A 223,187-nucleotide genomic window follows, 5' to 3' on the forward strand; every position below is an offset into this window, starting at 1 on the left:
GGGATAATGAAATCAATCGCTGTATTCTGCGGCTCCAGTGAAGGAAGCTCTTCGATATACAAAGAAAGTGCTGCACAGCTGGGTAAGGTGTTGGCCGAGCAACAGATCACTCTGATTTACGGCGGTTCTAATGTAGGTCTGATGGGAGCCGTTGCTGATGCGGTCTTGGAACATGGCGGACGGGTAATTGGTGTACTGCCTCATTTTCTGCAAGCTCGTGAAATTGCACATAAGGGATTAACCGAGCTCATTATGGTAGATTCCATGCATGAGCGTAAAGCCAAGATGGCTGAATTGGCGGACGGATTTATTGCTCTTCCGGGTGGACCCGGAACGATGGAGGAATATTTTGAAATATTTACTTGGGGACAGCTTGGTTTACACCAAAAGCCATGCGGGTTGCTGAATATCAATGGATATTTCAATTCGCTGGTATCTATGTTTGATGTGATGGAGCGTGAGCAATTCATGCAGCCGAAATATCGCTCGATGGTTCTTACTGACCATACCCCGGAAGGTATTCTCCAGCAGTTCGCAGCCTACAGGGCTCCGTCAGTTAAGACTTACCTTACGGAAGAACGGACTTAGTCTTTATAGTCAGACCACTACGAATATGAAATATGTAAGGCATGGATCGATGCTCCTTTTCGGTTCATGCCTTTTAGTCTTCAGTCAGGATGGGATCAAAGCTTTTACCCGGTACCAATACTTATAATTCTCCGTATAACCGATCTTAGAATAAAGTCTCAGTGCAGGTGCATTGTTCGCAACAACTGCCAAATAGCTGAACCGGGCTCCATGCTCCTTACCCCAACTCAGAAGATTTAATATCATCTGTTCACCGAAGCCGCGATTGCGATATCTGGCATCCGTCACAATATCATACAGCCCGATATATTCTCTCTCCACCACGCCAAGTCCGCAGGCAACCACTTGTTCATCGTCATATAAGGATATGAATCCTGTTCGAATTTTAATGTTGGATAACATGCGTTCCATGGTGATCCGATCTGCTGCCTTTACCTGATTCAGCTTATAGTAATTGTTTAACCATTCATCGTGGGGACGTTCATAGATTTGGACTGAAGTTAGCCGAGGCTTACGGATATGCGCCAGATCTACGGTTTGAACACTTGTTGCATCAACCACGGAATAACCGGCTTGATCTAATGCGGAATCCAGATCTTCAGGATGAATAAAGGGTGTGATTTTAAAAACAGCAGGGAGACCATTAGCTGAATATATCTTCTCGCATTCTGTGATTTTGTGGAGTGTTTCACCCGTTGAATGATATAGGGGATGAATGGAGTTTGCCCGCTTCGTGAAGCCGTTCGCAAAGCGCAGCAGCCAGCCGTCGTAGAGAAGGGTGGATAAGGACGGCCAATGATTCAGAGAGAGCTCTTCAATATATTTATTATTCATATCCTTAATCCTTTCATATGTATAATGAATTATTATAATTAATATTGTATAAATATACAATGAGGTATAAAGAAATGAAATATAGAATCAAGCATGACATAACAAAACAGCCCAAACTCCAATGCAGGAATATGGGCCGTAGTGAAGTCCGTTCTTCACTTAGGGGATAGGATTATCCTTGAAAGTTAATGAACTCTTTATTTATCGCTTGAGCATCTTTGAATCCGATTTTATATGCGGTCTTCATTACACGGGTGTTGCTCTGCAAGAAGAGATCCTCTAGTAATCCGATGCTGTTGTCTAATTGATCGGGGGTTTGATTTTTAATCGCTTCCAAATTCTCGCGGAAGAGCATATAAAGGTTATTGTGTTCCTTCTCGCAGATCTCTACCATATCCTGTGATCTTTTTTCAAAAGCATCCTTCATCATTTGTTCTACCATCGCTAAGCCCTCCAGTTGATGTCCATTATTCTAAGTTCGTTATTGCTTAGGGGTTCTTCATCGGTTTTTCATATAAATCAAAAATTAACATTCTCGTATACATCATACCTTCTCAGAGTCGAGAATTTTGTCGCCTTATGTCGAATTAGGCTTAGGTAATATTTTCATAAACGATCCCACTTCAGAATACCTTATCTTGCCTTTATTAAGTTATGAATTTGCTTCAAATGCTTTTATGAATATATATAATCTCTTGTTTGCGGTATTGGCCAGGTGTCATGCCGGTTTCTTTCTTGAACATTCGATTGAAGGAAGAGAAATTGACATATCCCACCTGAGCGGCAATCCGGTTGATCGTCATGTCGGTCGTTATTAACAGCTCCTGTGCTTTTTCCACTCGGACACGATGCAGATGCTCGCTGAAGGTACTGCCGGTTTTTTCTTTGATATAGGTTGATAAGTAAGTACCGGACATATTGAGCAGATCAGACAGATAGTTAAGTGACAGGTCCTGGTGATACTTCTGCTGAATAATATCAAGCACATATACGGCAAGCGTGTCTTTAATTTCAACCGTTGGTTCGCCCATTTCGTCTACCTTATCTGAGGCTTGAACAGGAACCGTTGAATGCTGCTCTGACAGAATTGGATCGGTTGACGGGCCTTCGACCGTTTCGGTGATCAACTGAATCAACCGAACCAACGGAGATCTGGAGGCCTGCTCAATCCGGTGCAGGGTCTGCTCGTAGATCTCGCTGAGCTGGAACGGTTCAGGATACAGCTCACTGACACCGATTTGCAGTTTCCCGTCATGACGCAGCTCTTGCTCCCATGCAGGAATTTGTTTTTCTAGATTGGCAATGAGGACATCCCGATCTATGTTATAGAATATCGAGATAATGTGCATCGGTTCGATCTGAAACGTATGGGTAGAAGGACCGCATGCTTCGGCGAATTGGCGCATCGTAAGGATCAAATGGTGTACGGTATCGCTGTATGAAGCATTACATATTCGGTCTCTGTCATTTGGTTCTGCTTCTATATCCGTGAGGACGTTATACACAACCATAATAGTGCTGCTGGTAGAGGGATGAACTCCGGCTCTTTCCAAATCAGGATTTAGCTGCTTGATCTCATTGATATGATCTAAGGTGATGATGGAAGGCATGATCTTGGCTTTCCATTTCATATAATGGTCGCGTTCTTCTAGCAGGCGGGTCACTTCAAGTGCAGCAGAATGGAGTTGAAGCCGGGAATCCCTGTTCATTGGCATATGAATAGCTACTGCTTGTCCGATCGCTTTGATCGGATTACGAATTTGAGTATAGAACAGGAACAGCCCTGAGATGCATACAGCGAGTAAAAAGTACAAAATGGCTAAGATCACATTGAAAAAGAGGGATAAACCTTGTATTCCCTTATTATCAACGGTACTTATCCATTTCAATCCATTTATTGTGTCCGTATAAAAATAGTATTGGTTATTCATTTGGGCTATATTTTGGCCAGGCTGGAATGTAGGGATAGTCAGGGAGAGTGCTGCATTGTCTGAACGGTACAGTTCCTTTCCATCTGCAGCGAGCACGATCAGGTGATCAGGAAGAAATCCATGACGGGCTGCTTCTGTAAGTTGATGAGAAGGGTCTATATGTGTCGATGAAGATAGCGAGGCACTTATCCGTTCGGCGGTATGCTCCAGCTGAAATAAGTGTTCTTTGATCGATTCATTAGTCGTTGCTCTATTCAGCAGGGAGGTGGTTAACAGGTGCAGGATAGCAATAAGTGCAAATATCGTCGCCATGGTCATTATGGACTTGCCGTCCCACCTAATTCTCATCTCAAAGAACCTCCCCCGAAAACAAGCTGTATCTTACAAAATACTAATAGAGAATTGTTTCATATATGTGTATGAAATGTAATGGGAATGTTAAGAAGTTTATTGTCGATATTTCAGAATTTGTGCATTTTTTTCTTTTCATGCTTTTTCGCGGTAAACAGCTAAAAAAATGCATAGGTTCCAATCAAATGTTTATTGTCGTACTCCTTCCTCTTCGGATACCCTTTAAAAGGTTCATCATTATACAATTATGAGGAGATGAAGATGAGGGAATGTTTAGTTTGAACCAAATGAAGCGATGGACAGCCGTATGTATGACAGCCGTATTGGTTGTGACAGGCACGGCTGGAGGAGTGGTCCCATGGCTTGGCGTACAGTCAGCATATGCTGAAGTCCTTGCTGAGACTCCTGCCGAAGCACCAGCCGAGACCCCTGCTGATGCTCCAGCTGAAGCACCTACCGAGACTCCTGCCGAAGCACCTGCTGAGACTCCAGTTGAAGCTCCAACTGAAGCTCCTGGTGCAGCACCGGTGGTTATTTATGAGCAGCAAGCGGAGTCAACAGTACCTATGGACATGTCGGTTACATTGTCTGTATATAGTGAAACTGCGATTACTACAGGGACACTATACTATAAGGATAGCAATGATGAAACATTCGAAGCTGCGCCCATGAACATCGGCGATCCCGCTCAGGGATCCACAGAATTATCCGGAATGATTCCCGAGTCCGTCATGCACGATGCCGAAATGGTGAATTATTACTTTGAGGTAACAAGCGAGAACGGAACAACTCGGAGTCCAGCTGAAGACGGGGCGGTATATGATCTTTTGATTGAGCAGCCACCTGCAGAAGAGACGCCGAGTCTTCTGATTACGGAGATTGTATTTAATGCTCCGGGCTCTGGAGAGGTATCCGAATATATTGAAGTTTACAATAACAGTCCACAGCGCATTAATTTATCCGACTATTATGTGCATTACGAGAATCATGATGGAAGCACAGTTCGGGATTGGACGCTTCCAGACCAGGAAGTAGGAGCCTGGGAGACAGTAGTCTTGCTTGGCAAGAACAGCAGTCTATCCCAAGTGAACAGTGATTACGGTGTTTCACTGGCCGAGCATCAGATTGCAGTCATGACCCAGCCTAGCGGCAACCTGGTGAACACAGGTACGTACACCGCATCTATTAAGACGGTTGCAGATAACGAGACCTTATCATCGGTTCGTTACAACGATGCAGCAGTGAACAGCTCGGAGAACGGTGACGATCAGGATAAAACGAGCGTGGTTTATAAATTTAACACGAACAGCGCCATGATGGAAAAATGGTTTAGCTTCGGCATCCCTACCCCAGGAACACTGCTGGATGGTCAAGTGCCGGATCCATCAGCTGAGAATCCGTCTCTGCTTCCGGTGATCAGCCATCAATCTGCCGGCACGGTGCCTCTGCAGGATGTTGTGGTCACCTCTTCCGTACACAGCCCATCCCCTCTGGAATCGGCTACGCTGTATTTCAAAGACAGCTCAGCGACAACTTATACAGCTGTTGAAATGTCTGTAGAAACAGGTGAAGCAGGGAATTACAGCCTCTCAGGAACGATTGGACTTATCTCTATTGGCTATTCAGGCAGCATCGATTATTACATAACGGCCCGGAATGAAGAAGGGCTGAGCCGCACAGAGATATATGGACTTACTGTTGACCGAGAAATTCCGGAGCTGCTGATCACTGAGATTGTGTTTAACGCTCCGAATGATGAATACTCGGAATATATTGAAGTTTACAATAACAGCTCCGAGACGATTAATTTATCAGATTATTACGTATCTTACGAGAACTACAATGGTACAACCGCATATAACTGGACGTTGGGCGATCAGGAGCTGCAGCCATGGGAAACAGTTGTTCTGCTCAGAAAAGACAGCAGCCTTGCGCTCGTCAACAGCGAATATGGAGTATCCCTTACCCAGGATCAAATTCTGATCATGAATCAACCCTCAGGCAACCTAGTTAATACAGGAACTTATACTGCTTCCATCAAAAAGAGCAGTGATAACCAGGTTGTATCATCTGCAAGATATAACGATATTGTCATTGGACCGAAGGATGTGACGGATAGCGGAGACAAGACCAGCGTCGTCTATAAATATCCGGCGAGCGGTGCTCTGATGGACAAGCTGGTAACCAAGCAGATCCCTACACCGGGAAGTATTCGGGAAGGACAAGTTCCTCTACCACAGGTAGAGGACCCTGAACAGCTGCCTCAAATCAGCTACGAGCCATCGGTGACGACCACGAATCCTCAGGACGTATCCATTGAAGCTGAGGTGACAAGTGATACGGCTGTGATTGCTGCCAAGCTGTATTACAAGGCCGACTACGAGACCTTGTACAGCAGTGTGGAGATGACCATTACAGAGGGCGCCGAAGGGAATTATTCCGTAGCAGGTGTTATTCCGGCTAAGGCGATGGCAAGCACACAGCAAATTCAATATTATTTCACGATTCAGAATGAATATGGTACTTCACGGAGTCCGTCTGTGGCAGACGAAATCTATGAGCTTCAGGTCGAGCTTGATGGAGAGCCTCCATATTTACTGATTACGGAAATGGTGTTCAACGGACCGAATATTAACGGTGCCGATGTCCCTGCATGGGAATATATTGAACTGTACAATAACAGTGATCAGGTCATTTCTCTGCAGGATTACTACATTGATTACACAGATCTAAGCGGTGTTACCCAATATACTTGGCAGTTCACTGACAACGTTCAGATGGAGCCAGGCAGAGCACTGGTGCTGCGGATGGAGCCGACAGATGCGAACGGCACGGTGGACAAATTCAACGCTGCTTACAAGCTGACAGGCGATCAGCAGATTGAGGAAGCGGATCTCGTTAATCTCAGAGGGGACAGCAGCCTTGCGAATACATCCTCAAGAATTGTTAACGTTGTAACCAAATCAGGACATAAGGTTGTATCCGCGGCTTATAACGACAATGCAACTCCAGATAATCCAGCGCCTGATAATTTGACGGATACCTCTGTTACGTATTTACCGAATTATGTAAGCGAGGATATGGTTAAATGGGGCGTTAAAGTAACGCCGACACCAGGCTATGTACTGGATGAACAGAAGCCTTCAACAACGGTTACACTCCCGGATGATTATCTGCCTCCAGTCATTGAACACACTCGCGGGGCAGGAAGTATCGGGATGCACGACTATACAATCTCCGCTCAGATCACGGATAATGCCGTCGTATCAGAAGCGCAGCTCTATTATAAGACAGATGTAATGTCAGACTTCACTTCTGTGGCGATGACTCAGCAAACAGGAAATTCATACGAAGCTGTTGTTCCGGAAGAAGTACTGACAGGCGCAAGCCGACTATACTATTATTTCGAAGCAACGGACGGAGTTCATACTACAGTGAAAAAGGATGTGAAGAATGAGCCCTTTGAAATCAAAGTGCTCGAGTCCATATCCTCTGTAGTTCCAGAGCTGCTTATTACAGAGCTCGTGCCGGACAGTACGGGAAACGACATGTATGAGTACATTGAGGTGTACAACAATTCGACCCAAACGGTGAATCTCAAAGATTATCAGATTGTTTATGGCTATTATCATGGCGGAACTGATGCTTGGGATCTGCCGCATAACCTGGAGCTTCCGGCTGGAGAAACGGCAGTCATCTGGGTGCAGTCTGATCTGAGCAAGGACGAGCCGGTGAGCAGCTTTAACAGCCACTGGGGCGTCAACCTGCCGGAGGATCGGGTCATGTCGATCTACTCCATCGGTATGAACAATACGAATGAAGGCCGGATCATTCTTGCCGAGGATTCGCATTATGCAGTCGACCATGCCCGTAATCCGATCGTACAAGCCTGGTTCAGCGTCGGTATCGATGAGGTAGAGAATGACGGTACGAGTGTCGTATATGAATATCCTAAGGACGGTTCTACCAAAATGGTGAAGCGTTCTGCACGCATGACAGCTACACCAGGCCAGCTTATTGAGGCACAGGTACCTGAACAGCTTGTCGAAGTGCCGGATGATACGAACCAGCCGGTCATTATTCATGAAGAACAAGTAGAAGATACGCTTTTTGGCTCGCAGACATTTGAAGCAACGGTGACAGATGATGAAATGGCAAAACGGGTATCCTTGTTCTTCAAACGGGATATGGATACGGATTATACTGAAGTCAATATGAAGCGCACAGCGGAAGGCTCGGATGTATTCATGTCCGCTGAAGTGAACAAGGCACTTCTGCTTGGGGCAGCGCATGTTGATTATTACTTTGAAGCAACGGATGGGCAGAATATCGTCCAATCTGACAACTACAGCCTCGGTTTTGTGAATCATGGACCTTTGTGGATTGATTTTGCAAATGTCGAATTTTTAAGTGGAACAGCTGTTGTTCAGGGCAATACGGAAGCTGCGGGCGATACGTTGACCCTCTCGGTCGATGGAAATGAGCTCAGCACTAGTCCGGCGATGCATACAGCGCCAACACTAACCTATCGGGTTGACGATATAAACAGCGGCTTCCAGAATGGTTTATTCATCAATGATGAGCTGGTTACGCTGTTGCCAGTGAGTACTTACTATCAGCAAAAGTACGTTGATATTCCGAAGCACGTTCTGCAGCCAGGAGAAAATACGATCAAAATTACGGCCGGAACGAAAGATGACCCGCTGGAGTTCGGTACCTCGAACAACAACGATGACTATCGAATTGAAGGAGTGGAGCTGCTGCTGCCAGACGGTACTTCAGCCGATTGGACCTCAGCACGTGCCAAGACATTAAATGCAGACAGCTTTACCGATATTGATCCGGCTGACCGCCACAAGATTGGTGATAGCGGCGGATATGTCGAATATATCGAGATTACATTTAACATACCGGCAGATGTATTCCACAGCATCTACGCGGAGGTAGACACAACAGCATTAACTGATGGAGATCATCTATTTACATTGTCTTCGGGTTCGGGTAACTCAGCTGAGGTAACCGCTGTTGTTGACAATACCGCGCCTGTATTTGAGAGCTTCTCTATTGAGGACGGCAAGCTGTACACTGGTGAATTTGAGCTAAATGCGAATATCGTGGATGCTGTATCAGGTGTAGCTTCGGTAACAGCTGCTCTTGACGGCTCAGCGATAGAGCTGCCATCTGTCATCCATGCTTCAGAACTTACAGTAGGAGAGCATATCTTCGAAGTTGTGGCAACGGATGCAGCAGGAAATACGGTGACGCGTAAAGGTGTGTTTACTACGGATGAAACGGCACCGAACGCTCCTGGGGATCCGACTCCAGCAGATGGTGCAGCAGGTGTGAGCCGTGATGCAGTGCTCAGCGTAACTGCAAGTGATCCGAATGGAGATGCAGTGGATGTTTCCTTTGGTCAAGGCTATCGTTATGATTTCAACGAGCAGTCGGATATTGAAGCCTATTCCAATGCCGTTGACCGTGAGCCGCCAATTGAGCTGAATCCAGAAGGTGAGGAAGTATTTACAGCGGAAGCAGAAGCACTTGTCGCGAAGCAGGACGGGGAATATTACGTCACAGATGCGAGCGGCCTGTTCCCTTATCAGCGCTATGAATTCAAGCTGGACGAAGATGCAAGTGGAATTGAATCCGTTGAAGTCGTGTGGCAGGGGCACTCGGTTGAAGGCCGTCAGGTGACCATGTATACGTGGAACTATAACACGGGCAAATGGGAAGCTGCAGCGAGAGGCGTAGGTGCCGAAGACTTCGAACTGAGAGCTGCCGTAAACGCTGCGGACATGGTAAGAGACGAGAAGATTCAAGTGCTTATTCAGGATTTGATTGTAGCTGAAGATGCCTCCGCTTCCGAAGATCCGGACGGGGATGGCAAATTCACCTTTGCTTTCTCTACAGATACGCAGTACTATGCAGATTCCTATCCGGATATTTTCCGGTCACAGATGCAGTACATCGCTGATATGAAGGAAGAAATGGATATTCGCTATCTCATTCATACCGGGGATATTGTTGACGACTGGTATCGACCGGACGAATGGGCGATAGCCGATGAGAGCTTTAAGATTATTGAAGAAGCCGGTCTTCCATATGGTGTCGTTGCAGGGAATCATGATGTTAACTTCAATGCTGCCGATTATACGGAGTACTGGAAATATTTTGGACGTGATCGATTTGAGAATCAGCCGACTTACGGAGACGATTTGAACAACAACCGCGATCACTATGATCTTGTATCTGCCAACGGTCAGGATTTCATCATTTTGTATCTGGGCTGGAGCATCCAGGAGGATACAGTGGAGTGGGCAAATGAAGTATTGAAGAAATACCCGGATCGTTACGCTATTATCGGAACGCATGAATACATCTCTCCATCCGGGGCCTACTCTGGTCAAGGTCAAATGATCTGGGATGAAATTGTAGCGAAGAATCCGAATGTAAAAATGGTCCTTTGCGGTCATATTCATGGCGTAGGCTATAACGTCAAGCATTTGGAAGACGGCCGCGTTGTCGTAGAGATGCTGGCAGATTATCAATCCGGACCGATGGGCGGTTTAGGATACATGCGCTTCCTGGAATTTGATCCAGCGGAAGAACAAATTCATGTGAAGACCTATTCATCTTATCTCGATGACTGGAATTATTTTGAGGACGGTTCCGACGATTTCTACATTCCTTTTGAGACACAGGATCCTCTCAAGCGGGTAGCAACGGATTATATCGGAGTGAATCTCTATAGTACAAACGAGATCGGGGCACAGCAAGCCGTCGAAAGTGGAAGCAGGGCGAGCACGACCTGGTCTTCACTTGACGCAAATCAGGATTATTTCTGGTATGCCAAAGCAACGGATCCATCCGGCAGCTCAACACTCTCGCCTATCTGGAAATTCTCCACGGGAACCGGTGGTAACGGAAATGGTAACGGAAATGGTAACGGAAATGGTAACGGAAATGGCAACGGAAATGGTAACGGTAACGGAAATAGCAATGGTAATGGTAATGGTAATAATATCAACGGCTCTGGTGATGGTACATCGACAGACAGAGGGTGGACCGAAATTACGCCGGAAGATATCTCAGCAGATGGTGACAGTGTAAGCCTGAGAGCAGAGGATGATACGACAGGCTTGATCTTCACCTCAGCAGCGCTTACCCGTATTGGAAACCGCAGCTTGACGATTACGCTTGCAGACGGGGCCGTGATCACCTTGAGTGCAGAAGAACGAACGGCATTGGCTGCTGAGCTTGGTGCGAATGAACAACTGTATGTTTCTACTGAATCAGCTTCGGAAGAAGCTGTCGACGGAGCAGTCCGAGATTACAGCAGAGAACAAAAAGCAAGCTTTAAGGTGGTCGGCAATCCAGCTAAGGTGGAGATTGGCAAACGCGGTGTGAATGGCGCAGCGGAGCCACTGGATGCTTCGGTAACGATTAAGCTTACGGCCGATAACGTGAAGAATACTGCTCTGGCCAGTATTTATCAGATTGCGGCAGACGGTACAGTAACATGGGTTGGCGGAAGTTATGCAGACGGAAGCTATACAGCATCAGTAGAAGAGGCGGGTACGTATGTCGTACTGGAATTTAACAAGCTCTATACGGACGTAACCGAGGGGCATTGGGCTCACCCTTATGTACAACTGCTCAGCTTCCAAGGTATCGCGAACGGCATTAACGACACTACATTTGGCGCTGCAAAATCGACGACAAGAGCCGAATTCGTAACGCTGCTGGCAAGAGCATTTGGTCTTACAGCATCCACAGGCGTTGATACTTTCAGCGATGTTAAGGCTGGAAGCTGGTATGCAGAAGCTGTACAAGCAGCTTATGAGGCGGGCATTGTTTATGGCACAAGTGCAGACCAATTTGAACCAGGCAAGTCGATAAGCCGGGAAGAAATGGTTGTCATGATTGTGCGTGCCCTGGAGCATATGAGCGGCAAGGAGCTCGAGACCGGAAACGGAACGGCCTATACCGATGACAATCAGATCAGCGATTGGGCCAAGGAAGCAGTCAAGAAAGCAACGGCATTGGGATTCATTGCAGGTAAAGGAAACAACAGCTTTGATCCTAAAGGCATGGCATTGCGTTCTGAGACAGCGAAGGTTCTCGCTCTGATGCTGGAGCAAATGCAATAACACGGTTAGGGAGAAGGCCTGCACGAAGGGCTTTCTCCCTTTCTATTTTTAAGAGATGAATATTTTACATTGTTAAACAATGATTTCATCATCGCATAAACATAGGATGCTATATTGATTGCATTTGAGGTACAAGAGATCGCTACAGGAGGATATGGCATGCAATTATATGATCAATGCGGCAGGACAGAGGATGAATCGGGTGCTTCGAGTTTGCGCAGAAGCTTGCCCTTCGCTGATTTGAGAGGATATACCAAGTGGCTTGCGGCCCTCATCCTCTTTGTAATGACATCAACTATTTTTGCTCAACCGGCAAGTGCACACATGAATACATTGGGATATTCCAATATCCAGGTGGAGCAGAGCGGATTGATATACGAAATAGAGCTTGATCTGCAGGAGGTAGCCCAGTGGATGGATGTCCGATCTGGCGGGGTGTTCATACTGGGGGGAGACAATCAGCCGCCCGAGGGCGAGGTCGCATGGACACAGGACGAGCTCAGATCCTTGATTGAGGAATCCTTAATTGTAGAAGGAGAAGGCCAGGCTGCCGAGCTTGCAACCATAGATGATATCAGGATTGTGGAACGAAATGACACCGGCTATCTGCATATGGTGCTCGGATATGATTTTGCAGAAGCGGCGGATGATTATTCCATTAACTATAATTTTTTCTTTGATATGGACGCCAATCATCAGAATTTCGCTGCAATTCGAATGGGAGAGGCCTCAAAGGATATTGTATTTACCAATGGACAGCAAGTGGCTGCCGGTGACATTACAGCGGAAGGAAGCAGCAGCACGACGGTTGAGCTGCCGGGCTGGGCCGTCACGGCTTGGAACTACTTGGTGATCGGAGTCCAGCACATCTGGTTTGGGATTGACCATCTGCTGTTTATCCTTGCGCTCGTGTTGGCTAAGCTGCGGCCATGGGACTATGTGAAGGTTCTGACGGCTTTTACCATCGGGCACAGCTTGACCATTGCACTGGCTGCATTGGACATAGTGCGTCTGCCATCAAGCTTCGTGGAGCCGTTCATAGCCCTCAGTATTGCCTACGTAGCTGTAGAGAACATCTTCCGCAAGCAAGTGAATCGGCGCTGGCTTATTGCGCTGCTATTCGGTCTGATCCATGGATTCGGGTTTGCCCAGGTGCTGCAGGAATCGCCTGTGGATTCCATTGTGCTTGCATTGATCTCGTTTAATGTCGGTGTGGAGATCGGTCAGCTGTCAGTATTGGCTGTGGTTATTCCGCTGCTCCTGTGGCTGAGAAGATTTCAGAAAGTCTATACGTACAGCAATGCCCTGATATCTGGAGTGATCATGCTGTTTGGCCTGTTCTGGTTCGTGATTCGGGTGATTTAAACTGAAAAAGACCATGGATGAAAATTAAAAATCCAGATATAATTTGATAATGCGCTCCATTAACGAAGTAAAGTGAACAGAGGGATGCCGGTATAGATGAATTTTTAGAAAAGGAGCCTTTCTCAATATGACGATGAAGTATTCTGCCGTCCAGGCAACGATACATGATTTAGATGATCTGGTTCCACTATTTGATTCTTATCGTGTGTTTTATGGGCAAGCATCCAATCCTGAGGGTGCAAGGGAGTTCTTGTTCAACCGCTTTAATCATGGGGAGTCGGTCATATTTATCGTGCGTGCAGCTTCTGATGGACAAGCCGCTGGGTTTGCTCAGCTGTACCCCACTTTCTCATCCATCTCTATGCTGCGTTCATGGATCCTTAATGATCTATATGTAATGGAAGCACATCGCAGAGAAGGAGTTGCGGACTTACTGCTGCAGCAGGTACGGGAGTTTGCGATGACCACACAGGCTAAAGGAGTCGCGTTATCTACAGCGCCGGACAATAAGGCAGCACGCACGCTTTATGAGAAGCACGGATATGTTATCGATGACGAATTTTATTCTTACTTTTTGACATTGCCAATTCAGTAGTACATACACCAGGTGGATCCAGTCTGAGAAGTAAGTTTGAAGCGAATGTGTGGTCGAGACCTGTGGTGTGAAAAGTAGACTCTGTTCGAGCGCGTATGCTACAATGTTCGCAAGGAAAATAAGCTTGAAGAAAAAGGAGAAAAACATACCAGCCATGGATAAAACAATGGAAGTCATTAATTACATCAAAGATAGTAAAAAGGTTACCCCTGTAAAGGTGTATTTCAACGGTAAAATCACTTCTCCAGTAGAAGGCGTTAAAGTATTTGATTACGGTGACGGCGGCGTGCTGTTCGGCGATTGGGCAGAAGTTCAAGAGCTGCTTGCGAACGACAAAGGAATTGAGTCTTACGAGGTGGAGCATGATCGTCGTAACTCTGCAATTCCGATGCTTGACCTGAAGGGAATCAATGCACGTATCGAGCCTGGCGCGATCATTCGTGACAAAGTAGAGATCGGCAACAATGCCGTTATCATGATGGGTGCGGTTATCAATATCGGCGTTTCGATCGGTGAAGGCACGATGATTGATATGAATGCAACGCTTGGCGGACGCGTTCAAGTCGGCAAGATGTGCCACGTTGGCGCAGGTGCGGTACTCGCTGGCGTTATCGAGCCTCCTTCTGCACAACCGGTTGTTATTGAGGATGATGTTGTCATCGGTGCAAACGTTGTCGTTCTCGAAGGTGTGCGTGTAGGCAAAGGCGCTGTAATCGCTGCGGGTGCAGTCGTGATTGAAGATGTGCCTGAGAACGCAGTCGTTGCGGGTATTCCAGCTCGTGTAATCAAAATGGTTGACGACAAGACCAAGTCCAAGACTACAATTATTGAAGGTCTTCGTAACCTGAAATAAGCAAGTTAAAAGTAATCCAAGCGCGCGCCATCAACAGTGGCGCGTGTTTGTTTATGAGCGGCTTGAGCGTGAGCTTAAGTTAGCAGGCGCATATAACCGAATACGAAAAGGCTTAATGAGTGACTTGAGGAGTGATCGAATGAGCGAGTTTGTAGAGTTAAGACGTAGGCTGCACCAAATTCCCGAGCCGGGCTTTGAAGAGTTCAAGACACAGGCTTTGCTTCTGGAATACATCGGCGGACTACCGCAGGAGCGGCTGGAGGTCAAAACCTGGCGTACAGGTATTTTGGTTCGAGTGAAGGGTTTGATTGGTGAGCGGTGCTTGGGATACCGGGCGGATATGGACGGGCTGCCCATCGATGAAGAGACGAGCTATGAATTCCGTTCAACGCATCCGGGTTACATGCATGCTTGCGGGCATGATCTGCATATGGCTATCGGTCTTGGGGTGCTCACAGAAATCGTGAGAGAGCCCATTAATGATGATGTTCTGTTCGTGTTTCAGCCGGCGGAAGAGGGGCCGGGCGGCGCATTACCGATGCTGGACAGCGAGGAATTTAAGGCGTGGAAGCCTGATTTCATGATGGGGCTGCATATTGCTCCCGAATACCCGGTAGGAACGATTGCTACAAAGCCGGGCATCCTATTCGCGAACACATCAGAGCTGTTTATTGATCTGACAGGTAAAGGCGGCCATGCCGCTTATCCGCATCGGGCCATTGATATGATCGTTGCGACGTCGAGTCTGGTCATGCAGATGCAGTCTATCGTCTCACGCAATGTCGATCCATTAGATTCTGTGGTTGTGACACTTGGCAAAATTACAGGTGGAACCAAACAGAACATTATTGCAGAACGGGTTCGTCTGGAAGGCACGATCCGGTCCTTGTCAGCCGATTCTATGGCAGATGTAAAAGCCCGGATTGAAGCGCTGCTGACAGGCATAGAGGCTGGCTTTAACTGTAAGACCGAGCTGGATTATGGCTCCAATTATTATCAAGTGTACAACCATGAAGAAGAAGCCGAGCGATTTATGAACTTCGTTCAACATGTTGAAGGTGTGGAACTGATTGAATGTACGGAAGCCATGACGGGCGAAGATTTCGGATACTTCCTCCGCGATATTCCTGGCTTGATGTTTTGGCTTGGGGTTGATACGCCCTATGGACTGCATCATGCGAAGCTGGAGCCACAGGAAGAAGCGATTGGCGTGGCCATTGACGTTGTATCTAACTATTTGCGTCATCGTTCTTCATAAAAGAGGTCACCATACCAAAAAACTGCTTCTGCGCTCATGCGCAGAAGCAGTTTTTTTTGCGGCATTCCTCCGAGTTTAGCTGGACAATCCTTGTACGAAGGACTCGATTCGATCCAGCGCCTCACGAAGCACCTCCATGGAGCAGGCATAGGAGATGCGGATATAGTTGTCGCCGAAGGGAGCGAACGCGGCTCCAGGCACGACCGCAACCCGTTTCTCTTCAAGCAGACGATGGGCGAACGTGGTGGAATCGAGTCCGAATTTAGCTACAGAAGGGAAGATGTAGAAGGCCCCGTTTGGCTGTGTGACCTCAAAGCCAGCACTGACCAGCCGCTCATAGGCATAATCACGGCGTCGTGCGTACTCCTCACGCATCGGCAGGGCGTCATCTATGCCCACAGTCAGCGCTTCGGCCGCGGCTGCTTGGCTGACAGAGCTGGCGCATGTGACATTATACTGATGAACTTTCACAATATGACGTGCAAGATAAGCCGGAGCGAACAGCAGCCCGATGCGCCATCCAGTCATCGAGTGCGACTTCGACAAGCCGTTGATTACAATGGTCTTCTCACGCATGCCCGGCAGAGCTGCAATGGAAGTGTGCGTATCGTCAAATACAAGCTCGCTGTAGATCTCGTCTGACAGGACGAACAGCTCACGCTCCCGAACCAGGTCTGCGATCTCGTTAAGCTCCTCGGAGCTCAGTGTACAGCCTGTCGGATTGGAAGGGGAGGCCAGCACGATACAGCGAGTACGCTCTGTCAAATGCTGACGAATCAAATCGGCGGTCAGCTTAAAGCCGCTGCCAGTCGTATCCATATGTACCGGCTGTGCACCGCACATACGAATAATGGGTTCATATCCCGGATAGATCGGGCCTGGCAGTAGTACCTCGCAGCCTTCCGTAAGAATCGTTCGGAAAGTTACATCAATTGCCTCGCTCGCGCCAGTGGTTACGATGATCTCATCCGCAGGATCATATGTAAGTCCGTACTTCTGTGCCATGAACTCGGCTGCCGCTGTACGCAGTTTGAGTGTCCCCGCATTCGGCGTGTACACCGTTTCTCCACTGTCAATGGCTTGCTTGGCTGCCTCCAGAATATGCTGTGGCGTTGGAAAATCCGGCTGCCCGAGCGTGAGTGACAATACATCTTCATATTGACTGACCATGTTGGCCATTTTTCGTATACCGGATACTTCAATGCTGCGAACCTCCGGTCTAATTAAATGCTCCATAATTTCACCTGTCCCGTCTATATGCGTTTCAATGGTAATCATCATATCATATCGAACGGAGCACTTCGAGAGGAGCATTCACAATAGCTTTTGGGCTGCGTAGCTTCCAGATCACGTGTATCGGCTCTTTTTATATAGCAGTAGAATCAAGATGATCATTCCATTGTTTGAGCGACTGCGCATCTTGATAACCAAGCTTGTGCGCAGTCTTAATCAGCTGAATATTGCTGTGAAGAAAGAGATCCTCCAGCAGTCCTGTTTTATGATATAAATGCTCGGGCATGTGCTCCCTCATATTTTCCAGTGTTTCGCTAAAAAGCTTATAGAGCTCGAGATGCTCCCTTTCACAAATCTCCACAATTTCCTGAGATCTTCTATCAAGTACTTCTCTCAAAATTTGATCTACCATCATCTCTAGTCCTCCCTGTTGTCCATCCATTGAGATCAGAATATGCCTACTGTATAGAACGAACATCATCGCAATATTAAAATAAAGGACTAATTATATTAATATTAAAATGTTAATATATTACAGGTGACAAAAATAATGATGAATCCACTAATTTTATGTCCAAAAATCGCAAAATTGTTAATATATCATGCTTGATTTTGCTTTATAATAGTTCTGAAGTAGTGGCATTTTTTAGAAAATTATTAATCCAATGTACTTAGTTAGCAAGTAAGCATAGGCTTCAAGTCTGGTTAATAGAAGAATAGAATTTCATGGAAATGTAAGTGGGTAATTGTATGTTATGCATGCTAGACAAGCGTGTCGAATAATGAAAAGGAGCAAAGCAAGATGCCAAGTACAGCTACATATTACAGGCAGGTCGGACTGATACTTCTGTCCCTGCTGGTTCTGCTGACAGGATGCAGTGCTGCGAACGAGGCAGAGACGATTACGAACGATCCGAATGTAGATCCGGATCCTGTCGTGCAGCGTTATGAAGGAGAGAAGAGTCAGGAGATTCCCTATGTATATACAGGACGCAGAGAGCTCTCACTGACCTTTAATGGAATGGGTGACAGGGAAACGATGGATCGCCTGCTGGATGAGCTGGACAAGTACAAGATTAAGGCTACCTTCTTCCTGCCCGGCATGCGGGTAGCAGAGGAGCCGGACATTGCACAGTCGATCTTGGACAGGGGACATGAAATTGAGAATAATCTGCTGAATCAGCTAGATATCACCGATATGAATTACAACGATATTTATCAGGAGGTTAAGCTCGCGAATGAGGTGATTAAGGAGCACACGGGTGCTGAGCCCGTCTACGTTCGTACCAGATCCGGAGATGTTCCTGACGATCTCGCTCTGGCTGCGGCTCATCTGGGGATGAAGGCAGTGGTAAGCTACAGTATTAATCCGAAGGATCGGGATATGAAGAGCGCAGAGGAGATTGGTGAATATGTAGGGCGTTATATTCATCGAGGCGGGATTATTTCTTTAAATACCGATATTAATCCTGAGATTGTTGAATCGATTAAGTATATTGCGGCAGCAGCGGAGGATATCGGCTACAAGTTGATTCCACTTAGAGAACTGGCAGAGAATGGCGGAGTCCGTAAGCCGCTTGAGGAGATACCCGGCTATGATGCAGCTAAGATCAATCCGGATTACGAGAATGCGGAATACGAGCTGATATATAAGGTCAAGACCAACAAGAAGCAGGTGGCTCTGACACTGGATGACTGGGCAACCGACAAGACAGTAACCCAATTTCTGGATATCCTGGCCGAGAAAAAAGTACATGCTACCTTTTTTCTTCGAGCCAGAGGCGTAGTAGATAATCCCAATCTGGCTCGTGCAATCATTGAAGAGGGACATGATGTTGCCAATCATACGTACACCCATCCGGTTGTTACCTCGCTGACAGCAGAGGAATTGCAGAAGGAAATCGTGACAGCTCATGAAGTGATGACGGAAGCGATTCAACAGCAGCCGCTGATGCTCTTCCGGCCTCCTACGGGAGCGATTGATGCTCAGAGTGCCAAGGTGATTGCTGCGACGGGATATGAGCACATTGCGATGTATGATGTGACAGCAATGGATTGGGACGTATCCCATTCTGCTGACGACATTGTGAATATGGTTATGGACCAAACGGAAAATGGCAGCATTATTCTGCTTCACATTCTCGATGGTATTCACTCTGTCGAAGCTCTTCCAAGGATTATTGATCAGCTGCGAGCCAAAGGGTACACATTTGTCAGCTTGGTAGATTTAATGGAACAGAACAAAACATGGATAAACAGTGATGAGGTAAAATAATGGGATTGTTTGAGGAACTGGCTGCTGGGAACGAGAAGCTCGCAGTGATTGGACTTGGTTATGTCGGGCTGCCAATTGCAGCTGCTTTTGCCAGAAAGTTAAATGTTATTGGATTTGATGTGAATCGTCAAAAAATAAAAGCCTATCAGGATGGAATGGACCTGACCGGTGAGATCGGGGATGAAGCCGTGCGGCATTGCGGCGTGGACTTTACGTCAGATAGAGACCAGCTTGCCGGGGTGCGCTGCTATATTGTTGCCGTGCCAACACCCGTCAAGAGCGGCAACGTCCCTGACCTGGAGGCGGTGCAGAAGGCCAGCCGGCTTGTAGCTGAGCGGTTGACACCAGGCTCGCTCGTTGTCTATGAATCTACGGTATATCCTGGGGTCACGGAAGAGGTATGCATACCCATTCTCGAGGAAGCTTCGGGACTAACGTGCGGAAGGGATTTCAAGGTGGGATATTCACCGGAGCGGATTAATCCGGGAGATAAAGTCCACCGGCTGGAGAACATTATGAAGATTGTATCCGGCAATGATGAGGAGGCACTGGAGACCGTGGCCAGCCTGTATGAGCTGATCGTCGAGGCCGGGGTTCATCGCGCCGAGAGCATCAAGGTAGCCGAGGCAGCGAAGGTCATCGAAAATGCACAGCGGGATATTAATATTGCCTTCATGAACGAGCTGTCCATGCTGTTTCATGAGATGGATATCGATACGAATGCCGTTCTTAGAGCCGCAGGGACCAAGTGGAATTTCCTCCCGTTTCGTCCGGGCCTGGTCGGCGGCCATTGTATCAGTATTGACCCTTATTATTTGACATACAAAGCCGAAGACAGCGGCTATCATTCGCGAATTATTTTGGCCGGACGGCAGATTAATGACGGGATGGGCAAGTATATTGCCCAGAATATGATCAAGATGATGGTCAAGCAGCAGATGGATTTGAGAAATACGCGCATCGGCATATTCGGACTTGCTTTCAAAGAGAATTGCAGTGATATCCGCAATTCCAAGGTGATGGATATCCTGAATGAGCTAAGCGAATATGGGATTACCCCGCTGGTAGCCGATCCGTATGTCGATGCGGCTACTGCCTATCAGGAATACGGAGTGGAGCTTACCGATCCTGCGCATCTAGTAGATTTAAACATCGCAGTGGTAGCTGTAGCCCACGAATCTTTTAGAGCAATGAGCTTCAACCAGGTGCAGCAGCTATACAGCCATACACAGCCGAAGATCATGTTTGATATCAAGGGGATATATGACAGACACATGTATGAGCAGAGCGGATTTCTCTACTGGAGCTTGTAGTCCACAGATAGGAGCTTCTTTATGATAAGTAGAAAAGACAGGATCAAAGAGAAAAAAGAAAAGCTGACAAGAGAAAAGCTGACCAAGACCCGCCCAGACAGGCGGAAGCTGTCCTATGTGCCGGATCCCGAGAGGGTTCGGGGCTCAACAGATCGGAGAGGTATTGCGGCGGCTGAGGGAACGGAAGGAATAGATGTTGACTACATTAACCGGCTGCGTAAGCTCAGCCTGCGTTATTTGGCCGAATTTGAAGTGAACGTCACACCAAAAGGCCGAAAGAGCAGGCATGCGGTTAGAGGCAAGTCAATCGATATTTCTTCGACCGGACTGTTAATGAAGCTGTCTCATCCGAAGCATCATTTACAGGTGGGGAGCCGAGTGAATGCCAGATTCAAGATCCCGCCGGGAGCTATGCCGGAGGGGTTCGAATCGACCGTCAATATGGATGCCAAGGTGGTCCGTATTGTCACACAGGAGCAAACCGAGGATTCAGAAGGCAGTGTGCAGATCGCCCTTGATTTTGAGAAGCCGCTGACCTCTTATCTTCAGAAAAAGCGCTGGGGATACTCTGTCTATTCAGCCAGTGCCATCCTCCTATTCGCGGTGCTGCTGATCATGCTGATGCGCGCAGAGAGTATCATCTATTTCAAATATAATGTAGTTCTTTATTTATATAGTCTGATTGCGGCAGCCTTCTTGCTGACCCGGTACTTGTTCGGCGCGATGTACAGGGATGTCAAGGTGGACCCGCTGTATACGCCGGGTGTGTCTATTATTATCCCGTGCTTCAATGAAGAGGAATGGATTCATCGAACGATCCTTAGCTGTATCAATCAGGATTACCCGGTGAACAAGCTGGAGGTTATTGTAGTAGATGACCGCTCTACAGATCGGTCGGTAGAACGCATCCAGGAGACCATTGAGATGATCCATCAAGAGGCGGAACGGTATGGGACCGCAGAGAGACTCTCTTATGTCGTGCTTGAAGAGAATGGGGGCAAGCGGGAGGCTCTGGTCAGAGGAGTAAAGATGGCGAAGCATAACCTTGTCGTCTTTGTTGACTCGGACAGCTTTCTTGAGCCAACGGCTATTCGCCATCTGGTGCAGCCTTTCCAGGATCCGAAGATGGGCGGCGTTGCTGGTCGAACGGATGTGGAGAATACGTATACGAACACGATCACCAAGCTGCAGACCGTTCGCTATTTTATCGCTTTTCGTATTATGAAGGCAGCGGAATCCTGGTTCGATAGTGTAACCTGCTTGTCCGGTCCGTTGTCCTGCTATCGCAAGGAATTGGTGCTACAGCACGCGGATGCTTGGCTGACACAGAAGTTCCTGGGGCAGCCTGCGACCTTTGGCGATGATCGAAGCATGACGAACTATATTCTAAAAACCCATCGAACAGGTTATCAGGATACGGCCATATGCTCGACGATCGTTCCGTCTAAAATGGATGTCTTCCTGAAGCAGCAGATGCGATGGAAGCGCTCGTGGCTGCGTGAGTCCTTGCGTGCAGGAACCTTTATATGGCGCAAGGAACCGTTCATGGCATTATTCTTTTATATTGGAGTCATTGTTCCGATTGCGGCGCCCGTTATCGTTCTCTATAACCTCGTCTATGTACCGGTTGTTCATCATGTCTTTCCTTTTACCTTCCTGATGGGACTGTTCATGATGGCACTGCTGATGAGTCTTGCACACCTCTTGTTCAGGAAGAGCAAGCTGTGGGTGTTCGGATTTGTGTTCTGCGTATTCTATGAGTTCATTCTCTTGTGGCAGATGCCTGTGGCCTGGTTCACCTTCTGGAAGTCCACTTGGGGTACGCGGGAGACACCACAGGACATTGAGGCAAGGAAGAAGAAGGAAGAGCGCAAGAACAAACGAAAAATGAAAAAAGGATGGCAGGCCTAGATGATCAATAAGCATAAGACTGCCGCTATGGATGTTCACCGGAAGAATGCGCGAAAGCTGCGCAAGTCGATTATCCAGTTCATTGTTCTAATTCTATTGGCCCTGCTGCTCATAAAAACGTTGTTTAATATGGATAAGTACGAGGAGCCTGACCGGGCTGCTTGGACGGGGACTGACGGTTTTATAGCGATATCCTATTTTGGAGTCGGACGATCAGGTACATCCAAGCTTGTGGATAAGGATCAGCTGAAGGATCAGCTGGAGGCACTGTATCATCAGGGGTATGTAACGATATCGCAGCAGGACATCCTTGATTATTACCATGAAGGGAAGTCTCTGCCGGAGAAGGCGCTGTTTCTGTCCTTCGAAGATGGTCGGAACGATTCCAGCTTATTTGCTCAGCCTCTGCTAGAGAGGTTTAATTACAAGGCAACGTTTCTCTCCTATGCCAACAAGGTCGGCAACAGCGAACGGAAATTTGTTCAGCCGAAGGAAATGCTGAAGATGACGGAGACGGGATATTGGGAACTGGGGTCAAACGGCTACCGGCTGAGTTATATTAACGTATTTGATGAGGAAGGCCGGTTCATCGGAGAGAAGGATGAGAGCGAGCTGTCTGATAAATCAGATATCGAATACTACAATCATTACTTGATGGATTTTATAAGGGACAAGAATATGATCCCTGTTGAAGACCGAACGCAGATGGAAGCCAGAATTAAGGCCGATTATGATCTGATGAAAAATATATATACGGATTCGCTTGGTTATGTTCCCGGCGTATATATGATTATGCACGCCAATGCACTGGGAAACGGGATGAACAGGCTGGTGACGAATGCCAATGAGCAGCAGATCAGAGCGCTGTATGACCTTCACTTTAACCGGGAGGGCAATGCGCTGAATACTCAGGCAGATCAGGTGTATAATCTAAGCCGGGTTCAGCCCGCACCCTATTGGTCGACCAATCATCTGCTGATGAAGATCGTGCAGGATTCGGGTCAGTCTCTGGAGTTCGTCCAAGGAGATGAGCGCGAAGCAGAGAACTGGCGTCTAATAACAGGGGCCGCTGAATTTAAAGAAGGCGAGATCATTCTCACTTCGCCCGCCGGGGGGATGGGCAGACTTGCGCTGCTTGATTCGATTGGCTCTAACGACGTTTCGATTCGTTTCCAGGCTGCAGGCAATGTAGTGGGTCGTCAGGGAGTGTACTTACGGAACGATGAAGAGAAGGGGAGCTACCTGCGGGTCGATCTTGTAAATAACAGTCTGCGTGTTGTACAGAAGACAGCAGGTCATGAGGAAGAAACCATCTATGAAGAGAAGCTGGATCCGGTGATCTGGTCCCATGAAGACCTGACGTATGATAAGGCCTCTGTGTATACCAAGGAGCAGACAACGGCGGGAGATCGGGATGGAGATGAGGAATATCCGATTAATATTGCGGATCAACGTCAAATTCAGATATCGCTGAAGAAGGACAAGCTTAGTGTCACTGTTGATGATGCAGAATGGATTAAGCAACTGCCTGTTGATCCTTCCATAGATGAAGGTAAGCTCATGCTCTATGCTGCTTATCACAAGCAGAACAAGAAGGACACGATCTATGATGGGATCTTCAAAGAGATTGAAGTATATGTAAGTGAACCGGATGCTGAGGAGCCTTCCAAGCTGTACAGCAATATTCCAACAGGCTGGGAGAGAGTATCCTACACGGTAAGAAATGCTTTCAATTCAGCCATTGATTGGGCTGTCGAAACATTTTGATGAGCTGCGATCAATCATGACGAGCTATAGAATGGAGATACGATGTGGTTAGGACAAGCTATGGAAAGCGCAGGAAACGTGGAAATCGTGGGCGACGTGGACGGTATGGGAAGCCGGCATTTGTATTTGTTGTCCTCCTGGTGATCGGTTTACTCGCTGCCCTGCTGTTCTTCCTGCTGCAGAACAAGAATGCTCAGGCTCCAGTTAAAGCTCCAGGGCAGGCCTCAGAGCTGCCCGCTCAGGAGCTGTCTGTCTGGATTACCGACTGGCAGTGGGAAGCGGGCATTGAGGATTGGTCTGCCCTGCACAAGGGGACCGTTGATTTACAGCTGTTTGCAGCTTATTTTGATGAGCGGGATGAGCTGTATTTTACAGAGACGATGTCGAATGCTCTTCCCCGGCTGCATGAGCTGACGGGTGTTGAAGCAGATTCTGATGCACGGATTGGACTCACGCTGGTCAATGATATCATTCATGACGATGGAAGTACGGTCCAGAAGGACCCTGAGCTGCTGACACGACTTACCTCAACGAACGAATCGCGAGCACGGCATATGGAGAGCATTACGAAGATCGTAGGGCGATACGGCCTGGATCAAATCGAGATTGATTACGAGCAGATAAAAGATCAGGATTGGCCGAATATGATCCGGTTTTATGAGGAGCTGGCTCTTGAGCTTGACGAGATGAATGTGTCTCTGCGTATTGTACTTGAACCCAAGGCACCTATTGAGGAGCTGAAGCTGCCTGAGGGACCGGAGTATGTTATGATGGCCTACAATTTGTACGGGGGGCACAGCGGTCCAGGTCCCAAAGCAGATATGGTATTTATTAAGGAGCTTGCTGCGAGGATGAGTCATCTACCAGGTGATCCCATCATGGCTTTCTCGGCGGGTGGATTTGATTGGTCCGAAGGCAGCAGCACGGTCTCTCTTACGGAGAAGGCAGCTGCTGATTTGCTGGATAGATATGAGATCACTCCTGAACGAGATACGAAGAGCGGCAGCTTGTATTTTAATTACACGGATGAGGATGGAGCACCCCATACGGTGTGGTACGCCAATCACGAGACACTTCAAGGCTGGATGGAGGAAGCAGGCCGTGAGGGGATTCATAAATATGCTATATGGCGGCTTGGTGAACTGGGAGAAGATACACGGGATTTGCTTCGTGAAATAGAGTAAATGTCGAATTATTGCGGTTTTTTGTTGCGAAGAAATCGGGTAAGAAATCAAACGTTTTCATGATACAATGGGGAAGTGAATGAGGTACGGAGGCGGAACCTTTTTTGCTTCTTCTTTTTTTTTGCCTGCCAGTACCTATATATGTAAACGCAATCATAATGATCAAATATGTAAATGTGAGAGGTGACCCATGAATCAACAAATATTGTTTAATGACGGCTGGGAATTTGCGAAGATGCACCTTGAAGCAAAGGATGCCGGGGCAGCAGGACAAGATCCGAGTGAACTGAATACAGCGGCAGCGGCTGGGCTTTCTTATGAGCCGGTGGATCTTCCGCATGACTGGTTAATCTATAACTCGCTGGACTTGTATGAGAACAGCATTGGCTGGTACCGCAAGAAATTTACATACAACGAGGGTGAGAAGCAGGTTCTCCTCGCTTTTGACGGTGTTTATATGGATTCCTCTGTCTATGTAAATGGACAGCTCGTGGGCGAATGGAAGTATGGATATTCTGCCTTTGAGCATGAGATCACGCAGGCACTGGTACCCGGTGAGAACGAAATTATCGTCAAGGTCGTACACCAAAGCCCGAACAGCAGATGGTATTCTGGAGCCGGAATTTACCGGGACGTATGGCTTAAGACAAGAGCGAACGATCATATCGTGACGAACGGGATCTATGTATCTACGACTCCGCAGGGACAGGACTGGCTGGTTGAAGTGGAGACAGATGCACATATCCAGCAGGACGGTGAGCTTGTTCACACCATCATGGATCAGGGGAAGGTTATCGCTGCTTCCTCAGATCGGCTTACGGCAGGGACGGAATCCACAGTGACAAGCCGTCAGCAGATAACGGCCGAGAATCCTCTACTGTGGAGTACCGATGAGCCGCATCTGTACCAGCTGGTCACTGAACTGAAGATGGCTGGGGAAACGGTTGAGAAGGTGACTCAGAGTATAGGCTTCCGCACGGTCAGTATGGACCCGAACGACGGCTTCCGCTTGAACGGTGTGAAGATGAAGCTGAACGGCGTGTGCGAGCATCATGACTTGGGAGCTCTCGGAGCTGCATTTAATGTGACTGCCCTGCGCAGAAGATTCGAGCTGCTGAAGGAGATGGGCGTGAACTCGATTCGTACAGCTCACAACATGCCGGCGAAGGCGTTTATGGAGCTGGCGGATGAGATGGGAATGCTGATTGTCTCCGAAGCGTTTGATATGTGGGAGAGATCCAAGACGCCTTATGACTATGCGAGGTTCTTCCCGGAATGGGCGCATACGGACGTGAAGAGCTGGGTGATGCGGGACCGCAATCATCCAAGCCTTATTATGTGGAGTATCGGGAACGAGATTTATGATACACATGCAGATGAGCGCGGGCAAGAAGTGACTCAAATGCTGATGGACTATGTGCTGGAATTTGATCCGAAGCAGAATGGACGCGTTACGATCGGCTCTAACTACATGCCATGGGAGAATGCGCAGAAATGTGCCGACATCGTGAAAGTGGCGGGCTACAACTATGCGGAGAAGTATTATGACAAGCATCATGCAGAGCATCCGGACTGGATCATCTACGGAAGCGAAACGGCTTCGGTCGTACAGAGCCGGGGAATCTATCATTTCCCGTTTGAAAAAGCGATCCTGGCCGACGATGATGAGCAGTGCTCTGCGCTTGGCAACAGTACGACCAGCTGGGGAGCGAAGTCGGCGGAGGCATGTATTTTGGCCGAAAGAGACACGCCGTACTCCCTTGGACAATACTTGTGGACCGGCTTCGATTATATTGGTGAGCCGACGCCGTATCATACGAAGAACTCTTATTTTGGACAGCTGGATACCGCTACTTTCAAGAAAGATTCCTATTACATCTATCAATCCGCGTGGACGGATTACAAGAAAGCACCAATGGTTCACATTTTCCCTTATTGGGATTTCAGCCCTGGTCAAATGATTGATGTACGCGTGTGCTCCAATGCACCGAAGATTGAGCTGCAGCTGAACGGAAGCACTATCGGAACATATGACATTGATCATGAGAACGGTACGCAGCTGGTCGGCTGGTGGAAGGTGCCTTACGAGCCAGGTGAGCTTAAGGCGATTGCATATGACGAGAATGGCCATGTGATTGCGACAGATGTGCAAAGATCTTACGCGGATGCAGCGAAGATTCGCCTGCTGCCGGATAAGCGCATGCTTATTGCCGACGGCACAGACCTTATTTTCGTAGAGATTAATGTGGAAGACGAAGCAGGGAACGTGGTACAGAATGCAAATAATCGTGTGAATGTCAGCGTAAGCGGAGCAGGACGCCTTATTGGTCTCGATAGCGGGGACAGCACAGATTATGATCAATACAAAGGACAGAGCAAACGACTGTTCAGCGGCAAGCTGATGGCGATTATTGGTGCGACGAAGGAGCCGGGAGCGATCAAGATTGAGGTGACCTCTGAGGGTCTTATAGGACAATCCGCCGAATTCCAGTCTGTTCCTGCAGCGGATGAAGTACAGCTTGGCAGCATCGATGCAAACACGAAGAACGAGGCAATGGAGATTGTGATGGGAAGGGCGGCTGAGGTTCCGCTGCGCAAAATCGAGCTCATTAGTAGTAAAGGTCAGGTGCTGAATCCGTCCAATACCATGTTAACGGTGACAGCGAATCTGTATCCGGTCAATACTTCATATACGGATCTTGAGTGGTCTGTCGTTAACGATGCCGGTATTGAGTCCAACATCGCGAAGATTGAGGCGGACGGGCATACCGCTACGATCAGCGCACTTGGTGATGGTGAATTCCTGGTACGCGCCACAAGCAAGAACGGAACCGACAAGACCAAGCTGATCTCCCACTTGGAATTCAGAGCCGAAGGGCTTGGCACCGCCTTCAAAGATCCGTATGGCTTTATTACCGGAGGTCTGTACGATGATGCGATAGGCGATGTCAGCAACGGGAATGAGAAAGGGTTCGCTACGAGCCGCGACGGGAAGACCGTTGTTGGCTTCCAGAACATCGACTTTGGTTCTTACGGTTCGGACACGATGACGATTCCGATCTTTGCACTCTCGAATGAGAAATACTTCATTCAGATCTGGGAGGGCCTGCCGGAGGAAGAAGGCAGTACCCTGCTAGCGGATGTAGTGTACCAGAAGGAATCCAAATGGAATGTGTATCAAGAGGAGACATACCGCCTGTCGAAACGCTTGAATGGGATCACGTCCATCTATTTCGTGCTGAATCAGAAGATTCACGTCAAGGGCTTTACGTTCGAGAAGAAGAATAGAGCCTTCGAGCAGAATGCAGCTGCACAGTGCGATCACATCTATGGTGACACCTTCACAGTCTCGGGAGATCAAGTAGAGGGTATCGGTAATAACGTATCACTGGAATTTAGTGATATGGACTTTACAGTGGAAGGTACTTCAAGAATTGTATTCTACGGCAGCTCACCGATTGACAAGAATACGATTCATATCCGGTTTGCGGGTCCTGATGGCGAGAGCAATCAGCTTGTGGAGTTTGTGCAGTCCAATGGATACGAAGAACAGGTATTTGAGCTGGAGACAGTAACAGGTAAGCAGAAGGTGACATTCATCTTCCTGCCGGGCAGTAACTTTGACTTTGGCTGGTTTAAGTTTGAGAAGTAAGTTTATTCGAAGAAAATTATAAATTGAATGCAGAAAAGAGGGGGCAGATGCCCAATATCATCGAGTGAAGTCTGAACTTAATGATATTGAGGCAGGGTACCCCCTCTTTTTAATACTTAATGAATTGGCTTGTACGCTTAACTTTCTATTTCCTTAATTCTTTTTCTAACCTGTTCTGTTTCTCTGTGAGTGCATTTATTTCTTCTTTTAGCGTTCGATATATGGAATACATAGATGACCCGATGATGATAAGAAGAATTCCCGAAATTGGTAGTACATAGCGTAAAATATATATATTATAAAAATAAATATCGGGAGTATCGGATCTAACACTTCTAGGTATAAAAAGAATGAGACCACTAGCAATTAATATAACTCCTAAAATTATAGAGAGATTATAGAATGTTTTAAACTTTGCAGATTCCAATAAAATCACTCCTCATCGGCTATAAATTAATTTCACATATCATTTCATTGCCGAGGCTATTGTATAGAAGATTAACCTGTTAAGGTTCCTATGTAAACCATTCCTTACTCAAATCATTTATAGATCTCAACGTTAAAGGAGCGAGCATATGAAAAATAATGAAGGGACAAACCAATCAACGGATAAATCAGAGAGTGAATTAATTGACACCTTCATTTCACAATTCCCGCCTGAGGTTCAGAGTAAATTACAGACGTTGAGACAGGTCATTAGAGAAGCTGCACCTGAGGCGAAGGAGAAGATAAGCTACCAGATGCCGACGTTTGTACTGGCAGGCAATCTGGTTCATTATTCAGCCTTCAAGCACCATATCGGTTTTTATCCGGGCTCAAGTGGTATCACTGTATTTAAGGATGAATTATCGAAGTACAAGGGGGCCAAGGGCTCTGTGCAATTTCCAATGGACCAGCCCCTTCCGTATGACCTAATCAGCAGGATCGTGAAGTATAGGGTGATGGAGAACAAGGAGAAGGCTGGTGTTAAACGTCAATGAGTTGGAAGAAGGATACGCCTGACAAGGACAACACATCAGGTATTCTGGATATTTGTGATGGGACTACAGGCGAGATGACCTCGATAATCGCCAAAATTGAAGAATTACAACTAGAGGTAAATAGTCTTGTGCTTATGAAGGATGGAGTGATAAAGGCTGAGATCTACCGGGAGCCTTATCGTAAGGGATGCCCTCAGCTGCTGTATTCATTAAGCAAGAGCTTTACTTCCATCGCGATAGGCATTGCTTGGGATCAAGGGCTCATTCGTCTAGATGATCCGGTCATTTCCTTTTTTCCTGATAAACTTCCTCCCGTGATCTCTCCTAACCTGGCCAAGATGTCGATTCATCACCTGCTGTCTATGAACACGGGGCATCACGATGATATTTATGCAGAAATCGCCAGGGAGCAGGACTGGGTAAGAGCCTTCCTCTCCTTAGAAGTAAAGTATGAACCGGGAACCCATCATCTGTACAACACACATGCCACCTATATGCTCTCTGCAATCCTTGAGCGTGTCACAGGACGTAATCTGGTAGATTTCCTGATGCCGACATTGTTTGATCCGCTGCATATCCCGCGCCCAATATGGGAGACCTGTCCCATGGGTATCACTGCAGGAGGCATGGGGCTCAGTCTGACGACAGACGGCGTGGCAAGATTCGGTCAAATGCTGCTGGATAAAGGAATGTATGCAGACAAGCGCATTGTATCCGAACAATATATTGAACTGGCGACGACGAAGCATAGCGACACAGCGGATCGAAAGGATCGGATAGACTGGCAGCAAGGATATGGATACCAGTTTCATATGTGCAGGCAAGGCTGCTATAGAGGGGATGGATCTTTTGGCCAGTTGTGCTTCGTTGCACCTTCCGCAGGCATTGTGCTTGCGGTAAATTCCAGCTTCAAGAGCATGGAGCCGCTGCAAACGCTGCTGGATTTGATCTATACGTATGTGCTGAGCCCTTTCGTGAAAAACGACAATAAGTTAAATCAGATGGAGAGGAAGCTTCACCTAAGTTCCAGGCTTCCGGAGCGAGTGGAGCCTATGAAGGTACCGACGGGCATTCGAGAGATAGATGGGAGATGTTATAGGTTTGACGAGCATCCTGAAGGATGAGCAGTGATACTCTGCAGCTGACACTGTTCTATATCGAAACACCTTATATGGTGACATATCACTTAGCATTTACGGAACGGGAAATCGAGCTGAACTATCATGTGAACGTCTCCTTTGGACTTCGTCAATATCAGGCATTGGGACAATTACAAGGTGCCTAAATCCTCTAATCTGTTACTATCTCTTACGTCCATATTTCTTGGCGTTAGTCAGAATGTGCTGATATAGACTCTTATCCTTCATATTCTTCAGCGGATAGAACTGAGGTCTTGTGTTGACCTCCAGAATCCAGATCCCGCCATTCTTATCCAGCGCAACATCGAGACCCAGCTCATGGAAGCCATTCTTGTGGGAATCAAATACTTTGCCGACAGACTTTCCGAGCTTTTTGAGTTCTGCTTCAATCTCTTCTGCTGTGGTGTTAGAGAAGCCAGCATTTAATAGGGTGGGGCGAATAAATCCGATGCTTCCGCCTTGCTGATAGTTGGTAGCTACTTTACCCGGCGTACCGATCTTGGTAAAAATACCAGATGATTTCCAGCTTCCGCTGCTCGATTTCTGAACCATCACCCGAATATCGAACGGTTTGCCGTTGGTTTTCTTAAGCTGAATGCCTTGCTGAAGCAGGTACGGCTCACGGTTATTTCGTTTTTTTAATTCATTATATAAATTATCAAGCGTAGTGAATTGCTTCTTGACCGAGTTGTGCTGGTACTGGTATCCATTATCGCGCTTCTTGATTCTTATAATGTTGTAGCCTCCAGTACCGTTCTCCGGCTTAAAAAAGACCGTCGAGTACTGTGACAGCATGCTGCTCAGATTACTTCGGCTGAACGGCATCGTTTTTGGAAGATAATCTTGTACTTCAGGGCTTTTGTTGAGCCATTTGGTCTTGGTCCATTTGCTCTTGATGGTTGTGCTTGTATAGTGCATTTTCTTCTTCACAGGTTCTCATCCCCTTTCTACCTTAGGATATGATGGCTGATGAAGTCCGTTAGTGCACTAGTCTAGCTAGGGATAATGGGGCATCTGACACGGATAGAAAAGAGTGTAAATATGTGCGTAAGCCCAATAAATCCTGCGAATAAGGTCCGGATTGGGCTTTTTTTTATTGCCTGCTGCTTGAGAAAAAGTGTGACATATAACACAGCAGTAATGATTATTTTACATGTGATGTTAAATAAATCATCCCGCTTGACCGATGAATAAATGTAAATCTTTTAACTTTATGCGGAGTATAGGCAATTAAAAATGCAGTAAATGAGCAAGGCTTAACCAATGAACTGGAGGTTTTTTTGAGTGAGCAAGTTAAGTAAGAAGCTAAAGTGGTTCGACAAGAGCAAGCTGAAGTGGCCCAACAAAAACAAGCTGAGATTAACCGTGAAGTATAAGCTGATGATCGTATTTCTTATCGTACTAATTATCCCATCTTCTCTTATAGGGACCCTATCGTACCAATCCGCGAAGCATGTGCTGGATAAGGAATTCATGCGCAGTGCTGGCGAGAGCGTGGACGTCATCAACGCAGTCATCACAGATGTCATTGCTCCTAAACGAGAAGATGTTGTAATCTTCGCCAACCATGTCAACGCAACGCGGTATGATGGAGTCGATAGTCCTGATATTAGAGCCGAGTTCGATAACTACATACAATTCCATAGAGATTTAGACAGCATGTATGTCGGAACAGAAGAGGGTGTCATGATTCAGGTTCCGAGAAAGCAGCTTACTGAGGATTACGATCCACGTCAGAGACCTTGGTATAAAAAGGCGATGGAGAACAAGGGGCAGGTCGTCGTTACCGATCCCTATGTATCCGCAGCAACCGGCAATCTGGTCGTCGCGGTAGCAAAAATGACCGAGGATGGCTCGGGTGTTGTCGGCATGGACATTAACCTGCAGAACTTGAGTCAAGTCGCTGGTCAAGTAAACATTGGTACAGAGGGATATGCGATCGTTCTGGATCAGCAAAGGAATATCGTAGTTCATCCTACGATGGAGCTAGGTATAAGAGCAGGTGAGGATTTCTTTGATCAGATGTTCGCATCAGAACAAGGCGAGTTCGATTTCACTTATGAAGGGGATTCGAAACGCATGGAATTCACCACGAATGAGCTGACGGGCTGGAAGGTCGGCGGTATTGTGTTTGATACCGAGATTGAAGGCATTACTCAGCCCATTCTTATTGCAACGAGTATCGTTATTGTTGTTGCCATTGTGCTCGGCTTATTACTAGTATTCTTCCTTATTGCCTCTATTACGAAGCCGCTTCAAGCGCTGCGCACATCAGCAGCCCGGATTAGTGAAGGAGATTTGACCGAGAAGATTCAGCTGAAAAATAACGACGAGCTTGGAGACCTCGCAGGCTCATTTAATCAAATGTCTCACAACCTGCGAACGCTGATCCAGGAAATCGGCTCCAAATCAGAGCATGTTGCTGCATCATCAGAGGAGCTTACCGCAAGCTCAATGCAAACAGCCACGGCTTCAGAATATGTAGCTTCTTCGCTTCAGGAAGTGGCAAGCCGGGCGGAAACGCAGAACGATCAGTTGAACCAAACGGTAGAAGCTCTTACTCAGATCAGCATGGGTATTCAGAAGGTAGTCGGGAATGCGGTTCATGTCTCGGATTTGACGAAGCATGCAGCAGAGCAGGCAGCGGACGGGAATGATTCCGTGCTGAAGACGATGGATCAGATGAATGCGATATACAAATCAGTGAATAAATCTAATGAACAGCTGCAATCGCTGCAGCAGCGTTCTCAAGAGATTGCCGTAATTGTAGATCTCATCGGGGGGATCGCCGGGCAGACGAAGCTGCTGTCCCTTAATGCTTCCATTGAGGCGGCGAGAGCGGGCGAGCACGGCAGAGGATTTGCCGTGGTAGCTGAGGAAGTTGGTCATCTGGCCAAGCAGTCGGAGGAGGCTGCGAAGCAAATTATCAAACTGATCGGGCACATCCTTAAGGAAACGGAGACCACAGCGGATAGCATGAAGCTGGCTGCGGAAAAAGTAGAGAGCGGACTCACCATCTCCTTCAATACGACAGAGACCTTCTCTTCCATCATTCAAAATATTCAGGAAATTCCTGTTCAGGTGGAAGAGGTCGCGACCCTGTCTGAACAGATTGCAGCAAGTGCGGGGCAGGTCACATCTACCGCTCAGAACCTGCTGACGCTGTCCACGGAGAATGCATCCTTATCCGAAGATATGGCAAGCTCAACACAAGAACAGCTGGCATCCATGGAGGAAATCAGTGCAGCTTCGGCTTCCTTGTCCAAGCTTGCTGAAGAGCTGCAGGAATTGGTTCAGCAATTTAAAATCTAGGATTCTGCCATAAATACATTACGAAGAGGACCCTTCTGAGAAGTATAAGAAGGGTTCTCTTCTGTGCTGAATGTGTGGGTATAAATTGTATGTAGAACTAATCCTGCTGCCGAATCTTGCCTCATCAATGCACCTCTTGCTGTATATGGAACTAAATTTCTGTCGGCAAGCCGTGAAGATACATCTGAATACAATCGGAATGTCGGCGTAGTACATCGATTGTTTTGGGATGAGGAGCTGTGTACATCACAGGATAATCCATTTCTTCATAGTAATCGCGTATCTGAAATGCAAGATGCTCTTCATCTAATGAGAACTTCGCATTCACACCCGGCTTATTCCCTCTCGCATCAAGTCTGATCCATCTGCCGATGGACGAAAGATAAACACTGTTTAATGCATGGATGCAGTACCCCATTTCCGGGGTATCTCCAAGCGTTAAACGCTGATAACAAAATCCTGTCGGAATTCCTTTGCACCGCAATATGGCACAGAGTAAATTGGACTTGGCATAACATATACCTTCCTGATATAGCAATACATCCGATGCGATACACGTAATACGTGAGCTCTGAATATCCCAGGAGTGAGCAATCTGATCCCGAACATATTCAAAGGCGATTTTCACGAGTTCGGTTTCACTTACCGAAGAGCTGTACAACTCATTTGCCAGTTGTTGAATGGAAGGATGTGAGTAATTCACTTCCTTTGTTTCGCATAAATAGTCTTCTACAGATCCAGATTGGGCGATAAGCTGCAGCATCTGCATTCCTCCTCATCATACTTGACTTCAACCTATCAAAAAAAACGTTGAAAATCTACAAGGCATAAGACTTATAAAAAATTGTAATGTCAGATCATATGACAAAAAATTGAAATCTAGCAAATGAAGTATAAAATAGGTTTCGAGAGTTACTAACTACGAGAGAGAAAGGAGTTATGATCATGAGAATGACCATTCTAGCAAAAAGAACCATGTCCTTCGTCATTTCCGGAATGTTGATCGGAGCTATACCTGAGCTGGCGGGAACGCCTTCAACCGTGCATGCGCAGGAACAGATTCGATTGGAAGAGATGACAGTCAGTGAATTGACTGAGGGATACAACAGTGGAAAATATACAGCTAAGCAGATCGTCCAAGCTTATTTGGATCGAATTGAGAAGTATGAGGATACATATAACGCGTTCACCTTCATGAATGATAACGCCCTGCAAGAGGCGGAGGAGATTGACCGTCTTCGGGGTGAAGGAGCGGAGCTGGGTCCGCTTGCGGGTATACCCGTTGTTATCAAGGAAGCGGTGGATGTCGCTGGATTCCCAAGCACATTTGGCTGGGCACCCCTTAGTAAATCAGCGGGTGGCATTGAACTGATGCCTGCTGAGGATGCTCCGGTCGTGTCACGGCTGAAGGAAGCAGGGGCCATCATCATCGGGAAGACGAATATTCCGGCCTTCAGCGCAACAGGAACGCATGCGAATACGAGCTGGGCTGGACCTACGTATAATGCAGTTGATCCCTCAATTGCACCGGGCGGCAGCAGCAGCGGGACAGCAATGGCGATCTCGGGGAATTTGGCCGTCCTTGGAATTGCCGAGGAGACGGGAGGCTCGATCCAGAATCCGGCGGCAGCGCAGGCGATTGTCGGTATCAAGCCCTCGTTCGGACTTATTCCGACAACGGGAGTTACACCGCTTGCCGGAAGCACACGGGACGTTCTCGGACCGCATGCCCGTACTGTGCTGGATGCGGCAGTGATGCTCGATGTCATGGCCGGTTATTCAGAGAAGGATGAGAAGACAGAGGCTGCCATTGGCCATATTCCTGAAGAAGGCTACGCAGCAGCCGTGAGTGATCAGGCACTGAAGGGCAAGAGGTTAGGTCTGTATGGACCGGGCTGGCGTGATAGTGAGCTGTCGGCAGAAACAGCAGCGCTGTATGAGCAAGCCGTGAAGGAACTGGAGAAAGAAGGGGCCGTTGTAGTAGAGGATCCTTTTGCCGGATCAGGCTTCAAAGAGTATGTGAAGAAGACGGGAAATGTCGGTATGGAGACGTTCTTCTACGATCTGGAGAGCTATTTGAAGAACTTAAATCCTGAAGACGATACCTTATCTATTCAAAGTGTATTTGAAGAGGCCGGTGAGCTTCCTTGGGTCAAAGGCGGACCGCTCAGTTTTATGGAAGGAAGATTTGAGGATATCGATACGGCAATTACCGACGCGAAGAAGACGCCAGATTTAACGGAGTTCAATGAAGTTAGAGAAGAGTATCTGCGAATCTTGGACAGTGTCATGGAAGAGCATGATCTGGATGGGTTTGTGTATCCACAAATGTCTAACCGGATTCCGAAGCTGGGCGAAGGCGATATTGGCGCGACAACGGTGCCCGAGATTAATATCAGCGGCCTGCCATTAATTACGGTGCCTGCAGGCTATTACGAGAATGGCTCACCCTTTGGCCTCGCGTTCTTTGGAGAGATGTGGGGAGAAGCCGAGCTTATTGCAATGGCATATGATTACGAACAGGCAACCCATCATCGGGAGCAGCCCGTATTAATTGAGAAGTCTGCAGATTATACCGATGTTAAACCCAATAGCCCCTATTTCCCTGCTGTGATGTCATTGGCAGCTGCCGGAGCGATCGATGCGGATCAATCCGAATTTCTGCCGAATGAGCCGATTAGCCGTGCGGAAACAGCTGATATTATAGCAAAGGGCTTGCATCTGAATATTCCGGACAATGCGGGTACCCTACTTGATGGCTTTGAGGATATTTCATCCGAGGATGAGTATGCGGGGGTAATAGCTGCAGTATACCGTGAAGGAATTCTCCTAGGCGGATCAGATTTGTTTATGGGTGGGCAGTCACTGACGAGAGAACAGATGGCGTCTGTATTGGTAAGAGCCTTTGATCTGCCCAAGCTGTCCAACAGTCCGCACACGGTAGTGATGACGAATGTGAAGACCGCACACAAAGAGGATGTTATGATCCTGGCTCAGCACGGAATAACGGTCGAGCTGGACAATTATAGACCACAGGATACCGTTACGCGCGGTGAATTTGCCGCCTTTATGTACAGAGCGATGGGGCTGCAGCTGTAAATGTAGTCTGGCTTTCAGGATTCCCCTTAAACTAAAATGATGGAATGAAAAAAAAAGAGTCTGGGCTAACGATTAATTCGGTTGGCCAGACTCTTTTTTTTCCAAATTACTAACGATTCATTTCGCGCATAAAATTCATGATTGCTTCAATGCGTATTTTATCAGCACAATCTTCGCAACAAAAAAGCTTATCCTTTCTTTCCTTAGCTTGTTTATATTTTTGTGAACCTTCGTATACCCTGAATGTATTCTTACAATTATAGCAAAGTACATCATAGTAAAACATTTGGTAACCTCCTTACATCACTTCTTAGTTGATATATCGAAGATTGTAACCAGTTCTCTCGTCATTCTTAAACATCTAAATGGGTTCTCCTTAATTCCATTGCATGCTACTTGAAATATTGTTCCAGAATCGCGGTATCAAATCCGTTAGAAATTTTAAATTCGCCTCCGTTATATTTATCCCTTGGTCTGCGTGAATTTTCTATACGAATATATTGATCATTATAGAGGTGCATATCAAAATGGGCTCCGGTCTTCAGCTGGATCCGGACAGTATAGTATTCCCATGGGAGGCCGCCGTCACGGGATGATTCCAATTTCATCTTGGAGAAATGAGAGATGAGCCCCTGAATCTCCGATGGATCTATAATCTCAACACGTTCCCAATCCTCATAGTCCTCGGTTCGCTTGGTAATATCAATCATATAATATGTATCTGTTTCTTTGACGTAATCCAGTACCAGTTCATCGAACGAGGCATAATGCAGTGACAGAATTCGCCATAGTACAGCGGCTGTCAACAGGGCGGATAGGGTGAAGCCTGCGATCAGTTTGAACCGTTTACTCTTCATTTTCATCAGTATCCTTTCCTTTACTATGACTTGGGAGTAATAGTAACGCTTATTTTCCATTATATGAATAAACGTTGCAAAAAGGGGTAAAGTTTAAGAAATTGCTTTTATAAATAGAAGTTCGGAGTATATGCGCAAAACAGGACTGGCTTTCGCCAGAGGAAAAAGCTGACTTGCAATAGGTTACGCAACTGTGTAATGTAGACAAGGCGCGCAATTTTGCGTAAATGCGCATTAATCATAAGTAAAAGGGAGTTTATGTGTGTGATGTCAATTGTAATTGGAATTCTTGGGCTTGTACTGACCCTGGGACTTGGATTCCTGCTTAGTAACGATAAGAAGAATATCAACTTCAAAGCCATTGGAGTGCTGTTCGTTCTTCAAATATTGCTTGCCCTATTTATGTTCAAGACGAGCATTGGTGTGGGCATTGTCGAGACGGTATCGAATTTTGTAACGAAGGTGCTGTCCTACGGATATCAAGGAATTGAATTTGTCGTTGGGGGATGGGCTCCGCCAGAAGCAAGCGTGTTCTTTATCAACGTGCTGCTGCTCATTATCTTTACGGCAACGCTGTTGTCCATACTGACACATATTCGGGTGCTGCCGCTGGCAATCAAGTATATCGGAGGGGCCCTTGCGAAGATTACGGGACTGTCGAATGTACTTACCTTTAATGCAGTGAACTCGATCTTCTTCGGTCAATCCGAGTCACTGATTGCAATCAAGCATCATCTGCAGAAGATGAATGATAACAAACTGTTTGTTGTATGTGCCTCTGCCATGGGTTCGGTGTCCGCATCCATCATGGGATCATATATGACGATGATTCCGCCTCAATATGTCCTTGTAGCCATGATCTTGAACGCGATGTCTGCCCTGATCATAGCAACGATGGTCGCTCCTTCGAAGCCGAGTGAGGATGAGAAGATTGATGTACGGGAAGTCTCCCAGACCAAATCGATCTTCGAGGCCATTTCGGCGGGTGCACTGGATGGTGGTAGAGTTGCCCTCATTGTAGGTGCGATGCTGATTGCATACGTCGGTCTAATTGCTTTGCTGGACGGGGCACTCAGCGGAATATTCGGTATCTCATTTACACAGATTTTAGGCTACATCTTTAGTCCTGTTGCTTGGATTATGGGAATTCCGGCAAGTGAAATGGTAACGGCGGGCTCCATTATGGGAATGAAGCTGGCGACGAATGAATTTGTAGCCATGCTCGAGTTTCAGCCGCTGATCGAGCAGCTTAGTCCCAAGACGGTTGCGATCGTATCTACTTTCCTGGTGTCATTTGCGAATTTCAGCTCCATCGGAATTATTAGTGGATCGATTCAAGCGATCAGTGGTGAAAAAGCAGCCGTGGTTGCCAAATTTGGCCTCAAGGTACTGCTTGTTGCGACACTTGCATCCATTATTACCAGTATCATCGCCGGTCTGTTTGTGTAACAGGCAGATAGGATTGCAGCGCAAGGCTAGCATATAGACATAAACAACCCCGATTCTTATCCATGAAGAATCGGGGTTGTTTTTTTGGTTACGATTATCCTACTGGTATGATTCAGCAATCCTTATGCATCAAACGTTTGATGGGATACTTGATCAGCAGCAGCTTTATTTTTCTTACCCCATTTCTGTGGCAGCACAATGAGTGCCGGTACAAGCATAGGCAGAAGAATGAAGCACAGCACGATCAGTCCGGCCATTACGGCCGTTGCCAGCTCAATCAGCAGAACAAGTCCGGATGGGATCAGTGTAGCGAACGTACCGCCGAGAATAATCATCGCCGAGATGATGACTCCGCCGATATTTTTCGCGGACTGAACAAGTGCTGCAGTCGGGTTAAGATCTCCATACTCCTTATAGCGCATCATGAAGAAGATGCTGTAATCGACGCCGACGGCGACGATGATGATGAAGGAGAAGAATGGAACGAAAGAGGATACCCCGTCAGCCCCCAAGATCTGATACGTTACAAAATTCGTTGCAGCCATGGCCGTGTAATAGGAAGCAATCAGCGCCAAAATAATGTAGATGGATGGCAGCAGTGATCTAATGACGAACAGCAGTACGATAAATACCCCGAGAATAACGAGAATGGCTGTACTGTTGAAGGACTCAAGCTGTGCCTTGTTCGTGTCATAAGTGAAGGAGCTTGGTCCGGCAGCCCCATAAGCAGCCCCGTCAAGCACCGTACCCTTAAGACTTGCAGCCAGTGTTTCGTTAATGTCCTCAATCGTGTCCATTGCTCCCATAGAATAAGGGTCTTCCTTGAGAATAACCATCAACTTCGTAACCTTGCGGTCATCGGACATGAAAGTATCGAGTGATGTCTTGAATTCTTCTGCTTCCAAGGCTTCCTTCGGAATGAAGAAGGTCTTCGCCGATTCGTATTGCGACAAGAAGTCACCTGTCTGATCAAGACCTTCGGAAATGTCGCTAAGACCATTGCCGCTCTGACCAAGGCCGTCCTTCAGGCTGCCCATACCGCTTGACAGCTGGGATAATCCGCTGGTGAGCTCTTGTTGTCCCGCATTGACCTGAGCAAGCGCATCATTCAGCTGATCCATGTTTGATGTAATGACAGATGAGCCGTCAGCACCTTCGGATAGACCGGAAGAGAGCTGCTTCGCTCCTTGCTCCAATTCATTCAGGCCAGCCAGAATTTGCTCTTGGCCGCTGTTCACTTGAGACAAGCCGCCTGCAGCGGTATCGAAGCCGCTGTTCAGCTTGCCGTAATTCTCATTCAATTCATTTAACCCGCCTGTAATCTGAGCAAGTCCGCCTTCGAGCGCAGCGCCTTGGGCTTTGAGCTGATTGTATGTCTCGTCTTGCTGCAGTTCCGTGTGACTGTCGCCAAGAGCCGAGACTAAAGTATTGATGCCTGCCATACCGGTTTGAATGCCTGGAAGCTGCTCCGAGAGTGCAGTATATCCGCTGCGAAGGGCTTCGTACTGGCTGTGAATCTCCGTCAGTCCACTCGACAGCTCACCAGTACTGGATACGATGGCACCGAGTCCATTCTTGATCTCCGCAATACCTGCTGCAAGACCGTCAGCACCAGCGGCGCCTTCATCAAGCCCGCTTCCAAGCTGTCCTACTGCATCAGTCAGCTGGCGGTAGCCGGACTCAATCTCGCTTGATCCGGATACAAGCTCATCGACCTGAGAGAAGTCAGGCGTAGACAAGCCTTCTTCCATCTGATTCAGACCATCCCTGATCTGGTCTACTCCGTCTTTGGAGGCTGAAATCCCTCCCGTAATGGTTTCGGCTTGACTCGAAACATAGAAGTCCTCGATCGGTTCAAATTGAGGCTGTGTCACGCTGGATACCTGTTCTACACCTGGTAGACTCTTCAAAGTATTCGTGACCTGATCCAGCGCAGCGAGCGCTTCGTTGTTATCCATCGGCTCATCCGATTCAATGACGACATTGGTTGGCAGCGCCTGACCTTTGCTGAAATTGTCAGCAACAAGGCTGAAGCCTTTGGTTGATGGATAACCATTGCCAAGCTCTTTCAGCTGGTCAAACGACAAGGTCTGCTTGCTGAACATCAGCACAGGGATCATCACGAGAATGATGAGAACGGTCGTAAGGACCGGAAAACGTACGGAAATGGACGTCAGCTTGCCCCAGAACTTGCTGTCCTTATGACCTGTATCCTGCTTCGAAGGCCAGAACAGCTTTGGTCCTAGCGTCTTCATGAAGAACGGTGTTAATGTATAAATTTGAGCGATCAAAATCACGGTACCGATCGCTACGACATTGGCAGATTGGTAAATACCAAAGTTGGAGAAGCTGAGTGCCGCGAAGGCAATGAACACCGTAAGCGTACTGTAAAAAATCGTCTTGCCTGCTGTACGATACGTTGTCGATATCGCCTCATCGACGCCTGCCCCATGTGACAGTTCTTCTTTAAAACGATTAAACAAGAGAATGTTGTAGTCCGTTCCAATCCCAAAGAGGATAAGAACAAGCAGCATCTGCGTTACACTGGTCACCGGGAAATCGAGCTTGTCGATAATCTGCGCCGCGATTCCCATCGAGACGAGATAAGTAATCCCGACGGTCAGCAGAGAGATGAACGGAATCAGTGCAGACCGGAACATCACAATGAGGACGATGAGAATAAATGCGACGGTCAGGGCTGCACTTTTTTCTACCCCGATCATCGTTGCTTCCAGGTAGTCGTTCTGAATGAAATCTTCACCGCTTAAGTAAAAATCCGTATCCACGCCGGACAGCTCGGATTCAAGCTCCTGCTTGATGTCCTTCACCTCTCGGTCGCCCTTATCAATGCTGAAGCTGACCATAAGTGTGGTTTCGTTCTCCGAGATGAGCGAGGACTTCGCTTCCGGTGTTCCGAACGGATCCAGGAGCTCGGTAATGCCAAGGCCAGACATGTTATCGCGGATGTTGTTAATGCCGGTTTCAATGTCTGTAAGCTCGGTGTCTGATAATTTGTTTTCGTTATGAAAAACAATAATATTGCTCGTTCCCTTATCGCCGTCAATTTTTTTCAGCATTTCGCTGGCGACTTTGGAAGGACTGTCCTCTGTCAGCGGATCCTGTCCTCTCTCATGCAGAATGGCATTCACATCGGGCTGAAATACGGTCAACAGACCTGCCAGTGCCAGCCACACAACTAGAATGAGCACCCGCCATTTGACGATTCTTTGCATTCTCTCTGACTCCTTTTTTCTATAGATAGATTAGTAAACACATGTTCATTTTACGAGCAAAAAAAACCAATGATGACATCACCGGTTTAATTTTTTCGCGAATCCTTCCCCGAATACGTACAGTTGTTCATCTACCAGGTATTTGATGGTGCTGCCGTCCTCATAATCACGCAGAATGATGCATATGCCTTCGATCAGCGTCGTCGCAAACATCTGAATAGACAATGGGTCCTTCGGGTCATGCAGGGCCGGAATGTCCTTTGCAATCAGCATGACCTTCTCCAGGATCTGTGCAACAATCTCGATCAAATCCTGCTTGGCCTGTTCATAGGCAGAACCCTGGCTTAGGGTCAGCAAGATTTTGATCTCAATGCTCGACTCCTTCAGCAGTTCGACGATCGTATCGTCTACGAGTTGAATACAGTTGAGTGTTTCAAACGCATCAATTGTATTTGTACCATCAATGGCTTTCTTAATATCCATCGTATACTTGATGAACTGGACGTAGGTCGGTTCAAGCACTGCATGAAAGAGGTCGTCTTTATTCTTAAAATACCGATATATATTACCAGTGGTAATACCTGCCGAGCTGGCGATTCGCCGCATCGAGGATTGAGCATAGCCATACTGCTCGAATTCAGAGAGGGCCGCGGCAAGAATGCGGTCTTTGATCTCTTCTTTTAATGTTTGCATTAATGAACACCTGTTTACTATTAAGATGATGGTATTAGTATAGAGGAGTGGAAACCGATTTACAAGAATCAATTTATATTTCCTTCATTCCATTAATTGATTCAATCAGAAAGATTAAATGAGAAAAAGGACCGTTATCACTATGCAAGAGCTGTGAAGGTGCTATAATAGTGTGGCAATTGATTCTAATACACTGAAAAAGAGATGATGAGCTTTGAATTCACCCGAACCCTATATACGACCCAAATCGACCTCAGCAGGCTTGCTGAATAAATATTTTACTGGTAACACGCTTGATTATAAGCAAATGATCGCGATTATTATTCCGATATTTGTGGATCAAGCTTTTATTATTTTGATGAGTCTGTTAAATACGGCCATGATCAGCTCCTCTGGAGTCGCTGCCGTCAGTGCGGTGAGCATGGTCGATTCCCTGAATATTTTCCTCATTAACGTATTTGTCGCCGTTGCGACGGGAGGAACCGTCATTGTTGCCCAGTACAAGGGCAGCGGCAATTCCCAGATGGCAGCCAAATCCGCTTCACAGGCTATATCCGCTGTCGCCATTCTATCGATATTCCTATGTGTACTCGTAATCGCTTTTCATACACCCATCTTAAATCTGTTATTTGGCGGAGCAGAAGCCGCTGTATTTGATAGTGCGAGGCTGTACCTGATCGGGAGCTGCTTGTCCTATCCTTTTATTGCCATATTCCAGGCAGTTACCGGTGTGCTGCGAGGTGTGGCGGAGACAAGACCGTGTCTTATTTTATCGCTTATCATGAACCTGACCTTTCTTGGGCTGAACATTCTGTTCATCACCGTGCTGGATATGGGTGTAATGGGCCTCATTATATCCATGCTGACGGCAAGAGTGATCGGGGCAGCAGCCTCGCTGTATTATCTCGTGAAGATCAATCAGTCCTTGCTGTTCCGTATCAAGAACTTATTGAAGCTTAATTTTTCCATTCTTAAGAAAATTATGACCGTCGGCATTCCGTTCGCCGCAGAGCAGATGTTCTTCAATGGTGGGAAGCTGCTAACGCAGACCTTTATTGTTCAGCTCGGGACGTTCGCCATTACAGCGAATGCCATTGCCGGCTCGATATCACTTGTGTTCCAGATCGGCGGCAGCGCGCTGAGCATCGCGATCGTCACGATCGTCGGGCAATGTATCGGCAACAAGAATACTGAGGATGCCCGCAAATTTATAAGATCTCTGCTCTGGCTGTCGAGCATCTTCTTCGTTGTCATTGCAGCCATCTTGCTGCCGTTGTTCCCGTTTGTGGTGCAGCTGTTCTCGCCGCCTGAGGAGATTGTGCCGATTATATTCGGCCTGACGCTGCTGATTGCTGTTGCGCAGCCATTTCTGTGGTCTACAAGCTTTATTCTACCTTCTGCGCTTCGTGCGGCAGGGGATTCCAATTTTACGTCCATGACATCACTTCTATCCATGTGGCTGCTGCGCATCGCTCTTGGCTATGTGCTTGGCATTACGCTAGGCTACGGTATCATGGGCGTGTGGATCGCGATGGTGGTTGAATGGGGCGTACGGGGCCTTATCTTCTGGCTAAGGTTCCGGGGCGAGAAGTGGTACAGCCGGAAGCTGATTTAAGTGAAAATACTCTTTGTCCATCCAAGCTGATGGGGAAGGAGTATTTTTTTGTATCCATTTATTGGAATAATTGTATCCTAATGATATAGATGTGCGTATTCAAAGTCTTGCGGATGGAGGTTGAGACATGAAATATATGGGTATCGCTGCTATGATTCTGCTGTTGCTGCTAACGGGGTGTACACAGACAGAAGAAGTTACTTTTGTAGGGGAGAGTGATCACTGGACAGGTAAATACAAGGCAATCATTGGGGAGTCACAGGAAGAGGGAGACTTCATATTTGAGTATAAGGCGGAGGAAAGGCAAGAGGTCCATTTTAATAAATTGGAGATTTATGCAGATGACAAGAGCCACATATTCAAGAGTAAGGATCACAATTCCAGGAGAGTCACGATGTCGAGTAGCTGCTCCAACTGTTCTGTAACTCGGAAGGAAGCTGAACTTCAGGTGAAGATTATATGGGATGGACATGAAGAATCATTTGTTATGAAGCATCAGCCATAAAATTTATGGAAATTGGGCTGGATCCTTTGTAAGGAAATGAGCTATTTAACGTAGAGGATCGGCTTGATTTGTTAATAAAAAGGGCGTCCTAGCCATGAAGTGCGATGTTTTTGACGACGGCCCCAGCCCTTTTAATGTCGCAATATGTCAATAGTTAGATAGTTTATCTCCTCTTTTTAATGTGCTAAATTAATATAGTTCGTTTTTTGAAATATATAGCTCTTTAAGGGGGATCTGCACCATTGGATTGGCAGGATATTTTGTTTAAATTTATCGGGGGATTAGGGATATTCCTGTTCGGTATTAAGTATATGTCGGACGGGCTGCAGAAATCAGCCGGCGATAAAATGCGCAGCATACTGGAGAAGTACACATCTAACCCTATTCTTGGTGTTCTGTTCGGTATTGGGGTCACTATTCTGATTCAGTCGTCTTCAGGGACGACCGTCATGGCCATTGGTCTTGTAAATGCAGGGCTGATGACACTTCGTCAGGCTATCGGTATTGTAATGGGTGCGAATATCGGAACAACGATGACTGCATTCATCGTCGGAATCAAGATTGATGAATATGCTCTACCCATTATTGCTGTGGGTGCCTTCTTCTTGTTCTTTATTAATAAGAAGCGCTACCAGTATATAGGTCAGGTGATTTTCGGATTCGGTACCTTGTTCCTTGGTCTATCGACCATGAGCGGAGGGCTTAAGCCTCTTCGGGAAATGCCAGTATTCACAGATTTCATGGTACAGCTGTCTGATCAGCCGATTCTCGGACTTATTGTCGGTACGGTCTTTACGATGATTGTTCAGAGTTCAAGCGCAACGATCGGAATCTTGCAGACGATTGCGGATGAGGGCATGATCAGCCTTCAAGGAGCGCTGCCGATTCTGTTCGGGGACAACATCGGTACGACAATTACTGCGGTTCTCGCATCGATTGGAGCTACAGTAGCGGCGAAGCGAACGGCGCTTGTCCATGTTATCTTTAACGTGGTTGGTTCGATCATCTTCCTTATTCTGCTTCCTGTGGTGCATACCGTCGTGCTCTGGATCGGAGAAGGGGTTAACATCCGAATGCAAATTGCATATGCACACGGTATATTCAACGTAACAAATACCCTCATCTTCCTGCCGCTCATTCCGGTACTGGCCTGGATCGTAACGAAAGCCGTTCCTGGTAAGATGCAGGAGATCCAGTTCAAGGCGATTTATCTGGATGACCGTTTGCTGGCAACTCCAGTCTTAGCGCTCGGACAAGCACAGCACGAAATTGTTCGCATGGGGCAATTCGCACGGGAGTCTTTGCAGGACGCAACAGGCTATTTCCTTAAGAAGGACAATAAGCTTGCCGAACTTGCGCTGCAAAAAGAAGAGCTTATTAATGAACTGAACCGTAAAATTACGGATTATATTATTAAGATTCATCAGAACAATGATGGACTGGGTGCAGGCGAAACAGAGAAAGCGACAGGCTGGTTCCAGACCGTCAGCGACATTGAACGGATTGGAGATCATGCAGAGAATATGGTCGAGCTTGCTGAATTTAGTATTACGAACAAGCTGGAATTCTCTAAAGAGGCTACAACTGAGCTGACCGAAATGATCGAAATCGCAGATCAGGCTGTGGAACAAGCACTTATCGCACTGGAGCATCAGAATGAAGATGCGGCACGCGCTGTTCTGGAGCATGAGAGTAAGCTGGACGAGCTTGAAGTGAAATTCCGTAAGAACCATATTCAGCGTTTGAATCGGAACCAGTGCTCTGGAGGTACAGGGGCAATCTATCTTGATATCCTGACCAACCTCGAGCGGATTGGAGATCATAGCAAGAATATCGCTCAATTTGTACTGCACGAACAGCACTAATTGTGCTTCGGTGTAACCTGTATTTTATTAAAAAATAGACTTTAAATAACGAAGTGTTCCTCTCATTAACTAATTAGGTTCGTGAGGAGGAGCACTTTTTTTGATGGATTGCGAAGTGAATACAAACGTTAATATCAGAGGGAAGAAGGATTTCTGAGGAGCTGAACCGAAGAACTGAAATTAGAATGAGCAATAGAAGTGGAGGCCCGGAAATTGAATATCGAACGGTATCATCTCGAAGAAATCCTGTCTGCATACGGAATAAAGAATCAGATCACAGATACACACGATTATATTAAGCAATATAGTGTCTCTGACACGCCTCGCGTAAAGGCGATTATCCGAGCGGATTTTATAGACCGTCCGTCTGTCGTCGTTAAGATGATTAAGCAGAAGGAGCATCCAAGATGGAAGATGGAGCAGCAAAGCATATTTTCAGAGCATATGAGAAGGAATGGAATTCTTACTCCAAAAAGATACATATCAAAGGAACAATACTGCATTTCTGTATGGATCGAAAATGTAGAGCTCGATGTAATCCTTGAAGATTACTTGGGAGAAGAAATCAGAACAATTGATGTAGAGACTGTAGGCAGAATAGGACAGCTCATGGCAAGGATGCACATCATTTCGGAAAGAGACGATTGTCACATCGATGCTGATTCGATCTTCAATGTTACGGGATATAACGAGGCCAGCGGCTACGAACGATTTAGAGAGCTCGGTGAAGCGGGATATCTTAATCAAGAGAAGTATGAACGAATTATTCAGCTGTATGAGGACCGAATGAATCGGATTCAAGCCATGTGGCCTGAACTTCCCAGGCATGCGACCCAGGGCGATTATTCTATAAACAATTTAGTATTGAGAGACGGAGCTGTGGGTATTTTTGACTACAATATTGCGGGTGACGAAACACTTGTTGGGGACTTGATCGTTGAAGGTCTTCTGGTCGCAAATGAAATGGATCTGGCAGAAGGACTAAGCACGGATGACCGTCCACAACTGTTTAATGCTTTTTATGATGGATACAGCAAGGTTAGACCGCTCCAGGAGCTGGAACAGGCAGTGGTAAAGGATGTCTATGCTGTTGTGGCTTCGATGTGGTTTACAACAATCAGATATGAGGAGGATTCATTGGAGTTTATGGTTGAAAGGCATGAGGTAGTGAAAATGGAAAGCATACTGGACCAAATGCTGGAGCTCCTATCGGAAGCAAAGTAACGATACATATAAGTTGAGCTTTAAATCATAGAAAGCCGCCGCTCCCCATAAATGCCATGAAGAGAGAGGCGGAATGTAAAACGACAGCGGATTAACAGTTAATATTTGATGTTCACCTTGAGAAGCGAGCTTCTTCTATGTGCAGCAGCACCGATGCTGCATGCAATTAGAAACTGGGCAGCGTAGTACGTTGCCATAATAAGGACACCCGCGTAAGGTATAGCTTCGACAAACCTGTTCCATGCCAGGATCGAATCCGAAATGACAAAGAGCAGGCTTCCGATACTGGCCCACACATTCCCTGTCATAACTGCAGACCAGAGCATAAGTGAAATGACGGTGACATACGCAATAACGGGAATGACCAGTCCTTTCAAATCGGCTGACATTGCAATATTTTGTGCAAGCTTGCCGCCCATAATCCAGGCGTAGATGCCGATGGGGATGATGCTCAACAGCCGAATCCAAGAGAAGCGCCATTGATTCAGAAATGCAGTCAGATAGAATAGATGACCGATCAGAAAAGCAAGCAGGCCGTATACGAACCATATTGGCAGCAGGCCGTCGCCCAGCATACAGAAGCACAAGCCGGCCAGCAGCAGAGCGTGTGCAGGACGCCGGTCAGTTGGCATGCGTAAGTAAGCATACAAAATGATAAGTGCCATCGGCAGCAGCTTGAAGAGCAATTTTACTTCAAATGGCTCTTCCGGAATGAAGAAGATATATAGTATGCTCGTGATTAGAATGAGTAGAGGCAGCAAGAGCTTCCTCCCGAAGTACATCATCTCAGAACACTCCTTATGAAAGGGTTTTAATAAGGCAAATCTGTAATCATCATATAGCAGATGGCAAGGAAAGTCATGGAAAAAGAATGATCTGAAGGCACTTAATTTCGATTACCCAAGGAGGAAAAGAGATGGAAACCGCTAAACTTCAAGTAACAGCACTGTTTGAAGCTCTAATCGCTGGAGACAAGGTGCGAGTATCAGAACTGCTGACGGAACAGCCGCAGCTCGCTAATGTAGAAAATGAAGATGGACTAACCCCGCTGGCTTATGCAGGGCATCTGGGATTTGAAGAAATCGTGCAGACATTATTGGCTCATGGGGCAGAGGTCAACGCTGTGACTCATTCCACAATTGCATACATCCCATCTAATACAGCTCTGCATGCGGCGATTGCCGGTGAGCGGAGTCTTAGCGTCATTAGGCTTCTTCTGTCCCATGGGGCAGATTCAGGTATTGTGGACAGCGATGGACAAACCCCGCTGCATTCGGCTGCGTTTCATACGGATCGCACGGAGATTGTTCAACTTCTGCTGGATCATGGTGCAGAAGTGAGCAAACGGGCAACAGATGGGGAGACGGCTCTTCAGATCGCAGAGAAGCAGGGGAACGAGAAGGTGGCAGCACTGCTGAAGCAAATGACAACACAGCTTCGAAATGAATAAGAGAAATAGGATCCGATGGATACAGGTAAATCTCATTCCTCTATGAGAAGCAGAGCAAGATGAAGCATAGCGTTCATTCATCTGCCTCTTTGCATAATTTAGGTGTAAATCTGCTGTAAATGACAAAAATCAGTGCAAATCTGCTGACTGTTTGATTTTACCCTGCTGCGACTATCCCGTATGATTTGATCAGAAACCAAGTTGCAGGAATAGAGCGGAGGGGATGGCGCATGAATGCCGTGGAGATTGAGCATTTGACCAAGCAGTACGGCAAGGCAAGAGGGATTATTGATGTGAGCTTCTCGATTGAAGAAGGTGAAATCTTTGGCTTTATCGGGCCAAACGGGGCAGGTAAATCAACAACGATTCGGACACTGCTTGCTCTCATCTATCCCACGAGCGGCACTGCCTCCATCTTCGGCAAGGACTGCATTCGTCACAGCGCGGAGATTAAGAAGGAGATCGGATATCTGCCTGCGGAGGTCTTTTATTACGATCATATGAGGGTTTTGGATCTGCTCAAATATTCGGCCAGCTTCTACAAGAAGGATTGTACGAAACGCATGAAGGAGCTCGCGGAGCGGATGGATCTGGACTTGAGCAAGAAGATTGAGAGCCTGTCACTGGGGAACAAGAAGAAGGTCGGCATCGTGCAAGGGCTTCTCCATAGTCCCCGGCTGCTCATTCTCGATGAGCCGACGAGCGGACTCGATCCGCTGATGCAGCACACGTTCTTTGAATTGCTGAAGGAGGAGAATGAACGGGGGGCGGCGATCCTATTTTCCTCCCATATCTTGAGCGAAGTCCAGCGGCTGTGTAACCGGGTTGCGATCATTAAAGAAGGACGAATCGTCACCGTGGAGAAGATCAGCGCACTGAAGGAGTCTAATTATAAAAAGTTTGCGATTGAAACGGCCGTTCCTCTAGACCCGCAGCAGCTGGATATAGACGGTGTAAGTCATATCACGGCGGAGGGGAGCATTACCCGGTTTTTGTTCAAGGGGAATTTGAATCAGATCCTGCAGAGGCTGGCCCATATTGAGATGGATAATCTATGGATCGAGGAGCCGAATCTCGAAGAAATCTTCATGCATTATTATGACAGGGAGGCTTGATTCGGGGTGAACATGTTTCTTTTTGAACTGAAATCTTACCGAAAATCACTGCTGATCTGGTCCTTGTCCATCATTGGTATCATGGTATTTCTGCTGTCCTTATTTCCATCCATCTCCAGAGAGTTTGATGCCTTTGCGCGCATTCTTGAGGGATATCCGGAACCGTTCAGGCAGGCGTTCGGTATTCAGATTGAAAGTATGGGTACGTTTCTCGGGTTCTACACTTATATATTGATGTACATTACGCTGTGCGGAGCCATCCAGGCCATGCTGCTTGGCATGTCGGTCGTATCCCGGGAAACCCGGGAGAGAACCGCCGATTTTCTCCTAACCAAGCCTGTGACGCGAACCAAGGTACTTACCTCCAAGCTGCTGGCTGCGGTCGCATCTATTCTGCTGACCAATGCGCTGTATCTTGCGGGGGCCTGGCTTATGGCGGAACAGCTTCAAACGGGTGCGTATGATGTCAAATTGTACTTCATGCTCTCGATGACCCTTCTGTTCGTGCAGCTGATGTTTGTTGGGATCGGTCTCCTCGTTTCCGTGCTGCTGCCGAGAATCAAAGCCATTCTTCCTGTATCGCTGACGACCGTGCTTGTTTTTTATATACTCGGGATGCTTGTGGCTGGAGACGAGGGAGGAATGAAGCGGTATTTGTCTCCGTTCAAGTATTTTGACACAAAAAAGGTCCTGGAGACGGCAAGCTATGAAGTACCCTACATGACGGCCGCAGCAGGGATCATGGTGATATGTACCGCTGTCTGTTATTACATTTATATAAGAAGAGATATTTCTGCCTAGCGTTACGGGAGGGGAAGTTCATGAACATATTTCGGAGAGAAATGAAGAGTTATCGGAAGTCCCTGCTGTTCTGGTGTATCGGCATTGTGCTTCTATTGGTGAGCGGGATGAACAAATACGAAGCGACGGCTGCCGGAGGGGAGCTGAACCAGGTGATTGCGGATATGCCCGAATCCCTTCAGGCTTTGATGGGGGCGGGAGCCTTTGATCTGTCGAAGGCCAGCGGGTATTATGGAGTGCTCATGTTGTACTTGTTCTTCGCCGTCACCATTCATGCCGTAACGCTCGGGGCCAGCATGATTGCCAAAGAAGAGCAGGAAAGAACGGCAGAATTCCTATTCACCAAGCCCTTGACCAGAAACGCGGTTATCACCGCAAAAATAACAGCTGCTCTGCTGCAGATCCTCATCCTTAACCTGGTCACTTGGGCATCGAGCGTTATGATTGTCAGCATGTACAATAACGGAGAGCAGGTAAATGACGATATTGCCGTTCTGATGATCGGGATGTTATTTCTACAGGTCATCTTCCTCCTCGTCGGAACAGCACTTGCCTCCGTATCCAAGCGTGTGAAGCAGGCGGCTGCTATCTCTTCCGGTATATTGCTCGCTGCGTTCATCTTATCCATTGCCATTGATCTGAATGAGAGACTTGAAGGTCTGAAGTATTTCACGCCGTTCAAGTATTTTGAGGCGAAGGAGATGATGTACGGGGGAGGATTCGATCTCATCTATGTCCTTCTGTCCGTGTTACTCATTGGAGTCCTGTTGGTCATCACCTATACGGCCTTCCGTAAGCGGGATTTGATGGTGTAGCCATGGAGATCCGATGGCATTAAGAAATTGCCTGTATAATCCAGTTATGTTATCATAACAATAGAAATAAGGACGGTCCGCTAAACCGTCCTCAGCACAATAGCTTGGTGGGAACTCCTCCGAGTGTGTTACTAAGTATCGAAGAAGTGACCCAGGCGCGAACCTAGAGGGTCAGGATGTAACCCTTAAGAAATTGCCTGTATAATCCAATTATGTTATCATAACAATAGAAATAAGGACGGATGGCGGTCCGTCCTCAGTACAATAGCTTGGTGGGTACTCCTCCGAGTAAAGCTAGAGCGGAAGAAGTGACCCAGGTGGCGAAACCTAAGGGGTCACTTCTTTTTTGAATCGATGTATGTCAGTAATGCTATGATAAAGCCAGCGAACAATAACATATCGGCAAAAGAGAAGTGCATGAGCCTCACCTCCTTTCCGGAGGAAGACCCGCCCACCTAGGCGTATCGTTCAACCCATATTATACCATGTTCCCTGAGAAATCAGGGCTTTTTTCTTACTTATATCTGAAGGTTTTAAGAAGCTACTTAATCAGAACTATTTCCTATTCGTGAAGGCTTTAAGACGGATTATTCATTATTTAGAAAAGGAAGTTCGCCTGATTCTCGTTCATTCAACTCATTGCTACTATATATTTATATTATATTAAACAAGTGGTGTAAGCCTATGACGATAATACGAGTTTCACCAGATCAGTTGATAACCCTTCTACCGGAACAAAGGTAAATGTAAACCCTGAAACAAAAGAAATTGTTGGTGTTCAACCAGGGAGTTTCAAGGATTAGAGAGGAGAACTAGGATGTTTAGAATTACGAACATTCAGCACAAGGAAAGTTCAGATCAAATTGAATGCACATTCACGCCGTCCGTTCAGAATTTTGATATTATAACACCATTTATGTCGGACGATTGCAGGCCTTATCAAATTGATGGTGGAGGATGTATCTGGGTAAGAAGAGGGATTAATAGTTGAGGTGGAATTTGGAATTTATTTATTCCAAAGTTATAGAGGAGCCATACTCATATAAGGTAGAACAACAGATAAGCGGTATACTTAGATTTGAAGTTGAACCTTCGTTCAATTATGCTGGGACCATGATCCAGATCTACAAGCAAACTTACATGGTTTGGTTTAAGGAAGCTCCTTTCGTGGATCTAACGATCTCACATGGTCCAATGGACTATTTAATTTCTGACGAGAGGCTTTGTGGTATTTTTGTGAGAAATTATTTAACAATTGAATAAAATGATGTTAAAACTATTTATACGAGGGCTGTAACCAAAATGTATACGTTAATAGATATGCATGGTTGTTAGGGAAGTGATCATGAACTATATAACGAATTAGAATTCATTTACTAGAGGAAATGTTACTTAGCAAGATACAATAGTTGTTTATACTTAACAGTATTACCTCTGTTTTTTGTTTAAAGTTGAGATTTCGCATATCCAGTTATGTTATCGTAACAATAGAAATAAGGACGGATGACGGTCCATCCGTAGGTAACAATAGCTTGGTGGGAACTCCTCCGAGTGATGTTATAAGTCGCAAGAAGTGACCCGGTGGCTAAACCTAAAGTGGTCACTTCTTTTTTTATCGATATATAAATTTAGTAACGCTATTATATAGCCAGAGAACAGTAAACATATCGGCAAATACCTAAGTACATAGATAAATACATTTAATACCATATATTACTTTAATAGTTTTTTTTATTTCTAAAGACTGATTGTAAAGGAAGTGCGATACTTAGTTATCTAAAAACCAGTGAACTCGAGGTATAACAGACAATTTATTGCCAATTTAAGTGAGTAAATCTTAGTTATGTCCAGCTTTTAAATAGAGCTTAGACCAAATGGAATGTACAATGATTCATATGAAGAAATCTTTTCTGAGTTAGATTAGTTCTATAAGAAAAAAATCCTTTTTTGCTATTTATCTATTTAATCAATATATTTACGCTCTCCAAAAGGAATTGACGATTCGGATAAGTATATGCTTTAATCATACAAGAACAATTGTTCTTTTGTTTATTAATAAAAATTGATTGTAACAATGTTCTTTGTCAAAGAAAGGCAGGTTAACCAGTAATGGGGGCATATAGTATAGTTTCACTTTTTTCTGGAGCTGGTTTCCTTGATTTCGGCTTTAGTGAAAATGGCTTCGATATCATACAAGGGTTTGAACTTGTACCAGAATTTGCTCAAGCTAATAATTTTAATCACCAGCTAAGATACAATCACAATGAAATCATAATACATGCTGCTGATATTACAACAATTGATCCTCAAAATATCCTCAAAACAGACGGTATAATTGGCGGACCTCCATGTCAAGATTTTTCTATCGGAAATTCTAAAAATCCTGGAGTAACTGGAACAAGAGGTAAATTAGTTTGGGATTTTTTAAGGAAGATACAGTATTTAGAACCTAATTTTTTTCTTTTTGAAAATGTCCAAGCTCTTTTCAAAACAAAAAAACATCGTGAAGAAGCACTTGAGCCTATGATAATGCAATTTAAAGAGATGGGTTATGAAGTGTATTTCAAAGTTCTAAATACACTAGAATATGGAATTCCTCAAGATAGATCAAGAGTTTTTATAGTGGGGATTAAATCCAATATTATTAGAACTTTGCAATCAAACGGACTGCCTACTTTTCAATGGCCGCAACCATCATATTTAAATCCCAAAAAAAAATATCCTTGGCCTGACACACTGGATTTTGGTAACTCGTTAAATAAAGAAGATTTTATAAATGGTGAAATTCCTTATGAATTAACTGTTCATTCAGTTATCGGTGATGAACAAGAACTGCAATACTTGCATAACCATGTATCCTTCAGACCCTATTCGGGGAGATTTGCTACTGTACAGGAAGGTGATGTAAGAAGGAAATCTTTTAAGAGACTTCATCGATTTCGCTATAGTCCTACTGTTGCTTATGGAAATAATGAGGTTCATTTACACCCTACATTAGCTAGGCGTCTAACTGTACGTGAAGCATTAAGACTTCAGTCTGTACCTGATTGGTACAGATTTAGAGAAAATACGCCATTAGACAAAATGTTCAAGATGGTAGGTAACGGAGTGGCATACCGATTGGCTGAGCTATTAGCAATACAAATCAAATTAGTTTTGGATAATTATGAGAACCTTAAGAAATAGATTATTACCATTAAAGAAGTGGAATAGAGTCAGGAGACTTATTCCACTTCTTTGCTTCCAAATTATAATACTGTAATTATTCTTCCTCTTCGTCTTCTTCGACTGTGGAATAATCGTTATCATTGGATTGTAAGTTATCGATAACTTTTTCAATATGTTTAAGAGCTTCTTGAGTATATGGTTTTGCTTTAATGCAATGTTTCATCAAAATTTCAAATCTGATAACTCTATTACTTAGTTTGTTTACCCCTTCTGATGATGCGAGTTTATATTTCTTAATGGCTTCAAATAATTCACTGTGAAGACTTTCTTCAAAAGTTAGATCCATTCCGTTTTTAAATTTGTTGTATACTCGTACAAACGAATTGAATGTTGATACAATATTGTCCGTTAGATCTATTTTATTTTCAATAACTTCTAATCCAACACAAAACATCGTATACATTTGTGATTTCTTATTAAGAAATGAAATAGAGTCCTTACTTTTAAATGCATCAATAACATCCATTATTAAATTAACCAATTTTATATTATTATCTTTGTCAAGATATTCGTATTTTAGATCATCATATGTTTCATTTAATTTTTTACTAGAAGTCTGATCTACTATACCCTCTCGAACTAGAATGATTATATTGCTGCAATATTCAATATCTTTCATTCGTTTAATATCTGAGGCACTGAAAACTTTATGTTTTTCCCAGAATTCATCGTTCGCTAATTCCTTGGATACATTTCCGAATTCATTATCCAGACTATTTCTTTTTTCTTGTTCATTTAGACTATAGTCCGTTAAATTTAATCTATAAAACATATGTTTTATATCTTGTATAGTGCATTTCCTATCAATGTTCACTATTGAAATATTATACATCCATATATTTTTTTTGAGTTCAGGAGATAGCTCTGAAAATTTTTTATTAGTAAATTCTCCTCTCACATCAGGTTCTGAGAGTAAGTACCTTTCTTGAAGTTTGTACTCACCAGAAATAAAATCTATTATTGCATTTATCCTTTGTTGACCATCTACGATATGAGTAACCGTATCGCCTGTATCAGGATTTATTTCAGCCGGCCATAAGAAGATCTCGGGAATTATCCAGTTTAGGAGGATAGTTTCAATCAAACGAACATTATCTCTTTTCATCCACACTTTTCTTCTTTGATAAGAATTATCAATTACTAATTTCTCATCCTTAAAATCATCATATATTTCTTTGATATTTAATGTGTTTCTTTGGAATTTAAATTGCATCGATTGTCACCTTTTCTTTCATACTCTCTATTGAATTTAAATTATATTCCTCGAAGTCTTCCCAACTTCGATAAATCCTATAAGTTATATCATGTTTTAAGTATAATTTGGTTCTTAATAATCTGTTAGAATTGTTACATAAATTGTTCCATTCCTTTCGGCAGGCTTCAATTTCCCTTAAGTTTCTCTCATTTATGTAACCTCGATATATCTCCCTTGATATAAAAGAGTAAACTCTATTATATTTGACACTGTATGCCTTCCTATAAAGATCCCAGAAATATTTAAAAAGGTCTTGTGATATAACTGCAATATCTATGTCAGATTTGTTATCGCTTTCGGAGTTTTGTTGAAATGATTTAAAATTTTTCTTTGGAGATAAGCTATATCCGACTTTACCGCTACCTACCATCATTACATTGTTGAAACTCACCCCTATATTCGAACTCACTATATCTTTAAATTCGTCAATAATTTGCAATAATTCGGTTTCAGGGATATTTAGAACTTCGCTGAAATACCAATTGTATGATTTCACAATATATTTCATATAGAAATGTCTGACATCTAGTTGTTCCAAGTCTCTTTTTATTTCTTGTAATGAATAGCTCATATAAGTATCAAGTCCTTAAGTATAGTTTTCAATAATATTTCCTTGTGCTTTTATGTTCTTTTAATGAATGCATTCCCCTCTAATTAGATTAGTTATCTCAAAAAAATCTATTTCTTTACGGAATAGCTAACCTAAATATATCATGCAAACAATATATGTTTAAAGGTTTTAAAAAAATTACCTTTGATTTATCTTTCAGATTTCAAAGTCCATTGCCGAGAATGACTACATATCTTTGATGCCAAGTATCGGATCGATCCTGCCTATGAAGGCTCCTATTATTATGAGAAGTATAAGCAGCCCGGGCCGGTGGAGGAGGATATTAATACGATGCACCGCTATCGGGATGCGATTGTCTACAGTGAGGGTGGGCAGGAGCTAGAGCGTAGTATGTTTGGTGCTTACGTGCTTTTTCCATATCATGATGAGCAGAATTACCAAGAGCATAAATTCTATAAGAGCATTGAGATGGTCAACGTCGGTGCCTTTCCCTTCTTGCCGAATGCGACGGAGCTGATGAATAAGTTCTTGGAAGAGATTATTATGGATAGCCCGGAAAAAGCATATGAGAGGTCTACGAGACCTCGTGGTACGCAGGGGTACTATAAAAACAAGCTTGCGGGCAAGAATGTACTCGTTGGATCGTTGAGAGAAGTGGCTCAATTAGAGAGTTCATTAAAGTACAAGTACTACCACCTCCCTCTGGAAAATATCTCAGATCACAAAATCCTTACACAAATTGAATACGTAGCTGTATATCAATCCAAAGGAAAATTTGCGGACACGGGTGAAACCGGGATTCATTACGTTGGCAAAGTGAAGGATTGGAAAGTGCTGAGAAGAGGCGAGATCAAGGAACGTCCTGCCCGCAAAGGTACGGAGAACCAGCTGTATGTAAAGTTCACGATCGAGGAATGGACGAAGCGACCAGAGCCGATTGTATCCGGTGGACTTGGAATCTACAGGCTATTGTATACCTCCAAGTACATCTTTGACCGGGCAACCGAGATTGCTGAACTGAGACTGGAAACGGAAGAGCAGTTAAGAGAATGGCGGGAGAAGAGGCGTCTGGGTACCGTGAAGGTGGAGCTGGATCATACACAGGTGGACTTGGCTCAGCAGGTTAGAGATATCCGATTGGATGAATAGGCAGGGGAAGCCATTTTAGCTTCCATGGTAAGGACTTGATCTTTACAACACCTTGATAGGCATCGTGCCTTTCAAGGTGTTTTTTTACTGGGCAGGCCATTATAAGTTGGTAAAGAATTTATTAAATGCTAATGGAGATGTAGTATCGGAAGGTAGAGGATTTGGCGAAGAATATTAATGTAACGTAGAATATCATTAGTACTATAATTTAGGACGGTGATCAACATGATCGAAGTAGCTGCAGCCATAATTGAAGACACGGATGGTCGTATCCTCATCGCACTTAGACGAGAAGGGAAGTCTCAAGCGGGTTTATGGGAGTTCCCAGGTGGCAAGATTGAAGCGGGTGAATCGCCCGAGGATTGCTTAGTAAGAGAGCTGCAGGAAGAGATGAAGATTGAAATTGAGCCATATGCTTTTTTTGCAGTAAATGAGCATGCATATGAAACGGTGACGATTCGACTTATTGCATATAGAGCAAAAATGCTGGGAGGAACCATTCGGTTATCTGATCACGATGAATACAGATGGGTACAAGCAGGGGAACTGACACAGTATCTATTCGCTCCAGCAGATATCCCTTTTGTCGAACAATTATCTGCTCATTAATGAAGGTCTTCCGTATGAATCGAAATGATTAATGAAAGGACATGGGTACCTTTTCCATAGGGCGATATATAAGTAAAATTATACCTATCTATTAAATGGAGAGGTAGCTTATGACAAGAATCAAAGTTCCTATCGATGTGCTGTTATCGGTATCTGATCAATTCGACAATGCATCTAACCAGCTTAAGATGATCAATGAGAACCTTCTCCGGCAAATTTTTATGCTGATGTCCAATTGGTATGGTCAGAGAGGGACGGCGTTTCAAACGGATTTTAAGACAGCGTATGAACAGATGAATGTAACTATAGAGCGTATGCATGTGATCAGCCAAGAACTCAAAGGAATTGCCGTTCGCTTCATGGATGCGGATCAGCTGCAGGATTTTATGGGAGAACAGCGGATGGAGCTCTTCGCTAAACTAAGTACGACAAACAACGTTAGCGAACCACCTAAATCATTCTTGGAAAAAGCGGGAGACGTCGCAGCGGATTTTGGCAGTGGGGTTAAAAAGGGCCTTGGTGACTTGGGGGATTCATTAAAAGACACAGCGACTAACTTATACGAGGATCCGATAGGGACGCTGGGTGACATGGCATATAACGCTACTATAGGAACGGCAGAAGACATAAAAGGTGCTGTTGTATGGGGCAACGATATGGTCATGGATGATGAGAAGCGAGAAGCATTCTGGGACGGCACACAGGCCAAAATCCAGGAATCCGGCGGTTTTCCTAACTATTTAGGTGAACAGGCAGCGGTTGTTTTAGGTTCAGCAGCAATTAGTAGAGTTGGAATTAAGGGAGGTTCGAAGTTAAAGCACGAATCAGATAAAGCTGTTGAGAAGGCAGATGAAGGTTTACGTAAAACAGGAGCATCCAACTCGTCATTTAATGGTCAGTCAGGACAAGGTTTAGGTAAACTAGAAGGTAAAGAACTAAATGTAACACAAAAAGGATTAAATATTGTCAAAGAGCACCTTTCTCAGAATTTTGGGGATTATCCTGAGAATTCAGCAATGATTGAGAGGCTTGAAGATGCATTAGTTAACAAGAAAAAAATATCTGGTGCAGACGCTAGCTTTTACATGCATGAAGTCTCTGAATCAACAATAATGAAAAAAGGAATCGATTATGATACTGCTCATGAGATGGCACTTGAAAAATACGAAGTTTCTAGATTCAGTGTGTATCATCCTGATGTTATTAAGTCTATGCCAGATATATTTAATAAAAACTGGAGAAAATTTTGGGGGTTAGATGAATGATAATATTGGATAATTTAGGTCGATTCCAACGAGGGAGAATATGGATAAACGATGTACCTGAAATTAAATATAAGGAAATAAATAAATTAACTTCAGCTGTTGAAGTTAAAGAAATTATCAATATGAAACCTTGCAGAATGGCCCTCGAACTCTTGCTTTCTCGTCGTGATATTAGTAACTATGCATTCTTAGGTGTTAAATATACTCCTAATAAAGAAAAGAACTTGAATATCAGTGTCTATGTTAGTGAAGACGAAGGGGAAATACTAGATGATAATATAGCTATGAAATCAGATAATGTTTTCATTGGAATACCTAATGAGTACGCTGAGACAGTACTAAGTACTGCAAATAAGGTTATAGAAGGTTTACCTCAGTTTTCAAGTGGTAATTTAGAATTTTATATTGGTGCTCACGGTGAAGTAGGCTCCAGTAAATTGTCGTTTTCAAAAGTAACTGAGCTAATTATAAAACTGTTGGTAATTGAGCCTGAAGGAATTAAGAGTCTAAATCAAATAGAAGAATTAATAAGTAATGAATCATTAGTGGTTTAAAGAGTACAATATCTTATCAACTAATTCTAAGCATAGTTAATTTATATTATATCTTCTCGTTTTATAAAGCTTATTCCAACTAAAGTTAGGAATAAGCTTTCTCATTTCAAAAACAGTTAGATCATTCATAAGATTATATTGAAAAATTAAGAGAGAAATTTAGATTAAAAAGGAGATAATCGAACTTATGTCTCTAGATAAATATAAAAAAATGACGCCAGAAGAATTTAAGAGTTTAAACGACGAAGAGTTTGAAGAATGTTTAAAATTGAGACAAGAAGATTTTCCAAGACATCATCGTAAACTAGAAGAAATCACGGTAAATACCGTATTAACCCCAAGAGAAGCCATTGATATCGCTAAAAGATATCATCAAGAGCATGGATTAGATGGAACGGTTGATGAACGAACAGAAAGCTTACTCTTTGATGAAGCCTATACATTTAGGATAAACCCGGATGATAGAGAGAATGATGATATACGGCCAGCTTGGAGAGTAACGGTTGATCTTGAACCTAATCCATTTTTATTTGAGGATTATACTCTAATAGTATCAGATCCTGATAAGGCAGTAATGGGTATGTTAGATGCTAATGGACATCCAGTATCGGAAGGTGATGATTCCACAGGCATTATGAGTGACGAAGACCAGGAAAAGAGGTAGATCCCTATTGGCGTGCCAGAAGCCCCACTGTTTGCTTAGAATTTAATGTGGGTCACCTGAATATTATTGCCTTCAGAACCTTTAAAGAAATAATAAGAGGAGAATATACATGGGATATGATCCTTTAATAAAAGCGTTAAAACAGTATAAAGATTGTGACTTGATAATAGAGTGGGATAGTGGGTTGAAAGTTATTGGTGAACCAGACACACTCTTTGAAACTGACAATGGGCTGGATGACGATGATGTGAATTATACCGAATACTATGCAGTAACATTTCAAGTAAATGATATTTTAGAGCATCCTAGTGAAAAAAGTAGTTTATATAATTGGTTATTACAAAAGAAAGGTTCATTAATCGAAATTTCTCTTTATGATGATCCGCCAATTGCAGTTTCTTTATCTGATGGACAAAGTGTATGGAAAAGGGAAATTCAAAAATAAAACACTTTAAACATATACCTTGATGGGCTAGATTGTACAGTGAGAAGCACGATCTCACAGGGGTTAAGCCAAGAAGAGATATTGATGCTTTAATGCTCTATTGGAAGGAGGACTGAGCTCATGTACACATACGAAACACTAGATAACATAGATACTCAAACCTTGCACCACGCGTTTCTAGAGGCTTTTTCCGATTATCAGGTAAATATTAATCTATCACTTGAAGCGTTTCAAAAGATGCTTGTCAGAAGAGGATATGCTCTGGAGATTTCGATCGGTGCGTTCAAAGAGCCTGGACATGAGCTAGTTGGGTTTATCCTGAATGGATTGAGAAAGTGGAATGGGGCACGAACCGCATACGACCTTGGCACCGGCGTTACACCTTTACATAGACAGCAAGGGATTTCGAGCCGCATGTTCCAATCGGTACGGGAAGAGCTGAAGCGGAATCAGGTGGAGCAGTATTTGCTGGAGGTTCTTCAGAACAATGAAGCTGCCTTTGAGCTATACAAAAAGCAAGGGCTTTCGATTACAAGAAACTTCTCGTTCCATAAGCTGGAGCAGAGCCGTTACCATGCAAAAGAGCTGACTTATGCCAACGAGTACCTGACAGAAGTAGATTCAGATACATGGGAACAACTGCAAATGTTTTGGGATTTCAGCCCCTCCTGGCAAAATTCAATCGATTCCATTCGCGCTGTGCAGAAGCAGTTTGTCTATGCAGTCGTACGGCTGGAGAAAAAGATTATCGGTTACGGCATCGTAGACCCAGTAACAGGCGATGTTCCGCAGATTGCGGTGCTTCCGGAATACAGGCGCAAAGGGATCGCGACAAGTATAGTCGGCGCACTGATGAATCATTCGAAGGGCAGGCAACTGCGAGTGATTAATGTAGATAATGCGTGTGAGGGTATGATACTGTTTTTGGAAAATGTAGGATTTGAAACGATTGGACATCAATACGAAATGATGCTTACTCTTGATAGAAATGGAAAGAAATAAGAAGATAGAGTATAGAACATGCAATAAAGATCCCCGAGGACGGTACGTGATAGCCATCATTTTAAAACAAGCACTGGAGGTTATATTTTAATGGAAAATAAACAGAGGACATTAACACCGGAGCAGCAGGAAGAAATCCTGTCGATATTAAAAAAGCGTTTTGAGAAACATATGGATCGCCATGAGGGAATCGAATGGAGCGCAATAGAAGATAGGCTGCACACCCAGCCGGAAAAACTGTGGTCGCTATCTGAAATGGAGAGAACCGGCGGTGAACCGGACGTAATTGGTTATGACGCAGAGCTTGGGGAATACACATTCTGTGATTGTTCCGCAGAGAGCCCAAAAGGCCGTAGAAGTATATGTTACGATCATGAAGCACTGGAGTCCAGGAAGCAGCATAAGCCAGAGAACAGTGCGGTGAACATGGCAGCTGAGATGGGCATTGAAATGCTGACAGAAGAACAATTCCGGGAGCTTCAGCAGAAGCTTGGAAAGATTGATAACAAAACATCAAGCTGGGTCCTTACGCCACCGAATATTCGTAAACTGGGTGGGGCGATATTTTGTGATTACCGATATGATACGGTGTTTGTGTACCACAATGGGGCAGATTCCTATTACGGAGCCAGAGGCTTCCGCGGTTTGCTGAAAGTTTAGTGGTGGATTGAGCAGCATCATTAAACGGCATTTTTAATGTATAAACATCAGATAATCCCAGAGAAACAAATAACCTTGAATGGCATGCTGCCGTCAAGGTTTCTTTTTTTAGCGGACGCTGTTGGTCCAAGGATACCTTCACACAAGACAAAGAAATTTAAATTAGGGAAATTATTTAATAATACTCAAATTTCATACATTTAGGGCATGACAATTACACTATTATGTGATATATTTTTGAGAATTCCGCGTTAAGAGGACTAGTGTCCTTGTGCAGTGGACATTAAAATATGACATTAATAGGTGATGACATCATGAATAAGATGAAGCTCGGCCTGCTGCCGAAGATATTGATTGCCATTCTGCTCGGGATTGCGGTGGGCTCGTTCTCGCCGGAGTGGCTTGTTGCTGGACTTGCCACTTTTAGCGGATTGTTTGGTAATTTTTTAGGCTTTGCCATACCTTTAATCATTATCGGATTCATAGCGCCGGGAATCGGCGAACTGGGGAGAGGAGCAGGACGCCTGCTTGGAATGACGACAGGACTTGCTTATGTTTCTTCCATTATAGGGGGCTTGCTGGCCTTTCTTGCTGCAACCTTGCTATACCCGTATCTATTGGAGGCGGGAAGTCTTACCCAGTCATTCAGCAATCCGGAAGAGGCACTGCTTGCGCCTTACTTCACCGTAGATATGCCGCCTGTATTCGGGGTTATGACTGCCTTGCTGCTGGCCTTCACATTGGGGCTTGGGGCTGCGGTCATTAAGGGACAAGCTCTGCAAAATGTCATGATTGACTTTAGAGCCATTATTGAGAAGTTAATCGCTTCGGTGATCATTCCGCTGCTTCCGTATCATATCTTCTGTGTGTTTGCCAATTTGACGTATGGTGGACAAGTGACGATGATTCTGTCTGTATTTGTTAAAGTGTTCGTTATGATTATCGTTCTGCACATTCTATATTTGGTCATACAGTATGTGGTGGCAGGACAGATTGGGCGCAAGAATCCATTCACTCTGCTTAAAAATATGATTCCTGCTTACTTTACAGCGATAGGGACACAGTCCTCGGCTGCAACGATTCCGGTGACGCTTCGTCAGACGAAGCTGAATGGAGTCAAGGGGAAGGTAGCTGATTTCGTTATTCCGCTGTGCGCGACGATCCACTTATCCGGCAGTACGATTACGCTCGTCAGCTGCTCGATGGCCGTCATGGTGCTGACAGGGATGCCGATTACATTCGGCTCTATGTTTCCGTTTATCTTAATGCTGGGTGTGACGATGGTGGCAGCGCCTGGCGTTCCTGGTGGTGCGGTCATGGCCGCACTCGGTCTCTTGGAATCCATGCTCGGCTTCGATACGACGCTTACTTCTCTGATGATTGCGCTATATATTGCCCAGGACAGCTTCGGGACAGCAACGAATGTTACGGGTGACGGTGCGATTGCGATCATCACGGATCGAATGAGCAAGTCGGAGCCTGCATAAGCTATATATAGTGAAGAAAAACAGCTCAGCTCCTGTTACAGGAAACTGGGCTGTTTTGATGTTTCTCTACATTTAGTCATACAGCACTGGACAAGCTTGGTTTGACTTCATCTTTTTGAGCAGAGATAATTAGAAATTAACAGCATCATTAGACTTAACAGAAAGCGAAGTGTATATCATGTTTGCATCGATCAATGGAACGCGTCTCTATTTCGATATTGAGGGTTCGGCATATGTTCCACAAGGAGAGAAAATGGTAAAACGCCCCGTGCTGTTCGCTATTCATGGCGGCCCGGGCAGTGATCATTCGGATTTTAAGCCATGGCTTACGCCGCTGGCTGATCATATGCAGATTGTGTATCTGGATCAGCGCTGCAATGGACAGTCAGAGCGGGTAGATCCGGCGACGTGTACGCTGGAGCAGCTGGCTGATGATATTGAGGCACTACGGGTGTATCTGGGCTTTGATCGGATCAATCTGCTGGGCCATTCCTTTGGCGGCTTTGTATCACAGGTATTTGCAAGCCGTTATCCGGATTCGCTGGACAAGCTGCTGCTGGTGGATACGGCACCAAGCAAGGAATTCTATCCCGCTGCCCTGGAATTCGCCAGCCACATCGCGACACCAGAACAAATGGCTATGATTCCGGAGCTGTTCGAGGGCCGGATTGAGGATGAGGAGCACGCTATTCGCTGGTGGGATCTGAACTACGATCTGTATTTCCATGTGAAGGACGAGAAGATCATGCGTGAGACAGGAAACCGTCCCATCGGTTCCATGGAAGTGGCGAATTATACCTTTAAACATCTGATTCCTCAGTACGATGTACGGGACAAGCTGCCAGCATTTACAATGCCGACCTTAATCGTTGGGGCAAAATATGACTGGATTACGCCCGTATCCCAGGCGGAAGAGATGCATCGGCTCATTCCGAACTCGGAGCTCGTTATATTTGAGCACAGCGGGCACAGTCCGTATGTAGAAGAGAATGAAGCGTTCCTGAAGCGTGTGCTTGCCTTTCTGAACATCGAGGGAGAACAGCAATGATTGATATCTTGACTTGGAGAGCGGAGCGGGAACGTTCAGTTGCTGAATTTCAAGGGGATTTAGCGCTCGTTAAGCTGCATTTCGTGCAAGGTACGACGACCTTCGAAGACATTCCAGGGGTATGGGAGCCGCTCACTTCTGGAACCCCGGGTCTCAAGCTGACCGCTGCCGCAGCAGACGGATTGACGATCGAGGGGAAGCCGGTAGACGGTACCGTTATTCTCGAAGCAGATCATACGCTTGTTCGCCTGTCTGAGCGGATCACGCTTGTTGCTACGTCCCAGCCGGGCTCCGATCATCTGCTGGCCGTATATGATGCGAAGGCTGATGCCGTGCAGCAGTATGAGGGGCTCTCCGTATTCCCTTATGACCCAAGCTGGTGTATGACAGGAACCTATATTCAGGAAGAGGAAGGCCGCACCGCAGCCTTCGCGCATGTGTCGGATCAGGAAGGCGCAGGGCGTATGCATCAGTCCCCCGGTGACATCCACTTCGAGTATGAGGGAGCAGCATATCGCCTGACGCCGTTTGCCTCTGGAGATACGCTGGTTATCGTATTCGGCGACCGGACGAATGGGCAGGAGACCTATGGTATGGGGCGCATGGTTAATGTTATACCGGAGGCGAACGGTACGGTACAGCTGGATTTCAATTATGCTTACCTGCCTCCGTGCGCTTTTTCACCTCATTTCAACTGCCCTATGCCGCCTGCGCATAACCGCTTGCCATTTCGAATTACAGCAGGAGAGAAGCAAGTGCGGTTTCGTAAATGAATGTAATAATAAAAAGAAGAGGGAGACAGCCAGTTGTCTCAATCTTTAATGTATAAAGAAAGAAGGAGACAGCCAGCTGTTCTCATTCTTTAGTATATAAAGAAGAAGGAGACAGCTAGCTGTCTCAATCTTTAGTGTATAAAGAAAGAGGGAGACAGCGAAAACTGTCTTCTTTTTTTGTACAATCCACCAAATAAATGTCGCTTTATGTCTAAATCAAGAGGTTAAATATCGAAAAATAAAAAATAACGTTGAAAAACGTCAGATTTTATTTGAATGACGCGTTAAATGATAGTAATATGATTTGTTGAGTATTCTCTTTGTCATTAACTGTTAGCTGGAGAGATTAATAATTATACAACATACAAAAACTGTGCATTGACAAAACTTTCGAAAAATCTGATAGTTAATTAAAACAGAGTAGAATAATAGGAATTAGAATAAGGGGTGCACAAATGGCGATCAAGAAGACACACAGAAGAGCTTTAGCGTTTATGCTTACTGCATTGCTGGTCATTATATCCGCATGTGGAAGCAGTGGTGGCGGCGACAATAATGAAGGCGGTACCAGCAGTACGGATAACAGCGGCAAGAAGGCCGTCAATATCGGAGTAACTTATGCACCAAGCGGTATTAATCCGCTGTCCCCGGTGGGACTTGTTTCTACATATGTAGCAGGTCTGATGTTCCCGCCGCTGGTCGAGCTGGATTCGAATCTGGAATATCAGCCGATGCTCGCGGATTCCATTGAGACAGAGGACAATACAACCTTTACTATTCAACTGAATGAAAATGCGAAGTGGACAGACGGAACTCCGGTTACGGCAGACGATGTTATTTTTACGCTGAAGCTGATGAGTAATGTAAAGGTTGCTTCCAACTACGCTTATATTTTTGCAACGATTGAAGGCCTGGATGATGCAGGATATCTCCCGGAAGGTGAAGATGAAATATCCGGTGTCAGCAAGGTGGATGACCATACACTAACGATCAAGACCAAAGCACCAACGACGCTTGATATTTTCAAAGATACCATTGGACGTAATCTGATGACGCTGCCACAGGCGGCACTGAAGGATATTGCACCAGAGGATATTAATACAAGTGATTTTATGCAAAACCCTACGGTTACTAGCGGTCCCTACAAAATGGTGAATTATAACCGTGATCACTTTGTAGAAATGGAAGCAAACCCGGACTATTTCAAGGGCGCTCCTAAGATTGAGCAATTGAACTTTAAGGTGCTTCAAGGAACGGCAGTGGCTGCACAGCTGCAAAGCGGTGAGATCGACATGAACATTCCTTCGGCCGGTGTTATTCCGATCAGCGATTATGAGAATGTGAAGGCGCTGGAGCATGTGACAACCGTAGACGGACCTCCGATTGCTACACAGTTTATGTACATTAACGAGAACTCCGTACCTGACGCGAAGCAAAGACAAGCCATCTCGTATGCAATGAACCGTGAGATGATTGTGAACAATCTGCTGAAGGGCTCTGGTGAAGTGATTGATGATTTCTTTACTAGCTACAGTCCTTATAAGGATGAGAGCCAGCAGCCAGTCGCATATGATCCGGAAAAAGCAAAAAGCCTGCTTGCTGAATCCGGCTGGGATTCCGGCAAGACATTAACTCTGTCTGTTCTGTCCGGTGATGCAACGCTGGAGCAAGCGGCAAACATTGTGGCAGAGAACCTGAATGCAGTTGGTGTGAAGGTTCAGATTCAAATGCTGGATCTGGCGACACTGCTCGATCGTATCGTGAAGATGGAGTATGACCTTGGTATTCTGACGGTATCCCTAACACCGGTCAATCCGCTGCCGGATATCGCATACTTCTTGTCCGAAGGCAATCCGAATGCTTATAAGAATGAAGAAGTAGACAATCTGCTGAACTCGCTGTCCGCTGAGGTGGATGAAGAGAAGATTATGGACGACTACAGCCAGCTTCAGGCGATCCTGAAGGAAGATGTGCCCATGCCGTCGATCTATGCAACCAAGGCACTTGGGGCGGTAAATAAGCGTGTAACAGGAGCAACACCTCAAGACTTTGGCATGTTTATTAACGTGCACGAGTGGGATGTACAGTAAGAGTAACAGTAAGAGTTTATATAGGATGAACAAATCTTGGTGAGATAAAGGATGGTTGATAAAAGTGAATAGCTTACTGAAGGTCAGCCATCTGCAAACCGCTTTCGATACGGATCAGGGGAAGGTTGTCAGTGTCGATGACGTCAGCTTTGAGCTGAAGGCCGGGGAGACGCTCGCGATTGTGGGCGAATCCGGCTCAGGCAAAAGTGTAACAGCTCTCTCCATTATGCGGCTGCTCGGTAAGAGCAGCCGTATTGATCATGGAACGGTTGTGCTTGATGGAACGAATCTGCTTGCGCTGGATGAATCTCGTATGCGGGATGTACGGGGCAATCAGATTTCAATGATTTTTCAAGAACCGATGACTTCACTGAATCCGGTATTCACGATTGGATATCAGCTGATGGAGGCAATCCGGCTGCATGTGAAGCTCGGCAAGAAGGAAGCACGTGAGGCAGCCATCGAAATGCTGCGCAAGGTCGGGCTTCCCCGTCCAGAGCAAATCATGAAGTCTTATCCATTCGCTCTGTCAGGCGGGATGAGACAGCGGGTGATGATCGCGATGGCGCTCGCCTGCAAGCCGAAGGTGCTGATCGCAGATGAGCCGACAACCGCGCTCGATGTAACCGTGCAGGCGCAAATCATGCGATTAATGAAGGAGCTGTGCGAGGAAGCAGGCACCGCTATTATTCTAATCACCCATGATTTGGGTGTAGTGGCGGAGATGGCAGACCGGGTACTGGTCATGTACGCCGGTCAAGTTGTTGAAGAGGCGGATGTATATACTTTGTTTGAGAAGCCGATGCATCCATACACCCGGGGACTGCTGCAATCGGTGCCCAGTCTTGACCCGGATGATGATGCGAAGCTGGCCTCCATACCCGGCTCCGTTCCGGCCCGGTATCAATTCATGAACGGCTGCCGGTTTCATAACCGCTGCCCGCTCGCGACAGAGCATTGCAGGGAAGTAACCCCGGTGCTGGAGCCGAAGGTGGAAGGGCATCTGGCACGCTGCTGGGAAGTAGGTCCAGAGAATATGAGAGAAGGAGAGGTCGTGTATGAGTAACCATGAACAGATTCCTGATACAGCTACGGCCTCTCCGCTGCTCGTGCTTGATCAACTGAAGAAGCATTACCCGGTTCACGGCGGGATCTTAAACCGTGTTACCGGCCATGTCAAAGCGGTGGACGGTGTGGACCTGACCATTTATCCGGGAGAGACGCTGGGTTTCGTTGGCGAGTCCGGCTGCGGCAAATCAACGCTCGGCAGATGTATTGTTGGACTAGAGCAGCCGACAGATGGCAGGATCCTGTTTGCAGGAGACAACATAGCAGGGAGATCGGCTAAGGACATGGTCCAGCTGAGAACCAAGCTCCAGATCGTGTTCCAGGATCCGTATTCTTCCCTGCATCCCCGCAAGACCGTCGGCGATCAGATTGCTGAGCCGCTGTATGTACACCGGATTGTACCGAGACAGGAGGTACAGAAGGAAGTGGATCGGCTGCTCGAAACGGTAGGTCTGCCTTCCATGAGCAAATCACGCTACCCGCATGAATTCTCCGGCGGACAGCGCCAGCGGATCGGGATTGCCAGAGCGCTCGCGCTGAAGCCGCAGCTCATTGTGTGTGATGAGCCGGTCTCTGCGCTGGACGTGTCGATCCAAGCCCAAGTGCTTAATCTGCTGAAGGAGCTGCAGAAGGAGCTGGGACTCACGTATTTATTCATCGCCCATGGTTTAGGGGCGGTAAGATATATCAGTGACCGGATTGCTGTCATGAACGCAGGTAAGATCGTCGAGATCGGAGATACGAAGGAATTGCTGCGGAGTCCGAAGCATCCTTATACGAAGGTGCTGCTGGATGCATTTCCGGTTCCAGACCCGCGCAGGCGAAACAGGGAACGTATTGAACTGACGGATGAGGTGCTGGATTCGGTGAACCCAGCAAATCCGATGAATTCAGCAGATCAGACGAATCCGACGAATCTGTAAATTCCTAAATTCCTAAATTCCTAAATTCCTAAATTCCTAAATTCCTAAATTTCGAACTACTTTCTTCATTCGGCGTTCTCTACTCATCTTGATGTGAGGTGCTTACATTGTTTAACTATATACTGCGCCGGATCTGGACGACCATCCCCGTTCTGTTTGGCGTAACGATTATTAATTTCATCATTATGAGAATGGCACCGGGTAATCCTGTGGACATGCTCGTTAGTCCGAAGCTGCCGGAGGCTGCACAGGAAGCGAAGCGGCTGGAGCTGGGACTTAACGATCCAGTCTATATTCAATACTGGAATTGGCTGAAGAATCTGGTACTTCACGGCGACCTGGGCTTCTCTATGATTACGTATGAGCCTGTCGGCCAGCTGATCTGGGAGCATGTCGGGCCAACGGTGCTCCTGATGGGCACGGCACTAATCCTCGGCATTGCCATTGCAATTCCAATCGGGGTGCTTAGTGCAGTCAAGCAGTATTCCAAGCTGGATTATATTGCGGTTACCGGTTCCTTTCTCGGAATTTCGATTCCAGGCTTTTTCCTGGGGATGGTTCTCATTTATTTCTTCTCGATAAAATGGAATCTGCTGCCTTCCGGCGGGATGACGGAGCTGGGCGGCGAAGGCGGGTTCCTCGATGTGCTGAAGCACATGATCCTGCCGGGGATCGTGCTGACACTGACGGTCGCAGGTCGGAATATCCGGTATGTCCGCTCCAGTATGCTTGAAATTTTGAATCAGGACTTTCTGCGGACCGCCAGAGCGAAAGGGCTGAGGGAAGCACTTGTTGTCAATCGCCATGCGATGCGGAACGCACTGATTCCCATCGTTACGGTGATCGGACTTGAAATTCCGATTCTGTTCGGCGGAGCGGTCGTCATCGAGCAGATCTTCTCTTGGCCGGGTATCGGTCAGCTGACGATGTCCTCCATTATGAGCCGGGATTATTCCACGATTATGGGGCTTAACCTATTGGCGGCGGTCGTAGTCATTGCGGCCAACCTGCTGACGGATATCGTGTACGCGCTTGTCGATCCTCGGATCAAAAACAGCTACCAGGGAGAGGCAAGATCATGAAACTGCTGAGACATTATTTTGGAAGACGTTCCGTTGATCCGGAAACGGTGGATGCAGAGCAGCTGGCGGCAAGCCTGCCGTCAAGCGGGCCGGTGATGTTCTTCCGGCGCTTTCGCAGGCATAAGCTCGCCGTAGCAGGAGTCATATTCATGCTGCTGCTGACGCTCAGTGCGATATTTGCGCCATGGCTGACCCCGTATGAGCCAACGACGGTTACGGATGCCTTTGGCGCAGGGCCGTCCTGGCAGCATCCGCTGGGCACAGACCAGATCGGACGCGATCAGCTGACACGGCTGCTCTACGCAGCCAGAGTATCGCTTGCGGTTGGTATATTTTCCGTGCTGATCTCGTCCATTATCGGTACCGTGCTCGGTCTCGTTTCCGGTTATTTTGGCGGCTGGATTGATAGTCTGATTATGAAAATAACCGATATCTTTATGTCGTTTCCTTACATCATGCTGATTCTTGTTGTGTCGAGCATTGTTGGTCCAGGCCTGCTGAACATTATCTTAATTCTAGGCTTCCTGGGCTGGCCGGGTGTGACGAGACTTGTACGGGGAAATGTACTCGCAGTGAAGCAGATGGATTACGTCAAGGCCGCTGTTGCGCTCGGCTACCGCACGCCGCGTATTCTGTTCGGACATATCATGTCTGTGACAGTGGCGCCGGTGCTGATCTATGCGACATCGGGTGTTGCACTTGCCATTCTTGATGAAGCTGCACTCAGCTTCCTGGGACTCGGCGTACAGCCGCCGACGGCAAGCTGGGGCAATATGCTGACAAGCGCCCAGTCGCTTACCATCTTGACCTCACAGCCTTGGCTGTGGATTCCGCCGGGCGTGCTTATTATTTTGACCGTTCTGTCGATCAATTTCATCGGCGACGCGCTGCGTGATGCGCTTGATCCGAAGAACAACAGGTAATAAGAATTGCATGTTATAAACAAAGAACCTTAGTGGAGCATTGGCTTCACTAAGGTTCTTATTTTTATACAGCGGTCTAGGAGTTATTAGTATTAGAACAACCCAAGGAAAATGAGTGTATAATAATAAGACAAAGAGTAGAACAAATTGATTAAATAAATTCTTTATGTAGCCTTTAAGGTAGAAGCAACCACCTTAAAGGCTTTTTGTATCCTCTTTTTCCTTCAGCTGACGCTTCGTTTTGCGATCCAGCAGAGTAGTTGATGAGATCTTGACTGCTTTAAGGACTTCTTCTGCTAACTGATTGCCTTCATTTCCCTCATTGATATCTAAGTAGAATTGCTGAATTCCCAAATAACGTCCTGATTTCATTCTTTCCGTAGCTCCAATATGATAGCCTTCTATATTAGACAATACGGAAATACACTTCTTCTCATCGGTTGCCTTTTTCCATGATCTTACCCGCAGATGCTTCTCAAACCCCGTTTGTTTGGGGAATTCCTCAAGAAAGTATTGATTACAGCGATCAAAACCCTCCATTAAGGCAGATTGCAGCTCATCGGCAGAAGAATGGATAGAAATCTCAGTAACAGGTCCATCTAGAAATGATCCAAGGTAGGTGCCGTTCGGTGATTCCGTTGGATGATGGGAGCATATGTAGATGGTATCTGCATCAACAAATAGTGTAAGTGATTTACCGTAATCTTTAAGATCATAGGCTGGTACTTGGTTGCATTGCTTCATAGCTGTATACTCTCCTAAGTGTAATTACTTGTATAATATAGGGTTCACAACTACAAGTTCAATACTGAAGAAAAATAAAGTTGCAAAAAACAGTTGCCATAAAATCACACGTATAGTATATTCAGTTCATAAAAACGTTTTTATAAAAAGGAAGACAGCAGATGAGAAAGGTAACGATCAAGGATGTAGCAAGGGAGGCGGGGGTGTCGATCTCGACGGTCTCCAATGCGCTGAACGATGTGGACGTACTGAATCCGGAGACGAAGTCGCATATTCTAGACGTCGCGAAGCGCCTGAACTATGTCCCGAACATCAACGGCAAGCTGCTGAAATCGGGCAAATCGAAGATGCTGGGCTTCTTCACCACAAGCGTGTCAGGACCGTACTTCTATACGCTGGTCGAGACGATGTCACGGGAATGTGACCGCCACGGCTACGGTCTGAACATCTTCGTAACCAAGGATAAGCAGGTCATTATGAGCAACATTCTCGGCGGAAGGGTCGATGGGGTCATTGTCTATGAAGAGCTGCGAATAGACGAGAATGACATCGCCATTATGGAGCAGAACAACATTAAGGCCGTATTTCTGGACCGCGAGATACAGAACGAAAACATGGGCAGTATTATCTTCGATTCCTATGTGGATGCGTACGAAGCAACGAAATACCTGATCAGTCTGGGCCACAAGAACATCGCCTATATCGCCGGTGTGGAGACGATGTTCGACAGCGAGCAGCGGAAGGCCGGATATCTGGCGGCATTGAGGGATTACGGGCTGAAGGCAGACGAGGACTATATTCTGCAAGGTTATTTTGAAGAGGAAGGCTCGTACGGCGCAGTCAAATCATTTGTGAATGTACATGGCAGCAAGCTGCCGGATGCATTCCTCGCAGGGAATGACCTTAGTGCGATCGGGGCCATGCGGGCACTCAAATCCCTCGGATACGAGATTCCCCAGGATACTAGTGTCGTTGGCTTTGACGATATTGACATTGCGCAGTATTTCTCGCCTTCGCTGACTACCGTGCGCAACCAAATTGCTAGGCAGGGAATCCTGGTCGTCAACCATTTGATTCGCATGATCCAGGAGAAGGAAGAAGGAAGGCATGAGAAGCTGCCAGGAGAGCTCATCGTTAGAGGCTCGACGCAGATCAAAATGGTGCGGGACTAACCTTTTACGCTTTACTATAAAAGGGGGAGTTCCCGTCCAGCTTAATAGTAAACGCTTACAAAATTAGGCTTCAGTTAAATTGGGCTGCACTCTGTTCATTATCTGCCCATTAGGATCGTCAGTCTAGCTGAGGCAGACATCCAGAATTTCAGCATTCATTCTTCTAAAAAAGAACCATATTTTTTTGACCAAAAATAAAAACGTTTTTATTTTTCGGTGAAAATATCAAATTTCTGCATTGACTGAATCCATTTCATGAACACTATTTTGTTGCTCTGATCCAGAGTATAGGAGCAAAAAGGAGAGAAGCACATGAGCAAACCAGCTCTGATCCAGCCTGCGGATGCCTCGTCCCGTATGAGGAAGACGCCAGCCAAGAAGCCCATGGGGCAGCGGATCAAGGAATTCTGCGTGGATTACGTGAAGCAGTGGGAGCTTCAGTCCATGATTCTTCCGGGCGTACTATTTATGATTATCTTCAATTTTATACCGATCTATGGACTCACGATCGCCTTCAAGAGCTACACGGTCATTGACACGATCGACAGCGCACCATGGGTAGGGCTCGACAACTTCAAGATTATAATGACGGATCAGTATTTCTGGGAATCGGTCATCAATACACTTGGCATCAGCTTCCTGAAGCTGGCCATCGGGTTTGTTGTACCTATCATTCTAGCGATCATGATCTATGAACTAAGCGGGAGTCGATTCAAAAAGTTCGTCCAGACCGTATCCTATCTCCCTCACTTTCTCTCCTGGATCGTGCTGGGCGGGATGCTCATCACCTGGGTGTCAACGACAGGTCTGTTCAATCAGATTCTGCTCTCTCTCGGTCTGATCTCACAGCCGCAGAACATCCTGCTCGACCCAAGCAAGTACTGGTGGATCGCCGTTCTGTCTGACATCTGGAAAGAAGCGGGCTGGGGGACGATTCTGTACCTGGCAGTCATGTCGAAGATCGATCCTACCTATTATGAGGCTGCCAAGATCGATGGAGCCAACCGGCTTCGCCAAATATGGAACATCACGATTCCGAACATGAAGATGATCATCAGCTTGAACCTGATTCTAACCGTGAGCGGACTGCTCGGATCGAATCTGGATCAGACACTTGTGCTCATGAACTCACAGAACCGCGAAACTGCAGAGGTCATTAACTCCTATGTATACCGGATGGGGATGACGCAGGGGGACTTCTCCTACGCGACAGCAGTGGGTCTTGGCGTATCGATCGTTTCGGTTATTTTGCTGCTGACGGCGAACAAGATCACGAGCAGGCTGAACGATAATCAATCCGTGCTTTAAGGTTTTATATAAGGGGGGCAATACTTGTGAACTCAAAAGCAATTAAAGGAGACATCGACAGCCGGATCTTTAATGCGGTGAATACCACGCTGCTTGTGATTACGATGATAGTGATCATTGTTCCGCTCTGGAATGTCCTCGTTTCATCGTTTGCTTCCAGCAGAGCGTTGGCAGAGGGGGGCTTCATCTTCTGGCCGTCCGAGCTCTCACTGGAGAATTATCAGGCGGTGTTCCGCGATTCATCAATTTGGCAGGCATTTTTCATATCGATCTCCAAGACCGTCATCGGGGTGGTCACTCATGTATTCTTCTGTGCGATGGTCGCTTATGGTCTTAGTAAAAAATATGTACGCGGCCGCAAGCTTTACGTCTCCATGGGTGTCATTACGATGTTCTTCTCCGGCGGTATGATCCCTACCTACCTGCTCATCAAGGACCTTGGTCTGCTCGACAGCTTCTGGGTGTACATCATTCCGGCGCTGCTCAGCTATTACGATGTCGTCATTCTGATGAACTTCTTCCGGGGTGTGCCGGAAGCGCTGGAGGAATCAGCCAAGATTGACGGAGCCGGTGACTGGAAGGTGTTTCTCAAAATCTTCATCCCGCTGTCCATGCCGGCCATGGCGACGATTGCGCTGTTTAACGGAGTCGGGCAGTGGAATGACTTTATGACAACCAAGCTGTATGTCACGAATGAAGCGCTGTATCCCTTGCAGATGAAGCTGTATGAGATTATTGTGCAGTCGCAGACACAGTCCATGCAAAATATCGGAGGATCGGTGGTCATCGAGACGGCGACCAAAGGCGTTCAGCTGGCGACGATCGTCATCACCACGCTGCCAATTGTCATTATCTATCCACTGTTGCAGCGCTATTTCATCTCCGGCATGATGCTCGGGGCAGTCAAGGAATAAGGAATAACCGCTCAGTTATAAGACATTTTCCAGCTAAGACTAAGGTATACGGCAGCGCAAGTCATTCTGCCATTACTACAGCAACCTGTACCACAAAACAACGGCATCACAAGTAGCACAACATAGATTTGAAAAGATCTGTTTTTGGTAAGCGCTTCAATATCAAGAGGAGGGTATGAAATATGTCAAAGAGAACGTTGGGTTATGGCAAAAAAGGATTTGCGCTGACAGCGCTGCTGCTGTCCGTCATGCTTCTGGTCAGTGCTTGCGGCGGGGGAGGCTCCGGCTCCAAGGAAGCCAACTGGATCTCGATTGAGGATCGTTATACACCGGATGCAAGCAAGCCGGCCTGGCAGCTTGATACCAAGGAAGAGACTACAGAGCTGACCTGGTACGTGAATGCGGATTGGTGGAACACCGATTATGGCAATGATGTCGTAACGAAGAAGATCAAGGAAGACCTGAACATTAACATCAAATTCATCACAGGAGATGATACGAAGCTGAATACATTCTTTGCGGGCGGCGATATGCCGGATCTCATTACGACCTTCGGCATCAATTCCCCCGTCGTGCAGAAGGCTTCGACTTGGGCGCTTCCGCTGAATGATCTGGCTGAGAAATACGATCCTTATTTCAACACCGTGGCGGCACAGGATACATTGAACTGGTTCCAGCTCGCAGACGGCAAGACGTATGGCTACCCGAACTATTCCAATACGCAGGAGGACTACGATCAAGGAACGATTCCGGCCAAGACCGCCTTCATTATCCGCAAGGATGTGTATGAAGCGCTCGGCAGTCCGAGCATAGGAACACCGGAGGAATTCCAGGCTGTCATGAAGGACATTAAGGCACAGTTCCCTGAGCTTATTCCACTTGGCTTTAACTCGATTGGCGAAGGTACTGGATCTCTAGGTGACGTGCTGCAGGACTTCATCGGCGTACCGCTGGAGGATGAGAACGGCGGCTTCTACAACCGTAATCTGGATGAGGATTATCTCACTTGGTTGAAAACATTCAACTTGGTATATCGTGACGGCAACATTAGCGATGACAGCTTTGCCGATGATGGAACGGCATTTGAGGAAAAAGTAAAATCCGGCAAGTATGCAACGATTATGCTGGATGGCACACCGCAGCAGGGAGGCAATCTGCAGATCTTCATGACGGCCAATCCGGGCAAGGAGTACATCGCCATTGATGGACCACAGAGCACCGTCGGCAACGCGCCGAAGCTGAATCAATCCGGGATCTCGGGCTGGATGGTCAGCTTCATTACGAAGCAGAACGCCGATCCTGCCAAATCTATGCAGCTGTTCACCTATCTCCTCAGTGAGGAAGGGCAAATGCTGATGAATTACGGCATTGAAGGCGAGACCTATGTGAAGAATGCCGACGGAACCGTACAGTTTACACCGGAGGTCAAAGAAATTCAGCAGAACAATGCAGATCAGTTCAAGAAGGAATACCGGATGGGTGAATTCATGTTCTTCGGACATGACAAGCACAAGACACTGAGTGAGGATGCTTTCCCTGAGTCGATCAAGCAGATGCAGGCATGGGGTGAGGGCAAGCTCGTACCGCATTTTATCCTTGAAAATATCGACCCGGATCAAGGGACACCGGAAGCGCGTGCTCTTACAGCAATCAATACGAAGTGGAACACTTCCATGGTCAGCATGATCCGGTCGAAGGACGATACCCAATTCGAAGCCGTACTGAATGAATACAAGCAGTTCCTCGATGCGAACAGCTGGGAGAAGATCGTAGAAATCCGCAGTGAGAAGATGAAAGCGAATAAAGAAAAGCTTGGACTTTAATGGAGTTTGAACTTAGAGCATACAGCGAAGAACGAATAAAGTACGGGGTCACGGAGGAGAACAGCATGCAGAACTTGAAGGACCTGAACATCTACGAATCAAATGGAGAACAATCGTTGTTTGTAAACAAAACGAGAGCAGAGCTTACACCACCGGACGCTGAGGCACAAACGTACAGCATTATTATCGATGACAGCGAGCAGTATCAGGAGATGGATGGCTTCGGAGCATCCTTCACTGATTCGGCAGCCTATCTAATTCATCAGGTGCTCTCGCCTGAGCAGCGTGAGGAGCTGATGCGCCGGCTGTTTGACGCTGCAGAAGGGATCGGGTTGTCCGTTATACGGAATCCGATGGGAGCTTCGGATTATGCCCGGGACTTCTACAGCTATAATGATCTGCCGGAGGGAGACACTGACCCAGAGCTTGAAAAATTCTCTACCCGGCATGATGAAGCGGACATTATTCCGCTCATGAAAGAAGCGGTGCGGCTGAATCCACAGCTCAAGCTGATGGGCTCCCCCTGGAGCCCGCCGGGCTGGATGAAGACAAGCGGCTCCATGATCGGCGGCGAGCTGATCGAGCAATACTATCCGGTATATGCTGAATATTTTGTACGGTATATTAAGGCATATGCGGAGCATGGCTTGTCAGTCTATGCGATTACACCGCAGAATGAATCCTTGTATTCGCCCGGTCACTACCCGGGAATGATATTTCCGGCGGAGGATCAGGCACGGTTCATTAAGGAGCATCTGAAGCCAAGCTTCATCAGAAATGGAATAGATACCAAGATATTGTGCTACGATCACAACTGGGATAAGCCAGAGTACCCGCTGACCGTGCTTGACCAGGCGCTGGAAGCAGTAGACGGTGTTGCATGGCATTGGTATGGGGGCCGTCCTGGCGCACAGACCGATGTATTCCAGGCCTTCCCGGACAAAGAGGTGCATTTCACGGAAGGCTCCGGCGGGGAATGGATTCCGCCATTTGAGCAGGCCTTCTCCAATGTCATGCGTACAGGCATTGAAATTCTGCGCAATTACAGCAAATCGTTTGTGCTGTGGAATATGGCACTCGATGAGAACAATGGACCGGCAGTACCGGGCTTTGGCAAGAGCACCTGCCGCGGAATTGTGACGGTTCATCAGGAGACCCGCGAGCTGACGTATACGCTTGATTATTATGCGCTTGCCCATTTCAGCAAGCATATTCGCCCGAAGGCGGTGCGCATCGGCTCCAGCAGCAATGAAACGGTTCGTTCCGTGGCGTTCAGGAATACGGACGGCTCCATCGCCGTCGTAATCTTCAATGACAGTGAGGAAGCGAATAATGTACAGGTCCAGATGCCAGGTACAGAAGAAGCTCTAAGCTTCCAAATGGAAGCCAAAAGCGCTGTAACTCTCGCCTTCGGCGCTTAACCATTTTTCAATTTCCTTCAATTCATAAAGGCAGCAATAGTGGAGAATCATCTCACCTATAGCTGCCTTTATTTTTTTGGTAATGAAGATTTGTCCCTCCATTTTTATGTCTGCAAACTAAACCCGTTCAGCAAAACATCCCATGTTGCATCATCGCCAGCCCGGTTCGGAATGCCAAGAGAGCAGATGCCAGGAAGCGCCCAGCCGTTATTGACGACGGATGTCAGTCCATCGATGCCATTCACGATCAGAATGTTATAGCTGCCGCCAGTAAGGGGGCGGAGTATATTTTGCAGCTGAAGCGCTTCCTCATATGTGCTGCCCCAGCGGATGAACAGCACTCTTCTGCTCGTGCTTAATACTTCCAGCAGACGCTGGCTGCGCATGTCGATTTTTTGCTTGAACTCGGGATAGACTGCTGTCCATGCCTGCCCCTCGACGACGGGAAAATCATGAACCGATATGACATTATAATAGTGGTCTTTCACAAAATAGGATTTCAGCGGTGTCACCTTCTCATTGTCCACAAAGGTGGCGTATCCGTCGATCAGTCCCATGTTGGGTAGCTCCATGTATCCCTGGAAACGATTTTGCAGCAGCCGATTTACATCAGTCAGTGATAAGGAGACCGACCAGTCGAGCGGGGCAGAGAAGGTGCGAAGCCCTTTCCGCCGCAAGTGGGCTGCCGGCTCGCATGAGCTTCCTAGGCTTACGTAGCAATCATAGGCACCTTGAATTTCTTGCAGGATCATGTCCATTCACTTCTTCCTGATCATTTATACATTCTATGTGCGATCCGGAAGGAAGGACTGGACCTTCGAGGAGATGAGCGGCAGCTTTTTTAATAAGTCGCTGGAATTGGGCTGTGCTTCACCAAGAGGAAGGCTGACACGAGGAAGCACCCCTCTATTCATAAATGAGAAAAAGGAAGCTTCTCTGGCTGTTCATTAAACAACTCACCGGGTCATCGTTTAAAACGCAGGGAAGCTTCCTATTATATGAGTGGTTCACTGAAATGGTTATGGTTAGTCTGAAGAATCAATGTTACTGTTACCGTTAACGTTACTGCAAGGTCTTGTCGATAGCTTGAGCGATTTCATTGAGCTTCTGAATACTTGCCACAATTTCGTTCACCCGATGCTGCTGCAGCTCGGCACTTGCCAGCACTTCCTCGACGGAAGCGGCAGATTGTTCTGTAACGGAGGATACGGAGGCGATCTCATCCGTAATTTGAGTGGATGCAGACTGGAGCTGTATATTCAGATCGAGCAGATGATCTGCCTGATCCATAACCTCCTTCGTATTTGCATTGATCTCCTGAAATAAAGCTGTGATGATATCCGCTGATTCCGCACCAGAGCGGGAAGCGGTCTGGCCCTCTGAAATGCGGACCGCAGCTGAGCTGATATTATTCTGAATCGAAGATAGAATACCTGCAATATCTGATGAAGCACGGTGTGTCAGCTGAGCAAGCTGGCGGATCTCCTCGGCAACAACAGCGAAGCCTCTGCCGTGTTCTCCTGCGCGAGCCGCTTCAATCGAAGCGTTGAAGGACAGGAGATTGGTCTGCTTGGCGATCTCCTCAATGGAAGAGAGGATGCCGCCAATTTTAACATTTTCCGAATTGACCTTACCCATAATCACGGCTGTATTATCAACGAGCTCAGAGACCTGATGCATTTTGGCTGCAAGATCGGTAATCTGGTCTTGGCCTTCCTTTGTCAGCTCGGCAGCCTTGTTGGCCTTTTCACTTGTTGTCTCCGAGGCCGCAAAGGTGCGCTGCACCGAATCATTCAGACTCTCCATCGCAGAGCTGATGTCCGAAACGCTGCTTGCCTGGGATTCGATACCTGCAGACATCTCGTGAAATGCAGCGAGAACCTCAGCGTTGATCTTTCCAGCCATGACGGCATTTTCATTCAGTTCCTTGCCTGAGGTATTCAGCGTTGTAGAAACCGTTCTTGCTTCATTAATGAGCACTTCGACCCGTTCTTTGGCATCGTTCGCCTCCTTCATGCTGACGTCCATATTTTTCAGCATTCGGGTTCCGACCGTACTCTGTCCAATTAAGGTCAGGAGAACGACGATATAGAATGTGTTAAGGCTGATGACATCCACATTGATATAGGCAGTAGCGGCAAAATAATTCAACAAGGCCAGCCCAATGATTCCATTGACAATCATAATAAATCGATCCATATAGAGGGAGCAGAAGGCCAGTCCCAAGTATAATACGAGAGAATTGGTCACAGCTGAACCCATCGACATAATCGAGAAGCTGATAATGTTAATACCGATTACCATTAAGTATCTAATTTGCGGTATGAAGAGCTTTTTCCAATACAGGAAGGTGCTTAATAAACAAACAGGAATGGCTGGATAGGCGATTGACAATACCCCATCCAGCGAATCGATTGTCGATACGATACCAAGGACGGTGCATATCCACAGCAGTAATACCAGCAGACCGTTTCTTTTGTGTAGTTCGAGTAAATCTTGCGTCATTCATGTTCCTCCTGTAATTGAAAATAAATATTTCGGGCGTTTATCTGTTCACAAAAGAATGTTGCTCCAATAATGGCCTGGTATCTTGTAAAAATGTTAAGATAAACATTATCGGCCAAATCACATTCATCGTTCTATGCAGCAATGAAATGGATTCAATCTTTAAATATATCGTCCAAAATCTATACATAGCTTAGGGCTTTTTATGATTTGTAAGAAATTACCTTAGAACAGGAGGAGAGGAGTTTAATGAAGGCAATTATTAATATGATGTATTCGGTGCTGATCCTTATCGCCATCTTGGGCTTGCTCATCACCGATATGTCGTCAAGCAACGTTATGCTGTCCATCACAGCGATCATCATCTGTGCATTAGGACTCTATCTGGTTAATCGGAAGAAGAAGTGAATAAACTGTTCACTGGAGGGGTGCGATGGAAGTGCTCGTTGTCATACTGTTGATTGTTATAGTCGGAGTAACTCCGTTATTTTACCGAATGAACCGACGTATAGGTATGCTGGAGGAACGCATCAGGCAGCTTGAGGATAGACTCTAATGATGTAATAGCCGCTGCAAATGAATAGAAGCGATAAAAAGTGCAGTTAAAGTGAAGCGTACATAGTAAAATAAATAACGCTAATATAGCGAGAGAACTCAACGGTAAGAAGCCTGGATTTAACCGCTCCAGGCTTCTATTCATTAACTGCAAATTTTAGTTTACTCATAGACCCTCACGTTTCCCTTACTTGTTACTAATTGGGCTTCATTAAAGCCGTTTCCCTTGGCGATCATGCGGCCGTCATCCTCGTAAACTTCCCCCAGCAATTCGACCTTGCCGCTCCCAGTCTTGGCCATGAATTGATAATGCTTCGGCTCGCTGATCTTGAAGAACACATCACCGGCTCCTGTCTCACCGTCCAGCTCCTCGGCATTGACCTGCTTCATATCTAGATTTCCTGCTCCGGTCTTTGCCTGCATGAATGCAGCGTTCATTCGCTCCACGGTGATGTAGCCGCTCTTCGTCGTGAGTGACATTTCTTCATACAGCTTCTCAGGCACAATAATGGAGAGTGTCGCACTCTTTTGAACTGCTGCATTGCCGCTAGTATGATTCAATTGCTCACTCGTCGTTCCTTCCGGATATCGAATTCCCGTGGTCAAGGTCTGATCCACCGTGTTAACGAACAGCAGTGGCTGCTCCTCCTGTGACCCATGCTCAATGTTAAGTGTAGCGGTGATGCGATCTGCATTCGGTTCCATCTTGACGAAAATATTACCCTCAAAACCTTCTGCCATCCGTATAGAACGAATGTCCGTGGCATCCACTTCCTGCGTCTGTGTTATATGCTGCGGCTGACCTTCATGATCTGAACCTGTACGTTTCTGTTCTTTAACAGATAATGTAGGGCTCTGACTAACCATGATCTGTTCCTCAACGGTACTGCTGCTTCCAGTCTGACGGTATGTCGGATCATTCCCGCATGAAGTTAATGCAAGTGCGGCCGTCACCGATAGAATGACACTTAACTGCTTCTTCATGCGCCTTCCTCCTTTTGCGTTAGAGTGGTTTACACTTTATTACCCTCTAACGGAAGGAGTAAAAGTAAGACGGCAAGCGAAAAAAAAGGCAAAATCGTTGATCATACAAAAAAACCGGACCGCTTCAGCAGCGGTACCGGCAGGTAGATCTGACATATGGCATCACTATTTCTATTGATCAATTCTTGCTTCGCGGACGGTCATCATTGAATTTGCTGGAAATAGGGTGTACATTGTCTGCTGCTGGCTCAGCGAGTGCCTCCTCGATCTGGTTCTTGATAATGTCGGCATAGATGGTCCGATCGATCTCAATTAAGCTGGGGTAGAGCATGTCGACCAGATCGCGGATCGTTTCCAGCGTGGATCGGAGCTCCCGCTCTCTGGCAGATCGCCTGCTGGTCTTGGATGCCTGCGGTCTGTCCGCCTCCTGATGGATAGGAGATGGGAGCTGCTGCAGGTCCTCATGAAGAAGCTGAAGCTTGTCGGATAGGAGCTGTATGTTCTGGAGCTGTTCTATACAGATGAGATGCCCGTTGCCTTGCTCATCCCACTGTTGATAAATATCGTATAGGGAGAAGGGCTGCTTCCTCGTGTTCATAATGAGTTCGACTCTTGTGCCAGAGTGAACGGGTGAAATGTAACGTTTAGCTTTGCTGATGGAACCTTCGTCCAGCCAATCTGTGAAATGTACTGCTTGCTCGTATATATGTGACGCCGAGTCGGAGCAGGAAAGGATGCTCAGCTCTGCGTCGATCACGATATAAGGGACGGGGATATTAGATGGATTGGATAGATTCAAGAAGAAGACTCACCTCACGTACTGCTGCTGATTGGATCTGTTGTAAGACATGATCCACTGCTCAAGCTCGTAGATATCGGACAGAAAGACCGCTCTGCCATCTACAGCCTCATGGACACTGTATTTTTCAATGATGCGACCGCCAATCATTATGACAGGCTGGGGGATGAGCTTCTCAAAAGCTTCAACGTACTCCAGCAAGGCTGGCAGATGATAGACGATTGAGACGGATAGAGCAACAACATCCGGCTTCCAGCTGAGTGCGCTTAGAGTCGCATATTCCAAGGGCAGATTAGGTCCGTAGAAGCGTGTATCGAACCCGTTCTCTTCGAACATGGTATTCACCATCTTAAGCCCGAAATAATGAGCTTCACCCTTCACACATAGCAGCATAGCACGGTATCCATGGGTGGCAGGCTTTTTTTTGAGTGCTGCATATCTGGACAGGAGAACGTCACATACCCCAGAAGCTAGATGTTCATCAGCTACAGTAATCTGATTCGTTTCCCATAAGGAACCCACGTAACGCATGGCGGGTGCAAGCAATTGTTCAAATATGAAGAGACTGTTTCGGCCGGACTCGACATGTTGAAGTAAGTTTTCCCAGCAAGTCTCTGTGTTTCCTTGCAACATATTTTCTGCAAATTGTTCTGCTTCCATATGCATGACATGACACCTTCTTCGGATATTGGGTATAATGTAACTCATTTTAGTATAAATGAATAGAAAGAACTAGCGAGAAAGAAAGGGACTGGTAGAAGCTTTTGTCGAAATTGACCCATATTCAAAAATATCCTATATGATGGAGGGACTCACTGATATACTGATAGATATCGTCGTTTATATGAGAATAATGACACTTCTAATTAATTACATCAAATTCTTCCGGTTTAATCAAATAATAAGGTGATGATTGATGACTGATGGAACACGTTACTATGAACATCTTGTAGCTGAGGTCATTTCAAAGATCTATGCAAATGCGCCTGAGCTGGCGGATAGATATGGGGAACAGGGAATCATGAAATGCAGAGAAGATAATCTCCATCATATGAAGCATCTTCATACCGCATCTGCACTGCGTAATCCTAACTTTTTTATTGATTATGCCGTATGGCTAAACGGGATACTTGTCATTCATGGGATGCAAACACGTCACTTAACAGATAACTTTCGTTATATCTCCGAGTCTCTTTATTTGCTTGAAGATCTGGACGAACCTACATTAGATTTCTATCGCTATTGTCTGATCGCAGCAATCGCCCAGCTTGAGCCCGGTATTGAATAGTCCGTAACAGTTCGTAAACAACGTAACTTATGAAAGGACATGGAAGGGGAGTAAGCGCATGGAACGAGAGTCTTGGAACATCTCGATGAATGAAGGGGGGGATCACAAGCAATTGGAATCCTCCTCTCCGGTATGTGTAGTAGGCATTGGTGCTTCTGCAGGCGGACTTGAAGCATTAGAAGTGTTTTTTGATCATATGCTTCCGGATTCGGGCATGTCCTTTGTCGTGGTCCAGCATTTATCGCCGGACTACAAGAGCTTAATGTCAGAGATTTTGTCAAAGTATACGACGATGCCCATACGGGTCGCAGAGCATGAAATGGAGATCCTGCCTAATCATGTCTACTTGATTCCTCCTCGTAAGACGATGACCATCAGGAATGGTAGATTGCAGCTGGCAGACGCAGTTAAGCAATCCGCTATTCATTTGTCCATTGATGATTTCTTCGTCTCTCTGGCTGCCGAATACGGCAACAGAGCTGTTGGTGTTATTCTGTCCGGGACCGGAACTGACGGCTCCAAGGGCGTCATAGAAATTAAAAAAGCAGGTGGTCTTGTCATCGTCCAGGACAGGCAGTCAGCCAAATTTGACGGCATGCCAAGCTCTGCCAAAATGACCGGCAAGGTCGATGATATATTAAATCCCAAGGACATGTCGGAGAAGCTTCTCCAGCATATACGCACATTTGGAGTATACCCGCTTGTAGGAGAGCAGGAAAGAATGAGTACGGAGCAATTTATTCAACTGATTTTTGAGAAAATAAAAGAAGAGAGCGGCATTGACTTCACATATTACAAGCGAAACAGTGTGCTGCGCCGGATTGAACGCCGGATGACGATGAACAATGTCAGCTCCATTCAGGAGTACATGACCTATCTTGAAGAGCATCGGGATGAGCTTACTTCGTTAAGAAAGGATCTCCTTATAGGCGTTACGAACTTTTTCCGGGATGCAGAGGCCTTTCAAATTATTTATGACCAGGTGCTGCCCCGTATCTTTGAGAAGAAGAGCTATTCTAAGGAAATCAGGGTATGGGTGGCTGGATGTTCAACTGGAGAAGAGGCTTACTCTATGGCTATCCTTCTCAAGAAGTACGAGGAGCAGCTGGACGATGATTATAATATAAAGATTTTTGCAACTGATCTGGACAAGGAATCCATAGAGTATGCGAGTCAAGGGATATACTCGGAGAGCAACATTCATCATTTGTCGGAAGAGGATGTTGAGCGGTTCTTTATCAAAGATGATGATATGTTCCATGTGAGCAAGGATATTCGAAAGATGATTATTTTTGCGCCTCAAAATATTATTAAAGACCCGCCTTTCCGTAATTTAGATATGGTTACTTGCCGGAATATGCTCATTTATTTGCAGCCGGAGATGCAAGTGAAGGTGTTATCGTTATTTCATTTCGCACTTAATCCGGAGGGCTTTCTCTTCCTGGGTCCGAGTGAAACATTGGGGAGATTTGCGAATCAATTCGATGCCTTTGACCGGAGATGGAATATCTTCTGTCACAAGAGTGGTAAAATGTCCTCTGATCCCGAATCCGAAGCTCAGTCTTTCTCTATGGAAGAAAGAAGCTCCAGCCAGCATTCCTATCGAAGAACAGCCGCAGCTGCGGTTCAGCCAAGAGAACAGGTCCATGTTAAACGATCTGGCGATCTGTATACCATGCTTGCAGAGGAGCATATCTCCCCCGGGATGGTCGTCAATCATCATAATGATGTGATTCATTTGGTTGGAGCCATAAATGAGTATTTAGTGCTGTCTCAAGGTAAACCCAGTTGGAATCTGTACAAAATGATTGATCAGAATGTCGCGGTGACCGTATCCACTGGAATTCAGAAGGTGCGTGATTCAATGCAAAATGTGGTGTACCCTGCACTCCGTATCCAGACGAACCAGGGGGACCGTTTGATCGATCTGCATATCCGTCCTTTTTCGCGAAAGAACAAAGCATACGAGAAATATGTGCTGCTCCTGTTTGAGGATCCGCAGCATTTAAAGCAGGCTGAAGATGTCGTCATGGAGCCTGTGCATATTGATAATACACTGAAGATGCGTATCTTTGAGCTGGAGCAGGAGCTGCAGCGATCCGAGGAAACGCTGCAGGCGACGGTAGAGGAGCTCGAGACTTCCAATGAGGAGCTGCAGGCTACTAATGAAGAGCTGGTGGCTGCAAATGAGGAGCTGCAGAGTGCAAACGAAGAGCTGCAATCGGTTAATGAAGAGCTGGTAACGGTGAATACCGAGTTTCAATTCAAGATCCAAGAGCTTACGGATGTCAACAATGATATGAATAATTTCCTGGGGAGCACCCGAATCGGTACCATTTTCTTGGACAAGCGAATGTGTATCCGGCGATTTACGCCTGCCATTACGAAGGAGATTAATCTGATGGATGTGGACTATGGACGTCCTATTCAGCATATTTCACATCACTTTCGATATGAGAGACTTGTGGATGATGCGCAGCATGTGCTGAAGACACTAGAGCCTCTGGAGAAGGAAATTCAAAGCACAGACGGCACCTGGTACAGCATGAGAATATTGCCTTATCGGACAGAGGATAACTTCACCAGCGGTGTCGTGCTTACTTTTGTCAATATTACAGATTTAAAGGCTGTGAATGAAGAGCTGACGAAGCTCTCTTACGCCATTGAACAGAGTCCGAGCATGACGATCATTACCGATGTCGTAGGTAAGATTGAATATGCGAATCCGAAGTTCACCGAAGTGACAGGGTACTCTTTGCAGGAAGCGAAGGGGCATGATCTAGGCTGCTACAGCTATAGTGATTTTTCAATGAAGGATGTGTTCAAGACTTCTCTGGACGGTGAAACGTGGAAAGGGGAAATCTTAAGCTACCGAAAGAACGGAGAGGAATTCTGGGAATCGGTCAAGATCATTCCGATTACAGATAAGCAGGGCCAAATTATTCACTTCGTGAAGTTATCCGAGGACATCAGCGAACGCAAAAATGCGGAGGAGATGCTGCGCAAGACGGAAATGCTCTCGGCGGTAGGACAGCTTGCAGCCGGCATTGCCCATGAAATCCGTAATCCGCTGACTGCCTTGAAAGGCTTCACCAAGCTGCTCTCTAAAAAAGAGGATGGGAATGCCTACATCGAAATTATGCTGACCGAACTCAACCGGATTGAGCAGATTGTAAGCGAGCTGCTTGTGCTCGCGAAGCCTCAGGCCGTAGAGTTCACAGAGCATGAGCTGGAACCGATCATTCAGGATGTCATCATGCTGCTGGAGACACAGGCCATCATGAATAATGTGGAGATCACTGTAATGTATGAACAGAATCTCAAAGTCATGTGTGTGGAGAATCAGCTGAAGCAGGTATTCATTAATGTCTTGAAAAATGCGATTGAAGCCATGCCGGGCGGCGGGAAAATTAATATTGCCGTCAAGTTGAACGATAATGGCAATATCATAATCTCTTTCGTGGATAACGGTGCAGGTATACCGGAAGCCAAGCTGGCTCGAATTGGAGAACCGTTCTACTCAACGAAGGATAAGGGAACGGGTCTGGGTCTCATGGTCAGCTATAAGATTATCCAGAATCACCAAGGAACCATACACATTGAAAGTGAAGTAGGAAAAGGAACAGGTGTAATTATTGAAATTCCAACCTCGAACAACCAGGCTCGAAGCCTGCTGCATGCAGAGGGGAGTTGACGCTCCTCTCTTTTTAGCATTTAGATGATGACAAATTTCAGTAAAACAGGCCGGGTCGCTGTAAAGTGACCCGGCCTGTTTATTGTAAGGTTCTTTGAATGTGAACCATTCATTATTATCTTAAAACTCTTGACCCCGAACCTTCGAGAATACACAGGTGTCACGAATCGTGCCATCTACCCCGATACTGTCTCCGCGCAGTGTACCTTCCAGTACAAACCCTGCCCGTTTGGCTACATTAGCACTGTTTGTATTTCGGGCATCGCAACGGATTTCGATACGATTCGCGCCAAACTCCTTCACTGCAAAATCGGTAATGGCATGCACCGCTTCTGTGACGTAGCCTTGCCTGGTATGCGAGCTGTGAACCCAGTAGCCGATCTCGAACTTCCGGGTCTCCCAGTTGATCCGGTGCAGTCCGCTGCTGCCGATGAGACTGCCAGTATCCCTCTTAAACAGCAGGAGCTGCAGATCCGTGCGCTCTGTGAAGCGAATCGCGGACTGCCTGATCTGTGTTTCGGATTCCTCTATCGTCGGGGCCGTCTGGGCCCAAGGCATCCATGGTGCCAGCTCGGCGAGGCTTTCTTTAACGGCCTGGTTTGTTAGCGTACCGTCACCCGGTCTCGGTGCACGAATGATCAGCCTTTCACTATCTATACTGTCCGGGAAATTGAGCAGAATCGGATTGAACTTGGTGTTGCTCATAGCAGCCCCTCCTAGAAAATTTTTCTAATAAACATAACATGGTACGTGTTGATGATCAACCCGAAAAATGAGCACCAAAAACGAAATTTGACACCTTATCAACCTCTTGAATTGAAAGTATGATGTATTTATCAAATGTAAGTGCTTACACATGAATATTACAAAATGAAGGGGGCTCCTCTATGGACATGGAACCTCGCCAAGCACCATCCGTTTCTGCTAAGAATGCCAAGGCTCCCCGAGCTTCAGCAGCACTCCAGCTGGGAAAGAAATTCCTTAGACAGAAGCACATACAGACAATGGCTCTGCTTGGTGTAGCCTGGATGTTCATATTCAACTACATCCCGATGTACGGCATTATTATCGCATTCAAGGAGTACGACATTATCGGCTCCATATCCGAAGCGCCCTGGGTAGGGCTGGAGCACTTTAGAGAGTTCCTGGATGATGATAGTCTCGGCAATGTGATTCGAAACACGCTCGGGATGAGCTTGCTCAAGCTCATCATCGGTTTTCCGCTTCCGATCCTGTTCGCCTTGTTCCTCAATGAGCTGAGAAGCATTAAATTCAAACGCACGGTGCAGACGATCTCCTACCTGCCTCACTTTCTATCATGGGTTGTTCTTGGAGGGATCCTCGCGACATGGCTGTCGGATATCGGGATAATCAATAACATTTTGATGGCACTGAATATCATTGAAGAGCCGATCAGCTATCTGGCCGAGCCCAAATATTTCTGGTCGATCATTATTGCCTCTGATATATGGAAGGAGCTTGGCTGGTCTGCAATTATCTATCTGGCAGCTATATCCAGCGTATCACCTGAAATGTATGAGGCAGCAACGATAGATGGCGCTGGACGATTCCAGAAGATGTGGTACGTTACGCTGCCATCCATCAAATCGACGATTACCATTCTGTTCATTCTTGCGGTGAGCGGTGTGCTGAATTCTAACTTTGACCAGATTCTCGTACTGCGCAACTCCCTGAACGACAGTGCAAGTAATGTCATCGACTATTATGTGTACCAGACCGGAATTTTGTCCGGGCGTTATTCTTATTCGACGGCAGTCGGCTTGATCAAATCGGTCATTGCGCTCATTCTGCTGCTGCTTGCTAACAAGGTATCGAAGAAGATTAACGGAACATCCCTTTATTAAGGAGAAAGGAGGGGTCTATAGCCTTGTGGACGCTTAATCGCAGAACCAAAGGGGAGTTCGCTTTTGATACGATTAATACCCTGATTATGCTGATTGTTTGTTTTCTGACGATGTATCCCATCTGGTATGTTCTTGTAAATGCCTTCAACGATGGAACGGATGCCATGCGCGGCGGGATTTACTGGTGGCCTCGTGAGTTCAGTCTCGATAATTTCAAGGCGGTGTTCGATAGCCCCGGCATTATGACGGCAATGGGCATTACCGTTGCGAAGACGGTGGTTGGTACTGCCGTGCACGTCTTTTTTACCGCCATGGTGGCTTACGCCTTCTCTCGCAAGGATTTGATCGGAGGCAAGCTGTACATTCTGATGGGAACCGTCACTTTATTCTTCGGGGGAGGACTCATTCCGACCTTCCTGCTCATTCGGGATTTGCATTTGCTGGACAATTTTCTCGTCTACATCATTCCTGTGATGTTCAGCTTCTTCGACCTCATTATCTTTATGACCTTCTTCCGGGAAATTCCCGAAGGACTGGAGGAAGCTGCACGTATTGATGGTGCCAATGACTGGTCGATCTTCCTGAGAATTGTGCTCCCGGTATCCCTGCCTGTCATCGCGACCATTTCTCTCTTCCATGGCGTTTATCAGTGGAATGATTATTTTACCGGGATGATCTATATCAATAATACCGATCTGCAGCCGATACAGACTTATCTGTACCGAGTCGTTGCCCAGTCGAGCTCTAATCAGATGGTGGCGGCTGTGCAGGGAACGGCAGCAACCAAGACGGTGACTTCACAGTCGATTAAACTGGCGACCATGGTCGTCACGACGCTTCCGATTGTGTTCGTATATCCATTTCTGCAAAAGTACTTCGTAAAGGGGATGATGATCGGATCAATCAAGGGTTAAGCGTAACGCACAGTATAGGAACGGTATATAAATAAGCCGAAAAGGGGTAAAATGCATGAACCAAACATGGGGCATGAAAAGAGTTCTGATGCTACTGGCTTCACTCGTACTTATCTTTACCACGGCATGTTCTTCCTCGGGAGGAGCAGAAGAGACCGATACAGAGACACCGGACACAGAGACGCCAGCCGTTCAGCTGACGAAGGATGATCCGGGTTGGAAGGTGGATACTTCACCGATTACATTTGATTGGTACTTGAATTTCTCCTGGTTTCCAAACCAGTGGGGCGTAGATCCTACCACGAAATATATTACAGAAAAAACAGGTGTCAGTCTTAATTTTATCGTACCAGCAGGAAATGAAAGCGAGAAAATGAATACTTTAATAGCATCCGGTAAACTCCCGGATTTCATTACGCTCGATAAAGGCGACGATGCCGTTCAGAAGATGATTGACGGAGGGCTGGTGCTTCCGCTGAATGAGCTCGCAGAAGAATATGATCCATACTTCTTTACTGCATCGGATGCAGCAAAGCTGTCCTGGTATACACAGCCGGACGGTAAAGTATATGCTTATCCGAATGCTTCTTCCTCACCGAAGGATTATGAGCAGTATGGTGACACTTATGTATCTAACCAGGTCTTTCTCGTGAGAAAAGACATGTATGAAGCGATCGGCAGTCCGGATATGCGAACTCCGGAAGGCTTCCTTGCCGCACTTGAGGCGGCCAAAGAGAAGTTCCCTGATGTAAATGGTCAGCCGCTCATTCCACTCGGTATGCATGAATTTACAGAGAACGGCAACTACTCTCTCGAAGGTTATATTCAGAATCTCCTTGCGATTCCGAAGGAGAAGGACGGCAAGCTCTACGACCGGGCAACGGATCCTGAGTATGTGAGATGGCTTAAGACCTTGCGTACGGCAAATGAAAAAGGGCTGTTATCCAAGGATATCTTCATCGATAAACGTCCGCAGATGGAAGAGAAAATTGCTCAAGGAAGATACTTTGCTATGATTTATCAGCGCAGTGACCTTGCTGCCCAGCAAAATACGCTGTATGCAAACGATCCAAATTCTGTATACATCGCGGTAGATGGACCATCCAACACCAACTTGGATACACCGACCTTGGATGGACCGGGAATTTCAGGCTGGACGGTGACATTGATCTCCAAGAATGTAAAGGATAAGGCACGTGCGATCCGCTTCCTGAGCTACTTGAACAGTGAAGAAGGCAACAAGGATCTCTACCTAGGTGAGAAAGGTGTCACTTACGATACGATTGACGGCAAGGATCAGTTTAAGCCGGAAGCCTTAGAACTGCTGAATAAGGATCGTTCCGCCTTCGACAAAGAGTACGGTGCTTCATTTACCTTCTGGATGCTGATGAACACGAATATTACTGCACAGTGGACTCCGCCGTCCGTTGAGCCGTTCAAGCAAATGGAAGATTGGACCAAGGGTAAAACAGTAAGCGCTTCCGAGTTTGAATTGCTCAATCCGACAGGGAACTCGCCGGAAGGGATTATCAATACGAAGCTTGCTCAGCTGTGGGGCAAGACGCTGCCGAAGCTCCTGATGGCAGAATCCGAAACAGAGTTTGATTCCGTCTGGACGGAATATCAAGAGAAGCGCGAGAAGGAAGGACTTGCCGAGGTTCTGGCCTTCCAGCAGAAGAAATACGAAGAGAACGTTACGAAGCTGGCTGAGTTCTTGAAATAGGCTGACAAGTCCAGACTAGCTGTATAAATATGTAATGAGATGGTTCGAATGACCCGCAGACTGCGGGTTTTTCGAGCTTTCACCTGCAAATACAAGCAGAAATGGGATGGATTTATTGTGATGAGAAGAGGAACCAATCTGGTGCAGGGCTTTGTCTCCTGGTGGGAGCACCGATCTCTGCAGAGTCGTCTGATTGCAGCGTATATTGCCATAATACTGGTGCCGAGCCTGCTCGTATCCATCGTTTCTTTTCGTGCGATTAATGAGACCTATATGAAGGATGCGGTAGACAAGAGTGCCTATATTCTCGATATGGAGAAGCTGCATATCATGAACCAGATTGAGTCCATGGAGCGTTCGGCGCAGCTTGCTGTTTCAGACAAAGAGGTGCTGAATTATTTAACGAGGAAGACAGAGCCTCCTCTGGGAGAGCTGGTCGATTTTAATATGAGCGCTTTTGTAAATCTGACAAGAATCCAGTTCAACAATCCGAACATCGAGCATTTGCATCTGTTCACGGACAATCCGTATGCCTATGAAATATGGCCGATTATTTACAATGAACGACGAATCAAGGACGAGATCTGGTACAAGGATACGTATGGTCTTGGCGATCTGCAGATGTGGTCCTTTCAGCACACCGACCGAGATCTTATTAAACGAACGGTAGAGCAGGAGCCGAAGGTATCTTTGCTGCGTGAGATTAGTGTCATTAGTGGAGAGCATTCCGGCATTATTCAGGTTGATATGCTGCTCTCGGAATTCTCACCCCGAACCTTTACGGTCCAGGATGAGCAGTCCCAGCTGTTTCTGGTTGATGAGGAAGGAGAGATCTTCTCGCGCGCGAAACAGTCACTGCTCAGCAATGCTCCCATGATGGAGCAGGCGATTCAGGCTAAATTCCAAGCGTTGTCTGATGGCGAACCTTGGCAGATGGAGTACAAGGAGGCGGGCAAATCCTATATTTTTCTGAGCGTCCCGCTAGAGGGATTGAACGCCCATTTGCTGAATGTGCTGTCCATGGAGGACGTGCTGGCCCAAATATCCAAGATCCGTAACACGACGATCGGGATCAATATTTTGTTTATTGTGATCTTTACAATTATTGCTTATGTACTGAACTCCTTCATTCTGAAGAATCTCGTCAGACTTACGGATGCGATGAAAAAGGCACGCCGGGGCGAGCTGTATACAGGAGTCGTCATCCGGGGCGGCGGGGAGATTGGCGAGCTGGCTTTTCATTTCAATAAGCTGATGAACAAGATTAACGAGCTGGTCGCTGTGGCTGTCCGTAAAGAAGCGATGTCCAAGGAAGCCGAGCTCAGAACACTCCATAATCAGATTGACTCTCATTTTCTGTACAATACGCTGGAGAATATCCGAATGCTGGCCGAGATGGAGGATCAGCGGGAAATTGCGGATTCGCTCACCTCACTTGGGGGGATGATGCGATATAACTTTAAGTGGTCAGGGGATTATGTGAAGCTGAGAGATGAGCTGAGGCATATCCGAAATTATATTGAAGTCATGAATATCCGGTTCGATACACCGATTACGCTGATTGTAGATGTACCGAATGTAATGCTGGAAGCCGAAGTGCTGAAGATGTCGCTTCAGCCCATTGTGGAGAACAGCGTCAAGCATGGCTGGTATGAGGAAGCCGAGGTGACCGGATCCAAGGATAAGACGATTATCATCCGGGCAGAGGCAGTCCGCGGCAAATGCCAAATCTGGATCCAGGATAACGGAACGGGCATGGCGGAGGAAGAGCTGAAGCTGCTAAGGAATCAGCTCCACAGCTCAAGCTGCGAGAAGGTGAATTCAGGAGAAGCTCCTGCTTCGAGTGCAGTGAACGAGGTCAGCCGATCGGATCGATCTGCTGGGATTGGGCTGATGAATGTGCATCAGCGGATTCAGCTTTTTTTTGGAGCACAATACGGTCTGATGCTCCATAGTACACAGGGTGTGGGTACGATCGTTACCATTACTTTGCCAACAGTGGTCATGACAGGGGGAGATGAAGGTGAGGAAACTCATAATCGTGGATGATGAGAAGAATATTCGCCTGGGACTTAAAACGATGATTGAGCGGCAATATCCATCAGCCTATCATATTGAACTGGCCTCGAATGGACAAATGGCGCTTGAGCTGAACCGTGCATCTCGTGCAGATCTGATATTAACCGATATCCGCATGCCTGTACTCGATGGCATCCGGCTGCTGGAAGAGCTGGATCGGGAGCCGGGAGGAAGAAGGCCGGCCGTCGTGCTGCTGAGCGGCTATGATGATTTTGAATATGCGAAGACGGCGATCCGGTACAAGGTGAAGGATTATTTGCTGAAGCCGATTCAGCGAACCGAGCTGTTTGATATGCTGAATCGGGTGGATAAGGAACTGAGCGAATTAGAAGCCGCGAATCTGGAACGAACTCAGGAAAAAAATGAGCTGCAGATGGAGCAGCGCAAGAATTGTTTAAGGCAGCTTCTATTTGGCAGAGGGCCTGTGATGGAAGAAGAACTCCAGCAGGCAGCTCATATTATACCAGCAAGCTCTTATGCTGTCGCGATGGTGCTGTGCAGATATGTAGATGGGTCCGTTATGCCTACAGGGGAAATTCAGCGTCTGGTCGAACGGCTTAGTCATTCGATGGATGTTCGGCCAGAGCTTGTCCTCACGGATATAGAAGGAAGGCTTATTCTCGCAGGAAATACCGCAGACTGGTATCAGGCACTGGCGAGACAGGCAGAACAGAAGGGATGGAACGGATTTCGGATCGGAATCAGCACGGAGCAGAGCGATCTGGCACAGGTTCGGGAGCAATATCTTGAGGCACAGGCTGCGCTGAGATATACGTTCTTGCATCCAAGCGCTTATTATATCGAATATGATGCAACGCTCACGAATCGGATGAATCCTCCACTGCCGTATGGCAGCCTGCGGAAGCTCGGAAATATGCTGGGAACGGATAGGGTGGATGAGATGAAGAGGCTGCTCGCCTCTATTTTTGAACTGGATCATCTGAAGCAGATGGATATGACTTATCTTGAGAAGGTAAGCGGGTTAATCAATGAGAATGTGTTCGATGAGGTGTTTAGGAAATACGGGGAGTCCTCGGTGGAAGTACTGAAGATGTATAGGCTGGTCGGCAGCCTGAACAATTTCCAGAGCTTTAACGAGTATTACAGAAAGCTGGAATACCTGCTGGTCAGCGTAAATGATTATGTGTCCCGTATACGGCTGGCGCATAGTGAGCATGCGGATATGAAAGAGGCGATCCGTTATATACAGGAGCATTACGAGCGTCCTCTGAATATGGCGATGGTCAGCAATCATGTATCGCTTAATTATTCGTATTTCAGCGAGGCGTTCAAGGCATATACGGGAGACAACTTTGTGTCTTATCTCAAAAAGGTACGTATCCAGCGGGCCAAGGAGCTGCTGCTTAACAAATCTACCATGAAAATGGCGGAGATCAGCCTCGCGGTGGGCTTTGAGAACAGCAAGCAGTTCTCCCGTGTATTTAAAGAGCTGGAGGGCGTATCTCCGCATGAATATCGCCAGCTCGGAGGCATGGACACAGAACGTGGAGAGTGAAGCTGAGCGTTATTGAAGCTTCAAGCGGTGAGGCTGGGGAGCAAGCAGACATAAGGAAGGCTGGACAATGAGCTTACGGGGGGCGTAAAGCTTAAGGTCCAGCCTTTGTATTATTCTATGCGGTAGGTAGCAAAAGGTTTCGAATAGATAAATCGGTCGCTGATCTCACCCAGCTTCTCGGCAAGCTCGGTATTGATCTCGATGTCGAGACTTCTCAAGTTGTCATCCAGCTGCTCCGTACGAGTTGCGCCGACGATGACGGTGGATACAGCAGGCTGGTTCATGAGCCAGGCAATGGACAATGCACTTGGAGCATGTCCGGTCTCCGCGGCAAGATCAGCTACCTGCTGTCCAAGTGTTACATTATGATCCTCCAAGAATCGCTTGAAATTCGGATCTGTTTCTGCCCGGGAGCCGGCGGGAGCAGAGGACTTCTCTGTATATTTTCCAGTAAGAATGCCGCCGGCTAGTGGGAAATAAGGAATGATGCCGACACCTTGGTCCAGGCACATGGGAACGAGCTCGCGCTCCGGCGTTCGGTCTGCCAGTGAATAGCTGACCTGATTGGAGACAAAACGCTCATAGCCTCTCAGATCGCTGATGCCGAGTGCCTTCATCAGCTCCCAAGCCGCATAGTTGGAGGCACCGATATAGCGCACCTTGCCTGCACGAACCATGTCATCGAGTGTTCGCAGTGTTTCTTCCAGCGGTGTATTCGGATCGAATGTATGAATCTGATACAGATCCACATAGTCGGTTTGCAGCCGCTTCAGGCTGTTCTCCAGCTCCTGCTGCAGATGATAACGGGAAGAGCCGCGTCCATTCGGAGCGTCATTTCTGGCGACGAGTCCGGCCTTGGTCGTAAGCACAACCTGGTCTCTTTTTCCTTTTAGCGCTTGACCGATAATGCGCTCGGATTCTGTTCCGGCATAGATGTTGGCGGTATCGATAAAGTTAATTCCGCTGTCGATCGCATGATGAAGAATGCGGGCTGAAGTCTGTTCATCTGCTCTTTTGCCGAAGGAGTTAGTGCCAAGACCGAGAAGAGAGACCTGCATGCCGCTGCGTCCGAGGTATGTATATTTCATAAGTATCGCTCCTTTGCTAGATGGTATAAGTGAGGTTTAAGTGACAGATAGCATTAGTTCTAGATTAGACTTAACTTCAGCAGAGATGAGATCAATTAAGGGTTCTAGTTCCCCGTTATCTGCCTGCTCCAGTGCGGAGTAATAATCTTGGCGCTTTTCATTACGAATGATGGCAGGAGGATAACCATGCTTTAGCAACACAAAGTTCATCGCAAGCCGACTGACTCTCCCGTTACCATCTGTAAATGGATGGATCGCTGTGAGCTTATGATGAAGTAATGATGCAAGCTTCACGGGATGCATGTCTGAATTTTCGGTGTACCATTGTATTAGGCGTTCCATTTCATAAGGTACTTGGACTGCAGGAACATATTGATGGATATTCCCCGAAATCGTGAGCACATGATTATCCATCTTTTTGTAGTCACCAGGAGAAAAGTCAATATCTCTCACTCCCTGAAAAAGAATGGCATGAAAATCTTTAATAATCCGCTCTGTTAAATCTCTCTGTTGAATGGCTTCGTGAAGATAATCAATTGCTTCCGCATGGTTTATTATTTCAAGATGCTCTCTTAAAGATTTCCCCTTGACCGTCAGTCCTTCTCTTAAGAAGAATGCTGTTTCACGATAAGTAAAAGTATTTCCTTCAATTGCATTCGTATGATAAGTCCACTCTTCACGAAATTTCTGAGCGATGGTACTCATCAGCTTTGGGTCGATGGGACGTTTCTTGTCCACTTCTGTTCGAAGAGCATCAATTTGATTAAACATGAGCATTGTTCCTTCCCTCTTCTTCTTACTAGCATTATATCAAATGAAACTAGTTTCAATACTACTCCTATTGTTGCGATATGGCTTCAATTTACTCTCTACTTTAATTATAAACAATATATTGATTTAGATCAGGCTTGGAGAGGATATGGCAGCGACTCTTAATCAAGGAGGGACAGGCGTATATGAATTGGGAGAAGTGCAGTATTCAAACGGAGAGAGGATACTTTGAATATTTTAAAAAGGGCAAGGGATCAGCATTGTGCGTCACTCATTTGTATAGTGCATATGATGAGCGAGGAAATACATTTGCCAATCCTTTCACCAGTCATTACAGCGTATACTTAGTGAACCTTAAAGGCTGTGGGGGCTCAGATCGAGCAAAAGTAAAAAGTGAATATGGAATGCTTGAGAGTATTAAAGATCTGGAAGCAATTCGTAAATCACTTCAAATAGAGCGCTGGGGTTTTGCAGGTCATTCAACTGGTGGGATGCTGGCGTTAACTTATGCTATTGAATATCCGGCAGCGTTGACGAAGATCATTGCTGGCGGTACGTGTGCAAGTAAGGAGTACATACAGAATCCAAAGAGTATTTACTGTAAAGGTAATATGAATTTTAGACGCATTAGTGAGATTATGAACGCCTTAAATTCACCTGAACGACCCAGGACCAAAGACAAGCGCTTGGTTTTGAATGGGCAATGATGTCATACTATCGTGAAGAGAAACTGAGAGAGTCTTTAAAGATACCGAATAGTGGGAGAACAGTGGGTGCTCGCTTGAACTATTTTATACAAGTCGATTGCCGAAATTATGACGTTCGTGAGCGATTAAGCGAGCTCTCGATCCCTTCCTATATTTATGCAGGTCTCCACGATGCACAGTGTCCCTACGAGTATGGTGTGGAAATTGCAGATCTAATTCCAGGCTCAGTCTTCCGAACGTTTGAATATAGCAACCATAATCCTTTTGTGGAGGAAGCGGATGCCTTTGAAGAGTTTGTTGCGATGACAAAGTAAGTGATAAAAACTACAGACAGCCCTACAACTTCATCGTTGTAGGGCTCATTGTCAATTTACAATAGAAGAAACACTTTATGGGAGAGGGACCGCCTTTCGCCAGCCCCCGGCTTCGGTGATATTTTCTGCACCCTCTGCTGCATAAACCTCGCAGATAAATCCTGGCACTTCAGTCCCGTCCTCCAGTTCGATCTTTCCAATACCAAGGGGAGCAGGGATGGATGCCGTAAATTCACCAAAGGCTTCAAGCGGTATTTCCCATACTTCCAGCTGAATAGAGGCGCCTCCTTCATTCACTTTGATCAGACCGGGCTTAGCCGGTGATGTATTCAGCTTTACTAGCTGATACTTTGGTGCGGTCCGTGCCTCTTTTATGAATTTTGCACCCGCGGATTGCATTTGCACTTCCAGTGGATATCCCCTCATGTGAAGTCCGCATACGGCAACTTGTGTAGTTCCGGAGTTATCAGGAAGGCTTTCTTCTTTTGTCAGGGGAGAACGGAGATGCTCAATAGGTTCCTCTGTCTGGCTTTCAAATTTGGCCGCTGTATTAACAATGAGGTGCTCTTGTCCTGACAGGGCGAAGAACGTAATACCAAAAGGAAGAAGGTCTGCCGCATCGTCAGCCGGCACTGCAGCAGCGCATAAATCAAGCAGATTACAGTGATTGGTATATCGTCCCATATCCCTGTTTGCTGCAATCGGATTCCGGGCTACGTCTTCACGCCGCCATGTACCTCCGCAGGTCGGCATAACGAGGACCGAATTCTCAAGGAGCACAGCAGCCTGCCGTTTGTAGCTTTGCAGCCGGTGCATGGCCTGGAATACGGAGCTCGCACTATAGGCATCTCCTGCCCCGGAACGCAGAACTTTTTCCGTTACAGGAAAGGTGCTGCCGGGATGCGCTTCAATAAACGGACCAAGACCTGCCCAGCGCTCAGCAACCAAGGCATCGTCATACAGCAGTTTTGCTGCTTCCATAAATAGGTCGGTGTTTATGGGTTCTACTGGGATTCCGAGTGCTGCGAGCCGGTTCTTCGCTTGTCCCCATGCTTCTTTGTACTCCTTTTCAAAAGGACCGTAGAATAAATCTTTCTGATCGGGAATGAGGAGCTTAAGGGGTGCAGCTGAGGACTGCATTGGGATCGATCGAGACCAATGGTCCTTCTCATCGGCAGATCGTACAACTTCATCGATTAGAAGAGCCTCTTGCAGCCGATGTGTAAATACGGTAACACAATCCAAACTTGCCGACGCAGGTACAACACCCCGGAGGGACCATGCGCCAAGGCTTGGCTTCCAGCCGACCAGCCGGTTAAGTGCGGCAGGAACCCTGCCGGAGCCAGCTGTATCCGTCCCTAAGGCAAAAGCAGCCTGACCGCGTGCTACCGCAACGGAGGAGCCGGAGCTTGAACCTCCGCTGATCAGCTCCGGTCTATAGGCATTATGCGTGTCACCATACGGACTCCGTGTTCCGACAAGTCCTGTGGCAAACTGGTCCAGATTTGTTTTGCCGACAGGGACTGCGCCAGCATCAATCAGCTTCTGGACAACAGCAGCGTGTTCGGAAGGGGGGTAGGCAAAGTCAGGACATGCGGCTGTCGTAGGATACCCGTTTACATCAATATTATCTTTGACAGCAAAGGGAATACCCCAGAGCGGGTATTCTTCCTTATCCATCGTTTCGAGTCTCTCTAGATAAGGTGCAATACGCTCCATGGAAGGCGGGACAATCCATATATTCATGTCACGGTCTTCCTCAGCACGTAAAGTGATGGTCTCCATAATTTCCCGTGGTGTCAAGGCTTGGTCTTTATATAATTGCTGTAATCCAGAAATCGTTAATCTCTCTGGAATAACGTCATTAGAAACTCCGTATTTGTTTAATTGCATTGTTCGCCCGTTCCTTTCTGTGAAAAATACATTGCTGTTGTCTGATTCCGTTAGCTGATTGATCATCATATTCTCTATTAATCCTGCCGCATAAAATGAAGTTTAATCGCGATCTCCAGTTGAAGCCGGTCATCCGCATGATCAAAATCGATGTTCAGTAGCTCCTTTATTCGTTCAAGCCGGTGCGTAATCGTATTGTAGTGTGTGTAGAGCGCCGCGGCTGTTTTTTTGGCATTCATATTGTGCTCCAGATACGTTCTGGCAGTAAGAAGCAGAGACGCAGAATGCTTGCTGTCATACTCTATCAAAGGTGCGATATATGTATCCCGAAAAAGGCAGGCATCCTTCTCATCGGATAGCAGATACAACAAGCGATAAATTCCGAGCTCCTCCATGCTGACACTTGGCTTATCAATTCCAACAAGCCTTGAGATGAAGGCGATCTTAATGACTTCTTTGTAGCTCTCGTGAATAAGCTCCAGCGATGATACGGGCTTCCCGATACATAGGGAAAATGGAGGGTCGTTATGTCCTTGGAACAAACGACTGATTTCGCCTGTTACAAGTCGTACAGCAATAGCTTCTGATGATTCTGGGACGATAAACAGAAGTTCATTGCGGATGACCACGGCTTGAATGTCAACGGTATCTCTGCCGCGTCCCTCGGAACGAACAGCAGTCCGAAGTTTCATGACCGCCTGCTTCAGCTGCTCTTCACCTGGATGGCTGCCTAGCGGACGGGCTAATATAACAGATAACTTCTGGGAAGGCGGGAATATGATTCCGCTGGCTTCCGCTCGCATTCGGATGTCCGACTCTAGTGGGATGCGACCCAGAAGCCAGTCCTGAAGAAATTGATCCAAATATTTGTACTCTATTTCTTCGCGCATGCGAATCGTAGAGAGCTCCATGCCAATCAGCATGCCTGCTCTTTCAAGAATAAGAGTATCGAGCTCTGAGTGCGGAACATGTTTCTCTGCCGTAAGCAGCACAGAAGCGGAATGGTTATTCCCGCTGCCATGAACCGGCGTTAATCGGACGGGAGCTTCTTGTGCGTCCGCCCGGGAAGCGCTGGTTAAAGACTCAAGCTGCTTAATCCAGAACGTGTACGGCTCCATATCTGAATTTGCTGCCATTTCGTCTGCCGTGTCTGAGCTATACATCCGTCTGCTTTCATCAAACAGCACCGTAGGTCTATGGAGTATGCTTTCAAGGTAAGCGATCAGCTCATGCAGTGAGCTGCCATTCAACACGAGCTTGGACATTTGCTGGACATAGTTGTTGAGTTTAATGAGCATCTTGGTTTCCTGTGCTAACACTCTTTCCATCGTCTCCCGCTGCACATCAGAGAACACGGTATGTGGCGGCAACTCAAAGATAGGGAGGTTATACTCGTCCCCAAGCTTTAATGTCTCCTCGGGTATATCATCTAGGAAGCGCTTAGTCTTTACCCCTAATGCGGCAACACCCTTGTTGACGAGCTGTGGAATCATATCTGTGAGCATGGAGGGGTTATCCCGAAATGGGTAGCCGGTTGTCATTAGGAACTCGCCAGCTTTTACCCAATCCGTAATATCGGGTACTTCCATCACATTGACCCGGGTAATCGGATGGTGAAGTCCGTCCGCACCCGCACGGAGTCGAATTCCCTTCAGATGGGAGAGCTCAAGAATATCGGCACAAGTGAATTCTGCATCTTCAAGCAGGGGGATCGTCGGGTAAGTCATAGCTATTCCTCATTTCTTCTGGAGCTATCGAAAGAGAGAGTTGAAGTGAATCAGGATCTGCTTGCACCCGAGCTGCTGACTGCAGAGGCTTTGGCTGTATTTAGTGAGATCAGAAGATAAGCGGCTCCTCCTGCAAGCATGGATACAAAGGCTGTTGATAAGAAGGGTGCGAACTGCTCGACGGCAAGACCAATTAGTGCACCGATAATCCAGGCAGCAAAGGCAGGGATACGTACTGACTCGCTGATATCTGCTCCTTTACGCAGGAACAGCTGGTCACAGATAATGACAGCGCCGATAGGTGGGACGATAATGCCTAATAGATTAAGCCAGTCAGCGAAGTGATTCCAAGCCCCTGATACAGCAAAAATAGTGCCGATGACGCCGAGAACGATGGCGGTTTCCCGCATTTTGCGTCCGGTCAGACTGGACCAGCCTACTGCACCGTTGTATAAGCAATGAGCACATACACTTCCTAGATTAAGGAATAGAAGAAGAATAGAGATTAGAGCAATAGCGCCGCCTTTGCTGGCGATGTATTGGAATAGATCCGAATTCTGACTGGCTGCTGCTGCGATAAGTCCGCCAAATACCATAGCGATCATGCAGGCTAGAGGAAAAGCAGTAAACGTAGCGGCCAGTGCCTGCTTTTTATTTTTGGACCACCTATTAAAGTCAGCAGCCATCGTTCCAGAATCGATGAACAGTGAGATAACCATGGTTATGGCGATTCCCATACTGATCGCTCCTGTACCTTCGAAGCTGGTAATGGAGGATACGCCGCTGGCGGCAGCCGCATCGTAGACGGCCCAGAGTCCAATGATAAAGAAGAAAGGTGCGGAAACAGCACCGATATAAGTGAGGGCTTTGACGCCAAAAAGAGTGAGAACAATGTACAAGGTGCCGGCGATGAGTGTAATAACCAGAGCGTTCGTACCAAATGCTTCATGCATGCTGCTGCCGGTGAGTCCGGTTTGCACCGCGAACCAGCCGATAACAAGAGTAGAGAGCAAGCCGGAAACGATACGTGCCCCTTTGCTGCCGAAGGTGATCGCGGATTGCAGCGAGAAGTTGTAGCCTTTATTGGCAGACAGCATGGCTAGAACTCCTACATAGCCGAACAAGATCAGGTTGCCGATCAGGATGGACAGCATACCTGTCCAAAAGCCGAGTCCGCCGACGATTGCAGCACCAGTTACCGCGCTTGTCATAATCATGGGGAACCCGACCCAGACCAGCGATACAGAGAGCAGACTCTTACGAGCCTTTGCAGGGACGGCTGAATTCTCGTATTCTTCCTCTAAGATTTGATGTTCATGTTGACTCATATGGTTTCATCCCCTCGAAATGTAGATTTCACAATGAATAGAGCACTTGCGGTAAGCTTTATTTACGAAGTTGCTGAAGGGCAGCAATTACAGATTTGGAATCAGACACGGCACCGAATACCCCGCCTTGCATCGTGACCATGTGCAGTGCCGCCAAATGGTTGTTAGGGTCCGTTGCTCCCGTGCAGTCTTCGAGAATGACGCATTCATATCCACGGTCGTTAGCTTCCCGCATCGTCGTATGTACACAGACATCTGTTGTAATCCCCGTTAAAATCAGGTTCCGGATCCCCTTGGTCCGCAGAATCATATCCAAGTCCGTTGCATAGAAGCAGCCTTTGCCTGGCTTGTCCAGCACAACTTCTTCTGGAAGCGGAGCGAGCTCTTCAATGATGTTCCAACCAGGCTGATTTCGTACCAGGATTCTGCCGGCAGGTCCTTCGGAGCCGATCTCTGCTCCGATCTGCTTACTGCGCCATCTTTTGTTCGCAGGGAGATCGGATAAATCCTCGCGGTGTCCTTCTCTTGTATGGATAACTGTAAGCCCAGCGATCTCACGGACCTCTGCTAGGAGCTGCCGTATAGGTTCTATGGCACGACGTGTAAGGGAAAGATCGTAGCCCATTTGGTCAACATAGCCGCCGGGTCCACAGAAATCGATCTGCATATCGATAATAACGAGTGCTGTATTGTCAGCTCTAAAATCACCATCAAACGGAAAATGATAAGGCCTAGATTCAATATGCATGCTGTCCCACTCCTCTTATGTTTTAAAGATAAATGAAAAAAGTCGAAACCTTACATAACGTGTTATTATAATCACCTGATTTGTTATATTATATTACATGAATAATCAGAAGTCATTGTAAATATTTCATAATAAATATTATTTATGATTGTGAAATAGTTACAATTAAGCTGAGATCGAGAGTAAAAATATGAATAAAATCTTACATAACGTAGTTTTTATACGGTTTTATGGAGTGAGTGCATTGAGAAAATGACAATCCATTTTAGGTAAAAAATAATTAATAAGCGTTAGAAAATATGACATAAGAGAGGTGGGGAAGAACATAGCAGGAGGGATTTAAATACGTAATCCGAATTTCCAATTCAAAAAAACCTCCAAACCTGAGATGATATCAGGCTTGAAGGTTAATTCTGATCAAGAGATTGGCATGCCAGCGCTTTATTTTGCTTCAAACTGTACTGCTTCTGCAGTCGCCCAATTGCCTAATGGAGACACTTCATAGCTGACTCCAGGTACAAGCTTGGCTCCATTTTGCAGCTCGAATACGCCGGCTGCTCCTAAGCGGGTCTGTACCTTGTATTGTGCTGTCAGTGTTGTACCGTCAGAGCCCTCAAGCTGAATAGAGCGGTAAGCGAACAGCTCGTCTCCCGGGTCGGCAGTAAGCTTCACCTTTAAGGTGATCTCATCTGTTTGAGATACGGAGGCGATCTCCAGCGGAGCAATCGTATCCGCTACAAATGAATCGTTCTCCAGTGTGAACCAGTCGGAAGAGACGGTGTATGTCACTCCTGGCTCAAGCAAAGTCCCTTGCGGCAGACGGAATTTCGGCTCCTGTTTGCCGTCTGTCGACTGTGTGAATCCTACATAGCTTACCGTAATCGGCTCTCCGCCTTCTGGCGTCAGCGTTGCTTGACGAGTGGCGAGAGAAGAGATGACCTGAATCGGATTTCCGTCCCATCTGTTATTCTCATCCAGCACGATCGCGTTCGCACCCCGTCCGCCTGAATAAGCGGAGATCAGGTAACCATAGTCGATTACACCATTCTCACGGAACGAATCCACTTCAAATGTATCCTGCGCGACTTGGCGTGTACCGCTCATTCTGATCTTCTCATCGCTTGCTGGAACCTCAAATGTTTGCTCGCCTTTATATTGAAGCGTATAGGTTGCTCCAGGCTCCATCGTTTGAACGGGCACGATATAGGTAGCAACCGAGCCGGTCTTGAGTCTTGGCTGGTTGACCAGCTTGAGATTGCCCTCGTTAAAGTTGAAATTCGCTTGTGCTGCTGCTGTTGCTTCATCTTCAAGGGTCATCGGCTGATTGAATGTAACCTCAAACGTAATTTGATTCAGTGCTTTGATCGAGACGATCTGAGCTGATGCAGAGCGAATCGCTTTTTCTGCTTGTACGAGCAGACTTGCTGCATCACCGCGGGTAACATGGGACGTATCGAGCTGAAGCTGTTCCATCCAGTACTGAACCGATTTGATGTCACGCTGCAGTGCCTTGGCGATCATACTCGCCATCTGCGTGCCATCTGCAGGCTTGTTAGGCAAGAACTTTGAACCACTATCAATCAATCCATGCTCAGAAGCCGTGTTCAAATATCGGTCATACCACTTATCTCCCGGCTGAACGGGCTGGCTGCTTGGAGTCAGCTCCAAGGTGAGCACGATCAATTTTACCAGTTCTGCATTGGTTACGAGCTGATCGGCCATCATTTGACCGTTTCCATACCCATGAAGCACGGCTTTGTCGATCAGATGCTGAATCGCCTGCTGGGTCGAGTTTGCGATTACGTCCTGCTGTCTAACCGCAGAAGGAAGAGAGGCTGCACTTACTTGATAGGGAAGCAGCGCTCCTCCGGCTATAATGGTGGATAATCCTAGAATGACCGCCTTTTGATTTGCTTTTCTCATATTTCCTCTTCCTCTCGATCTAATGTGGTGTTCGCCTATGCGATAATTCTATGGTAAACGACCACTCTAAATCGGCTGATAAGGAAATATAAACAATTTCTAAACAGAGTCATAACAATTCGCAAATTGGCCGGCGTCTATAGTTATAGCTATACGGCGAAGCGGTAGCCTGCTCCCCATACCGTTTCAATAAACTGGGGATTGGACGGGTCAGCTTCAATCTTCTCGCGAATACGCGAAATATGTACGGTAACGGTCGCAATTTCTCCGTTTGATTCGAATCCCCAAATCCGTTCAAACAGCTCCTCCTTCTTAAATACCCGGTTTGGATGCTCTGCCAGAAACACCAGAACTTCGAATTCCTTAACGGTCAGCCCGATTTCCTTACCGCGAAGAAATACACGATGCGAAGCTTTATTGATGGACAGCTCACGAATATCAATCGTTGCCTGCGGAAATTCCTGCTTCATACGAGTAAATCGTTCGTACCTTGCCATATGGGCTTTTGCTCTTGCGACCAGTTCGTTAGGGCTGAATGGCTTCGTTATAAAGTCATCGGCACCGAGGCCAAATCCTCGAATTTTATCAATTTCTTCTTTTTTGGCAGATACGATCAGGATGGGAACATCGAGCTTCTCTCGAATCTGCCTGCATATCTCGAAGCCATCGATTCCCGGCAGCTGCAAATCCAGAATGACAAGATCATAACCACCGTGCAGTGCTTTATTCAGTCCTTCCGATCCGTCAAGCGACAAATCGGCTTCATAGTCGTGGAGCTGGAAATAATCGCGCTGCAACTCGGCGATGTATGGGTCATCCTCTACGATCAATATCCGTTTCATCTGCTTCACCTGCGATCCTCAAATAATTTAAGTGTGAAATGTAAGGCGAGTCCTTGACCCGGCTCGCTGTCTGCTCCAATCTGTCCGCCATGTCCTTCTATGATTTGCTTAGCAATGGCAAGGCCGAGGCCGCTGCCTCTAATCGCTTGACTGCGTGAAGGCTCTTCCCGATAAAAGCGTTCAAAAATATGGGGCAGCGAGTCCGGATGAATTCCCGGCCCGTTATCGGAAATTCGCACAACAGCGAATTCATGCTGCTTGTCTATGCGAATGGTGATTTGTTTCGGGGATTGCACCATATATTTCAAGCAATTGTCAAATAAATTGAGCAGGACGCGCTTCAGCTTTTCGCGGTCGGCAAGCACATACAGCTGTTCCTCAGATAAGGTGTTATTCCAGACAATCTCAACTCCGTGGTTATCGAATTCAAGAGTGAGCTCGTTTACAACCTGCCGAACACAGCCGTTAAGGTCTACCTGTTCAAAGGAAAAAGGCTCTTTGTTCATATCCAGCTTGGAGTAGAAGAGGAGCTCGTCAACGAGATGCTCCATATCTGCAGCCCGGGTATGAATAGCATCTACATAGCGCCCAAGCTTCTCCGGCGTATTCGTTACACCGTCCCGAATCCCTTCGGCATAGCCCTTGATGGTCGTGATGGGTGTCCTCAGATCATGAGATATGTTCGAGAGCAGCTGCTTGCGATTGTCCTCATAATGAAGCTGAAGCTGAATGGAGTCGTGAAGTTTCCTCCGCATATCCTCAAAGGCCATAACCAGCTGACCCACCTCATCGCCGGAATTCGTACTCAGCTCCTGGCTCAAATCACCACCCTTGATCTGTTCTGCCGATTGTCTAAGCCGGTCCAGCGGAAAGATGATCTTGCGCGTCACGTATCTGTACAGCAGAAAGCCGGTCAGAAGCAGGACACAGACGAATACGATGATGAGAATCGGCAGCAGGGTCCGAACGATCTCGGCGAATGGGCTGCGCTCACGGAGAACAAAGATGCTTCCCATGTCCTGCTTCGCTTCATCGAAGTAGAAATCAAATTTGGCATAAGAGAAAAATTGGTTCCCTGAATTAAGCGTGCTGCGAATGGCGTAATTGCCCATCTCGTAATCCGGCAGTACCTGATTGAGTTCTCTGGAATTCAAGGTAGGCGTTGAATAGATGAGGGCATCGTTATGTCGAACTGCAAGCTGTGCCTGGACCATCTTCAGCTGCAGATCGTATTCCTCAAGTCTTTCTTTATCCAGTAGCAGCTTGGGATCGTGCTTAGCTAAATATTTCATATCCAGAAACAAGTTCTCTTCTTCCTCAGACAAGGGATGGAGTGAGTAATGGATATTATAGAAGCTGCTGATGCTCCGAAAATCGCCCGTAACCGCTACAGACAATAAATAGGCGGCCGAAACAAACAGAATGACGGAGACGACAACAACAGATGTAAAGGAGAGCAGCAGCCGAAAGCGGATAGACATTTAATTTTCTCCTTCCTCATTCCATCAAGACAGGGGCAATATGGCTTTGCCACGATATGTTTCTGCCACTGCATGTTACTTTTCCGAGCTGAATATTAGTATATAATGGATTTTCTCTCAAGCACAGCGCAAAAAAAGCTTACGATAAGTCAAAGCTCTAAATCGATCGAAAATATGAAAAAAAGGCCTGCCCTCTAGTTATGAGGTACAGACCTTCTATTGTATAGGATAACTCCGAATTGTAATCCTTGGATATTGCCTCATTATCCAATGAATCTTACGTGTGTAATCAGACCATTCTCGACACGATACACTGGCACAGCCAGCAGTATGTCTGTTCTGCCGCGATGTCCTGTGACGGATTCATGGTCAATGACATAGTTATTGTGCACAATGCGGTTCGTAATGGTTGCGTTCAGCTCAGGGCTGATCTCGAACAAAGCCGTATAGCGCTCGCGGATTTCTTCTTTGCCAGAGTTCTGAATGTTGCCGACAGCATCTTCAATGACGCAGTCCTCGTGATAGGTAGCGAGCAGATCTTCAATATTTCGCGCATTGTACGCGGCTAGCTGTGCATCAATAACATCAGTAATGGACACGGTGATTTCTCCTTTTTCTCTCGTAAAATGAGTTTAATGTATTAAAGCTTCTCCGCATTGTATCACAAAATTATTTTTTGCAATATACCTTTTTTGTAGATATGTTTTATAAATTGCACTCGAATCATAATCAGTGGTTCATTAAGGATGAACAGGTCTATTTAGCATAGAAAATAGAAGCGACCTGATAATCTCCTCTGATGATCTGCCGGATATTCTGTGACGAGGAGGACCGGCTGGATCCGTATACTGAAACTAGCTTCAAAAGCTTATTTTAGCGAATTAGCCACTGGTGCTGATATTATGATCGACAAATGAGGTGTCTTTCTTTTCAGGTATATAATATAGGGAGAAACCAACAAGACTAAACACAGCGCTCAGCACGAGTGTCGGTGTTTTGAACAGGTTCGTACTTGCAATGATGATGTCCCCCTTTTGAAGAAGGATACCTAAGATCTGACCAAATACCAACAAGGTTCCTGCCGTTAAGAATAGGACAAGTAGCACTTTAAATAGAAATTCCAAGAATGTTCTCATAAGTTTCTCCTTTCTATACGGGAAGTAGCTCCATCCCTATTAGCCAGCCAATCATTACAATTGGAATCATATAATAAATGATCAGCGGTATAAATGTCTGTTCCGGTTTGGCCCCTGCAAGACCAGAAGCAATAAAGATAGAACCTGATGCCGGTGGAGAAGCGCCTTCTGTGGAGGAGAATGCAAGAATGGCGACAACAGCCACAACGGGATCAACTCCGACTGAAATTAAGGCGGAAAAGGAGACAAGTCCAACAGCTGTTAACGTAGCTGTTGAAGATAATGGTCCAGCAACCAATGTTACTAGCACCCCGACAATGAGGACCATGAGCCATTTGGGAATTGTAAGCGCTGACGTTATTTGTGTTAAATCTTCTGCTAAGCCTAAATCAGCCAGCACCTGACTAGAAGCAACAGCAAACAGCATCAATGCGCCGATTGTCGTAAACTTAGGAATAGCTGATTTGAAAAACTTGGACCAATCTAAGGCAGACGCCTTCTTTCTTCCAATGGCTAAACTAATTAAGATCATGAGAATCGGAATCCATGTTATTAATGAAATTTGATCCATTGCTTCTGGTCCAATGTTTGGATTGCTCTGTAAGTAGTTGGCGAGTGGACCGATCGTAACAAGGATAGGGATTAAGGCACCGAAGAAAATGAAAATCGATTTCCATCCTTCTTTTACAGCTTGTTTAAAGGAGATAATATCATCTGGCGGCATAGCTTGAATCTTATTTTTCTTCACGAGAAGAAAAACAAGAATAAAGCGATAGACCACCTGATAAAGTCCACCTATTAAAAGTGCAATATATAAATCACCCTCAGATACAAGCGCTGCAACGGGTGCAAATCCCAGCATAATAAACATCGAAGCGTTTGGAGGCATTGCGGCTCCAAGCCCGCCATTACCTGCCAGAATTGTCGCTGTATGTGTTGGACTCCAGCCTGATTTAATCATCCAAGAGGCAGTAATGGAACCAGTAGCGGCTGTATTTGCAGAGTTCGAACCTGAAAGGGCACCTAAAACGGTGGAACCTAACGTACTCATATAAGCAGCTCCACCAGGAAGCTTTCCTACAAGGGAGTTCAAGATTCGCAAGAGTGCATGAATCAATTCAAGCTTCTCGATTAGATAGGCCATAAAAACAAATGCAACCGCTGCGTAGAGCACCTCGTAATTGAAAGCAAATAATAAACCATCCCAGAACAGTGTTAATGCTTCCGCTCCGCCAAACAATGTGGTTGCAATAAAACCTAATAGCATGGCTTCTCCCATATTACGTTTCACTACGACATTCCATATAATGATGACAGCAATGAATACAATCAACGCAATAAAACCCATGGATATCTTGGCCTCCTCATGATGAAGTAAAACGCTTACAAATAACTCAACCTTGATGCATCACTTCAATAACCTCTTTCCAACTGGCTGGTTTTGTTCCGTCAAATCGTTCGAAGAAATTGAGATCAGCCAGCTTCTCTAGCTTCTGTTGTGCTGCCCGAGACATACTGGCATCAATATGAACGGAATCAAGCATCTCAATAGAGCCAAGCAGCTCACCCGCCCGTCTTTTGGCATGGAGTGCACTACCTGTAACAAGGCGATTCATGGTTTCTTCAAAGCTCTTGCTATCCAGCGTTTGGCTTAGAGAAGATATAGCTTGATCCTCGACTCCATATATTTTGGAAGCTTCCAAGAATTCAATCAGTAAGCCAACGATCCCTTTCATATAAATGCTTCTAATGAGTTTTAACGCGGATGCATCTCCTGGCTGGTCACTAATTTTGGTGATATTCATCCCATACTGTTGCATATCTTCAATGAACCGATCTGTTCCACTACCGCTTGCCGTAATCGGTACCTTATGTTTGTTTACGGGTAGAGATCCTAGCATAGCTGCATCCACAAAAAGAGCATCTTGCTTAGCAATTTCTTGTGCTGCTTGTTTTTTGATCTCTGGGGTTGATGCGGATACATCAACGTACAATTGATTCTTTCGCAAACTTCCGAGCAATGATTGGGCCACTTCTAGCGTTCTACTGGCGGGTACAGCTGCAATCACAATATCAGATTTCTCAATGACTTCATTGGCACTACCTGTCAATTCCACTCCTGTATTGGCTGCTTTGTCTCTAATAATTCCAGCAAATTTCTCATTCTGCAAGAGCACATCATACGCATAAAACTGATCTAAACCTTCCATTTTCAAGCCTGTTGACAACTCATATGCCGCTTCTCCATATCCGATAAAACCTAGCTTCATATTACATTCTCCTATTCTTGAAATTTTTTGATTTTGCTCTCCAACCAAGCAGGTGCGATCAGACTAATGTCTTTTTTTCCTTCTCTCATGTAATCTTGAATGGTTTGTAGTCTTTGCTTCTCATACGCTAATTTCTCTTCCGCAAGTGTCAGCAGGGTATTTGCCTCCTCCTTCGGAACGATTACCACTCCGTCATCATCGGCAATGACTAGATCTCCAGGTGTGACTGTGACGCCCCCGCATGAAATGATCTGATTCAAATCACCAGGTCCATCCTTAAAAGGTCCATTTGGGGTAAAGCCCTTACTATATACCGGAAAGCCTAACTCCTCTAAATCGACCTTATCTCGAACAAGCCCGTCAATAACGATACCTGCTATTCCAGCAGCCTTAGCTGCGCTAGCCATCAATATCCCTAAATAGGCATGACTCTTATAATCTTTCCCATCAACGATGAGGACATCTCCTTCTTTAGCAGAATAAATGGCTTGATGAAGGAATAAATTATCCCCTGGACGTAAGCTAACGGTATAAGCAGTGCCTACCACATTCATGTCCTTTGCAACAGGTTTGATCTGATGATCCATAGCACCAGTCCCACCCATCACGTCTGCCAATAATGAAGAGTTTAATTTTTTCGCCCGATCCATTAGATCATTTGGCAATATATGAACTGCATTCATCGTCTCCACCATCCCTTTAGGTTATGTTTGTTACATTTAAATATATAAAAGTAACATTTATTACTTTTATACGATCATATCACCTCACCAATACTTAGTAAATCGCTTTCATGAAATATAAAATAAAAAAATGAGTGACCACACCACTAATGTGTCGTGTGATAACTCATTTTAGTTAGGATATTATTTATTTTATCTAAACGTGGTTTGGTCCTTTCAGGATCATTAATCGCTAAAGCACTTAAAATGAAATCTACAATAAAGATAGCTGCTACGATGGAGTTATGAGAGCCGATACTCGCTGAGGAACATGGCAATACATAATTTGCATATTTGGTTAATGGAGAGCTGTAGCTATCCGTAATCAAGAGAACCTCAACATCATAGGACTTAGCTACCTCCAGCATGTCTTTAATACGTTTTGCATAGCGTGGATAGCTGACCGCTATAATGAGGTCAGATGAGTTCAAGTGAACCAATTCATCCACCCAATCACTCTGATCCGCATCAATATATTGACAGTTCCCGAGTAGCCGATTGATTCCTAGTGATAGATACTCTCCAACAGGCCTCCCGCTTCGGACACTTGTACAGAGAACCTGCCTGGAATCCGCTATTTTCTCAACAATGTGCTGAAATGTTTCCTCTGTGATATTGTCCAGTGAATACTGGATATTATTGAATTGTAGCTCTACATGATTATGCAGGAGCTTACTCTTATTTGAATGCTTCAAGTTAGCTTCCAGTCTGGTTTGTGGTGCAGCCTTATGCTTCATATTTAATTGAAGCTCTTTTTGAAGCTCAGAGAAACCTGAATATCCAACAGCAGCCGAGAATCTCATAATGGTAGCCGTACTTGTACCTACTTTTGAAGCCAATTTATCAACGGTTAAAAAAGCGACCTCCATCGGATTTTGTACAATATAATCTGCAATTCTTCTCTGTGCCTGAGTTAATTCAACAACCCTATGCTGAAGTTTATGTATTAATTCTTCCATATATAGCACCTGCCCATTCTTTCGGCTTTATCTCCTTTATTGTACACATTTGCCATGAATAAAAAAACATCCGCACTGAGCTGCATCCCATTTGTTACACACTAACTAAGCTAATGAGCTGCAGTTTATTTCAGTGTAATTCTCTTTTTCTCAAAGACCCGTAGGCGGCCCACAAGCTGTATAAGGGTTCAATCAACCAAATGTACACGGAACAAACCGAATCGTTTTTGCAGGAATGTGATGCTTTGGGATACGGTTTGGAGATTTGCGCCATTGTTCTGCCCATGGACTGGAATTTATTCTAACCCTATCAATTCTTCGTTAGGAGGCGCTGCATGCGATGCCATATGTAACCAAAGAACGTTCTTTTGGAGCTTCACTGGACAGAACAGAGGATGTGCTCAGGGCTGTAGTAAACCGATATATCGGTGCGAACCCGAAGACCTTGCCGACGTACCGGGTGCTTAATGTGGAAGGCTTTATTAGAGATCACGAATACCGTTACGATATGAACCTTGTGGAGAAGCTTCCTCAGCTGCAGGATGGACAGTTCGTCTATGCCTGGGCCAAAATTTGGGCTGATGAAGAAACGACACAGGCCTACCGGATCAGCTGCTACAGTCATACACGGGTGTTTATTAACGGGCAGCTGGCCTTTGAGTCGAATCATCGGGATGACGTCATGCCGGAGAGCAAGGCTGGACTGCGTGGCAAGCTGCGTCAGGGCTGGAACTTCTTTGTTCTGGATTTTGAAAAAACACCCACTGGCTGCGGTGCCAAATTCGGCACAGGTTCTGTTAAAGGCGCGCCCGTCCATTTTCTTGCTCCAACCATGGAGCGTGATGGGCAGGAAGGCTGGGTGTACAGCGAACCTCAGCATACACGCTGGATACCAGGCAATGCCAAGGAGGTGTTCTCTCACGAGATCGACTCTAAGCTAGCAAGTATCTTTGAGGGAGAAACCTCTGCATCAGAGGCAGCTACAGGTCTAACATGGTATCCCCGAAGAGAATGGAGCGAGGAGGAGCAGCAGCTTGGTGCCTTCGCGCGAGTGTTTGATCCAGGGACAGGGATTGGAGAGAAAGCGACGGTTAACGCCAATGCCAAGGCCGATGCCAGCGTAAGTGTGGATGCGAACGTGATTGAAGATGAAAATGACAGAGCCAATGCCCGCACCAATGCAAGTGCCGAAACAGTCGTCACATCCGATGGATATGGAGTACGATGTCCCCTTGGGGCCGTTGCACTGGCATGGTCCAAGCTGGATCACCGGAGCACCGCAAGCGAACGGAAAGTGACATGGAAAGGGCTGCACGAAGGAACATTCAAGCTATATGTGGACGGGAATTTGCTGTACACCAGTGATCAGGAGCAGGGCTACTTCGAGGTGGAGAAGGAGCTGGACTACGGTGTACATGATATTGTCATTGTGTCAGCGCGTACCCGTAAAGCCTGGGGCTTTGATCTGGAAGTACTGACCGAGGATGAAACAGGCGAAGCTCTAACCTGGGCCAGGCCATACCCGGTTGAAGGTTTAACAGGACACTGGCTGTATCTGGGTCCTTTTTCTAAGGATCATGTGCCTCCGCCTCAAGACGTCCATCATATGGACCGCCTGTTTGGAGAAGGAGAAGAACGGACTTATTATAGAGCTGACCAGCCGGCCGCCCGGATTCGTCCTTATCTGGAATCGCGTTTATATGGCAAATGGAATTATCCTCTAGGTGTGACGCTGTATGGCATTCTGGAGACGGGAAGAGAGCTGTCCCGCCCGGATTATATTGAATATGCTGCGGATCATATTGAACAGTGTACGTCTCTGGATGAGCTGGTCATGTGGGATAGCAAGCGGCATGGTGCCCCAGGGATAAATCATCAGCTTGCGCTGATTGATAGTCTGGATGACTGCGGTTCCTTCGGCGCGACCATGCTTAGAGCTCATGAGCTGAGAGAACTGAGAGGAGCCGAGGCGGCTGCGCATCGTATTGCGGACTATATTACACGTGAGCAGGATCGTCTGCCCGATGGAACGTTATACCGCTACCGCAGCTTCAGCGAGCTGATGGTCAATACGATATGGTGCGACGACCTGTACATGAGCACCCCGTTTCTTAGCCAGTATTACAAGCTTACCGGAGAGACCCGGTATTTGGACGATGCCGCTGCCCAGTTTCTGCTGTATAAGAAAAGATTGTATATGCCTGAGCAGAAAATGATGCATCATGTGTACAATGTGAATTTTGATAAAGGCTGTACCGTGCCTTGGGGACGGGGGAATGGCTGGGTATTATTTTCTCTAACGGAGCTGCTGGCTGTTCTTCCGAAGTCGCATTCGAATTATGACGAGCTGCTGCATTTCTACAGGGAGCTGTGTAAGGGCTATCTTGCGGTTCAGGATGAGCAGGGCTTGTGGCATCAGGTGCTGACCGATCACGAATCCTACAGCGAGACGTCCTGCTCCTCCATGTTTATTTATGCTTTTTCCCGCGGGATAAGGTATGGCTGGCTTCCAGAGGAAACCCATCACCTATATGCCGATGCGGTCTTCCGTGGCTATGAGGGCATTATACGCCATTGTATTGATCGGGACGGGAATGTATACGGGGTCTGCCGAGGCTCGGGGTACTCCTTCTCTCCGAATTACTACAAGGAGCGTTTGTCTTGGCTGCTGAATGACACCCACGGCATCGGTATTGTGCTGTTAGCGGGGATCGAGTCCTTAAGGCTGCGCGAATATTTGAAGGAGCATCGTACAGATTGGGCAAAATCATCGGTGGTCCACAGCCAATAACGGGAGGAATGCTGAGCCGCCTATACGAATTCGCTAAATAACCGGGCTAATGAAGTCCGGTTATTTCTTTTTCGCACGAATTTATTTCATAAATCATTAAAAAGATGGATTCAATTGAAGCAGCTAAAGGTATGATGAAATGGATTCAAATAGGTAAAAATTTAAATTTTTGTGAACGACAGCCATACAAGTTGTGATAACATATGGAAAGAAAATGTGAATTAGAACGATATGTATATCCGAAGCGAATAAAGGATGGGGGAAGGCGAATCATGTCCAAAGTGTCAAACTCACTCCGCGCATTGCTCTCAACGACTCAGACAAGGCTTGTTTTTGCGCTGACCATTGCGGTGTTCGTCATTATACTGGCGGTCAGTCTGACTTCCTATTACACATCCAAGTCGGTGCTCCAAAGCGAGCTGAGCGAGATGCATCACCAGCTGCTCAGCGATAAGATGAATTTTATCGAGGATTATATCAAGGATACGGACAGCACGGCCATCAAGATGGCGCTCCATTCGGGTGTATATGGCTACCTCTCCAAGGGGGAGCAGATCACACAAACGGAAATCCGGCAGCTCATTGAGTATTTGAAATACGTGGTCATTAATTCGCCTATAATAGAAAGCGCATACATTTTTAATGCAGATGAAGAAAGCTTTGTATCTTATCCTATGGGCTACAGCTCCCGGTTCAGCACATTTCCAGATTCCGACTGGGTGAGCGTAGGGAGCGAGCTTGAGGAGAAGACCATGCTTGTCAAATCGAGAACGGCAGCAGGCGGGAGCGGCAAGAACGGAACGAACGAAATTACCTATTTTCGAAAAATTGTCGTCCAAGGTGAGATGAAGGGCATACTTGCTCTGAATTTTAACAAGTCAGAGCTGTTCGCGCAGATGAGACCAAGTGCCGTTTCGAAGATTGAGAGTGCCCAATATATTCTAGACAGCGAAGGGAATTTGGTGTACCAGATCGGGGATGCCCATGCTGAGCCCTCCGATATCTATGTGCACACACAGCAGCTGGGAGATCAAAGATACGATGATGTTGAGCTGAACGGGGAGTCATTGCTGCTGACCTACAATCCTTCTCCTCTGACCGACTGGAGATATGTTTCCATCGCTTCTCAGGACGATATATTGGCAAATTCCAAGAAGATCCGCAGCGTCGTGCTGCTTGTCTCCCTCATTATGCTGGTGCTTGGAGCCTGGCTGATCATTCAGCTTCATGCCGTGACCTTCAAGCCTATTCGCCGGCTGCATTCCCTTCTTAAAAATTATGAACGTGAAGAGAACAGTCTCGATTTAGGCAAGCTTGAGAATATTACCGTCCGGCTGCTGCGGGCACATGAAGATCTGTCTCAGCAGATCCGTCATACAAAGGCAGAGGCCTCGTCGAAATTCATACAGGATATATTCATGGGTAATTTGTCCGGGCGGCGAGAGATGGAAGCAAGGTGGAGTCAATATTTCAAGGAATGGTCGAACAGGCCGCTTCGTGTCGTGCTGATATCCATTGATCGATATTCGGAATGGGCGGATAAATGGAGTGACAATGATCAGTTTCTATATAAATATGCAATGAATAATATCGCAGAGGAGCTGCTTGCTCCATCCTACCGCAGTGTCAGTGTGGATCTAGGCAAGGATAAGCTGGCCCTCGTGCTCCAGTCCAGTGTGGATAAGGAGGAGCCGATCGAATCAGAGCTCGGCCAGATTCTTCCGATACTGCAGGATATTCTGCAGACCAAAGTGTCGATCGGGATCAGCCATCAGGCAGAAAACGTCATGAAGCTGCAGCGTGCGTATTATGAAGCAGAGAATGCACTAAGCTACCGTTTATATAAAGGGTATGGGACGGTCATTACCTTTGAAGAAGTAGCCTCCCATGAGCGGACCGATTCCGTAGAGGATGAATCCATCATTTCGGGATTACTCCAGGCGGTAGAGTCCGGCTCGAAGGAGCAGGCCACTCGAATGTTAAGTAAGCTTGAGGAACAGATGAGGACAGAAGGATGGTATCCTTCGGAGGTGATGGGCCTGTTCACTCATATTCGTCAGCGATTGATGAAGCTGGAGGTGTCCAAGGAAGGGGCCGATCCGGAGGAAGTCATTCAGATCCGCCAGCTGAATACGCTTGATCTGCCGGATATGATGGAGCTTCTCTATGAATATACGAGCAGGCTGGCTGATCATTTTGCATCGCTCGCTGTCAGCAGGGAAGCTGTGATGGTGCAGCAGATGATTGATTTTATGACACGGCATTTGGACGGGAATGTAGGGGTACAGGAGATTGCTTCCTCTGTGCATATCAGTGTCAGTCTGGCGAGCCAGCTGTTTAAGCAAGAGACGGGAGAGACGATTCACGATTATTTTACCAAGCTGCGTGTGGAAAAAGCCGGCGAGCTGCTAATCGAGACCGACTACAAGCTGGCGGAGATTGCAAGAATGGTCGGCTATCAGCATGAGAACAGCTTCATCCGTGTATTCCGCAAGCTGAAGGATATTACGCCCGGTAAATACAGAGAGCATATGAAATACAAAAAATATTCTGTTTGATCAAAACATGATGAACCGAAGCTCCACCCTATGAGCAAATACTGCAGAAGGGTGGCTTTTTCTCTTTATGTCCATATTTTGGCGGAATGGTCGATTGCCGATCTGTCCCTTCAGTCGTAAATTGAGGGTGTCCCTCGTGGCATTACGACTATAGAAGAGGAAAGGCGGGCGAACACACACATGGCTGACATCACAGCGAAACCGGAGGTGTCTCATTCCACACCAAAACGAGGATCCATTCGTCCTTACCTGCATAATGTCCGCAAGTACTGGATGCTCTACCTCATGATCCTGCCGGGAATTGTGTATTACATCTTATTTAAATATGTTCCGTTGGCTGGCAGCATCATTACCTTTCAGGATTATCAGATTATGAATGGGATCTGGGGCAGTCCCTGGGTCGGCTTCGATAATTTCAAGTTCATCTTTACGTATCCGGATTTCTGGAACGTGCTCCGTAATACGGCGCTCATTGCGCTCTACCAGCTTGTGTTCAGCTTCCCGGCGCCCATTATTCTCGCCCTGTTATTCAATGAGGTTGCTGGGAGAATCATGAAGCGCACGTATCAGAGTATTTTTTATCTTCCGCATTTCTTGTCCTGGGTTGTTGTGGGCGGTATTGTATTCGAGCTGCTGGCTACTGGCGGACTTGTGAACGTAATCCGTGGCTGGTTCGGGTATGAGCCTGTTCTGTTTATGCAGCAGGAAGGAGCTTTCCGCACAATCGTCATCCTGTCGGGGATTTGGAAAGAAGTGGGCTGGGGAACGATTATTTATCTTGCAGCACTCACGGCGATTAATCCTAATCTATACGAAGCAGCCGTCGTCGACGGTGCCGGCAAATGGAAGCAGGCCATCTATATTACGCTGCCGTCTCTGCTGCCGACCATTACAGTACTGTTCCTGCTGAATATCGGTAACTTCCTGGAGCTTGGATTTGATCAAATATTTAACCTGCTGACACCCATGACGTATTCGGTGGGAGATATTATCGAGACTTATGTGTATAGGGCAGGGGTGCTTCAGGGGCAGTACAGCATGACAACAGCCATTGGTCTGTTCCAGTCCGTCATTGGGTTTGTTTTGCTCTATATCTTTAATCGGCTTGCGAGAAAAACAGAGCAGGGGTTGTGGTGATGAAAAGTACATTTGGAGAAAAAGTGTTCAAGGTCGTCAATTACACCTTCTTGACGTTGGCTGCTTTTACGATGCTCGCACCGCTCGTGCAAATGCTGGCCATGTCCTTCAGTTCGCCGATTGCGGCGGATTCTAAGAAAGTATTCTTGTTCCCGGTCGAATTTACATTCGGAGCGTGGGAGTACATTCTGAACCGGCAGGATTTATGGAATTCGTTTGCCGTCACGATCTTCATTACCGTGGTGGGTACGCTGCTTAGTGTCCTATTCTCCGTGCTCACCGCCTATCCGCTGGCGCATCCGAAGTTCATGATCAAGAGACATGTCATGTTCGGGATTGTAATCACGATGATATTCAATGCACCGCTCATCCCGTTCTATCTGACAGTCAAATCGCTCGGAATGCTGGATTCCATCTGGGCGCTGATTATTCCGGGACTGATCGGCACGTTCAACATGGTCATTATTCGTACCTTCTTCATGGGTATACCTGCTGAATTGTCTGACTCGGCACAGATCGACGGCTGCCATGATTTCAGAGTATTGTTCCAGATCTTCCTGCCGTTATCGAAGCCCGTACTTGCGACGGTCAGCTTATTCTATGCCGTAGGGTATTGGAACACATTCCAGCGGGCCATTCTGTTCATCCGAGATCCGAATCTCCATCCGCTTCAGGTGAAGCTGAGGGAATATATTGTATCGCCGGAAATGCTGAGTGTGACAGATATGCTCGGCAGCTTCGATTACAACATTACAACGCTGAAGGCGGCCACTATTATATTTGCGGCGACACCGATCATTCTGGTATATCCCTTCCTGCAAAAATATTTTGTCAAAGGAGCGATGCTGGGTTCATTAAAGGGCTAGCCCATCCGGCCGAATCACTGCATGTGATGAATTTATGATTTGGAACTACGCGAATGGTGTAAATGGCGGGTCATATAACCTATTAATAAAGGGGAGATCTCACTTGTGGAATCGTAATCAGTGGACTCATAAAGGATGGACTCGGTCTGTTCTGGCATTGACGCTAGGGATGACGACGGTGCTGGCTGGCTGCAGCGGCAATACGGACACAGGCAGCTCGGCTGCGCCGACCAATCCGGATTATGTAGTAGTGGATGTCTATAAGACACACCTGAGCAAGGGCAAGCTGCCAACGCCGGATGATGCGCATGTGCAGTATATCGCAGAGAGGACGGGAGTGCAGTATAATCTGCAGACAACCTCGTCAGGCGGTGATCCGGTGGAAAGCATGAACGTGATGATCGCTTCCGGTGATCTGCCGGATATTATGAGACCGGTGGGTGGCGTAGAGCAGACGCTGATCTCGCAGAATGGAGCTCTTGCGCTCGACGATTTGCTGCCGAAGCATGCTCCGAACTTATGGAAGCGCATTCCTCAGGAAGCTTGGGATATTGTACGTTCAGCTTCACCGGACGGTAAGATTTATTATGTTCCCAAGATCTATATGATTCCAGAGCGTGCACCGATGATTCGGCAGGACTGGCTGGACGCTGTAGGGCTCGAAATGCCGACAACACAGGAAGAATACGTCGAAGTATTGAAGGCTTTTCTGAACGAGGATCCTAACGGCAATGGTCAGGCTGATGAGATTCCAACGACAGGCCGGGAGTTCGGAACCTGGATGGATCATCTGTTCGCCATGTACGGCGTGGCAATGTGGGAAGGGAAGCCGGAATGGGATATTTACGACGGCAAGCTGCAGTATGCAGGTGTTACACAGAACATGAAGGATGCCATTGTCTTTGTACGTGATCTGTACGAACAGAAGCTGCTCGATAATGAGACCTTCCTGAACAAAGGTGAAATCTGGACAGCGAAGATTAACAACAATCTGGTCGGCAGCTGGTATCATCTGCCCGGGAACTTGAAGGAGCGGCTGGCCGCGATCCAGACGCTTGCCCCAGAAGCCGTCGTCAAAGGAATGCCGATCCCGACCGTGGAAGGATACGAAGGCTATGTCACCCAAAAAAGTGTAGGCGAGCCGGAGTGGATGATTCCGAAGGTATCCGAGGACAAGGCAGAGGCATCACTGAAGCTGCTTGACTTCTTCTACGATCCGGCGAACGAGGATTTTATTCGCTTCGGTATTGAAGGCGTGCACCATGAAGTGGTAGACGGCAAGAAACAGCTGCTCCCTGCGGATGACAATACGCCGATTGGGCTGGGTATGCTGAATTACAATACGAAGGAGACCATGGATGTTCGTATTGAACAGACCTTCCCGGAGGATCAGGTTCAGATGGTCAAGGACATCTTCGAAGTGGCAACAGCGGATGCCCGCCGTATTGCGGGAGACGGATTGCCTTCGTCTGTATACCAGGGATATCCGGATATTCAGTCTCATAAGCTGTTCCAGGAATATTTGTCCAAGATCGTAATCGGTGAATGGCCGCTGGAGAAATTCGATGAGTTCGTGGAGCGCTGGAACAGCTCCGGTGGAGCAGAGGTCACGAAGCGGGCACAGGAATGGTATGAGAAGGTACAGAGCTACCAGCAATAACGGAGCAACCAGGTTCACATTCAATGAGGCCGTCCGCCATAAGCACAGTACTTACCGCTTAATATGATTCGAGAAGGTACGGCCTCATTGATTGGTTCGCAAAACATGCTGGGCATCAAAAAAATAGCAGGAGGACTTTTAGCCCTATGCAAAAAATTGATCGCAAATCGCTTGTCACCCGGCATAATCCGGTGCTGCGGCAGGCCGAGACCCTATCACCTCTGTCTGTAGGGAATGGGGAGTTTGCCTACACTGTAGATATTACCGGTATGCAAAGCTTCCCTGAAGAGTATCAGTTTCCGCTAGGAACCCAGTCCAATTGGGGATGGCACAGTACGGGCGGGCATGATCTGTATCGGTACGAGGATGTAAAGCTCCGTTCATTTGAAACGCACGGACGCCAAGTGGGATATGCAACCGATGCTGCCGGTCAGGAGGAGGTGTTCCACTGGCTGAGACAGAATCCGCACCGAGTCCAGCTCGGTGTCATCGGGCTTGAACTGCTATCCTCGGAAGGGAGCCGAATCCGGCTCCAGGACATTGGCGACATTGAACAAGAGCTTGATTTGTGGACCGGAATCATCACGAGCCGGTTCCGTGTAGAGGGAGTACCTGTTACCGTTCTCACCAGCTGCCATGACCGGCTGGATCAGATCGGGTTGACCGTAGAGTCAGAGCTCATCGAGCAAGGCAGGTTGTTTGTATCCGTCCGGTTTCCTGCTCCCCACCCGCAGTCCCGCGGCTGGGGCAGCAGTATAGGTCTGAACTGGGAGACCGAAGAAGGGCATAAGAGCGAGCTGTATCATGCAGATCAGCATGGAGCTGAGATCCGGAGAATCATGGACGAAGACAAGTATGTAGTGAAGCTCGCATGGACTGACGGCGAACTTGTTCAGCTCGGCCGGCATGCCTATCGCCTGGTTCCGAACAGCTCCTTATCGAAGCTCGATTTGACGTTCAGTTATGCACTTTCAGCAGACGAGGTCAAGGAATTGGCTAACGCCGAAGCTATCCGTTCTTTCTCTACCGTACATTGGGAGCAATTCTGGAAGAGCGGCGGGGCCATTGAGCTCGCGGGCAGCCGTGATCCGCGGGCTGCCGAGCTGGAGCGCAGAATCATCTTGTCTCAATATCAGACTGCGCTGCATTCCGCAGGCACAATTCCCCCACAGGAGACCGGACTGATGTACAACAGCTGGTTTGGTAAGCCCCACCTCGAAATGCACTGGTGGCATGCCGCACACTTTGCCCAGTGGGGGAGAATACATCTGCTGGAGCGCAGCCTGTCCTGGTACCAGGGGATTCTGCCTAAGGCACGAGAACTGGCGGTCTCACAAGGATATACCGGTGCCCGATGGCCGAAGATGGTGGGACCGGAAGGGAATCAGAGCCCGTCCAGCGTCGCGACGCTGCTGATCTGGCAGCAGCCGCATCCGATTGATCTCGCTTATCTGTGCTATCAGGCAGATCCGAGTGAAACGGTGCTCGAACGGTACAAGGAAATGGTGATGGAAACTGCTGAATTTATGGCTTCCTTCGCGGTATGGGATGAGCCGGGGCAGCGTTACGTGCTCGGTCCGCCCGTTATCCCGGCACAAGAGAACCACAGGGGCAGCGAGACGATGAATCCCGTATATGAACTAGAATATTGGCGGCATGGTCTCGAAATTGCGCTCTTGTGGCGGGAGAGACTTGGGCTGCCAGACGAGCCCAAGTGGCGTCATGTCTTGGAGCATTTATCGGTACCTGAGCCGGTGAATGGAGTATATGAGGCGCATGAGCTATGCACCGATACGTATACAAGAGCGAATATAGATCACCCGTCCATGCTGGCGGCGCTTGGTGTGCTGCCCGGCAAGCTGATCGACCGGTCGGTTATGCTCTCTACTTTGCACCGAGTAAGAGAAGCGTGGCGGTGGGAAACTTCATGGGGATGGGATTTCCCAACGGCCGCGATGACAGCGGCGAGACTGGGCGAAGGTGACCTCGCCGTAGACATGCTGCTCATGGACCAGGTGAAAAATACGTATCTGAAAAATGGGCACAATTATCAGCGGGATGATCTGCTGGCCTATTTGCCGGGCAATGGAGGACTCCTTGCAGCCGTCGCCCTGATGGCGGCAGGCTGGATTGACGGACCTTACGGTGATGCTCCCGGCTTCCCGCAGGATGGCAGCTGGACCGTCAAGCAGGAGGGGCTTGTCCAGAGATTGTGAGGTTTTTTGCAGCTTGAGTAACATAATAGTCTCTCTGTCTCTCTAAATGAATAAGAGGTCGATCGTAATTAGAGAAGCTTCAAGCATGATAACCCATGCCTGGAGCTTCTTTTTTTATTATTTGCGATTAACTGGGCTGCAGATCGTAGGCCTGCCTTCTGTGGCACTATTGAGCAATCAAGGATATCCCCCTAAATAAAGTCCAGATGACCTGAACATAATCCAGTATAGCGCTTACATTTTGAGGCTTATAATCTGAGGTGCAAGCAAGTGAGTGTAAGTATAACCATCTATCCTAACGGAATGAAAAGGAAGTGTTGATGTGAAGAAATCACCAGTATGGCTAACGCTGACACTACTAGGTTCACTGGCTTTATCCGCATGCAGTTCGGGTTCAACCTCGGCGCCTGCCGGGGACGAAGCCACCGGAGGAGAAGGAACGGCACCGCCTGCTTCGACGGACAGTAAGCAGGTTGAAATATTCAGCTGGTGGACGGGTGCCGGAGAAGAAGCAGGCCTCAAAGCCCTGATTCAAGTATTTAAGGATAAACAACCGAGCATTGAGGTTATTAATGCTGCTGTTGCCGGCGGGGCAGGAACGAATGCGAAGGCCGTGCTGGCCAGCCGGATGCAAGGGGGAGATCCTCCGGGGACATTCCAGGTTCACGGCGGTTCGGAGCTCAATTCGGGCTGGGTGGCGGCTGGCAAGATGGAGCCGCTGAATGAGCTGTATGAAGCGGAAGGGTGGAACGATAAGTTCCCTCAGGATTTGATCGATCTCGTCAGCAGTGATGGCAGCATCTGGTCTGTACCGGTTAATATCCATCGGGGCAATGTGCTGTGGTATAACAAGAAAGTGTTCGATGATAACGGACTAACCGTGCCGACAACGTTCGATGAGTTCTTTGCGGCAGCGGATGCATTGAAGGCAAAAGGCATTACACCGCTGGCACTTGGAGACAAGGAGCCTTGGGCGGCAACGCATTTATTTGAGACGGTGCTTCTCGGTACACTCGGTGCTGACGGTTACAGACAATTGTGGACAGGAGACCTCAGCTTTGACGATCCGAAGGTGAAGGAAGCGCTCGAAACCTTCAAGAGAATGTTGACATATGTCAACGAAGACCATGCTGCCCGCAACTGGCAGGACGCTTCTCAGCTCGTATCCAGCGGAGAGGCTGCCATGAACGTGATGGGAGACTGGGCAAAGGGTTATTTCACGGGGGACCTGAAGCTTGAGGTGGGTGTTGATTTTGGATACGCGCCTACACCGGGTACAGACGGCAGCTTCATGGTAATCACGGATACGTTCGGATTACCAACTGGAGTGAAGGATCCCGAGTCGGTGAAGGAATTTCTGAAAGTGCTGGGCTCTGTGGAAGGACAGGATGCATTTAATCCGGAGAAAGGATCCATTCCTGCCCGTATTGATGCTGATGTAGAGAAGTACGACGTGTACGGCAAGGAAACGATAGAGGATTTCAAGAACAGTGCGCTTACACCAAGTCTTGCGCACGGATCTGCAGCTTCTGAAGGATTCCTGACACAGGCGAATCAGGTCATCAATATTTTCGTTACCGGCGGAGACGTAGAGCAGGCAGTGCAGGGATTGAAGTCAGCAGCCTCCCAAGGATTGTAATTGACCTCTCGAACAGCCTCCCGGGCCATAAGATCCGGCGAGGCTGTTTTTTCAAATGGAGATACCCTCCTGTATCATCCGGCCAATTGCGCAAGCTCATAAATGTCCAGATCATCTGAAGATAGTCCAGCATTGCAGTCAGCTCACTGATTCTATAATGAGGATAGAAAGGAGCGAATACAATGGGAACACCATCGACTCTTCGCAAAAAAAGAGTGCCTGATACCGCATGGGGAATTCTGCTGCTCATGCCCTCCCTTCTTGCAATTGGTATCTTTGTATACGGTTTCATCAGCTGGACGGGATATGTATCACTTAGTAACTGGAACAGTCTTGTGAAGGATTTATCCTTTGCCGGATTTAAGAACTTCGCTTTTCTATTCCAGGATTTCCGGTTTCAATCCGACATCCGCAATACCATCATGTTTACCGTGCTCTTCATCTTCGCGTGCTTGGCGATCGGGCTGCTGCTCGCGATGCTGGTGAATTCGAAAATTAAAGGTGAAGGCTTTTTTCGCAACATTTTCATTTTTCCAATGGCCGTTTCCTTTATCGTAACCGGGGTGGTCTGGCAGTGGCTGCTGAATCCTTCCTCGGGAATCAATATTTTGCTGCAAAATCTTGGTGTAGCCAGTCCTCCCAAATGGTATGTCAGTACAGAGATTATATCTTTTTTCAAAATGGGACAGATTGAATTCGGTTTTCCTGTCGCATTGGTTGCAGTCATTATTGCAGCTGTATGGCAGATGGCGGGTTATACCATGGCGATGCTGCTCGCCGGTCTTCGGGCAATCGGGGAGGATTTATTCGAAGCTGCACGCGTAGATGGAGCTACAGAGCGCAAGATTTTCACCTCCATTATTTTGCCGCTGTTGAAGCCTGTTATCGTCAGTGCTGTTATCATTCTTGGACATATTTCCTTGAAAATCTTTGACCTTGTCTATTCGATGACGGGCCCTGGAGCGATGTTTGTCACCGATATGCCAGGCGTTTATATGTTTGAAACGACATTCCGCGGCAACTTCTACGGAAATGGGTCCGCGATTGCCATTCTGCTGCTGCTGTTCGTCTCGTTCCTCATCGTACCTTACCTCATTTCCAGCCGAAAGGGGGATTAGAGCGTGGCACAGAGAAGACTTTCCCGCTTTTTCGTATATGCGCTGCTCGCTGTGTTTGCCGTCCTGTTTCTGGTTCCGGTTTATGTCGTACTTATCACGAGCTTCAAATCCATTGATGCGATCACACTGAATCAAATGTGGTCTTTTCCCAAAAGAATCGACTTGTCCGGCTACAGCCAAGCTTTTGAAAGACTGGCTCCGCATTTGTGGAACAGTATGCTGCTCGTCATTCCGGCAACGATACTGTCCGCTCTTCTTGGGTCGCTAAACGGTTATGTATTCGCCAAATGGCGGTTTAAAGGCTCGGAAATGATCTTTACGCTGATTCTGTTCGGCATGTTTATTCCTTACCAGAGCATTCTGATTCCGCTCATTCAATTCATGCAGCAGATTCAGCTGTACAATACACTGCCAGGACTCATATTGGTGCATGTCATATATGGTCTGCCTATATCCACGCTGATCTTCCGCAACTTCTATGTAAGTATCCCGAATGAAATTATAGAATCGGCACAGATCGACGGGACGGGGTTCCTCGGTATTTACAGGCATATTATTCTTCCTCTGTCAGTGACGAGCTTTGTCGTCGTCGGCATCTGGCAGTTCACGAACATCTGGAATGAATTCCTGTTTGCCGTTACGCTGACGACGCAGAGCCAGCAGCCGATTATGGTGGCACTGCAGAATCTGTCCGGCAGTCAGGTGGTCCATTGGAATGTGCAGATGGCAGGAGCGGTCCTTGCTGCATTACCTACCTTAATTGTATATATACTGCTTGGAAGATATTTTATTAGAGGACTGCTCGCAGGTTCTGTCAAAGGTTAGTTTGCTCATATAAAACAAGGATTGCGATTTGTGATGGAAATGATTAAGCTCAGCATAGGGAGCCGCCTCAAACCGGCTCTCTATAAGGGCTTTTTTACATTTATCATTCCATACCTAGCCAGGTTAAGAGGGGGCTCCTGCTTGTTCAAGCCACGGATACGGCCGCATTATATACTGATTGTCTTGCTGCTTCTATTGACGGTGTCGATATCTTTGTTTCATCTATTGAAAGCGCTTCACTATGAGTCCGGCATGTCTTCCATCACTCATTCACATGATCCTGAGGTCCATCTGGTTCTGATTTCGCAGGAGCTCGATAATCCCTATTGGCGCCTGATTGAGCATGGAGCAAGAAGCGCAGCAGAGCAAAACAACGCCACACTTGAATATATTGGTCCTGTGGAAGCCAGCGTCAGTGAGCAGATCCGAGTGATTGAAATGGCGGTAGCCTCCAAAATCGACGGCATCCTGACCCAAGGGCTTGATGATGAGCAGTTTATTTCCATTGTAAGTCAGGCCATGGATATGGGGATTCCGGTGATCACCATTGATTCCGATGCCCCGGACAGCCGTCGTCTTGCTTATGTGGGGACTGATAATTACGCAGCAGGGTTCATGGCTGGAAAAGCACTGATTCAGGATACTGGCGGTAATGCGAACGTCGGCATCGTAACCGGAAGCTTCCATGCGGCTAATCTAAAAGATCGTGTCCGTGGATTTCTGGATGCGGTGAAGCGGGAGGATGGCATTCGTATCCTCGACATGAAAGAATCGAATATCGACCGGATCGGTTCCGCGTCCGCCGCTTATACGATGTCCAGGGAGCATGAAGCGCTGGATACTTTTTTTGGTACCAGTGCCCTGGATGCGATGGGGATCGCTCAAATGCTCAGTGACAGGAGTCAGGATTCCCAAGCCAGCGAGCAAATGAATATTCGAGTATTCGGATTTGATGACCTTCCGGAAACGATAGAGCTCATTAACCAGGGCATTGTTACTGCATCCATTGTACAGAAGCCCTATCAAATGGGAGCGGAGGGCGTGGAGCTGATGCTGGATTATCTTGGCGGCAAGCGGATTGTCAGTGTGTATAACACGGATGCCCGCATTATTCGAAAGGACGATCTGCCGATGTACAAGGGAGGGGACGGAGGTCTATGATCCACATCAAAACAAAGCTGATGCTGTTCTTCACCGTGCTGATCGTTCTTATTTCCGCCCTTGCCTTGTATTTGTATCAAAATAACAGCAACTCTCTCACTCAGTATGACCAGATATTGAAACGCTTTTTTCTGCTCAACGAAATCAATCAGCGTACGGTGCAGGTCAGCGGCTCCATTCAGGCTTTTGTTCAAAGCTCTGCTTCTGACCCTGAGCTGCTTGAGAATTATGAACGCCAGGCAGATGAGCTGGGGCAGCTGAACTCCACAATACTGCCCGAAATTGAAAATGACATGAATTACGTGCTCGTTAAGAATTACAGCAATATGATCTCGAGCTTTTTAGAACAGGGCAGACAGACCATCGATCAGGCAAGAGGTACTGATCTGGCGGCTTACTATGAACGAATGACACAAACAGATCGGACTGCCGGGTTCATCCAGGATACGACGCTGAAGCTGATTAACAGCGAGCTGTCCAATTACCAGACCTTTTATGACCTGATGAACGCGAAGAATGAGCATCTGCAAAATATGGCCGTGTATGCTTTTTTGGCTGCTGCCCTATTATGCACCCTGTTTACGTTCTGGTTCTCGGAAGGGATAACGAATCCCATTCGCCGGTTATCGGCGGCAGCAAGGCAAATCTCGCGCGGGAATCTGGCGGTAAGCGAAGTGAAGGTGAACAGCCGGGATGAGCTGCAGTTTCTGGCGGAGACGTTTAATGGAATGTGTGCGAATATCCGCCAGCTCGTGGCAGAAATGAAGCAGAAATCAGAGCTGGATGCCCTTGTCAAGAAAATGGAGATTCGGAGTCTGCAAAATCAGATCAACCCTCACTTTCTGTTTAATACGCTCAATATGGTATCCAAGATGGCCTATGTAGAAGGGGCAGAGAAGACAAGTGATCTGGTGGACTCTATTTCGGCGCTGCTGAGGTATAACTTGAAGAAAATGCATAACGACGTTGTGCTGCGGGACGAGATCGCCATTGTAAGGGAGTATTTTTACATTCAACAAATGCGATTCGGTGAGCGGATTCGCTTCTCCGAGACGATTGATGAGTCCTGTCTTAGCTATGTAGTACCTTCACTGACCATTCAGCCGCTCATCGAAAACAGCTTTGTGCATGGAATTGAGTCTTATGAGGATGGTGGTGAGCTGTCACTGCATATCTATAGACAGGATGACCTTGTCATTGTTGAAATTCGTGATAATGGTATAGGTATGAAAGAAGAACAAATATCGAAGCTGCTCAGACAATCTGTGCCCCCTGATGGAACAACCGCCCTTGGGCATGAAACGACTGAAGGATATAGTGCAGGAAGGGAAGAGCAGCGGTGGACGGAGAACGTACCCTCGCCGTCTTCTGCAAACGGTATTGGACTTACAAATGTGCTGAAGCGTCTCAGGCTGTACTACCAGCGTGAAGACATCATGGATATTGAATCGTCCCCGGGACAGGGGACGATTATTCGATTGAAGCTGCCCTGCACGAAGGAGGAGAAAGCCGCCTATGTTTAAGATGCTTATCGTGGATGACGAACAGATTGAACGCAGTGCTCTCCGAATGATAGTAGAGAGAAATCTGCCCGATGTTGAGGTCGTGGGCGAAGCGGAGAATGGGAGAATGGCCATCGAGATGGCGGAAAGGCTGCTGCCTGATCTGGTTACGATGGACATTAAAATGCCAGGGACAGATGGTATTGAAGCTGTATCCGTTCTGTACAGCAGTCTGCCTAACACGAAGGTGATCATGGTTTCGGCATTTGATGAATTTGAGTATGCGCGGAGCGTGATGAAGTACGGGGTGAAGGAATACCTGCTAAAGCCTTGTAAGAAAGATCAAATTGTGAGCGCAATTCAAGCGGTGATGAAGGATATTGATGAAGACAGACGAGAGCTTTCACACATCAATGCGCTAAGGCATCAGGCGGAACAGACCCACGCACTGCTCGAAACCGATTGGGTATCCTCCATCTGTCAATCACGAACGCTCGGTGCAGAACTTATGAGTTGGCAGCAAGAAGCAGGTATTTCAGCAGATTCAGCCGGATATGCCTGTGTACTGAGGGTTGTTTTGAATCAGGAGCAGGGGCAGGATGGTTTATTTCAAATTCAGGATTGGATACGTAAACGCACGTCGGCATATGGCTTCTGTCTTGCAGGACCGTTCATCGGACAGCATCTTCCGCTGCTGATGTTTCCTGATCGGATGAATAATGGAAGCGGCCTCTCTGTTCGTGCAAGAGCAGCTCATCTAACGAGAAGCCTGCTGCAGGAAGCGCAGCGTATGTTTCCTTCCAGCGGGATGACGGCAGGAATCGGAATGCTGAGGCTCAGCAGGGCAGGCTGGATGAGATCTTATCAAGAGGCTGTGCTCGCATCTGGTGAACCGCGTGCCTTCTGCAGCTGTTTCTATGAGGATCTGCCCGCTGGGACGGAGGAATCATACCCTTATCCTCATGCTTGTGAGCAGCGGCTGCTGCTTATGGTGGGACGCGGGAACGTGGAGGAGGCAAGGGTCGTGTTTTCCCAGTACATGAACGAGCTGCTTGAGATGACAAGATATCAGGCGGCAAGGGTTCAGCATGATCTGAACAAGCTGTTTGCTCAAATGCTGAGCAAGTTGAAGGAGAAGGGGATATCTCTTCCTAAGCTTGGTGGTTTTCACGATCTGAATGATGCCGAAGATATACGCAGGCATGCTCTATTTCAATTGGATCTTGTGCTGGATGCACTGGACACATGGTATGCGGATGAATACAGAGGCAGTATCGAAAAAGCAAAGGTATATATTGCTGAACACTACGGAACGGAGCTGTCACTGGAGGAAGTTGCTGATTATGCGGGACTGAATCCTCATTATTTCAGTAAGATTTTTCATGAGAGATGCGGTATAACCTTCATTGATTATTTGACAGGAATTCGAATCGAAAGAGCTCGGGAGCTGCTCAGTGATCCCCGCCATATTTTGAAAGATATTAGTCAGAGGATCGGATACAGGGACCCGAATTACTTCAGCCGTGTCTTCAAGAAGATGGTTGGCATGTCACCTTCCGAATATCGGAGTGCTTCACTTAAAGGGGGATAGGCTTATAGCCAGCCGATGAAAATGAGATATCAATATAAATATAAATAGACCTCTCAGCCTTACGCTCGAGAGGCCTATTTATATATTGACTATTACATAATGGCAACGAGACGCCCTGTTACTTCATGGCGCTCCAGACGGCCGAGTCCCTCGCCAATCTCATCAAAGGTAATTTCGGTAATTGCAGGAGAGATGTCTCCAGATGCCATCAGCTTATACACTTCAGCAATATCATACTTATCGCCGCCCACGCTGCCTAATAGGCTCGCTGCTTTCAGAATCAATGGGTCCGTGTTAATCGTGGATTCCAGTTTGCCCATACCGACAAGAACAACGGTGCCACCAGGGGCTACCACATCAATGGCTCCAGCTGTAGTTGTGCCGAAACCAGCGTAGTCTACGATTAAATCAGGAGCAATGTCAGCCAGCTCTTTAATATCCTGATAAACGGCCTTCACGCCGATAGATTCAGCCAATTCACGTGCTTTAGGACTTACATCTACGGCATGTACCTCAATGCCGGCTACAACAGCTGCACGTGCTGCAATCTGTCCAAGTCCGCCGATCCCGATCACAGCTACTTTCATGCCTGGCTTCGCTCCGCCACGTTTAAACATCGCATGATAGGATGTCATGCCAGCGTCGGTTCCTGCAGCTGCTTGTGCAAAGGTTACTCCGTCAGGAATAGGAACAAGGTCAATTGCCGGCGCGGATACTTTATCTGCATAACCGCCGTCATATCCGTATCCAGGACCCATGCCTACAAGACTCACTGGACAGACGCCGACGCGATCACCCACCTTGAAATCCGTAACCCCTTCACCAACCTCAGTGATAATGCCTGCCACTTCATGGCCCATAATGATGGGTTTCTTTTCAATAATATTAAGCCACTTCTCATCACGTAATGCACCCACATCGGAGTGACATAGACCTGCTGCCTTAACTTCAATAACAACGCGGCCCTCAGTTGCTACGGGATCTGGCTTCTCAACCAATTTTAGCGGCACATTTGTCGTCGTAAATTCCCAACCCTTCATGTTATCTCCTTCTTTCTCCATTCATTTCATATTAAGCATCATGTCTTGCTAGGGCTAATATTACCGTTATTTTCAAATGAAATTCAAATTTCTTCGAGATTTAACACTTCAATATAAGGATTGGGACGTAAAATGCGCAAAGGGGTATAGAGAATACAATAAAAATAATACCTGTTGTATTTTTATACACGTAGACGTATAATTCACTTAATTAACGTTAATTAAAATTAGGATGTGACATTGTTGACGACCAGAAATAAGTTGAGAGATACCGCCATCAGGCTGTTCGGAGAGAAGGGCTACGACGGAACAGCACTATCTGAAATCGCAAAGGCAGTCGGAGTGAAAACACCGGCCATTTATGCTTTTTATGCCAATAAAGAGGATCTGTTCATCACGGCCTTTAAGGAGGCTATGCAGGCATATAACCAGTTTATTCAGGAACTGCATACTTCGAAGGTACGGGCGGATGCCAAGACCACCCTTCGTAACGTACTTGCAAGACAGTATGAGTTCTACGTGGAGAGCACGGAAACCAATCTATTCGTCATTCGGACACTCCTGTTTCCTCCTTTATTTCTCAAACAGGAAGTGGAGGCGGCATTTGCGGACTCAGATCAGCTGCTATCTCAGGTACTGGAGAGCATTATGGTACAGGGTATGGAGGAGAATCTCATTCCGGATCAGAAGATACAGCCGCTGGTGGATGCTTTCTTAACTTTGATGGACGGACTTGCTATGCAGTATTTCTATTACGGCTCCAAGGAAGTTTTTGAACGTAAGCTGGAACATGCCTTTGACGTGTTCTGGAGAAGTGCAGAGTACGTGACGACAACTTAAGAGCCGGTTCAACCAAGGGGGATCTTGACATGAATGAGGCAAAAAGCGTAATTGAGAACAGCAACGAAGCAAAAATATTAGAAGACTTTGAACGGGAGCCGGTGCCGCAGCATCTGCGTAAGAAATGGCTGACCATGGCCTTCGTATGGATTGCGATTGGAATCGACCTGTCTGCTATGTTTCTAGGTGCAGAGCTCGGAGCAGGGATGAAATTGTCCAGCTCGCTGACCGCAACCTTTATAGGGTCCTTAATTTTGGGTCTCATCGGCGCGCTGTGTGCTTATGTAGGGGCAAAGACGGGGCTCTCCACAGCCATGATAAGCCGGTTCTTGTTTGGAAATAGGGGAGCACGGATTATATCTGTAGTGCTTGGTATTTCCTCGCTCGGCTGGTTTGGTGTTCAGACCGGATTTTTTGCCAGCAATATGCAAACAGCACTTCATGAAATATGGGGAGTCAACCTGTCACTTGGCCTGTTGTCCTTCATCGGCGGCATGCTGATGATGTCTACGGCGATCTGGGGCTACCGTGCGATTGAGAAGCTCAGCGTGTGGTCCGTGCCACTGCTGGTGATTTTTATTTTAATTGCCTTGTATATGGCGTTTCATATGAATGGAACAACTGCCATCTGGGCGCCGATCAGCGCACAGCCGATACCTATGGGTACAGCGATCTCACTCGTTATCGGTATATTTATGCTGGGAACGGTGCTCTCACCGGATATTGCGCGCTGGGCAAGAACGCCAAAGCATGCGATAATGGCCGCATTTGTCGGTTTTTTTGTAGGGAACAGCTTCATGACCGTCATTGCAATCTTCCTCTCCCGAGTGATGGATTCAAGTGATCTTACAGGGATATTCCTTACGATCGGTCTTGGACTTCCCGCCATTATTGTGCTGACACTGGCCCAGTGGACGACGAACACGAACAACCTGTATTCGGCTTCGCTTGGATTCTCGGTTGTGTTCTCCAAAGTACCCAAATTCGTTATTACCATTGTGGCAGGTCTGGTTGCAACCCTGCTCGGGGTGTTCGGCATTTATGACAGCTTTCTCTCGTTTCTCACTTTGATTACGATGCTGATCGCCCCGATCGGCGGTATTTACACAGCGGAATATTTACTCGTGGACAGATCAAAATTTACGTTTGAGGGTCTGGATAAGAACAAGAATTGGATGGTGCGATCACTCATTGTATGGGCCGTATCCAGCCTGTTTGCATACATGACGACAGCAGCGCCGGACGGGCTCGGCCTATTCCAGCTTACGCAGGTTCCTGCACTTGACGGCTTCCTCTTCGCTTTTGTAGTGCAGTGGCTGGTCGCTAAGGTGTTCAGCAAGAAAGGATGACAACATGACAAGCATAAATCGTATGAATAGACTTACAGAGCTTACAGAAGAAGCGATTGAATATATTGCAGTAGGTGCAGCTGTCCTCGGTACAGGGGGCGGCGGCGATCCGCATATCGGCAAACTGATGGCTATAGGAGCCATTAAGAAATACGGGCCGGTAACAGTGGTCTCTCCTGAGGAGCTCGGAGATGATGATCTAGTAGTGCCGTTCTCTATGATTGGTGCGCCAACGGTGATGAATGAGAAAATTCCGGCGCAGGAGCAGATGAGTAAGCCATTAGATCTGATTGAAAAAGAGCTTGGCAGAAAGATTACCGCTCTTATGCCGATTGAGGTTGGAGGAGGCAATTCACTTATTCCGGTCATTGCGGCAGCAGAGCGGGGCATTCCTGTGCTCGATGCGGATGCGATGGGCCGGGCTTTCCCGGAATCACAAATGGTTACCTTTTATCTCGATGGTATGGACCCGAGTCCGATTACGATGGCGGATGAACGGGGAAATGCGGTGCTGATGCATGCAATTGACGGCATATGGGAGGAACGGATGGCCCGGGCGGTGACGATCCAGATGGGCGGATCCGCATCGATCTGCGATTACCCGGCAACCGGTGCACAGATGAAGAAAAGTGTGATTCCACATACGTTATCTCTTGCATACGAGATTGGCAAAACATTGTTTGAATCGAAGGAGCAGAAGCAGCATCCGATTAAAGCCTTGCTCACGCAACTGAACGGATATGACTTGTTCCATGGCAAGGCGTCAGATATCCGACGCCGAATGGAGGGCGGCTTCACGCGTGGAGAAGCGACCTTTGAAGGAACGGGTGAGCATAAAGGCCGGACGATGAAGCTGTTTTTCCAGAATGAATTCCTGCTGGCGGTAGAAGGAGAGCAATCTCTTGCTGTAACCCCAGATTTGATATCTCTATTAGACCAAGATACGGGTATGCCAATTACGACAGAGAACCTGAAGTATGGTGCCCGGATCACGGCTGTCGGTTTCCCTTGCGATCCGAAGTGGCGAACGCCGAAGGGCCTTGATACCGTTGGACCGAAGTATTTCGGCTATGACGTTCCTTATGTGCCAATTGAAGAGCTGGCAGCGAAGAAAGGAGCGGATCAGCTATGAATTTAAAGAGAGAAGTGCAGCTGGGTGGTGCGGAATTATATCGCATAGGTATTGATGTAGGCGGTACAAATACGGATGCGGCACTGCTTGATTCCAGGCTGAACACGATTCATACGGTGAAGGTGCATACCACAAAGGACGTGAATGAAGGCATAGTTGAAGCCGTCCGCAAGCTGCTGGAAGAAAGCACCGTGAACCCTGAACTAATCAAGTATGCCATGCTGGGAACGACCCACTGTACAAATGCGATCGTGGAAAGAAAAAATCTGGGCAAAGTGGGACTTATCCGGATCGGAGCGCCTGCGGCAACGACCATTCCTCCACTAATGGGCTGGGATGAAACTCTTGCCTCCGTGATCGGCAATCATGCCTATATGGCCAGAGGTGGTTATGAATATGACGGGCGCACCATTGTTGATATGGATGAGGAGGAAATTCGAAATCTGTGTGAGCGAATGAAGGGTGAGGTAGCATCCGTTGCTATTTGCGGTATCTTCTCTCCAGTGAACACTTCACAGGAGAAGCGGGCCGCGGAGATTGTTCGAGAAGTGCTCGGTGAGGACATGGTAGTAACCCTCTCCCACGAAATTGGCAGCATCGGTCTCCTGGAACGGGAGAATGCCTCTATATTGAACGGCGCTCTTCTTGGTGTCATTTCGGGTGTAGTCCAGGGATTCGAAGCAGCGCTTGAGAGCTTCGGCATTCAAGCCGGTGTCTATATCTGTCAAAATGACGGAACGCTGATGCGCAGTGATTATGCACTTCGTTATCCCATATTGACGATTGCGTGCGGACCGACCAACTCGATCCGTGGAGCTGCACATTTATCTGGATTGAGTGACGCACTGGTCGTGGATATCGGTGGTACGACAACGGACATTGGCGTTCTCAGCCAAGGCTTCCCACGGCAGTCCTCTGCTGCTGTAACACTGGGTGGTGTAAGAACGAACTTCCGAATGCCGGATATTCTATCCATTGGTATTGGGGGAGGAACGATTGTCCGTACGGAGAAATCAAGCGATAGCGAGAGTGGGCTCATTGTTACCGTAGGGCCTGACAGTGTCGGTTATGAGCTGACGAAGCGGGGTACCCTCTTCGGTGGAGATACGCTGACGGCGACGGATGTCGTGGTGAAGCTCGGCAGGACACAGTGGGAAGGCGCTCAAATCGAGGGGATTGACGAGGAAATCTGTATCCAAGCAGATGAAATCATGAAGACCGATATTGAGGATGCTATTGACCGAATGAAGTCGAGTAGTGCGCCAGTCGATGTCATTCTGGTTGGCGGTGGAAGTATATTGGTGCCGGAGGAGCTTGAGGGTGTGGCCCGCATTATTCGCCCAGAATATTATGGTGCGGCGAATGCAATTGGTGCAGCTCTTGGCGAAGTGAGCGGGGAAACGGAACGCATCTATTCACTCGATGAACTGACCTATGATGAAGTAATGGAAGATGCCCGCTGTTATGCGGTAGAGCAGGCGGTTCGGGCAGGAGCAGATCGTGATACCGTCCAAATCGTCTTTACCGAGGATATTCCACTCGCTTACCTGCCAGGGAATGCACTGCTGGTTAAGGTGAAGGCCGCAGGAAGATTATAACAAAAGATCATTAACAAAAGATCATTAACAAAAGGCATCCTTCTCAGGTCTATAGACCTTGGGAAAGATGCCTCTTTTATGCAAAGGAATTTCATTTACTTGTTGATTATTCATTTCATTATTCAAGAAACTAATACTTGAGCTGTGAGAATTAAGATGGGTTATGCTGCAAATCTCTTGTTATCTTACGACCTGTCGGGGTCTGAGCCAAGCCGCCGCCAGCCGTTTCCCGCAGCGATTCAGGCATGGCCGATCCCACTTCGAGCATGACCTGAACCACTTCGTCCGAAGGGATGACACTTCGAACCCCGGCCAGTGCCATGTCGGCTGCTCCCAGGGCAGTAATAGCACCGAATCCATTACGAACAATGCATGGGATCTCGACCAGACCCGCCACTGGATCACAGATCAGGCCAAGCGTATTTTTCAAGGCAAGTCCTACAGCATGAATCGCCTGAGCAGGTGATCCTCCTCGAATATCGACGAGGGCACCTGCTGCCATCCCGATGGCGGATCCCACTTCCGCCTGGCAACCGCCTTCTGCTCCAGAGATAAAGGAGTTATTTGCGATCACATAACCAATGGCGCCGGAAGCGAACAGGCCATAAACCATCTGCTCATCTGTCCACCCGAACCTTTCCTGGCTACTGATGAACACGCCGGGAATAATGCCGCAGGAGCCGGCCGTCGGTGTCGCAATGATCCGTCCCATGGAAGCGTTGACCTCGGATACCGCAAGAGCGTAAGTCATCGACAAGCTTGCATGATCTCCAAGCATGGATTGTCCGTTCTCACGATAACCTAGCATTTTTCTAGCGTCTCCGCCCGTCAGTCCGCTCTTGGAGGTTGTATCGGTATGCAGTCCCTGATGGACCGCTTTTTTCATAATTTCGTAGTATTCCTTCATTTGAGCAAATACGGCATCCTGGTCCTCGCCTGATTCCAGACATTGTTCCTCCAGCATGAGTCTGCCAAGGGAGAGCTCTCTGGATTCCGCCAGCTCTGCCAGTTGTTTTAATGTTCGAAAGTTCATAAGCGTAAGACTCCTTTATACATGAGATACAGAAAAATGGGGCTTGCTTACAAGATGAGAAGATTAACTTCCTGAATCTCAGGTAAAGTCTTTATTCGTTCAACCAAGGGTGAATGGATCTTACCGTCGCATTCCATGACCATCATGGCTTCACCGCGGCGGTTTTTTCGATCGACAGACATATGACCAATATTAATGCCGGCATCAACCAGCATTCTGGTAACTACGGCGATAACGCCTGGCTCGTCAATATGGCGAAGGATCAGTGTTGGATACAGCCCCGTCATCTTTAGGTGATAGCCGTTGATCCGAACGATTTCGATATTCCCGCCTCCGATCGAAGTACCCACCAAGTTAAGCAGGCGGTCTCCCCCTTTATTTGTCAGGATAATCTCAGCTGTATTGGGATGAGGATAGAGTCCGGTTCCGGGGCCAATGGTAGTGTCCATTCCAGCCGCTTCTGCATGAACAAAGGCATCAGGAAGTCTTGGGTCATCCGTATTCATGTCCAGTAGTCCTCCAACGATAGCTGTATCCGTGCCGTGCCCGCGGTATGTTGCCGCAAACGAGCCGAACATCTTGATCTCAGCATGTGCCGGGCATTCTCCAAACAGTTGTCTTGCTGTACGTCCGATACGTGCCGCACCCGCAGTATGGGAGCTGGACGGTCCGACCATGGCCGGACCTATGATGGAAAAAACGTCTTTAAATCTCAATTCGATCAAGCTCCTCGTTTTGGGGGCTGCACATCTTGTGGAACAAGACAGTCGTACACTTCGCCGCCCAATCTTTCTTTAAATTCCTTATTTGCTTCGGCGACGATACTTGGATCAAGTATGGATTCAATCGCTGTTGCCGCCATCGCTTTAGCCGCGAGCAGCATTCCTTTGTGAGCATAAGTGCTCTTGCCCTGCGCTACTGTCTGCCATGCATGAAGGGGGGTTCCGAACGCCATTGTTGTTGTTACACACTGTGCGGTCGGTACGTTCCAGCTGACATCAGCCACATCCGTTGACCCGCTCATAAACGTTTCTTTATCGTCAGAGAATGGTGCGATAAAGCCGGGGAGCGGCCGCTCGGTTAGCACACCTGCAAGCTGGGGCCCAACCATAGCTTCTGCTTCCTGTTTATTTTGAAGGGGCAAAGTTTCATAAATAGCCTTGGCGTAGGCATATTCTTCCTCTTCATATTCAGGGACTCCAAATTGAGTCAAATTCTTATGCAGCACTTTTTCGAGCGTACTGTTCGGAATGAGGTTGGCACAGGCACCTTCATATTTAAATTCCATTTGTGTTTCGGTCATGAGGGAAGCCCCCTCAGCAATTTTGATTAGCCGTTCGAACAGGCTGCGTACTTGATGTGTCTTAGGAGCGCGGACCAGGTAGGTCACCTCGGCCTCTGCCTGTACCACATTTGGTGAAAATCCGCCTGAATTTGTTATTGCGTAGTGCAGTCTCGCCTGGTCAATCATATGCTCGCGCATATAGTTCGCCCCGATGTTCATGAGCTCAACAGCATCCAAGGCGCTTCGTCCTTGATGAGGGGCTGCAGCTGCATGGGCACTGATCCCCTTGAAAGTAAAAGTACCATGAATAACAGCATTCGAGCTGCCATGCATAACCGCGTTCATGGAGTGGGGATGCCAGGACAGCGCCGCATCCACATCCTTGAAGTAACCTTCACGGGCAAGATAGGTTTTGCCATATCCGCTTTCCTCGGCAGGACAGCCGTAGAAGCGGACTGTTCCGCTTGTACCGGGATGATCCTGAAGGTAGTCTTTCACAGCGACAGCTGCTGCAAGTGCCCCGACACCAAGCAGATTATGCCCGCATCCATGACCGTTTCCGCGAACAGTGACAGGACTAAACGCAGCAATCCCGGCCTCCTGGCTCAAATCTGTCAGTGCATCATATTCACCTAACAGGGCGATGACTGGACTGCCTGTCCCATAGGAGGCGATAAATCCGGTTTCAAGCCCAGCGACTTCTCTCTCTATTGAGAAGCCTTCGGCTTCTAGAATTTCAATGAGAAGCTTGGCTGATTGGAATTCATCGAATCTGGTTTCTGCAAAAGACCATACCTGGTCGCTTGCATTAGTGAACAGCTCGCTTTTTCCTTCGATGGCGTCAGATACATACTTGCTTAAATCGATCGTTGTTGTCATAGGAATACACCTCTCTATTGGCAGTAATTGATTATTGTAAGCAGGTTATTGAATCATAACCGCATGATTCAACTTACACAGTGGTTGGCTGAATATCGGTTGGTTTGATCTTGTCAGAACGGCGTGACAGCATAAGTGAAGCGGAGCAGATTACAGCAAATGCGATCAGCATCACGAAGGCTGCAGTATAAGATCCGCCTGAAGCTTCAACCAGGAAGCCTATAAGCATTGGCGTAAGGAAGCCGGCAAGCTGAGCACCGGTATTGATGAATCCATTTGCAGTTGCTACTACCGTTTCCGGCATCGTTTTAAGGGACTTTGAAATAATGAGTGTTGAAATGAAACCAGCGAGTGCTGTAACGATAGTTTGATGGGTAATGAACATGGCGATACTGCCGGCAGTGCTCATCAAGTACAGGAAAAGGGCCACGAATATGCCGAATACGGAAGCAATAATCCGATCTTTACCTGCGGGAATGCGGTCAAGTATATAGCCGCTGAGCAGCATGGTGAAAATGCTGATGACAGCCGGAATAGCAGAAAGTAGACCCATTTGCGTCATATCCAGCCCTCTGACATTGACCATATAAGTAGGCATCCAGGATTGCAGCCCCCAGTTCACGGCATAAATGCTGAAGTAACCGATAAACAGGTTCCAGATCATAGGGGTTTTAAGAACAACCTTAAATGGCACCTTTTCTTTAGGCGCAGGAACTGCCTCCGATTGCAGAGGCTGAGCCGACTCTTTTAATAGGAAGAACATAAGGATTGTAACCAGAATTCCTACGGCACCGATGATATAGAACAGGGTCCGCCAGCCGATGGTTTCAAGCGCCTGACTCGTAAGGATCGGAGTTACAACACCCATAATTGCACCGGAGGCGAGCATAATTGACATCGCACTGCTTCTCTGATTTATCGGGAAAGTGGTAGCAATGGCCTTTGATCCAGATGGAAAAAAGCTGCCTTCTCCAATCCCGAACAGGAAGCGGACGAAGATGAGTGAGAACAGAGACCAGGCTGAGCCGGTCAAGATGGTGAAGATGGACCAGGCGAAGACAGAGACGAGAATGACTTTCCGATAGCCGAAACGGTCAGCGAGTGCCCCGCCCGGAATTTGCATAATAGCGTAGCCGAGGAAAAAACTGCTCAGAATGATTCCTTGGGCGGACGCGCTGAGACCCAGATCTTGTGTGATCCCTACAATGGCATAGTTCATCACAAACCGATCGAGATTGCCTAGACACCAGCCGAGAAATAAAAGAGCGAGTACAATGTACTTAAAGTTTTTGCTTTGTACGACCTTCGACATTGTGTTACCTTCTTTCTCATCAATTGTTATATTTATGCGTTTGATATATTAAAGTTACAGGATGAAGGGGTTTTAATACAATGTATATCTTTGTATAATTAGCTCTATTATTATGTGAAAACCTACATTGACATGGGGGCGGAGCTATTGAACGGAGTGCTGCATGAAATCTTACATGAACGTTTAGGTAATTGGGATTATGAGATCTGGATGAGTGAGAATTGGTCGGATTGGCGGCTAATTACTTCGATTGGGGATAGGAAGACAGCTGCTCCTGAATTTCGATGCAATTCCCCTCTTTATCATCCGGAGTATCGTCTGGAAAAAGAAAATATTACGTTAGCTTTTCTTCCATATAACAACAACGTGTGTATATCTGTCCGACTGTTTTCAAAATGTGATTTTTCTGCAGAAGAACTGGTGGAGATTTCATCTCTCTTGTATCCGTATTATGCAGAAGCGGTAGCTGCAAAGCATGAGCGTGCGTTGAATGAAGTCATGAACAGCATTCGGGACGTGACTCAGCTGCTCGATCTGAATGAACTGCTCAGCCGAATTCTTGTAAGTGCGCTGTCTGTTATTCCTTATGAATGCATTGGTGTTCTGTGGCAATATGATCCTGAAATCGATGCCTTGACGGTTAAGGCAAGAGCAGGGGGGCTTGGCGAGGGGATGCTTCAAATGAAGCTGAAGCCAGGAGAAGGAATCATTGGGCATACATTCAGCAGAGGCACACCTAAATTGTATAGCAATATGCTGATGCTGGAGGATGATTTCGGCAATATGACGCTCGAAAATAGGCGTCATTTGAATACGGCGTATGATTTTGAAGATATTTGTGGTATTATTTCCGTTCCCATCAAGGTTGAAGGTCAAACGGAATGTGTGCTCATTGTATATCAAAGGGGAAATGTGCCGCTGTTTACGGACTCAGATGTGAGGCTTCTGCAGAGCTTCGCGGATCAGGTGTCTATCGCACTGACGAATGCGAGGTTATATGACAACTTAAGCAGACAGAACGAAACACTTGTCAGACGGGATGAGATCCATTCTTCTTTGATGCGTTTATCGCTGCAAAATAAAGGTGTGGTGTCCATCGTCAGTGAGCTGACACGTATTATCGGCATACCGCTGACCTTTGTGGACTTTATTGATAATGAATGGTTTCCTAAACGGGGAAAGACGATAAGTAAATGGAGCATTGAGAGTCTGAGAGAGCGATATCGATCATTGAATCCTTCTGATTACTTGACCTTTGTTGCAGGAGCAGAAGGGGAGATGAATCAGTATCTATATCCCATCGCTTCCGCAAATCAATGCCTTGGCTATCTGATTATCCGTATGAATGAAAGACTCTCACCTTTGCAGCTGGTTGCACTTGAGCAGGGGAGCTCTGTACTCGCGCTGGAGCTGATGAGAAAACAGTCTCTCGCAGAATTTTATTTCAAAAGAACACAGCAGTTTTTTAATGATCTCAGGCTCAGCAAAGATTCGGAGGAATACTGGGTGAAATCCGCAGAGATTGGTATTACTCCCAATACACAAATTATCGTTGGTCTACTTGAATTCACGGAGCTGGTAAGTCCGGTTATGCTCAGCACTCTTTCACTTCAGCTTGTGTCCTATTTGCGGGAGAAGCTGCCCTCGGGGAACATGCCCATCGCATTTGGCAGTGAAAGACGTATCACCGTCATGCTTGTTCTATCGGAAGCCCATAGGCCTGGAGAAATTGAAGAGAAGTTTATTACCTCCTTGCCAAAATGGGAGAGCAAAAATAATACAAAGCTGTTCGGGGGCTTAGGTTCAATGCGCCTAGGGCTGGATGCCATTAATACGAGCTATCAGGAGGCGGATAAGGCGCTGGCCTACCAAAAGGCTCGTGGTGTGCAAGGGGTAATTCGCTATATGGATATCGGAGTAAATCGATTGTTTATCCGGCAGCCTGCTGAGGATCTGAATGATTTTATAGCAGAGGTGTTTGAGCCGCTCAGAACAGCCAAAGGGCAAGCCGGGGGTCTTGAGGAAACGCTGATTACCTATATGGCCTGCGGTGGATCTGCGGCACAAGCGGCAAGTGAGCTTCATATTCATATCAACACACTGTATCAGCGCATCCATAAGATTGAAGAGATATTAGGCATGTCCTTTAATAATCAGGAGCATCTTCTTCACTTGCAGCTGGCTTGTTACCTTCGGCAGTCGACTCGTTTATAGGTCATGAAGCTTCCACCTTCTAAAATATATATGAGGACAAGTTCAATATTGCTCACATGAATTTACCTCCTACATGAAGGATCGAGCCTATTTTAATCGAAGTTATAGCGGATTGGGTTGATTTCAAATCCAAACTTGACATCAATTTTTCCAATATGATATATAAGTAGAAGAGTTAGCACTCTAAGCTTTAGAGTGCTAAAAATTTGAGCAAGGATGCTCATAGAATAGAAGGGAGACTAATCATGGCAACAAAGCAATTTAAGGCCGAATCCAAGCGCTTGCTGGAGATGATGGTTAACTCTATTTACACGCAAAAGGAAATTTTTCTAAGAGAGCTTATCTCCAACGCCAGCGATGCGATTGACAAGATGTACTATAAGGCATTGGTTGAGGATCAGCTGACTTTTAATAACGAAGATTATTTCATTAAGATTACCGCAGATAAAGAAAACCGCACACTCACCATTTCAGACACAGGGATCGGGATGACGCAGGAGGAGCTGGAGAACAACCTGGGGATCATCGCGAACAGCGGATCTTTTGCGTTCAAGAACGAGAATGAGCTGAAGGACGGCCATAACATTATTGGACAATTCGGGGTGGGCTTCTATTCTGCGTTCATGGTTGCAGATGAGATTACGGTGATTACGAAGGCTTGGGGCAGCGAGCAGGCCTATAAATGGCAGTCTCAAGGCGCAGATGGATACACGATTGATCCAGCTGACAAAGACAGCGTAGGAACTGATATCATTCTTCACATTAGAGAGAATACAGAAGAAGATTCTTACGATGAATTCCTGGAGGAGTATCGTCTTAGAACGATTATTAAGAAATATTCCGATTTCATTCGTTATCCGATCAAGATGGACGTGAAGACGCAGAAGCCGAAGGAAGATGCGGAGAACGAGTTTGAGGAAGTTACCGAAGAGCAGACCGTAAACAGCATGGTTCCGATCTGGCGCAAGAACAAGAGTGAGCTGACAGATGAAGACTATGAGAACTTCTATTTCGAGAAACGCTACGGCTTCGACAAGCCGCTGAAGCACGTACATATCAGTGCTGACGGTGCTGTTGTGTACAATGCCATTCTGTTTATTCCGGAGAAAACGCCGTTCGACTATTACACCAAGGAATATGAGAAAGGCCTTGAGCTCTACTCTAACGGCGTATTGATCATGGATAAATGCGGAGACCTGCTGCCGGATTACTTCAGCTTTGTCAAAGGGATGGTCGATTCCGAGGATCTGTCCTTGAACATTTCCCGCGAGCTGCTGCAGCATGATCGTCAATTGAAGCTGATCGCGAAGAACATCAAGAACAAGATCAAATCTGCGCTGCAATCCATGATGAAGGATGAGCGTGAGAATTATGAGAAATTCTACGAATCGTTTGGCAGACAGCTGAAATTTGGAGTATACAACGATTATGGCATGAACAAGGGCGATCTTCAGGATCTCCTGCTGTTCTATTCCTCCAAGGAGCAGAAGCTGGTCAGCCTGGCTGAATACGTCTCCCGTATGCCGGAAGATCAGAAATATATTTACTATGCAACAGGTGAGTCCGTGCAGCGTATTGAACGTCTGCCGCAAACCGAGCTCGTGGCGGATAAAGGCTATGAAATTCTCTATTTCACTGACGATGTGGATGAGTTCGCCATCAAGATGCTGATGAGCTACCAGGAGAAAGAATTCCGTTCTGTATCGAGCGGTGATCTTGGATTTGAAGCAGATAGCAGCGAAGAGGAAGCGGAAGCGAAGGAATCCGAGAACAAGGAATTGTTTGAGAAAATGCAGGAGCTCTTGGGCGGTAAAGTGAAGAGTGTCAAGGCTTCCAAGCGTCTCAAATCCCATCCGGTCTGCCTATCCGCCGACGGTGAAATCACCATCGAGATGGAGAAAGTGCTGAATGCGATGCCGAATGCAGACGGCCAGCAGGTCAAAGCCGACAAAGTGCTGGAGATTAATGCGAATCATGAGGTGTTCAGTGCATTGAAGCAGGCGTTTGAGAACGATCAAGATAAATTCGCGGTGTACACCAGTGTTCTATACAACCAGGCGCTGCTGATTGAAGGACTTCAGGTGGAAGATCCCGTCGCGTTCACGAATGATATTTGCAAAATCATGGCGTAAGGTTTACTACAGCTTCATGCCACGGTAAAATAAAGTGAGAACAGAGGTTTCTGTTCTCACTTTTCTATTTTAAGGAGAACGACGTATGATAATTCAGTTCATTCGCTATCGTTAATGAGAGGTACAGATTATAAGTAAGCCCAGGCGTTTTTTTTAAAACTACAAGCCAGGGGTTTATTTTTCTGTGCCTTTTTCATTCTTACGATAAATGAATGAACGGGGTGTACTACGTGTTGAATTCTCATATGTTGCATTTGCTTCGTTGTCCCATGTGTCACGGAGTAATGGATTCAAGGTCTGGAAAAAGCCTGTTTTGTCCACAAGGACATACTTTTGATATATCGAAATTTGGTTACATTAATTTGCTGCTGCGTGCGGTTAAAACCCCATATGGTCGCACATTATTCCGTGCACGCAAGCAGCTGATCTCCGCTGGTAAGCTTGAACCACTGATTGAGGCAATCGCGGTAGGAATAATGAAGCATTTACCGGATCAATTTCGGTACAATAATACCTCCACACCGAATATGCTGCTGGATGCCGGATGCGGCGAAGGATCATTATTAATTCAGATTCAGCAGAAGCTTGTCTCCCTGACGAGACATGAATGGTTCGGTGCTGGGCTCGATATTTCCAAGGAAGGAATTCTGCTTGCGGCCAAGCAAGAAGCAGATAACCTCTGGTGCGTCGGAGATTTGGCCAGAATGCCGTTTAGGAGCAGCAGCTTTCCTTATATTCTGAATATCCTGTCCCCCTCCAATTATGAAGAGTTTCACAGACTGCTTACAGATGATGGCATCATCATTAAGGTTATTCCGGGCAGCGGGTATTTGCAGGAGCTGAGAAGCCGATTCTATGAGCGTACGGCGCAGCAGTCGTACGATAATAAGCACACAATCGAGCATTTTTCCCATCATTACCACATCATTCGTGAGGAGAAGGTGAGCTACACACTTCAGCTTGACGCGGAGGAAATGGCTCATTTGGTTCATATGACACCCCTGACCTGGGGGATTGCAGAACATAAGCTGAAGGAAGTTATCAGGCAGCAGAATATTACTTTTGAGTATCATATTTTGTATGGCACAAAGAAGAATAACAACTTAAAGATATAGAAGGTGTGATTCCATTGAAGACAGTGGCCATCGTCGGCGGAGGCATTACAGGTCTGTCCTGTGCCTATCATTTGCAAAAAGAAATAAGAAGCGGTCAAGAGGTGCGGATTGTCCTGTTAGAGGCGGAGTCTGTGCTGGGCGGGAAGATCAGCACCATGCATGATGGAGAGTTTACGATGGAGACGGGAGCCGATTCCATTGTGACGCGCAAGAAGAATACGTTCCAATACATTGAGCAGCTTGGGCTGACCGATCGAGTCGTTTACAACGAGACAGGGACTTCTTTTGTCCACAGTGATGGGGCGCTGAAGCAGATACCGGATGATTCCATGTTCGGGATACCGATGAGTATCGAATCTCTGGCCAGCACGACGCTTGTGTCAGCTGAAGGAAAGGTCGAGGCACTTAAGGATTTTTATACACCGAATGACCGGTTTACCCAAAATGATTCCCTGGGTGAATTTCTGGAGGCCTTTCTCGGCAGGGAATTTGTAGAGAAGCAGATTGCACCTGTTATATCCGGAGTATATTCGGGGAATATATATGACCTTACGCTGGCATCGACACTGTCCTATCTCTTGGACTACAAAAACGAATATGGAAGTCTGATTCGTGGACTGTCTGAGCAGCGAGCCAAGCTGAAGTCCTCTGGAGAGAAGAAATTCCTCTCCTTTGCCGGAGGGATGTCGGATCTCATTGAGGCGTTTGAGAGGGAGCTCTCCGAGGTGGATATTCGTACAGATACATCCGTTACCCGCATTGAGTCTGTGGATGGAAAGTATGTGTTGAATTTATCGACTGATGATGCACTGGAAGCCGATTATGTCGTGCTCAGCATTCCCCATACCGCAGCGGGAAGCATGCTGGCTAAGCCTGAGCTTACGAGTGATTTTGAGCAGCTGAAGAGCAGCTCCTTGATCAGCGTCTATTTGGGCTTTGATGTGCCGGACAGTGAGCTGCCGGCTAACGGGACAGGGTTCATAACGACGGATACAAGTGACCTGAAGTGCAATGCTTGTACATGGACAAGCCGAAAGTGGAAGCATACCTCAGATCACAGCCGTTTACTGGTCAGACTTTTTTATAAAAGCACGAAGCCGGTATATGACTCTCTTCTTCCGTTATCCGAGGAGGAGCTCATCGAAGTTGCGCTGACGGACATTCGCGAGGCAATGGGAATTTCGGCGAAGCCGATCACACATCACGTCCGCAAATGGCATGAGCAAATGCCAAATTACCATATGAAGCATCATGAGCTGGTTCAGTCGCTGGAGCATAATATGGCACTTTATTTCCCGGGAATTTGGCTTGCAGGCTGCTCCTACTATGGAGTAGGGATTCCTGATTGTATGCTGAACGGGGAGAAGACAGCAGCACAAGTCATGGGGCAGTTGCTCTCTTAATATGACATGACGAATGCGGATTCTATCCAAAATTCGATAAACAGGTACATGGAGGAGCATCTTAAAGCTTCTTCCTAAGCCGCGGATACTGTACATTGAGCTCTCTTTCCTGTATAGTGATAGGCTAACCCATAAGTATGGAAATGAATATAAAGTGGTGAAGGATAGCATGGCAAAAGGTAAAGGCGGAACAGGCAGAGGGACAGGCAAAAAAGGCTGGAATCGCTGGCAAGCCAGTGAGCGACGCGCCAAGAGTGCACCCAAGCCTTATAAGAGTAAAGGCACTAAGAAGTCTTCGGATACGGCTTCCGAAGGTCAGAAATAAAGCGACATCAATGTAACAGGATATAGAGAATTCACTTTTCAGTGAAGTGAACTTAGACCGTCCGGCAGGAATTCCGGGCGGTTCTTTGCGTTGCGATGAGTTCGGTTAAGAACCGTTTTTCACGAAAAATACGGATCGTGGTTGTAAAATGTCCGATTCCATTACCTTTCCATATATAAGGGAGGGATTTACAATGGAGTTAATTAATTTGGAAGAGATCATTTATCTAGTGACGAATATCGGCTTTCCTATGGCGGTTTGTGTCATTTTGCTCCGGTATATTCTGAGCACGATTGGGACGCGTTTAGATAAGCTGGACAATTCCATAACCCGGCTGACAAAGACGGTTCGGGATTTGGATGCTGAAGCCAAAGCAGCGACGAACAGTCAAGCAATCAAGACAGATCGGGACAAAGAGGGTGGGTAATTTCACTCCTCCTTTTGATGGGGGTAGTTAAGAGCAGTTACTATTGCTGAATCGATATGTAATTCCTTCGCATAAGAAAAAAATATCATTTAAGAAATGGAGTATTTTTATCTATGAATCGTCTAACAAAACTTATGCTATTTACCGTTTTAACAGGCTTGCTGGCAGCAGGCTGCTCAGAACCAGCCGTGGTCGAAGAAGCTGCGCCGAAATTAGAGAAAGTTTATTATCTTCTGGACGGAGCAGGTACTCCCCAATACGAAGAGATACCAGAACAAGATCAGATGCATATGGAATATTCCCACTACAATGACGCAGGATGCGAAGTTCGGATTACTGCAGAAATTACGAATAATCCGGATTATCAAGTCCAGTTTGTATTACCTGATGAGGCAGAGAAGGTCTTCACAGAGCCTGAGGTTAACATCGCCAGCAGTAATGAAGAGACAAGCACTTATGAAGTGAGGTTTGAAGTGAAAGAGGAGTATTTCACAGCGCATCCCGATGTGCAAGTGGTGTATGATACGGCCTGGGAACAGTCCAAGGATGACCAGAAATTTATAATTTGGAAAACACAGACATCGGTATCCTCGGCAGATATGAATTAGAGCAGGTTAACGATGCAAATTACAGTTAATCGTCAGCGTTAGCGTTTCGTTTTCGCCGCAGAGGGTAAATTTCAAGCAAGACACGATGAAATCTATCCTATAAGGAGGAAGTTACCATGTCTAAAAAAAGAGGAATTATTATGACAGCGATTGGCGCTGGAGTCACTTACTTGATGAGGAATAAAAAAGCGAGGGATAAGCTGTTTACATCCGTTTCCAGTATGATGAGAAGCTCGCGATCATCACATGGAGGCAAAAAAGTACCGCGTGTGGATTTGAAATAGGCTACAGCCTACCCACTCACTTATCAGCAGGCATACCTGCTTGACAGTCACTCAGCTGTCATTTATTCAATACTTCATATGAAGGGAAAAGTCCAGGCCAGAAGGCCCGGGCTTTTCTGTTGTGTCCACATCATTATGGGAAGAGTTGGATAAGATAGATTGTACGTAACGGGGCATCATTGATCATTGCATCAAGGGTGAGCTGTATGTTTGAGTTTATTTGAAGATCAGTGCTAGACTGAACAAGGCAGCACATTGGCTGCAGCTTACAAAATCAAGCAGATTGAGGCATGAGGAAGTGAGAGAATGATTCACCCAGAAAAGTTTGATCAAATATATAGCATTATGGAGGATTCTTTTCCAATTATTGAGTTTCGGAGCTATGAAGGGCAGAAGAGGCTATTGTCTAATCCGTATTATCGCCTGCTGACACAACAGGATGAGCAAGGGAAGGTCATTGCTTTTCTCGCAGGGTGGGAATTCGAGAGCTTTCGATTTGTGGAGCATATCGCCGTAACACCGGTCATTCGAGGGGGAGGAAGAGGACGGCTGTTAATGGAACAATTCATGAAGGAATCGGCTCTGCCGGTAATTCTAGAAGTCGAGCCTCCCGAAGATGAGCTGAAGCGAAGAAGAATCGGATTCTACGAACGGCTCGGTTTTCAGCTAGGGGATCACAAATATATGCAGCCGCCACTGCGTGAAGGCCAGCCGGATCTGCCCCTGTGTATCATGAGCTATCCTCAGCGATTGACAGAAACGGAGTTCCATTCGTATAAGGTACAGCTGTACAAGGAAGTTTACGGCGTTTCCTTAGATGAGCCGAGCACATTGAATTAAGAACGGTTGATTACGGAGATCGACTATACAGAAAGAAGCAGGCCAGTGTGAATTGAGCCTGCTTCTTTCTTTTGAGCTTATAGAGGTGCTTTGACCTGAAATGATGATGACGGATGCTGTACCTGCTTAGAATCGATATGTTATTCTGGCACACCTTGGGTAACGCCATGGGTGTAAGTGAGCCAAGGAGTATCTAACGCCCCTCCACCGGGATTATAGGTGAAGAAGTACTCAATAGTATCGCCTTGCTGAAGGTTATTGACGCTGTAGGTGTAATTGCCATTCCCTGTGGAGCTCATAGCGACGTTCAATTGACCACCGTTGTTCACTTTATAGTGTAAATCCGCAAAAGTTGCACCATTCACATAGAACTGCAAATCATCTCCTAGGATTTTCAGCCCCTTAACCTCATCTCCAACGACAGAGATCGGTTCGGGTTCAGTAGGGTCTGTAGGGTCCGTAGGGTCAGGATTCGAGCTGCCTTCCTTGTAGACACGGACATAATCCACCTGCATGGAGGCAGGAATATCGCCGGGATTCGGTGTCTGTCCACCGTCAAAGCTTCCGCCAACCGCAAGATTCATAATGAGATAGAAAGGCTCATCGAATGGTGCATTCGGATTATCCGGTGCAGCAGTGGAGTACCACTGCTCTCTGGTCACTTTGAAGAAGAACTTGCCGTCCACATACCATTTAATGTTGTCTTCTTCCCATACGACAGAATACACGTGATAATCATTTGCGAACGTCTGGCCTTCCGGGAAGTGATACTCTCCTGAGAGATGCCGGTTAGCTGGCCATTGTCCGCCAAAATGCACAGCGCCGCTGGTTGAGCCCGGCAGGCGTCCTCTGGCTTCCATAACATCGATCTCACCGGATGATGCCCATACCCCATAAGTACTGTTCTCTGGGAGCATCCACAAGGCTGGCCATAGGCCATTCCCCGTCGGCAGCTTCGCACGAAAATCCACTCTGCCATATTCGAGAGAGAACTTATTCTTTGTATTAATCTTACCGGAAGAGTATTGTGCATACCGACTTGGGTCTTGCGGGAAGGATTTTGGCTCGTTCAAGGCTTTGATGTTTAGATTCCCATCTTGTACAAAGACATTCTGTGTACTATTCGTGTAATGCTGCAGCTCGGAGTTACCCCAGCCCCAGGTGTTCGGGTCATCATTAAGATAATATCCTGTTTCATAGCTCCACTTGCTTGTATCAAGTGCGGATCCATTAAATTCATCCCGCCAGATGAGGTTCATGCCTTGAATGTCAGGATTACTTGGCGTGCCAATTGCAATATCTTCTTGATCAGTTACATCTGGACGCGGGGCATCTGGATTGCCAATAAAGGTATAGACCACGTAATTATTGCCGATATTGCCTCCTTTTTGACCATTCAGCGGATAGCCGATTCGAATCTGCATATCCTCTTGGATGGGTTGAAACCAGAGACCATAGATGTGATCCGCCCAATAGCCCCACTGATTGGCATCCGACATGTTGTTATATCCGTTCGAGGCGTATGTAAATCCGCTCTGGCTAGATTGATCCAGGTCTATCCATACTCCGCCAACGTTGATCTGGTATACAAAATTACCGAGCTCATTACCTATAGCAGCTCCGCCATCGATCTTGGGAAGAGGAATGCCAATGGCGCCGCTCTCATCTGCTGTAAATGTTGTCCCCTCATAGGGTGTTATTACATAAGAGTTTCTTACCGGTTCATTAAAAGTAATCGTGTAAATAACGTTAGCACCCGACGTTTTAGATTCTAATTTGACATTGATCGACTCAGTTACATTGAACCAGAATCCGCCGCCGCCATCGGTAAATTGACCAAAGTTCTGATCATAGATCCAGCCGCTGGCTGCATTGTTGTCAATATCAATCCACTCCGTGTCATTGATCGGCTTGACGTAAACCTTCAGATCATCTGCTACGGCTTGATACGTTACAGCTGGATCATTATTAAAAGTAGGATAGGTAAAGCCTGCACCGCCTGTATATCCTGCTGTAATCTGCGGTCCTTGAGTCGGGGTCATCGCGGTGATGGTTGTTTTGTTGATGTTATTGAATACGAGCGTATACTCCAGCGTAGCTCCTGTTGTTTTGGAGTACAGCTGAAGCTCCGTTGTAGAGGAAAGGGTAAACCAATAGCCATTGAAGCCGCCATCGCTCCAGTGCCCCCAGTTTTGGTTGTAAGTAAAGCTGTCGATACTATCAATATCAACCCAGCTGCCATTGAGCTTTACCTTAACTCCCAAATCTTGAGCAACTTCATTCCATGTAACAGCGCCTCCGTTAAATACCGGCATGACAAAACCATAGCTGGCCTGCCCAACACCCGAGTTTGTAATAACAGGCCCGTCGGCAGCTGAGAAGTAGGTCATAGAGGTAATGGATGGGGCTGCTTCTTCAGCTGCATGAACATTCGTTGCGGGCAGCAGGCTGAAGGTGGTGATCAGAATTGCGGTTAAGAATAAGCTGAATGCGGCGTGCAAAATACTTTTTCCTGTAGCGTGACGATGCTTCATAAATAACCTCCCTCAAAAGAGTAGATGCTCCCCAGCAAAAAATAGATTTGGTAAACGCTTCCAAATGGGGGCGACTTTATTTTATCTAATAACATTCGGGGAAGGACAGGTCGCATTTTTTGGATTTTGTCACATTATTTCGGTTTTTTACTCCCTGAGTGGAATTTTTGAATGACGAACGACTTTTGCGGAGCAACCAGAGAGAGACAGCCAAAAATGGAACGTGCGCTTTGATGCATCCTCGAGATACCTACAAAACCACCCAAGTGGAATTTTTGAATGACGAACGACTTTTGCGATAGCAACCGGAGAGAGAGGCAGTCAAAAATGGAACGTCCGCTTTGATGCATCCTCGAGATACCTACAAAACCACCCAAGTGGAATTTTTGGATGACGAATGACTTTTGTGATAGCAACCGGAGAGAGGCAGCCAAAAATGGAACGACTGAAACGCTTGAACCTAACGCAACGTGATGGATTATGATCAGTTCAGGGAGGTGAAGAAATGCTGTACAAAGTGAAAGAAGTGGCAAAATTCACGGGAGTCACGATAAGAACGCTGCATCACTACGACGAGATTGGACTGGTTAAGCCGGATGAAGTCACCGAGTCCGGTCACCGGCTGTATTCAGACGACAATTTGAAACGTCTGCAGCAGGTGCTGTTTTTTCGCGAGATCGGGTTCTCGCTGCAGGAGATCGGACCGATTCTGGATAGGCCGGATTTCGACCGAAGGGGAGCGCTTGCCGCGCATAAAGAGCTGCTCTTGGAACAAAAGAGACGGCTTGAGGAATTGATCGATACCGTCGATCGAACGTTAGAAGAGGAGAATGGGGGAATGACAATGTCAAAGGAAGAGATGTTTAACGGCTTTGATATGAAATCTATTGAAGAGCATAAGGCGAAGTATTCACAGGAAGCGAAGGAGAAGTACGGAGCTGAGATGGTCACGCAGACTGAGCGCAGAACAGATGCCTACACGGAGCAGGATTGGGCGAGAATTCACGCCAGAAATAAAGAGATTAACGACAAGATTGAAGGCGCGATGGATCTGGGGCCGGCAAATGCACAGGTACAGGAGGGGGTTGCTGAGCTTCGTCAGGAGATTACAAACAACTACTATGACTGTACACCCGAAATTTTTCGTGGGCTGGCCGATCTGTATGTGGAGGATTCAAGATTTACGAACAATATAGAAAAAGGGAGAACTCCAGGATACGCTGCATTTCTAAGAGAAGCAATGATCATATACTGCGATAGTTTAAATTAAGAATAGACCGATTCTGTAGCTATCCAGATACTAAATCGTCAATAAAATGGAAGCTGTTCTGACTCCTATAAAGGAGTTAGCAACAGCTTTTTTTGTGTTTGTATAGCCAAAACAAACTAAAAACAAGTAAAAACACAAAATTAACGTGTGATTGACACTCTGTTAACAATGGTTCCGTAGACTGTAGTTACAGCTAAGGCAATTAAGACAAACTGGCTGTTACGCTAGCAGGCAATTCAAAGAAAGTAAGTTAGGAGAATGCAAATGAACAGTGGGGGCTTGGTGATTGAGAGCATTAGCAAGTCGTTTGGAACCTATACAGCACTACAACATATCAATGTAACGATACCCAAGGGAAAGTTCACATGTCTATTGGGTCCCAGCGGCTGCGGCAAGACGACATTGCTGCGGATTCTGGCAGGGCTCGAGCAACCGGATCAAGGAAGGATTATCCATGAAGGACAGGATATAACCGGGCTGCGACCAGCTAAACGGAACTTTGGTATTGTGTTTCAATCTTATGCGTTATTTCCCAACCTGACCGTCAAAGACAACATCGCTTACGGGTTGAAAGGGAAAATGCCAAGAAAGCAGATTCAGGAACGAGTAAGAGAAATGCTGGAGCTGGTTGGACTTGCAGGAACGGAAGCCAGATATCCGGCACAGCTATCCGGCGGGCAGCAGCAGCGAGTGGCACTGGCAAGGGCTATTGCACTGTCGCCTGATGTGCTTCTGCTGGACGAGCCGTTGTCGGCACTGGATGCGAAGGTACGCGACAAGCTCAGACATCAGCTGCGTGAGCTGCAGCAGAAGCTGGGAATTACGATGGTCATGGTTACCCATGATCAAGAGGAGGCACTAACGATGGCAGACCAGATTGTCGTGATGGATCATGGCCGTATCATGCAGTGCGGAACGCCGCAGAACGTGTATGATCAGCCATCGTCTCCTTTTGTGGCAGACTTTATCGGGGCTATCAATTTTATCCCGGCTGAGGTCATAAAGCAGAACAAAGACAATAAACAGTTCGCTATCCGTCCTGAGCATATCTCGCTGGATACAACAGCTGCGGTGCCGGAGGAAGGATTAATTAGCGGTTATGTACAGCATGTCGAGTTCAGGGGGACCTCCTACCGCATTGACCTGCAGCTGGCTGATGTTCAGGGCAGGCCGACAGACCACCGAATTGCGATCGATATCGCATCGGGAGCTGCACGGCGTAAGGACTGGACTTCTCCTTCGCTGATGAGCTTCCGGCTGAATCCTGAGCATATTCTGGAATTTGAAGCTGAAGGGGCTAGATAAGGAGGCGAACGATAGTAATGATGAAGCAAACCTCAAGCCATATCACATTAGGGAAATGGAAGCAGCTAAGAATCCGTGGCAGAGGCTCCTCCTTGTGGACACTTCTAATCGTGCTGCTTGGACTGGTAACTGTGGTTATCCTCCCGCTTATCTTTCTGTTCAGACAAGCTTTTATGGATCAGAATGGAGTGTTTGTCGGTCTGGCCAACTTTGCGAAGTATGGAGAGTCTCCCGCTTTATTGCAATCCCTGCAGCATTCACTTACGGTATCCGTGCTGACGACAGTGATCGTCATACCGCTCGCATTCGGACTTGCTTATGTGCTGACGAGAACGGATATCAAAGGTAAGGGCATCATCAAAGGGCTGGCAATGCTTCCTTTGTTCGCGCCAACGATGATGCATGGATTGGCATTGACTTATCTTTTTGGCAATCAGGGACTGTTCACAACCGGATTCTTTGGCGCACTTCCCTTTGAATGGAGAATTCCGCTCTATGGGCCCGTCGGCATTCTGATTGCTGAAGTGATCTACACCTTTCCGCAGGCGTTCTTGATCATGATGGCAGGGCTGATGATTAGTGATTACCGCTTGTACGAAGCTGCTGATTCCATGGGGGCATCACATTTCAAAAAGCTGTGGTCCATCACACTGCCTTCGGTTAAGTACGCGTTACTAAGCGCGGCTACCGTATGCTTTACGCTCAGCTTTACGGATTATGGAGCACCCAAGGTTGTGGGCGGACAATACAGCGTGCTGGCCACAGATGTCTATAAGCAGGTAGTCGGACAGCAGAACATGTCCATGGGCGCTGTCGTCGGAATCATGCTGACCGTTCCCGCTGTGCTCGCTTTTATTCTGGATCGCATCGTTACACGCAAACAGCAGGCTTACGTTACATCTAAATCTGTGCCATACGCTATAAAAAGAAATAGGCTGCGCAACACGTTTGCTTATCTCTATGCCGGTATATTTTCACTCGTCATTGTAACGGTGATGGGAGCTGTCGTATTCGCTGCATTTGTTAAGAAGTGGCCATACAATCTGTCGCTTACAATGGATAACTTTAATTTCAGCAAGGCGGCAGCAGGGGGCTTTGATCCATTTTGGAACAGTGTGCAAATGTCCATCATGACGGCGGTGCTCGGTACGGTGCTGATCTTTGCTATTGCCTATCTCATTGAGAATACGAAGGGATTCCGGGGCTTGAGACAAGCGGCTTACTTCTTATCTATTTTGCCGATGGCGCTGCCTGGCCTGGTTATTGGCCTAGCCTTTATCTATTTCTTTAATCACCCGGGCAATCCACTTGGATTTATGTATGGTACGATGGCGATTCTTGTTCTGGCCAATATTCTGCACTTTTACTCGGTTCCTTTCATGACGGCCACAACGACTCTCAAGATGATGGATAAGGAGTTTGATCAGGTGTCGGAATCCATGAACGTAGGGAGAGGACGAACTTTCTTCCGGGTTACGGTTCCATTGTCCATGTCGGCCATACTCGAGATGTTCGTCTACCTGTTCGTTAACAGCATGGTAACGATCTCGGCCGTCGTGTTCCTGTATGGTGCTGACCTCAAGCTGGCGTCCATCATGATTGTAAATATGGATGATGCAGGGGACACAGCGCAGGCGGCAGCCATGTCCGTGCTTATCGTCCTGCTGAATATAGCTGTGCGCGGAGGATATGAGGCACTTACCGCTAGGCTTCGCCGCAAAACCGCTGCGTGGCAAAAGAGATAAATTCTGTAGCGGAATTAAACAAAATAACGATATCGGAGGTAATCACATGATTAGAACAGTAATTTTGGATTGGGCAGGTACGATGGTAGATTACGGGAGCTTCGCTCCAGTAGAGGCATTTCGGAGATTGTTTGCAGAGCACGGCATCGCGGTCAGCTCTGAGGTCATTCGTAAGCCGATGGGACGAATGAAGATCGATCACCTGCGCGATATTTGTGAAGATCCTGGAGTTTCCGCAGCATGGCAGGAACGATATGGCCGTCTTCCGAATGTACAGGATGTCCTTACGATGTATGAAGCCTTTGAACCGATGCTGTTCTCGTTGCTCGATCAATTCGCAGTTCCAGTACCGGGTGCTGTAGCGATGGCAGACAGACTGCATGCAAAAGGTATTACGATCGGTACAACGACGGGATATACACGTGCGATGCTTGATGTCATCGTACCTGAAGCGGCCAAGCACGGCTATAAGCCGGACAGTGTAATTGCACCGGATGAGACGGCCGCGGGCAGACCTTATCCTTGGATGATCTTCCGCAATGCGGAAGCTCTGGGCACGATTCAGATGAAGGATATCGTCAAGTGCGGGGATACAGAAGCAGATATGAGAGAAGGACGTAACGCTGGAGTATGGGCTGTGGGTGTTGTATTTGGCGGCAATGAGCTGGGGCTTACTGAGGAGGAGGTACGAAAGCTGCCTGAGGGAGAGAAGCAGAAGAGATTTGACGTGATTGCTGAACGATTGAAAAAGGCAGGTGCACACTACATCATATCCGAGATTGGCGAGCTGGATCGAATCATTGAAGATATTAATCTTCGTATGGTGAAGGGAGAGCTTCCATGCTGACTGTAAAAAAGACAAGCAATAATCCGTATCTGCTGTTGACCCCCGGACCGTTAACCACGACGGACACTGTGAAGCAGGCCATGCTAAAGGATTGGTGTACATGGGACGATGAATACAATGCACTGGTGAATTCTATTAGGCACAGGCTGGTTCGACTGGCTGCACCTGAGCACACAGAAGAATATACCGCCGTGCTTATGCAGGGAAGTGGCAGCTTCAGTGTTGAAGCGGTGCTTGGCACAGCTCTGCCGAGGCAGGGGGGGAAGCTTGCAGTAGCGGTAAACGGAGCATATGGTGAACGCATGGTTGAAATGGCGAAGGTGCTTGGCATCCCGGTGACCGCTGTCCGTTTTGATGAGAGAGAAGCGGTTTGCCCGGCTGTTTTTGAGGAGGCACTGATGAAGGATCCTTCCATTACTCACGCGGCAATCGTTCACTGCGAGACGACAACAGGGATACTGAATCCACTCCAGGGACTGAGTGATGCGGTAAGACACCAGGGCAAAACACTAATCGTGGATGCCATGAGCAGCTTCGGCGGGGTTCCGCTGGATATGCATGAGCTAGGAATTGACTATTTGATCAGTAGCAGCAACAAATGCATTCAGGGCGTTCCCGGCTTCGGATTTGTACTTGCTCGAATCAGCTGTCTCGCCGCTTGTAAAGGCAACGCACGCTCACTGTCACTGGACCTCTATGATCAATGGGATATCATGGAACGAATGAATGGAAAATGGCGTTACACATCTCCAACCCATGTCGTTCGAGCATTTGATCAGGCATTAATAGAGCTTGAGGAAGAGGGTGGTGTGAATTCACGCTACCATAGATACCGTGGAAATCAGCAGCAGCTGGTTCAGGGAATGAAGGAAGCGGGCTTCTCTACATTACTGCCGGAAGAATGGCATTCTCCGATCATTACCTCGTTCCGGTATCCGGAGGATGACTTCTCTTTCTCCGAATTTTACAGCCGGTTGAAGGCGGAAGGCTTCGTTCTATACCCAGGTAAGCTGACAAGTGTGCCTACGTTCCGGATTGGAACGATTGGAGATGTGCATGCTTCGGATATGGAGGAGCTGATCGGCATTGTGAAGCGACTAAAGGCTGCAAATGGAGAGAAGTAAACTGCGATGAGAGCCGGGAATAAAGAGCGAGCTATAGTTTTTCAATGTCCTATATCTTAGAATAAGCTCAAAATAATCACTATGATGTGATCAATGTCTTACTGAGATTTATACAATACAGCTGGTTACAAAGGAGAATGAATAGATGTCACTCGCTGGAGAGGAACGAAAGCAGACCATATTAGATATGCTCCAGATGCAGGGTAAGATCAGAACGCCTGAGCTGGTAAGGGCATTGGATGTCTCTTCGGAAACCATTCGCAGATACCTTGAGGAACTAGAGAATGAGAACAAGCTGAAGAGAGTGTACGGAGGTGCTGTAAAACTCAACGTGGAGCGGGAAGAGCCTGCCTACGGCAAACGTGAAGTGCTTCAGGCAGAGGAGAAAAAGCGAATCGGCAGGACGGCAGCTTCTCTCGTACAGGACCACGACATCGTTGTTATTGATGAAGGGACGACAACACTGCAGATGATCGATTCACTCGTTCTTAAAAAGCATCTGACAATATTGGTGTCTTCAATCTATACCTTGAACTTGTTAATCAATTATAAGAATAAAGGCGCGTTCGACGGAGAGATTGTACTTATCGGCGGAAGAATCAATTCCAAGCATTATCGTGCATCAGGCACACTTGCTGTAGAGTTCATGTCCGGTTTCCATGTCGACAAAGCGTTTGTGGTTGCGGACGGCCTTCAGCTGGATACCGGAATCACGAGCTATGAGGATGACAGAGGATTGTTGGCACGAACCTTCATGAAGCAGGCGAAACAGACCATTGTGCTGGCGGATCACACCAAGATCGGAACCTCTCACTTCTATAAATTTGCTGACTTCAGAGAAGTGGACATGATCGTGAGCGATGTTCCGCCTCCTGCGGCCTGGGAGAGCAAATTAACCGATGAGGATGTGCATTGGGTCGTAGCCGATTAAATGCCCGAATCGCAGACTTGCATTTCATATAACCATGATGTGTGAAAAATGTGCATGTCATGGTTATTTTATTATCTATAACACACAACAAAACAATAGAAAATGGTGTAAAAACACATGTTTTACTTGTGTTTAACAGGCCGTTAACGTATGTACTCTATAGTAGAGGAGTACTGAGTAACACAACCTGAATAGGGAGAGGGACAACTTATGAAAAAAGATGCAATGCTGCTCATATGCCTGTTATTAATATCTGCACTTCTGGCTGCCTGCGGAACCAACGGCAGCGGCGCCGGTGAAGGCTCTAGTGCGCAAGCCGGATCTGGCTCGGGAGAGGAAGAACTCACGGTATACACTGCGCTGGAGGATGATTTAATAGAGGCATATTTAGCATCCTACCGAGAGAAATATCCAAATGTGAAGCTGAATATCGTACGCGACTCTACAGGCGTCATTACAGCCAAGCTGCTGGCTGAGAAGGACAATCCTCAAGCCGACGTGGTGTGGGGTGTAGCAGCTACAAGTCTGCTTGTCCTTGATGAGCAAGGCATGCTTGCTCCTTATTCTCCGGCAGGAATCGAGCGAATCCAGCCTGAATTCAAGGATGAGGCTGAACCGGCGCGTTGGGTAGGTATTGATGCTTGGGAGACGGCATTTATTGTAAATACAATTGAGATGGAGAACCGTGGACTCGCCGTACCGCAAACTTACGAGGACCTCTTGAAGCCAGAATACAAGGGAATGATCACAATGCCGAACCCGGCCTCCTCTGGGACAGGCTTCCTAACGGTATCCGGTCTCACTCAGCTGCTCGGGGAGGAAGAGGCATGGAGCTATATGGACAAGCTGCATGACAATGTTGGAGTCTACACTCACTCTGGATCCAAGCCGGCCAAGATGGCAGGTACGGGAGAATATCCGATCGGAATTTCCTTTGGATACCGCGGTATTGTAGAGAAGAATGAAGGGTCTCCAGTTGAAGTGGTATTCCCAAGCGAGGGCTCTGGCTGGGATGTCGAAGCGAATGCACTTATACAGAAGGAGCATGTGAAGCAGACAGCCAAGGACTTCCTGGACTGGGCTATTGCGGATGAAGCTATGACGGAATATGCAAAGAATTATCCCATTACGGCGGTTAAGAACGAATCCGGAGCCATTCCGGAAGGATATACACAAGATCCGATGAATCAATTGATCGAATATAACCTTGAAGAAGCCGCGAGTCAGCGGGATGAAGTGCTTGCCGAGTGGAGCAGTCGTTACGAAGGTAAGAGTGAAGCTGAATAAAAATAAATCTGCCGTTTGAATGATCGTATCTCTCTTTGGTTCATGAACTTCATGACCGAAGAGAGATATTTTTGCTTCGTGAATTGTTCCTGATTTTAGTGCTCTCACGCGGACCTCAACTTGTGATACAATAAACTGTCTATAAATGATTAATCGGCATGATAACTACAGGAGGATTCACATGAGCACAGGTTCCTTTATCGCTGTTGAGGGCCCGATCGGGGCTGGTAAAACGACGCTGTCCACAATGCTGTCACAGAAGCTGAATATTCCGCTGCTGAAGGAGATTGTGGAGGAGAATCCGTTTCTCGGCAAGTTCTATGACAACATTGAAGAGTGGAGCTTTCAGCTGGAAATGTTCTTCTTATGCAATCGTTATAAGCAGCTGGAAGATACAACAACGAAATATATTCAGCATGGTCGGCAGGTCATTTCCGACTACCATATCTACAAAAATCTGATCTTTGCCCAGCGTACGCTCTCCGGCGTGAAATGGGAAAAGTATCGTCAAATTTATCACATTCTTACAGGTGATCTTCCGAAACCGGATTTGATTATATATATTAGGGCTGATCTTCAGACCCTCTTGAAGCGTATTAAAATGCGGGGACGGTCGTTTGAGCAAAATATGGATACGGCCTATTTAGAGCAGCTGATTATCGACTATGATCATGCAATGGCATCCCTTGCTGAGAGTGAGCCTGATACCAAAATTATTACGATCGACGGGAATCAGATTGATTTTGTAACGCATCGCGAGCAATTTGACCTGATTGTGTCCGAAGTAAAGGAGTATATGAAATGAGTGAATTACAAATTCCGGCTAACGCCTTAATTACGGTTGCAGGAACAGTAGGTGTAGGCAAATCGACGCTTACCGCTGCGCTTGCTGAGCGGCTAGCATTTAAGACATCCCTGGAGAAGGTGGACCACAATCCCTATCTGGAGAAGTTCTACCATGACTTTGAGAGATGGAGCTTCCATCTTCAGATTTATTTTCTGGCTGAACGTTTCAAAGAGCAGAAAAGTATATTTGAAGCAGGAGGCGGGTATGTTCAGGACCGTTCCATTTATGAGGACACCGGAATATTTGCGCAGATGCATGCGGACAAAGGCACAATGAGCGAGACGGATTTTGAGACGTATTCCAGCCTGTTTGAGGCGATGGTCATGACACCTTATTTCCCTCATCCGGACATTCTCATCTATCTGGAGGGCAGTCTGCCTTCCATATTGAATCGTATTCAAGAGCGTGGTCGGGAGATGGAAATTCAGACCGATCCGGCATATTGGGAAGAGATGCATGAGCGCTATGCCAAATGGATTGGCGGCTTTACCGCTTGTCCGGTACTTAAGCTGAACATTGACGAATACGATGTGCATGATCCGGCTTCTTTGGACAGTATTCTGAAAGAAGTAGAACAAATCATTCAAGCTTCCAGAAGGAAGCAGCAATAGATGGTTTTGTTAACGATGCTTGAATATAGGTCAGGGAACTTGTGCATTAATAAATATAAAACAAATAAAAGGTGGCTTTGGCCATCTTTTTGATAGTAATGCATGATTTTAATGGATATTTGTGAATTTTCATTAGATATTAACATAGGTCTATAGAATTATAACTTGCTATTACAAACATTTTTATGTATACGGATGTTCATCTATCTTGTATAATATCAAAAAAATTTAGAAAAAAAGAGTCTTAATATGTAAGGCTTTCTTCAACAGAGATGGAGGACATCATGGTACCAAAACAAACGAATCAATTGGATACACCGGGTACAAAAGAACGATTTTCTTCAACAGGCTTTATTTTGGCCGCAATCGGCAGTGCAGTAGGGCTGGGTAATATGTGGAAGTTTCCTTATATTACAGGTCAGTATGGAGGGGGAGCCTTCTTCCTGCTCTTTATTGTTTGCTTGCTCATTGTAGGCTTGCCTGTATTGCTGGCAGAGCTTGCGATTGGACGTGCAGGACGCGGCAGCGCATCCTCTTCCTTTGTCAAAGCTGGAGGAGGAAAAATTTGGGGCGTATTCGGATTGTTATCCGTCATTGCGCCATTCGTTATTATGACATTCTATTCCCTCGTAGCAGGCTGGACACTTCACTACGCAGTGCTGTCCTTTAGTGGACAACTGTTTAACAATACGGACTTTGGTGCACAATTTGGTTCATTTACCGGTGGTTATATGCCTATCGTATGGGGAGCAATCGTTGCTGTAATTACGGGCTTCGTAGTCGTCAAAGGAATCTCCGGCGGGATTGAGAAATTTAACAAGATCCTCATTCCAGGTATGCTGGTTCTGCTCGTCATCCTAATGATTCGTTCCATTACGCTGCCGGGTGGTATGGAGGGTGTATCCTTCTTCCTGTCACCGGATTTCTCGAAGCTGACACCGGAATCAGCGCTTGTTGCGCTTGGACATGCCTTCTTCTCCCTCTCGCTCGGGATGGGGACGATGATTACCTACGGTGCCTTTGTTAACCGTCAACAGTCGCTTGGATCAGCAACAATGGCTGTCGGCGCAGGGGATATGCTGTATGCACTCATTGCCGGTTTGATCATCTTCCCAACGACATTTGCCTTTAATATTCCTGCGGATTCGGGACCAGGTCTTGTCTTTGTTGCTCTTCCCGCTGCATTCTCCGCGATGCCGCTTGGCTGGTTCTTTGGGGGGTTGTTCTTCATCCTTCTCGGAATTGCAGCGCTGACTTCATTAGTATCCCTGCTTCAAGTTCCCGTTTCATATGCAATGGAGAAATGGAACTTGCGCCGCAGTACAGCGGTATGGATCATATCTGGACTGGTGTTTCTGCTGAGTATTCCGTCCGCTGTATCCATGGGGCTTATGCCAGATCTTATGATAAACAATATGCCAGTGTTTGACTTTGTTGATTTTGTAGCCTCTAACTGGTTCCTGCCGCTGAGTGGACTTGTTGTAACTCTGTTCGCAGGTTACTTCTGGAAGAACGTTGCCGAAGAAGCAGGGCTCACGCAGAAATGGTTCCGTATATGGCTGTTCATGCTTCGCTATATCGCACCAATTCTGGTGTTGTTCGTATTCCTGTACTCGGCACAGATTATTAAATTGTAATACGGCAGCATCCTCTTTTTTTAGGAGAAACTATACGCAAAACCTCTTTCGCTGTAGTGGCGAAGGAGGTTTTTTATTATGATTAAGGATACATGATCAAACTGTAAAAAATTACAATGTGAATATGCAGGAGGATAGAACAATTTTCGACAATCATTTGCCTGATCATCTGTTATATTGGTATGAAAGTTAATTTTTGCAGAATTGCGCATCTGTGTTCATCTATATGTATCTACATGTATCTTGAAGATTCAAGAGAGAGGGGCTCAAACGTTAATGCGTTTGGAGAAAAAAGAAATATGGTTTATCTCCATCATCCTGATGCTGATCATAGCCTTGATGATGATACTGATTAATATATGGGGCTCCGAGCAGCAGAATGCTGCTGAAGATCAGAGTCTGCCTGCAGCACAGAGCGAAGAAGACTCAGGTATGGTTCTGGAGCCAGTAGAAGAACTGACGAAGCAAGAGGAAAGTGCTGATGCTTCTAAGAGTGAAGCTCATCTTCAATCCGTGAATCCCCATTTTCCTGAAGACCTGCCTTTCCCCATTGAGAAGACAGAAGGTAATCTCGGGGATCAATTCCCGCTGGACAAGATGTCAGTGAAGAGAATCAGTATTATGGTCAGCTTGGATAACGGGGTTAGAGGATACACCGTTTCGCCGCAGAGCTATCGCGTTCTGGTGCAGGGGCTGACAAGCCTCAATTTATCGACAACGAAGACAGAGATGAATTCCTCGGCTCTCGCTTCCGACGTGTATATTCGCTTCCATCTCGATAATGAGATGTATTTTATCAAGTACAATCTGGATTCCAATACAGTAGAACTGAATGGTCAGCATTTCTATGCTTCTCGTAATCTGATGAGCTATCTTCATTTATTTTGCAGACCGGGCACGCTGCTCGGTATGTTCGGTGAAATGAGAGGGATCGATGTAAATGCCGAGGATGCTCCTGCACCTCAGGAAGATATGACACGGGTTTATGACCCGGAACGGTTCAAGATCCAGGAGAAAAATTTCGCAGAATGGAGCCGTTATATCAGCAGCAACTCCGATTATAAAGAAGCTTACCGTTACTATTCTGTCAGTGATGATAACATGAAGACCGTTCGTATTCATGAGGAAGAGGGTATCTTGTCAACGCCATCAACGATTCTTTTTACGAAGAACAACGTCTCGTCCCCAGATGGCATCAGCATAGGGATGAGTGAGAAGGAGGTGCTCAGCATGCTGGGCAGCCCTAATCTTTCGCAGGGTAACAAGTGGAGCTATACTATAAATGATGATCTTAAGTTTAATTTGTATTTTACTGAAGAGAATCTAAGATATATAACGCTGACCAGCGAATGAAAGGGTAAATAGGATATGTTCGATCCCACTATATTTGATAATTTAAAAGTAGCGCTCGAGAATGAGCTGTATGATCTGGACAATCTGGATCAAGCCATTCACATTACGAATCGAATCGATCGGCTGGAGATGTCGACGATGTCGCGTGTGTTCATGCTTCGGTTTGAGCTGACAGGTGAGAAGCGGATATCTGCCGAGATTGAGCTTACGGCATCTATGCAGGAGCTGGCTGCTGAAATTTTGGAGTTGTCCGGTGAGAATCCTGGCTGTGTGCTGTGTCTGCGGTATATCATGCAGATGAAGGATACGGTCTTGTGCAGTGAGGTAGAGCGGATTATGGCAGAGATGTGGCCTGAGCAAAAAACCGTGCAGCAGATCAGCTATATATATGGCTCGGAATCAATGATGACAAATACCGTAGAGATTAATTTCAACCGTAAAATCAATGAAAATCATATGCGTGATCTGCCGGAATTGGTGAGGTATATGATGGAAGCAGCGAAGCGGCTTGGGGAAGTTATGGAGCTGCAGCAAAACGAATAGGATCGATTCACATCAAGGTGGGAACGTACGTTACGTATGAGATCCCGCCTTTTTTGTACCATTTTACAAGATTCCGCAATATCTCCACATTTCTCCACACATTCTACATTTAGAATGATCCCTGACACTTGATCCATAGCTATTCATATATACTACATATTTTAACAAGATAGGAGAGATGGCCAATGAGCAAACGGACAAGTTGTCCGCTGCAACGATGGAGCTTGGTACTCGTTATAACGATCTTAGCGGGTCTTTGGACTCCATCCATGTCTAGCCGTACGGCGTATGCATCCCCAGAGGGGGATCAGATCGTCATCAGTCAGGTCTATGGAGGGGGAGGCAACGCGGGTGCAGCCTACATACATGACTTCATTGAGCTCTATAATCCGACTGAAGAAGCTGTAGATCTTACAGGGTATACCGTAAAGTATGCCAGTGCAACAGGCGTTTTTGGGACAAGTAATACGACCGAGCTGAATGGAGCTATTCCTCCCAACTCGTATTATCTGATCCAGCAGGCCAAAGGAAGCGGCGGGACAGCTGCTCTTCCAGCACCTGATCAGACAGGAAGCATCAACCTGAGCGGTACGAATGGCAAGGCAGGTTTGTTTCATGGTGAACAAGTCATAGACCTCATCGGTTATGGAAGTGCCAATGAATATGAGGGAAGTGCCGCTGCCCCAGGCTTGGGCAATTCAACCGCAGCTGTTCGTCTGACAGCACCTGGAGCAGATCCCGGCAGCAGGGGGCTGGATACGAACAACAATGCGATGGACTTTGCTGCTGTATCCCCGGATCCACGAAACTCCTCCTATGGACAGCCTGAAACGAAGACCGCAGCGGTGACCGTGAGTCCTGAACAGGGCGCTTATCCACAGGGAACGGAGATTCACTTGAGCTCTGCAACGGCAGGGGCTTCTGTATACGCAGATGTATACGGTCTGGGTGGAGTCAGCAGCGGTTACGAGCTGGTTAATGGACCGATTGTGCTTAACGAACCTGTGACGATCCATACTTACGCAGAGAAGGATGGACTGGAACGTAGTGAAACTTCTATTTATACTTATGATCTGCTTCCGCATATGACCATAGCAGAAGCAAGACTTGCCGCTCAAGGTGAGCAGGTCATGGTATCCGGAATCGTTACTCATGTGAGCGGCAGCAAGATGTACGTGCAGGATGAAACAGCTGCCATTGTCTTGTATGGCTTCCCCAGCTTTGCACAAGCAGGAGATCGGGTTCGTGTCAGCGGAGTCATGGATATCTATAACAACCTGCAGGAGATAACTACTTCAGACGGACTCCCTTATACTTTGATAGAGAACAATGCAGGAGTGCCTTCCCCAGTTCAGCTGACAGGGGCAGATCTCGCTGCAGATTCAGGTGAGCAGCATGAGGCGAAGCTTGTATACATGGATAACGTGAATATACGCGAGAAGTCAGGCAGCAGCTGGATTGCTGAACAGGGCGGAAGCGAATTTACTATTTATTCGAATCTGCCAGGGATTGCAGCGGGCAAGTCCTTTGATAAGATCGTTGGTGTCATCGAGCAGTACAGAGACGTTTATCAGCTTATACCACTGAATGAGGAGTCCTTGATTGAGGATCTCTTGTCGGTGAATGCCAGTCCGGCAGCGGGCAAGATCGTTAGGGGGCAGCAGGTTGTACTGACTTCACCTACAGCTGGTGCGGACCTGTATTACACGCTGGACGGTAGTGATCCGACGACATCAAGCACGCTCTATGAAGACCCAATTACAATTAATGTGAATACGGTAATTAAAGCTATGGCTGTATCAGGCAGTGACACCAGTGAAGTGTATACCTTCTCCTATGAAGCAACCGAACAGCCGCGCATTCATGATATCCAGGGAGCAGGGCATAGCTCTCCTTATCTTGATCAGCAGGTAAGTCATATTGAGGGCGTTGTCACTCAATTAGGATACCGATTCAGTGATGGAAGCTATCAAGGGTTCTACATCCAGGACTTGGAGCCGGATGAAGATCCGAATACTTCGGAGAGTATTTATATTTATAGTACTAATCTCGACTTGAAGCCAGCTACTGGGGATATGGTAAAGATCAGCGGTACAGTCGCAGAGTACAACGAAGGAAGCAGTAGTAATCTAACAACGACACAAATTGTACCGACCTCCATTATAAAAATGGGAGAGGCTGAGGAACTGCCTGCTCCAATCCTACTTGGCAAGAATGGCCGAATCATACCTTCCGAGGTGATTGATAATGACGGGTTCACTGTCTTTGATCCGGAAGAGGATGGAATTGACTTCTACGAATCGCTGGAAGGCATGAGAGTTCGATTAGAGTCCCCGGCGGTTATCAGCCCAGCATGGACAAGCAGCCAGATCTTGAACATTCCAACTCGTATTGATAATGGAGAAGAGGAAGTGCTTACGCCGGCTGGCGGTCTTGTTCTGAAGCAGGAGGGTAACCTGAATCCGCAGCGGATTCTGATTGCTTCAATGGCTGCGAATCAAGATATCCGAACGGGGAGTCAGTTTGCGGGAGATGTAACGGGTGTCATCGGATATAATGCAGGCAACTTCAAGGTGATTCCTGCGAAGGATGCATTACCTGCGCTCCTGCCATCAACTTATGAGCAAGAGATAACGGATATTGAGCCTGATCCGGAGCAGCTGATCGTAGCCAGTTATAATATTGAGAACTTCTATCCGGGTGTCGGCAGCAGCAAGATGACGAAGCTTGCAGCATCCATCACTTCGAACATGAAGCAGCCAGATATTATTGGACTGGTAGAAGTGCAGGATGCTAACGGTCAGACAGACAACGGCATCGTTGAAGCGGACGACAGCTATCGGGCACTGATTGACGCCATTATCGCAAATGGTGGACCGGAATATGCATTTACCGACATTGCTCCGGTGAACAATGAGGACGGTGGAGCTCCAGGTGGAAATATTCGGGTAGGCTTTCTCTATAATCCGGAGCGAGTGACCTTGGCGGAGAGTATAGAAGAGCGAAAGGGAGGCTCCACTGAGGCAGTAACTTATGATGCGAATCAGGATCAGCTTAGTGTAAATCCCGGCCGAATCGAGCCTCAGCATGCTGCTTTTCTGGAATCACGGAAGCCGCTTGCGGCCCAGTTTGAATTTCATGGGGAGAAGGTCATCGTGATTGCTAATCATTTCAACTCTAAATCAGGTGACAACGGTCCTTTCGGTAATGTTCAGCCCCCGGTTCTGACTAGTGAAACACAGCGGCACGAAATTGCAGCGGTCGTGAACGGTTTTGTAAAGAACATCATACAGGGGAATGAAGCATTAAATAAAGAAGCGAACGTCATTGTGCTAGGGGACTTGAATGATTTTCAGTTCACGGAGACGGCAGAGATCCTAAGAGGAGATGAGCTGGATAATCTGATCGATACCCTGCCTGCCGGAGAACGATACACCTACACATATGATGGGAATTCACAGGTGCTTGATCATATACTTGTTAGCAAAAATTTAACGGAGTACACACAGACTGATGTGGTTCATTTGAATGCTGATTTTACAGAAGCAAGCGGAAGAGTGTCTGATCATGATCCTGTCTTGGCTCAGATTGATATTGTGGGAGCAGGAAGTGAAGAAGCGCCGGAGAATCCAAATCCAAATCCGAATCCGGGTACGAATCCAGACACGGATCCAGTGACTCCGCCTAGCACTGGCACGAAACCGCCTGCTGGGAATCCTGAGCCCGTCGATCCGCCTGAGACAGAAACAGGAACGATAACGGTAGAAGGCGTGATGAATACGAATAGTGAGATGAACATTGCTGAAAGTGAAGTTACCGGAGAGCAAATTGCAGCAACACTATCCAGTGTGCAGGATGGAGTGCTGCGTATAAAGCTTGATATGGATGACAAGGACTATGATTCTGCACAAATCTCGTTATTACCGGAAGCCATGGACTTGTTGCTGCAGCACAGAGCGAAGCTGACGATTCAGATCGGCGTGTCTTTTGGAAGCTATGAGCTTCCGATGGAAGAGATCGATCTGTCACAGATCAGAGCTGAGCTTGGTGCCGGAGCCGGTGAGTTTGAGCTGAAGTTCGCCTTAACGAAGGATCGGGCTGCAATCCAGCTGGCAAGCTTGAAGGGATATTCCCCACTGGCGGCTGTCAATTATTCGGTAGCTGCATTCTCAGCAGAGGGGCAGGTCTATGAATTGATCGAGTTTGATCGCTATATAAAAAGAACGATAAACCTAACCCCTTATGAGCTTGATAGATTACAGCATATGGCAGCTGTACGTGCAGAGGACGAAGTCAATGCAGATCGGCTGCAGCCTGTGCCGTTCCAATTGAATGGGAATGAAGTAGAAATATTCAGCCGTTCGAATAGTACCTATCTGCTGCTGGAGCATCCGGTGACCTTCGGAGATATGAACGGTCACTGGGCACGTTCGAATGTGGAGGAGCTGGCCGGCAGGATGATTGTTACCGGTACAGCGGAAGGCATCTTCGACCCGAATACAGCCATTACTCGAGCAGAATACGCGGCAATGCTGGTTCGGGTACTCGGGTTAACTGCTACACCGGAAGCGGTGGTCTACAGTGATGTACCGAACAGTGCATGGTATGCACATAGCATACAGGCAGCAGGGAGTGCAGGGCTTATAACCGGCTACTCGGATGGCAGCTATAAGCCGAATCAGCGTATTACCCGTGAAGAGATCGCCGTAATGACTTATCGTGCAATGCAGTTCGCAGCCTATGAACCGACTAGCTCTAATCGTACAATAACCTATTTGGACGACACGAGAATTGATGACTGGGCCAAGGAAGCCGTTGATGAACTGAGCAGACTCGGTGTATTATACGGTGATCGAACAGGTCGCTTTGACCCATCCAGATCAGCAACCAGAGCGGAAAGTGCGGCTGTAATTGACCGGATGCTCGATCTTCTGGTCTATAATCAAAATTAATACCTATCCATTATAATAAAGGAGAGGACAGCGCGATTCGTGCTGTCCTCTTCATCATGGAACGGATTAGAGTATACTGGAAAAATGTGTACTGCATCATTGTTTCAGACGTGTCCTCTCTCCATTTTTGCAGAGAGGCACTCGCTTAATTATTTTACCCTCCTTAGCAGCTCCATTCCGATGTGGGTTGGATTCATTGCGAAGGAGGAGGTGCGCTTGTTAGACAGCACGACAACCCCGATCTCCTGTTCAGGAAGGAAGCCCATAAAGCTCATATAGCCATGAGTACCGCCATTATGCCAAATGAGGTTATCTTTAAGCTGGTGAAACCAGCCGAGCCCAACGCCAAACGTGTCATTTTTTTGAAAGTGTAATTGCTGGGTAATAGAATAGATGCTGGTCATTTCCTTGTCCGGGTGTAGGCCCATATGTACGGATAGAAACGTTAACAGATCGCTGATGCTGGAGCGGAATGCACCGGTGCCAGGAAAATCCTGAAGTACAAGCTTAGCGGCTCTCCGTCGGCCGGTATACCCGGGTACAAGTCTCTCACGTGCTTCGGAGGAGAGGTGGATTGCGGTGTCCTGCATTTGCAGGGGAATGGTAATTCCATCCTGTACGGCCAGCTCATATGTCGTCTGAAGCTCTGTGGCCAGAACATGTCCCAGCAGTCCCATCCCTGCGTTGGAATATTGATATTTAATCCCAGCCTCCTTAGCTGAAATTTTGCGCAAATAGAACGCGGCTTCGGATAAGCTGAATGCAGAATAAGGATCACGGCTGTTCCTGGTATCGAATAAATTTCTGGTTTCCCGTAAAAGGCTTCGTGACGGCAGACCCGAGGTGTGGGTCGCCAGATGCTTAAATGTGACCGGCGAGTCGGGCGGGAGCAGGGGGACATATTGTCCAAGTGATTCGTCGATCGTCAGGAAGCCGTCATAATGCAGCTGGGCCAGTAAAGACACCGTGAACAGCTTGGTAATCGAGCCGATCTCGTAGATCAGTCTGCTATATTCAGACGTTGGATAGGGACTTAAATCACCGATTCCATATACGCGTCTTTCATTACGATAGACAGTGCCGATCACGAGCACGGCCTCTTTGTGCTTGGCATAGTAGCTTTCCAGACAAGAGTCTATGAAATTTTGAATAGTTAGTGATAGAAAGGGACTCAAGTGGAGCATCGCTCCTTTGGATATATTAGGAATATTGTTTTATTAAGATTATTTTATTCGATTGTTACCTGGTTGTCATTCGACTCGAGGCTATTTATTTTAACCTAAGTAATAGAAAGACGAATCAATGTTTATAAAACCACATCTTGAAAGAAGTGACACCGTTTGAGAAGAGATCGAAGAACAGCACATCCTTCTCTCAATCACTGAGCGAGATAAAGAATGAGTTTAATGAGGCGACGAAGGCATTCAATGATAAGCACGAGGCTGTTGTAGCAGAGATCAAGGCAATGTTGTAAACTGGTAGAACAGATCTTACAAAGAATGGAGAACGTTCGAGTTGAAGACATTCAAGAAGGTATACGTTGAAATTACGAGCATCTGTAATCTTGCCTGCAGCTTCTGTCCGCAGACCAGCCGTCAGGCTAAATTTATGCAGTTGGATACTTTTGACCATATTCTGGATCAGATCAAACCGCATACGAACCACATCTATTTGCATGTCAAAGGCGAGCCGCTGCTGCACCCGAAGCTGGATCAGCTGCTGGATGCTGCATATACCAAGGGGTTCAAAGTGAACATGACGACGAACGGAACGCTGATCGAGAAGGCGAAGCATCGGATTCTTGGTAAGCCTGCAGTAAGACAGATGAATTTTTCGCTGCACAGCTTTGACGGTCATGAGGGTTCGACGAATCGGGAAGGATATCTTACGAGTATTATTTCGTTTGTCCGTGAAGCGGTCAAACAAGATATCATTGTATCCTTCCGATTGTGGAATTTGACACAGGACAACATGACCAATCTGGAGAAGCAGCGTAATCGGGAAACGCTTGAAGTGCTGGAGAGAGAATTTCAACTGGACTTCAAGATTGAGGAGAAGGTGACACCCGGCAGCGGAGTTAAGATCGCGAAGAACATTTACTTGAATCAGGATCATGAGTTTGAATGGCCGTCTTTAGCAGCTCAGGAGGATGATGGCAAAGGCTTCTGTCATGGGCTTAGAACACAAGCCGGGGTATTGGTGGATGGCACTGTCATTCCGTGCTGTCTGGACGGCGAGGGTGTTATTAATCTAGGAAATATAAACAGCACTCCGTTCTCCGAGATTGTGGAGGGTGAGCGGGCAAATAACCTGTTCTATGGCTTCTCGCGGCGGGAAGCGGTGGAGGAGCTGTGTCGTAAATGCGGTTATCGCAAAAGATTCGGTACAGGCGCATAAGCACATGATTATATAAGATTACCCTCAAAGAGTACCCTCATTAATGAGCTAATCTTCTAAATAGGTATTGACTTGGAGTTAACTCCAAGTGTGATAATAACGGGGATCAGCCGAGCTGATGACATTAATGGAAACTGAGGTGCTTACAGAATGGAAATGGAATACGTAAAGCTTGGAAATACCGGTTTGGATGTATCCCGGCTTTGTCTTGGCTGCATGGGCTTTGGAGAAGCAGACCGCTGGATTCACCCCTGGGTACTTAATGAAGAGAACAGCCGTCCGGTAATTAAAAAAGCGCTTGAGCTGGGTATCAATTTCTTTGATACAGCGAATGTATACTCGGATGGGACAAGCGAGGAGATCGTAGGCAGAGCGCTGAAGGATTACGCCAATCGCGACGAAATTGTCTTGGCGACAAAGGTGCATTTTCGCATGCACCAGGGTCCCAATGGCGCAGGTCTTTCTCGTAAGGCCATTATGAGTGAAATTGATAAAAGCTTAAAAAGGCTGGGGACCGATTATGTAGATCTGTACCAAATTCACCGCTGGGACTATGAAACGCCAATCGAGGAAACCATGGAGGCACTGCATGACGTGGTGAAGGCCGGCAAAGCAAGGTACATTGGTGCTTCGGCGATGTATGCATGGCAGTTCTTGAAAGCGCTGAATGTAGCAGAGCGTAATGGCTGGACTCGTTTTGTGTCCATGCAGAATCATTTGAACTTGATCTATCGGGAAGAGGAGCGTGAGATGCTGCCGCTGTGCCGGGAAGAGAAGATCGGCGTGATCCCGTACAGTCCGCTTGCCGGTGGCAGATTGACACGAGATTGGGAGGAGACAACCCATCGTTCCGAGACGGATCAAACGGCGAAGTCCAAATATGATCCGATGGCGGACAAAGATCGCTTGATTGTGGATCAGCTTGCGGCGATCGCAGAGAAACGCGGGGTCCCTCGTGCGCAAATAGCACTTGCCTGGCTGCTGCAAAAAGAACCTGTCACCGCACCGATCATTGGTGCAACAAAAATATCTCACCTTGAGAATGCGGCTGCCGCATTGTCGATTAAATTGACTCCTGAAGAGATTACTGCACTGGAAGAGCCGTATGTTCCACATCCGGTGGTCGGTGCGCTCTCCCGCTAAGGTAAATATTAAAATATGAGGAAACTATTCTAAAGAAAGAACAAGGGTTGAACCGATCCGGCGGTATATAAACTCATACGAATGTCAAAGGAGCAGCTCGCTAAGACGGCTGCTCCTTATTTATTGAATAACTTATGAGGCTGCGCAGCTGCAAAATTTAAATATAAACCGGCTTCCGCGCTCGCTCGTTTCTTCAAGCCACACCGATCCGCCCATTAATTCAGCCAGGTGCTTGCAAATGGACAGCCCAAGTCCTGCTCCTCCAAATTTACCTTGGTTGGTATGAATTTGGGAGAAGGATTTGAAGAGAAGATCGATCCGATCCGCAGGGATACCAACCCCTGTATCTCTTACTTCAAAACAAATATTCGAGGCATTCTCTGCCCCATCCTCAAATCGGACAGAGATACCGACTTCACCCTGCTCGGTGAACTTGATGGCGTTTCCAAGCAGGTTAATCAAGATTTGACGTGTCTTCTGACTGTCTCCATGCAGTACTAAATCCTGACTTACATGGTATTCAGCATATAATCGAATTCCCTTTTTCTGCGCTTCGGGAGTGAACAGCTGTATAACATGCTCAATGACTTCAGTTAATTGAAAAGGATGATTTTCAATTGAAATGGCGCCGGCTTCCATCTTGGAATACTCCAATATCTGGTCCATCATGTTCAGCAGATGATTGCCGCTCTCTTCTATAACATTGACGTATAGAGCTTGATCCTCATTCAAATCGGTTGATTTGAGCAAGTCGGCCATACCCAGCACCCCATTCATCGGTGTACGGATTTCATGACTAAGCACGGCCAGCAGATTTTTTTTATTATCGAGAACCTGCTCGGCAGCTTGCTCGGCGGTCTGTAACCGGTCAAGGGTGGACTCAAGCTCAAGAAGATCTGTATAGAAGGAAGACAGGGAGAGAAGAAGATCAACATCTCGCTGCTGATAGCGGTAGAATCCAGGATCAAAGGAACAGAGGGACCCATAAAATTCCCCCTTCTCATTCCTTATAGGCACCCCGATGAACGAGCAGCCCCCAACGAATCGAGTGGCATCCATATCCTTGGTTAAAGGATGGGTCAGATTATTATCAATGATGAGCGGTCCCTGAGCATGTTCGGTAACGAGAGCACAATACGACTCTGCATTATCGACGACCAGCCCTTCTTCAAGAATAAGCTTGTCTCGATTAAAAGATTTGAGCACTTTCGTAGATAGGTGATCCAGGTTCGCTATACAAAACGTGTTAGCGGGTATGAGCTTACTGGCTGTATTCATCACATTCGCAGCAGAATCATACAGCTTATGTGAGATCACTGAGAGAACATCAATGTACTCTGTTTTTAACATGACTGCCTGATTCCTCCTAATCGAGTACTTTTGCATAGATTCTCTATATTCTATTAAGCCCTAACCTCTATAATAGTTTGAATTCTCTTATAATAAAAGAGGGGGATAAACTGATTAATGGGGGATAAGTCTATATTTTCTAAAATGCCTATTTACAAACTTTTCCTGTTCTGATAATCTAACTTTACAGATTGATAATCTAAATAATTAGATCGTTATAAATAGGAGGTAGACCTAATGAGTGATAACAATATGCTGAATGTCTCTATAGAACAGTCTAAGCTGCTTGGCAATGCACTCCGAGTGAAGATTATAGGGCAATTGACCACGACCCCCAGAACGGCAAAGCAAGTAGCAGACCTGTTGGGTGAGTCGGGCGGGAACGTGCATTATCACATCACGAAGCTGTACGAAGGGGGATTACTCGACCTCGTGGAGGAGAAGAAGATCGGCGGTGTTACAGAGAAGTACTACCAATCCAGATCAAAATGGTTTAATTCGTCATCTCCAGAGGCCCTCGATCCCGTAATCAGTGCAGGCTATTCATCCAAAAAATCAACGACGATCAATCTTCGGCTCATGTTGACTAAAGAGCAGGAAGCAGAGCTGACAGAGGAATTTAAGGTCTTTCTTGAGCAATGGGTTCAGAAAACATCGGGTAAACAAGAGAATGGCGAATATGAAGAGTTCAGTATCGGTGTGATGATCAAATCTGTTGAGTCACAGGATGATCAGCCTGTGGAGAAGGAGACAAAGGAATGAGTCTGTGGACGAATAGGAACTTCTGGTTTATGTTTCTGGGAAGGGTCATCACGAACATCGGTGACTCTCTGTACGCTGTGGCAGCCATGTGGCTTGTATCGGAGCTCGGAGGATCTACTTTATATACAGGGCTCGCGGGCTTTCTATCCATATTTCCAAGGTTTATCCAATTCATCTCCGGTCCGATCATTGATCGAATATCGATTCGCAGATTATTAATAGTGACACAGCTCTCACAGGCGGTGATCCTGCTGCTCATTCCCTTAGCGGATTATATGGGCTTTCTGACCGTAGGTCTTGTCTTGATGATCTTCCCAATTCTATCCTCCCTGAATATGTTCGTATATCCTGCACAAGTATCCGCACTACCCAAATTTGTTGAATCCAAAGACTTATCCAAAGCCAACTCTTTATTCACCTTTGCCAATCAAGGTATTGATACAGCATGTAACGCCGTTTCTGGTGTTATCATTGTCGCTTTCGGTGCAGTATCCATCTACTTGCTGGATTCTGTCATGTTCGTCATGGGAACTATTATCTTCTCCATGATTCGCCTGCCGAAGATTCCTAAGAAGGAATCTGAAGACACTTTCCATCTGCGCACGTTCTTCAGTAATTACAAAGTTGAGCTTGTTGAAGGTGTCAGAATATTGTTAAGTAAATCCGTTTCTCGTCTGCTGATGGGCGTGATCGTAATCAATTGTGTCGGCGGAGCTACGTTCGTTGTACTGCCGGAGTTCGGCAGGATGCATGGTGGAGCTGAGGTTTATGGATTCCTGCTTATGGCGCAGGCTGTCGGCAGTATGCTCGGTGCTCTTCTTGCTCCTTATCTAAAGCTTGAACAATACGGCATGGGCAAAATTTATGCTGCCGCATTTGTAGTCAGTGGAGTGCTGTGGTCGCTGTCCATGTTCACTACGAATCTAGGGTTGGCGATCGCTGTCTATGGGCTGGCCTGGTTTCCTGGGGGCATAACGAATATTCTAATCAATACGTATCTTCAAAAAGGAATCCCGCAGCATCTGCTGGGTCGTGTGTTCTCTGCCTCTTATAGTTTAAGTGGAGTAGCCATGCCGCTTGGGTCATTGGCAGGAGGAATTCTGGGCCAATTCATCAGTCCAGCACAAGTGATTATGATAAGCGGGATTATTGTGCTCTTGGTCGGGATCTATTGGTTCTATGATAGAACGACCCGGGGCCTGCCCAATTCTAAGAATGTCAACGAGAGCTCACTGATTGCCGAGAATCATTCGTTATCTGTTTAGCAGACTAGGTATTCTGATTGTCGTCTAAGGCGACTTTCTGAATACCTTTTATATTTCTAAGGGGCTTTGGTTACAAAACCCTTTAGTTAAGTTAACAATTCATTACTACAATTTGGTAGAGCGTAAAAATAATATACAACACCCGGGAGAGGATAAAGAAATGATGATTCGTTGGTATCGCAGATCAGGACAAGCTTTCCTTGCCTTTCTGCTGGCATTACTCTTCATGCTGCAGCCGCTGGGCAGCGTTTATGCGGCCATGTCAGAAGCACCGGATACGGCATTTGGCCGTGTTTTGGATGTAAGAAAAACAGAGCTCGCTCCAGGCGCAGATTATACTTGGTATGACATGGAGATCGAGCGTGGGCTCGAAAAAATGCATTTCGTCGAGTTTAATCCGGATTCACCTCATTTGGACCTGCGTGCAGGCACAAAAGGCGGATACGTATATGGCATGGAAGGCGTGTCGGAAATGGCGGAGCATACAGATGCTCCAGGAAACCGCGTAATCGCGGGCATTAACGGTGACTTCTATGACCTGTCAGGCTACGGAACAGGTGTACCGAATGGCCTATTTGTTGATCAGGGCCGCATCTTGAACAGCGGTTCCAGTTCTTTTGCTTTTGGGCTTATGGAAGACGGGACGTCGGTTTATGGTAAGCCCAAGCTGACGATGTCGGTGACCATTGACGGCACTCAGACCAATCTGACGAGCATAAATCGTTACAGAGAGAACAATCATCTGACGTTATATACGCCGGACTTTTATGCATCTACGAAGACAAACGCATCCGGCACCGAGGTTGTGCTGCAAGTGCTGGAAGGTGATGTGAAGAGCGGAGAAACAATGAAGCTGAAGGTGCTGGAGGTTCGGGCGAATCAAGGTGACGCACCACTTGCCGAAGGCACCGTTGTCTTGTCTGCATCCGGAACGAAGCTGCCGGTTGTCAGCTCCCTGGCAGCAGGGGATGAACTGACGGCCAGCTTCCAGCTGGATGGTGAATGGCAGGACGCAAGCATGGTAATCAGCGGTCAGGGACCTCTGGTGGAAGACGGTGTAGTACAAACCGGCGTGGGTCCAGAGGGTGTACACCCGCGTACGGCCATTGGGACAAAGGCTGACGGCTCCATCGTGCTGTTTGAGATTGACGGACGTGCACCGGGCTTCAGCGAAGGTGTGACAACAGAGGAGCTTGCCAAAATTATGGCCGATATCGGCGTTGTGGACGCCATGAATCTGGACGGAGGCGGTTCTTCCACATTCGTAGCCCGGATGCCGGGCACATCGGATGTGCAGATGCTGAACCGGGGTTCTGACGGCGGTGAGCGTGCAACGGGCAACGGCCTGCTGCTTGTGAACACTGCGCAGGAGGGGGCTGCATCAAGGCTTGCTGTATCACCAAGCGAAGAGCGTATCCTGACAGGCTCTTCTTATCAATATCAAGCAGCAGCGATTGATCAGACAGGTCATCCTGCTGAATATGAAGGTGCTGTGACTTGGTCGGTATCTCCTGACTTGGGAACTATTTCGGAGGATGGGGTACTCACCGCCGGACAAAATGCCGCGACCGGTCAAGTTGCAGCATCTGCAGGAGGTCTTGAAGGCACGGCTGAAGTTGAGGTTGTGGATCAAATTACGGAGCTTGAGTTCCCGGATGATATTAAGACCTATAATACCGGCGTTAATGAGACCCTGACGGTGAAGGCATTGCGGGATGGTCAAGTCATTCAATCGAGCAATGATGTATTTGAATGGCGGGTAGAAGGTGATATTGGCACAATTGATGATAATGGCGTGTTTCATTCGACGAATGAGGGCGGCCAATCAGGTACTATTTTTGTCAGCTACAAAGGCATCGAGACCTCAATGGAGGTTAATGTAGGGGTACCCCCGGTTGTGCTGGAAGAGTTCGAGAGTATTGAGAACTATAAATCCAGTGGTGCGGCATACAATACGGTCAAGGTTGACTTGAATACCGATCCGGATTATGTCCGTTCGGGGGACGGTTCGATTAAGCTCTCCTATGATTTTATCGGTAAGATAGGTACATCGGGAGCCTATGTATCCTCGAACAGCAGTGCAGAGAATATCCAAATTCCCGGGTATCCGCAGAAGATTGGAATGTGGGTATACGGCGACGGGCAAAAGCACTGGCTGCGGGCACAAGTACGTGACGGCAACAATGCAGCCTTTGCGATCGATTTTACAGGTGCCGATCCTGGTGTGGATTGGACAGGCTGGAAGTATGTTGAGGCCAATATACCGGCAGGGAAAGCAACACCTCTCACCATGGACTTGCCGGTTCGCTACATGGAGACCAACAATAACAAAAAGACGGCAGGTGCGATCTATATCGACCAAATCCGGGCCGTCTATGGGCCGCTTGACGAGGATCACGAGCCTCCAGTCATTACGGATGTGACGCCTTCTGAAGATACAGCAGTAACGACAGGCACACCGGTCATTCACGCGCATGCGGCTGACGCCGGCTGGAATGCTGAGGTTCATCCGGGAACGACCCTTATTGATCCTGCCAAAATCCGGATGTATATCGACGGGGAACAAGTAGCGCATACGCTGTATCCGCCGGAAGGTCGTATCAGCTACACGCCTGGGCTTCCGCTGGAGGACGGATATCATACGGTGAAGCTTGCGGTCCGCGATCTGTCCGGCAATCAGACGATCAAGGAATGGAGCTTCACTGTAGATACAGGAACTCCAAAGTTCCGTTATACTACGCCAGAGCAGGTATATGCGGGACATACTTACATGGTTGATATTTCGGCCGACCAGATGGATATGCTTACCGGCGGTCACCTAGAGCTGGGATTCAATACAGCCTTCGTTAAAGACATCTCTGTAATAAAAGGAGATAAGCTGACGGAATCACAGTTTACGGGGTCCGTTGACGCTGAGACAGGCGTCACTCGTATGCAGTTCAGCGGTTTGGAGTCGGCGTCTCTTACGGATGAAGATATCATCGCTCAAATTTCGTATACAGTGAATGGCACAGCTTCCGGATCGAATGCTATTGCTTTCCGTTCATCGGAGCTTGATATGGTAGGTTCGAATGAACCGAAATCTTATCGAGGTGCATCCCTGAAGTCCGAGATCAAGCATGAGCTTCTGCTCCAGTGGGACGAAAATATAGCGCAAAATTATGTTACCACTTTTACAGTGACCGATGAGAATGGCCAACCGGTAGAAGGCGCTAAGCTGTTTGCAGATGGAGCTGAGATTGGCGACGGGACGCTGGTTACGGATGCATCAGGTCAGCTTCGTACAGGTCAGCTTACGGAAGTAATAAAGAGCTATGATGTGCAGGCGATTAAAGATCAGCAGCACAGCCTGGTTTCGGAATTTACGACTTCTGTGCTTGCAGGTACAGAAACGCCTTACAATATTACGGTCGGCATGGGCGAGGACCCGGTCACCTCGCGCAGCTTTAACTGGCACACACATCCGAATGCAATCGGGACCGTTGTAGAAATTGTGGAAGAGGAAGGCTTTGCAGGCTTTGATCAGCCGGATGTTATCCGCTTAAGCGGTGACAGCCATCTGTTTAATACACCGGACACTGGGACCATTCGTGTTCACAAAGCAAACGCGGACGTGCTTAAGCCGGGAACGGCTTACGTATATCGTGTAGGCGATGGTACAGAGCATTACAGCGAGCAAGGCTCCTTTACAACAGCACCGGAGACAGGCGATTATTCAAAGTTCCTTGTGTTCGGGGATTCCCAGGCTGCTAATCTTGCAGGCTTTGAGCTGTGGGGCCGCACGATGGATGCCGCAATTGCGGAGCACCCGGATGCCGAATTTATGGTTCATGTAGGGGATATGGTCGATAATGGCTTCAAGGAGCAGGAATGGAATTGGTGGTTCTCTGAAGTCCAGGAAGAGCTGATGAATCTGACCGCAGTTACGTTGGTAGGTAACCATGAAGTGACAGGGACGAAGGAGAACGGGTATTTCCTGGCACATTTCAACCATCCGCAGAATGGTACCGAGAATCAGAAAGGAACGAACTACTCCTTCGACTATAAAAATATGCATATCTCTGTTCTGAACAGTGAATACGATATTGAAGAGCAGAAGGCATGGCTTGAGACCGATCTGGAGAATACGGATAAGCAATGGAAGCTGGTCTTCTTCCACCGCGGGCCGTATGCGAGCATTTACGATACAGAGAATGTGCGTACCGCATGGACTCCGGTGTTTGACGAATATAATGTAGACCTGGTCATGAATGGCCATGATCATATTTACTTGCGTACTTATCCGCTCTATAACCATGAGATTGTAGGTGAGCGTGAGGGCACGACGTATATCATTCCGGGTTCCACCGGTCCGAAGTTTTATGAGCGAACCGAACGGTATTTCCAAGATGTTGTCGAAGATGAGGATATACAAATGTACTCCTCCGTCGAAGTGGATGGAGATACGCTGACGGTAACGACCAAAACGGTTGATGGCGAATTAGTGGATGTAGCCGTACTTGAGAATCCTACGTATACCGTAGAAGCTCCAACAAGCGAAATTCAAGTAGGCGAAGAATTACAGCTCAGTGTCAGCGGCATGCTGCCTGAAGATATGGAATGGTCCGTAACAAAACCATCTGAAGAACAGTCGGAAGAAGGTTTGGAAGGATTAGTCGAGGTCTCCGAAAGCGGCGTAGTAAAAGCAATAAAGAGCGGGGATGTTGTGATTCGTGCCACAAGCAAGTCCTCGCCAAACCGATTCGGAGATATTAAACTTCATATTACCGATGCGGAAGCGCCGGTGGCTATCGAGCTTAAAGGGAAACCATGGCTGAAGCCGGGAGAAACAGATACGACGGTAGTGGAAGCTGTCTACGCTTCGGGTGAGCGCATGCCGATAACGGAAGGCATTCAGTACCAAAGCGCGGATCCAGCCATTGCGGAGGTGGACGAGCTCGGAGTGGTAACAGCACTTACCGAAGGCACGGTCAAGATTACGGCTAAGTATGCCGGGCTGACTGATGATTATGATCTGCAGGTCATAGAAGAGCATCTGGAGCCTGAGCTTGCCTACATCCAAATCTCCGGACCGGAACAGCTCCAAGTTGGCGAAGCTTCGGCGACAGTGACGCAGGCTGTGTATACGGATAACAGCTTGCATCCTCTGACTGAAGGCGTGCAATATACGAGCAGCGAGGAAACGGTGGCAGCCATCGATTCCGAAGGCACTATTACTGCACTCCGTGAAGGAGTAGCCGTTATTTCAGCTGTATATGGGGAGTTTAGCAATGCATTCACCCTTACGGTTCTTGACGAGGAACAGCCCGCAGTTCAATTAGAACGAATTGAGCTCACAGGCATTCCATCGAAGCTTGAAGTGAATGACACAGCAAAGGCACTCGTCAATGGTTATTACAGTGATGCTACTGTATCGGAGATCACCGAAGGCGTGAGATTCAGCAGCAGCAACGATAATGTGGCTTCAATTGATACGAATGGTCTGATCCGTACACATCGCAAGGGCGAGACTGTGATTACAGCGGTATACGGAGAAGAGTCTGCGTCTCAAGCTTTACGTGTAGAACCGTCTTCCGACACTACAGGCCCTGATGAGGATAACAGCGAGAGCGGCAATGGAAGCAACGAAGATAACGGAAGCAATAATGGCAATGGTGAAGAAGAAGCAAGTAATACACCGGGTCAGCTGATTGTTTCAGAGGAAGACCTGAATGCACTTGGCTCAGAGGAACAGATTCAATTCTCAATGGGCAGTAATTCATTCACCGAGCTTGTGATGCCGGGCAAGGCAGCCGAACTTGCCGAAGGAAAGACCATCACGGTTCAGGCCAATAATATTAGGCTTGTAATTCCATCGGAGGTATTGCGGAAATTTGCTGATCTGGCATCAGATGAGCAGCTGGCAGACAGCACGATTGTACTGAGAGCCAAGGCTGCTGATGAGGCGGAAGTCTCCTCCTGGCTAAGTCAGGCAGAAGACCGGTACGGAGCAAATCTTCAAATGGGAGGAGTATATGACCTCACGCTGTCTCTAGAGCCAAGTAACGGTAAAGTAATAACACTCAATGAATTTGAAGAACCTATCGTTATTTCACTTCCTATTCCGGAAGGAGCTAATCCCGCTTTAACTGGAATATACTACGGCGAAAGTGATGGCTCTGTAACCTATATGAGCGGAACGGTTCGGAATGGCTGGGTTACAGCAGAGCTGAATCATTTTAGCTTCTACGCAGCGATGGAATATAATAAATCGTTTACTGACTTGTCTGTGGGCCATTGGGCAGAATCGGCTGTGAAACAGCTTGCGGCAAGGCAGATTGTTGAAGGCACGACCACGGAACGCTTCGAGCCGAATCGTACCGTTACGAGAGCGGAATTTGCCGCCATGCTGGCAAGACTGCTAGATCTTGAAGGAGAAGCGCAAGCAGATTTTACAGATGTCTCCTCAGAACAGTGGTTTGCAAATGAGGTAGGGTTGGCAGCGGATGCAGGAATCGTACAGGGCTACACAGATGGTTCATTTGCTCCTGCACAGAGGATCACTCGTCAGGAGATGGCTGCTATGATCGTTCGTGCATATACCTTCAAAACAGGTGAGAAGCCAGAAGCAGGCGATGCTGAATATACGGATCTGGCGGATTCTCCTCATTGGGCAGTACAAGCAATTAAGGTCGCTCATAAGTTAGGCGTGGTTAACGGATTCTCGGCAGATGAGTTCAGACCATTTGGCGTCGGTACTCGTGCCGAAAGTGCAAAAATGATGTTCAACTTAGCAAATATCATGAATCCATAAGTTGTTTCTCAGTGACAATAAAGTTGTATTAGTAAATCCCCCGGCTGTTGTGATCCTAGCCGGGGGATTTATTTATTTCAAATATTTGGTTGACAAAGAATGCTGTCTTGCATATAATACAATTAACAAATTGATAATTGTTAATAAGTTACTTGAGGAGATCATGGCAATGTCTAACACAGAAGCAATGGAACACTACGATATCAAAAAGTATAGAACACCGGATGGTTATACCTCAGACATTGCTGTGTTCACGATTGTTCCCGTTCGAAATGAAGAATTCAGGCCTCCCGTGATGGATTTGAGAATTATGCTGATCCAGAGAAGCATGGTAAATAGTGAAGGTAAGCCAAATATCGAGGCGGGTAAATGGGCGCTTCCTGGCGGGTTTGTAGATCCGAAGGAAACAGCATTCCAGAGCGCGGAGCGCGAGCTTCACGAGGAAACAGGGGTACAGAATATTCATTTGGAGCACTTTGGAGTATATGATAAGCCGGGGCGTGATCCGAGAGGCTGGATTATCACGAATGCCCATTTTGCGATTGTTCCAGAGCATGAGCTATCCGCAAGAGAAGCCAACGACGATGCAGCGGATGTGCAGCTGTTCTCGGTCAGCGAGGTGCTTGAGCTTGATCTGGCGTTTGACCATGCAGTCATTATCAAGGACGCTATCCAGGTCATTAAGCAGAAGCTGCTCGAAACAACCATTGCCAAACAATTCTTACCGGCAGAATTCACGTACTCTGAGCTCCAGGCCGTTCTGCTTACTGTTACAGATGATTCAGCGATAACGTTAGAGGCTGCCTTTGCAAGAAAGATCAAAACACTGCCTTTTATTCAGGAAGTAACGGGGCAGAAGACGACGAGAACGTCAAAAAGGCCGACGCAGCTATACCGATTTGTTGATGTGTCCTTGAATAAGTCGATCTATCATGCGAAGCTGTAATCCTTTGTCTGACAGCACTTTGCAATAAAGATGATGAAGTGCTGTCAGAATAAATTCGAGATAACAAAATATGAAATGAATCCACACAAGCATCATTCTCTTGTGTCTTATTAATTAACAATTATGTAATAGTTAGATTAAATTAAAGGAGCTGTTATTGGTTAATGATGAACAATAAGAAAGCGTTAATTCATATTGACTATACGCAAGATTTTGTAGCTAGTGATGGTGCACTGACCTGTGGTGAACCCGGACAGCGAATTGAACGCAGAATTGCAGAGCTAACCGAAGAGTTCATTCAGCAAGGAGAGCTTGTCTTTTTTACAGTAGATGTGCATCAAGCAAGTGACCCTTATCATCCTGAAACAAAGCTCTATCCACCACACAACGTCAAGGGCACAAGTGGTCGTATGCTCTATGGTGAACTGGAGAACATCTATCAGCATAATAAGAAGAGCGAGAATGTATTTTGGATCGACAAGACAAGATATAGTGCATTTCAAGGAACAGATCTGGAACTGAGACTCCGGGAACGCAGAGTAGAGGAGCTGCACCTTGTAGGCGTCTGTACCGATATATGCGTTCTGCATACCGCAGTAGATGCTTACAATAAAGGTTATCAAATCGTTGTTCATGAGGATGCAGTCGCCAGCTTCAACACAGAGGGACATCGCTGGGCCATCGGACATTTTGCAGGAACTCTCGGCGCAGTGATCTATAGAAATGGAGGAATTATACGATGAACAAAATCGAGCTTACACAGTTACAGCATCAGGATGACAGTATGGCACTGCATACGGATAAATATCAGATTAATATGGCAGAGGCTTATTGGCGGGATAACATGCATGAGCGCAAAGCCGTCTTTGAAGTATATTTCCGCAAGCTGCCTTTTCAGAACGGATATGCTGTTTTTGCCGGCTTAGAACGGGTAATACGTTATTTGAAGGGTTTTTCCTTTACAGAGAGTGATCTTGCGTATCTGCGTGAAGAAGGGTACGAAGAGGCATATCTTCAATATTTGCAAGGGCTGAGATTCACGGGTACGGTATATTCGATGCAGGAAGGGGAGCTTGTATTTGCTAATGAACCGTTAATGCGCATTGAGGCACCACTGGCAGAAGCACAGCTCGTGGAGACGGCGATTCTGAACATTGTTAACTTCCAAACCCTGATTGCAACGAAGGCATCTCGCATCAAGCAGACCGCTGGCACCGATTCATGTGTTGAATTCGGGACACGAAGAGCACAGGAGATGGATGCAGCCATATGGGGAACCCGGGCCGCTTATCTTGCAGGATTCGATGCCACCTCCAATGTGAGAGCAGGGAAGCTGTTCGGCATACCTGTCGCAGGAACACATGCCCATTCCATGGTTCAAGCGTATCGAGATGAATATATCGCCTTCCGAAAATATGGAGAGACTCATCAGGACTGTGTATTTTTGGTTGATACTTATGACACACTGAGGTCAGGTGTGCCTACGGCGATTCAGGTTGCGAAGGAACTGGGTGACCGAATTAACTTCAAGGGAATTCGTTTAGACAGCGGGGACCTGGCTTATCTGTCCAAGGAAGCTCGCAGGATGCTGGATGAAGCGGGATATACCGAAGCTCAGATTTACGCATCCAACGATCTGGATGAACAAACGATCATGAATCTGAAGTCGCAAGGTGCACGGATTGATGTCTGGGGTGTAGGAACCAAGCTTATCACGGCCTACGATCAGCCTGCGCTTGGCGCGGTATATAAGCTGATTGCGATTGAGGATGAGAATGGACAGATGGCTGATACGATCAAGATCAGTTCTAATCCGGAAAAAATATCGACCCCTGGCCGGAAAAAGGTGTACCGCATTATCAATAAAACGAATGGCAAGTCGGAAGGCGATTATATTGCACTTGATCATGAGGAGCCGTCCAAGGAGGAACGTCTCCATATGTTCCATCCTGTGCATACTTATATAGGTAAATTCGTTACTGAGTTTGAAGCCAGAGCGCTTTATCATACGATTTTTGCAGACGGAGAACTGGTGTATAAGCTTCCGACACTCCAAGACAGCCGAGACTTGCTTACCCGTAATCTTGCTCTATTGTGGGATGAATATAAGCGGGCACTGAATCCGGCAGAATACCCGGTTAATCTGAGTAAAGCGTGCTGGGACAATAAGATGAAGCGGATTGATGAAGTGAGGCAGAGAGTGGCCGCAGCCATGAAAGAGTAAGGAGGGAGCGTCGGTGGCGAAAATAGGTATCTACGGATCGTCCTTCGATCCTATTACGAACGTACATTTATGGACGGCCAGTACAGTGGCTCACCGTGCCAAGCTGGATAAAGTGATTTTCCTGCCTTGCTCAAGCAAGCGTCAGGACAAAACGATGAATGTCAGCGACGAGCATCGAATGAACATGATTAACATGGCGATTCAGAACAATCCCAAGTTTGAAGCAGACCCTTACGAAATGCAGCAGCTTGGCTGGGAAATCGCGACCTACCTCACCCTTAGACATTACAGAGAGAAGTTCCCGGATGATGAAATTTACTTTATTATGGGTGCCGATCTGCTTATAGATATCGGAGAGGGCAAATGGAGCCGGGCAGAGGAGCTTATTCGCGAGAACAAATTTATCGTTATGGCACGGGACGGAATTAATATGTTGTCTGCAATCAGCAAATCGCCGATTCTCAGGAACTCGGATGATGGATACACGTTTCACTTGATTGATAAGGGTCTGGCCATGGAGATCAGCTCAAGCTATATCAGAGATGAGTTGAAGATGGGCGGCGAACCCCGCTATTTAGTCCCTGATCCATGCTATGACTATATTAAAAAACATCAATTATATAAATGATTTTTACATCAAAAATAGGGAGGAACCAACAAATGAATACTCAAAAACAAATCATAGAAGAACTGAATGTAAAGCCTAGTATTGTCGCAAGTGAGGAGATCAGCGCAAGAGTGAATTTCCTGAAGGATTATTGTAAAAAGACAGGAGCCAAAGGATACGTGCTCGGCATCAGCGGCGGACAGGATTCCACATTAGCCGGGAGACTGGCTCAGCTGGCTGTTGAATCGCTGCGCGAGGAAGGATATGAAGCACGCTTTACTGCGATTCGCCTGCCTTACGGAACTCAGCTTGATGAGGCGGATGCGATGGCAGCCCTTGAGTTCATTCAACCAGACGAAACGGTCGTATTTAATATCGAAGACTCGGTAAATGCCTTCACAAGTGAGTATAATTCAGCCGCAGGGCAAGCATTGGCGGATTATCACAAAGGGAACGTCAAAGCCAGAATGCGTATGATCGTGCAATATGCGGTTGCAGGCGAACGCGGAGCCCTCGTCATCGGTACAGATCACGCTGCAGAAGCGATTACGGGATTTTTCACCAAGTTTGGAGACGGCGGTGCAGACCTCATTCCTCTCTCTGGACTATCGAAGAGCCAGGGCCGGGAGCTGCTGAAGGAGCTTGGTGCCTCGGAACGTCTGTATTTGAAGACTCCGACAGCGGATCTATTGGACAATAAGCCTCAGCAAGCAGACGAGACCGAGCTAGGAATCACATATGAGACACTGGACAGCTATCTTACTGGACATGAGGTTGATTCGACATCTGCGGCGAAGATCGAAGCGCGTTACAAGGCTTCACAGCATAAAAGAGAGCTTCCGGTTACTCCGCAGGATGAATGGTGGAAGTAAGTCGTAAGGATCAAATTTGACCGTATACCCTGAAATCTCTTAAGTAGAAATTCCCAGATTGATAATCCTTAATTTAGTATCTAAAAAGTAAAAGCTCCGAAAACCCACTGCAATCAAGGGTTTTCGGAGCTCTTTTTTTAAGAGTTAATCCTATACAGGAATGCTCTTCATTTCATAGATTTTTTGGAGTGTATCGACATGCATGGTCTTCTCTTCATCATCCTCAGTGTGGAGATACCACTCCACGAGCCTGTACCCGAATGCGAGAAGGATCATCTCGTGTACACAATGCTCGGCGATAGGGGGTACATTCGCATATTCCGAAAATCCTTTGTAATACGCAGGGACACATCGCTGGTAATATTCGATCATGTGATGAATATCCGCTTCATCCGCAATCAGGCTTGCGAGATCCTCGCCCAGGTAGCCCCATCCGGATGTATCCCAGTCGATGAGCGCGATTTTATCCTCGGAATAGATCAGGTTGGTGACCCAGAAGTCCCGGTGGCACAGCACGAGGGGCAATTTCTCGATGCGGGCAAATATCTCATCTGAGTGCTCATCGATATCGATAAGCATTTGCCGCGCATGCTGCGGGAAAGCACAGTCCTCCGAGCGTATATAGTCATACACGACCGGCCATGACCGGTAGTGGAGATACGTATTCTTCATGAGATCCGCAGGGCTCAGGTTGGTCAGACTCTGCAGTACGGCGGGCTGCTCTGCGTACAGCTTGCCTTGATAGCGGCCTAACTCCAGCGCGGCGTGCTCATACATATCACCAGTCAAGTCTAAACCAGATACGCCATCGATATATTCCAGCCATAACTGGAATTCATCTTCTTCGGCATTCATCTCCGCGTAATAACATGTCGGCCAGCGTAAGGCATCCGAGAACGTCGCTCCCAGATCAGATGCATAGAGATCATATTCCCGACGCCAAGAACCCGGATCGCCGTATCGGTCCCATTTCTTCTGGTTTTCGAGCACAATATGGTATGGCAATTTGTAGCCATCCATGGTTTCGGCGTTCCCAGTAACGAGGTATACATTTCCTACTGTGCCGCCTTGTAACGATATGGTTTGAAAGTCAGTGGAGATAATATGGGTCTTGAACTGCTGGCTTAAGGCATGGATCAGTGCATCAATTTTAATATTCATTTTTAGCTCCTTTAATATTGTTTGTTAGACGCAAAAAAGATACGACCTTCATCGTATCTGCAAACAGCAATATTCACGAAAGGTTACTTTGGATGGCATACCAAATAATACGGGCGTTTTCCCGCTTCTAATTGTGCATGCCTGCTATTCAGTTTCTAAGACAGAACCACCATATAAGTCGCAGCCATTAAAAACATCTCCCTTCGTGTCAGGAACTTGCTTATCACTAAGCTAAATATAAAATATCCTTTATTGGAAAAATAATCAATATAAAGTTCAGATGCCTGCTTGAAACAATGGAGAGAACGAACAGTTATCAACCTAATGAACGGGCAGGTTAATGTAGTGAACTGTCGAATATTTGATTTAGAAGTTCCATTAACGGAGGGTACCATGAATCTTAATCAATCAATTCACACTTTTGATGAGCTTAATGATCATGTGGAGGAGATCAGGAATCAAATTTCTGCATCCGGATCATCAGTCCTGGTCATGCAAAATAATCGGATCGTAAATGAATGTTATTCTGGCTACCATGATAAGTCCCCTAACAGTCGATCAATAGATGAAGATTCACAGTTCAATGTAGCATCCATTCGCAAAACCTATCTTGGTCTGGCAATCAGCCTTGCGCTCTATGAAGGGAAAATAAGAAGTATTGACGATTACATCGTAGACTATTTAGAAGATACAAACGTGAAGGTTATACACAATACAACCATACGGCATATCCTGACACATACTCATGGCCTGCAAGGACCAAACGAAAGGCTATTCCCACCAGGGACAGACTGGAAATACAATAATGCGGGGGTTAATTTGCTTATTAGGATGGTACAGAATGTATTTAACCAATCTCTTGCACAAGTGTTAAGGGATCGAGTGTTTGCCTCTTATGGATTCATGAACACAGACTGGAAACATAAGAAAAATGACAAATTGGTATGGGTTAATGAAGAATACTCAAGCAATGACGGCAGTGAGGCGAATCTATTTGTAAATACACGAGATATAGCTAAATGGGGAAACTTGTTTCTGAATAAGGGAAAGTATAAGGGGGAACAAATACTGCCTCGTTTAGTCTTCGAACAAGCCGTTTCCATCGTGACTCCAAGTCAGCTCGATGAAGCTTTACCTCGAAATGGGTTCTTTTGGTGGGTAAAAGATATGAACCGGCCTGTATCTGAGCTAGGGTATGACCTTCCTCGGGGCTCTTATCAATTATTCGGTTTCTTTGGAAATGCGGTTCTAGTTATTCCTGAGTATCACGTCGTGGTCGTCAGAATGTTAAATCAGCTCGGACCCAATCCCCCAGGATATGATTATATCCAAGACATTCGAAAATTCGGGGATCTAGTATTGAAATGTATTGATAAAGGATGAATTGATGACGAAACCCAGGTGCTCTATAATATAATGGTAAGCTCTTTAAAGACTGCTTTAGGCTATTCATAAGTGAATACGAAACTCCATTATGCACAATTAGCAGCTGCGTCAATGTGATACAGCTGCTTTACTATAGTTGCCAACGGTTCCAAAAACCCAGTTTACACGCCTCGATTTTTTACTCCCCACTCACATAATTCTTCTAATAAAGGTAAGAGCGTCTCCGCTTTGTCTGTGAGACTGTACTCTACCTTAGGAGGGACTTGTGGATATTCCTTCCGCACGACAAGACCATCTGCTTCCAATTCTTTGAGCTGTGAACTCAATATTTTATAAGTAATTGCTCCTATTTGTCTCTTAAGATCATTAAACCTGACAGGTTGATTCTCTGCTAACAGATAGATGATAACCATCTTCCATTTGCCGCCGATCACTGACATCGTATAACCAAATGGGGTATCTTGAATATTACGAACTTTGCCTTTATATTCAGCCATACTCATCATTACACTATCCTTTCGGGTAGTAGCTATCAAAGAAGTGCGTACTACATTTTTATCATTGCTCATTTTATACTAACCTTACTTTGAATTGAAGGAGAGAATAAAATGAAGAATATTAAAACTTACAATCATGGTGTTGCTTGGGAAGAAGCCTTTGGTGTTACCCAAGGATATAGTGTGAATGGCACAATCTATATTTCTGGGCAATTTTCCCACAACATGCAAGGCGAGTTCGTTGGTGAAGACAATTTCGAAGTACAGACACTGCAGACGTTCGAGAACCTCGATCGTGTGCTTACAGGGTTTGGTGTCACAAGGTCTAATCTTGCTGAGTTAGAAATTTATATGACCCAACCGGAAGAGCATTTTGAGCAGTGCGTCCAATTGTACAAAGCGTACATAGGAGACCATAGACCGGCTGTTACTTCCGTCGGTGTATCGAGTCTAGCGTTTCCACATCAACTAATTGAGATCCGAGCCGTCGCCCACACCGATTAACTTGATGCTATAAGTAGATGGGGAGGCGTGTTTTCACCTATAATTGAATATTACCAGCACAGCTCCTTATTATATTGATACGCTGTTAGATAAGAAGAGTCATATTGTGCTGACTTAATAAATCTAACGAAGAGGTGTTAACATGGGAGCAGGAAAGATGCATGCTGACGAAATGGAAATTGACGAAGCGCTTGTACGCCGTCTCATTCTGGAGCAGTTCCCCCAGTGGGCAGAGCTAACCCTGGAGCGGATCGAGCCGGCGGGCACAGTGAACGCCATCTTTCGGCTCGGCGACGAATATTCTGTTCGTCTTGCACGGCGCGAGGGACCTGCGATACCAGAAAGTCGTGAATGGATCTGGCTGCCCAAGCTCGCACCCTTACTTCCGCTGGAGACGCCTCTTCCTATTGCACAAGGGCAACCGAATAACGAATATCCGTGGTTTTGGGAAATACATACATGGGTTGAGGGGAAGACGGTGCCAATAGAAGAGATGGACGTAATTCAGGCAGCACGTGATCTTGCAGATTTCGTTGGAGCACTGCAACAAATCAATCCATCGGGGGGACCGTCAGGACGCGGTATTCCTCTGGCTCAGCGGAATGAAGAGTTTCAATACTGGCTGGCACGGTTCGATGGCGATCCTGCCGTGTCCGCAGTGTGGGAATCTGCGCTTGCTGCGCCTCCCTGGAACGGCCCACCCGTTTGGCATCACGGCGACCTCGATGTGCGTAACTGGCTTGTGCGAAACGGACGCATTACGGGTGTGATCGATTGGGATACAATGGGTATTGGAGATCCAGCGTGCGACATCATGGTTGCATGGAAGCTGCATTCCGCAGCAGCCCGTGATGCATTCCGCGAACATCTCCCGACAGATGATGCTACGTGGGCAAGAGCAAAGGGATGGGTCGTATCCCAAGCGGTATCAGCTCTTGCATACTACACGCCGGACAACAATCCTGTTCTGTACCATGAGGCTAAGTCCTGGCTTGACCTCATATTATCTGAATGAAGAAAAGCACCCACTCCCCCCGGATATGAAACTTAATTGAGCACAAATAGTTGCGATACGAAGCCATGGCATAACTATACTTTGGATAAGAGGGAGGGATCAGATGGATTGGCTTATGAGAATGAACCGGGCATTAGATCATATCGAATTGAATCTAACCGGCGAGATTGACTTAAAGGAAGTAGCTCAATGCGCTTGTTGTTCATCACATCAGTTCCAGAGAATGTTTTCATTCATTACAAATGTGCCTTTGGCAGAATATATCAGGAGAAGACGGCTTACTCTCGCTGCTATTGAATTGCAGAATAGTGACATGAGAGTTGTTGATATCGCCATAAAGTATGGTTATGAATCTCCAGTTTCATTCGCAAGGGCTTTTCAATTATTACATGGCGTAAATCCAGCAATGGCCCGGGAAGAAGGGACTGCCCTCAAAGCCTATCCACGGATCTCCTTCCTTATTTCAATCAAAGGGGAAGAGGCTATGAATTACCGTATGGAGACAAAAGAATCCTTTCAAGTATTCGGAATTGAAAAAGTGTTTCGATTAAACGGAGTGGATACGCCAGCAGACTTATGGAAACAAAGCCATGCTAATGGCGAGGTAGAAAGGCTTGCTGCGAATGCGGGTGACCTGCCTGCCTCTATCAATCAGGACTATCATAAAGTACATGCTGTTTGTAGCTATAAAAAAACGGAAGAGGATACCTTCCCCTACATGCTGTGCGCATTTAAGGATGAAGCCAGTAAAACCGATGGGTACACAAGTATAACGATACCCGCACACATGTGGGCGATCTTCTCATCCGATCCTTTTACATGGGATAAATTTAATGAAACGATTGAAACGCTATATAGGCGGTTCTTTTCTGAGTGGCTGCCTACGGCCGGATATGAACAGATCGACGGGATGGAATTTGAGATTACAGGAAGTAAGGATGATGGTCTTAATTTTGTAGAGCTATGGTTTGCAGTCAGGAGAATATCCTGAGTGTATATACTTGAGAGAAACGACTTAAATTAATTCAAAATAGCAAGGAGTAGTTTGCCTTTTGGCCAGCTGCTCCTTTTCTTTTAGCCTAAGTGAATTCCCTATTACAGCTCCTCCCAATGCAGGACTCCCCACCGCTGTTCAATTTAGAAATATTAAATAAAAACAATTATTTAAGCTTGACAATTAGTATAGAGCCGTGTAACCTTTAAAACGTAATAATTACGATTACGATTAAGCGCGACGAGAGGGGAAGACACACTTGAAGAAATTATCTTTACTTATTAGTTTATTGGCATTAAGCGTAATGTTAGCCGCTTGCCAAGATGCAAAAGAAGGGGAAACTGCTAATCATAACGCAGCAGAAACAGAAGAGACAGGAGTACAAGAAACTGATGTACAAGAGACCGATGTACAAGAGTCAGGAACAATTACAATAGAAGGCTTAGGTGACCATTATCATACCGGAGATACCATCGAATTATCTGCTGTACTCAGTGAGAATGTCGATTATGATCACTGGCATTGGTACATAAAAGAAAGCGATCAAACGGAATGGGAAGCGGCTTCTGGTCAAGAGGGGGACACCTTTACAGGGGAGGCAACGACGGATGGTTTAGAAATTAAAGCTACACTGTACGATGGTAATCATGAAGTGTACTCAGAGTCCGAGCCGGTTACCATCGTTATCGACGACCACCATGGTCATGATGAAGAGAGCAAAAACATTAATGCAGGAATCTTTGAAGATGAACAAGTCAAAGATCGTGAATTATCGGACTGGGAAGGTGATTGGCAGTCTGTATACCCCTACCTTTTAGCTGGTGATTTAGACGAAGTGTTTGAACACAAAGCAGAAGAGGGCGATATGACTGCTGAAGAATATAAAGAATACTACACAACTGGGTATGAAACAGATGTAGAACGCATCATTATTGAGAATGGCAATGTAACGTTCTTCCGTGATGGAAAAGAATCTTCAGGTGACTACGAATACGATGGTTACGAGATTCTTACTTACGAAGCAGGTAATCGAGGCGTGCGATTTATTTATAAGCTCGTAGATGAAAATGCAGATATGCCGCAATATATTCAATTCAGTGATCACCTCATATTCCCAACGGACTCACATCACTACCATTTATATTGGGGAGATGATCGTGAAGCTTTATTAGAAGAGGTTACCAATTGGCCAACTTATTACCCTTCTGATTTAGATGCAGAGGATATCGTTCGTGACCAATTAGCGCATTAAATCCACAGAGGAGAAGAGAAGCATACCGCTTCTCTTCTTCCTGCTTTCGTTTTACTTGTTTTAACTATATCTAGCAAAGGAGATTTATAATACATGAATCGAAAAATGCTTCAAACCCTTTTCGTTTTTTTAACTGTAACCTTAGTTCTTTTTGGATGTGAGTCACAAAACACAGAAAATACGACTAACAACGATGGATCCAAGATTTCTGTGATAGCTTCTTTTTTACCTATGTATGAATTCACTAAATATATTGCTGGAGATCGGGCGGATGTCCAGCTTATGGTCTCTGAAGGACAGGATGCCCATCAATTTGAACCTAGTGCACAAGATGTCGCGGCTGTAAACGAAGCGGATGTATTTGTCTATAGTAGCGATGAGATGGAGTATTGGACAAAGAGTTTATTGAATACCGTAGAAAATGACAACCTTATCATTGTACGAGCAGCCGATGGACCTGAGAAATCGGACACAGTAAGTGTTCAAGTTGAAGGTGTGGCCGATCACTATCATACGGGTGGTGAGATTAAGCTAACGGCGAAATTAACAGGCGATGTCGATTATGATCACTGGCATTGGTATCAACGAGCAAGTGCAGATGAAGAATGGGCAGTTGTCTCTGGACAAGGGACAGCAGCATTCACCATAGAAGCCCCGGAAGATAGCTTTGAAGTTAGAGCCGTTATATATGATCATAATCATAATGTTTATGCGGAATCCGAGCCGGTAGAGCTTGTGATTGATAATCATGATTCCCATGCTCACGAAGATGAAGACCACGCAGGACATGAACATGAAGAACACAGCGGTGCACAAGCACGAGAAGAAATATCGATTGTGGGCTTAGCAGATCATTATCACACAGGCGATGTGGTTACACTTGCTGCCGAAATGAATGAAGAGACAGAATTTAAAAGCTGGAATTGGTTCATAAGAGAAAACGCAGATCATGAATGGGAAGCAGTACCTGATCAAGAGACGGAGCGTTTTGAATATAAAACAACAGGAGAAAGCTTCGAAGCGAAGGCTGTACTGTATGATCATGACAAGAATGTTCATGCAGAATCACAAATAATCTCTGTAATCATTGATGATCATGAGAATCAAGACCCTCATATCTGGCTTGATCCGGTATTGGCACAAGATCAGGTCCTGGCTATTCGCAATGCCTTAATCGAGGCAGACCCCGATGGAGAAGCAGTTTATGAGGACAATGCGGAAGCATTTATAGAAGAGCTTAAGGCGCTGGATAAAGAATACCAGACTACATTAAAAGATGCAGCACATAGAGCCTTTGTCGTACAGCATCAAGCTTTCGGCTACCTTGCAGATCGTTATGATTTAGAACAAATTGCGATTGGTGGACTATCTACTGAAGTAGAACCAAGCCCTTCTCGAATTGCAGAAATTGCTGATTTAGTTCAAGAATACAATGTTCCCGTTATTTATTATCAACAAGGGGCCAGCTCCTCTATCGCTCAAACGGTTGCTGCAGAAACAGGGACAGAGACAGCTGTCTTATATGATTTAGAGGTGCTTTCAGAGGAATTAATAGAGAATGATTTAGGGTACTTGGAAGCGATGCGTCACAACCTCAAAGCGTTGCAAGCCAGCATTAAATAAGTAATTAAGAGGAACAGAGTAAATAGAGAGGTATATAATCTCATGTACTATATTAAAGTCGATGAACTGGCATTTCATTATGAACAGGAGCCTGTTCTTACGAATATATCCTTTGAATTAAATCCAGGGGACTTTATCATGCTGACAGGGGAGAATGGAGCGGCGAAAACCACTTTAATTCGGAATATATTAGGTTTACTTAAGCCTACAACCGGTAAAGTTAGCTTATCCCCCAATAATCGTCTCGGAGAGAAGCTAGTGGTTGGATATGTCCCTCAACAAGTTGCTTCGTTTAATGTCGGTTTTCCCAGTACAGTATTGGAATTAGTTCAGTCTGGTCGTTATCAGAGAGGCAAATGGTTTAAGAAATTAAATAAAGAGGACAAAGAACAGGTCAAGCGTGCCCTTGAATCCGTTGGAATGTGGGATATGCGCTATAAAAAGATTGGAGAACTGTCCGGAGGACAAAAACAGAGGATCTCTATCGCACGTGTTTTTGCTACAGACCCTGATCTGTTTGTATTGGATGAACCTACCACAGGAATGGATACAAAATCACGCGAGGAATTTTACAAATTGTTAAAGCATTACAGTGAGGCACATGGCAAGGGAATTTTGATGGTCACACACGATCATGATGAGCTTCGAAAATACTGTAACAAACATATTGAACTTATACGAAAGGTGGGCTTACCTTGGAGATGTTTCTCTATGGATTCATGCAAAGAGCTTTCCAGGCCTCCCTTGTCATCTCATTAATTGCACCCATGCTAGGATTGTTTCTCATATTACGCAGGCAATCCCTTATGGCAGATACTTTATCCCACGTTTCATTAGCTGGAGTCGCATTAGGACTATTAGTCAGCGTTAACCCAACCTGGACCAATATCTTGATGGTCGTAGTTATTGCTGTTTTACTGGAGTACATGCGTATGCTATATCGAACGTATTCTGAAGTGTCTATCGCCATTTTAATGTCAGCTGGGATGGCTTTAGCCTTGTTTCTAATTAGTTTGAGTCAGGGTGGTTCCACACTAAATATCGAAAAATTTTTATTTGGATCAATCGTAACCATTAGTATGGAGCAGGTGTGGATACTTTATATATTGGCGGGTATAATTTTGTGCTTATACCTAGTGTTTCGGAAGGCGATGTACGTAATGGTTTTTGATGAAGAAACGGCTTTTACTGCTGGCTTACCCATAAAGACGATGTCTATCCTATTCAATGCTTTAACGGGAATAACCATTGCTATCATCATGCCAATCGTAGGCGCACTCTTAGTATCTGCGATTTTAATATTACCTGCAGCGATATCTATGCGATTGAGCAGAAGCTTTTCAAGCACAATATTGATAGGGATTCCTATTACATTAACGGGTATGTTAAGCGGATTAGTAACTTCTTATGAGTATGGTACTCCACCGGGAGCAACCATTACCTTAATCCTCGTTACCATCTTAATCGTTATAACCATCGCAAATAAATTGGTACAAGTATTCAAGATGAATAAAAGTTGGAATAAGAAGCAGACCTAAAATTATCAAATATTTCATTAGTAATACGTAAGATTGAGATTGTATGGAGCTGTTGCCAGTTGGCAGCTGCTCTTTTTTTTCATTTAGGGTAGATTAGTTTAGAAGGTAACAGCTATCTGGTGATATAATTAGGAAAATATGACAGTAATCAAATCAGTTTTAGACATAACAGAGGAGATAACAAATGGAGACGACTCAAACTCTGCGTTTGGAAATCGAAAAATCTATACAGTTTCTTGAATATGCCCCCCATTTTACGATGGATCACGGTGAATGCACTCGTCGAAAATGGGATGGGGCTTGGTGGCATATGGCTGCTCTCTATGAAATGGGAGAGGTGAGGAGAATCCCACAATCCTCTATTGAAAGAGCTAAATATCTCCTCAAAACTCAGGTCTGGCCAACTTTTATTATATCTGAGGACGACGGTCCATCAAGTGAAAGGGATAAGCTGAAGATGGATTGCTGTCACTGTGAACTCGCTGTTTTTTATATGATTCTGACCGCTTATGGCTGTGATTTGGACAAGGAACTGCCTTGGATCCGGGAATGGCTGTTAAAACATCAATTACCTGATGGCGGACTGAACTGTGATCCTGAAGCTTATACGCATTCTAGGAAAAGTTCTATCGTCTCTACGTTACCTCCCCTGGAAGCTATATTATTACATACCAACCGCGAATTTACGGTGCAGGAGGCTGTTTTCTTAGACGAAGGTGCACGGTATTTAATCGAGCATCGTCTTGTGTGTTCTAAGCAAAAAGGGGACATTATCGATGTGGAGTGGCTGAAGCCTTGCTTTCCGAGGTTTTTTGAATATGATATTTTACGGGGTATGTTCTTCTTGGCAGAATGGTCCGAGCGTAGAAATAAACCGCTGCCTCTTGAAGTTTTAAACGAAGGTATGAAACGCTTGAGTACATCATTAACAGCAGAAGGCGTGCGAATCGGTAGACAAATCTTTGATCCACAGGGCCCTTGGGGAGGACATACCTTTTCTTTGTTAGTCGAAACTTCTAACATTGGCGCCGTGTCACCTTATTTAACGAGACAATGGAATCGAGTATTTGAATTGGCCCACATGGACGGAGGAGAGTAATTATTAAACAAGATCAGATGAATTGCATTCTAGAAGGAAAAATAGTAACTCTTGTTCCGATGGAAGATTGCCACAAGGCAGAATTAATCAGCGTCTTGTTGTCTCCAAAGGTATGGGAATACACCTGGAGAACGATCCATACAACGGAAGAACTGGATCAGGTACTGACTGATGCATTGGCAAATAAAAATAATGGATCCCAGATTCCCTTCACCATATTGGATCAAGCGTCAGGGAAGATCATCGGAACCACCCGAGCAGGGGATCTGGATATGGCGAATAGAAATGCTGAGATTGGATGGACATGGCTATCGCCTGACTATTGGAGGACGGGTGTCAATACGGAGTGCAAATTTCTTCTGCTGCGACACTGCTTTGAGGAGCTGCATCTAATGCGCGTCCAGTTCTACGTGAGTGGACAAAATATCTGATCACAACGGTCAATTTTACGAATCGGAGCGATCAAGGAAGGTGTTTTCCGTAAGCATCGAATAAAGGCGAATACGAAAAGGGCTGAAACTAGAAACTAGTTCAGCCCTTAACCTTTCTATTTATTATTTTGCTGCAACATGAGCAATGACACGATCCTCAGTGTAAGTGACAGTCACGTCATAACCATCCGCAGTTACACGATCAAATTGACCTTTAACTCCACCTGCAGTAATTAATGTAATATCTTTAGAACCCTCAATCTTATAGCTAGATAGATCCAGATTCAGACTTCCGCCAGCCAGATACAGCATTTTGTTGACATGGATCTGACTGCTGTCATCATCCATCACCATTTCTAAGGTTCCGTTGTCCATCGTGAGGTTTCCGTTCACTTTCAATGATCCATCGGCGTTAACCTTGACCGTTCCATTCTCCACGTACAGATCGCCTTTACCAAAGGCAGTTGCCGATTCAGCTTCGAGTGTTCCTGCTTGCAGTAATGTTCCGCCGGTGTAGGTATTGTTTCCCGTCATAGTAAGGGTTCCCGATCCCTTCTTCGTAAGCATGCCCGCGCCACTGATATTATTTCTCCACCAGTCTTGTGCGTTAAAGCGTCCTTTGGAAGCGTCCATATTCACGGTTACATTCTCCAGGAACGCGCCGTACCCATCCGCAGCTGTGACGAGATCCAGTCTGCCCCAGCCGTTTGATTCGTCCAGTACAGGATAACCGGAGTCAATGGACGTCGTATACAATACTTCTCTGCGCTGTTCATCGGTTAAATAAGGCTGACGCGTTTCGAGTAAAGCTTCTGCACCTTCTGGTACTTCAGGAGCGAGGCCTTTGATTCCGGTTTGAGGCAGGCCATAAGTAAGCTTCTCTCTGTAGAAGGCTTTGTTGGCGTCATGATCTGTCCATTTTGTCTCATCGTATGCACTCTTGAAGTTATAGTCCTCTGTCACCGTATGTGCATAGTCATACAGACTCATGCCTTTTGCTGCTGCTTTCGCTCCAAATACTTCTCCTGCATTTTCATAGCCCTTCTCTAATAATTCTTTATACTCTTCTTTATTGAATGCATAGGCAGCCATGGCTGTAGCTTGAATTCTTGCACCGATTACATCAAGCGGTGAGTGCATTCCGGTTACGATCCGATTCTCCCCCATTTGAGCCGCTCGGGTCAAAAATTCAGCGTATCGTTCTGGTGTAGCGTAGGCAAAAGGCAGAACGGATAGGTACGACGCGCTTGTATGTCCGCTTGGGAAAGCACCATCTTTGCCTTGTCCATCCTCTGCTTCTCTTCTGACATAGCTCAATGCAGGGATAACCTCAACATCGGATTCATACGTTTGGAAATGTCTTTCTCCGGTTGATTTTGTACCTCCTGAAGGTAAGGGTTCATCTGTTGGTTCACCTTCGCCGAGGGTTTCCCAAACAGGAAGACCATTCTGATCGACGATTTCTTTAACCTCTCCGTTTGAATTCATTCTCCACGGTCTTGGTGAAGAGAAGAAGTATTTAGAAGGATTAGATGAAGCAGGGATTTTGAAACGAACGGCGTCTACTAAAGCGATCATATCTTCAAGCTCGTTATTTTCCCAGCTTCCGATTCCCTGGCTCTCGTCTTCTACCGTGGTTTCTGTCAAGACGACATCCATTTCATCGATGCTTCGTTCAACGCTTGTCGTTGGCTTGATGATATCCACATAAGTGTTAGCCAGCGGTCCGAAACCATCGATCATACTATAGATCTTATCTCTTTGGTCATCATAGTAGGCTGCGAGCGCTTCTTCTTTGGTACGATTTTGCGTGACTTCTTCTACATATTTAATATTGGCAACCCAGGTTGCCTTGTTTCTTATTTCGGCATTTGCATATGTTTTCTTATCTGCAACGACAGCGGCTGCATCATTTTTATAGCCGTCAAAATAAATAGTCGGCCCGTCACCATAATTCGCAACCTTGCCGTTGACCCCAGGGACAGTTAAGGCTGTTCCATTTCTCCAGGCCGGTTGGTTCAAGGACCATACTGCATCAAAACCATCCAGAATCTGAATAAAAGGATTTGTTGCAGCCGTGTTTTTGAGTGTGTCGTCGGCTGCATTTTCACCATGTCGCACGGCAGATAAAGAGGCTTCATCCGCAGGAGGGGCAACATTCAGCTGGTTTGTCGTTCCAACGGGTTTAGATGGTTTGGCACCCACTTGGGTATTCGTATCTACAGCGTTAACCAGTATTTCGACGGCTTCGGCACGCGTGATCGAATGAAGAGGTTTAAAGCTGCCATCTTCGTAACCGGATATCATTCCCGCCGCTGCCGCTGCACCTACAGCTCCTTTGCTCCAAGCTGCAATGGTGGATGAATCGCTAAAGGCATCCGCGGCATCCTCGTTATCCTCCAAATTCAGAATTCCCGCGATGATCACTGCTGCTTCTTGACGGGATAAGGAATTCTGCGGCTTCATCGTTTGATTCGAGTACCCGCTTATATATCCAGCGGCGCTGGCTGCAGCCACGGCGTCATAGTACCAGGCATCCACAGAAACATCTTTGAAGTTAATCTTGGTTTGTCCAGAATATCCAAAAGCAGCATTGACTAAATTTATAAACTCGGCTCTAGTGATGGATTTGTTCGGTTTAAAGGTGCGGTCCAAATATCCTCGAACCAATCCTTGATCGATCCAAGCTTGAATTTTGGCTTCTGCCCAGTGTCCTTTAATATCGGAGAGCTGAACCTCCGGGCTCGCTGCGAAACTTTGACCTGCTAACGACGAGCTTGCCATAGATAACATGAGAAGAAATGCGAGTGATTTTTTTGATTGTTTTTTCATAGCCTGCAACTACACGCCCCTATTCTTGATCGTTGAAATTGTTCTACATGCACCAGCAAATGATGAGAAAGTCTCCATTTCAGATGCCTGTTACGCCGTAACTTTAGCATTTTGGGGACTCCGACAGCTATAGAACAATTTCCGCATTATATCAAAATCGTACGATTTGGATGTTTTATGACTCGAAAAATAGAGAAAATCGTACTTTTGTAAAATCGACTGCAGGGATGTGTAAATTCATCGTATCGGAATGTAAAAAATCCAGGAGAGATGATTGATGCTGTTCATTGTGATGGTTATGAATTATATTAATTATATAAACGAAACTCGGTTTCGACAGGTGAAACTAGCTTTAGTTAAAGTAAAAAGTCAGGGACTACCCCGATGCGCTTATGTTCGGGACAGATTTACCATCAACGAGAACGAAGAGGCCCTATAATCATGCTGATATCGAACTGATATATCATACACTGGATGAAGAGCAGGCAGATAAGGTGCTATACAAGAATGCGATGAAATGGTACTTAGAGAGGTCATGAACGGAAATACGTTATTATAGATCGGAACACAACATATTTTTATCCAATAGGAGGTTCTATGGAATTTACAAGAGCAGCTGTGGAGCACCTTCCTGCCATCGTTCGTTTGTTAGCAGATGATGAGTTGGGAGCGACTCGAGAAAGAGCTGAAGATCCATTGCCAGAAGCCTACGTCCAAGCATTTACAAGAATGGAGCAGCAGACAGGCAATTTCATTATCGTTGCTCTGGAAGACAACCAAGTGATCGGTTGTCTTCAGCTGATCATTATTCCTGGAATTGCAAGACTAGGGATGACACGTGGTCAGATCGAGGGAGTTCGTATCGACCGTAATTATCGGGGGAAAGGCTTCGGAGAGTCTTTCATTCGGTATGCGATTCATGAGGCTGAAGCAATGGGTTGTGACATGGTTCAACTGACAACGGACAAAGAACGTAAAGGGGCTCTTAGATTCTACGAACGACTCGGATTTGTTGCGAGCCACGAAGGTTTGAAACTCTTACTTAGTAAATAGTATGAAATTGAATATAAATTAACATGAAGCAGCTGCTGAAAAGGCAGCTGCTTTTTTGCATTAAGCATCGTAAAGTCATCAATTTGAAGAGGGTTAAAACGGCGAAAGATACTCATGCCTTCTTACTTTTTTAAGATTTCGTTGTACATCGGTTAATTAAATTAAGTTTTTTTTCTGTAAAGTTTATATTGTTAATCTTTAATCCTTATGCTAAACTCAATCTCACTAACATGTTAGTAAAACTAACGCTAAATCGAATATTAAGGGGAGTTTATCATGGGGGAACGTACTTCACGTAAGGTTTGTCTGGCTGTTTCAGCTTTTCTTGTGCTGAGTTCAGTCAATTATGTAGGGTATTCTAACATTTCAGAAGCTTCATCTAAATCGGAAACACACTATTTAGCAGCAAATGCGGATAACGTTCGGTGGGGGAATATCGGGAAAGGCGACCCCGTTCTTACAGTGAACTCTGGAGATATCGTCACGGTCGAAGCCATTACTCATCACTCCGGTGATGATTATGAGCGGATGATCGAGGGCGATGCGGGAGTGGAGGACATTTTTCACTGGGACAGCGAACATAAACACATGGCAGATCGAGGCCCTGGCGTACATATCATGACTGGACCTATTGAAGTAAAGGGCGCAGAGCCCGGAGATGTGCTGGAGGTTCGTATACTAGATATGCAGCTGCGCCCTAACGGGAATGAGAAATATGCAGGTCAAACCTATGGTGTTAATGTGGCTGCGAACTGGGGTTATCTGTATGGGGAGATGATAGAAGAGCCGAAGAAACGAGAGGTTGTAACGATTTATGAGATGAGTTCGGACGGTGTAACGGATTACGCTACTGCTTTATACAACTATATGTGGACGCCTCAGACGGATCCGGATGGTAAAGTGCATCCAATCATTAAGTATCCAGGAATCGTTGTGGATCATGATACCATCGAGAAGAACTTCAATGTACTTGAAGGCGTACAGGTTCCGGTTAGGCTGCATTTTGGTACCATGGCTGTTGCTCCGAAGGAAGCAGATATCGTGGACTCGGTTCCGCCTTCCTACTATGGTGGTAACATTGATGACTGGCGTGTAACCGAAGGGGCAACGATGTATTATCCGGTTTCCGTTGAAGGCGCACTGTTAACGGTAGGCGATCCGCATGCGGGTCAGGGCGATTCAGAGCTTAACGGCACGGCAATTGAGACATCGGTGACAGGGGATATTCAGCTTATCCTTCATAAGAAAGATCAGCTTAGTCCTAAGCTCAGCGAGCTTAACTACCCACTTCTCGAAAATGAAAACGAATGGGTTGTTCATGGCTTCAGCTATGCAAACTATTTAGAAGAGCTTGGAGCAAATGCCCAGGAGGATATTTATAACCAATCGTCCCTTGATAAAGCGATGAAAGATGCCGCATTCAAGACAAAATCCTTCTTAATGAAGGGCATGAATCTAACGGAGGATGAAGCCTATTCCCTAATGTCCATTTCCTCCGATTTTGGAATCACTCAAGTGGTTGACGGCAATTGGGGCGTGCACGCAGTCATTAACAAAGGACAGTTCGGTGATGCGGAGCAAAAGACAGTGGGGCTAAGAAACAGCTTCGAGAGCTTCGGCGCAAAGGTAGGCTGGGAGCCAGGGACAGAAACGATCACGATTCAATATCATGGCAACACGCTATCCTTGAGAGTGGGGGAGCCAACCGGAACGTACAATGGCAAGAAGCTTAAATTAACGGCGAAGGTAGAGCTGTCAGATAGCCATACAGCGGTGGTTAGCGAATATTTTGCCGAGTTCTACAAGTCTAAGTTATCCAAGACCAATCATTAAATCATAGCCTGCTAGCAGAAAAGAGAGAATCTCAGGACCTTGCTAGGTCTCTAGGTTCTCTCTCTTGTCCATTGGACGATATCTTATATATTTAAGCCGTCCTGATTTTTGTGGCGCTTCAGCAGTATTTGGTTCTCTACTCGTAGAATCCCTGTCAGCGCATAAATCGATTTATGCATAAACCGCTCCATCTGCTCCATATCCTCGACCAAAATATGAACATGAAGCAAACAGGCGCCTGTCATTTCATATAATACAGCAACTTGTTCATTCGCTTTCAGTTCTTCGACAATCGTATTCAAATGGGCGGGCTCCACTTCTAGCTCCAGATAGGCAGATATTTTCTTGCCCAATTTTTCAGCGTTTACGACGATTGAGAACTGTTCAATGATGCCTTGGTTAACAAGCTTGTCAATTCGTTCCTTCACCGCAACCCCTGACAGTCCAACCTCCTTGGCCAAATCGGTGTAAGAGATCCTGCTGTTCTGGGCTAGGCGCTGCAAGATATGGTTATCAATTGAATCTAGCATGGTTTCACCTCTTAGTCGCTATTGTACCAGATTGGACAAGATATAAACCATTACGGTAACGGATTTATCTAGAATTCGGATGTATAGGTGCGATCCAGTGTTGTTCAATCATCGATATATTTTTCACCCTGACTTATCAGGAGCGGATCTTACGGGATGTATTTTTCTTGCTCAAGCACAGGTCAATTCAGCCAAAGGTAATCAACATACCCAATTACCTCGTTATTTAAAACACCCTGCTCATTGGTCATTTGCAGATGGAGAATCCTAAGGCATAAATTTGATATTTCAAACTAAAGTTTCAGATAGGAGATGAGATTGACACGGTGACCCTATTCTATTATGTTGCAGCAAGCCATGAGCTTCCTATAGGCTCGTTCGGACAGAAAAAACAGTGATGACGATTCATGATTACATAACGAATGTGAAACCCTGCCGCTAAGGAGCAACGCGGTATGCAATTACTGCTGGAGAAATACCCAAGAGGAGATAAACTTATGGATATCTATGATACAGAAGAGGATGCAGCAGGATTATATATAACGGGTCCCATAACCAGAGAAGAATCATCGCATCCTTTCCGACATCCATTTGTTTATCAAGTGTATCCAGAAGAAGGTTCCTTTGAGATCAATGACGAAATTAAACATGCTCCCCCATGTTATATCATGTAAACAAAAAGTGCGTGGTAGAGCTTTTCAAATATTTAAGCTCCAATATGGAAATTGGTGAGGACGTAGAGCTGTATTGCTGCTGGGCGCACGGACAGAAGAGGTTTGCGGATGCTCCAAAAAAAGAACTCGATCTCGTGATCGATCTATCCACATTTCATTTGGGGAATGAGTTCGAGTGGAAAGAACGTCAGCATATCCATGTTAACAAGTGAACTTCTATAAGAGGAAACTTTTAACTATGAATAAGGAGGCAAATATATCATGGTCAATGACATATACCAAAAATCTGCTCCTTCTTTTTTTAAGAAGAGTCTCGTTCAGTCATCATTATCAGTTTTGATCCCAGTGATCATCGGAGTTATATACGGTTTTATGATAAATGATGAGACTACACGTGGATATATAAACCAAGCATTACCGAGTCAAGCTGGACCTGATCTTCATCAATATTTGCCCCTTGTGATTGCTGTGTTCGTATACTCCTATTTTATTCAAAAAAAGCAAAGAAATCTTCTAAAAAAAACGATATTGATTTGGCTTCATATTTTCATCGCAGTCCTAAGCTTTATTTTTTCTCTTTTCTTTTTGCTAATGTTGTAATCACTAGGAGGAATATCTCTTGAAAATTAGAATGCAAGAAGCGGAAGAACTGTTACTCGTTTATATCTATTTCTATGAGCAAGAAGGATACATGCTTAATAATGGAGGAGAGTCATATAAAGAGTGCTACTTATTGTTAGATGAAGTTAACGACTGGATAGGTATATCACTAGAAAGCGAAAATATGATCAAGGATCACATCGAAATACATAATGGATTTATAAACTTTGCTGATAATGAATGGACAATTCTTTTTGGGAAAGGTCTTCAAATCCACAATAAAGTGAAATATGAATGCATTACAGATTTGCACGATCGTTTTTATAGAGGAATTGAGTTGATTCTGGTGAAAAGTATTGTTCCAAACATTAGTCATGCATCAAATTTATTGAGAATCAGTTAGTTGTAACTCATCATCAGGCACAAAATGAGCTCCAATTAAAAACATCTGTGGAGGGAAACTTGTGGAAGTCAGACAAATGGCAACAGCATTCTTGATATATCAAGAGCATGTATTGATGATGAGGAAGGCTAACAGTAAAATTTTTAACTTTGAATTTTGGGGTGGTATCAGGTTACCCTTTTTATATATACATGTAACAGAGAAAAGATGATCTGGGAGCAGACTGCCGCGGCAGCTGTTCCCTTTTTTAATGTAGTAGGAAAGGCATACAGCTGTACATATGGTTCTCTTATACAAAGAGAAGTAAAGATCATCTATTCTGAGATCCGTAATAAACAATCGCTTAGTACAAATAAAGAATATTGCATTTACTTATGGAATGAGCAAGTGAAATGACGTTATAACGTCACTCTAACGGGAAATACTAATTAATATACTAGACTAAAACCTCCTGATAGATGCTAACTAGATTTAACAGCTCTTTTTGGTGAACATAGCGCAAGAATAATTAAAACTGCGGAACGGATGCTTGCTACTATTTTAGGAGGGAGAGTGAGGCTTTGAACACATCGAATCTTATTATAACTACGATTAATTATATAGAAGATCACTTGACTGAAAAATTGAATTTGGATGTAATTGCAAACGCCTTGCATTATTCGAAATACTATTTGCATCGGATATTTTCAAAGAGGGTTGGTATGACTATCCATGAATATGTGCAGCGACGACAATTAACGGAAGCGGCAAAGTTACTTGCCTTTTCGAATAAACCCATTCTGGATATTGCAATACTAGCGGGCTACGATAGTCAGCAGGCTTTCACTACTATTTTTAAAGCGATGTATAAGAAAACGCCGCTTCAATTTAGAGAAGACGAACAATATTATGCGCTACAGTTAAGATTCAGATTCGATGATGAATATTTTCGGGAAGAAAGCAAAAAAGAAGCGGAATTCGGAAAGAAAATTAGATTTGCATCTGAGAAAGATGTTGATGCTTGGATGAACTTGGTCCGCCTTGTTATTGATGGTTACCCTTACCTTTATGAGGAAGAGCATATGAAGGTGTTGCGTAAGTGCATTGCAGAAGGACGAGCCTTTATCATGACAGAGGGCGATACTGTTATTGGAAATATGATGATTTCTTACGCGAGGGAAAGCATCGATTTCTTGGGAGTTCATCCTTTATACCGCAAGCAGGGGATTGCCAAATTATTTATGGAAGTGGTTATTAGTGAATGGTTAAAGATCAATATTATTAGCATAACTACATTCCGAGAAGGAGATAAAGCAGATACCGGTTATCGGAAAGCATTGAAAGAGCTAGGATTTGCAGAAGCTGAATTGTTGACCGAATTCGGTTATCCGACGCAGCGAATGGTTTTACACAGTAAACAACTTGAAAGGGGATATAATAACGATGATTCATATTGAAAACTGGATGGAGTTATATTCGAATACGGTTAGGAGGGTGTTTCGTGATAGAGTAATATTTATTGGTCTGCAAGGCAGCTATGGACGAGGAGAAGCCAATGAGAACAGCGATATAGACGTGGTTCTGATTTTGGATAGGGTAAAGCTGGAGGATTTGAAACAGTACAATTCAGCTATCCAGAGTTTGTCTAATCGAGAGAAAATTTGCGGCTTCGTATCCGGTGTAAATGAAATTGCTGGATGGGCAAAATACGATTTGTTTCAGTTCTATCACGATACGATCTCTTATCACGGCAACTTGAATAAAATGATTCCTCCAATTGAGCATACTGATATCCGGCATGCGGTTTTAAACGGTGCCTGCAATCTCTATCATATGTGCAGCCACAATTATTTGCATAGCGCAGATATGCAGGCACTTGCCGGGCTTTACAAAGCAGCTGTTTTTACACTACAGGCAAAGCATTATTATGAAACAGGGAGTTACATTAAGCAGAGAACAGAGATGTATGACGTGCTTGTCGATCAGGATCGTCGTATCCTTCAGATTTCAGAACAGTTTAAATCCGGCAGCTTCAGCGAAGATCAGTTTGAACAGTTTACGGACGAAATGTTGAATTGGACAAGTGGATTGATTACGACTCTTTCAAAATACGTACCTGCCAATTGAAAACAGCTGTAACAGGGCTGAAGCAAATAGCTATTGATCAATTAGTACGATCGTGCTAATATTTGATCATGAGTACTAAATCTAATGAAAAGACGTTTATTGAAAAAGCGCGAAGAGCGCAAATCATGGATATCGCTATTGAGACGATATGGGATCTAGGGTATGCACAGGCTTCGATCGGACAAATTGCTAAACGGGCTGGGATTAGTAAGGGGGTCGTTACGTATCATTTTTCCAGCAAGGATGAACTAATGCAAAATATTGTAGTGGATTTATACATGAAGGGAGCCTCGTTTTTGTCAAAAATCGAAAATGAATCCACTCCGTCTTCTATGCTGAAGTGCTATATCGAAACAAATCTAGAATTTATTCATGCGCATAAGGAACAGGTGGCTGCTGTCGCTGAAATTGTGATGAATGTTAGAGATGAAGAAGGGAAGCTGTTTTTTCATAAACCAGGAGATAATGCGATATATGAGCCACTTATTGAAATTCTACAATGGGGCCAAGAGGACGGAAGTTTCCGGACTTTTACGTCTACAGGCACTAGAGTGTTAGCTATGACGATTAGAAGTGCAATTGATCTCGCAAGTCAGCAGCTCGTAACGAACCCTGATTTTGATATCACTGAATATTCTAAAGAGCTGATCCAATTATTTGAATCCACAACACGTCAGACTCATTCCTAGGTAAAAAAAGTATAAAATTATGGAGTTGATCTCTTGAAAACATTTCAATTAATCCTTGCTGTTGTTTTTTTCGGTTTAGGAGTTCGTGGAATTATTACGGGTCTTGTTCACGGTGCAGCAGATTCATTTTTACTTTATACAAATTTGCAGGATAACCTCGAAATGTATGCCAATATTTTATTCATTATCATTAGCTTTTGTATCCTGGGTCTTTCGCGAAACAAAAAGAAGGCTTGAGGGTAAAAATTTAGTGCTGTATATATTCTTCCGATTACGTGAGAGAAATTGAATGGCTAATGGGAACGTAAATTCAACTTAGCATGGAGTAGCTAGCCGATGGGCAGCTGCTCCTTTTTCATTACATTGTAGATTGAAAAGAGGACTTATAATTCTACAAAGAGCTTTACAGTATTATATTTCGGTAATAAATTAGATACATATCAAATTATAATATTGTATAATTAGCTGAACAAGTCCGAAGCCATGTCAAATAAGCAAAAGGAGATAACCCATGAATATAGAGGATATTCCTGCTCAGCTTGTAGATCTAATCGGTGAGATTCGCAGCATCTCATATCCAAAGCAGGGTCATACTTCACTTGTCGTGAAGATCGAAACGCGTGATCACCAGTTCGTGATTAAGAAGACAGAGCATGACTTATTTAACGAATGGTTATCAGATGAATATGCAGCGATGCAATATCTTTCGACTACGGGTCTGCTTGTTCCAAGCACGTATGCTTTCCATGTGGAAGGCAATTCAAGATGGCTGCTCATGGATTACATAGATGGAATAAGCTTGAGACATTTCTTGAGCGATCAACCTAACCACAGGGATCGAGAAGAAGTGGTGTCTCAATATGGTGCATGCCTAAGGAGAATTCATGAATGTCCATGTCCTGGACCATTACATAAGAATGATCCGCCCTGGATCGATTCGATGCTTATGAAAGCCAGATACAATCTAGCTAATTATAATATAGATGGAACAGAAGAACTGCTCATGCGACTAGATAGGAACAGACCACTACCGATAAAGAATACGCTGATTCATGGTGACTTCCATACGAATAATGTATTAATTAAAAACAATAAGGTATGCGGCATTATCGATTGGCCCAGAGCAGGCTATGGTGATCCACGATTTGATATGGCACTCGCGATTCGTCCGAAGCAGGGAGTATTTGATCAAGCGAGGGATAAGGAAATCTTTTTGGAGTCCTATGGCAGGTTAAGGATAACGGAGGAAGAATACGCGTATTTTCAAGAAGGGATATATCGGTTTTTCTAACAAGAGAGCATTAATGGAGTACAGGCGCTACTGAGTATTACTATAGAGATTTGCTTTTTCGTCAGTGCAAAATTTCCTTATCATGATATATGGAACTACAAATTTACTGAACCTTCTGATATGTTTATTGCATAAAATGTATAAGCTTGTACCAAGTTCTATATAGAATGCTCATGATTCTTAACTCAAGAAAGGGAAGGTGTATATTCGATGACTGCGCCAGCACAGCTTATGAACGTTATTGAATTGATCGCTAGAGCATTAAATGAGGAGGGTGTCCGATATGTATTTGCGGGTTCACTCAGCTCTTTTATCCAAGGATGCAAAATTACGCCTGGAGATATTGATATTCTTGTATCCAAGCCAGAAGATGTCCATAACATTGGAAAGATTTTTGAAGAGTTTCTTACTAAGGATGAGAGCTTAGATGAATTAAACACATCAATGGAGGACTGGTACTCATCGGCTTCTACTCCTACTAGGACGTTTACCGATTTTTCGAAAAACCATTGGACCTTTGCCCGCCTTGTCGTGCATGGAATTGTGTTTGAAGCTGCATGCATTCAGCCACCAGAACATATTGAGTACATCCATGGCTCAGGCTTCTGGGAAAATGGACCGCATGTATGGGAACACATCGTTTCACTCCCTTATAAGGATATGATGCTGCCCGTCATTCCATTGGAGATCCAGCTAGAAACCAATATGAGCCGAAATATAGAGGAAAGAATCAACAAAATTATTAGTATATTTCAAACGGAGGGTTATAACGAACAATTAGTTGACTATGCTTTAAATGAGAAAAACAGATTGAGACTAAAGGAAATTTTGGCGTGAAAATAGTACATATTATGGTATCAGAGTCGAATCTATAGATTTTTTATGTTATTTTAATGTTTTATTTTTGAAATCCTTTATATTTAATAAAAGGTCATGATATGGAAAGACACGAAGGGAGTTTTAGTTTAATGGATAACAACAAACCATCGCGTTTCGACAACGAGGAAGAGAAACAGAATTCTTTGCAAGAAGAGAAAGAAATACAGCAAGGAAGTGAGCCTGCTGGGGAATCCGAATCACAGCTGGAATCGTCTGAGGCACAGCCGGTAACAGAGGTGGAAGGACAGCCGGAAGCAGCTACAGCCCCAGAGATGCAAAAGGATCAGGCAGAGAACGAAGAGCAGCCAGCAGCCAAAGGGAAGAATAGTGTAGTCTGGATGGTGATATCTGGAGTTCTTGCAGCTGCGCTCATTATCGTCCTTATATATCCTCCGTTTGGAGGCGGTAAGGAAGCTGTTGCATCTGTGAATGGGACAGACATTTCCAAGGACGAGCTGTATAACGAACTTGTGACACTTGGCGGACAATCCACGTTGGAGAATATGATTACGATGGAGCTTGTGGATCAGGCAGCGTCTGAGGCTAACGTGACGGTAACAGAAGAGGACGTGAATGCCGAGCTTGAAACGTTGAAGACGCAATATGGCGGTGAAGAAGCATTTAACTCGGCACTTGCTCAATCTGGAATGACACTTGACGCTCTTAAGAAAAATATGGATCTTCAAGTGAAAATGCGTAAAATTCTAGAGCCGCAAACCGAAGTAACCGATGAGCAGATCAGCACTTACTATGAGGAGAACAAGGCGTCCTTTGCTACACCAGAGCAAGTGAAAGCTTCTCATATTCTCGTTAAAACTAAAGAAGAAGCAGATGCGATCAAGAAAGAGCTGGATGGTGGAGCAGACTTTGCAACACTGGCAAAGGAGAAATCCACAGATACGGCTTCCGCAGCAAATGGCGGCGATCTCGGGTTCTTTGGTGAAGCAGATATGGTAGAGCCATTCTCGAAAGCAGCTTTTTCCATGGAGATTGATGAAATCAGTGATCCGGTGAAGTCGGATTATGGTTACCACATCATCATGAAGACAGATCATAAAGAAGCGACGAATCCAACACTGGAGGACAAGAAAGAAGAAATTCGCAAAATATTGGTGGATCAACAAATTGGTGAGCTTAGCTCCACTTGGATGACTGACCTGCGTTCCAATGCCGAAATTTCAAATACACTTACGCCAGCAGAGGAAAGTACAGATGCAGATGCGGCTACGGATTCCACTGAAGATACAGGAGCAACAACAAACGAATAATCGGTAACGATGGGTTACATGAAAAAATAAGCAGCCGATGCAATGAACTTCAGTTCAATTGCATCGGCTGCTTTTTTCTACTCCAAAAATGACACGGATACATAATAGGATACAAAAAAATAATATATAAGTCTATTACTTTTTTTGAAGATTTTGTATATTTATTCATGCGACCGCGGCGCAGCAAATTTACCGAATGGAAGGAAGAGTTATTACATGATTACGCTCAGAAAAATTACACTGGAAAACCGACGTGAAATCTTCAATCTGGAGGTAACAGAGGATCAGCGCCGCTATGTAGCCTCCAACCTGTCTAGTGTGGCTTCGTGTTATGTGCTGGCTACGAATGGAGGGCATCCATTTCCTTTTGCCATTTACGCGGATGAACTGCCGGTTGGTTTTGTATTGATCACTTATCAGATAACGGGGTACGAGCTCCCGAGTATTGCAGATGACAGCTACTGTATCCTGAGATTGATGATGGACACGCGATATCAGAACCAAGGTTATGGCCGTGAAGCGATGAGTCGAATTCTTGCATTTATCCGTACCCGCCCGGCAGGACCTGCACGATATTGCTGGATCTCTTATAAGGCGGAGAACACGGCAGCGAAAAAGCTCTACGAAAGGGCCGGCTTCCGCGATAACGGTGAAGTCGTGGAAGGGGAACAGGTTACCGTATTGGAGCTCTAATTGTCATTATAAAAAGAAGTCAGCTGATCATACCGATCAGCTGACTTTTTAAATTAATAGATAGGAAACGATGTCATCGCCTATTAGGTTAGAGAGAAGGTTCAATCTTAATTAATTTTGAGCCCCATAATGGATGATTCGTAAACCCTATGTAATAATAATTTCCTTCTATAAGTAAATTTCGAACCATTTCATGAGTTTTAATATCGACTCGGGTTATAGAATCGCCCATCAGAACTTGGATGGTATGATCATCAATGGACTGCAAAGTGACAATGGCGCTAGTCGTACTCTTATATAAGAATAAATAATAACAAATAGCTAGCACACTAGCTACAACACCAACATAGCGAAGCCTTGATTTTATTGTTGGTAAATACATTAGTAAATCCTCCAGTAAATTCTCCAGTCTAAACAATGATGTAAATTTCAAGTACAGCGTTATAGCATCTTCAATTATGATCTAATTAGGGGTTGTAATTAAAAATTTGATTATATATTGTGATTACAAAAACCATTAACATAATACAATGCGACCCAATAAAGTAAAGTTTTTTGTTATTGAAAATACCTTTATTGTGTAATTTTCGAAGTATGATTGCAGTAATAATATTGATCACTATAAAAGCAACTATTAATGCAAAAATAGGCAAAACCAATAAACCCATCTGATCTTCATAAGTTAAGTGACCAGGCGATTGCGAACTAGCATAGCTTCTCGATAATTGAGTATTTATATTTGAAGCTGTTACTCCTAACCAGGTCAAAGCTGCACTTAGGACCAAATGTAGAAACATAATGAGATACACTTAGCCTTCACCTCTGTACCAATAAGTGATTTGAATTACAAGCTGCTGTTAAATAAAACTTAAATGAATATAATATAATACCAATTATTATGCAATATTGTTTATATAGATAAATTTAAAATGTCATATAACAATACGAAAGTAAGATTCATTTGTTGCTGTCCTTTTAAAGCAATGATGATCACGATGGACATATTTGGAAGATAGTAAGCATCCGAATACCAACTTTAAAAAACAAGGCAGCCGTAACGGCTGCCTTGTTTTAATGCATATATTCACCATTTATCCTGAATTTCGAAAGTACGACTCTTTGAAAACGTGAAAAGGGCTCCAAATCTTTGGTAGAATGGTGTTTGTCCAATACAACATCACCCAAAGAGA

At 46.3% G+C, this 223,187-nt stretch carries 180 protein-coding genes and 3 pseudogenes; 133 read left to right on the plus strand and 50 right to left on the minus strand.

Annotated features, from left to right (window positions below; all coding sequences use genetic code 11):
• The first annotated feature begins 6 nt into the window (after positions 1-6).
• The gene (locus BLW49_RS20285) at positions 7-588 is read left to right on the plus strand and encodes an LOG family protein (protein ID WP_076312409.1); all 582 of its coding nucleotides are present in this window, start codon (positions 7-9) and stop codon (positions 586-588) included.
• A gap of 84 nt (positions 589-672) precedes the next feature.
• On the opposite strand, the gene BLW49_RS20290 is transcribed toward BLW49_RS20285, so the two are convergent.
• The 3 genes from BLW49_RS20290 to BLW49_RS20300 form a co-directional block, all read right to left on the minus strand.
• Positions 673-1,422 (minus strand): GNAT family N-acetyltransferase, encoded by a 750-nt coding sequence (locus BLW49_RS20290; protein WP_177178808.1) that lies wholly within the window; start codon positions 1,420-1,422, stop codon positions 673-675.
• 172 nt (positions 1,423-1,594) lie between these two features.
• On the minus strand, positions 1,595-1,864 hold the full coding sequence (locus tag BLW49_RS20295) for a hypothetical protein (protein ID WP_090726541.1): 270 nt from the start codon (positions 1,862-1,864) through the stop codon (positions 1,595-1,597).
• Between the two features lie 223 nt (positions 1,865-2,087).
• Complete coding sequence (locus tag BLW49_RS20300; protein WP_090726543.1) at positions 2,088-3,701, minus strand: helix-turn-helix domain-containing protein; 1,614 nt, start codon at positions 3,699-3,701, stop codon at positions 2,088-2,090.
• 272 nt (positions 3,702-3,973) lie between these two features.
• Here BLW49_RS20300 and BLW49_RS20310 point away from each other — a divergent pair, with 272 nt between their 5' ends.
• The 5 genes from BLW49_RS20310 (at position 3,974) to BLW49_RS20330 (ending at position 15,925) form a co-directional block, all read left to right on the plus strand.
• Positions 3,974-11,854 (plus strand): lamin tail domain-containing protein, encoded by a 7,881-nt coding sequence (locus BLW49_RS20310; protein ID WP_090726547.1) that lies wholly within the window; start codon positions 3,974-3,976, stop codon positions 11,852-11,854.
• Positions 11,855-12,013: 159 nt separating this feature from the next.
• On the plus strand, positions 12,014-13,219 hold the full coding sequence (locus BLW49_RS20315; RefSeq protein ID WP_090726549.1) for a HupE/UreJ family protein: 1,206 nt from the start codon (positions 12,014-12,016) through the stop codon (positions 13,217-13,219).
• 127 nt (positions 13,220-13,346) lie between these two features.
• Positions 13,347-13,814: a GNAT family N-acetyltransferase gene (locus tag BLW49_RS20320; protein ID WP_090726550.1), complete on the plus strand. Its 468-nt coding sequence runs from the start codon at positions 13,347-13,349 to the stop codon at positions 13,812-13,814.
• A 154-nt stretch (positions 13,815-13,968) separates the two neighbouring features.
• On the plus strand, positions 13,969-14,667 hold the full coding sequence (gene dapD / locus BLW49_RS20325; protein WP_047912844.1) for a 2,3,4,5-tetrahydropyridine-2,6-dicarboxylate N-acetyltransferase: 699 nt from the start codon (positions 13,969-13,971) through the stop codon (positions 14,665-14,667).
• Between the two features lie 139 nt (positions 14,668-14,806).
• The gene (locus BLW49_RS20330) at positions 14,807-15,925 is read left to right on the plus strand and encodes an N-acetyldiaminopimelate deacetylase (RefSeq protein ID WP_090726552.1); all 1,119 of its coding nucleotides are present in this window, start codon (positions 14,807-14,809) and stop codon (positions 15,923-15,925) included.
• Between the two features lie 75 nt (positions 15,926-16,000).
• On the opposite strand, the gene BLW49_RS20335 is transcribed toward BLW49_RS20330, so the two are convergent.
• Positions 16,001-17,161 (minus strand): aminotransferase A, encoded by a 1,161-nt coding sequence (locus BLW49_RS20335; protein ID WP_076312654.1) that lies wholly within the window; start codon positions 17,159-17,161, stop codon positions 16,001-16,003.
• 130 nt (positions 17,162-17,291) lie between these two features.
• Positions 17,292-17,573, minus strand: a complete 282-nt coding sequence (locus BLW49_RS20340; protein ID WP_076312401.1) for a hypothetical protein — start codon at positions 17,571-17,573, stop codon at positions 17,292-17,294.
• Between the two features lie 387 nt (positions 17,574-17,960).
• Between BLW49_RS20340 and BLW49_RS20345 the strand changes: the two genes are divergently transcribed.
• The 9 genes from BLW49_RS20345 (at position 17,961) to BLW49_RS29280 (ending at position 31,525) form a co-directional block, all read left to right on the plus strand.
• Positions 17,961-19,433 carry a polysaccharide deacetylase family protein gene (locus tag BLW49_RS20345; RefSeq protein ID WP_090726554.1) on the plus strand — a complete coding sequence of 491 codons (1,473 nt, stop codon included), beginning with the start codon at positions 17,961-17,963 and terminating at the stop codon, positions 19,431-19,433.
• Complete coding sequence (locus BLW49_RS20350; RefSeq protein WP_076312399.1) at positions 19,433-20,746, plus strand: nucleotide sugar dehydrogenase; 1,314 nt, start codon at positions 19,433-19,435, stop codon at positions 20,744-20,746. Before BLW49_RS20345 ends, BLW49_RS20350 begins: the two co-directional genes overlap by 1 nt.
• A 21-nt stretch (positions 20,747-20,767) precedes the next feature.
• Positions 20,768-22,657 carry a glycosyltransferase gene (locus tag BLW49_RS20355; RefSeq protein WP_090726556.1) on the plus strand — a complete coding sequence of 630 codons (1,890 nt, stop codon included), beginning with the start codon at positions 20,768-20,770 and terminating at the stop codon, positions 22,655-22,657.
• Complete coding sequence (locus BLW49_RS20360; protein ID WP_090726558.1) at positions 22,658-24,424, plus strand: polysaccharide deacetylase family protein; 1,767 nt, start codon at positions 22,658-22,660, stop codon at positions 24,422-24,424.
• 44 nt (positions 24,425-24,468) lie between these two features.
• Entirely contained in the window at positions 24,469-25,608 is a 1,140-nt protein-coding gene (locus BLW49_RS20365) for a glycosyl hydrolase family 18 protein (protein ID WP_256209859.1), read from the plus strand.
• Between the two features lie 190 nt (positions 25,609-25,798).
• Positions 25,799-29,260: a glycoside hydrolase family 2 TIM barrel-domain containing protein gene (locus tag BLW49_RS20370; RefSeq protein ID WP_090726559.1), complete on the plus strand. Its 3,462-nt coding sequence runs from the start codon at positions 25,799-25,801 to the stop codon at positions 29,258-29,260.
• Positions 29,261-29,835: 575 nt separating this feature from the next.
• Positions 29,836-30,240, plus strand: a complete 405-nt coding sequence (locus BLW49_RS20380; protein WP_090726561.1) for an iron chaperone — start codon at positions 29,836-29,838, stop codon at positions 30,238-30,240.
• The gene (locus tag BLW49_RS20385; protein ID WP_256209860.1) at positions 30,237-31,364 is read left to right on the plus strand and encodes a serine hydrolase domain-containing protein; all 1,128 of its coding nucleotides are present in this window, start codon (positions 30,237-30,239) and stop codon (positions 31,362-31,364) included. Before BLW49_RS20380 ends, BLW49_RS20385 begins: the two co-directional genes overlap by 4 nt.
• On the plus strand, positions 31,361-31,525 hold the full coding sequence (locus BLW49_RS29280) for a hypothetical protein (protein ID WP_256209861.1): 165 nt from the start codon (positions 31,361-31,363) through the stop codon (positions 31,523-31,525). The genes BLW49_RS20385 and BLW49_RS29280 overlap by 4 nt, the downstream gene beginning before the upstream one ends.
• 16 nt (positions 31,526-31,541) lie before the next feature.
• Here the strand turns inward: BLW49_RS29280 and BLW49_RS20390 are convergent, their stop codons facing one another.
• Entirely contained in the window at positions 31,542-32,309 is a 768-nt protein-coding gene (locus BLW49_RS20390; RefSeq protein ID WP_256209862.1) for a YheC/YheD family protein, read from the minus strand.
• 354 nt (positions 32,310-32,663) lie between these two features.
• Between BLW49_RS20390 and BLW49_RS20395 the strand changes: the two genes are divergently transcribed.
• Positions 32,664-34,691, plus strand: a complete 2,028-nt coding sequence (locus tag BLW49_RS20395) for a methyl-accepting chemotaxis protein (protein WP_090726563.1) — start codon at positions 32,664-32,666, stop codon at positions 34,689-34,691.
• A 151-nt stretch (positions 34,692-34,842) separates the two neighbouring features.
• Here BLW49_RS20395 and BLW49_RS20400 read toward each other — a convergent pair whose 3' ends face one another.
• Positions 34,843-35,451: a transglutaminase-like domain-containing protein gene (locus BLW49_RS20400; protein WP_177178818.1), complete on the minus strand. Its 609-nt coding sequence runs from the start codon at positions 35,449-35,451 to the stop codon at positions 34,843-34,845.
• A gap of 185 nt (positions 35,452-35,636) precedes the next feature.
• Here BLW49_RS20400 and BLW49_RS20405 point away from each other — a divergent pair, with 185 nt between their 5' ends.
• Positions 35,637-37,790 carry an amidase family protein gene (locus tag BLW49_RS20405; protein WP_256209863.1) on the plus strand — a complete coding sequence of 718 codons (2,154 nt, stop codon included), beginning with the start codon at positions 35,637-35,639 and terminating at the stop codon, positions 37,788-37,790.
• A 109-nt stretch (positions 37,791-37,899) separates the two neighbouring features.
• Here BLW49_RS20405 and BLW49_RS20410 read toward each other — a convergent pair whose 3' ends face one another.
• Together BLW49_RS20410 and BLW49_RS20415 are read right to left on the minus strand one after the other, a co-directional pair.
• Positions 37,900-38,076 carry a DUF2197 domain-containing protein gene (locus tag BLW49_RS20410; protein ID WP_090726569.1) on the minus strand — a complete coding sequence of 59 codons (177 nt, stop codon included), beginning with the start codon at positions 38,074-38,076 and terminating at the stop codon, positions 37,900-37,902.
• A 106-nt stretch (positions 38,077-38,182) separates the two neighbouring features.
• A complete protein-coding gene (locus BLW49_RS20415) occupies positions 38,183-38,647 on the minus strand; it encodes a hypothetical protein (protein WP_143042144.1) in 465 nt (154 codons plus the stop codon).
• Between the two features lie 267 nt (positions 38,648-38,914).
• Between BLW49_RS20415 and BLW49_RS20420 the strand changes: the two genes are divergently transcribed.
• Complete coding sequence (locus BLW49_RS20420; RefSeq protein ID WP_076312388.1) at positions 38,915-40,096, plus strand: NupC/NupG family nucleoside CNT transporter; 1,182 nt, start codon at positions 38,915-38,917, stop codon at positions 40,094-40,096.
• A 122-nt stretch (positions 40,097-40,218) separates the two neighbouring features.
• On the opposite strand, the gene BLW49_RS20425 is transcribed toward BLW49_RS20420, so the two are convergent.
• Both BLW49_RS20425 and BLW49_RS20430 read right to left on the minus strand, forming a co-directional pair.
• Positions 40,219-43,329, minus strand: a complete 3,111-nt coding sequence (locus tag BLW49_RS20425; RefSeq protein WP_090726574.1) for an MMPL family transporter — start codon at positions 43,327-43,329, stop codon at positions 40,219-40,221.
• 78 nt (positions 43,330-43,407) lie between these two features.
• Complete coding sequence (locus BLW49_RS20430; RefSeq protein WP_076312386.1) at positions 43,408-44,022, minus strand: TetR/AcrR family transcriptional regulator; 615 nt, start codon at positions 44,020-44,022, stop codon at positions 43,408-43,410.
• Positions 44,023-44,329: 307 nt separating this feature from the next.
• Between BLW49_RS20430 and BLW49_RS20435 the strand changes: the two genes are divergently transcribed.
• The 4 genes from BLW49_RS20435 (at position 44,330) to BLW49_RS20450 (ending at position 49,231) form a co-directional block, all read left to right on the plus strand.
• Entirely contained in the window at positions 44,330-45,637 is a 1,308-nt protein-coding gene (locus BLW49_RS20435) for an MATE family efflux transporter (RefSeq protein WP_090726746.1), read from the plus strand.
• 127 nt (positions 45,638-45,764) lie between these two features.
• Entirely contained in the window at positions 45,765-46,142 is a 378-nt protein-coding gene (locus tag BLW49_RS20440; protein WP_090726575.1) for a hypothetical protein, read from the plus strand.
• A 242-nt stretch (positions 46,143-46,384) separates the two neighbouring features.
• Positions 46,385-48,007, plus strand: coding sequence for a Na/Pi cotransporter family protein (locus tag BLW49_RS20445; RefSeq protein ID WP_090726577.1), 1,623 nt, complete (start codon positions 46,385-46,387; stop codon positions 48,005-48,007).
• Positions 48,008-48,220: 213 nt separating this feature from the next.
• Positions 48,221-49,231 (plus strand): protein kinase family protein, encoded by a 1,011-nt coding sequence (locus BLW49_RS20450; RefSeq protein WP_090726579.1) that lies wholly within the window; start codon positions 48,221-48,223, stop codon positions 49,229-49,231.
• A gap of 98 nt (positions 49,232-49,329) precedes the next feature.
• On the opposite strand, the gene BLW49_RS20455 is transcribed toward BLW49_RS20450, so the two are convergent.
• Positions 49,330-50,016 (minus strand): lysoplasmalogenase, encoded by a 687-nt coding sequence (locus tag BLW49_RS20455; RefSeq protein ID WP_090726581.1) that lies wholly within the window; start codon positions 50,014-50,016, stop codon positions 49,330-49,332.
• Between the two features lie 131 nt (positions 50,017-50,147).
• Between BLW49_RS20455 and BLW49_RS20460 the strand changes: the two genes are divergently transcribed.
• The 4 genes from BLW49_RS20460 (at position 50,148) to BLW49_RS20475 (ending at position 53,412) form a co-directional block, all read left to right on the plus strand.
• Entirely contained in the window at positions 50,148-50,681 is a 534-nt protein-coding gene (locus BLW49_RS20460; protein WP_090726583.1) for an ankyrin repeat domain-containing protein, read from the plus strand.
• Between the two features lie 230 nt (positions 50,682-50,911).
• Positions 50,912-51,796, plus strand: a complete 885-nt coding sequence (locus tag BLW49_RS20465; RefSeq protein ID WP_090726584.1) for an ABC transporter ATP-binding protein — start codon at positions 50,912-50,914, stop codon at positions 51,794-51,796.
• 12 nt (positions 51,797-51,808) lie between these two features.
• A complete protein-coding gene (locus tag BLW49_RS20470; protein ID WP_256209880.1) occupies positions 51,809-52,597 on the plus strand; it encodes an ABC transporter permease subunit in 789 nt (262 codons plus the stop codon).
• A 20-nt stretch (positions 52,598-52,617) separates the two neighbouring features.
• Positions 52,618-53,412, plus strand: a complete 795-nt coding sequence (locus BLW49_RS20475) for an ABC transporter permease subunit (protein ID WP_090726588.1) — start codon at positions 52,618-52,620, stop codon at positions 53,410-53,412.
• Between the two features lie 335 nt (positions 53,413-53,747).
• Here BLW49_RS20475 and BLW49_RS29530 read toward each other — a convergent pair whose 3' ends face one another.
• Positions 53,748-53,831: a putative holin-like toxin gene (locus BLW49_RS29530; RefSeq protein WP_370510365.1), complete on the minus strand. Its 84-nt coding sequence runs from the start codon at positions 53,829-53,831 to the stop codon at positions 53,748-53,750.
• Positions 53,832-54,399: 568 nt separating this feature from the next.
• Between BLW49_RS29530 and BLW49_RS20480 the strand changes: the two genes are divergently transcribed.
• Together BLW49_RS20480 and BLW49_RS20485 are read left to right on the plus strand one after the other, a co-directional pair.
• Positions 54,400-54,675, plus strand: a complete 276-nt coding sequence (locus tag BLW49_RS20480; protein WP_090726589.1) for a hypothetical protein — start codon at positions 54,400-54,402, stop codon at positions 54,673-54,675.
• 846 nt (positions 54,676-55,521) lie between these two features.
• The gene (locus BLW49_RS20485) at positions 55,522-56,598 is read left to right on the plus strand and encodes a DNA cytosine methyltransferase (protein WP_090726591.1); all 1,077 of its coding nucleotides are present in this window, start codon (positions 55,522-55,524) and stop codon (positions 56,596-56,598) included.
• A gap of 76 nt (positions 56,599-56,674) precedes the next feature.
• Here the strand turns inward: BLW49_RS20485 and BLW49_RS20490 are convergent, their stop codons facing one another.
• Both BLW49_RS20490 and BLW49_RS20495 read right to left on the minus strand, forming a co-directional pair.
• A complete protein-coding gene (locus BLW49_RS20490; protein ID WP_090726593.1) occupies positions 56,675-57,853 on the minus strand; it encodes a DUF262 domain-containing protein in 1,179 nt (392 codons plus the stop codon).
• The gene (locus BLW49_RS20495) at positions 57,843-58,466 is read right to left on the minus strand and encodes a hypothetical protein (protein ID WP_090726595.1); all 624 of its coding nucleotides are present in this window, start codon (positions 58,464-58,466) and stop codon (positions 57,843-57,845) included. Before BLW49_RS20495 ends, BLW49_RS20490 begins: the two co-directional genes overlap by 11 nt.
• 231 nt (positions 58,467-58,697) lie before the next feature.
• Here BLW49_RS20495 and BLW49_RS20500 point away from each other — a divergent pair, with 231 nt between their 5' ends.
• The 16 genes from BLW49_RS20500 (at position 58,698) to opp4C (ending at position 74,208) form a co-directional block, all read left to right on the plus strand.
• Positions 58,698-59,615, plus strand: coding sequence for a nuclease domain-containing protein (locus BLW49_RS20500; RefSeq protein WP_090726597.1), 918 nt, complete (start codon positions 58,698-58,700; stop codon positions 59,613-59,615).
• Between the two features lie 225 nt (positions 59,616-59,840).
• Positions 59,841-60,224, plus strand: coding sequence for a (deoxy)nucleoside triphosphate pyrophosphohydrolase (locus BLW49_RS20505; protein WP_090726598.1), 384 nt, complete (start codon positions 59,841-59,843; stop codon positions 60,222-60,224).
• A 110-nt stretch (positions 60,225-60,334) separates the two neighbouring features.
• Positions 60,335-61,489, plus strand: coding sequence for a WXG100 family type VII secretion target (locus tag BLW49_RS20510; RefSeq protein WP_090726599.1), 1,155 nt, complete (start codon positions 60,335-60,337; stop codon positions 61,487-61,489).
• Entirely contained in the window at positions 61,486-62,043 is a 558-nt protein-coding gene (locus tag BLW49_RS20515; protein WP_090726601.1) for a hypothetical protein, read from the plus strand. Before BLW49_RS20510 ends, BLW49_RS20515 begins: the two co-directional genes overlap by 4 nt.
• A 187-nt stretch (positions 62,044-62,230) precedes the next feature.
• Positions 62,231-62,707, plus strand: a complete 477-nt coding sequence (locus BLW49_RS20520; protein ID WP_090726603.1) for a hypothetical protein — start codon at positions 62,231-62,233, stop codon at positions 62,705-62,707.
• A 109-nt stretch (positions 62,708-62,816) separates the two neighbouring features.
• A complete protein-coding gene (locus BLW49_RS20525) occupies positions 62,817-63,152 on the plus strand; it encodes a hypothetical protein (RefSeq protein ID WP_090726605.1) in 336 nt (111 codons plus the stop codon).
• Positions 63,153-63,272: 120 nt separating this feature from the next.
• Positions 63,273-64,154 (plus strand): GNAT family N-acetyltransferase, encoded by an 882-nt coding sequence (locus BLW49_RS20530; RefSeq protein WP_090726606.1) that lies wholly within the window; start codon positions 63,273-63,275, stop codon positions 64,152-64,154.
• Positions 64,155-64,244: 90 nt separating this feature from the next.
• Positions 64,245-64,814 carry a DUF4256 domain-containing protein gene (locus tag BLW49_RS20535; protein ID WP_076312353.1) on the plus strand — a complete coding sequence of 190 codons (570 nt, stop codon included), beginning with the start codon at positions 64,245-64,247 and terminating at the stop codon, positions 64,812-64,814.
• A 314-nt stretch (positions 64,815-65,128) separates the two neighbouring features.
• A complete protein-coding gene (locus BLW49_RS20540) occupies positions 65,129-66,301 on the plus strand; it encodes a dicarboxylate/amino acid:cation symporter (protein ID WP_371264597.1) in 1,173 nt (390 codons plus the stop codon).
• 178 nt (positions 66,302-66,479) lie between these two features.
• Positions 66,480-67,349, plus strand: coding sequence for an alpha/beta fold hydrolase (locus BLW49_RS20545; RefSeq protein WP_076312352.1), 870 nt, complete (start codon positions 66,480-66,482; stop codon positions 67,347-67,349).
• On the plus strand, positions 67,346-68,122 hold the full coding sequence (locus BLW49_RS20550; RefSeq protein WP_090726608.1) for a DUF1684 domain-containing protein: 777 nt from the start codon (positions 67,346-67,348) through the stop codon (positions 68,120-68,122). The genes BLW49_RS20545 and BLW49_RS20550 overlap by 4 nt, the downstream gene beginning before the upstream one ends.
• A gap of 455 nt (positions 68,123-68,577) precedes the next feature.
• A complete protein-coding gene (locus tag BLW49_RS20555; protein WP_090726610.1) occupies positions 68,578-70,212 on the plus strand; it encodes an ABC transporter substrate-binding protein in 1,635 nt (544 codons plus the stop codon).
• A 64-nt stretch (positions 70,213-70,276) separates the two neighbouring features.
• Positions 70,277-71,278, plus strand: a complete 1,002-nt coding sequence (locus tag BLW49_RS20560; RefSeq protein WP_090726611.1) for an ABC transporter ATP-binding protein — start codon at positions 70,277-70,279, stop codon at positions 71,276-71,278.
• Positions 71,271-72,203: an ABC transporter ATP-binding protein gene (locus BLW49_RS20565; RefSeq protein ID WP_090726613.1), complete on the plus strand. Its 933-nt coding sequence runs from the start codon at positions 71,271-71,273 to the stop codon at positions 72,201-72,203. The genes BLW49_RS20560 and BLW49_RS20565 overlap by 8 nt, the downstream gene beginning before the upstream one ends.
• A 107-nt stretch (positions 72,204-72,310) precedes the next feature.
• A complete protein-coding gene (locus tag BLW49_RS20570; protein WP_076312347.1) occupies positions 72,311-73,285 on the plus strand; it encodes an ABC transporter permease in 975 nt (324 codons plus the stop codon).
• Positions 73,282-74,208 (plus strand): oligopeptide ABC transporter permease, encoded by a 927-nt coding sequence (gene opp4C, locus BLW49_RS20575; RefSeq protein ID WP_177178809.1) that lies wholly within the window; start codon positions 73,282-73,284, stop codon positions 74,206-74,208. Before BLW49_RS20570 ends, opp4C begins: the two co-directional genes overlap by 4 nt.
• Before the next feature lie 195 nt (positions 74,209-74,403).
• Here the strand turns inward: opp4C and BLW49_RS20580 are convergent, their stop codons facing one another.
• Positions 74,404-74,952: a hypothetical protein gene (locus BLW49_RS20580; protein WP_076312345.1), complete on the minus strand. Its 549-nt coding sequence runs from the start codon at positions 74,950-74,952 to the stop codon at positions 74,404-74,406.
• A gap of 161 nt (positions 74,953-75,113) precedes the next feature.
• Between BLW49_RS20580 and BLW49_RS20585 the strand changes: the two genes are divergently transcribed.
• The 5 genes from BLW49_RS20585 to BLW49_RS20605 all read left to right on the plus strand — a co-directional run bounded on the left by BLW49_RS20585 (position 75,114) and on the right by BLW49_RS20605 (position 81,590).
• Positions 75,114-76,124 (plus strand): LacI family DNA-binding transcriptional regulator, encoded by a 1,011-nt coding sequence (locus tag BLW49_RS20585; protein WP_047912898.1) that lies wholly within the window; start codon positions 75,114-75,116, stop codon positions 76,122-76,124.
• Between the two features lie 357 nt (positions 76,125-76,481).
• Positions 76,482-77,432 (plus strand): ABC transporter permease, encoded by a 951-nt coding sequence (locus BLW49_RS20590; protein WP_076312647.1) that lies wholly within the window; start codon positions 76,482-76,484, stop codon positions 77,430-77,432.
• Positions 77,433-77,458: 26 nt separating this feature from the next.
• The gene (locus BLW49_RS20595; RefSeq protein ID WP_083655790.1) at positions 77,459-78,346 is read left to right on the plus strand and encodes a carbohydrate ABC transporter permease; all 888 of its coding nucleotides are present in this window, start codon (positions 77,459-77,461) and stop codon (positions 78,344-78,346) included.
• Between the two features lie 182 nt (positions 78,347-78,528).
• Entirely contained in the window at positions 78,529-80,169 is a 1,641-nt protein-coding gene (locus tag BLW49_RS20600) for a type 2 periplasmic-binding domain-containing protein (protein WP_090726616.1), read from the plus strand.
• Positions 80,170-80,234: 65 nt separating this feature from the next.
• On the plus strand, positions 80,235-81,590 hold the full coding sequence (locus BLW49_RS20605; RefSeq protein ID WP_371264598.1) for a glycoside hydrolase family 30 protein: 1,356 nt from the start codon (positions 80,235-80,237) through the stop codon (positions 81,588-81,590).
• Positions 81,591-81,694: 104 nt separating this feature from the next.
• Here the strand turns inward: BLW49_RS20605 and BLW49_RS20610 are convergent, their stop codons facing one another.
• Positions 81,695-82,348: a DUF1796 family putative cysteine peptidase gene (locus tag BLW49_RS20610; RefSeq protein ID WP_090726618.1), complete on the minus strand. Its 654-nt coding sequence runs from the start codon at positions 82,346-82,348 to the stop codon at positions 81,695-81,697.
• A gap of 304 nt (positions 82,349-82,652) precedes the next feature.
• Positions 82,653-84,095, minus strand: coding sequence for a methyl-accepting chemotaxis protein (locus BLW49_RS20615; protein ID WP_090726620.1), 1,443 nt, complete (start codon positions 84,093-84,095; stop codon positions 82,653-82,655).
• A gap of 249 nt (positions 84,096-84,344) precedes the next feature.
• On the opposite strand from BLW49_RS20615, the gene BLW49_RS28900 reads away from it, so the two are divergent.
• Together BLW49_RS28900 and BLW49_RS29285 are read left to right on the plus strand one after the other, a co-directional pair.
• On the plus strand, positions 84,345-84,503 hold the full coding sequence (locus BLW49_RS28900) for a hypothetical protein (protein ID WP_177178810.1): 159 nt from the start codon (positions 84,345-84,347) through the stop codon (positions 84,501-84,503).
• Between the two features lie 25 nt (positions 84,504-84,528).
• Positions 84,529-84,651, plus strand: coding sequence for a hypothetical protein (locus tag BLW49_RS29285; protein ID WP_256209865.1), 123 nt, complete (start codon positions 84,529-84,531; stop codon positions 84,649-84,651).
• A gap of 161 nt (positions 84,652-84,812) precedes the next feature.
• On the opposite strand, the gene BLW49_RS20620 is transcribed toward BLW49_RS29285, so the two are convergent.
• From BLW49_RS20620 to BLW49_RS20630, 3 genes are all read right to left on the minus strand, one after another.
• The gene (locus BLW49_RS20620) at positions 84,813-85,634 is read right to left on the minus strand and encodes a DUF4097 family beta strand repeat-containing protein (RefSeq protein ID WP_090726622.1); all 822 of its coding nucleotides are present in this window, start codon (positions 85,632-85,634) and stop codon (positions 84,813-84,815) included.
• 178 nt (positions 85,635-85,812) lie between these two features.
• On the minus strand, positions 85,813-86,433 hold the full coding sequence (locus BLW49_RS20625; protein ID WP_090726624.1) for a hypothetical protein: 621 nt from the start codon (positions 86,431-86,433) through the stop codon (positions 85,813-85,815).
• A gap of 9 nt (positions 86,434-86,442) precedes the next feature.
• The gene (locus BLW49_RS20630) at positions 86,443-87,099 is read right to left on the minus strand and encodes a cobalamin B12-binding domain-containing protein (RefSeq protein ID WP_076312331.1); all 657 of its coding nucleotides are present in this window, start codon (positions 87,097-87,099) and stop codon (positions 86,443-86,445) included.
• A 250-nt stretch (positions 87,100-87,349) separates the two neighbouring features.
• On the opposite strand from BLW49_RS20630, the gene BLW49_RS20635 reads away from it, so the two are divergent.
• Both BLW49_RS20635 and BLW49_RS20640 read left to right on the plus strand, forming a co-directional pair.
• Positions 87,350-87,721: a hypothetical protein gene (locus tag BLW49_RS20635; RefSeq protein ID WP_090726626.1), complete on the plus strand. Its 372-nt coding sequence runs from the start codon at positions 87,350-87,352 to the stop codon at positions 87,719-87,721.
• Positions 87,722-87,779: 58 nt separating this feature from the next.
• Positions 87,780-91,415, plus strand: coding sequence for a chemotaxis protein CheB (locus BLW49_RS20640; protein ID WP_256209866.1), 3,636 nt, complete (start codon positions 87,780-87,782; stop codon positions 91,413-91,415).
• Between the two features lie 120 nt (positions 91,416-91,535).
• Here the strand turns inward: BLW49_RS20640 and BLW49_RS20645 are convergent, their stop codons facing one another.
• Complete coding sequence (locus BLW49_RS20645; protein ID WP_090726628.1) at positions 91,536-92,120, minus strand: GNAT family N-acetyltransferase; 585 nt, start codon at positions 92,118-92,120, stop codon at positions 91,536-91,538.
• A 182-nt stretch (positions 92,121-92,302) separates the two neighbouring features.
• Between BLW49_RS20645 and BLW49_RS20650 the strand changes: the two genes are divergently transcribed.
• Genes BLW49_RS20650 through BLW49_RS20670 form a run of 5 tightly spaced genes read left to right on the plus strand, consistent with a single transcriptional unit; the run spans position 92,303 to position 99,512 of the window.
• Entirely contained in the window at positions 92,303-93,280 is a 978-nt protein-coding gene (locus tag BLW49_RS20650; protein WP_256209867.1) for an ABC transporter permease, read from the plus strand.
• Between the two features lie 23 nt (positions 93,281-93,303).
• Positions 93,304-94,194, plus strand: coding sequence for a carbohydrate ABC transporter permease (locus BLW49_RS20655; RefSeq protein WP_076312327.1), 891 nt, complete (start codon positions 93,304-93,306; stop codon positions 94,192-94,194).
• A 55-nt stretch (positions 94,195-94,249) separates the two neighbouring features.
• Positions 94,250-95,917 (plus strand): extracellular solute-binding protein, encoded by a 1,668-nt coding sequence (locus BLW49_RS20660; protein WP_090726629.1) that lies wholly within the window; start codon positions 94,250-94,252, stop codon positions 95,915-95,917.
• A 48-nt stretch (positions 95,918-95,965) separates the two neighbouring features.
• Complete coding sequence (locus BLW49_RS20665) at positions 95,966-97,966, plus strand: cache domain-containing sensor histidine kinase (protein ID WP_256209869.1); 2,001 nt, start codon at positions 95,966-95,968, stop codon at positions 97,964-97,966.
• Positions 97,935-99,512: a response regulator gene (locus BLW49_RS20670; protein WP_256209871.1), complete on the plus strand. Its 1,578-nt coding sequence runs from the start codon at positions 97,935-97,937 to the stop codon at positions 99,510-99,512. The genes BLW49_RS20665 and BLW49_RS20670 overlap by 32 nt, the downstream gene beginning before the upstream one ends.
• Positions 99,513-99,622: 110 nt before the next feature.
• Here the strand turns inward: BLW49_RS20670 and BLW49_RS20675 are convergent, their stop codons facing one another.
• Positions 99,623-100,600, minus strand: coding sequence for an aldo/keto reductase (locus tag BLW49_RS20675; RefSeq protein ID WP_090726630.1), 978 nt, complete (start codon positions 100,598-100,600; stop codon positions 99,623-99,625).
• 36 nt (positions 100,601-100,636) lie between these two features.
• Positions 100,637-101,371, minus strand: coding sequence for a Fic family protein (locus BLW49_RS20680; RefSeq protein ID WP_047912966.1), 735 nt, complete (start codon positions 101,369-101,371; stop codon positions 100,637-100,639).
• Between the two features lie 185 nt (positions 101,372-101,556).
• Here BLW49_RS20680 and BLW49_RS20685 point away from each other — a divergent pair.
• Positions 101,557-102,392 (plus strand): annotated as a pseudogene (locus tag BLW49_RS20685) (alpha/beta fold hydrolase).
• Positions 102,393-102,467: 75 nt separating this feature from the next.
• Here BLW49_RS20685 and atzF read toward each other — a convergent pair.
• The 13 genes from atzF to BLW49_RS20750 all read right to left on the minus strand — a co-directional run bounded on the left by atzF (position 102,468) and on the right by BLW49_RS20750 (position 117,421).
• Positions 102,468-104,285: an allophanate hydrolase gene (atzF, locus tag BLW49_RS20690; RefSeq protein ID WP_090726754.1), complete on the minus strand. Its 1,818-nt coding sequence runs from the start codon at positions 104,283-104,285 to the stop codon at positions 102,468-102,470.
• Between the two features lie 77 nt (positions 104,286-104,362).
• Positions 104,363-106,012 carry a PucR family transcriptional regulator gene (locus BLW49_RS20695; RefSeq protein ID WP_090726632.1) on the minus strand — a complete coding sequence of 550 codons (1,650 nt, stop codon included), beginning with the start codon at positions 106,010-106,012 and terminating at the stop codon, positions 104,363-104,365.
• Positions 106,013-106,062: 50 nt separating this feature from the next.
• Positions 106,063-107,340, minus strand: a complete 1,278-nt coding sequence (locus BLW49_RS20700) for a cytosine permease (protein ID WP_076312320.1) — start codon at positions 107,338-107,340, stop codon at positions 106,063-106,065.
• Between the two features lie 58 nt (positions 107,341-107,398).
• Complete coding sequence (locus BLW49_RS20705) at positions 107,399-108,088, minus strand: biuret amidohydrolase (RefSeq protein WP_090726633.1); 690 nt, start codon at positions 108,086-108,088, stop codon at positions 107,399-107,401.
• 441 nt (positions 108,089-108,529) lie between these two features.
• Positions 108,530-110,011 carry a hypothetical protein gene (locus BLW49_RS20710; RefSeq protein WP_076312318.1) on the minus strand — a complete coding sequence of 494 codons (1,482 nt, stop codon included), beginning with the start codon at positions 110,009-110,011 and terminating at the stop codon, positions 108,530-108,532.
• 149 nt (positions 110,012-110,160) lie between these two features.
• Complete coding sequence (locus BLW49_RS20715; RefSeq protein ID WP_076312641.1) at positions 110,161-110,853, minus strand: response regulator transcription factor; 693 nt, start codon at positions 110,851-110,853, stop codon at positions 110,161-110,163.
• A gap of 5 nt (positions 110,854-110,858) precedes the next feature.
• The gene (locus tag BLW49_RS20720; RefSeq protein ID WP_076312317.1) at positions 110,859-112,334 is read right to left on the minus strand and encodes a sensor histidine kinase; all 1,476 of its coding nucleotides are present in this window, start codon (positions 112,332-112,334) and stop codon (positions 110,859-110,861) included.
• A gap of 263 nt (positions 112,335-112,597) precedes the next feature.
• Positions 112,598-112,933 carry a nuclear transport factor 2 family protein gene (locus tag BLW49_RS20725; protein ID WP_076312316.1) on the minus strand — a complete coding sequence of 112 codons (336 nt, stop codon included), beginning with the start codon at positions 112,931-112,933 and terminating at the stop codon, positions 112,598-112,600.
• Positions 112,934-113,215: 282 nt separating this feature from the next.
• The gene (locus tag BLW49_RS20730) at positions 113,216-113,470 is read right to left on the minus strand and encodes a hypothetical protein (protein WP_076312315.1); all 255 of its coding nucleotides are present in this window, start codon (positions 113,468-113,470) and stop codon (positions 113,216-113,218) included.
• 13 nt (positions 113,471-113,483) lie between these two features.
• Positions 113,484-114,818: a TRAP transporter large permease subunit gene (locus BLW49_RS20735; RefSeq protein ID WP_076312314.1), complete on the minus strand. Its 1,335-nt coding sequence runs from the start codon at positions 114,816-114,818 to the stop codon at positions 113,484-113,486.
• 46 nt (positions 114,819-114,864) lie between these two features.
• Positions 114,865-115,740: a DUF1932 domain-containing protein gene (locus BLW49_RS20740; protein ID WP_090726635.1), complete on the minus strand. Its 876-nt coding sequence runs from the start codon at positions 115,738-115,740 to the stop codon at positions 114,865-114,867.
• An 11-nt stretch (positions 115,741-115,751) separates the two neighbouring features.
• Positions 115,752-116,423: an RraA family protein gene (locus tag BLW49_RS20745; protein ID WP_076312312.1), complete on the minus strand. Its 672-nt coding sequence runs from the start codon at positions 116,421-116,423 to the stop codon at positions 115,752-115,754.
• A 146-nt stretch (positions 116,424-116,569) separates the two neighbouring features.
• Complete coding sequence (locus tag BLW49_RS20750; RefSeq protein ID WP_076312311.1) at positions 116,570-117,421, minus strand: MurR/RpiR family transcriptional regulator; 852 nt, start codon at positions 117,419-117,421, stop codon at positions 116,570-116,572.
• Between the two features lie 340 nt (positions 117,422-117,761).
• On the opposite strand from BLW49_RS20750, the gene BLW49_RS20755 reads away from it, so the two are divergent.
• The 12 genes from BLW49_RS20755 to BLW49_RS20810 all read left to right on the plus strand — a co-directional run bounded on the left by BLW49_RS20755 (position 117,762) and on the right by BLW49_RS20810 (position 136,485).
• A complete protein-coding gene (locus BLW49_RS20755; RefSeq protein WP_256209873.1) occupies positions 117,762-120,212 on the plus strand; it encodes a glycoside hydrolase family 88/105 protein in 2,451 nt (816 codons plus the stop codon).
• Between the two features lie 272 nt (positions 120,213-120,484).
• Positions 120,485-122,770, plus strand: a complete 2,286-nt coding sequence (locus BLW49_RS20760; RefSeq protein ID WP_177178811.1) for a helix-turn-helix domain-containing protein — start codon at positions 120,485-120,487, stop codon at positions 122,768-122,770.
• A gap of 273 nt (positions 122,771-123,043) precedes the next feature.
• Positions 123,044-123,907, plus strand: a complete 864-nt coding sequence (locus tag BLW49_RS20765; protein WP_256209881.1) for an ABC transporter permease — start codon at positions 123,044-123,046, stop codon at positions 123,905-123,907.
• Complete coding sequence (locus BLW49_RS20770; protein ID WP_076312307.1) at positions 123,907-124,773, plus strand: carbohydrate ABC transporter permease; 867 nt, start codon at positions 123,907-123,909, stop codon at positions 124,771-124,773. The genes BLW49_RS20765 and BLW49_RS20770 overlap by 1 nt, the downstream gene beginning before the upstream one ends.
• A gap of 169 nt (positions 124,774-124,942) precedes the next feature.
• Positions 124,943-126,433, plus strand: coding sequence for an extracellular solute-binding protein (locus tag BLW49_RS20775; RefSeq protein ID WP_090726757.1), 1,491 nt, complete (start codon positions 124,943-124,945; stop codon positions 126,431-126,433).
• A 146-nt stretch (positions 126,434-126,579) separates the two neighbouring features.
• Positions 126,580-128,649, plus strand: a complete 2,070-nt coding sequence (locus BLW49_RS20780; protein WP_090726638.1) for a glycoside hydrolase family 65 — start codon at positions 126,580-126,582, stop codon at positions 128,647-128,649.
• A gap of 322 nt (positions 128,650-128,971) precedes the next feature.
• Positions 128,972-130,288 (plus strand): ABC transporter substrate-binding protein, encoded by a 1,317-nt coding sequence (locus BLW49_RS20785; protein WP_090726640.1) that lies wholly within the window; start codon positions 128,972-128,974, stop codon positions 130,286-130,288.
• A gap of 182 nt (positions 130,289-130,470) precedes the next feature.
• Positions 130,471-131,406 carry a carbohydrate ABC transporter permease gene (locus BLW49_RS20790; protein WP_090726641.1) on the plus strand — a complete coding sequence of 312 codons (936 nt, stop codon included), beginning with the start codon at positions 130,471-130,473 and terminating at the stop codon, positions 131,404-131,406.
• A 3-nt stretch (positions 131,407-131,409) separates the two neighbouring features.
• Positions 131,410-132,231 (plus strand): carbohydrate ABC transporter permease, encoded by an 822-nt coding sequence (locus tag BLW49_RS20795; RefSeq protein WP_076312303.1) that lies wholly within the window; start codon positions 131,410-131,412, stop codon positions 132,229-132,231.
• 141 nt (positions 132,232-132,372) lie between these two features.
• On the plus strand, positions 132,373-133,392 hold the full coding sequence (locus tag BLW49_RS20800) for a sugar-binding protein (protein ID WP_256209874.1): 1,020 nt from the start codon (positions 132,373-132,375) through the stop codon (positions 133,390-133,392).
• The gene (locus BLW49_RS20805) at positions 133,389-134,915 is read left to right on the plus strand and encodes a sensor histidine kinase (protein ID WP_090726643.1); all 1,527 of its coding nucleotides are present in this window, start codon (positions 133,389-133,391) and stop codon (positions 134,913-134,915) included. The genes BLW49_RS20800 and BLW49_RS20805 overlap by 4 nt, the downstream gene beginning before the upstream one ends.
• On the plus strand, positions 134,908-136,485 hold the full coding sequence (locus tag BLW49_RS20810) for a response regulator transcription factor (RefSeq protein ID WP_090726645.1): 1,578 nt from the start codon (positions 134,908-134,910) through the stop codon (positions 136,483-136,485). The genes BLW49_RS20805 and BLW49_RS20810 overlap by 8 nt, the downstream gene beginning before the upstream one ends.
• 92 nt (positions 136,486-136,577) lie before the next feature.
• Here the strand turns inward: BLW49_RS20810 and BLW49_RS20815 are convergent, their stop codons facing one another.
• The gene (locus BLW49_RS20815) at positions 136,578-137,525 is read right to left on the minus strand and encodes a zinc-binding dehydrogenase (protein WP_076312300.1); all 948 of its coding nucleotides are present in this window, start codon (positions 137,523-137,525) and stop codon (positions 136,578-136,580) included.
• Between the two features lie 243 nt (positions 137,526-137,768).
• Here BLW49_RS20815 and BLW49_RS20820 point away from each other — a divergent pair, with 243 nt between their 5' ends.
• Genes BLW49_RS20820 through BLW49_RS20835 form a run of 4 tightly spaced genes read left to right on the plus strand, consistent with a single transcriptional unit; the run spans position 137,769 to position 142,444 of the window.
• Positions 137,769-138,365, plus strand: coding sequence for a TetR/AcrR family transcriptional regulator (locus BLW49_RS20820; protein ID WP_371264599.1), 597 nt, complete (start codon positions 137,769-137,771; stop codon positions 138,363-138,365).
• 29 nt (positions 138,366-138,394) lie between these two features.
• The gene (locus BLW49_RS20825; RefSeq protein WP_076312298.1) at positions 138,395-139,714 is read left to right on the plus strand and encodes a cytosine permease; all 1,320 of its coding nucleotides are present in this window, start codon (positions 138,395-138,397) and stop codon (positions 139,712-139,714) included.
• 13 nt (positions 139,715-139,727) lie between these two features.
• Positions 139,728-140,846 (plus strand): DUF917 domain-containing protein, encoded by a 1,119-nt coding sequence (locus BLW49_RS20830; protein ID WP_090726760.1) that lies wholly within the window; start codon positions 139,728-139,730, stop codon positions 140,844-140,846.
• Positions 140,843-142,444, plus strand: coding sequence for an ROK family protein (locus BLW49_RS20835; protein ID WP_090726648.1), 1,602 nt, complete (start codon positions 140,843-140,845; stop codon positions 142,442-142,444). The genes BLW49_RS20830 and BLW49_RS20835 overlap by 4 nt, the downstream gene beginning before the upstream one ends.
• A gap of 151 nt (positions 142,445-142,595) precedes the next feature.
• On the opposite strand, the gene sdaAA is transcribed toward BLW49_RS20835, so the two are convergent.
• The 4 genes from sdaAA to BLW49_RS20855 form a co-directional block, all read right to left on the minus strand.
• Positions 142,596-143,477: an L-serine ammonia-lyase, iron-sulfur-dependent, subunit alpha gene (sdaAA, locus tag BLW49_RS20840; protein ID WP_090726650.1), complete on the minus strand. Its 882-nt coding sequence runs from the start codon at positions 143,475-143,477 to the stop codon at positions 142,596-142,598.
• A 47-nt stretch (positions 143,478-143,524) separates the two neighbouring features.
• Complete coding sequence (gene sdaAB / locus BLW49_RS20845; protein WP_076312295.1) at positions 143,525-144,193, minus strand: L-serine ammonia-lyase, iron-sulfur-dependent subunit beta; 669 nt, start codon at positions 144,191-144,193, stop codon at positions 143,525-143,527.
• 5 nt (positions 144,194-144,198) lie between these two features.
• On the minus strand, positions 144,199-145,641 hold the full coding sequence (locus tag BLW49_RS20850) for an amidohydrolase (RefSeq protein ID WP_090726651.1): 1,443 nt from the start codon (positions 145,639-145,641) through the stop codon (positions 144,199-144,201).
• Positions 145,642-145,714: 73 nt separating this feature from the next.
• A complete protein-coding gene (locus tag BLW49_RS20855; RefSeq protein WP_090726654.1) occupies positions 145,715-146,953 on the minus strand; it encodes an MFS transporter in 1,239 nt (412 codons plus the stop codon).
• A 156-nt stretch (positions 146,954-147,109) separates the two neighbouring features.
• Between BLW49_RS20855 and BLW49_RS20860 the strand changes: the two genes are divergently transcribed.
• From BLW49_RS20860 to BLW49_RS20895, 9 genes are all read left to right on the plus strand, one after another.
• A complete protein-coding gene (locus tag BLW49_RS20860) occupies positions 147,110-149,167 on the plus strand; it encodes a helix-turn-helix domain-containing protein (protein ID WP_256209882.1) in 2,058 nt (685 codons plus the stop codon).
• 245 nt (positions 149,168-149,412) lie between these two features.
• A complete protein-coding gene (gene htpG, locus BLW49_RS20865; RefSeq protein WP_090726658.1) occupies positions 149,413-151,299 on the plus strand; it encodes a molecular chaperone HtpG in 1,887 nt (628 codons plus the stop codon).
• Positions 151,300-151,568: 269 nt separating this feature from the next.
• A complete protein-coding gene (locus BLW49_RS20870) occupies positions 151,569-152,414 on the plus strand; it encodes a putative RNA methyltransferase (RefSeq protein WP_371264602.1) in 846 nt (281 codons plus the stop codon).
• A 14-nt stretch (positions 152,415-152,428) separates the two neighbouring features.
• Complete coding sequence (hemG, locus tag BLW49_RS20875) at positions 152,429-153,817, plus strand: protoporphyrinogen oxidase (protein WP_090726661.1); 1,389 nt, start codon at positions 152,429-152,431, stop codon at positions 153,815-153,817.
• Between the two features lie 169 nt (positions 153,818-153,986).
• Positions 153,987-154,142, plus strand: coding sequence for a DUF3934 family protein (locus BLW49_RS20880; RefSeq protein ID WP_076312289.1), 156 nt, complete (start codon positions 153,987-153,989; stop codon positions 154,140-154,142).
• Positions 154,143-154,335: 193 nt separating this feature from the next.
• Positions 154,336-154,569, plus strand: coding sequence for a YvrJ family protein (locus BLW49_RS20885; RefSeq protein ID WP_076312288.1), 234 nt, complete (start codon positions 154,336-154,338; stop codon positions 154,567-154,569).
• A 113-nt stretch (positions 154,570-154,682) separates the two neighbouring features.
• Entirely contained in the window at positions 154,683-155,177 is a 495-nt protein-coding gene (locus BLW49_RS20890) for a hypothetical protein (RefSeq protein WP_090726662.1), read from the plus strand.
• 116 nt (positions 155,178-155,293) lie between these two features.
• The gene (locus tag BLW49_RS28905; RefSeq protein ID WP_177178814.1) at positions 155,294-155,461 is read left to right on the plus strand and encodes a hypothetical protein; all 168 of its coding nucleotides are present in this window, start codon (positions 155,294-155,296) and stop codon (positions 155,459-155,461) included.
• Positions 155,462-155,767: 306 nt separating this feature from the next.
• On the plus strand, positions 155,768-156,301 hold the full coding sequence (locus BLW49_RS20895; RefSeq protein ID WP_076312286.1) for a GNAT family N-acetyltransferase: 534 nt from the start codon (positions 155,768-155,770) through the stop codon (positions 156,299-156,301).
• Positions 156,302-156,441: 140 nt separating this feature from the next.
• Here BLW49_RS20895 and BLW49_RS20900 read toward each other — a convergent pair whose 3' ends face one another.
• Complete coding sequence (locus tag BLW49_RS20900; RefSeq protein ID WP_090726664.1) at positions 156,442-158,835, minus strand: glycoside hydrolase family 16 protein; 2,394 nt, start codon at positions 158,833-158,835, stop codon at positions 156,442-156,444.
• A gap of 505 nt (positions 158,836-159,340) precedes the next feature.
• Between BLW49_RS20900 and BLW49_RS20905 the strand changes: the two genes are divergently transcribed.
• The 13 genes from BLW49_RS20905 to BLW49_RS20965 all read left to right on the plus strand — a co-directional run bounded on the left by BLW49_RS20905 (position 159,341) and on the right by BLW49_RS20965 (position 177,287).
• Positions 159,341-160,105, plus strand: a complete 765-nt coding sequence (locus BLW49_RS20905; RefSeq protein ID WP_090726666.1) for a MerR family transcriptional regulator — start codon at positions 159,341-159,343, stop codon at positions 160,103-160,105.
• 264 nt (positions 160,106-160,369) lie between these two features.
• Positions 160,370-161,410, plus strand: coding sequence for an ABC transporter ATP-binding protein (locus BLW49_RS20910; RefSeq protein WP_090726667.1), 1,041 nt, complete (start codon positions 160,370-160,372; stop codon positions 161,408-161,410).
• A 17-nt stretch (positions 161,411-161,427) separates the two neighbouring features.
• On the plus strand, positions 161,428-163,155 hold the full coding sequence (locus BLW49_RS20915) for a putative 2-aminoethylphosphonate ABC transporter permease subunit (RefSeq protein WP_090726669.1): 1,728 nt from the start codon (positions 161,428-161,430) through the stop codon (positions 163,153-163,155).
• 46 nt (positions 163,156-163,201) lie between these two features.
• Complete coding sequence (gene phnX / locus BLW49_RS20920; protein ID WP_090726671.1) at positions 163,202-164,002, plus strand: phosphonoacetaldehyde hydrolase; 801 nt, start codon at positions 163,202-163,204, stop codon at positions 164,000-164,002.
• Positions 163,996-165,126 carry a 2-aminoethylphosphonate--pyruvate transaminase gene (gene phnW, locus BLW49_RS20925; protein WP_090726673.1) on the plus strand — a complete coding sequence of 377 codons (1,131 nt, stop codon included), beginning with the start codon at positions 163,996-163,998 and terminating at the stop codon, positions 165,124-165,126. Before phnX ends, phnW begins: the two co-directional genes overlap by 7 nt.
• Before the next feature lie 145 nt (positions 165,127-165,271).
• Positions 165,272-166,057: a DeoR/GlpR family DNA-binding transcription regulator gene (locus tag BLW49_RS20930; RefSeq protein WP_090726675.1), complete on the plus strand. Its 786-nt coding sequence runs from the start codon at positions 165,272-165,274 to the stop codon at positions 166,055-166,057.
• Between the two features lie 210 nt (positions 166,058-166,267).
• A complete protein-coding gene (locus tag BLW49_RS20935) occupies positions 166,268-167,344 on the plus strand; it encodes a putative 2-aminoethylphosphonate ABC transporter substrate-binding protein (RefSeq protein ID WP_090726677.1) in 1,077 nt (358 codons plus the stop codon).
• A 181-nt stretch (positions 167,345-167,525) separates the two neighbouring features.
• The gene (locus BLW49_RS20940; protein ID WP_090726680.1) at positions 167,526-168,149 is read left to right on the plus strand and encodes a deoxynucleoside kinase; all 624 of its coding nucleotides are present in this window, start codon (positions 167,526-167,528) and stop codon (positions 168,147-168,149) included.
• Positions 168,146-168,802: a deoxynucleoside kinase gene (locus BLW49_RS20945; protein ID WP_090726681.1), complete on the plus strand. Its 657-nt coding sequence runs from the start codon at positions 168,146-168,148 to the stop codon at positions 168,800-168,802. Before BLW49_RS20940 ends, BLW49_RS20945 begins: the two co-directional genes overlap by 4 nt.
• 284 nt (positions 168,803-169,086) lie before the next feature.
• Complete coding sequence (locus BLW49_RS20950) at positions 169,087-170,439, plus strand: sodium-dependent transporter (RefSeq protein WP_090726683.1); 1,353 nt, start codon at positions 169,087-169,089, stop codon at positions 170,437-170,439.
• Between the two features lie 276 nt (positions 170,440-170,715).
• Positions 170,716-171,792, plus strand: a complete 1,077-nt coding sequence (locus BLW49_RS20955) for a hypothetical protein (protein ID WP_090726685.1) — start codon at positions 170,716-170,718, stop codon at positions 171,790-171,792.
• 15 nt (positions 171,793-171,807) lie between these two features.
• Positions 171,808-172,335, plus strand: a complete 528-nt coding sequence (locus BLW49_RS20960; protein WP_090726687.1) for a hypothetical protein — start codon at positions 171,808-171,810, stop codon at positions 172,333-172,335.
• A gap of 185 nt (positions 172,336-172,520) precedes the next feature.
• Positions 172,521-177,287, plus strand: coding sequence for an S-layer homology domain-containing protein (locus BLW49_RS20965; RefSeq protein ID WP_090726688.1), 4,767 nt, complete (start codon positions 172,521-172,523; stop codon positions 177,285-177,287).
• A 149-nt stretch (positions 177,288-177,436) separates the two neighbouring features.
• Here BLW49_RS20965 and BLW49_RS20970 read toward each other — a convergent pair whose 3' ends face one another.
• On the minus strand, positions 177,437-178,462 hold the full coding sequence (locus BLW49_RS20970) for a serine hydrolase domain-containing protein (RefSeq protein WP_177178815.1): 1,026 nt from the start codon (positions 178,460-178,462) through the stop codon (positions 177,437-177,439).
• 340 nt (positions 178,463-178,802) lie between these two features.
• Here BLW49_RS20970 and BLW49_RS20975 point away from each other — a divergent pair, with 340 nt between their 5' ends.
• Both BLW49_RS20975 and BLW49_RS20980 read left to right on the plus strand, forming a co-directional pair.
• A complete protein-coding gene (locus tag BLW49_RS20975; RefSeq protein WP_076312270.1) occupies positions 178,803-179,684 on the plus strand; it encodes a radical SAM/SPASM domain-containing protein in 882 nt (293 codons plus the stop codon).
• 156 nt (positions 179,685-179,840) lie between these two features.
• Positions 179,841-180,827: an aldo/keto reductase gene (locus tag BLW49_RS20980; RefSeq protein WP_076312635.1), complete on the plus strand. Its 987-nt coding sequence runs from the start codon at positions 179,841-179,843 to the stop codon at positions 180,825-180,827.
• 132 nt (positions 180,828-180,959) lie between these two features.
• Here the strand turns inward: BLW49_RS20980 and BLW49_RS20985 are convergent, their stop codons facing one another.
• Positions 180,960-182,177: a GAF domain-containing sensor histidine kinase gene (locus BLW49_RS20985; protein WP_090726691.1), complete on the minus strand. Its 1,218-nt coding sequence runs from the start codon at positions 182,175-182,177 to the stop codon at positions 180,960-180,962.
• A 237-nt stretch (positions 182,178-182,414) separates the two neighbouring features.
• Between BLW49_RS20985 and BLW49_RS20990 the strand changes: the two genes are divergently transcribed.
• The 8 genes from BLW49_RS20990 to nadE all read left to right on the plus strand — a co-directional run bounded on the left by BLW49_RS20990 (position 182,415) and on the right by nadE (position 195,646).
• The gene (locus BLW49_RS20990; RefSeq protein ID WP_076312268.1) at positions 182,415-182,939 is read left to right on the plus strand and encodes an ArsR/SmtB family transcription factor; all 525 of its coding nucleotides are present in this window, start codon (positions 182,415-182,417) and stop codon (positions 182,937-182,939) included.
• On the plus strand, positions 182,936-184,204 hold the full coding sequence (locus BLW49_RS20995) for an MFS transporter (protein ID WP_090726692.1): 1,269 nt from the start codon (positions 182,936-182,938) through the stop codon (positions 184,202-184,204). Before BLW49_RS20990 ends, BLW49_RS20995 begins: the two co-directional genes overlap by 4 nt.
• Before the next feature lie 160 nt (positions 184,205-184,364).
• Positions 184,365-190,997: an S-layer homology domain-containing protein gene (locus BLW49_RS21000; protein ID WP_090726693.1), complete on the plus strand. Its 6,633-nt coding sequence runs from the start codon at positions 184,365-184,367 to the stop codon at positions 190,995-190,997.
• A gap of 169 nt (positions 190,998-191,166) precedes the next feature.
• Positions 191,167-191,943 carry an NUDIX hydrolase gene (locus BLW49_RS21005; protein WP_076312266.1) on the plus strand — a complete coding sequence of 259 codons (777 nt, stop codon included), beginning with the start codon at positions 191,167-191,169 and terminating at the stop codon, positions 191,941-191,943.
• A 164-nt stretch (positions 191,944-192,107) separates the two neighbouring features.
• Complete coding sequence (locus BLW49_RS21010) at positions 192,108-192,686, plus strand: cysteine hydrolase family protein (protein WP_371264600.1); 579 nt, start codon at positions 192,108-192,110, stop codon at positions 192,684-192,686.
• A complete protein-coding gene (locus BLW49_RS21015; protein WP_090726695.1) occupies positions 192,683-194,167 on the plus strand; it encodes a nicotinate phosphoribosyltransferase in 1,485 nt (494 codons plus the stop codon). Before BLW49_RS21010 ends, BLW49_RS21015 begins: the two co-directional genes overlap by 4 nt.
• A gap of 13 nt (positions 194,168-194,180) precedes the next feature.
• Entirely contained in the window at positions 194,181-194,795 is a 615-nt protein-coding gene (nadD, locus tag BLW49_RS21020) for a nicotinate (nicotinamide) nucleotide adenylyltransferase (RefSeq protein ID WP_090726696.1), read from the plus strand.
• Between the two features lie 32 nt (positions 194,796-194,827).
• Complete coding sequence (gene nadE, locus BLW49_RS21025) at positions 194,828-195,646, plus strand: ammonia-dependent NAD(+) synthetase (protein ID WP_090726698.1); 819 nt, start codon at positions 194,828-194,830, stop codon at positions 195,644-195,646.
• Between the two features lie 150 nt (positions 195,647-195,796).
• Here nadE and BLW49_RS21030 read toward each other — a convergent pair whose 3' ends face one another.
• Positions 195,797-196,807 (minus strand): aminoglycoside phosphotransferase family protein, encoded by a 1,011-nt coding sequence (locus tag BLW49_RS21030; RefSeq protein WP_090726700.1) that lies wholly within the window; start codon positions 196,805-196,807, stop codon positions 195,797-195,799.
• 393 nt (positions 196,808-197,200) lie between these two features.
• Here BLW49_RS21030 and BLW49_RS21035 point away from each other — a divergent pair, with 393 nt between their 5' ends.
• Entirely contained in the window at positions 197,201-198,190 is a 990-nt protein-coding gene (locus BLW49_RS21035; RefSeq protein ID WP_090726701.1) for a serine hydrolase domain-containing protein, read from the plus strand.
• 164 nt (positions 198,191-198,354) lie between these two features.
• On the opposite strand, the gene BLW49_RS21040 is transcribed toward BLW49_RS21035, so the two are convergent.
• Positions 198,355-198,696 carry a winged helix-turn-helix transcriptional regulator gene (locus tag BLW49_RS21040; protein WP_047914374.1) on the minus strand — a complete coding sequence of 114 codons (342 nt, stop codon included), beginning with the start codon at positions 198,694-198,696 and terminating at the stop codon, positions 198,355-198,357.
• A gap of 105 nt (positions 198,697-198,801) precedes the next feature.
• Between BLW49_RS21040 and BLW49_RS21045 the strand changes: the two genes are divergently transcribed.
• The 9 genes from BLW49_RS21045 (at position 198,802) to BLW49_RS21085 (ending at position 207,146) form a co-directional block, all read left to right on the plus strand.
• Complete coding sequence (locus BLW49_RS21045; RefSeq protein ID WP_076312260.1) at positions 198,802-199,194, plus strand: RidA family protein; 393 nt, start codon at positions 198,802-198,804, stop codon at positions 199,192-199,194.
• A 142-nt stretch (positions 199,195-199,336) separates the two neighbouring features.
• A complete protein-coding gene (locus BLW49_RS21050; RefSeq protein WP_090726703.1) occupies positions 199,337-200,209 on the plus strand; it encodes an aminoglycoside phosphotransferase family protein in 873 nt (290 codons plus the stop codon).
• A 103-nt stretch (positions 200,210-200,312) separates the two neighbouring features.
• Entirely contained in the window at positions 200,313-201,200 is an 888-nt protein-coding gene (locus BLW49_RS21055) for an AraC family transcriptional regulator (protein ID WP_090726705.1), read from the plus strand.
• Between the two features lie 262 nt (positions 201,201-201,462).
• A complete protein-coding gene (locus tag BLW49_RS21060) occupies positions 201,463-202,455 on the plus strand; it encodes a ZinT family metal-binding protein (RefSeq protein ID WP_256209877.1) in 993 nt (330 codons plus the stop codon).
• Positions 202,456-202,548: 93 nt separating this feature from the next.
• The gene (locus BLW49_RS21065) at positions 202,549-204,078 is read left to right on the plus strand and encodes a metal ABC transporter solute-binding protein, Zn/Mn family (protein WP_090726706.1); all 1,530 of its coding nucleotides are present in this window, start codon (positions 202,549-202,551) and stop codon (positions 204,076-204,078) included.
• Positions 204,079-204,120: 42 nt separating this feature from the next.
• A complete protein-coding gene (locus tag BLW49_RS21070; RefSeq protein ID WP_076312254.1) occupies positions 204,121-204,837 on the plus strand; it encodes a metal ABC transporter ATP-binding protein in 717 nt (238 codons plus the stop codon).
• Positions 204,774-205,616, plus strand: coding sequence for a metal ABC transporter permease (locus BLW49_RS21075; protein ID WP_218145899.1), 843 nt, complete (start codon positions 204,774-204,776; stop codon positions 205,614-205,616). Before BLW49_RS21070 ends, BLW49_RS21075 begins: the two co-directional genes overlap by 64 nt.
• 184 nt (positions 205,617-205,800) lie before the next feature.
• Positions 205,801-206,715 (plus strand): prenyltransferase/squalene oxidase repeat-containing protein, encoded by a 915-nt coding sequence (locus tag BLW49_RS21080; RefSeq protein WP_076312253.1) that lies wholly within the window; start codon positions 205,801-205,803, stop codon positions 206,713-206,715.
• A gap of 17 nt (positions 206,716-206,732) precedes the next feature.
• Entirely contained in the window at positions 206,733-207,146 is a 414-nt protein-coding gene (locus tag BLW49_RS21085) for a GNAT family N-acetyltransferase (RefSeq protein ID WP_090726711.1), read from the plus strand.
• A gap of 123 nt (positions 207,147-207,269) precedes the next feature.
• On the opposite strand, the gene BLW49_RS29405 is transcribed toward BLW49_RS21085, so the two are convergent.
• The gene (locus BLW49_RS29405; protein ID WP_090726767.1) at positions 207,270-209,978 is read right to left on the minus strand and encodes an S-layer homology domain-containing protein; all 2,709 of its coding nucleotides are present in this window, start codon (positions 209,976-209,978) and stop codon (positions 207,270-207,272) included.
• 380 nt (positions 209,979-210,358) lie between these two features.
• On the opposite strand from BLW49_RS29405, the pseudogene BLW49_RS21095 reads away from it, so the two are divergent.
• The 3 genes and pseudogenes from BLW49_RS21095 to BLW49_RS21105 form a co-directional block, all read left to right on the plus strand.
• Positions 210,359-210,517: pseudogene (locus BLW49_RS21095) on the plus strand (2-pyrone-4,6-dicarboxylate hydrolase); the annotation flags it as partial.
• Positions 210,518-210,575: 58 nt separating this feature from the next.
• Entirely contained in the window at positions 210,576-211,031 is a 456-nt protein-coding gene (locus BLW49_RS21100) for a GNAT family N-acetyltransferase (protein WP_090726713.1), read from the plus strand.
• 276 nt (positions 211,032-211,307) lie between these two features.
• Positions 211,308-212,864 (plus strand): acetamidase/formamidase family protein, encoded by a 1,557-nt coding sequence (locus BLW49_RS21105; RefSeq protein WP_090726715.1) that lies wholly within the window; start codon positions 211,308-211,310, stop codon positions 212,862-212,864.
• A gap of 83 nt (positions 212,865-212,947) precedes the next feature.
• Here BLW49_RS21105 and BLW49_RS21110 read toward each other — a convergent pair whose 3' ends face one another.
• A complete protein-coding gene (locus BLW49_RS21110) occupies positions 212,948-213,394 on the minus strand; it encodes an Lrp/AsnC family transcriptional regulator (RefSeq protein ID WP_090726716.1) in 447 nt (148 codons plus the stop codon).
• Between the two features lie 130 nt (positions 213,395-213,524).
• On the opposite strand from BLW49_RS21110, the pseudogene BLW49_RS29300 reads away from it, so the two are divergent.
• From BLW49_RS29300 to BLW49_RS21170, 13 genes and pseudogenes are all read left to right on the plus strand, one after another.
• Positions 213,525-213,665, plus strand: a pseudogene (locus BLW49_RS29300) (pentapeptide repeat-containing protein); the annotation flags it as partial.
• Positions 213,666-213,849: 184 nt separating this feature from the next.
• Positions 213,850-214,068, plus strand: a complete 219-nt coding sequence (locus tag BLW49_RS21115) for a hypothetical protein (protein ID WP_090726718.1) — start codon at positions 213,850-213,852, stop codon at positions 214,066-214,068.
• A gap of 44 nt (positions 214,069-214,112) precedes the next feature.
• The gene (locus BLW49_RS28910; protein ID WP_177178816.1) at positions 214,113-214,280 is read left to right on the plus strand and encodes a hypothetical protein; all 168 of its coding nucleotides are present in this window, start codon (positions 214,113-214,115) and stop codon (positions 214,278-214,280) included.
• A gap of 49 nt (positions 214,281-214,329) precedes the next feature.
• Positions 214,330-214,668, plus strand: a complete 339-nt coding sequence (locus BLW49_RS21125; protein WP_090726721.1) for a hypothetical protein — start codon at positions 214,330-214,332, stop codon at positions 214,666-214,668.
• Between the two features lie 19 nt (positions 214,669-214,687).
• Positions 214,688-215,071 (plus strand): hypothetical protein, encoded by a 384-nt coding sequence (locus tag BLW49_RS21130; protein ID WP_090726723.1) that lies wholly within the window; start codon positions 214,688-214,690, stop codon positions 215,069-215,071.
• A 560-nt stretch (positions 215,072-215,631) separates the two neighbouring features.
• Positions 215,632-216,507, plus strand: coding sequence for a GNAT family N-acetyltransferase (locus BLW49_RS21135; protein WP_090726725.1), 876 nt, complete (start codon positions 215,632-215,634; stop codon positions 216,505-216,507).
• Positions 216,494-217,177, plus strand: a complete 684-nt coding sequence (locus tag BLW49_RS21140; protein ID WP_218145900.1) for a nucleotidyltransferase domain-containing protein — start codon at positions 216,494-216,496, stop codon at positions 217,175-217,177. The genes BLW49_RS21135 and BLW49_RS21140 overlap by 14 nt, the downstream gene beginning before the upstream one ends.
• 125 nt (positions 217,178-217,302) lie before the next feature.
• Positions 217,303-217,866: a TetR/AcrR family transcriptional regulator gene (locus BLW49_RS21145; RefSeq protein WP_256209878.1), complete on the plus strand. Its 564-nt coding sequence runs from the start codon at positions 217,303-217,305 to the stop codon at positions 217,864-217,866.
• A gap of 33 nt (positions 217,867-217,899) precedes the next feature.
• Positions 217,900-218,103 carry a hypothetical protein gene (locus tag BLW49_RS21150; RefSeq protein ID WP_090726726.1) on the plus strand — a complete coding sequence of 68 codons (204 nt, stop codon included), beginning with the start codon at positions 217,900-217,902 and terminating at the stop codon, positions 218,101-218,103.
• A 274-nt stretch (positions 218,104-218,377) separates the two neighbouring features.
• Positions 218,378-219,157, plus strand: a complete 780-nt coding sequence (locus tag BLW49_RS21155) for a phosphotransferase family protein (protein ID WP_090726728.1) — start codon at positions 218,378-218,380, stop codon at positions 219,155-219,157.
• A gap of 210 nt (positions 219,158-219,367) precedes the next feature.
• On the plus strand, positions 219,368-219,994 hold the full coding sequence (locus tag BLW49_RS21160) for a nucleotidyltransferase family protein (RefSeq protein WP_090726730.1): 627 nt from the start codon (positions 219,368-219,370) through the stop codon (positions 219,992-219,994).
• A gap of 131 nt (positions 219,995-220,125) precedes the next feature.
• Positions 220,126-221,304 carry a peptidylprolyl isomerase gene (locus BLW49_RS21165; RefSeq protein ID WP_090726731.1) on the plus strand — a complete coding sequence of 393 codons (1,179 nt, stop codon included), beginning with the start codon at positions 220,126-220,128 and terminating at the stop codon, positions 221,302-221,304.
• A gap of 216 nt (positions 221,305-221,520) precedes the next feature.
• Positions 221,521-221,997 carry a GNAT family N-acetyltransferase gene (locus BLW49_RS21170; RefSeq protein ID WP_076312239.1) on the plus strand — a complete coding sequence of 159 codons (477 nt, stop codon included), beginning with the start codon at positions 221,521-221,523 and terminating at the stop codon, positions 221,995-221,997.
• 88 nt (positions 221,998-222,085) lie between these two features.
• Here BLW49_RS21170 and BLW49_RS21175 read toward each other — a convergent pair whose 3' ends face one another.
• Positions 222,086-222,379: a hypothetical protein gene (locus BLW49_RS21175; RefSeq protein WP_076312238.1), complete on the minus strand. Its 294-nt coding sequence runs from the start codon at positions 222,377-222,379 to the stop codon at positions 222,086-222,088.
• Positions 222,380-223,187 lie beyond the last annotated feature (808 nt).

The organism is Paenibacillus sp. PDC88 (assembly GCF_900106725.1).
Classification (GTDB): Bacteria; Bacillota; Bacilli; order Paenibacillales; family Paenibacillaceae; genus Paenibacillus; species Paenibacillus shunpengii.

What these genes read in the sequence shown, in the direction of transcription:
- BLW49_RS20285 (WP_076312409.1), top strand. Translation starts at nt 7, where the DNA reads ATGAAATCAATCGCTGTATTCTGCGGCTCCAGTGAAGGAAGCTCTTCG.
- BLW49_RS20290 (WP_177178808.1), bottom strand. Translation starts at nt 1,422, where the DNA reads ATGAATAATAAATATATTGAAGAGCTCTCTCTGAATCATTGGCCGTCC.
- BLW49_RS20295 (WP_090726541.1), bottom strand. Translation starts at nt 1,864, where the DNA reads ATGGTAGAACAAATGATGAAGGATGCTTTTGAAAAAAGATCACAGGAT.
- BLW49_RS20300 (WP_090726543.1), bottom strand. Translation starts at nt 3,701, where the DNA reads ATGAGAATTAGGTGGGACGGCAAGTCCATAATGACCATGGCGACGATA.
- BLW49_RS20310 (WP_090726547.1), top strand. Translation starts at nt 3,974, where the DNA reads ATGTTTAGTTTGAACCAAATGAAGCGATGGACAGCCGTATGTATGACA.
- BLW49_RS20315 (WP_090726549.1), top strand. Translation starts at nt 12,014, where the DNA reads ATGCAATTATATGATCAATGCGGCAGGACAGAGGATGAATCGGGTGCT.
- BLW49_RS20320 (WP_090726550.1), top strand. Translation starts at nt 13,347, where the DNA reads ATGACGATGAAGTATTCTGCCGTCCAGGCAACGATACATGATTTAGAT.
- dapD (WP_047912844.1), top strand. Translation starts at nt 13,969, where the DNA reads ATGGATAAAACAATGGAAGTCATTAATTACATCAAAGATAGTAAAAAG.
- BLW49_RS20330 (WP_090726552.1), top strand. Translation starts at nt 14,807, where the DNA reads ATGAGCGAGTTTGTAGAGTTAAGACGTAGGCTGCACCAAATTCCCGAG.
- BLW49_RS20335 (WP_076312654.1), bottom strand. Translation starts at nt 17,161, where the DNA reads ATGGAGCATTTAATTAGACCGGAGGTTCGCAGCATTGAAGTATCCGGT.
- BLW49_RS20340 (WP_076312401.1), bottom strand. Translation starts at nt 17,573, where the DNA reads ATGATGGTAGATCAAATTTTGAGAGAAGTACTTGATAGAAGATCTCAG.
- BLW49_RS20345 (WP_090726554.1), top strand. Translation starts at nt 17,961, where the DNA reads ATGCCAAGTACAGCTACATATTACAGGCAGGTCGGACTGATACTTCTG.
- BLW49_RS20350 (WP_076312399.1), top strand. Translation starts at nt 19,433, where the DNA reads ATGGGATTGTTTGAGGAACTGGCTGCTGGGAACGAGAAGCTCGCAGTG.
- BLW49_RS20355 (WP_090726556.1), top strand. Translation starts at nt 20,768, where the DNA reads ATGATAAGTAGAAAAGACAGGATCAAAGAGAAAAAAGAAAAGCTGACA.
- BLW49_RS20360 (WP_090726558.1), top strand. Translation starts at nt 22,658, where the DNA reads ATGATCAATAAGCATAAGACTGCCGCTATGGATGTTCACCGGAAGAAT.
- BLW49_RS20370 (WP_090726559.1), top strand. Translation starts at nt 25,799, where the DNA reads ATGAATCAACAAATATTGTTTAATGACGGCTGGGAATTTGCGAAGATG.
- BLW49_RS20380 (WP_090726561.1), top strand. Translation starts at nt 29,836, where the DNA reads ATGAAAAATAATGAAGGGACAAACCAATCAACGGATAAATCAGAGAGT.
- BLW49_RS20385 (WP_256209860.1), top strand. Translation starts at nt 30,237, where the DNA reads ATGAGTTGGAAGAAGGATACGCCTGACAAGGACAACACATCAGGTATT.
- BLW49_RS29280 (WP_256209861.1), top strand. Translation starts at nt 31,361, where the DNA reads ATGAGCAGTGATACTCTGCAGCTGACACTGTTCTATATCGAAACACCT.
- BLW49_RS20405 (WP_256209863.1), top strand. Translation starts at nt 35,637, where the DNA reads ATGAGAATGACCATTCTAGCAAAAAGAACCATGTCCTTCGTCATTTCC.
- BLW49_RS20410 (WP_090726569.1), bottom strand. Translation starts at nt 38,076, where the DNA reads ATGTTTTACTATGATGTACTTTGCTATAATTGTAAGAATACATTCAGG.
- BLW49_RS20415 (WP_143042144.1), bottom strand. Translation starts at nt 38,647, where the DNA reads ATGAAGAGTAAACGGTTCAAACTGATCGCAGGCTTCACCCTATCCGCC.
- BLW49_RS20420 (WP_076312388.1), top strand. Translation starts at nt 38,915, where the DNA reads ATGTCAATTGTAATTGGAATTCTTGGGCTTGTACTGACCCTGGGACTT.
- BLW49_RS20425 (WP_090726574.1), bottom strand. Translation starts at nt 43,329, where the DNA reads ATGCAAAGAATCGTCAAATGGCGGGTGCTCATTCTAGTTGTGTGGCTG.
- BLW49_RS20430 (WP_076312386.1), bottom strand. Translation starts at nt 44,022, where the DNA reads ATGCAAACATTAAAAGAAGAGATCAAAGACCGCATTCTTGCCGCGGCC.
- BLW49_RS20435 (WP_090726746.1), top strand. Translation starts at nt 44,330, where the DNA reads ATGATCGCGATTATTATTCCGATATTTGTGGATCAAGCTTTTATTATT.
- BLW49_RS20440 (WP_090726575.1), top strand. Translation starts at nt 45,765, where the DNA reads ATGAAATATATGGGTATCGCTGCTATGATTCTGCTGTTGCTGCTAACG.
- BLW49_RS20455 (WP_090726581.1), bottom strand. Translation starts at nt 50,016, where the DNA reads ATGATGTACTTCGGGAGGAAGCTCTTGCTGCCTCTACTCATTCTAATC.
- BLW49_RS20460 (WP_090726583.1), top strand. Translation starts at nt 50,148, where the DNA reads ATGGAAACCGCTAAACTTCAAGTAACAGCACTGTTTGAAGCTCTAATC.
- BLW49_RS20465 (WP_090726584.1), top strand. Translation starts at nt 50,912, where the DNA reads ATGAATGCCGTGGAGATTGAGCATTTGACCAAGCAGTACGGCAAGGCA.
- BLW49_RS20470 (WP_256209880.1), top strand. Translation starts at nt 51,809, where the DNA reads ATGTTTCTTTTTGAACTGAAATCTTACCGAAAATCACTGCTGATCTGG.
- BLW49_RS20475 (WP_090726588.1), top strand. Translation starts at nt 52,618, where the DNA reads ATGAACATATTTCGGAGAGAAATGAAGAGTTATCGGAAGTCCCTGCTG.
- BLW49_RS29530 (WP_370510365.1), bottom strand. Translation starts at nt 53,831, where the DNA reads ATGCACTTCTCTTTTGCCGATATGTTATTGTTCGCTGGCTTTATCATA.
- BLW49_RS20485 (WP_090726591.1), top strand. Translation starts at nt 55,522, where the DNA reads ATGGGGGCATATAGTATAGTTTCACTTTTTTCTGGAGCTGGTTTCCTT.
- BLW49_RS20490 (WP_090726593.1), bottom strand. Translation starts at nt 57,853, where the DNA reads ATGCAATTTAAATTCCAAAGAAACACATTAAATATCAAAGAAATATAT.
- BLW49_RS20495 (WP_090726595.1), bottom strand. Translation starts at nt 58,466, where the DNA reads ATGAGCTATTCATTACAAGAAATAAAAAGAGACTTGGAACAACTAGAT.
- BLW49_RS20505 (WP_090726598.1), top strand. Translation starts at nt 59,841, where the DNA reads ATGATCGAAGTAGCTGCAGCCATAATTGAAGACACGGATGGTCGTATC.
- BLW49_RS20510 (WP_090726599.1), top strand. Translation starts at nt 60,335, where the DNA reads ATGACAAGAATCAAAGTTCCTATCGATGTGCTGTTATCGGTATCTGAT.
- BLW49_RS20515 (WP_090726601.1), top strand. Translation starts at nt 61,486, where the DNA reads ATGATAATATTGGATAATTTAGGTCGATTCCAACGAGGGAGAATATGG.
- BLW49_RS20520 (WP_090726603.1), top strand. Translation starts at nt 62,231, where the DNA reads ATGTCTCTAGATAAATATAAAAAAATGACGCCAGAAGAATTTAAGAGT.
- BLW49_RS20525 (WP_090726605.1), top strand. Translation starts at nt 62,817, where the DNA reads ATGGGATATGATCCTTTAATAAAAGCGTTAAAACAGTATAAAGATTGT.
- BLW49_RS20530 (WP_090726606.1), top strand. Translation starts at nt 63,273, where the DNA reads ATGTACACATACGAAACACTAGATAACATAGATACTCAAACCTTGCAC.
- BLW49_RS20535 (WP_076312353.1), top strand. Translation starts at nt 64,245, where the DNA reads ATGGAAAATAAACAGAGGACATTAACACCGGAGCAGCAGGAAGAAATC.
- BLW49_RS20540 (WP_371264597.1), top strand. Translation starts at nt 65,129, where the DNA reads ATGAATAAGATGAAGCTCGGCCTGCTGCCGAAGATATTGATTGCCATT.
- BLW49_RS20545 (WP_076312352.1), top strand. Translation starts at nt 66,480, where the DNA reads ATGTTTGCATCGATCAATGGAACGCGTCTCTATTTCGATATTGAGGGT.
- BLW49_RS20550 (WP_090726608.1), top strand. Translation starts at nt 67,346, where the DNA reads ATGATTGATATCTTGACTTGGAGAGCGGAGCGGGAACGTTCAGTTGCT.
- BLW49_RS20555 (WP_090726610.1), top strand. Translation starts at nt 68,578, where the DNA reads ATGGCGATCAAGAAGACACACAGAAGAGCTTTAGCGTTTATGCTTACT.
- BLW49_RS20565 (WP_090726613.1), top strand. Translation starts at nt 71,271, where the DNA reads ATGAGTAACCATGAACAGATTCCTGATACAGCTACGGCCTCTCCGCTG.
- opp4C (WP_177178809.1), top strand. Translation starts at nt 73,282, where the DNA reads ATGAAACTGCTGAGACATTATTTTGGAAGACGTTCCGTTGATCCGGAA.
- BLW49_RS20580 (WP_076312345.1), bottom strand. Translation starts at nt 74,952, where the DNA reads ATGAAGCAATGCAACCAAGTACCAGCCTATGATCTTAAAGATTACGGT.
- BLW49_RS20585 (WP_047912898.1), top strand. Translation starts at nt 75,114, where the DNA reads ATGAGAAAGGTAACGATCAAGGATGTAGCAAGGGAGGCGGGGGTGTCG.
- BLW49_RS20590 (WP_076312647.1), top strand. Translation starts at nt 76,482, where the DNA reads ATGAGGAAGACGCCAGCCAAGAAGCCCATGGGGCAGCGGATCAAGGAA.
- BLW49_RS20600 (WP_090726616.1), top strand. Translation starts at nt 78,529, where the DNA reads ATGTCAAAGAGAACGTTGGGTTATGGCAAAAAAGGATTTGCGCTGACA.
- BLW49_RS20605 (WP_371264598.1), top strand. Translation starts at nt 80,235, where the DNA reads ATGCAGAACTTGAAGGACCTGAACATCTACGAATCAAATGGAGAACAA.
- BLW49_RS20610 (WP_090726618.1), bottom strand. Translation starts at nt 82,348, where the DNA reads ATGGACATGATCCTGCAAGAAATTCAAGGTGCCTATGATTGCTACGTA.
- BLW49_RS20615 (WP_090726620.1), bottom strand. Translation starts at nt 84,095, where the DNA reads ATGACGCAAGATTTACTCGAACTACACAAAAGAAACGGTCTGCTGGTA.
- BLW49_RS28900 (WP_177178810.1), top strand. Translation starts at nt 84,345, where the DNA reads ATGAAGGCAATTATTAATATGATGTATTCGGTGCTGATCCTTATCGCC.
- BLW49_RS29285 (WP_256209865.1), top strand. Translation starts at nt 84,529, where the DNA reads ATGGAAGTGCTCGTTGTCATACTGTTGATTGTTATAGTCGGAGTAACT.
- BLW49_RS20620 (WP_090726622.1), bottom strand. Translation starts at nt 85,634, where the DNA reads ATGAAGAAGCAGTTAAGTGTCATTCTATCGGTGACGGCCGCACTTGCA.
- BLW49_RS20630 (WP_076312331.1), bottom strand. Translation starts at nt 87,099, where the DNA reads ATGCATATGGAAGCAGAACAATTTGCAGAAAATATGTTGCAAGGAAAC.
- BLW49_RS20635 (WP_090726626.1), top strand. Translation starts at nt 87,350, where the DNA reads ATGACTGATGGAACACGTTACTATGAACATCTTGTAGCTGAGGTCATT.
- BLW49_RS20640 (WP_256209866.1), top strand. Translation starts at nt 87,780, where the DNA reads ATGGAACGAGAGTCTTGGAACATCTCGATGAATGAAGGGGGGGATCAC.
- BLW49_RS20645 (WP_090726628.1), bottom strand. Translation starts at nt 92,120, where the DNA reads ATGAGCAACACCAAGTTCAATCCGATTCTGCTCAATTTCCCGGACAGT.
- BLW49_RS20650 (WP_256209867.1), top strand. Translation starts at nt 92,303, where the DNA reads ATGGACATGGAACCTCGCCAAGCACCATCCGTTTCTGCTAAGAATGCC.
- BLW49_RS20660 (WP_090726629.1), top strand. Translation starts at nt 94,250, where the DNA reads ATGAACCAAACATGGGGCATGAAAAGAGTTCTGATGCTACTGGCTTCA.
- BLW49_RS20665 (WP_256209869.1), top strand. Translation starts at nt 95,966, where the DNA reads ATGACCCGCAGACTGCGGGTTTTTCGAGCTTTCACCTGCAAATACAAG.
- BLW49_RS20670 (WP_256209871.1), top strand. Translation starts at nt 97,935, where the DNA reads ATGAAGGTGAGGAAACTCATAATCGTGGATGATGAGAAGAATATTCGC.
- BLW49_RS20675 (WP_090726630.1), bottom strand. Translation starts at nt 100,600, where the DNA reads ATGAAATATACATACCTCGGACGCAGCGGCATGCAGGTCTCTCTTCTC.
- BLW49_RS20680 (WP_047912966.1), bottom strand. Translation starts at nt 101,371, where the DNA reads ATGTTTAATCAAATTGATGCTCTTCGAACAGAAGTGGACAAGAAACGT.
- atzF (WP_090726754.1), bottom strand. Translation starts at nt 104,285, where the DNA reads ATGCAATTAAACAAATACGGAGTTTCTAATGACGTTATTCCAGAGAGA.
- BLW49_RS20695 (WP_090726632.1), bottom strand. Translation starts at nt 106,012, where the DNA reads ATGACTTACCCGACGATCCCCCTGCTTGAAGATGCAGAATTCACTTGT.
- BLW49_RS20700 (WP_076312320.1), bottom strand. Translation starts at nt 107,340, where the DNA reads ATGAGTCAACATGAACATCAAATCTTAGAGGAAGAATACGAGAATTCA.
- BLW49_RS20705 (WP_090726633.1), bottom strand. Translation starts at nt 108,088, where the DNA reads ATGCATATTGAATCTAGGCCTTATCATTTTCCGTTTGATGGTGATTTT.
- BLW49_RS20710 (WP_076312318.1), bottom strand. Translation starts at nt 110,011, where the DNA reads ATGAGAAAAGCAAATCAAAAGGCGGTCATTCTAGGATTATCCACCATT.
- BLW49_RS20715 (WP_076312641.1), bottom strand. Translation starts at nt 110,853, where the DNA reads ATGAAACGGATATTGATCGTAGAGGATGACCCATACATCGCCGAGTTG.
- BLW49_RS20720 (WP_076312317.1), bottom strand. Translation starts at nt 112,334, where the DNA reads ATGTCTATCCGCTTTCGGCTGCTGCTCTCCTTTACATCTGTTGTTGTC.
- BLW49_RS20730 (WP_076312315.1), bottom strand. Translation starts at nt 113,470, where the DNA reads ATGAGAACATTCTTGGAATTTCTATTTAAAGTGCTACTTGTCCTATTC.
- BLW49_RS20735 (WP_076312314.1), bottom strand. Translation starts at nt 114,818, where the DNA reads ATGGGTTTTATTGCGTTGATTGTATTCATTGCTGTCATCATTATATGG.
- BLW49_RS20740 (WP_090726635.1), bottom strand. Translation starts at nt 115,740, where the DNA reads ATGAAGCTAGGTTTTATCGGATATGGAGAAGCGGCATATGAGTTGTCA.
- BLW49_RS20745 (WP_076312312.1), bottom strand. Translation starts at nt 116,423, where the DNA reads ATGAATGCAGTTCATATATTGCCAAATGATCTAATGGATCGGGCGAAA.
- BLW49_RS20750 (WP_076312311.1), bottom strand. Translation starts at nt 117,421, where the DNA reads ATGGAAGAATTAATACATAAACTTCAGCATAGGGTTGTTGAATTAACT.
- BLW49_RS20755 (WP_256209873.1), top strand. Translation starts at nt 117,762, where the DNA reads ATGCCATATGTAACCAAAGAACGTTCTTTTGGAGCTTCACTGGACAGA.
- BLW49_RS20760 (WP_177178811.1), top strand. Translation starts at nt 120,485, where the DNA reads ATGTCCAAAGTGTCAAACTCACTCCGCGCATTGCTCTCAACGACTCAG.
- BLW49_RS20765 (WP_256209881.1), top strand. Translation starts at nt 123,044, where the DNA reads ATGCTCTACCTCATGATCCTGCCGGGAATTGTGTATTACATCTTATTT.
- BLW49_RS20770 (WP_076312307.1), top strand. Translation starts at nt 123,907, where the DNA reads ATGAAAAGTACATTTGGAGAAAAAGTGTTCAAGGTCGTCAATTACACC.
- BLW49_RS20775 (WP_090726757.1), top strand. Translation starts at nt 124,943, where the DNA reads ATGACGACGGTGCTGGCTGGCTGCAGCGGCAATACGGACACAGGCAGC.
- BLW49_RS20780 (WP_090726638.1), top strand. Translation starts at nt 126,580, where the DNA reads ATGCAAAAAATTGATCGCAAATCGCTTGTCACCCGGCATAATCCGGTG.
- BLW49_RS20790 (WP_090726641.1), top strand. Translation starts at nt 130,471, where the DNA reads ATGGGAACACCATCGACTCTTCGCAAAAAAAGAGTGCCTGATACCGCA.
- BLW49_RS20805 (WP_090726643.1), top strand. Translation starts at nt 133,389, where the DNA reads ATGATCCACATCAAAACAAAGCTGATGCTGTTCTTCACCGTGCTGATC.
- BLW49_RS20810 (WP_090726645.1), top strand. Translation starts at nt 134,908, where the DNA reads ATGTTTAAGATGCTTATCGTGGATGACGAACAGATTGAACGCAGTGCT.
- BLW49_RS20815 (WP_076312300.1), bottom strand. Translation starts at nt 137,525, where the DNA reads ATGAAGGGTTGGGAATTTACGACGACAAATGTGCCGCTAAAATTGGTT.
- BLW49_RS20825 (WP_076312298.1), top strand. Translation starts at nt 138,395, where the DNA reads ATGAATGAGGCAAAAAGCGTAATTGAGAACAGCAACGAAGCAAAAATA.
- BLW49_RS20835 (WP_090726648.1), top strand. Translation starts at nt 140,843, where the DNA reads ATGAATTTAAAGAGAGAAGTGCAGCTGGGTGGTGCGGAATTATATCGC.
- sdaAA (WP_090726650.1), bottom strand. Translation starts at nt 143,477, where the DNA reads ATGAACTTTCGAACATTAAAACAACTGGCAGAGCTGGCGGAATCCAGA.
- BLW49_RS20850 (WP_090726651.1), bottom strand. Translation starts at nt 145,641, where the DNA reads ATGACAACAACGATCGATTTAAGCAAGTATGTATCTGACGCCATCGAA.
- BLW49_RS20855 (WP_090726654.1), bottom strand. Translation starts at nt 146,953, where the DNA reads ATGTCGAAGGTCGTACAAAGCAAAAACTTTAAGTACATTGTACTCGCT.
- htpG (WP_090726658.1), top strand. Translation starts at nt 149,413, where the DNA reads ATGGCAACAAAGCAATTTAAGGCCGAATCCAAGCGCTTGCTGGAGATG.
- BLW49_RS20870 (WP_371264602.1), top strand. Translation starts at nt 151,569, where the DNA reads ATGTGTCACGGAGTAATGGATTCAAGGTCTGGAAAAAGCCTGTTTTGT.
- BLW49_RS20880 (WP_076312289.1), top strand. Translation starts at nt 153,987, where the DNA reads ATGGCAAAAGGTAAAGGCGGAACAGGCAGAGGGACAGGCAAAAAAGGC.
- BLW49_RS20885 (WP_076312288.1), top strand. Translation starts at nt 154,336, where the DNA reads ATGGAGTTAATTAATTTGGAAGAGATCATTTATCTAGTGACGAATATC.
- BLW49_RS20890 (WP_090726662.1), top strand. Translation starts at nt 154,683, where the DNA reads ATGAATCGTCTAACAAAACTTATGCTATTTACCGTTTTAACAGGCTTG.
- BLW49_RS28905 (WP_177178814.1), top strand. Translation starts at nt 155,294, where the DNA reads ATGTCTAAAAAAAGAGGAATTATTATGACAGCGATTGGCGCTGGAGTC.
- BLW49_RS20895 (WP_076312286.1), top strand. Translation starts at nt 155,768, where the DNA reads ATGATTCACCCAGAAAAGTTTGATCAAATATATAGCATTATGGAGGAT.
- BLW49_RS20900 (WP_090726664.1), bottom strand. Translation starts at nt 158,835, where the DNA reads ATGAAGCATCGTCACGCTACAGGAAAAAGTATTTTGCACGCCGCATTC.
- BLW49_RS20905 (WP_090726666.1), top strand. Translation starts at nt 159,341, where the DNA reads ATGCTGTACAAAGTGAAAGAAGTGGCAAAATTCACGGGAGTCACGATA.
- BLW49_RS20910 (WP_090726667.1), top strand. Translation starts at nt 160,370, where the DNA reads ATGAACAGTGGGGGCTTGGTGATTGAGAGCATTAGCAAGTCGTTTGGA.
- BLW49_RS20915 (WP_090726669.1), top strand. Translation starts at nt 161,428, where the DNA reads ATGATGAAGCAAACCTCAAGCCATATCACATTAGGGAAATGGAAGCAG.
- phnX (WP_090726671.1), top strand. Translation starts at nt 163,202, where the DNA reads ATGATTAGAACAGTAATTTTGGATTGGGCAGGTACGATGGTAGATTAC.
- phnW (WP_090726673.1), top strand. Translation starts at nt 163,996, where the DNA reads ATGCTGACTGTAAAAAAGACAAGCAATAATCCGTATCTGCTGTTGACC.
- BLW49_RS20930 (WP_090726675.1), top strand. Translation starts at nt 165,272, where the DNA reads ATGTCACTCGCTGGAGAGGAACGAAAGCAGACCATATTAGATATGCTC.
- BLW49_RS20935 (WP_090726677.1), top strand. Translation starts at nt 166,268, where the DNA reads ATGAAAAAAGATGCAATGCTGCTCATATGCCTGTTATTAATATCTGCA.
- BLW49_RS20940 (WP_090726680.1), top strand. Translation starts at nt 167,526, where the DNA reads ATGAGCACAGGTTCCTTTATCGCTGTTGAGGGCCCGATCGGGGCTGGT.
- BLW49_RS20945 (WP_090726681.1), top strand. Translation starts at nt 168,146, where the DNA reads ATGAGTGAATTACAAATTCCGGCTAACGCCTTAATTACGGTTGCAGGA.
- BLW49_RS20950 (WP_090726683.1), top strand. Translation starts at nt 169,087, where the DNA reads ATGGTACCAAAACAAACGAATCAATTGGATACACCGGGTACAAAAGAA.
- BLW49_RS20955 (WP_090726685.1), top strand. Translation starts at nt 170,716, where the DNA reads ATGCGTTTGGAGAAAAAAGAAATATGGTTTATCTCCATCATCCTGATG.
- BLW49_RS20960 (WP_090726687.1), top strand. Translation starts at nt 171,808, where the DNA reads ATGTTCGATCCCACTATATTTGATAATTTAAAAGTAGCGCTCGAGAAT.
- BLW49_RS20965 (WP_090726688.1), top strand. Translation starts at nt 172,521, where the DNA reads ATGAGCAAACGGACAAGTTGTCCGCTGCAACGATGGAGCTTGGTACTC.
- BLW49_RS20980 (WP_076312635.1), top strand. Translation starts at nt 179,841, where the DNA reads ATGGAATACGTAAAGCTTGGAAATACCGGTTTGGATGTATCCCGGCTT.
- BLW49_RS20985 (WP_090726691.1), bottom strand. Translation starts at nt 182,177, where the DNA reads ATGTTAAAAACAGAGTACATTGATGTTCTCTCAGTGATCTCACATAAG.
- BLW49_RS20990 (WP_076312268.1), top strand. Translation starts at nt 182,415, where the DNA reads ATGAGTGATAACAATATGCTGAATGTCTCTATAGAACAGTCTAAGCTG.
- BLW49_RS20995 (WP_090726692.1), top strand. Translation starts at nt 182,936, where the DNA reads ATGAGTCTGTGGACGAATAGGAACTTCTGGTTTATGTTTCTGGGAAGG.
- BLW49_RS21000 (WP_090726693.1), top strand. Translation starts at nt 184,365, where the DNA reads ATGATGATTCGTTGGTATCGCAGATCAGGACAAGCTTTCCTTGCCTTT.
- BLW49_RS21005 (WP_076312266.1), top strand. Translation starts at nt 191,167, where the DNA reads ATGTCTAACACAGAAGCAATGGAACACTACGATATCAAAAAGTATAGA.
- BLW49_RS21010 (WP_371264600.1), top strand. Translation starts at nt 192,108, where the DNA reads ATGATGAACAATAAGAAAGCGTTAATTCATATTGACTATACGCAAGAT.
- BLW49_RS21015 (WP_090726695.1), top strand. Translation starts at nt 192,683, where the DNA reads ATGAACAAAATCGAGCTTACACAGTTACAGCATCAGGATGACAGTATG.
- nadE (WP_090726698.1), top strand. Translation starts at nt 194,828, where the DNA reads ATGAATACTCAAAAACAAATCATAGAAGAACTGAATGTAAAGCCTAGT.
- BLW49_RS21030 (WP_090726700.1), bottom strand. Translation starts at nt 196,807, where the DNA reads ATGAATATTAAAATTGATGCACTGATCCATGCCTTAAGCCAGCAGTTC.
- BLW49_RS21035 (WP_090726701.1), top strand. Translation starts at nt 197,201, where the DNA reads ATGAATCTTAATCAATCAATTCACACTTTTGATGAGCTTAATGATCAT.
- BLW49_RS21040 (WP_047914374.1), bottom strand. Translation starts at nt 198,696, where the DNA reads ATGAGTATGGCTGAATATAAAGGCAAAGTTCGTAATATTCAAGATACC.
- BLW49_RS21045 (WP_076312260.1), top strand. Translation starts at nt 198,802, where the DNA reads ATGAAGAATATTAAAACTTACAATCATGGTGTTGCTTGGGAAGAAGCC.
- BLW49_RS21050 (WP_090726703.1), top strand. Translation starts at nt 199,337, where the DNA reads ATGGGAGCAGGAAAGATGCATGCTGACGAAATGGAAATTGACGAAGCG.
- BLW49_RS21055 (WP_090726705.1), top strand. Translation starts at nt 200,313, where the DNA reads ATGGATTGGCTTATGAGAATGAACCGGGCATTAGATCATATCGAATTG.
- BLW49_RS21065 (WP_090726706.1), top strand. Translation starts at nt 202,549, where the DNA reads ATGAATCGAAAAATGCTTCAAACCCTTTTCGTTTTTTTAACTGTAACC.
- BLW49_RS21070 (WP_076312254.1), top strand. Translation starts at nt 204,121, where the DNA reads ATGTACTATATTAAAGTCGATGAACTGGCATTTCATTATGAACAGGAG.
- BLW49_RS21080 (WP_076312253.1), top strand. Translation starts at nt 205,801, where the DNA reads ATGGAGACGACTCAAACTCTGCGTTTGGAAATCGAAAAATCTATACAG.
- BLW49_RS21085 (WP_090726711.1), top strand. Translation starts at nt 206,733, where the DNA reads ATGAATTGCATTCTAGAAGGAAAAATAGTAACTCTTGTTCCGATGGAA.
- BLW49_RS29405 (WP_090726767.1), bottom strand. Translation starts at nt 209,978, where the DNA reads ATGAAAAAACAATCAAAAAAATCACTCGCATTTCTTCTCATGTTATCT.
- BLW49_RS21100 (WP_090726713.1), top strand. Translation starts at nt 210,576, where the DNA reads ATGGAATTTACAAGAGCAGCTGTGGAGCACCTTCCTGCCATCGTTCGT.
- BLW49_RS21105 (WP_090726715.1), top strand. Translation starts at nt 211,308, where the DNA reads ATGGGGGAACGTACTTCACGTAAGGTTTGTCTGGCTGTTTCAGCTTTT.
- BLW49_RS21110 (WP_090726716.1), bottom strand. Translation starts at nt 213,394, where the DNA reads ATGCTAGATTCAATTGATAACCATATCTTGCAGCGCCTAGCCCAGAAC.
- BLW49_RS21115 (WP_090726718.1), top strand. Translation starts at nt 213,850, where the DNA reads ATGCAATTACTGCTGGAGAAATACCCAAGAGGAGATAAACTTATGGAT.
- BLW49_RS28910 (WP_177178816.1), top strand. Translation starts at nt 214,113, where the DNA reads ATGGAAATTGGTGAGGACGTAGAGCTGTATTGCTGCTGGGCGCACGGA.
- BLW49_RS21125 (WP_090726721.1), top strand. Translation starts at nt 214,330, where the DNA reads ATGGTCAATGACATATACCAAAAATCTGCTCCTTCTTTTTTTAAGAAG.
- BLW49_RS21140 (WP_218145900.1), top strand. Translation starts at nt 216,494, where the DNA reads ATGATTCATATTGAAAACTGGATGGAGTTATATTCGAATACGGTTAGG.
- BLW49_RS21145 (WP_256209878.1), top strand. Translation starts at nt 217,303, where the DNA reads ATGGATATCGCTATTGAGACGATATGGGATCTAGGGTATGCACAGGCT.
- BLW49_RS21155 (WP_090726728.1), top strand. Translation starts at nt 218,378, where the DNA reads ATGAATATAGAGGATATTCCTGCTCAGCTTGTAGATCTAATCGGTGAG.
- BLW49_RS21160 (WP_090726730.1), top strand. Translation starts at nt 219,368, where the DNA reads ATGACTGCGCCAGCACAGCTTATGAACGTTATTGAATTGATCGCTAGA.
- BLW49_RS21165 (WP_090726731.1), top strand. Translation starts at nt 220,126, where the DNA reads ATGGATAACAACAAACCATCGCGTTTCGACAACGAGGAAGAGAAACAG.
- BLW49_RS21170 (WP_076312239.1), top strand. Translation starts at nt 221,521, where the DNA reads ATGATTACGCTCAGAAAAATTACACTGGAAAACCGACGTGAAATCTTC.
- BLW49_RS21175 (WP_076312238.1), bottom strand. Translation starts at nt 222,379, where the DNA reads ATGTATTTACCAACAATAAAATCAAGGCTTCGCTATGTTGGTGTTGTA.